This is a genomic window from Enterococcus mundtii, from assembly GCF_002813755.1.
GTDB classification, from domain to species: Bacteria; Bacillota; Bacilli; order Lactobacillales; family Enterococcaceae; genus Enterococcus_B; species Enterococcus_B mundtii.
This window is the reverse complement of record NZ_CP018061.1, coordinates 57672-232500: the sequence shown is the minus strand read 5'-3', so window position 1 is coordinate 232500 and position 174829 is coordinate 57672. Positions and strand designations below refer to the sequence as shown.

The window sequence follows — 174829 nt, the reverse complement described above, 5'->3', positions numbered from 1 at the left end:
AACTCGCCGGTTCATTCTACAAAAGGCACGCCATCACCCATTAACGGGCTTTGACTTGTTGTAGGCACACGGTTTCAGGTTCTATTTCACTCCCCTTCCGGGGTGCTTTTCACCTTTCCCTCACGGTACTGGTTCACTATCGGTCACTAGGGAGTATTTAGCCTTGGGAGATGGTCCTCCCGGATTCCGACGGAATTCCTCGTGTTCCGCCGTACTCAGGATCCTCCTAGGTGCCTTCCAAATTTCATCTACGGGGCTTTCACCCTCTCTGACTGACTTTTCCAAGTCATTCGACTATCTGAAAGAACTACCATATTGGAGTCCTACAACCCCAATGAGCAAGCTCATTGGTTTGGGCTTTTCCCGTTTCGCTCGCCGCTACTCAGGGAATCGAATTTTCTTTCTCTTCCTGCAGGTACTTAGATGTTTCAGTTCTCTGCGTCTACCTCGTATACGCTATGTATTCACGTATACGTAACATCCTATAAAAGATGCTGGGTTCCCCCATTCGGAAATCTCTGGATCATAGCTTACGTACAGCTCCCCAAAGCATATCGGTGTTAGTCCCGTCCTTCATCGGCTCCTAGTGCCAAGGCATCCACCGTGCGCCCTTATTCACTTAACCTTGTCAACCTTACGGTTGGGTTTTGATCTTTCTTCTAGCGATAGAAGTCCAATCAAGAAAAATAAGCAATTGAACTTATTAAAAAACTCATTCAACGCGGTGTTCTCGGTTTGTATTACTTACATTTTTACTTCAATATCCAGTTTTCAATGAACAAGTATATAACAACATACGTTGTTAATGGAGCCTAGCGGGATCGAACCGCTGACCTCCTGCGTGCAAAGCAGGCGCTCTCCCAGCTGAGCTAAGGCCCCGGGTTAAATTTTGAGTAGACCTCTCAAAACTGAACAAAGTATCGACAAACGTGTGTAGTCTCCGTAATATTCCTTAGAAAGGAGGTGATCCAGCCGCACCTTCCGATACGGCTACCTTGTTACGACTTCACCCCAATCATCTATCCCACCTTAGGCGGCTGGCTCCAAAAAGGTTACCTCACCGACTTCGGGTGTTACAAACTCTCGTGGTGTGACGGGCGGTGTGTACAAGGCCCGGGAACGTATTCACCGCGGCGTGCTGATCCGCGATTACTAGCGATTCCGGCTTCATGTAGGCGAGTTGCAGCCTACAATCCGAACTGAGAGAAGCTTTAAGAGATTAGCTTAGCCTCGCGACTTCGCGACTCGTTGTACTTCCCATTGTAGCACGTGTGTAGCCCAGGTCATAAGGGGCATGATGATTTGACGTCATCCCCACCTTCCTCCGGTTTGTCACCGGCAGTCTTGCTAGAGTGCCCAACTAAATGATGGCAACTAACAATAAGGGTTGCGCTCGTTGCGGGACTTAACCCAACATCTCACGACACGAGCTGACGACAACCATGCACCACCTGTCACTTTGCCCCCGAAGGGGAAGCTCTATCTCTAGAGTGGTCAAAGGATGTCAAGACCTGGTAAGGTTCTTCGCGTTGCTTCGAATTAAACCACATGCTCCACCGCTTGTGCGGGCCCCCGTCAATTCCTTTGAGTTTCAACCTTGCGGTCGTACTCCCCAGGCGGAGTGCTTAATGCGTTAGCTGCAGCACTGAAGGGCGGAAACCCTCCAACACTTAGCACTCATCGTTTACGGCGTGGACTACCAGGGTATCTAATCCTGTTTGCTCCCCACGCTTTCGAGCCTCAGCGTCAGTTACAGACCAGAGAGCCGCCTTCGCCACTGGTGTTCCTCCATATATCTACGCATTTCACCGCTACACATGGAATTCCACTCTCCTCTTCTGCACTCAAGTCTCCCAGTTTCCAATGACCCTCCCCGGTTGAGCCGGGGGCTTTCACATCAGACTTAAGAAACCGCCTGCGCTCGCTTTACGCCCAATAAATCCGGACAACGCTTGCCACCTACGTATTACCGCGGCTGCTGGCACGTAGTTAGCCGTGGCTTTCTGGTTAGATACCGTCAAGGGGTGAACAGTTACTCTCACCCTTGTTCTTCTCTAACAACAGAGTTTTACGATCCGAAAACCTTCTTCACTCACGCGGCGTTGCTCGGTCAGACTTTCGTCCATTGCCGAAGATTCCCTACTGCTGCCTCCCGTAGGAGTTTGGGCCGTGTCTCAGTCCCAATGTGGCCGATCACCCTCTCAGGTCGGCTATGCATCGTGGCCTTGGTGAGCCGTTACCTCACCAACTAGCTAATGCACCGCGGGTCCATCCATCAGCGGCACCGTAAAGCGCCTTTCAAAACGAAACCATGCGGTTTCGATTGTTATACGGTATTAGCACCTGTTTCCAAGTGTTATCCCCTTCTGATGGGCAGGTTACCCACGTGTTACTCACCCGTTCGCCACTCCTCTTTTCCCGGTGGAGCAAGCTCCGGTGGGAAAAGAAGCGTTCGACTTGCATGTATTAGGCACGCCGCCAGCGTTCGTCCTGAGCCAGGATCAAACTCTCATAATAAAAGTTAGAACAATCTTTCGATTGTTAAGCTCAATTGTTTGCTAGCATATTGCTTGCTTGTTAAAAATGTTTGTTGTCTTGAATTGAATCAAGACGCCCTACACATTTGGTTTGTCTTACTTTGTTCAGTTTTCAAAGGTCTACGTGATAATTGAAACACAACTGCCTCAACTTATCGTTTGTGATTGCCGTAGCAACTTTTATATCTTAGCAAACTCTCGGATGATTGTCAACTATTTTTTAAAAGTTTTTTCAACTCGTTTTTCACGAGGTCGTTTTAGCAACTCACTTATAATAACTTGTTGTTTGTTATTTGTCAACAACTTTTTTTATCTCTTCTTTTGTAGAGACAACATTCCTTGATGAATTTCTCAAACAACACTAGTTATATTAACATGTGTTTTTCTATTCGTCAAGCATTATTTAAAGTTTTATTTACACTATTAAAATCAGTAATAAACAAAAAACAACAAAAAAAAATATACCATTTATTCTATTTAGTTGTCAATCACTATTTCTGATAAATCTATCTGGTATACTTTCAATTCTGATCCTCTTTATAGTAGAAATACGAAAAAGTCGAAATGTTTTATTTTGGAATATACGATTTGCCTCTTACACTTTTTGCTAGTTATCACTAGTTTCTTTACGAAAAATATGCAACGCGCCTTTGGTAATAAGCCAAAAAACCAGAGAACAGGTAAGTGAGATTTTGATTCTTTGGCTTGTTACTAAGGAAAAACCGATGATCCCAATTGCCTTTTTCAGTATGTAACACAATTGGATACAGTCTATTCATGTAAAATCAATTGCTCCATCAATCGTTGATCGTAGCCAACAAACAGCGCATCATCGATGATGATCAAAGGACGTCTTAAAAGATGACGTTGCGTTTTGCACAAAAATAGAAGTTGATCTTCCTGTTTTTTTGGAAGTCCAGCTTTAATTTTTTTGAATTCAAATGACCATGTAGTAAATAATTGTTCAATATCTGCATTTTCAAAACTACATAACTCTTTGACTTCTTTATTACTTAAAGCTCTACTTTCTAGATCAACAAATTGATAAGATAAGTTCTTTTTCTCTAACCATTGTATGGCTTTAACCGTTATGGTGCAATTCGTTGAACTATAGATTTTGATATTCACAACGTCTCCTCCTATTCTTACGAATACAAGACACTATGTTTCATATAAATCAAGTTTCTTGCGACACCTCGTATTTCTCTAGGAATAAATGCTCGTATTTCATCTTCATTGAATCCAATCAATACTCTTTTTTCATCAAGTAGAATCGGACGTCTAAGTAAAGATGGGTATTCTTTGAACAAGCGGATCATTTCTTTTAAGGATAAATCATTAAAATCGATCCCTAATTTCTCATAAACTTTTGAACGAGTAGAAATAATATCTTCGACTCCACCTTCTGTTGCGGCCAATATTTGTCGTATCTCATTTTCTGACAGAGGTTCTGCAAAGATATTCTTTTCTTCAAAATTAAGATGATTCGTTTGTAACCATGCTTTGGCCTTTCTGCAAGATGTACAGCTAGGCGAAGTGTATAGTTTTATCATTTTCTCACTCCTTTTTAATTGTAATCCCATTCTAAACGTAATATCAAAATAATGCCAGTCATACGCTATCCCCAAAATAAATAAAATTTGTTTTTGTTCATAAAATCGTTATTTAAACAATCAATTAAAGGTTATATTCTTTTTATAAACAACGGTTATTTAAAATTTACATAAATAATTATAGTTATTTATTTTTTTGAATAAAAAAGCAAAGCAAGTGTATTTTTACTCGCTTTGCTTTTCGTCATTTATTTGATTTTTTTACCTTTACAACCTGTTTCTTTAATAAAACGTGAAGGTTTTAATTTTCTTTTCCCTTTAAACTCAGGTACACATAAATAAAGACGATTCCTTGCTCTAGTCATTGCGACATAAAAAAGACGTCTCTCTTCCTCAATCGTCGTTAATGGTTCAATTTTCAACTCACTTTTCAGTCTTTTGTCTTTTGCTACCGCACCATTGTAAGGAATCATCCCTTCATTACAACCGATTAAAAAGACGTTACGATAACTTAAACCTTTGCTTTTATGAATACTCTGGATACATAAGGCATCTAGTTTCCCCTTACGATAAGCAATCAACCTTGTTTTCAGTTCTGCTGCAATTCCTTGGATCTCAAGATACAATTTTTTCAATTGCGGGATCGTTGGATATTGTCTGACAGTCTCCAGCAACCATTCTTTGTCACCTTGCTCGATTTCTTTATTCGGTCTTGGCAACCGACAATAGGCCTCAATCAGTGAAACACATGACCGCTTCGTTGGTTGATCAAATGTTTCTAGCGCGCTTACAAATGTCTTTAGTTCTTTTTCTCTAGCTTCTAAATTAGACCGCCGTTTTAAAATATAAGCGACAATATCTTGGTCACTGTTTTTATTAGAGAAAAATTGGTCACATTCATTTGTTTTCAGATAACAATTAATCATCAACTGTCGTAACAACTGCTGGTGTGCTTGCACTTTTATCGGTGTTGCCGCATCATACCAACCGATAAACTTTTGATAAAATTGATAAAAAAGCTTAATTCCATAGATTCCCGCATATTGGGTATCTGCTTCTAGTACAAATGGAATATCTGTTTGGATCAAACGTTGCACCAATGCTTGTGTTTGTGATAATGAGCGATATAAAATAATAGATTCTTTGTATTTTCCTTTGTCTTCTATAAAAGCATATACTTGCTGAATCAACCAGTCACTTTCCTCTTGTACCGTTTTAAATGATAATGCCTGTAATACGCCTGGTTCCTTTTGTGCTGGTACCATCGCTTTAGGTATGCGATCCTCTTTATTGTACGTGATCAATCGATTAGCTCCTTGAACGATCGACGCTCGCGAACGATAATTGGTCAATAGAAAGAGTGTTTTTGTTGGATATTCTTTTTCAAACTGTTTGATATAATCAGGTTCTGATCCTCTAAAGCCATAGATACTTTGATCATCATCTCCAACGATGATCAACTTGATTGGCGAGTCTTTCGTAATCAACTGAACGATTGCCCATTGCAAAGGATTCGTGTCTTGAAACTCGTCGATAAACAAGTAATCGTATTTTTGACCTACATATCTTCTGACATTTACATGAGAGAGGGCATTTTTCAAATTTTGTAGAACATCATTGAATTCAAAAAGTCGTTGCTTTTGTTTTTCTTCATATAGTTCAGTCATTAATTGATCCATACGCTCAGAGATAGGTTGACGTGGGTCTTTTTCAATGGAATCAAATCTCTTTTTGATCAATTGGATGATCTCCTGTTGGGAGAGATTCATGTTTTGCCAATAATCCAATCGGTTAGCAATCGTTTTCTCACCATACTGATCGAAAGAATATAGTTGATATTTTTTTATTAGTTTCTGCAGTAAAAGATTTACTTTATATGGTGTGTCTTTAGAAAACTCACCTTGAATCCCTTCGGCAGAAAGATCCGGAAACTGCCGTTTGATATCACTGTACAGACGATAAAAAATACTATGAAAAGTTCCGATCGTTACATTCGTTTTTCTTTGACTAAAATTATCCACCCGTTTTTTCAATTCATTGGCAGCATTTCGAGTAAAGGTAATCATTAAGATCCTTTGCTCTTCTACTTGTTCTTCATTCATCAGATATACAGCTTTCGCACATATCGTTTGTGTTTTTCCACTTCCTGCACCTGCAATGATTCGTAAGTGTTTGCTCATATCATAAGTGATTGCTGCTTTTTGTTCATTATTGAATCGATTATAAGAACGCTTCTCAATATGTTCAAAAAATGATTCATTTGGCTGTTCTTCCTCATGTTGTTCTTCTACCAACCCTGGTGCTTCCCCATATGCAGCTTCATAACTAGCAATTATTTCTTCTTGCATTCGAAAAATTTGTTGGAGCTTTTTATATTTTCTTTCCCAATGGCTGATTTCTCTTTGCAATCGAAGAATTTCTTTCTCATTTTCTTGATTGATCATCTTCCCCATCTTTCTTTTATTTATTTTCTACTCCATTTATTTTCTTTATACTACCAGACCTTTACAAAAAATAAAATGGGGCTTCACCCTTTTACGATCGTGGTCTTAGGAAGAAACAAAAGAAACTCTACTATCAACTGATGTATTTGATGAGTTCCTAAAACTACATGAGAACCCCAAAAAAGCAAAACCCACTTTTCCTTTACCTTTCAAAGGAAAAATAGCCAGTCAAATCCAAAAATGATTTTCCATCATTCAAGATTTGACTGGCTATTTATCAAAATACTATTTTTCATTCATGAACAGTTACTATTAGTAGCTGTACTCTTTCACTGCACTTGACTTACGAACGACTAATTGCCAGTGTAAATTGTGTGCAGTTTCATTGTCTTCATCTGCGCAATTGAGAACACGAACCATCAAACTATTCTCATAGATTTTTTCAATTTCTGCTTCAATTGGAGAACAAAATAAATCTGATACAAATGCGTACGTTTTACCGACTTCAAATAGATTTTCATTTTCCATGCTATTTCCTCCATTATGTTGTGCATACGGCACAACTTCTTTTGATAAAATTTCGAATCTGTTACCTTTATTGACAAACCCACCTTCTTAAAGGCTTGCATTTTAACATAGAAACTACCTTGTTGTTGATATCAGAAGGCAACAACAAAAGGGGAAGGGGAGTTGCTGCCTTCTATTAAGAAGTTGGTAAAACAAAAATATAAGAACGTGTCACTTACATTTATCTTCGCAACCTCTACTAATTTTTAACATAAATTTTTAAACATAACACAGAAATATCATAAAAAGTTCTTTTGGCATCAAAACTGTTAAATAATCTCACTCTTTTTTGGTATAATCGTACGTTTAGTTGAAAATTTAAAGATGATTTGATAGTTTTACAGGAAATTTTTTAATTATTTAGAGATAAACATGTCTTTTATTTTTTACATAAGAAAAAGCTTTTCATTCTTATATAACAAATATGTTACAAAATTCACTTAGTTAACGATTTTGATGTCAAAACGTCCTTTTATGAATCGAAAAACTTTTTTTATGTCTTTTCGCTTATTATAGTATTCGGAGGTACGTATAGAGATGAAAAATAAAGTGGTAAATCGAATATTGGCAATATTATTCAACGGAAAACAAGATGAAGAAGATATGACTTACATCCAAGTGAAGTTTGCTCTGGAAGTTTTGCTGAACAATCTTGGAAAACTTGCTGTCGTTTTTGTATTTTCTTTATTGACAGGCACGTGGGCAGAAACAGGAATGACTTTCCTTTCATATATCTGTATTCGCAGATATGCTTACGGTCTCCATTCCGATTCTGAATTTGTTTGCTTACTTTGGACTTTGCTTTATTTGTGGGGGGTTCCCTTAGTAATGAAACATTATCAATTGACTTTCTCTTTCCCTATGATGGTCCTTTTGTTAATTGTTTGTTTTTTCCTTTTGCTTCGCTATGGATCAAGAGGCACAGCCCTTAACCCAATTGCACCAGAGAAACGCCCACCCCTACTAAAAAAAGCAATTTTCATGTATCTTTTATTTGCAGTACTCACATTATTTTTCTCTGCTTCTTACTTTTCTACCTATTTACTACTTGGGATTATTTTAGAAATAGCTACGTTGCTTCCAGTTACAAATTACATGATGAATATTGGAGGAATTTTTTATGAAAAAAACAATCGTTAAACAATTAACTAACCTTTCTGATTTCTTTGTATCTGGCTGCTGCTTCGGTATGAGCTCAGAATTTAAAATACCTGAAAAATTAAAAAAATAATAATATAAATATGCTATAATTTGGGAAAACGCAATGGGAGCTGTGCTTTATGTTTTTGTGGTCCATAGCCTTGCAATATCTGATTTACACAAGTTCTATCTTAATCATCAATTCCCAAATTAAAAATAAATACCTATTTTCTACGTTTAGTCTCTTGGCAGCAGCCCTGTTGGGAATACTTTACCCGATTTTAGGTATTTTTTCTGCACTTGTCGCAATTGCCATGTTGAGTCTACTTTTCTTTTTCTTTTCATCCTCGCGCCAACATATGATCTACGCATTACCTTTGGGATTATTAGCTTCCATTTTAGGCGATCATTTGACGAGCGTTGCGGATTTTTTAGTATTGGAATCTGCTGTCATTGAACCTGGAGATGCATTACAATATTTCCATATAACTGTATCAGCGATTTTATCTTTATTATTTGCGTATGGATTCAAAAAGTTTTTAGATAATTGGTCCGCTAGTGTTGACCGTCGAATGATTGGTACAATCGGTTCATTGGTTTTACTTACCTACTATATCATTATTTTTTATACACGATTTTCTGGTGAAACGCCAAAAGTACTAGCATTAAATACGAGCTTTTTTATCCTTTATCTGTGTGTCGGCCTAATTATCTTGATTTACTATTGGAAAATATCAAATAAAAAGATGGCAGATCAATTATTGGAACAACGCATCCAATTACAGCAAGATTACATTAGAGATCTAGAAAAAAATTATCAAGAGCTTAGAGAGTTTAAACACGATTATCAAAATCTGTTGTTTTCTTTGAATAGTTATATTTCTGAAGGCGATCTTGAGGGCTTACAAAAATATTATAACCAAACGATTTTACCTACACGTGAAATGATGAATCTCTTCCCAGCAAATCTTAGCTTACTAGACAAAATGAAGGTACCTGAAATAAGAAGTCTATTCTCTTTAAAATTAATGATGGCACAAGAAAAAGGTATCTCTGTCCAATTGACCGTTCCAGATGAAATCGTCATTGGTAAAAAATATACGATCAATTTGGTAAGAATGCTTGGTATTATTCTTGATAATGCAATCGAAGGTGCAACAGTAACCAAAAAGAAAAAAATCGAAGTACTGATCATCAAGAAAAAACAGTCGTTGATGATACGTGTCATCAACACTACTACGAATACGTTTCCATTGAGTAAGTTAAAACAAAAAGGCTTCTCGACGAAAACAAATCCCAAAAATGAAGGATTAGGTTTATTTATTCTTGATGAGTTAACAAAAACGAATCCTTATCTTTTTCTTGAAACATCGATTGAGAATCAGCGATTTTCACAAACAATCCATATACAATTAAAGGAGTAATTTTATGATTCCCATTTACATTTGTGAAGACGATCCGAAACAACTGGAAGTCATCTCTACAGTAATCAAGAATCGGATCATGATTGAAAATTTGGATAGTTATGTCCATATTGCAACTTCTGATCCTATTGAACTCCTCAATGCAGCAAGGATACGTACGTCTTCTTTTGGTATTTATTTTTTGGATATCGAACTGAAAGACAGTGAATTAGATGGCATTGCCATTGGAAAACGAGTACGTGACTTGGACTCGCTTGGAAAAATCATTTATGTTACTTCACACACCGATCTTTCCATGACGATTTTGAAAAGCAACATTGAGCCGACTGATTATATCATCAAAGAAGATATTTTTGATCTTAAAGAAAATGTTGAACGTATCTTAAGTAAAATATTCGAAGATTTCCAAACTGCGCCATTACAAAAGGATATTTTTAGAATTGAATTCAATGATGAAATCAAATTTTTACCTATTCGAGATATCCAATACTTTTCTACTGCTCAAGGTACTCCTCATAAACTGGAGGTCCATTTGACACATGCCCAAATGCAGTTTTACGAGAAGATAAAAGATATCGAAAAGAAAAGTCAACACTTTATCCGCTGTCACAAATCTTATGTCATCAATACCCAAAATGTCCAAACAATCAATAAGAAAACACGAGAAGTGACTCTATCCAACGGGGAAGTGATCCCTGTTTCGATTCGTGGGCTAAAGAAGTTGATTTCTTGAAAGACAATAAAATAAATAATTTCTTTTTAATAAAGAAACGAAGAATGAATGAAAAAGTCGTAAAATCCTCTTTTCCATTCATTCTTCGTTTTTTAGTATCGTTTAATGCGCGATCATTTCTTGCGCGATTTCTTTTCCAGTCATTTCTTCCGGATAGAAAGTTGGCCAATTGTCCATTTCTTCTAGTAAAGCTTCTTGGCTTTCATTTCCTAGATAGATATGGAAATGGTCTGATTTGGTAGGCGCAATCGAGTGGTCACTGAATTGTACATACTTGAACGCACCAGAATCAGGATCTTCTGCTTCAAACAAGAAACGGACACCGCGATTACCTGCTGAATAGTTCAAGATTTCTTTACCAGCATAACGGTATTTCGATTCTTTAACTTCGCCATCCTTGAAAGTAAAGATCATCGTATCATCTTTGATCTCAATTTTTTCGACATCTGTTTTGTAGCCTATTTCATAGTATTCACGATACTCTTCAGCTGTCATATCTGGATTTGTTTTGGCTTTATATTCAAATACTTGATCAAACGTTCCATCTGCCATATACGTATCGACAGTTTGCCAGATACCATTCCAATCTGATAACGGGCGATCTTGGACCTCTGAATCTTCAAAATAACCATTATAAACTGTTTTTTCTTTTTCAGGTTTCAATGTATCTTCTAATGGATTTTCAGTATCCGTAGTTTTTTGGAGCGCTTTTAAGTTTGCTTCCATGATTGAAATGTACGTTTCACCGTTATCCATTTGCTCTTTTGTCAATCCTTCTAAAGGATTCAATACTGCTAACGATATGCCTGCTTCAGTAGCTAAAGTACGAGCGATACTGTCTTTGGCATTCTCTTCAAAATAGATATATTCAATCCCATGGTCTTCAACAAATTCTTTTAACTCGGCAATTCTTGCAGCAGAAGGTTCTTCACTTGAAGAAAGACCGGCAATTGGTACTTGATTAAGACCATATTCTAGAGCTAAATAATTGAACGCAGCGTGTTGGGTCACAAATGATTTTTGTTTTGCTTGACCTAATGTTTCTTTAAAAGTGTTGTGTAGCGTTTCTAATTCTTCTAAATAAGAGGCAGCATTTTCAGTGAATGCTTCTTCTTTTTCAGGATATGCCTCAATCAATTGGTCACGAATCGTTTCTACTTGCTTCATCGCTAGATTAGGAGCTAACCAAACATGTGGATCTAATTCATGTGAATGACCGTTGTCTCCGTGATCGTGATCATGGTCGTGGTCATCCGCATGATCATCGTGATCATGGTCTTCATGATCGTGGTCTTCATCGTCATGATCGTGGTGATGGCAATGACCATCCCCAGGCAATAACAACATTCCTTCTGTTGCTTTGATTGGAAGTACATCGCCTTCTTTTAAAGTATGTTCAATTGCTAGAACCCAAGTTTCCATATTTTCATCATTATAAACAAAAACATCAGCATTTTGGATTTTTGCCATATCTCTTGCAGAAGGTTCGTAGTCATGTGAATCTGTTCCAGCTGGAATCAATAATTCAACATTTCCCTCCTCACCAACTACTTGCTTCGTAAATTCGTACATTGGATAAAATGTCGTCATTACATTCAAGTTTTCATCATTTTGTGCATTTGTATTTGTTGCAGTATCTCCTGTGCCACAACTTGCAAGGATCCCTGTCAACAGTAATCCTCCTACCACCTTGATCCAACGTTTCATTTTATTCGCTCCTTCTCATCTTCTTTCTCTATTTGATTACGATTAATAAATGCAAATCGTAATAGTTACGTTTTAGCAACAGGAATTAATTTAGCATAGAATCAAACCAACCGTCAAGCATTATTACTAAATTTATTTTATTATCGAAATTCGATTGATTTTTCAACTGTATCATTTTCTTTTTATACCCGTTTCAGATTATAATAACTTGGAGTAGGACAAGGTTGTGTAAGAAGCGTTTTGACCTGAGCAGTAAGATGGAAAATCAGAAATAGCTTTCCATATTTTTTGATTTTTCATCTTACTGTTGAAGGTCAGCTTTTCGAACACCGTTTATTAGGTTGTGAGAAAGATGTTCAGCTCCAAGTAGTAAGACAGAATTTGAGAAAATAGCTTCTCATATTTTTCACCGTTTGGCTGACTATTAAAAAGGCTTCATTCGATCTCAATAGTTGCTTCGTGAGAATAGCCCAACCCAAAAATCAACTACTTATTTCAAGAGAAAGGAGAACTATCGTGGAAAAAAAACCGAAAGAATCTTCCCGACTGATTCGTTTTTTAGGAGGGAAAACTTCGTATTACGTTCTAGGATTACTTGTGATGATCGCGTTGGTCATTTACTTTTTCCAAAAGATTGCTTTTATATTCAAACCACTGGTTGTCATTTTTATCACGACTTTACCACCAGTCCTTTTTGCTTTGGTCTTATATTATTTATTAGAACCTTTGATCAAACGTCTCAGCAAGAAACTCTCACGTAATCTGTCAGTCATTTTAGTTTTTGTTATTATTTTATTGCTGATTGGCTTAGGAGGTGTCTGGCTATTTCCGTTTTTAGAACAGCAAGCAACCACATTGATTCAACAACTACCTGACCTATTCCAAGATTTCCAACAAACGTTGAAGGACTTTTTAGCACAGACACCATTTTCTGACTCGTTCAATCAATTCTTTGCATCGATTGATGATTTCACCGATAACTTTACTTCATTCATCGGTAACTATTGGCAGAGCGGTGCTGAAAGTCTAGGAAATCTATTCTCAGCGGTCACAACGACCTTTATCACTTTATTTACTGGTCCGATCATTGCCTTTTTCCTTTTAAAAGATCCGCACAATTTTTATCAATCGGTCTTAGGTATCGTTCCACCAAAATTTCGCACAGATTTTCGGACTTTGACTAAAATTGCGAACCAACAATTAGGTGCTTTCTTAAAAGGACAAATCATCGCTTCTTTCATTCTAGGCGCCGTTTACTGGGTAACTTTCTTATTGATTGGCTTAGAATTTGCAAGTATTCTGGCTATCGCTGCTGGTTTATTATGTATTATTCCTTATATCGGTCCATTCATCGCTTTCTTTCCGGGACTATTCATTGCTTTTCAAGATTCGACTTTCATGGCTGTAAAATTTGTGATCGTCTGGTTCGTTGTCCAGTTGCTTCACGGAGATCTTGTGGTCCCTCGTGTGATGGGTGATCGGTTACAGATCCACCCCATCACGATTTTGATTGTCTTATTAGTCATGGGAGATCTTCTAGGAATCATGGGCGTCATTTTTGGTATTCCGATCTATACATTGATCAAACTACTCGTTGTTTTTCTCTTTAGAAAATTCAAACAGCGTTACAATAAGTTTTATGGGGATCAAGGAGTTTATCAAAAAGCTGATTTTTCAGAGAAGGATTACTTTAAGTAACAAAAAAGGATAGGCGTGAGACATGAGTCCACTCCTATCTTAAAAAAACTATACGGTATTCATCGAGCAACATTTCAGAGATAAGCAAATCCCATAAATAAGCAGCAAAAGCTATTCATGCTTTTGCTGCTTATTTTTCAAACTATTCGTTTGTCACAGTCTCTACTTTCCTTGCACTAATAGTGCGACTGCTTGATAAGGCTGTAACTTCATTTCTTTTTCAACTGTCGTTGGGTAGTTACTGATCAATACTTCCGCACCTACAAATTCTTCCGGTAATTCCACCGACGTTTCTTTCGCGTAAAAATTGGTCAGAACTAATAATTTTTGATGATCGGTTTGTCTAAGATAACCATAGACTTGTGGATGCTCAGGTGCATAGGCTTTGTAGTCACCATTAGCAATCACTGGATATGTTTTTCTTAGTTGGATCAGTCTTTGGTAATAGGCAAAAATCGACTGTTCTTGCTTTTGCTCGTTTGCTACATTAATTGTTTGGTGCTTCGATGCTAAAGGTAACCAAGGTGTCCCTGACGTGAAGCCAGCTTGTGGTTCATCTGTCCACTGCATCGGTGTGCGTGAGTTATCTCGTGACTTTGCTTTAATTCGTCGAAAGGCTTCTTCTGGCGTGAATCCTTGTTCTTGTAACAGGTTATATGCGTTTAAGCTTTCAATGTCCCGGTAGTCAGAAATCGAATCGAAGTCAGGATCGATCATCCCGATTTCTTCTCCCATATAGATATACGGAGTACCTCGATTTAAATGGATCATCGTGGCCAACATCTCTGCCCCTTGTTTACGGTACTGTTCGACATCGACAAAACGATTTAAGGCACGTGGTTGGTCATGGTTATTCAAAAATAGTGCATTCCAGCCATTTCCTGCGCTCATTTCTTCTCCCCAAGTATGGAACAAACGCTTTAACTCTTCAAAATCAAATGGCGGAGTTGTCCATTTATTGCCATTTTCATAATCGACTTTCAAATGGTGGAAATTAAATACCATTGACAATTCATTTCGTTCAGGTGACGTATATAAAAGACAGTTTTCGATAGTCGTTGAACTCATTTCTCCTACCGTTATGATTTCAGGGTCTTGGCCAAACGTTTCTTTATTTAAGCGTTGTAAATACGTATGAGTAATTGGTTTATCTGTGTACTCGGCTTTCCCTTCATTTTCCGCGTTGTTTTTTAGTTCCTCGTCTTTTCCGATCACGTTGATTACATCAAAACGGAACCCTTTGACACCTTTATCCATCCAAAAACGAACAACTTTGAATAATTCTTGTTGGACTGCTTCATTACGCCAATTCAAATCAGCTTGCGTTTTATCATACAAGTGTAAATAGTACTTCCCTGTTTCGCCGAATGGCGCCCAAGCGTTCCCACCGAATTTTGATACCCAATCTGTTGGTTCATCTCTTAAAATAAAGAAATCTTGATAATACTTATCTCCAGCTAATGCTTTTTGGAACCATTCATGTTCAATAGAGACATGGTTCAATACCATATCTAGCATGATGTCGATCTGATATTTTTTTGCTTCAGCGACTAGCTCTTCAAAATCAGCCATCGTACCGAATAATGGATCGATTGCTTGATAATCAGAGATATCATACCCATTGTCTTTTTGCGGGCTTGGGTAAAAGGGGTTCAACCAAATCATGTCAATGCCCAATTCATTTAAATAAGGTAATTTTTCTTTGACTCCTGGTAAATCACCAATCCCATCACCATTCGTGTCACGATATGACTTGGGATAAATCTGATAAATCACTTTTTCTGTAAACGCCATAAGCCTGTACCTCCAGCTGTTTTTTAACTTATATATACAAGTTGATAATCCAATTATATATGAAACGTAAGCGTTTGTAAATCAATGACGCTAGGAAATGTGTGCCATCATTTTCCCAGCAAATATTTTACGTTAAATCGATCATTCACGCCGCGCTCAATTCATTTAACTATTTATTTTTTTACAAATTCCTTTTTCAAGAAAATAAATTCTTTTAGTTATGTTATATTTAAGTATAGGGTCGTGATATAAATCAGCTTGTAGCATCTAAAATCGATTGAACAGTCTTCAAGTAACATGCTTTTTTCATACATACCCTAAACGATAAAAAGCCAAAAAGCGGAGGATCTCTACTATGACTTTTTTAAAACGTTCCAAATTATTTGCAACACTTGTTTTACTTAGCTTGACAGGAATCACTATTTTTATTTTTTCTAAGATCACTTTTATTTTCAGGCCACTCGAAGCGATCATGGCAAGTATCTTCTTGCCAATCTTGATTTCAGTTTTCGTATTTTATATTTTTCTTCCAATATACAATCAACTCCTCAAATATATAAAATCAAGAACGCTTGCGGTCACACTGATGATGCTACTGATTTTGTTAACTGTGTATTTGACCGTACAAGTGATTTTACCGATCATTATTTTGGAAATCAGTAAATTTATCGGTCAGGTTCCTCAAATTCTTTATGTTTTGGCAGAGAATCTAGATGGTTCCTTATTAGAAGAACGCTTGCTCCCATTTATTGATACACTGGAATTGAACCAATTGACACGTTTTGTTTTACAATTTGTTTCAGGTGCCACTTCAAGTTTAGTCAATGTATTCGAAATCGTTTCGCGCTCTGCGATCATTCTCTTTACGATTCCACTCTTACTGATTTATATGTTCAAAGATGGCGACAGGATTCCAGCTATATTGACACGCTACACGCCTAAGAAATTCCATCAGTTAGTCAGAGATTGGTGCCATGATTTCCATTTAGCAGCTTCGACCTATATTAGTGGCAAGCTTTTAGTCTGCACGTATGTAGGTGTGGGGAGTTATCTTGTTTTTAAAGTATTAGGCTTGCCAAATGCGTTATTACTTGCCTTGATTTGTGGATTGATGGATATCATTCCTTATTTTGGTCCGTTTATTGGTGCTGCACCGGCTTTACTGTACGCATTAAGTCAAGACGTTAAAACAGCCTTACTCTTAGTAGCTTTCATCACCTTGATTCAATTTGGTGAATCTTACTTGGTGTCTCCGCTAGTGATGAATAAGATGATTCATATCCATCCAATTGCGACTGTTTTTCTTTTACTTGTCGCTGGGAACTTGTTTGGCTTATTAGGAATGATCCTCGTATTGCCGACGTATACGATCATTCGGGAGATGATCCGTAGCTTTATTCGCTTTAAGAACACTACTGATACAGCTAATTCAACTCATCCAACTGAATAATCCTAGGGATAAACGGGGAAATTTACCGTTTATCCTTTTTTTGCTTTGCCCCGAGGCTCTCTTTATCTATTCTCCTCTATTTTTCAACAAAAAAACCGTTTATTGCGATCTTCTTTTTCAAGAATAAGCAATAAACGGATCAGAACTATCGTTTGATCTATTCTGTTGGTTCATCGATGAAACGTTGGACCTTCATCTTCAACTGATATTTTTTTCGTAATTCAGCAATCTCCACCATCATCTCTGATTTGTGGTGACGATCGATTGCTTCTTGATTTGTCCAGCGATCCACCAATAAGATCGATTCAGCATCTTCTAAAGGAATAAAATACTCATAACGTTCATTTCCTTCTTGCGCACGAATGCGTTCGACGATTCCTCGCTCTGTCATTTCTTGGGCAAATGCTTTTGCATTGCCTTCTTTACCGCTATATAGGATATTCACAGTAATACTCATCTTAGTCCCCCCACTCGTTATTCATTTGATTTCAATGCATCGATCATATCAATATGCTTCAATTTGAAATGAGTGACGATCATCACGATCACCGTGAATAGAATCGTCAAAGCAGCGGATAGTGTATAAGCAACCCAGGTAATAACTAACGGGAAAATCACTGATTCCATTGAAGCTTGGCGTAAGATAAAGTCGGTCAGCACATAACCGATCCCAAATCCTCCAAAAATCCCTAATAAAGTAAAGATGATATTTTCTCGAACGATGTACATCGTGACTTCTTTATCAAAAAAGCCTAATACTTTGATCGTAGAAAGTTCACGTACTCGTTCAGAGATATTGATATTCGTTAAATTGTATAAAACGATAAACGCCAATAAACCAGATAGAACGACGAAAATGATGACCACTGCATCTAAATTTGAAAGAGATTCTTCTTGGTTCTTGATCTGTGTCGAAATAAAAGAGGTATTAGTAACCGCCCCCGTTTTCAATAATTCTTCTGAGAGTGTATCCTCTTCTTCTTTCGACATCTTTTCTGTTTTGAGTAGATACGCATTGGTTGTCATTGGCTGTCCAGAAATCTCTTCATAGTACGTTGGACTCATATAGACAAAATTACCCAAATAATTTTGCAAAATGACTGCCACCGTTCCATGTAATTTTTGTTGATCGTCATCATACATTTCCACCGTATCACCGACAGATAAATCGAATAATTCGGCCGCTTTACGTGTAATCGCAAGCCCATGATCTGGTAGTTCTACCGATTGATCGTCCGTTGTTTTCAGATGGATGAACGTTTCTAATGCTTGTTCATTTTCTGGTACCATCAATGTCAAACTTTGTGATGCTTGGCCTTTTTTACGTAGTTCAATCGTTTGCGAATCAACCGCTAAACGATCAGTGATCTTCGCTTGATCATCCATTGCATCATTAATTTCTTTTTGACTCGTTTCATCAGTTTGATTGGTCGTTACGATCGCTTGATAATCAATGATTGGTCCAAACTGTTTGGCAGAAACCGAGCTAAGCGAATCCTTTAGCCCAACTCCTGCGACCATCAATCCTGCACAACCGGCAATTCCGATGATTGCCATGAACATCCGTGATTTATAACGGAAAAGATTACGATAACTGATTTTTTGGTTGAAGCTTAAACGTGACCAAAGAGGAGTAATGTATTCTAAAAGAATTCTTTTCCCTGGTTTCGGTGCTTTAGGCTGTAACAAAGCAGCTGGTCGTTCGCGTAGATCTTTGAATAGAACTAACATCGCTGCACCAAAAGCAGCAATGAAGAACGCAATAGCTGCTTGGATGATTGGTGGCCAATCATAGAAAATCACCGCACTGCCAATATCATAACGTTCGTTTGAAAGCTCAAAAATGATCCGTGGCAAAAGATTGGTTCCTAATATCGTTCCTAAAATGATTCCGATACCTGAAGCGAGACAAGCATAAATGGCATATTTTTTGGCAATCTCCAATTTACTGTATCCTAAGGCTTTCAATGTACCGATTTCTCGTCTATTTTCTTCTACCATCCGTGTCATCGTGGTAAAAGTGATCAATGCTGCAATAAAGAAGAAAAAGACTGGAAAGACATTTGCGATGGCTGCGATGCGTTCAGCTAGATCGCCAAATTCCTGAAAGCCGACATTTTCCGATCGTTCTTGGAAAAGATAAGTTGGCTTGGCTAATTCATTGATTTTTTCTTCATTCTCCGCAATAGACGCTTCGGCCTCTGTTAGCTCCGCTTCTTTTGTTGTCAATTGTGCTTCTTGTTCTGATAATTGACTTTCTTGTTCCGCTAAAGCACTCAATGCCGGTGTTCGCTGCGGTTCAGGTAACTGCTCCAAGACTTGACGTTGTTGATCAATCTGCGTTCTCGCTGCTTCTAATTGACTTTTCGCATCAGCCACTTGTGATTTTCCGGCTGCGATTTCTTGTTTTGCAGGGGCTAAAGCATCCTTGCCCTCTTGCTTCAGCTGTTCTAAACGTTGCTGCGGTCGCTCTTCAAACAACCCTTCCAGCTTTTCGATGTTTTTTTCCATCTCTTCTTGGTATTCTTCACTGTACGTATTTAAATCGTCGACATTTGCAAAGTCGAGATATAATACGGATTGGATATCTGTTTTAAAATTATCTTGTGGGACATAGGCAAAGTAATCAATACTCCCGTTCCCTACATTTGCAAAACCTCGTTCTAAATTATTGATGAATAACGGCGAGCGGACAAAACCTGTAATCTTGTACGCCGTCTCTTTCAAGTCATCTGATTCAATCGTGTAGGTGTCACCGATGCTGTATCCTTGATTTTTTGCCTTCTCATCTAGTACAAGTTCATCATCCGATTGTGGCAAGCGACCATCGATCACCGTCAACTGATTTTGTTTCATATCTGGAGCGTAAGAGAATACTTGGACAACTTCATTTTTATTGGCATTCGCGTAATATAGTTGTTTGCCCGTTTCAACGGTTACATCTGAGAGTTTTTCTGCTTCTGCAACATCTTCTTTCGTCAATCCTGCTGTCGAAACGATCTGTAGATCAGAGAGTTTACCTGCCCTGACATATTCATCCATCGTTTTTTGCATCACAGGACCAGCTGTCTTGACGCCTACATATAAGAGCGTGCCGAGTAAAATGATCAATATAATCGCGATAAAGCGGCCTTTTGATTGGCGTATTTCACGAAATCCTGCTTTGAGGTAAGTTCTATTTTTCATGGCAAACCTCCTTACCAAACAAGTTCATCGATAGATGAAGGCTGTTCATTCAATTCGACTGCACGGACTTTTGCATCGTTGATATGGATTACTCGGTCAGCGATTGGTGCTAAAGCCGAGTTATGTGTAATGATCAAAACGGTATTGCCATGTTCACGACTAGCATTTTGCAACAATTTCAATACTTGTTTTCCTGTTTCAAAATCCAATGCGCCAGTTGGTTCATCACAAAGTAATAATTTTGGGTTTTTCGCAAGCGCTCGTGCAATCGACACACGTTGTTGTTCGCCCCCTGATAATTGTGATGGGAAATTATTCAACCGGTGCGCAAGCCCAACTTGTGTCAAAACTTCTACAGGATCTAACGCATTTGGCGAAACTTCTGTTGCCAATTCAACATTTTCTTTTGCAGTTAAGTTAGGAACAAGATTATAAAATTGAAAAACAAAGCCAACATCTGTCCGGCGATAAGCCGTTAATTGTTTGTCATTGAATTGAGCAATATCTGTTTCATCAATAATGATCTGTCCCTCATCCGGTGTATCCATCCCACCTAAAATATTCAATACCGTTGATTTCCCTGCTCCACTAGGCCCAAGAATAATCACTAATTCTCCTTTTTCAATGGAGAATGAAATATCGTCATTCGCTGTAATCGTTGTTTCGCCCATCTGGTAACGCTTAAATTCATTTTTTACTTCTACATATTTCATAAAACTTCCACCTTCATTCTCCCGTTTATTTATCTATTTGGTAAATCTCTTATATTTTAACACTGAAATGAAAGGTTGTGAAAAAAACCTTTTCAAAAGAGGTCGTGAAAGGCACGTTCAGCACAGTGGCATAAGAAAGAAAAATAGAAAATGGTTCTTTCATTTTTTATTTTTTGTCTTATGTCCGAAGTGCTGTTCCTTGAACACCGTTTACAAGAGGTCGTGAAAGGCGCGTTCAGCACAGAGGTATAAGAAAGAAAAATAGAAAATGGTTCTTTCATTTTTTATTTTTTGTCTTATGTCCGAAGTGTTGCGCCTTGAACACCGTTTACAAGAGGTCGTGAGAGAAGCGATTAGTACTGAGTAATAAGAGTGGAAAAGCTAAAATGGCTTTTTCATTTTTTGATTTTTTTGGCTTATTTTATTATTGAAGTTTTACTTCTGGAATACCTTTTATTCGGTTCTAGGGTGTGCAAGATGACGAATATCACAGAATCATCATTTACTTCTTTACGTATTCATGGGAAAATGACACTAAGAAAGAGATAGGAGTATAGCAATGGCAAAGAAAAAAGTGACGATCAAAGACGTTGCGAAACATTCAGGCGTATCCATCGCAACTGTCTCACTGATCTTGAATGGCAATGAAGCAAAATTCCATCCAGATACGGTCAAAAAAGTAGTAAAAGCAAGAGACGAATTAGGTTACCAACCCGATTACATTGCACGTCAAATGATCACAAAGAAAACAAAAACCATCGGTGTTCTTGTCCCTGATATCACCAATCCTTTTTTCAATACGTTGATGCAAGGGATCGAAGACTATCTTTACCAACAAAATTTTGTCACGATTCTATGCAATGCAGATTTTGATCATCAAAAAGAAACGGATTATTTACTTGAGTTGACGCAACGTGGTGTCGACGGGTTTATTATTGCCTCTTCGGCTGTCTCAACGAAAGCCCTTCAAGTTTCTTTGAAGAAACAAGGGAAACCATTTATCGTATTAGATCAGAAAAAAGCAGAAGGTTCTAGTGATGCGGTCTTAACAGATGATTATCAAGGTGGGTACTTAGCCGGTGAGCATCTACTAGGCTTAGGTCATCAGGAAGTTGCTTTAGTCTATCCACAACAGACACCTCAAAATGTCCAAAATCGGATAGATGGTTTCTTAGCAGCGTGTAAACATGTGGATCATTCTGAGAAACAGATTCATTGGTTCCCTACTCACTTTTCAAAAAAAGGGGGCTATGAAATCGTTCCTGATTTACTTTCCTCTGCTACTACAGCGATTTTCGCATTGAATGACGAACTAGCTTTTGGTGTATATCGCGGATTAGCGGAGCATGATAAACTCATTCCCGAAGATTATAGCATCATTGGCTATGATAATATTGATATGTGTGAATACATGAAGCCTAAATTAACGACCATTGCTCAACCCATTTTAGAGTTAGGTAAAGCGACTGCTCGTTTACTCTTAGAACGCATCCAACACCCTGATAAATCATGGGAAGAACTTTTATTGCCCGTAGAGTTGATCCAACGTTCCTCAACTCAATCGATCGATCTCTCCGCCCCTCAATAACACGAATATTTGTTGCGAATCAATGATGACTGAACCTGTTATCATTGGTTTTTTAAATAATGCGTTATTTTATATTTTTATTTCTTCCATAAAAAGCCAGCAACCAAGGCTTTTTTTACGTTCGTTATTTAACGAAATGTTTTGAAGAATTGATAAATCTTTGGTAAACTTATAGTAAGTGTACTCATTTCCCCCAAAATTTGTGCCCCCACAAATGAAATAGGGTACATCAAACAATGAATGTTCAAACGAAATGAATAGCTACTTAATACTTTTGTCCAATGTTTATTTGTTTTTTATTCGTGAATCATGATTGAATATATTCACGAAATCAAGCAACTGACAGAACAGATGCAACTTTATTAGTGCAACTGTGGAAAAAGAAAAGGAGTATTTCGTTATGAAGAAAAAAACAGCAATACGCCTACTTGCAGCATCTTGGCTGATTGCTCCAACTTTGTTATCTACACAGCCTGCATTTGCTACAATCAGGCGAACACAGACATCCGAAAGCACGATCGTTGCGGAGTCACCTTCAGCTACGACCGATTCAAGTACTAATGATTCCACGCTATCAAGTTCTTCAACAGATTCTTCCGATAATCCAGAGGAATCAACGGAAGAATCGACCGAAACAGCCACTCGGACGCTATCGATTGCTCGGAATTTACGTGAAAAAATCAAATTGAAGATCGTTGATGAAGAGAAAGAAAAATCTGAGATCAAAACAAGAGAGTACACAGAAGAAGATTTTCTAGAGATTTCTAAGTCTGGCAAAGTCAAAGACTTAAAAGAAGGAACCAAAGTTACATATATGATCACACCTGAAACGAATGAACAATTAGTTTCTGTCAAAATCGAAGGTGCGCAAGAAATCGACTATACCAAACAAATTTTTACAGTCGGCGTGACTGATTTAACGATCTCCGCAAAATTTGAGTCGTCAACTTCCCCTTCTGAACCAATCTCTCCAGAAGAAGAAACGGCGGATTCTTCTGAGCCAACGCCAGTTACTCCAGATATTCCGGATAGTGGTAATAATGGCAATACTGGCAATTCGGGAAATAATGGCAACAACAACGGAAATTCAACTACAGGAAATACGACAAATCCTTCACGACCACCAAGTTCTTCAAATAATAATGGGAATACAAGTGGTTCTACAGGATCAACAAACAATAATGGCTCATCTTCAAACCAGACAACAAACACTAATCGGCCTCAGACGCCCGATCGAATTGAAAACCCAGCTTCAGAATCATCTGATTTTGTTGTAAAAACACCAATCGAAGCAATTTTACCGGCCAACACAACAAGCACCCAACAAGCACTTGTAAAAGAAGCATATCGCCAGCTAGGAAAACCATATGTTTGGGGTGCCAAAGGTCCTACGACTTTCGATTGTTCTGGTTTGACTTATTACATTTATAAAAAAGTAACTGGCCATTCGATTGGAGGTTGGACAGGGGAACAACAATATGCGGGTACACAAATCCCTGTCGAGAATGCTCAACCAGGCGATCTAGTTTTTTGGGGACCTGCTTCGGGTACTACCCATCATGTAGGTATTTATATTGGTAATGGGAATTACATCCATGCCCCTCAACCGGGTGACCATGTGCGGATCACTTCCATCAAGGATTACAGACCCGACTTTGCCTTACGTGTCAATATAGCTGGTTTACCACGAGCGACAAATTCGTTAGCTAGTTCACCGATTTTAGATGGGATCAACGATTCATTCCATTTCGCACAAAATCAAACAACAGATCAGTTTGTTGAAAAAATCGCTGAAGATGCTCGAGAAATTGGGCAAGAAGAAAATATTTATGCTTCTGTTATGATGGCACAAGCTATTCTAGAAAGTGGTTCTGGCAACAGCTTGCTTTCTCGTTCACCGAACTATAATCTTTTTGGGATCAAGGGCGCTTATAAAGGGAGTAGTATTTCCTTCAACACATTGGAACAAACGGCAGCTGGGCAAAACTATCAAATCCGTGCAGCATTTCGTAAATACCCCTCTTACAAAGAAAGCTTAAAAGACTACGCAGATTTGATCAAAAACGGCTTATCTCATAATGCTGATTTTTATAAACCAACGTGGAAATCTGAGACTAAAGATTACCGAGAAGCAACGAAGTATTTAGAAGGGCGCTATGCGACAGATCGACAATATTCTAGGAAATTGAATGCCATCATTGAAGCCTATGACTTGACGCAATACGACGAACCAAAAGAACAAGAAAAACAGGATTCTGAAACAAATGAGCGAATGGATTCCTTTGTCGTTCCTACTCGTTGGCGAAATTCTTCGTCTACTTCATCTAGAATGACCATTTCGTTATTCAATCAAAGAAACCCTTCACTTCTATATCTATCAGAATTAAGATTTGCTTCTTTCTGGGACCTATGGCATCATTTTTCAGTGAGAGAGATCCCACAGAAACTTTCTGTAACGGTCAGAGAAACCGATCAGCCACTTGCTAGTCGCTTGAACCTTGATCGTGTCTTTCGGATGAAACAATTCTTGAGATAGCAAAAATGGACACTCTATCAAAGAACCAAAACTCAGAAGTTGATGGAATACTTCTGAGTTCTGGTTCTTTTTATGTATCTTACTCCACCTAAATGGGCGCTGGAAAGTTACATTATTGGTTAGAAAAAATATTTGGCAATCTCTGATAACCTTTCTTTCTTTTGAGGATCAATTTGATCAGCCATTTGAAGATTACTGCGTTAAGATCAATCGATGCTTCGGATATCTTGACATAATATCGTTCCTTTGATTGTATACATCGCTGTATCAAAAATTGTTTGAAATGCACCTGAGCGTTGATATTTTTCCTGTAAATATTTTGTTGCACTACTGATTGGCATGACTAAAACGGCATTGAAAATCTTGTTATAGTTGTCATTGCTAATGATGACACACGGTCGTTTTTTTTTGCTAGTCCGTTCTCTTTTGTTGGAACCAAATCTATAAAAATAATATCCCCTTGTTTTACCATTCGATTTTCTCCTCGCCTACATCCTCTCCAAAATCAACGATTTCTGTATCATCACTCGCATGTTCTTCCATCACAACCAACTCATTGTTCCAAAAGTCTTCATAAGCCATAATTGTTTTTTCACTAGTCCCTTTAAGTTCATCTTCAGGCGTGAATTCAAAAATAACTTTCTGATTCTCTTTCAAGCCTAATGTTTGACGCACACTCTTAGGGACAGTGATTTGATTTTTAGATGTCATTTTAGCTGAGACTTGCACTTTTTTATCCATAAGTATTCCTCTCCTTTATTTGATATACAAAAAAAGTATGGCATCCCCCACTTTTTTTGTACACATCTGTTCAGATTTTTCATTTATTTCTTTGATACTTCCTGTAACAGTAATAACAAATAAAAGCGAAGATTGGCAGCAGACTAAAAAAATAAAGTGCTTGGTTCAATGATAACTGTTGCGCCAGGACACCGCCAAGTAATGGAGAAATGAAGGAAGAAAGCCCCATATAAACACTTATAGATAGAAGTTGCCCTGAAGAAAAGATATTTATAGGGGTAATCTCACTGATAATCATTCGACTACCGATAGTAAAAGCTGGAACAGTAAAAAACTGCAAGAAACTGGCAGCAAGCAATACTAACGGCGTTCGTGAAGTTGCATAAATCAAAAATTGCAGGACCAAAAAGAAACCAGAAATAAAAATCAATCGCTCATTTTTCCATTTTGTCACCGAATGATTCAATAAAAGATACGCCGGGATTTCACAGAAAGCTTGAATCGCCCACTTTAATCCCACGAACGTATTTCCACTATCCATTAAGAGTAACTTGTCAATCACGATCGTATTATTGGCGACGATCGTTAAATATAAAAGAAAAAATAGGAACGTATAACATAAAAACTCCCCATTCTTGCACAGCTGATACATATCCGAAAGATTAAATCCCTCATTTTTTTGTTCTTTAGGTTCCTTTGTATCGTGAGGTGTTTGAGGCACTGTTTTTGCGATGTACAAATAACTGATTAGAAAAAAGAGAAAAGGAACGAGCAGCCACTGATAATTATTATTAAAAATGAATACCGGAATACATACACTCATCACACTCCAACCTAAAGAACCTATTGCTTTGATCGACGCAAGGTTGTTTCGCATCTCTGACTCTGATAACACCCAATTATCTAGGACGGTTGCTCCTGTATTGGATAGCCCTCCTGCAATAGCCAGTACGATCAGATGCATTAGCAAGATATCTTTTCCTAACATATAAAAAGTGATTGCAAAGCATACGAATAGTACAGAAACTACCATGGCAACTTTTTTTATCTGCTTGCTTCGGTCAGAATAATAGCCAATAAAGATTTGGAAGATCATCGTGGTCACACTGTAAGAAGCCAAAAACCAGCCTCTCTGGACCGCATCATAGCCTTGTTCGGTCAAAAACGGCACGATCTGTGTCATCAAAGTAGCCATCAACGCATACTGAAAAAAATAGACGAGTTGAAATTTATTCTTTACTGCCATATCTACTTTCAAAATGATCGGCTGAAGAATCTCCTCCAGCCGACCCCTTTCATTTTTATAAGTGATACCTAGTGAAGCTCCGGCCAATAAGGAGCATTGACTTCAAGCATTTCATCAAGGATCTCCTTCGCTACTTTTGCACTAGGTATCGTTTTGTTCATGATGAAGGCTTGCCATAATTTTTGATATGATTTTTGTCCCCAAGCATCGACTGCTAACTTCTCAGATGCAATTTGCTGTTCCATTAAACCTTTTTGGAAAGTAGGGATCTCACCAATCGATAGTACTTCATAACCGTCTTTCCCTACGATACAAGGCAATTCGACCATCGCATCGTGATTGAAATTAGAGATGGCACCATTATTCTCAACGATCAGAATCATGCGCTCTTTTGTATTGAATGTCAACGCGCAAGCTAGATCTGTAATAAATGAGGCATGCTCATTAGAGACAAAAAGCGTGTCTTTAGCTGTTTGGTTATTAATAATCCGCTGGCATTCTTCAAAAACGATTTTCTCCCGTCCATCAATGATTTCATTCGCTCTTGTATACTGTTTATCGGCATGAGCAACCGTTTCATCAGCCATCAAATAATATTTTAGATACGTATTGGATAAAAAGGTCGGCTCAATTTCATGTAACTCTTTGGCTGCTAACATGGTTTCCAACCAGCTTGTTTCTTTGTGTTGGCCTTGTTGTGTTTGTTCTGTATAGCCATATTTTTTTACATGGGTGCTTATTTTCGGCAGCAAGTCATTACCGTCATGGTCTTTGATACTTGTCCACCAACCAAAGTGATTCAAGCCAAAATAAGACGTTTCAAAATCTTTTCGATCCCGTAGCCCAATCACTCGAGCCATGATATCTTCTAAACAAACGGGCATGTCACAAATATTGATGATTTTTGAATTGGGACGAAACCTTCTTGTTGCTTCTGCGACCACTGCTGCTGGATTAGAATAATTCAATAACCAAGCATCCGGTGAATACTTTTCCATATAGTCGACTAGTTCTAAGACTGGCCCGATCGAGCGCAACCCATAAGCAAGTCCCCCTGGTCCGCATGTTTCTTGACCTACAACATTATGCTTAAATGGAATTTTTTCATCTTGTTCCCTCATGGCATATTTTCCAACTCTTAGTTGTGCCATGACGATATCAACATCTGTAAAAGCCTCTTTAGGATCTGTTGAATAATCAAATTCGATTTCTGGCGCTCGTTCTGCGAGGATGATCGCGCATGCTTTTGCTATAACTGCTTGCCTTTGTTCATCATTATCATAAAATTTAATTTTTCTGACTGGAAATCGTTCTCGGTCTTCTATTAACATCATCACTAATGAAGGTGTATATGTGCTCCCTCCACCGGCGATCAAGATTGAACTTTTTTTCTTATTCATAATTATCCTCCTCTTATTTTACGATCAATTCTTCAAATGATTCTCTCACTCTTGGAACAGTTAACCCAACAATGATTTGGATACCACCATTTCCAGGATTGACAAGTCCTGAAGCCCCAGCTTCCTGAAAATCAATAGGACTGGCTACTTTACTTGTATCTTTCACGGTAAGTCGTAACCGTGTGGCACAATTCGTCACATCCAGTACATTCTCTTTTCCACCTACTAACACTAGATAGGCTTGTGCTTGTCTAGCATGTTTAGGTAGGTTTTTCTCTTGTTCATCTTGTTGTGTCTTCTTTTTGTTTTCGTAATCAGCTTTTGAATAAAGTTGTATCTCTGATACATCCTCTTCACGTCCTGGAGTTTTTAAATTGAATTTTTTGATCATGAAGGTAAATACTAAGAACCAGATCGCAGTAAATGTAAGTCCGATCATGATTTGGGTGAGGTAGGTCGAACCATGAAAATTCCAAAGAGGCAACCAATTTAATCCTAACCAATTGATCAATCCACCACCAAAATCACCAACGACGCCGAAAGCGTAAGAAACCGTAGCAATGGACGCATCTAATAGCGCATGGACACCCCATAAAGCTGGAGCAACAAATAAGAACGTAAACTCAATAGGTTCAGTGATTCCCGTCAAAATCGCAGTTAATGCAGCTGGGGCGATCAATGCAATAACTTTCTTCTTTTTCTCTGGATGAGCGGCTTGAATAATGGCTAAGCTTAAGCCGGCTGTTCCAAATACTTTTGACATACCCGATAAAGAAAAACCCCCAAAAGGATAAAGTTCTTTAAGCGAAAGTGCACTTGTTTGGAATTCGCCGATATTTGATGCCCAATAAGCAGCCATCCCCCCTTCAACTACCGCACTATCATAAGCAAATGGGGCGTACACAAAATGATGTAAGCCAGTTGGAATAAGGATTTTCTGTAAAAATTGATAGATGAATACACCAAAATTTCCTGAATTGATAAAAAATCCTTGCATGCTTCTCATTCCTTCTTGGATGATAGGCCATACGACACACATCAAAAGTGCTAGAGGAATCATAACAAAAAAAGCGATCATCGTAACGAAAACAGAACCACTAAAAATCGTCAACATCTCTGGTAATTCTTTTTCATAAAAGCGATTATGCAAATAAACCACAATACCTGAGATCAACAATGCTCCGATCATGCCCGTATCTAAAGTAATGATTCCAGCAATCGATGTTAACCCAGAACCAACGGCTGTTCCTTGAGATAGATCCACGGCGAAAGTATTTGGCCATAACGTTAAAATTGCATTGACGAAATAATTGAAAGCAATATAGGTCACTAATGCTTCCATCGTTGCTCGAGCTGCATATTTTTTAGCTAAACTGATTGGTAATCCGACCACAAATAAAAGCGGTAATTGAAAAAATGGTGTCCAGCCACCGGCTGCTACAACATTCCAGAACTTATACCAGAGTGTATCAGGCGCAGCAATATCTCCCATGATCGTTTGATTGGAAAGAAGTAAAGAAAAACCAATAACGATACCAAAAAAAGAAAATAGCATGACAGGTGCTAACATTGCTCCACCAAATCTTTGAATTTTTTTCATCATAGTTTTTTAGTCCTTCATATTTTTTAGTAAGCGCTTTACCGATTCTTAGTTTACTATTAAAATGGATTCCTGAAACACTTTAAGATGATTTAAAAATTCCTCACAGGAAAAAGGTTTTTGTCACAAAATTTGTGAATCGTCACATCCTATCTTCGAGAATAAAACCAGAGGTCCAGTAGTAGTTAATCAAATAAACGGTACATGAAGGCGTATCTTAATAGTGAGGTGAGAACAAGAAGGACACACGCAATTGGAAAATCCTCCAAGTAAACCAAAGGGTGAGTGAAGGCAGTCTACCAACCAAAAATTGACTGATAAAGAATTGGTTATTGAGTTAGGTAACAAAGATTTAGCAGTTGTATCACCTTGCAAGGTCTATGAAAATAGCAATAAAACTAACAAGATTGAGAAACGTTTCCGTCGATTACAGCGTGAACTCTCTCAAAAATATCAAATGAAAAAGGGGGAAACTGATTTGTCAAAACCTGTAATATCTATAAATTAGAATCGAACATTCAATCGATCCATCAAAAAAATAACCACTATTCGTCAGATCCATATTCACAGATGACCAAACAAGCGTAGTAGAAACATGGTTCTGAAAACTTTAATGATGAGTTCTAACGATTTATAGATTTTTGGCAATGATGAAAACAGATGTTACAAGACCGAATTACGACGTTTCAGTCAAGGTTGACTGAAAATGATTTTCTTATCTGGTCCTATATCACAAATCACAAAAAAAATTCTTTAACAATGTCTATTAACGAACTGGCGAAACAATGCAACGTTTCTCGCACAACAATCATGCGGTTTTGCCAAAAATTAGGGTTTGATGGTTTCTCAGAATTCAAATATCATCTAAAAAATGAACTTACACAGGAAAATGTGCGTCTATCCGAGTTTGAGGAGGAAATCTTGGAAAATCATATCCAAACAATTGAGAACCTCAAGAAAAAAGATTTCACTGATCTATGTACAATGATGGCTAATGCGAATCGGATTTTCATCTATGGATCAGGTGATATACAAACGCTAGTTTCAAGTTATATGAAATTGCTTTTCGTACACAACGGATTGATACTCTATGACTTCGGTGCCGTTTCGATCAACAAACAGTTTTACCAAATCATTCAGCCAGAAGACTTAGTTCTGTTGATCACGCTAAATGGTGAGTCTCCTGAAGTCGTCAAATTAGCGAAGCAACTGAAGCAACGAAATATCCAGACAATTGGTATCACAAAACTTAGGAACTCAACTGTCTCAAAACTTTGTGATGAAACGATTTTCTTCTTGAATCCAGAACTACAAGATCAAGAAGATATCCTTACACCTTTTGAAACAACTTCAACACTTTTTTTCGTGATCGAATATTTTTTGTTGAAATATGATGCTTGGCAAAAACAAACAAATAAAAGTTCCTAAAAAACGCATCTCTTTCGTGCCAATTTGGCTTTTAAAGAGATGCGCTTTTTATGTATTGGGTTCTGTCTCTCTCACTGCCTTTTGATCGAACCGTCCTTTACTCGATCAAGGTAACGGTAATCGCCGAGGTAGTGCCGTAATATCGCATGATCCAGATAAATACTTTTTAGAATAGCGTTGACTTCCCTCTCTAAGTAATCCTTATCAAATTCAAACTTTGAATAAAGATGATCAAAGATCAAACGTTTATTTTTTTCTTTTCTAGGGATTTATTGCAGTTGCCCATCTTTGAAAAATCTAGCCAGTTCACTCATAACCGATATCCTTCCATCGTATCCAGTAATCTTTTCTCTATTTGATCATGCTTCAAGCAAATTTTATCGAAGGCAACAGAAAAAGCGAGAAGGAGTTTTTTCTACAAACCATCTTCTCGCTCTTTATCAAGCTCAACTTATTCTTTTTTGTTCAAAACGATGCCTGTGTACAGCCAAGTAGTTACAACATAGTAGATAAAGTAGAGAACAAAGAATATTGTAAATGGTATCCATAAGTTGTGATATGGATCATCCATCAAAACAGTAAACATTTGAAGTCCAAATAATACATGGATGGCTCCTAGAATCCCTGGTGCTAAGAAGAGAATACCGATTTCTCGACGAATCGATTGTTTTAACAATGCTTGACGAGCACCGATCTTACCGAGCATCTCGTAACGAACGACATCACTCTTGCTACCTGAGAGGATCTTGAACATCAAGCAACTTGCTAACATTGTCAAGAAGGCGATCCCTAAAAAGAAGCCCATGAATTCAAAGCCTGAGAACATACCATTGATCATTTGGTACGCATCATATTTTTGCGTGAAACTAAACATTCCATCTTTTAATGATTCATTATTTTTATTGTTTTCTGCTACCAGATCACCAATTTGTTCAATACTCTCATGGAAATCTTTTGCTTGGATCAGTTGCATACTGGTTTGTGGAAGATTTAATTGAGCAAATTCTTCTGCTGGCAGTAATTTGATTTCTTTTTCTCGTTGTTCTGGCAATTCGTAATAGCGCAACTCATCTTGATAGTTTAAGTTTGTCGCTAATTCTTCTGCGGTTACTTTTTTCGTTTTGACGTTTCTTTCCCCAGTGTTAGGTGTTTGATTTTCCATAATCAAAAATGGATCTTGTTCAAACTCACTATAGTTATAGTACACTGTTTTTTCGTCTTCTTTTTGTTGATAGACCGCGTTGATCGTTGGTGAAAGTTTCGCCACTTTAGATTGATCGATCAATTCTGATTGATTCAATACTAGATCATAATTCGATACTTCATTCGTCAACTGAGTGATCTGGTTTTTAAAGCCTAGACCGACTGTTAATGCACCTAAAGCTAATGCGAGTAACATCGCAACCATTGAAAGCATTTGTGTGTATTCACGAATACGGAAGCTTAACTGTGATAACGTAAAGTTGTTCAGTTTTTTCATCGAAAGATTTTCTGTTTTCTTCAATAGTTTAAGGAAGAAAATGATGACCGAATGGAAAATAAAATACGTTCCTAAAACGATTGTAACTAACGCGACGGCGATTCCCATCAACTGATAGGTTCCGATATTTGCCATCATATAATAACCGACACCGATAAAAATGATTCCTAAAACTACTTCAAGGAAAAACAAGAATTTATGTTGTTTCATCTGCGCAGGTGTTTGATCCGCACGTAGTAAAGTCAAAATTGGTTTTTTGACAATCGAGAATGCATTGACAAACGCTGCTAATAAGAATAGTACGATGAAAAACAGCAAAGTAATCAATAATCCATTCATATTGAACGGTGTAAAATGAGTAATTTTAATATTTAACTGGGCAACTAATAGTCGATGGACGACGCTTGTTAAACCAATACCTAGCGCTGAACCAACCAAAGTAGCGACTGTTCCTACTATCAAGGTCTCAGAGAAAATCATTTGGGCAATTTTCCGGCCTTTTGCTCCTAGCATCATAAACATCGCATAATCTTTTTGTCGCATCGTCATCAAAAATGAGTTGGCATAAAGAATGTAAACAAATGTGATGATCCCCAATAATACCGACCCAAAGCGAAAGATAAAGACTGTCATCGCTAAAGTGGAATTATTGTTCAAAAAATCGGTGTTGCTGGCCATTGACTCGAACATATAAAAGATGGCTGAAGCCATGACTAAACCGGAAAATAGAACAATATAGTCTCTTAACCGACTCTTGATCCCAGTAAGTGATAATTTCCAAAGCATGTTCAGTTTCCCCCTTACTGTTCTAGATTACCTAGAATCGTTAATATTTGACGATAAAAGTCTGAACGACTTTGTTCTCCGCGTTTAACTTCCTGATGGATCACGCCATCTTTAATAAATAAGATTCGTTGACAGTAACTTGCTGAAAAAGCATCATGTGTCACCAACAGAATCGAAACCTTATCATTTGTATTCAATTCTTCCATCGTATCTAATAGGTCTTTCGCACTTTTTGAATCCAACGCACCAGTTGGTTCATCCCCTAATAGAATCGTTGGTTGCGTAACTAGTGCCCGGGCTGCTGCTACCCGTTGTTTTTGTCCACCTGAGATTTTTGCGGGGTAGCTGTCTAATATGTGACTGATTGATAAGCGTTCAGCCACCGCATTGACTTTTTTCTTGATTTCTTTTGGTTTCACGCCTTGTAAAGAAAGCGGAACTGCAATATTTTCTTGTGCAGTCAAGTTCTCTAAAAGATTGAAATCTTGGAAGATAAAGCCGATTTCTTTTGCTCGAAAATCGGCTAACTGATTTCCTTTCAACTTCGTGACATCTGCTTGGTTGATATGGATCGTGCCACTTGTTGGTTTATCTAATGTTGATAAGATATTCAATAAGGTTGATTTACCTGATCCAGAAGCCCCCATGATACCAATGAATTCGCCTTTTTCCACACTAAAACTGATACCGTTCAATGCTTGTGTCTGTTTCTCATTACTTTTTCCGTAAACTTTTGTTACGTTCTTGATTTCTACGATTTTATCCATTATTGACCGTTCCTTTACTTAATTTTTCTTGTGCTGCTGATGGAATGTCTTTTGCCTGTACTTCCTCATAAGACGTCACGCCTTTATTTTTATTCCAAGTCACTTTCAAAAATGCATCTTTTCTTAATGGTCGTTCTTGAAAACCATTGAAGTCCATTGTTTTTTCTTTACCTTCTTTATTAAACCCAGGTAGTTCATAACGATAACTGATGATTTCTTGTCCACCGTCAGCGTGATCCACCTGTTTCTCACCATCCGTTGTGATTTGAACATAGTAGCTTTCACCACCCATGATCAAATGATCTGCTAAACGGTAGCCACCAAAAGCGATGATGATAAATGCTCCCAACCCAATCAATAATTTTTTCATTGTGACTCCTTCTTTCCTGTTCTGATAAATTAAGTATAGTCAAGTATCCGTGAAAATTCCTTTCTTTTTACTATCAAAACTCTTTCATTATTGTCATATGTCCCATAAAAAAAAAGAATCTGGAGGTGTAAGCCACTCCAAATTCCTTTTTATTGATTCAAACCGATATTCGTTGGAGAAAGCATTCCACTGACGAATGCTTTCCTCATTCAGCTATTTTTCTTTGTTATTACCTGTATTGATCACTGGTTGTGTGCCTTTATCAGTAATGATCGATACAAGTAGATTGTTGATCAACTGGATCTTTCGATCATCGGTAAAGGTGATATCCTGACCTGCTTCGATTTGTTCCAGAGCCATTTGTGTCATCGTCACTGCGCCTTCAACAATGGTTTGACGGGCAGATAAAATGGCTTTGGCTTGTTGCCGTTGTAACATCGCGCTGGCAATTTCTGTTGCATAAGCCAAGTGATTCAATCTCGTCTCTAAAACTTCGACCCCCGCCACCGATAAACGTTCTTGTAATTCCTTTGCCAATTCATCTGAAATCGCAGTGGTATTTCCACGTAAAGTAAGATCATCCTCGTTGAATGTATCATATGGATATTGACTGGCGATATGACGAATGGCGGTTTCACTTTGGATTTCAACAAATTGATGATAGTTTGCTACATCAAAAAGCGCCTTAGCTGTATCTACTACTTTAAAAACGACGACAGCGGAAATCTCGATTGGATTTCCATCTAAGTCATTGACCTTCAACAGCGAACTATTGAAGTTTCGAACTTTTAACGACAAGTTGATTTTTTGTGCAAAAGGAATCGTTAAGAAAAAACCGCTCTCACGAATCGTTCCGATGTATTGCCCAAAAAAGACGATTGCCTTTGCTTGGTTGGGGCTGACTACTGTCAGTCCGCTGATTGCTAAGAAAACGAGCAACCACAAGAAAATCCCAACAATTGAAAATCCAACTAAAAATCGAGCAACCCCTATGAAAAATAATAAGATTCCTACGACAAACATTAGAAGAATAATAAATAGCCCTATATAGCCATTGATAGTGAAAGCCTTTTTTTCTTTCATTTACTCACTCCTAATTTTCTTGGTTCTATTCTGTTTTTTTACGAATCCTTGCCATGGCTCCTTCTAGTTCCAATTCTTTGTCTTCCGTGATATACCAACCGTTTTCGTGTACGCCACCTGATGCTTCTGGCAAATATTCTAATCGTGTACGGACCCACTGTTTTGTTTCAGTAAAATAGTCTTCTACTAAGATCTCTAGGTCCATACCGGCGGATAATTCAAGATTCTCACGAACCGACTTGAAGACAAATCGCTCACTTGTTTGATCGTATTTTAAAATACCCGTATCGATGATTGGCAGTGAATAATAATCTAATTCTTTTTTCACTTTCAGTAGATGTTTGAACATTTCGTTGTACACTTGTTCAAGTTGTCGACCTTCGGAATTATTTGGATATTGGATCGTTACCCTTTCTTTGTCTGTATCATAATACTTGGTACTCAGTTCTGTTAAAAAATGATGCAATTTCCCTAATTCACTTTTCAATTCTTCCCGCTTGATTTCCTCTGTTTTCATTCAATATTCACCCTATTTTCCCCATATATGTACGTTTTTCCCTTTCCTTATTCTACTATATTATTGAATGATAGGCGATGATATTTCATGTAAAATAAATAAAAAAGCGTATAATTCCTTATTCCATAAAGAATTATACGCTTCTTCAACTATTTATTCGTTATTTAGAAAAAGACAGTCTTGACTGTTCAACGATTAATCATACTCGCCGTAATCTTCATCATCCATCGGAGGCTCGTCATAATCTTCATTCGTCAAGTTCACTTGACTATTATGAGCAGTTACTTTGAGATCTTTGTTTCCTTGATTGTACGTCTTGGTTGTCAAAGATTCATAATTTTTGTTGATATAAGAATCCCCTTCTAATGTCACAGCTAATCCTTGCTCTTGGTTGTTATAAAAATCAATACTACTATTATGAAGTGTGACTTCGCCTTTGATTGATTTTTCGTTATCGTTAAAAATGATACTGCCATCACTTGTAGCTAATTTGACTTTATCTATCGAAAACTCCTGTAAATCTAGTGAGCCCATTTGATTTTCAACAGTAAGAAGTTCCCCACTTACTTCATTGATCGACGTCCAAGTATTTGCTAAATTCAAGTTGATTTTCTTACTACTGAATTCATCTAAAAACAATTCATTGTTTTTCCCTTCAATCACTAATTCTTTTAAGAAAATGGTTTTAGGGATCGTGATCTTCAACATCGAACGTGTGTCTGTCATATTGATCATCACTGCCGGTGTTTGACCATCAGCTGAAATATCCAATGTGTGATCTTCCAGATTGATTTTTGGTTTTTGCGTTTTGTCATGAGACGTTTCAACCTCAAAGTTCACGCCTCGTTGGATCATGATATTTTGGTGATCTGCTCGTACAACGATTTTTTCAATTTTTTCAGACGAAAAATCTTTTGTTTCACGAGTCATTTCTATTATTCTTGGACCACCTTCCCAAGTCAGACTCGTTTGGGCACCAGAGGCATAACTTAATCCTGCCGTCAAGCCACCGATGATCATCAGTCCTAAACCTATCCCCAAGATATATTTTAATTTCATTTTTTACACCCCACTATTCGTCGTATGGATCGCTCGTTTCGTAATAAACCGGCGTCCTACCCACTTGACAAAGTTCATCATCATTTGGAATAACCATTTAGTTCCTTTTAACAGTAATGGTGCAAAGAAGACAGCACCTCCTGTGGCAAGTAACCCTAGTCCTACAAAGAACAGCCCACTAGCAATCGATTGTTGCAAGACAGCAACACCTGAAATGATCGAAAATAAACCTGCTCCTAAAATACTGATACATACGACATAGATTCCAATGATCACGCCAATTAAGCCAAGCAGAATACCAAAAATCGCTAGAATAAACGCTAATGCTAAAGGAATCAATAAAGGTGATGCACACAACCCAATGACGATCATCCAAATCAAACGGATTTTCCGTTTAGGACTTTGGCTGTATTCTGATTCATCGTCGTCTTGTTCCGAGTAATAATTGATTTTCAGTTTCAGGGCAAATTGCTTTGGCGAGCCATATTCATCCACGACTTCTTCTACTGTTTTGCCAGAATCCAAGAAGTATTCTTCATAATACTGAATAATATCAAAGCGATCATCTTCAGGTATTTCTTGAAGTTCGTCCAACACATCATCTAAATATTCATTCATTCGTATTCTCCTCCAGTAATCGGTTTAAGGAATCTCGAAACACGATCCATTTATCAATGATTTCTTCTAAATGTTGACGTCCTTTCGGAGTTAAGCGGTAATATCGGCGATTTCTACCTTCGAATGGTTCGTCGTATGTTTCTAAGTATTCTTCTTTTTTTAATCTGCGTAAAACAGGATACATCGTTGATTCACTGACAGATAAACTTTCTTGGACGATCTTCGTTAATGCGTAACCGTACATGTCTTCTCTGCTTAAAGCTGCTAAAACCGTACCATCGAGTAAAACTGTTGGGACTTGGATATGCATTACTTCACCTTCTTTATAGTTTGCAATATTTTATATTTACCAATATTATATCACGTATAATATTGTTTGCAAGTAAAATTCACAATCATACCCACTAATTACTTCAATATTCGCGAAAACAACGCTAAGTATCATAAAAATTCTGCTTACAAAAAAGGAACAAAGACCGTAATGATTTCTGGTCTTTGTTCCTTTTGAATACTTTCTTATTATCCTCTTACCTACAACAAAGTAAACACGATAAAACTTAATACAAAACCTAGAAAAACGGCAAGAGAGAAACGGATCACTTCTTTTTTATTCCTACTCAACCACGTTTCATTCATCTTTTGTTCCACTCCATTCTAAAATAGTCAGTTGCTAATTTGGATAAACAGAGGTGACATGATTGTATTGCTGTGCATGTTTATTGGCAGCAGAAACAGCTGTACTAGCAAATAGATGCCACTCACTATTATACCCGCATGTATGGCATTTCCAATAATAACCGATACCACGATCGGTTTGTTTTTCATCCTCTGCACTTGAACTTGCCACAAGTGTACTTAAGACCGAATCCTGTTGCAATAATACTGTGGGAGTACCATGAGAATGAGTTGTTTCCTCTGCAATGGCTATGGGATTGGCTCCGCTCAGTCCAACACTTAACGTCAAAAGTCCGAGCAATAAAACTACTTGTTTTTTCATTTTCTATCATTCCTCCAATAACGGTTATTAGAAAAATATACGAATACTCTCTTATGTACGACATGACTTCGTACACTTTTCCATCTTTATATTACTTGAAAAATACACCTTAGAACGATTAAATCAGAAGTGGCGTTTTTTTCTTTGTTTTTGTTGGTTTATTGCTCCTATAGATCATTAACTGTTCATTTCCCTGGATCTTATTCCACCGGATAAGTTAGCGACGTGTTTTCTTTGTCTAATTGAATGATGACAGTCGTACCTACTTTTGAGATACTGTTATAACTGATTTTTCCATGATGCAACTCAACGATTTTTTTGACTAGTGATAAGCCCAGCCCGTTCCCAGAAAATTGACGGCTGGATTCCCCTTGATAAAATTTCTCAAAGAGTCGTGCTTGTGTTTCTTGATCCATTCCCACGCCAGAATCTGTCACTTCAACGATTACTTGAGTGGCATTTTGTGTTAGGCGAATCTTGATTTTCCCTTGTGGTTGATTGTACTTGATGGCATTGTCCATGAGATTCAGCCAGACTTGATATAGAAATTCTTCATTACCGACAAAGTTGACACTTTCCAGATCGATCTCCAGTTGAAGGTGTTCTTGCTCCCATTTAGGTTGTAAAAAAACAATCACTTCACGAATCTGTTCATCTAAACGAAAAGGGCGCTTTTCTAATTTGATTCGCTGATTTTCTAATTTATTCAATTTCAGTGTGTTCTCTGTCAATTGCGAAAGCTGAGTGATGCTCTCAATGATCCGTTGCAAGAAAACCTGCTTTTCTTCTTCTGAAATGTTAGGCGCCTGCAATAACTGGACGTATCCTTGGATCGTGGCAAGAGGCGTCTTAAATTCATGAGAAACATTGGAAACAAAGTCATTTCGTAACGTTTCGATACTACTCAATTCTTGGACCATCACGTTGAAATCTTTATATAGTTGCTGCACCTCTTCGACTTTTTGTTGCTCATCCATCCGAATCGAAAAATCGCCAGTTGCTACTTTGCTCATATTGGTTCGTAAATCACTGATCGGCAGCAAGATCCGCCGACCGACAAAGATCGAGATCCCTGTGCCCACCATCATACTAAATCCTGCAAAAACGACTAAAGGAAACCATGTCGCTTGTTGCTCTGAAGCAGGGACTGTTTTGTGTGACAGCAAGAAAATAAAACCTAAGAAACACAACAAAGTAACTAAAATGGAAATAAACACAATGCAAGCAAAATAAATCCATAATTGTGAAAAGATTTTTTTACGCATCAAATCACCGCCTTATAGCCTAAGCCACGAACTGTTATGATCTGAAAATCATCATTTTCAATAAAACGCGTGCGTAATCGTTTGATATGCACATCAATCGTCCGTTCTTCCGTATTGGTATCCAACCCCCATATATCATCCATTAATTGTTGTCGTGTAAAAATCTTATTTGGATAAGAAAGTAGTTTGTACAATAATTGAAATTCTTTTTGTGGAAGTAAGATGGCTTGATCCTGCTTGATCACTTCATATGTTTCTTGGTTCAAGCTAGTTTGTCCAATGTTCAATTGATGGCTATGATTGATTTTCGCTCGCCGTAACAAGGCCTCTACCCGCAACACCATTTCATTGACATCTACTGGTTTCGTCATATAGTCATCCGTTCCCAGTTGAAACCCCTTCTTTTTATCTTCAAAATCTGCTTTCGCTGTGATGATCAACACAGGTGTTTCTACGCGACTGCTTCGTAAAGTTTCCAACAGTTCATACCCATCCATCACAGGCATCATAATATCTGTGATGATCACATCCACTTGAGTACTCTCTAATTGCTTCAAAGCTTCGGTCCCATTTGCGACTGCGAAAACCAAAAAACCAGCGCGTTCTAAAACGGATTGATAAAGTTGTTGCAAACGCTCATCATCTTCTACTAGTAATATTCGATTCATCATTTCTCCTCATGTAATTATTTGAAAAATTTCAGTTTTTTTTCTGATTGTTCATATTCAGTTAACATTCATTCATTATACTACGTTCGTTGTTCTGTTATACTTATTAGTATAACGAATATTTCAAACGGAAAGAAGGGTGACAATGTTACAATTAAAAGAGATAAAGAAATATTATAAAGTTGGTGAAACAACGACAAAAGCATTAGACGGCGTATCCGTCGCTTTTAGAAAAAAAGAATTTGTAGCCATTTTAGGCCCAAGTGGATCTGGTAAAACAACCATGTTGAACGTGATCGGCGGCTTGGATAATTATGACTCTGGCGATATGGTCATCAACGGGAAGTCCACAAAAGATTTTAAAGACAGCGATTGGGATGCTTATCGTAATAATTCCATCGGTTTTGTTTTCCAAAGTTATAACTTGATCGGGCATTTAGGAATCATTGAAAATGTTGAACTTGGCATGACATTAAGTGGTGTCTCTAAAGATGAAAAACGGAAAAAAGCGGAGGAATCATTGCGTCGTGTTGGATTGACCGACCACATGCACAAAAAACCCAATCAATTATCTGGTGGACAAATGCAACGTGTCGCAATTGCACGTGCTTTAGCCAATGACCCTGACATCCTTTTATGTGATGAGCCAACCGGTGCTTTAGACACAGAAACAAGTGTCCAAATCATGAAGTTGATTGAAGAACTATCCAATGAGAAACTAGTGATCATGGTCACACATAACCCTGAGTTGGCACATGAATATGCCGATCGGATCATTGAGTTCTCAGATGGAAAAATCGTTTCTGATTCTAATCCACATATCGAACGTCCAAAAGATGATCAATTTAATCTACGTCGGACAAAGATGAGCTTTTGGACCGCATTAAAATTATCTTTCAATAATATTCGCACAAAAAAAGGCCGGACATTTTTGACTTCCTTTGCTTCAAGTATCGGGATTATTGGGATTGCGATCGTATTAGCCCTATCTACAGGATTCCAAAAACAAATTGATCAAACACAGTCAGAAACGATGGCTCGTTTTCCAATTACGATTTCCAAAGTCACCACTAGTCCTCCTTCTGAATCGGATGGCTTGAGTTCCAACACAGCCGAATATCCAGATACAAAAACTGTTACCGCAAAAATCAGCGATGAAGACCGTGCACAACATACGAATAATATTGACCAAGAATATGTTGATTATGTAACGAGTATCGATCCTGATTTAAGTAATAATATTGGTTTTACCCGCACGACTGGTATCAATTTATTAAGAGATGTTGACGGCAAAGTACAGCCTGTTAGCTTTTCGAATCAAAACCCAGATACTGAATCACTGTCCTTCTCAAGTGCGATGTCTTCCATGACTGGCGTAGGTGTTTCTAGTTTCCCAACACAACTAGACGACCAAAAAGACAATTTCTTAGAATCAAATTACTCATTACTTTCTGGTAGTTATCCGACCTCTGCAAATGATGTCGTATTGATCGTGGATGGTAATAACAATACCAACATCAATGCGTTGAAAAATTTAGGCTTTGATGTGAAAGACGGCGAAACGCTTGATTTTGACAAGATCGTCGGAACAACTTTCAAATTAGTGAACAATGATACGTACTATACAAAATTACCGACAGGAAACTTCATTCCTAATACGGATTACCAAGCGATGTACGAAGATGCCTCCAGAGAGGTTAAGATTTCTGGTATTCTACGGGTCAAATCTTCTTCTACGATGAATCTGTTATCTCCGGGTATTGCTTACAGCGACCAATTGACAACAGAAATCGTCAATGAAAACAAAAATTCTGAAATCGTTCAAGCGCAAAAAGACAGCGATATGAACGTATTGACGACCGAAAAAGTAGATGACTCAGCAAAACAAACGCTGATCAGCTATTTAGGTGGAGACAGCTTACCTTCAAGCATCATGATCTATCCAAATAATTTTGGCGATAAAGAAGAGATTCTAAACTATTTAGATGAATTCAACAAAGGAAAATCAGATGAAGATAAAATCATCTATTCTGATTTAGCTGGAACAATGACCGAATTGACTGGTGGATTGATGGATGCCATCACGTATGTCCTGATTGCTTTTGCTGGTATTTCACTTGTAACAAGTATGATCATGATCAGCATCATCACTTATACTTCTGTGATCGAACGGACGAAGGAAATCGGTGTCTTGAAAGCATTAGGTGCGCGTAAGAAAGATATCACGCGGGTATTCGATGCAGAGACTTGTATCTTAGGGATTTCTTCTGGTTTATTAGGGGTCTTGATTGCTTGGCTAGCGACTTTCCCAATCAATAGTCTCTTGTACAATATGACTGATTTAGAAAATGTTGCTCAACTAAATCCTGTACACGCCTTGATTTTGATTGTTGTATCAACGATCTTAACGATGTTAGGCGGACACATCCCAGCTCGTATGGCAGCGAAGAAAGATGCAGCGATTGCTTTAAGAGCAGAATAGTAAAATATAATAGAAAAAAACACAGTTGGTTTTGATATCACTTGTCAAAACCAATTGTGTTTTTGCTTTATTCTTTTGTTCGTACTATGTAGCTCGCGGTTTCTAAAAATGGCCTATATATCTACATATCAAATGAAATAAGTTGATTCTTCCTAAGATAAATTGATTCTCAACCACCCGATCTCTAAATAGGGAAAGAAAAATTTTTAAGAAATCTTTGTGCAATATCAAAAAAAGCTTCTTCCTCTAATGTATCAATGTATTTAACATTTCTTTTAGCTTTTTCGGTATAGTCAAGAGAGAATACTTGAAGCGTATTTACTTTGCTTCTCTTTACTTCATCTAGCTTGAACTTATCGCTTTGAATAGGCACAAGAAATGGTCTATTTTTATCACTTGTAGTAATTGGGCATACGATAATTAAATTCGTTGCTAAATTGTACGCATCCTTACTCATAATTAAAGCCGGTCGTCTCTTCTTAACTTCATAACCTTTTGACGGTTCAAAGTAAAAAAGAACGATATCTCGTTGACGTGGCTTATAGCTCATCTAGTTCTCCTCCATGTGGCATATAATCAACCCCTAATTCTGGTAAATAAAATTCGCCTTCTTTAGCAGATTCAAAAAAAATCTTCAACTTTTGGAATTAAAGCAACCGTGCCATTTTCTTTTTTTATAATATTAAATTCTTCACCTTCTTTTATGCCTAACTTTGCAGGAAGTGTAATCACAAGGGAATTCCCTTGTTTTCTTGTTTTTGTTGAAATCATAAGTCATTCCTCCTTTCTTTTACGAACTTTCTATCCTCTACTCTCTAAATACGTAAAAATCTAATTTTTCTTCATTCCTACTTACATAAAAAAATAGTGGATAAAGTATGTTGTCGAATACTTCATCCACTATTTTTATCATATTATTAAACTATTTACTTCTTCACTTCTGCGATTAATTTTGCCAATGCTTGTTTTTGATAAGCTGTCGCTAAGTCTTTTGATACTTGTTGTTGTTCTTCTTGAGACATCGCTGGATTTTGGGCAATGGCTTTCATCAAGCCTTCTTTGACAAATTTTTGTGCATCGGCTTCCATCGTGCTTTTTTGTTCTTCGACACGTTTTGCCAACTCAGAAGCTTGGTCAGTACTTAATTCGATCCAATCATTCGGAAGTTTGAACGTATTGACCCGGCGTTCATATTCATGGTTATTATCCGCTAAGTTAAACCAGAATTTGTATTGGTCATTTTTATAAACCCAATAAGTTGTTTCACTGACTTTTTCTGCTTTGCCATCCGTTTGTTGAACCTTATTTGTTTCATTTTTTGTGCCAGTAGCTTTTGGTTCTTTTTGCTTGTCATCTGTTCGATATAAGTAGACTTTTTCTGTCCCATCTCCTAGTGACTGATAAAGCAACATATTTACATCTGACTGATCCGCACTGGAAACGAGCGGAGTCGTTTTTGTTTCTGTCACTTCTTCCATCCCAAAATGATTCGTGATATTTTCTACGATCAGTCCTAACGAGAGAACAAACAGTAAGCCAAAGACGAGTGAAAGAAGTGTTTGCCACATTTTTTTGGCAAACACATTCGTCAAAGCAAAAGCAATGACACTGGCAATCAATACGAAAATAATCATGCGTTATCCCCCACTTCCACCACTACTGGTTCTTTTCTTTTTAAGAAGAAAGCAATCGCAAAGCCGATCAAGCCGAATATGATTGCGACAAAGAAGGCTGCATGGTAACCAGATAAAGTCGCGTTGATTGCTTGATCTTTATAGGCTAAAGGTGTACTTTTCAACACAGCATCCGTTGGTAGATTGTCTTTCGTAACATTTGTCAACACACTGATCAAAATCGCAGTTCCGATTGAACTTGCAATTTGGCGGAAGGTATTGTTCACTGCTGTTCCGTGGCTGATCAAGTTGTTAGGTAAAGCATTCATTCCTGATGTTGTCACCGGCATCATGACCATCGAGATCCCAAACATTCGGATCGCATAAAGAATGACGATATACAAAACAGGTGTCGTTTCAGTCAAGAAGGCAAAAGGTGCTGTAGCTGCTGTTAGGATGAACATCCCAACAATCGCAAGACGTTTTGCCCCGTGTTTATCAAAAATCGCACCAGTGATCGGCATCATGGCACCCATGATCAATGCACCAGGAAGCAACATCAAGCCAGAGTGGAATGCCGATTCTCCACGAATATTTTGAATATACAATGGCACAACCATTTCCGCACCGACCATCGCCATATTCGTTACGCCAGCTAAAATCGCTGCAATCGTAAAGGTTGGTGATTTAAAAACGCGCAACTCTAAGAATGGATGTTCTAAATGTAATTGACGCCAAGCAAATGCGGCGATGAAAATCACACCAACGATCAAGAAGCTGATTACTTTCGTACTTCCCCAACCGGCGTCTCCTACGCTTGAAAATCCGTATAGCAAACTACCAAATCCAATTGTTGAAAGAATGGCAGAGAAAATATCGATACTTGGATTGGATAAAGGAATCACACTCTTCATCAAAAAGAACGCAAGTACTAAAACAAGAACGACGATGGGAATAACCATTCCAAATAAATCGCGCCAATGATAGTTATCAATGATATAACCAGATAGTGTTGGGCCTAATGCTGGGGCTAATCCGATAACGATCCCAGACATTCCCATAGCAGAACCTCTTTTTTCTGGTGGGAAGATCGATAGCATGATATTTTGCAATAATGGCATAGATACCCCTACACCACACGCTTGGATCAAACGTCCAATCAGTAGCGTACTAAAGTTAGGAGCAGTAAAACAGGTAATCGTTCCAATCAAAAAAATCGTCATAGCTGACAGATATAATTTTCTAGAACTAAATTTATTGATCAACCAAGCAGTAATCGGAATCATGATCCCGTTCACTAGTAAAAAGCCTGTTGTCAACCATTGCACATCAGAAGCTGAAATATCAAAAGCTTTCATCAATGCTGGAAAAGCAGTTGTCAATAAGGTCTGATTCAAGACCGTACAAAATGTCCCAATCAATAACACGACAACTAATAGTGTACGATTATATGGTTTTCCGTAAATATCTACGGGTTGATTCTTACTCATATTTCTCCTTCTTTCTGAATGTTTTCTGAAACCACTAAGATACTTTATTCCTATTTTTAACTTTTGTCAACCTACTTGACATGATAGTCAACAAAAGTATAATTAAGGGAACGACCAACAAAGGAGTGTGACGAATGGTGGGAGCTTCACTTAAACAATTATTGGAAAATGACCATTTATTAGTAGGCATTAGTGAATTGAGTGAGATCGTCGGAGTTTCACCACGACAATTGAGATACTGGGAACAAAAAGGCTTTATCCAATCCGTTACTGCTGACGCGAATTGTTCAAGAAAATACCGATTACCGACAGTGGTCAAAGTTGAGATCATCAAGAAATTTTTAGATGAAGGGTACACGTTGACCAAAGCCGCTGAAAAAGCTCAGGAACGTTTAAACAAAATGCACCATGTCCGAAAAGTTTTCTCAAAGTCCATCAAAGACATCCAATTGATTGATGAACGTTATACACTCCTTTTAATTGGCGACTTCAATGATCTGGAACAGCTATGTATTATTCATGACGAAGAAACGGATGAACTATCTTATAAGATCCTTCCAGCAGATGAAACGATCGATCCTAAAAAAGTACTGGAAAAATAAGAAAAGATCGCAGTTTTTTTTTACTCCATTAGAACTTGTAGCCGACTTGCTACAGTTAAATAAAAAAGCCACCACGAGGTCTAGACAGAAGTGTTCAGCCTCGAGAAATAAGGCGCCATCCACGAAAATTGTTTTTCAAATTTTTGTGGTTGTCGCCTTTTTAAGTTGTTTGTCATAAACTTTCCATTTATTTTCTTATTTCTTGTTCCAATACTTGTGTCAACCAATTGATATATTCGGTTTCTCGATTGATTGCGTGAGACAAGATCAGATAATGGCCATAATTTTCATGTTGGTCTTTTTCTGTCGGGAAAATCACTTGTTGTCGGGCGAATAAATGCTGTCTTTTTTCTTCATGAAGCTCCTTTTGCTGTTCAAGAATCTCAATCCATGTTGGATCATTGATATCTTTCACAAAATAAAGTTTCAAGACAAATTCGTCTCGATTGACTGGAAGTTCATTTGGCGAGGTATGGATCCATTCGTTTAACAAAACACGCCCTTCTTCAGTCAGCTGATAAATTTTCTTTTCTAGCTTGACTCCAGTGATTCCTACTTCATGTTTGATGATTCCTAGTTCTTCCATTTTGGCCAGTTCAGGATAGATCTGACTATGCTTTGCCTGCCAGAATTCACCGATTTCATTTTTGAATGCTTGATTCAATTCATACCCCGTTTGATTTTTTTTGCTCAGTAATCCCAGTAATATATAGCGTAATGTATTTTTTCTAGCCATCAAAATTTCCTCCTTGACATTCTCTCAAAATCATTCTATCATAATCACGTAATCAAAAACATGTAAATTATTACATGTTTTAATTTAAAGGGAGATGTTTTACATGAAACAATTCAAAAACTTAGAAGATTTTATTGGAACTCACTTTATCTATACGTATGATAATGGTTGGGAATATGAATGGTATGCAAAAAATGACCACACCGTTGACTATCGTATTCATGGCGGAATGGTCAAAGGGCGTTGGGTCAAAGATCAAGAAGCAGATATTGTAAAATTAACAGATGGTGTTTTTAAAATCACTTGGACTGAACCAACTGGTACAGACGTTGCTTTAGACTTTATGCCAAATGAGAAAAAACTCCATGGCACGATTTTCTTCCCTAAATGGGTCGAAGAACATCCAGAGATCACTGTCACTTTCCAAAACGAACATATTGCGGAAATGGAAGCTGCTCGTGAAAAATATGAAACATATCCAAAACTAGTCGTTCCAGAATTTGCGACAATTACTTATATGGGTGATGCGGGTGTTGATAATGAAGATGTAATTAGCGAAGAACCTTATGAAGGAATGCCAAAAGACATTCGTGAAGGTCGTTACTTCGATGAAAACTACCGTCGTATCAATAAATAATCACTCTACCTCACTCGTATAAAATCAAAAGCCACTCCTTCAATTGATGAAGACCAGTGGCTTTTTGATCATTATAAACGGAGGCTTTTGTTTCTACCCTTTATTTTATTGTAAATAAATGTGGTCATTTAACTTTTCCAATTGATTTCTTTATGATTTACATAAATAATTTCATGTTATTTTCAATTTTTTTCTAATTCCTTGCCTCTCTTTTCATTAACCTTTATGATAAGTTTAGTTATTATATGAAAAGGAGCCAAACAGTTGAAAAAATATAGACCATATTTTTTGATTTTTATTTTCGCAATTATTTTCGTATTGCCAAATATATTATCACACAAATTGATCATCGGGGCTGATGCGCCATTTCATTACAATCGTTTTTATGATGCAGCCCAACAAATTATTCACGGAGACTTACACTACTTCCCATCGATGTATGGCTTTCAACAAAGCGGTCGGATCGTCAATGCAATCTACGGTCCCTTATTCTCATACTTTCAAGGGTTGATCGTACTCGTTGCTAGAAGTTGGTATCATTACCAGATTTTATCGAATTTTATCCTCTTCCTTATCGCAGGTTGGTCCATGTTGACTTTGTTGCGTTATGTAAAAGTACGTGAATGGGTAAGTGTACCGGTTTCAGTCCTGTTCATGACGACCTATTCGATCCAATATTGGGCTGTTAATCAAGGTTTTACGAGCTGGGGAACAGTATTTTATCCTTTATGTATGATCCCGCTCGTTGATTTCATCGTGCATAAAAAATTCCCTGTACTTAAAGTAACTGCAGCGATTGCATTGATGACGCAGATCCATCTGCTATCTTCTGTGATGCTAGTATTGATGTATATTCCTTTTTATGGGTATTATTTCTTCACACAAACCAACAAGGGAAAAGCTCTTTTACAATTAGGGAAATCAATTTTGCTTTACTTTATCCTAACGGCAAACATCTGGGTAGGTATGGCGATGGTTTACAGTGGGAATGAGATTCTTCCACCTTTCGTCAATCGACGCATGACAGAGAAATCAATCAATCTTGAGGGAAGTTACTGGTTGAATTATCCGAAAATCCTACCTGTCGTTTTATTTGCTGGATTTTTATGTTTCTTATTGTTCCGAAAAAGAGAAGAACTGTTTCCAAAACTTTTGTTACGCACAAGTGTTGTGTTCTTCTTACTTTCAACCAGCCTGATCCCTTGGAATACATTAGTTGAAAACGAAGTGCCATTTATTAGCTTGATTCAGTTTCCATTTCGTTTCTTTGTCCCATTTACCTTGCTTTTCTTACTTTACTTTGCAATCGTCGCCAATCGTTGGGAAAACAAAACCTGGTTACGGATAGCTGCGACCTTACTGATCCTGATCAGTTCTGTTCAGACCATCCAAAACTTATACCGTCACCTCAATAAATGGGAAGATGAAACCTTCGTCAGTCGTCATACGTATTTGTTCGATACACCTGATGAAGCAAGAAAAACTTTCTACAGTCGTGATATGTCCAAAAGTTTATTTGTTTTCCAGAAAACTACGCCAGATTATTTGCCGATCTATAAACAAACAAAGGCAAATAAATACGATCGATACAATGAAGAAATCCTGGAAAATGAAACAACATTCATCAAATCACATCCTGATGGTCGGTTGAGTATCAAATGGAAAAATACCGGTGAACCGACTGTTCATGTGCCAGTTATCGTGTATGATCGAACCGTCTTGATGCAAAATGGACAGAAATTGACGGATTTTGAATTGACCGATATCGGTACACCGATCGTCAAACAGCATAATGGCATCAACGAGATCATTCTCTATTACGACCTTCCCGTCTATTTCTACTTCGTTGTTGCTGCGACTATTGCCGGTTGGCTATCCTTTTTAGGCATCTATCTTTCACAAAAGTTTAATTTTAGAAAAGAAAAAAATGTGAAAATCAGCTAGGCTATCATTTTTTTAGATTATACGTAACATCTATCATATATGTATAAGAATAAACGAGGCTATGACAGATTGACTGTCATAGCCTCGCTTATTCTTAAAAATTTGAGAGTAGATAATTTATCCTTTCTCAGCAGACATTCTCTTGGTTAATCGTTATATGAAACGTAAGTAAGTGGGTTTGAAAAATCCTATGACTTGTCAGCTCTTATTCGTTCGCTTTATCTTGATCAATCCAATCTTTCTCCTCATCAAACTTATTTGAGTGAATCCAACTACGGCAAAAAGCACCTATCTTATAGATCCATTTCTACAGACACTCCAAAATGATCACTAACGACCGGGCCATTCGTCCCATCAAAGACGCGCGTATACGTACTGACTTTACTATCAGTCGGAACGAAAATATAGTCGATTCGCAGTGCTTCTGTATTGTTTTCCCAGCCATCGATTTTTTTCTCGATCGTGGCTTCTTCAGATTTTTGTTCGGCTAAAACATATGAATCTTTGATGTTCAATTGGTTATCTTCATTAACTAAGCGATACCCTTCCTCACCTACTGGATTATTAAAATCACCCATCAACAAGCAAGGTATTTGATAAGTTAGGAGTTCTTTCTGTAAGAATTGCCACTCGTAGGCAAAGCCCGTTTCTATATCTGACCACCAAGAGAAATGACAGCTTGCGACAACGATTGGTTGATTGTCAATAACTGTTTTGGCAACAAGGACCATGCGGGTACGGTAGTTTTCTTTTTCTTTTGTTTCAGACACTATGTATGCCCGACTATCCAAAGGAGCCTTTGATAAAATAGCGTTTCCTTCTTCATACTTGTCATAACCAATATGACTCATTTCCCAACTCCAAAAATAGGATTCTCCTGCTTCTGCCAGTCGTCGGATCAAGCAATAAGCGAAATTATCTTTGTGGATTGGGGTCTGATTCGTTACTGGACAAAAACCGACTAGCTCTTGTTCATTTACGATCTTTGTTTCAATCAGTTGATTGACCTCTTGCAAAGCAATGACATCATAGCGCTCAGTTAAAATCTTGTCTACAAGGTCTTGTAGTTTAGTTACTGGTTCTTCTTCCAACCAACTATGTGTATTCAACGTCATTATTTTCATTTTTTTGGAACCTCTTTTCTATTTTTACATAAAAATCAGAGACTGTTACGTCAGCGCTGATTATTGAAGAAATCTCTCCTCAATCGTCTCGCTTTTTCGTCACAATCTCTGATCACTTCTTTTATTTATTATAGCTTGATTTTTCCGATTTCTGTACCCATTTCAACAGAACCAAGTGTAGTGATCGCAATTTCTTTCACTTTATCATCCGTGAAAACAACCATGATCGTTGTATCTTTTCCTTGTTCTTTGACTTTTGCAAGATCCATGCGTGCAATCGGCATGCCTGGTGTGACTTCTTGTCCTTCTTTCACAGATACTTCAAATGCGGGTTGCGCCATTTGGACAGTATCGATTCCCATGTGGATCAGTACTTCTGCGCCTTCAGCTGTTTCCATCCCGATGGCGTGTTTCGTTGGGAATACGCTAACGATTTTACCCGCTACTGGAGCAGTGATCGTATCTGTTTCAGGAATGACTGCAAAACCGTCACCCATCATTTTTTGTGAGAATACTGGATCATTGACCGCTGCTAAAGCAATCACTTCTCCTTTGGCTACTGCGTACAATTCTTTTTCGATCCCTAATGCTGCTGTCGCTGTTTCTTTTTCCATCACGACTTCTTTGATTTGTGGTTCAGGAATATCTGCGCCTGATTGCAACAAATCTTCAATATCTGATTTTAACACATCTGCTTTTGGCCCATAAACTGCTTGGACACCATTGTCTTTGACGATCAAGCCCATTGCGCCAGCACGTTTCCACGCGTCTTCTGAACCAACTCTACCTCGATCTGCCACTGTTACACGTAAACGCGTCATACAAGCATCCACGTCTTTGATATTTTCTTTTCCACCTAATAAATGGATGATTTGGATAATTTGTTGATCCGCCGCTCCTGTTGTCGTGCCAGTGGTTGTTTCTTCACTGTCACTATCATAGTTCCCGTTACGTCCTGGTGTCGCAAAATTGAATTTCTTGATCAAGAAGTTTGCTAAGAAATAAGTGACTACGCCAAAGAGAATGACACAGATGACGAAGTTGATCAAATCGCCGCCAAGTCCTGCTTTGATCCCTAATGGTGTTCGCGTCAATAATTCGATATTCCCGAAGGAGTGGACACGCAACGGTAAGATATCCGCCATCGCAAAAGCTGCTCCTTGGATCACTGCATAGATTGCATACAGTGGAACTGCCGCAAACATAAACATAAATTCTAGTGGTTCTGTTACCCCTGTTAAAAAGACAGCTAAAGCAGCTGAGAAATACATGGATTTGTATTTTGCTTTTTTGTCTGGATCGACATTGCGATACATCGCAAGCGCCATCCCCATCAAAATACCAGAAGAACCAATCATTTGACCGACTTTGAAACGTGCCGGTGTCCAATTGTTCAAGACGAATTCATACTGTGCCATGTCTCCTGCACCTCGCAGGTTCACTAAGTCAGTTGCCCAAGCTAACCATAGTGGATCTTGACCAAATACTTGTGTACCGGCTTGTGCGCCAGATAAAATCTCATATGTTCCACCTAATTGCGTATAGTTGATTGGAATCGTCAACATGTGGTGTAAACCAAAAGGTAGTAATAACCGTTCTAATGTTCCATATAAAAATGGTGCTAAAATTGGTGCGCTATCTTGCGATTGTGCAATCCATAAACCAAAGTTGTTGATTCCTGCTTGAATAGCTGGCCAAACTGCTGCCAAAATAAGAGCTACGATCGTTGACCAAAGAATCACTACAAAAGGAACAAATCGTTTCCCATTAAAGAAAGAAAGTGCATCTGGTAATTTACGGTAGTTATAGTATTTGTTATAAGCCATCGCACCGACGAACCCAGCGATGATCCCTACGAATACCCCCATGTTCAATGCAGGAGCTTCTAAGACACTCGTAAAGAATCCTTTCACCATGATTCGTGTACCGAACAACGTATGTGTGAAGGCGTCTTCGTTTGCTAACATCTCTGTTGTGACCCCGAAGATTGCTCCTGTGATCCGATTGATCAAAACAAACGAGATTCCGGCAGCGAATGCACCACCTGCTCGTTCTTTTGCCCAACTACCACCTATCGCTAATGCAAATAATAAATGCAAGTTCCCAATAATTGCCCAACCAATACTTTCAAGAACGCCACCCGTAGTGACAAGTGCTGCCATGTTCGGGTTGATCAATGGGATCGATTTCCCGATACTGATCATTAAACCAGCAGCTGGCATAACTGCTACAACGACCATTAAAGCCTTTCCAAATTTCTGCCAAAAATCAAAACTAAACATTTTCTTCAATTTCTATCTCTCCTTTACGCAATCGGTTTCGTTAATCCGTATTATAGAGGTAATTCCTTTTTTTGTAAATGCTTTATTTTTATTTTATTTATTTTTTTATCCAAAAGTATGACAAAGCTAATATAATAAGAACTATAAAGAAATATTAGGGCAATGATGCTTTCTATCCCCTTGCGAAGTGTTCGCCAATAAAAAAGATTGAGTATTTATCAGTTTACTATTGACTGACGCAACCGGTTGCGTTTATTATAAACCTAAGAAATGAAACATTTAGGAGGAGAATCATGAAACAAATCAAACGCTTATTCCAGATCGACCCTTGGAAAATCAGCACGACAACATTAGATAAAGAAAACTTACGTTTACAAGAGTCATTGACAAGTATTGGGAACGGCTACATGGGAATGCGTGGAAACTTCGAAGAAACGTACTCTGGCGATCATCACCAAGGCACTTATTTAGCCGGTATCTGGTACCCTGACAAAACTCGTGTAGGTTGGTGGAAAAACGGCTATCCTGAATACTTTGGAAAAGTCATCAATGCAGTCAACTTTATTGCAATGGATATTTACATCAACGACCAATTGATTGACTTAGCTTCACTAGATCCAGAAGATTTCTCTTGGGAATTAGATATGAAAAACGGGGTCTTGTCTCGTCAGTTTACGATTACGACAGCTACAAATAAAGTCCGTTTCTCATTTGAACGTTTCTTGAGTATTGTTAAAAGCGAAGCGGCTTATATTCGTGTAAAGGTTGAATTGATCGCCGGCTCTGCCACTGTAAAATTTGTTTCGAAACTGGATGGAAATGTCCAAAATGAAGATAGTAACTACGATGAGCATTTCTGGAATCAGACCGACCGTGGCACAAAAGACTCGATCGGTTATTTGACAACGAAGACCATTCCTAATGCATTTGACATTGAGCAATTCACCGTCACTGCAGGCATGCGTCATTTTATCAACGGCAAAGAAACAACACCTATATTTGAAGAACAAATATTAGCGTTACAAGGTGTATTCTCGTATGATCTAACACCAAATGATCCTGTGGTCGTGGATAAAGAAGTCTTGATTTTGACAAGTCGTGATATCCCTGAAGCACAACAAGTGGCAACACTTATGGATGAATTTGATCAGTTAACTACTCATTATGATGAAGCCAAAAAAGAACAAACGACTGCTTGGGCAAAACGTTGGGAATTGGCTGACGTAGTGATCGAAGGCGACGATGAAGCGCAACAAGGCATCCGTTTCAATCTTTTCCAATTGTTCTCTACTTATTACGGAGAAGACGAACGGTTGAACATTGGACCAAAAGGCTTCACTGGCGAAAAATACGGTGGTGCGACATACTGGGACACAGAAGCTTACGCCGTGCCATTATATCTAGCATTAGCTGACCCAGAAGTCACAAAAAATTTATTGAAATACCGTCACAATCAGTTACCACAAGCCATCCACAATGCCCAACAACAAGGATTGAAAGGCGCGCTTTATCCAATGGTGACCTTTACAGGTGTCGAGTGCCACAATGAGTGGGAAATCACCTTTGAAGAGATCCATCGTAACGGTGCGATTGCTTACGCGATCTACAATTATACAAATTATACCGGCGATACCTCTTATCTGAAAAATGAAGGACTTGAAGTATTGGCTGAGATTGCTCGTTTCTGGGCGGATCGTGTCCATTACTCCAAACGTCAAAACAAATATATGATCCACGGCGTGACTGGTCCGAATGAATACGAAAACAATATCAATAACAATTGGTACACGAACACGATTGCTGCTTGGGTCCTTCGTTATACTCGTGAAAATTATTTAGCGTTCAAAGAAGAAACAACAATTGAAATCAGCGAAGAAGAATTAGCAAAATGGGCAGATATTGTCGAAAACATGTACTACCCGATCGATGAGGAACAAGGAATTTTTGTCCAACATGATACATTCCTAGACAAAGATTTGATGCCAGTTTCGGATTTACCACTTAGCGAATTGCCATTGAACCAAAAATGGTCTTGGGATAAGATCTTGCGTTCTTGCTTCATTAAACAAGCGGATGTGTTACAAGGCATCTATTTCTTCAATGAAGAATTTACCAAAGAAGAAAAACAGCGGAACTTTGATTTCTATGAGCCGATGACCGTTCACGAATCTTCTCTTTCTCCAAGTATCCACGCGATTTTAGCTGCTGAACTTGGCTTGGAAGAAAAAGCGGTCGAAATGTACCAACGTACTGCTCGCTTAGATTTGGATAACTATAACAATGATACGGAAGATGGTTTGCACATCACGTCAATGACAGGTAGTTGGCTAGCGATCGTTCAAGGTTTTGCACAAATGAAAACCGCCCATGGCGAATTATCTTTTGCACCATTTTTACCAAACACATGGAATGCCTATTCTTTCCATATCAATTACCGCGGTCGCTTGATTTTCATCGCTGTTTCTGATGAACAAGTCACCTTTACATTACTGAATGGTGAGGCACTGGAATTGACTGTGTATGGACAAGCACAAGAGCTAACAGATCAATTGACGATTCCATTAAGAAAGGACGATGCACATGTTTAAAGGTGTCCTATTTGATTTAGACGGTGTCATCACCGACACAGCAGAATTCCATTATCGCGCCTGGAAAAAACTTGGTGAAGAAATCGGGATTTCAATCGACCGAAATTTCAACGAACAATTAAAAGGAGTCAGCCGAGAAGATTCATTAACATTGCTTCTTGCTTATGGCAAGAAAGAAAATGACTTTTCAAACGAAGAATTCGCTGCTTTAGCTAAACGTAAAAATGAGTATTATCTAGAAATGATCCAAGAAATCACGCCAACAGACGTATTTCCGGGTATTGTTCCTTTATTAACAGAATTAAAGAAAGCTGGCATCAAGATCGCCTTGGCTTCTGCTAGTAAAAACGGACCATTATTACTAGATAAAATGCAACTAACAGATTACTTTGATGCGATTGCTGATCCTAGCAAAGTAGCAAGTGGCAAACCCGCCCCTGATATCTTTTTATTAGCAGCCAAAGAAATCGGATTCGAGGCGACTGATTGTTTAGGTATTGAAGATGCAAAAGCAGGCATCCAAGCGATCATCGCAAGTGGTGCTTATCCTGTAGGAGTTGGACGCAAGGAAGATCTTGGGGAGGACATTCCGATCGTCGCTGATACGTCTTCGTTAACACTCGACTATCTACAACACGTTTGGCGCAAAGATGTCTGAACCAAGCATCTCTGTCCTCCCCATCAAACAAACAAATCTAAAAAAAATCACATTGAAGAACGACGAGCTAGAAGTCGTTCTTCTCAATTATGGCGCTCGCTTGCATCAAATATTCACAGCAGATAGATTTGGACAAATGGAAAATATCTTACTCTCTTACGACAATCTTCAAGATGTTTTATCTGATTATAGTTTTTTCGGTGCAACGGTTGGTCCAGTGGCAGGTAGGATCAGAAATGGTGAATGGGGCCCTCACCAACTAGAAAAAAATAATGGCAACCATCATATCCACGGCGGAACAAACGGCTGGTCCTTTCAGTTTTGGGAGGTAGAAGTATTCAAATCACCTCAAGCAGTGGGTGTCGTCTTTTATTTAAAAGATACATTTTCAGGTTATCCTGGACCAATCACCGCGACTGTGACCTATCAATTAGAAGGAAATAGACTAGTGATGATCACTAAAGCTAACAGTGTAGTAGAAACGATTTGCAACCCGACAAACCATGCCTATTTCAATCTATCTGGAAATGGAAAACGTGATATTGATTCCCATCAACTCCAGATTCAATTAGATAGCTTGTTACTTTTGGATCATGACAAATTACCTACAGGGGAAACACTAGACAAAGCGGACTTACCCATCAATTTTCAAGAACCAAATACACTGACAGAGATTTTATCCAAGTATCCTTCAGGTCTTGATGACGTTTTTTTATTAAATACGCCTAAACTCACCAAAAATAGCTTAACTTTATCAGAAGAAGCTTCCGGTCGCCAAATGAATATAGCAACTACGAACAAAAGTATGGTATTATTTTCTACAACTGGGTTCGATGCAGATTTACAGATCAACGGTCAAAACATGCATTCTCATTTTGGCTTAGCGATCGAACCACAAGAAATACCAGATATCGTTCATTTCCCGGAGTTTGGCTCGATTACGCTACGCCCTGGACAAGAACGTGTCAGCCAAACAACTTATGAATTTAGTACATTCACTTAACCAGTTTTATTTAACTTGGTTTCAACAAGACGATGGACGATGAAAAAGAAAGGTGATTTAACTTATGGCAATTACAGTGAAAGATGTTGCAAAAAAAGCAGGCGTAGCGACATCTACTGTTTCTCGCGTGATCAACGACCATCCAAGTATTTCCGAAACAACGAAAAAGAAAGTACGAAAAATCATGGATGAACTAGGATATGTCCCCAATATCACAGCGAGAAATCTTGGTAAACGTGTATCAAGCGCTGTAGGTGTCATTCTTCCACCACTCGATTCCAAAGAGCGTCTTGGCAACCCGTTTTATTTAGAAATCATGGAAGCAATCAACGAAGAAGCACGACATCACGGTGTGACAACAGCTATTGCTACCGCAAAAAGTTTCGACGTCTTATTAGAGAACGTTCAGCGGATGCATTTACAAAAACAAGTTGATGGTTTTATCCTAGTCTACTCCGATAGTGACGATCCAGTCATCGATTATCTTTATGAACAACAGATTCCGTTCACACTGATCGGACAACCATACCATCATGAGAACGAAATCATCTACATTGATAACGACAATCAACTGTTAGGAAAGCAAGCCACCGAATTTTTGATCGATAATGGCCATAAAAATATTCTTTTCGTGACCAATACAACACATGAAAGTTTATACTTTGAACGCTATTTCGGTTATCAAAAAGCGATGATGTTAGCAGGACTGAACGCCCATCCAAGTGTGACCTTGGAACAGGCTGAAGATTACTTGGATTTTGACACGATCTTAAAAAAAGCTGAAGCGACAGCGCTAGTTGTTATCGATGATATTTTTGCTTTACGCACGATGCAACTCGCCCAAATGTATGGCTATATCATCCCGGAAACCCTTTCGATGATCAGCTTCAATAACTCGATTTTTTCTACATTGATGCATCCTTACTTAACAAGTATCGACATCGATATCTCTGAGTTAGGTCGAGTCGCGATGCAAAAATTACAAGAACTGATCCATGAAGAAGTTAGCAATGGTGTACGTTTAGTGATCCCCCATCGTTTGATCAAACGCGAAACGGTCGTTCCATTGAAAGAAGAATAGGGCATCCATTCCTAGGCAAATCAAACAAAAATAGCAAAGCATCTTGTCTTCGGACAAAAGATACTTTGCTATTTATTTTACTAGTAATCAACTGATCCACTAACGATAAGTCCACATTTGTATTTAACTAGAAATAAGCAAAAAAAGAAATCTCTTCTATTCTTTCTAAAAATCTCTTAAAATGTGGTTAAAGAGGCATGCATTAACATGCCCCATGTAGTCCGTTCAAAGCAGATAGCATCGATAGAGCATTAGAGCACGTCTACTTCGCCAAAAGTTGAGACGGCTCTATTTTTTGCTCTTGATTTTTTAAGAAAAACAACGAGCCCAGGATATGAGTTATCTTGCATCCCCTAGAACCGAATAAACGGTGTTCCAGAAGTAACTCCTTCAGAAATAAGCGTGAAACCCCAAAAATTTGAAGAACAATTTTCGGGGTTTCACGCTTATTTCTCGGAGCTGAACACTTCTGTCACAACCTCGTTGTTTTATATTCTCTAAGAGGGAGTCCCCCCACTATTCTTTTAAGTCTGCTTCAACTTCAGTCAACCAAGTTGCTTTCTTCACGCGATTGATGATCAGCGGAATAACGAACATCACGATTGCGATGACCGCAACAAGCAATGCATCCGCTAATGTTGAAGTTCCTAACGTTGAAACAACAACGGCGATAATTGCCAACATCAGCATACAGCTAACCAGCCACGCAAAGCCATTTCCTTTTTTACCGATTCGATAAGGACGAGGCAATTCTGGATGGCTATTTCTCATTTTCACTAAAGATATGGCGATCAAGAGATATACGATGCAATAAATCACTGTTGTTGCATTCGTCAATGTAAGAAAGACCGCACTTACATCATCCATGACGCCATAAAGTAACGCAAAGAGGGAAATAACTACTGATTGCGTCAATACCACATTTCTTGAAACACCATATTCATTTTCTTTATGGAAGCCAAATTTTGGTGGCAAGAATCCTTCACGTGCTACTTGGATGATCGTTTTAGAAGGTCCAGTTACCCAAGCAGACAATTGTAATAACACACCAATAAAGACCATAAAGCTGAAGATATTACCGATGATCGTTGGCAATCCTAAAATATCACAATAGATCAATACTGGTTGTGTGATGTTTGCCAATTCCATTCTTCCTTCTGGTACGACATTTGCAACAAACAAGGCATTGATGACATTCAATAAAACTAGTCCGATCAATGCAATAAAGACCCCTTTAGTATAGTTCTTCGTTGCATCTTTCAAACGAGGCATATACACTGAGCTCATTTCGATTCCCACAAAAATAAATGTGATCCCTGCCAAATATTTCAATGAATCACTGTGTTGTAGATCAGGCAATGCTTTCGACCATGAAAAATCCCCCAAATAGCCGTTTGAAACAAGTCCCACTTTGAAAAACGCTAATATCCCCAAAACAAACATGATCACCACAGGAATATAAACACCCAACCAAACACCAATATTCCCACCAACTTTCGCCATGTCAAACTTCAAGTTGAGCAAGGTGATGATCCAGTAAATGACCAAGATACACCCTAAAACGAAGTAGTGATTGTTGCCAAGAGCGGCGTTCCCAAACGTATTCCCTAACAATGGACCTAAGGTAGAAGCGACCATGACCATTCCTGGGAACATTTGCACCCAAAGCAACCATGCAACGACAAATCCCCATTTACTACCTAGAGCTGTTTTGACCCAAAGTTGCGGGCCTCCTTCTTGCGGCAGCATCGTTGATAATTCACCAGAAATCATTGAAATGGGTCCAGCAAAAAACAAGACGGCAAAAATCGTGTAAAAAATCAATGTCCAACCAACAGCTGACAATGTTGGGATACTACGAACAGTGGCACATAGCGCCATGGTCAAACCAATGAATGTCCCTAGCCCCATTTTACTTACTTGAGCTTTACTCAATTTTGACACTCTCCTTATTAAGAAATAAATAGGCGTGTCTTTGAAACTTTTCATTAACAGCAAATAAAAGCAAACGTATGGTCAACTTGTGCTTTGAGTATTTTTTGCTTGGATCATCAAGCTTCAAAGGCACTCCAACATGAAAGATTTGATAAGAGAAAGGAGGCTCATTCTTTATTCGTTTCGAACGAGAAATGAGCGCTCATTCTACTTGCTTTCTCTTCACTCATCATAATATTTACGTTTATTTTGTTTCGTTTGCCACTAACTGATCTGCATAGATTTTTTCTAATTTACTTTGAAGCGCTGCTTTGATTTTTTCTGCATATTCTTCAAAATGTTCTGCTTTATTCATATACGGCGTCATGACACTGGCACGTAAGACTGTGACTTTTCCAGCACGTTCCCATTCTTCCTCTGTAAATCCTAATTGTTTTACAAATTGAAGTGGGCTATTGCCATAATCTGGAATTGCAAAGTCTGTATGAGATGTCAAGAATTCATTGCCATAGATGCTTCCTTTGACATAAGAAGAATAGTCATACACATCATGGTTCAACTGATTCATCGCTACCAGATCGTCATTCCCTTTTTCTTTGAATACATAATCAACCATATTGAAATCTGGATAAGTCAATGGATGAACTTCGATTTCTTTATCGCCCACTTTGAAGGTTAAATTGTTCAAGAAGTGGAAGAAACGATGTGCGCCTTCAATCGATGCTCCCATCAATTTACCATAACCAGTCACATTAAGCGGTAGTACGTGATGCGCTGCCCAAACACTTGCGGCAGTTGCTCCGGCTTTTGATCCTTCCAAAATATAGGCACCAAGCAATGCTGGGATATCTGCTCCTTTTTCAAATACATAGGTTGCAAAGTAAGAGATCACATCACGCATACGAATGTCTTGGATCACGATACCTCCAGCAGAGTAAGGAACATAGCCCATTTTATGTGGATCAATCGTCACTGATTCTGCTTCTTCAATTGCTTGATATGCACGGTGTACTTCTTCTAAAAGATAATCTTTATTTTCTGTGAAGACATGATGTTTTGCGTGTACTTCTTTTAATTGATCAAATGGGATGAATTCATTGTTCTCATCAAGGAAGATCGCACGTCCGTAACCACCATAAGCTGCATCTACGTGTAGGTAGAAATAAATGCCTTCTTTTTCTAGCTTGCGACGTAATTCAACGATTTTATCGATTTCATCGATTGCCCCTTCTTCAGTAGAACCAACGACACCAACGACACCTAAAACCGGTGTTTGTTCAGCAGCCAATTCACGAATGATTGTTTCAAGTTCCTTGATGTCCATGCGGTAGTTGTGATCCACAGGCACTGGAATCACTTGATCTAGTCCGACACCAATGATGTCTGCTGCTTTCAACCATGAATAGTGTTTTGTTTGTGGGACTAACCATTTACCTAATTGTTGAAGATGTTTTCCACTGCGTGCAGAATGTGCTTTGATCTCATCGATTTTTTCTGGCACTTGATCTAACAGATCAATGATTTCCCGAGTTGAAAGATTCATCAATTCCCAATCTGTTTGACCTGAAACCAATTCAGGTGCCACTTCTTTCATTGCAAGTGGCAATGATTTGATGTTGCGCGCATACCAAAGACCTTCTAAATTTGCTAATGAGCCATCTGCAACGATATGGCCCCAGCCATTTTTGTACCCCATCAATGTAGCAAATTCCATTCCGACTTCTTCTTCCATTTGACTTGTTGCTGGAGAAGATTCATATGCGACGTTATTTCCATTCCATAGCATCGCAAAATTATAGGCTAATAATGATGGCATCAATGTTTCAGAGTTCATATGACCCCAATAACGACCTGCATTATGCCATGGGACAGAGTGTGTACGCATCCGCGTAGAGATTTCAGCTAACACGTCTTTTGTTTTATTGATCGTGTGCGCGAAGCTTTCACTGCTTTTTTCTTCCGGCGTAATGATCGGCATATCTTGTGGCATATAATTTTGACGCCATCCTAAGTGCTCGTCCACTAATTCATTTAACAAAGCTTTATAGATTTGGCCATTCTCTGCTTTGTCTCCAATGAATAGTGCATTCAAATTTAAATCATTTACCTTTGATTCCATTTAGAAACCCTCCTAAAATAATTTTTTAAATTTTGTCGAGGCTTAGATTACACCTGTTTTTTATTTCTGTAAATATCACTTTTCCTATTTTTCTCATTTCATTTTAATGCTTTTAATTGTTTGAATTGTTGGTACAATTGATAAAAATTAAAAAAAGGAGGGAATTTACAAATGTAAATTCTCTCCTCATGATTGTATTAACGACAACCGGCGTAACTATTAGGATAAGTTTCAAAAATTGGAATTTTGTAATGGAATAGACCTTTTACAAGGTAAAAAATTACTAAATTCTAATCAACTACTTTGGCCAAAAAGTAGCGTTTTTTCCCTTTTCTGATCACTACGAATTTACCATCAAATTCTGTAGCTGGATCAATGACAAAATTTAAATCGGTTACGCGATCACCGTTAATACTTATAGCTCCGTTCGACACATCTTCACGCGCTTGACGTTTTGATGGCTCGATTTTTGTGGAAACAAGTAGTTCCACGATATTTTCAGGGGTACTTGAAATCTCTACATTCGGCATGTTTCCAAAGCCTTGTTCGATTTCTGACGCATTTAGTTCTTTGATATTTCCAGAGAACAATGCAGCTGTGATTTTTTGCGCTTCTTGTAAGTCTTCTTCGCTGTGGACAAAACGTGTCACTTCTTCTGCCAAACGGCGTTGTGCTTCACGTTTTTCAGGTTCTGTCTCCACTTTTTTCGCTAATTCATTGATTTCTTCTTGTGATAAGAAAGTAAAGAATTTCAAGTATTTCACAACATCCCGATCATCTTGATTCAACCAGAATTGGTAGAATTCGTAAGGGGATGTTTTTTCAGGGTCTAGCCAGATTGCACCACCGGCAGTTTTTCCGAACTTTGTTCCATCTGCTTTTAGCATTAATGGGATCGTCAACCCAAAGGCTTCCGCTTCTGGTCCTTCCAATTTACGGATCAGATCTAAACCAGCAGTGATGTTTCCCCATTGGTCAGCTCCACCGATCTGTAATTGCACATCGTATGTTCTGTGTAAGTGCAAGAAGTCGATCGATTGCAAGATTTGGTAAGTAAATTCGGTAAATGAAATTCCGACTTCCAAACGACTTGCCACGATATCTTTCGCTAACATCGTATTGATGTTGAAGTTTTTTCCGTAGTCTCTTAAAAATTCTAATAAAGAAATATTTGATAACCAGTCATAGTTGTTCACAAATGTAATATTGGCATCTTTCCCAAAAAGTTTGCGCATTTGGTTCGATAATGCATCCACATTATGTTGGACTTGTTCCATCGTTTGTAAAACACGTTCGCTTGTCCGTCCACTTGGATCACCGATCGTTCCAGTTCCTCCACCAATCAGGATGTATGGATGATGCCCTGCTAATTGGAATCTTTTCATCATCATGAACGGGATCAAATGCCCAATATGCATCGAATCTCCTGTTGGATCGACACCACAGTAAAGCGAGATACTCTTTTCTTCAACAAGCTCGCGAAGTCTTTCTTCGTTGGTTTGTTGGTTAATGGCATCACGCCAAGTTAATTCATCAATAATATTCATAACATTTCCCTCCATATCTTTTTTTATGAAAGCAGGTCCCTGCCAGCATGTCATTTATTACCGGGCAGACAACAAAAAAATCCCTTGACAATCAAGTCAAGGGACGAAAATTCGCGGTACCACCCAAATTATATGTTTGTTTTCCAAACATATCTCTCTAACATTTAACGCTGTCGCGTGGCTTCATGCCATAGACTCCTAAAATGTAATTCGCGCTAAAGCATGTACTAGTTCACAGCAACCACTAGCTTTCTGAAACATTGGCTTTATCCACTACTTCGTTTTATTCATCGTCTAATTCCTTATTCATCTATCTCCTATCTTAGAACGCACTGTTTTTTTTGTCAACAAAAAAATTTTTCTTGATCATTCGAACGACAAAAAATAACATCGTTTTTTAATCTTGAACTAAGCGGAAATCGATTGAATTGAAGAAGCCTTTATTGATTCCATTGCTCAATCTGTTGAAAAATGTTCTTCTTATTGCACGCACCATTTTTTCTTTAATTACATAATTGTCGTTACGTTAATAACTCAAACAGCCTCTCATGCCCGCATCACAAATTCAATTGGCGTAGAAGTCCCTCCGATCATCAAGTCAGCCAATGTACAAGACACTCCAGGCATCTATCAAGCAACGATCGGCACGACCATCATGTCTTCAGTAGAAAAAGAGATCACAGTCACTATCGTCGATAAACTTGAAGACTGTCCGACTTATGGTATTTATCAATTAACTGCTGAGGATGCAACGGTTCCGGTGGGGCAAGTAGATGAAGCAGCTACCCTTCAAGCAACAAATGCGCAAGCGCTGACTTCTGGCGGCTCTCCAGTAGATGTTGTGATCAAGAAATCAAATGTAGTGAATGATACCCCTGGTACGTATCAAATCGTTTTAGGGATCAAAGAAGAACCAAAGATCCGTAAGACAGTCCAAGTCACAGTTACTAATGACGCAGGGAACGAGCAAGAAAATCTTTACTTTGTCGACGCATCGGATGCTACTGTCTCGATCGACCAATTGGACGAACAAACGTTGATCATCATGACTGATGCCAAGGCAACTGATATTTTAGGACATTCCTTGCCTGTAGAAATCAAACACTCCACAATCAAGTTTGAGCCAGGAAATTACACTGTTACATTCGGTCTCAAAGGAGACTCAAGTTTATTTACTAAAACTGTCAATCTTACCGTCACTTCGGATAACTACGTTCCTTCCAGATTCTTTTTGCAAGCATTCGATGCAACTGTCCAGTTAGGTCAAACGGATGACCTCTCACTGATCCAAGCAACCGGCGCAAATGCCGTGACTCTCCTTGGACAAAAGGCAAATGTTTACGTGAAGCATTCCTCGATTGAAGCAAACAAAACTGGCGAATTTGCCGTGACATTTGGCGTAACAGAAGATCCAAGAGTCGAAAAAACGGTAACAGTCTCAGTGGTTGATGAAATCAATCGTCCAGAATTGGGCGGTGGCATTGGGAATATCTAACAAACAACCACTTGTCTCACCTTAAACAGGATAAAGGACGGACCAAAAAATAATGGTTTTAAAAAAGGCGTCATCCACATAAGGTTAAAACCACTGTGGATGGCGCCTGATTTATCGAGGTTAGATCCTTCTATCCAACTTTTTTTATATTTCGTCGATTATTTCTAATAACGTAGTAAACAAGATGGCACTAGATGCCGCACCAGGATCAATATGTCCGATTGAACGTTCACCTAAATAAGAAGCACGTCCTTTTTTCGCGACTAATCCTGCTGTGTGTTCTTTTGCCTGCTCAATTACTTCTTTCGTAAGATTCCCTGCGGTTAGTGCTTCAGCTACAGGGAACCAAACATCTAACATGGTTTTATCTTCTTGTTCCGCTTTTCCTCTTGCTTGGATGCCGTTCGCTCCTTCACGGATGAACTCACCTAATTGTTCTTGTGAATCGATCTGCTCTACTCCTTTTGTTGCTTTCATCAAATTCATAAACGCAGAACCGTAAAGAGGACCCGAGGCGCCTCCTACTTTGGATATCATTGCCATAGAAAACATCTTGAAGGTATCACTGATAGTGTCAGGTGCCTCCTGTTGAAAAGCTGCTTCATAGGCTGTCACACCTCTTCCCATATTATTCCCATGATCCCCATCGCCAATGGGGGTATCTAAATCACTTAGGTACGCTTTTTTCTCTTTGATCTCTTCAGCAAAGCGGTTAAGCCAAGCTTGGATCTCTTTTACCGTCAACTTCATTTTTTCATCATCCTTTACCATGCAATCGTTTCTACGTGACTTGTTAAAGCTTCTTTCCAAGTGGTTTCTGTTAAGTCAACCATTGTTAATGATAGTCCCTGCATATCCAATGAAGTCATCAAATCACCGACTTTATGGAAAGTAACATCCACCTGTTCTTCATTCAACAACGTTAACACATCATTCATGAATACAAATTGTTCCATCAATGGTGTACCACCCATCCCATTCACTAAGACACCGACTTCTTTTGGTTTTTCAGTATATTCACTCAAAATTTTCGTGACTAACTCTTTCGCTAACAATTTAGAGGGTTGCAGTTTTTCTCGACGATAACCTGGTTCGCCATGAATCCCTACACCGTATTCGATTTCGTCTTCATTTAGGTCAAAGCCAGGCTTCCCTACTTCTGGGACAGTCGCAGCCCGTAATGCGACACCAATTGTTTTGGTCGCAGCAACCACTCGCTCTCCTAATTCCTTCAGTTGAGTCAAGCTCGCGCCATTTTTGGCAGCATCTCCTAAAATCTTATGGACAAGAATAGTCCCCGCTACGCCACGCTTCCCTGCCGTATACGTGCTGTTTTCTACCGCGATGTCATCATCGACCACTACTTCTTCGACGTCAATTTCATCCATAGCAGCTAACTCTTTTGCCATTTCAAAATTCAATATATCTCCAGTATAGTTTTTGATGATCAATAACACACCTTGTCCTTGGTCCGCTTCTTTGATCGCTAGTTGGATTTGATCAGGTGTCGGTGAGGTAAAAACATCCCCCAAAACTGCTGCACTTAACATACCATCTCCAACAAAACCTGCGTGAGCTGGTTCATGTCCACTACCACCTCCAGAAACTAACCCGACTTGTTCGTTCAACTGATTTTTCGCAATTACACGAGAATCTTCTACACGATGTACTAGCTCTGGATAACTCTTTACGATCCCTTCTAGCATTTCTTCTACGATATCCCCAGGTTCGTTCATGATTTTTTTCAATTTACATCCACCCTTTCTTCCCTGCTTGTCGTGCTTCTTCTATGATTTGTTCGATATTGTCGGTTGTCCCTGCTGTAATAGCAGCTGCAAAGGCTCCTTCTACTAAGGGGGCATCCACCAAGTAGTAGTTTTTTTGTTGGGCTTCCTCCAATAAATCTTTTGCCAATTCTGAATTCATCACTGCGCTACCAAGATCAGCAAAGACAAAATAAGCAGCTGAATCGGCTGATTGATTGACGGCATCAACGATCTTCATCGGATCAGAACCGAGTTCTCCCTCTTCGATTCCGCCAAGTGATAATACTTCTACGTCATCGGTTTGTTGCATTTGTTCAATCATCTCTTTGATGCCGTCTGTGACCTTCTTACTATGAGAAAGCAATAAGATACTTTTCTTCAACGAATTCCCCTCCTTCAGTTTAGCACCCTTTTTGTAAGGGTTTTCTTTATACTGTATTAAGTATATATCAACTCCTATGGGTAATGGAAATAATGCGATATAATGAACGATAGTTTTTTTATTTATGTGAAGATAAAGATAGGACTAAAAAGAGATATTTGCTATACTTTCCTTAAAGAAAGGAGTGATCAAAATGATCATTACAACAACAAATAGCGTAGAACATCAAGTCATTGAGTCTTATGAGGGAATTGTTTTTGGTGAAGTCATTACGGGAATCAACGTCTTAAAAGATTTAGGTGCAGGGATTCGTAACGTTTTTGGCGGACGCTCAAAAAGTTATGAAGGGGAATTATTGACAGCAAGAGAAGAAGCATTAGCTGAAATGGCGCAACGCGCAGAAGCACTTGGCGCAAATGCGATCATCGGGATGAAGATGGATTATGAAGTCTTAGGTTCAGATAATGGGATGTTGATGGTCACTTGTAGCGGGACGGCTGTTCGATTGGTTTAATAAAATCAAAACAAATAAACGAGTGAAGACCCGCCAAATTTCTAGAGCCTCCACTCGTTTATTACTCACACACGCTTCACAATGACTGGACTTGTCCAATCACCTCATTCGCCTCAACCAGCGGTCTTTTTTCAATGGTTAGACTTTCAACTTTCTCACTATTTGTAAATACAACGATCATATCTGTTTGTTTGCCTGCTTTTTCTAGCATCGCTAAGTCAACAACTGCCAATAATTGACCTCGTTCCACTCGTTGTGCTTGTTTGACATAAAGAGTGAAGGGTTCTCCTTGTAAATCAACCGTGTTGATTCCCATATGCACCAACACTTCAAGCCCATTATCTGTTTCGATCCCCAGTGCATGTTTCGTTGGAAATATACTAGTGATCGTTCCATTGATTGGTGCAAATATTTCTTTTGCTTCCGGCAGGACTGCATAGCCATCACCCATCATTTTTTCTGCAAAAACAGGATCGCCGACTTCAGTGATCGGAATGATTTTACCGAGCGCCGGTGCATAGAGTTCAAATGTTTCCTTACTTGTCTTTGAAGCAGAAACCGGCACATCTTGGTGAGAAATTGATTGAGCGGTCTCTTGCGCTACCTTACTACCTTGTTGGAGTTTCGTCATTTCGTCTGCTACAAATTGGACCTGTGTGCCTACAATGACTTGAATATTTGTTTGATCAATTACTTTTACCCCTGGGACACCAGTTTGTTTAATCGCTTCTTGATTTACTTTTGCTGTGTCTTTTACCTGCAGACGCAAGCGTGTCGTACAATTGTCGATTGCTTTTACATTTTCTTTTCCACCTAGTGCATCATAGATCACCGCAGCTAGTTGGCTAAATTCATTAGTTCCCGTAGCAATATCAGGTGTCTCTTCGCCAATTTCTGTTTCTCTTCCTGGTGTCATCAAATTGAACTTGTTGATGGCAAAGCGGAAGCCAAAATAATAGATAGCTGCAAAAAATACTCCTTGAACGAGCAACATCAATGGTTGATTGGCGACTGGATTCTGCAACGACAAAAAGTAATCCACAAAACCAGCGCTAAAAGCAAAACCAGCTGTCCAATGGAAAAAGGCACTGATTGCTAATGAAATTCCTGTAAAAATGGCATGGATAACATACAACGGCCACGCCACAAACATAAATGAAAATTCTAATGGTTCAGTCACACCTGTAAAGAACGCAGCAAAACCGGCTGCTAGCATCAAAGAAGCGACTTGTTTTTTCTTTTCTGGACGTGCACTTTGATAAATAGCAAAGGCCCCAGCAGGTAAACCGAACATCATGACTGGGAAAAACCCAGCTTGATACATACCGGTTTGCCCAATTATTGCTTTTCCACTATCTAACGCTTGTTGTCCAGCTAAAAAGTTTCCAATATCATTGATACCTGCCACATCGAACCAAAAAACAGAATTCAGTGCATGATGTAAGCCTGTTGGAATCAATAAACGATTGAAGAAACCGTATAGTCCTGCACCGACAAACCCTAATTGAGAAATCCCCTTCCCAAAGGAAACCAGTACATCATAAACAGTTGGCCAAATAAATAATAATATCGCAGAAATAACCAACATGCTCAAGGCAGACATGATCGGAACTAAGCGTTTCCCACTAAAAAATGATAAGGCCATAGGTAATTTCACTTGGCTAAACCGATTATACATCGCAGCAGCGACTAATCCTGCCACGATTCCAACAAATACATTGTTATCCATTGTATTGAAAGCCGGATTGACTTCAGTGAGATCTCCCAGATGCAATAATCCTTGTACTGAATCCGCAGATAAAACGGTTTGAGGGATCAAGTAAGCGACCAATCCTGCCAAAGCAGCTGATCCATCTTTGTCTTTTGACATTCCCAATGCCAAACCCACCGCAAACAATAAGGCAAGATGGTTAAGAATCGCTAGCCCCGCATTCATTAAGAAGGTCGTTCCCGCATTACTGATGCCTACTCCTACGAACCAATTCGCAAGACCAACCAGTAAAGAAGCCGCTGGTAAGACTGCTACTGGCAACATCAATGAGCGACCCATTCGTTGCATATATGCTTTCATTCTTTCCACTCCTATTTTCTCTCCGCTCGTGAAAGAGCGTTTATCGTTATTTTTGTAAATTTTCTAGAAAATATCTAAAAACAATAAAACGAGTATACCATTTATCCAAAAAAATAGGAAGCATTGATTGAATACATTCAAAAAACCAGTAAAAACAACGAAAACGAACGAAAAAATCTATTATCCGACTATTTATTTTTCAAAATAAATATAGACCAATAATCAATCCGTTGTTTTCAAACAACAAAAAAGAGTTTGAGATGTCACTCTCAAACTCTTTTTTGATACACAGCACCGACAAAAACAACCAGCAAGCACAAGCTACCGATCACTGACAAATAAATTGACCGACGATCGGTCGTTTTTGGTAATGTCTTCGTGGGTTGTTCTGCCACTACTTTTGTTTCTGTTTCAGTAACTGTCCCCGCTTCTACCGACCGTTTTCCGGCGGAATGTAAGGTCGACTTGATTCTTTCGATACTGGCAGACAAATCTGCTTTTCTTGCTTCGAAATCGGCCATTGCCGCTTGAGCTTCTGCTGCTTTTTCATGGATTTCCGTACGAGCTGCTTGAATATCCGCTTGTGTCTGATCCACTGACGAAACAGTAGACGTTGCTAAATCTTGCAATTCCGTTTGTACTTCGGTTGCCCGTTGGGTCGCAGTTGCTATTTTTTGTTTTGCTAATTCGGCTTTTTCTCGCTCTTCAGCTATTTTCTCAGCTAACTCATCGCGATCACTCGCTGCTTGATTTGCTAAGTCGTTCACTGTTTGATCGATTTCCCTTTGTTTTTCGATAAGTTGTTGTTTCGCTTGTTCCAACGTATCTTCCACTTCTTTACGTTGTTGCTCCAACTTCTCCCAGCGAGTCGAATCTGATGGATCAGTTTCGTTAAGAGGTGTATGTGACGACTCTAGTGGCTCCTGACTCTCCTGGATCTGTGACTCACTGGTTTCTGATGCTGGTTGACTTGAATCTGCCCGGACTGTCTGACAAAGAAAGAAACTGCTGGCGATCAGTGCAGCAAAAAGTACTTTTTTCATTTTGTGCATCTCTGCCATCCCCTTTCATTTTCACTAGTTGTTCATTATAGAAAAAAACTGAGGAATCGCCTATAAACAATTGACGTATTCTGTCTAGTTGTATCGATGAAAGGTTGGAGTTTTGTCATTCGTCAGCTCCTATCCTTCAAAAAAATAGCCTAAAAAAGCGCCAAGTTCTAAAAATAGAAAAACGATCATCCAAGCTTACTACTTCCCTTACAAAGCTCGTCGGTCACACCCTCAAGTCCTACCCTTGAGGATAGCATAATTCATCTGGTCTGACGGCTTGGTACAGAGAAAAAGCGCCATCTAAATTTTTCACAGTGAATCCCGCTTGTTTCAAGATTCTTTCTGCTAAGTAGCTACGTAATCCACTATGACAACTGACGATATATTCTTGTTCTTTATCCAATTCGTCCAATCGTTGACGCAATTCAGATAAAGGGATATGGCTAGCTTTTGGGAAATAACCTTTTTGCAATTCTTCCTTATTCCGAACATCAAGCAATTGTTTCCCATGTGCTAATTCTTCTGGCAATTCATGCCACTGTATCATCTCACTCAATCCTTCGATGACATTCATCGCAATATAACCTAGCATATTTACTGGATCTTTCGCTGAACCAAAAGGCGGTGCATAAGTCAGTTCTAACTCTGGCAGGTCGAAGACTGTCAAATGCCCTTTAATGGCTGTCGCAAGAATATCGATTCGTTTATCTACTCCTTTTTGACCGATTCCTTGAGCTCCATAGATTTCCCCAGTTTCCGGATGGAAGATCAATTTCAACAACAAGTCCGTTGCACCAGGGTAATAGCCAGCATGATCTTTACCTGAAGCATGGAGGACTTGAAAAGATAAACCTGCTTTTTTTGCTTGTCGTTCTGTGATACCTGTGGAGGCAGCTGTCTGACCAAATGCTCGAACAATAGCCGTTCCAAGGCTGCCTTGATTCAGGCGTGGCCGCCCAGCCATGTTATCAGCAGCTTGTCGTCCTTGTCGATTCGCAGGTGAAGCTAAAGAAATCAATGCAGGTTCCTTCGTGATTTGATGTTTCACGACAATCGCATCTCCTACTGCAAAGATTGCCGGATCACTCGTTTGATAATGCTCATCCACAACGATACCGCCACGTAATCCCAACGTTAAACCTGCCATCTCAGCTAAACGACTATCTGGTTGGACCCCCACCGAAAGAATCGTCAAATCTGACTCTAACATTTCGCCATTTTCTAGACGAAGCATGTTTCCTTGTTCTTCAAAACTAGTAACGGCACAATCGGTTAAAACTTGAACATCATTATTTTCTAATTCTTTTTGTATAAAAGAAGCCATCTCTTCATCCAACGTCGGTACGACTTGCGGAGTCCGTTCGACAATCGTTACATCCAGTCCACGTTTTTTTAGATTTTCTGCTACTTCGATCCCAATAAAACCGGCGCCAATAACTACCGCTTTACGAGGTTGTTCCTCTAATTTTCCCATGATAGCGTCAACATCTGGAACATTTCTCACAGTAAATACATTTTTTGCCTCAGACAAGCCTGTGATCTCAGGTATAAAGGGTTTAGCTCCTGGAGAAAGCAAAAGGGCATCATACGTTTCTTTGCGGGATTCCCCTCCATGAGAAACTTCCACTTCTTTTGTTTCTGGAAAAATCGCTGTGACTTCATGCTCCACTCGAACGTCCAAACGAAAGCGTGCAGCTAAACTTTCAGGTGTTTGGATCAAGAGCTTTTCTCTTTCATCGATCTCACCAGAAAGATAGTAAGGGAGGCCACAATTAGCAAAAGAAACATTGGGCCCTTTTTCAAAAACAATGATTTCTGCATCTTCTTGCAGTCGTCTTAAACGAGTGGCCGCAGACATCCCTCCAGCAACACCGCCAATTATCACAAATTTCATTTTTTATCTTCCTCCAATCTTTTCCCCAAACCATTGATTCATCCCGCCACGGATATTGATCGCCTGATAACCAAGATTTTTTAATTCTTTCGTTGCTTGCTTACTACGCATTCCTGACTGACAAATAACGTATACTGGTGCTTGTTTATCCCCATTATACGTACTAATACGGTGTAAAGGAATATTTTCCGCTTGCTTAATATGCCCGCCTCGGTATTCAGCTGGTGTTCTAACATCGATCAATTGGATGTTTTCTTTTAATTTATCTTGCAAATCCTTTACTGTTATTGATTGACTAAGTTGAAATAATCCCATGTTCATTCTCTCCTCTTTTTTTAGAAAAATATACCTACTGGGGTATATTCAACACGATAAATGTGATTATGTCAACCATTAAAACTTTTAATTTCAAAAAGTTGCAGTTTTCATTTGCAAATAATACCTATATAGGGTATTATTTGCAAAAAAAGAGTGGGAGGTTCTATGATGACTATTGACAACAAAACAATTCTAAATCGCTTGAGACGTACAGAAGGACAAATTCGTGGTATCCAAAAAATGATTGACGAGGAAAAAGAGTGCATGGATATCATTACGCAATTAAGCGCTGTTCGTTCGAGTATTGATCGTGTCATGGGGATGATCGTTGCCGAAAATTTAAAAAACTGCTTGGAGCATCCAGAAAACAGTGTGGAGGAACAAGCAAAAAAAATGGAACAAGCCATCAATATGATCATCAAAAAATAAACACAGACCTTAAAAAATCAATACCACAAGTGTCTGGAACAATAACCCTCTTGCACCACCTAAAACCAAATCAACGGCTGGAACAAAAGTAACCTCTTCAAAAAATAAGGCGTCATCCACAAAAAATTAAAAAACAATTTTCGTGGATGACGCCTTATTTCTTATAGCTCAATGTTTCGGTAATTTATCACCACTAAGTTACGTATATTTCTCTTCTACAATTGCTTGGATCGTATCGAGTACAGCCTCTGTATTATTTGATCCTATAATCGTCGTAGCTGCTTCTTTGATCTTGGGCTGTCCATTTTCCATAGCAAAACTGTGCTTGATCTGTTGGATCATTTCAAAGTCATTCCCGCTATCGCCAAATGTAGCAATCTCATCATCACTGATCCCCCATTTTTTGCCTAACAATCGTAACCCGTTTAATTTGTGAACACCAGGGATGATCAAATCGATATCTCCATGACCACTAGAGACCGGTATCAATCCCTCTCCTAAAGAATTTTTTAAGGCTGTTAGTTTTTCTACCGCTTCTTGCTCATCGAAGGATAAAGCAAACTTGAAAATTGTTTCTTCTCCCTTAGCTAACGTATACAGGTCATCTACCTTCTCAAGCTTAGGGTAGTAAAAACTTGCACGTTCAAACAACTCCTTAGAAACCGTATTAGAGACATAGGCACTCTGTTTCCCACATAAGATCAAGTTCATTGGCGCTAACTCTTCCAATACATCTAATGTCTGAACGATTTTTTCAGGACGTAATTCTGCATTGTACACATGGTCTTCACCAATTAAAATATTTGCCCCATTTTCTGCTACGAATGCTATACTTTTATAAAGATCAGGGAAGAATGAACGCAACTGGAAATATTGATTTCCACTTGCTACAACAAACTTTATTCCTTTTTCCTGTAGTAAGTCAAAAAGTTTCTTAAAGCGTTCCTCATTGTATTTCTTTTGATCATTCAAAAATGTACCATCCATATCTACAGCGATCATTTTGATTGTCATTCCATTACCACCTTTCAAAAGAAAGTATACCTACTGGAACGCGTCCCAAGTCAAGAGAAAAGGAGGAAAATCCCATCGTTACGATTCGAGAGATCGCAAAAATGTCAGGAGTATCCAAATCTACCGTTTCCAGAGTGATAAATAACGATCGTTACGTGTCCGATGCTTTACGAAAAAAAGTCCAATCCGTTATTGAAGAGACAAACTATGTGGTGAACGGAAATGCTGTAAAATTGAGTAAAGGAGAAACCTATACTTTAGGTGTTACCTTGCCTAACAACAGTTCTTGTTATAATCAATTGGTGGACAGTATCTTGTATCAGGCAAAAAGTAAAGGGTATCAAGTATTATTACTCCCTACTTACTATGAAAAGGAGACGGAGAGTCACTATTACACACTATTAGAGCAAAAAATGATCGACGGTCTTATTCTAACGTCACGAACAAAAAATGATGAGCTACTTGAACCTCTTCGCTTCAAAGGAAAAATCGTTTCAACTGAAAAGATGGACAATGACGACCTTGCCATGATTTATCCAGATCGAAAAAAAGCGTATGATCAATTGTTCCTTACCCTGCATGCTCGTGGTATTTCCAGGGTCATCTTTACCACTAAACGCAGTGCCTCACAAAGCCAGACCACAAAAAACAAATTAACTGCTTATGAAACGTATTTTGGAAAGGCGATTGAAGGAAAAAACTATTTCACTGGTATCGAAACCTATGCAGATGGCTATGCGTTCGCAATAGAGATTACAACTCACGCCTCTATTCCAGAGGTAATCTATGTCAATGGCGATGATACAGCAGCCGGTGTAATTTCAGGAATGAAACAGGCAGGATTCATTCATAAAAAAGATTTCACTGTCATAGGTGAAGGAAATCTACCATATAGTGAGATATTAGCCTTTTCGACTATTGATTTCTCCCCTAAAAAAATCGGCGCCTCCGCAGTAGATTTTCTCTTATCCCAGAGTGACAGGATCGTGCAAGCAGAAGATCCAGTAATTATTTGGCGATAATGTGAAGTAGCTCCTTCAGAAATAAGCGTGAGACCTCAAAAATTCCAAGAGGAATTTTCTGGGTTTCACGCTTATTTCTCAGAGCTGAACACTTAGGTCACAGCTTTTCTGTATATTAAAATCTAATCCATACTAGAATACATGATAATTATCACAAGAATAGGACAAAAGAGATGTTCTACTAGACAAACAGTCGCTGATCATGTGTATTAAAAACTATGTCGAACCTTTTCCCTTGATAGAGAAATAGCTGTAAGATTGACTGGCTATTTTTCACTCAGATAGATCAATCCGCGCGGAATAGGATCTTTCTTCGTTAACCCTATCCGTTCTCTATAAAAAGAAAAGCTATCTCTCTTGATCATTTCAATGATTTTCTCTTCATTCATTTCTAATTTCAACGATTCGATACATTCCGCCATTTCGTAAAGTATCTGTAGCTGTGCATCGATCCCTAACAACTCTTGTAATTGCTCAAACACAGGTCCGTCCTTTTGAGAGACGACCTCTAAAAAACGATGATGAAGTTCTTTGTAAAAAGAAGCTAAAAGTGGATAGTTGATGGAAAAACAGTTTTCCATAAATTCTCTATAATGTTTTAAGTATTCTTCACTAGATTGAATATTCGATAAATTCATAAATTACCTCTCCTTCTGATGATTGATAGTAAAACCTAAAATATGTACATATGACTGATTGAATCGACCTTATTTTTTGTGAACTACCTGTTTCTCGAATAGATTATAATAAAATCATATAGTCTTCTCTGTGTAATTTCAACTTCACATATTGCCTAACTCCTTGAAATATTTACTCTTGAATCATTGCTACGTCTATGCTTCGGCATATTACCAGCTATTTTTTTTGCATTCAGTTGATTTTTTTTATCTTAAACCAAAAAAAAATCAATCTCAGCCAGTTTTGACTTCGATTGATTTTCGATAAATTCTTCACTTAAATTGCAACGGTACTCTTCTCATTCGCTGTTACAACAATAAGATACACCAAACTACCTAGCGCTTCAGTAGTTTACGATACTCCAAAGCATATAAAACAAAGGACTGAGCCAAACTGTAGGTAATGATTGCAAATATCACCATGACCCATCCTTCAGGAATCGCCGGGAAAAGTAACAGCAGGATCATCCCTACATAAATCACAGCTGTCGCCCATTTACCATACCACTTTGCTCCATCTAATTTGACCTGTTTACGCAAAGCAACGATCCCAGCAATCAGCATAAATGCTTCTTTCACAATAAATAAAGCTAAAACGAGCCAGATATACGGACGTTCCCATGCCATGGAGATGATCAAGACCAATTGGGTCAACTTATCACCGATTGGATCAAGAACTTTTCCAAGTTCTGTGATCTGATTGAATCTTCGGGCGATGTATCCATCTAAAAAGTCTGTGACTCCTGAAAAGAGGATGATCGATCCAGCCAGATAGAAAGCTTGCTTACTCATAAAATACAAATAAAAAGGCAATAAAAGAATTCTTATAATCGATAGTAGATTCGGAATCGTGCGAATTTCTTTTCGCCAATCAGATGCTCCATTCATTACTTAACAACTCCCAAAATGTCATTTCATCTATTTTACCGTACTTTCCACGTGGAACCAATCAATTGTCGGTTTTTTAGCGCAATCTTTTTCCAACACTTCATACATCATTGAGAATCTGTTATTGTTCTTTTTCATGATTTTCATTTCGTGCAGCCTGACGCTGACGGGTTTCTTTTAATAATTTTTTGTGGGCTTTTTTTGAACCTCGTTCGATATCTCGTTCCCATTTTCTCGTTTTAAAATCTGTAAATAGCTGATCGATCTCATAGCCTACAGGATAAAGTTCTTCTGCTCTCATTTTTAAAAGGACACGCTGTCGAAGGACCGTTTCTTTTTGGTTATCGACAAAAATCACGATCGTCTCTTCGCCAGTGTCTTCAAAGACTAATGCTTCTTTTTTGTATTGGGTGGCATATACCCGATCCCCTTTTGAAAATAAAACCTTTTCTTCGTTCTTGACTTCTTGCGTCTTCACTTGTTGTTTGAATAAGCGTTTTTCCCTTGAATAGTCTTTCGTAGAAAGATACTGCTGAGCTTGTTGGATCAAGTCCTCTGACATTTGCATTTTTTTAGCGATCCACAATGCTTGGCTTTCCCCTGTTTTTCCTACCTGTAATTGATACTTTGGTTGTAAGGCTTCTCGGTCAAAAGCCATTGCTGCCGGCACAAAATCTTCATGTCGTTCCGCAAACTCTTTGATTTCGCCGTAATGGGTCGTTGCAACCATCAGCGCACCTTTCTCATACATTGCAGACATGATGGCAATTGCTAAAGCTGCCCCTTCCGTTGGCTCTGTTCCACTACCGATCTCATCAAGTAAAACTAGGGTATTTCTACCCACTTTATTCAAAATCTGTGCGATATTTTGCATATGCCCAGAAAAAGTACTCAATGCATTCGCTAAATCTTGTTGATCGCCGACATCGACAAAAACTTCGTCTAATACGGCAAGCTCTGTCCCATCTTTTGCTGGTACTTGCAGACCAAACATTGCCATCAACGTCAGCAATCCGACTGTTTTCAAAACAACTGTTTTCCCACCAGCATTTGCACCTGTGATCACTAATCCACGATATTCTGCACCCAAATCAAAATCTAAGGGAACAGCTTTTTCTGATAACAGTGGATGTCTCGCTTGTTTCAGATGGATGCGTTCTGATTTATTGATGATAGGTGTGATGCCATTGATCTCTCTACTGTATTTCCCACGTGCGAAAATAATATCGAAAACGGTGACCGTTTCGATGATTTGATCGATTGCCTGTTCATTTTCAGCTAATGCCCCAGTCAAACTTGCTAGAATCTGATATTCTTCAGCAATTTCCTCTGCTTTCAATAATTGATGTTGTGCGCTTGCTTTAGCGACTGCTGTTGGTTCGATGAATACCGTCGTACCTTTATTCGACTGTTCAATGATCGTTCCGGCTACTTTATTTTTATAACTCGCTTTGATCGGGATCGTTGCGTGTTCCCCTTTTTGAACGATCATCGCTTCTTGGATCATTTCTTTATTCCCAGAATGTCGCAAGAATTTTAGCAAACGATCTTGGATTTCTTTTTCTACCGTTTGGATTTGTTTTCGTACTTTACGTAGATTTTTTGATGCTTCATCTGCGACTTGTTGGTTCTTGATTTGTTCATAAACTAAGTCCTCTACTGATTGAAGATCCGGTAGATTTTTACTGTACGCATACAGTAATGGCGTTTGATATTGGTTTTTTTCAAAGAAGCGAGTGATCATTCGACTGCTTCTTAAAAAATCAGCGTATTCAATCAATTCAGCAGGGGTTAAGATCAAGCCTTTTTTCACTTGGTCAGTTAATGCCACAATTCGTGTCAGCCCCATAAACGGCACGTGCTGGCTACTTTCTAAAATCGTACGGGCTTCTTTCGTTTCTGTTTGTCTTGTTTCTACGGTCTGAAGATTTGTCGGGATTGACATTTCTGCCAGACGTTCTTTCGTGTGATCTCCGATTGCTCGGGCAATCACTTCTTTTCTGATTTGTTCAAATTGTAATTGTTTGATTGTATGATTCATATTCTCTCCTTTTCTTGAAGAGATACCTGTCCCCAAAATAAATAAAGACCTAAAATAGAATAAAAGGGCAGGACACAGCTAAAATAAGACATGTCCTCCCCTTGATTTGATTACAAGAAATGTTTCAGACAGGTACCATCTATAAGCACACCAAATAAGCCTACTGCTTTATTGGTTATTCAACTTACTCGATTAGATACCTACTACACTCATCAAAATACCTCGTTCATCTAGGTTTTATTTATTTTTCTTTTTTACTATAGCAAGCGGTTGCCAGAATGTCAAACAGATACTGAACTAGTCTGAATGGTATTATTTTAATAATATTTCAAAATTGTCACGTTTTTCGATTTTCAAACACTGTATCAATCGGCGATAATTGGATATATCAAGAAACATAAAAGGATGGATATGATGAAAAAATTAATTGGAGCAATCGCTCTCTTATTGTTATTGTTTGGTGGCTACAAAGGTTATCAATATTATGATCAGACCTACAATAGCCAAGTTGCCTACGCAAAAGTACCAGAAGCAGTGCCACCATTGACTGATACAGTGGATGATAGCGGTGAAAAAGTTCGGGGGTTGAAGTCGTATGACTATGACTTTACATTTGTGACTAAAGATGGCAAAACGATCAAGTTAGGTTACACGATCTCCTCAGAACATCCAACACCCCTTGAGCCAAATAGTTATGTCAAAGCAGAGGTAAGTCAAAAACGAGTGACCTCTGGTCCAACGACGATCGATGAAAACCAAGTTCCAGAAGATGTTTTAACTAAGTTGAAATAAGTAGCTTCTACTTCTAGTAAATGAAAAAAGCCAAACGCAATCTAAGAGTAGGACATTAAACCTCACCACCCAAAATCGAATAAACGGCGAGAATATAAGGAACCGCTTCGGAAAATAAGGCGCCATCCACAAAAATTTGAAAAACAATTTTCGTGGATGGCGCCTTATTTCTCGAGATTATAAGCTTCTGTCCCGACCTTTTCGCAGTTGGCTTTTTATGTATAAATAACTATTTCAGCGTCGTTTGCGAACGGCGATCGGCGTATCCCCAAAATATTCTCGATATTTTTTGTAAAAATGTGTCTTATTGGAAAAACCTACACTGGCCGCAATCTCCTCAATCGAGAAACGGGTAGATAAAATTAGATCCTGTGCTTCATGTAAGCGTTGATTCGTAATCAATTGTTTGAAGGATTTGCCTGTCTGTTGCTTGATCAAATTAGACAGATAATTGGGATTATACCCTAACTCATCTGCCAATGTTTTTAGGTTCAATGTTCGATAGTCACTTTCGATCCGTTGCAGAATTTTAATCATCAAGTTGCTTTGTCCATCTTTTTTGTATATTTTTGCTAATTGCGAGTGATAGACTCTAGAAAGCTGTAAAAATAACACTTGTGAAAAAGCGTTCATGATTTCATTTCCCAGATGTTTTTTTGAAAAATATTCGAGGATCATCTGATCCAACGTGACTTGGATCTCTGGTTCTTTAGCTAAGTGTAACAAAAGATGTGTTTCATTATAGCCGGGTTCTAAAATGGCATTCATCAAAAAATTATACGTCAACCCCCCACTACGATTATCGATTTTTTTCAGAAGATTGATATTGATATCATTTGTTTTGAATAAGAAATTCAGTAAAATATCTTTTTCACCCAAAGGCATCAGCTCATGGCGACTGTTTGTATCTAAAAGTAATAATTGTCCTTCTTTCAAAGTGATTGGCAGACCGTTGACGATCTGTTCTGAAGTACCGCAATACATATAATTGAATTCTAAAAAATGGTGGGAATGTAGTGGATAATGAGCGAAGCGTCGATGTTGGCGAATCAAAATATTATTTTCTTGAAAAAGATGGTGATCGTCTAATTTGAATTGCTGGTCTTGTTCGTCTAAGTTTTCTCCTTCAAATTCCTTGATCCATTGCCCCGTCTTTCGCTGTTCTAACTCTTCTGCTGTGAATGGCATAAAAATTTTTTGCACATACGGATTCATGCTCCTCCCCCTCTATATGTAAATTTGACACCAATATAGTAACATACTGACATTGTTGTGAAAAGGGTTACAAGATATGATGAGTGCAACAAATACATCTTCATCTGGAGGAACAAGCTATGAGAAAGACTTGGTTGATGAAACTGTCGCTGTTATCCATTTCCTTAGTTTTAACGTCAAATACTGCTATCGCATCCGCTTTACCGATGATGTTAGGCTACTTCAATGATCAATCGGCTTCATCCGTCGAACTACTGATGACCATTCCTCAACTAACTGTTGTGATTTTTATTGCTTTGAGTAGTTTGATTGCCAAAGCCATCGGACAGAAACAAACTGTCTTACTTGGGTTGTTGCTTGCTGGAGTTGCTGGCGTGTTACCTGTCTTCACTGCCAACTTCTATTTATTGATGATCTCCCGCGCAGCATTAGGTGCTGGCTTTGGTCTCTTCAACTCGTTGGCAGTCAGTATGATCAGCGAATTTTTTGAAGGCGAAGAAGCTGCCACATTGATTGGCTTCCAATCCGCCTTTCAAGGTTTAGGAGCTGCAGTCATGACCTTCACTGCCGGACGTCTCCTCACTTTTGGCTGGCAAAAGGCGTTCTTAGTTTACTTGATCACCATTCCGATCATCTTCTTATTTATGGCTTTCGTCCCTGAACCACCCCAGAAAAAAGAAAACTTCGCTTCTAAAAAAGCAACATCAGAAAAAGGAACACTCCGTCCGACCACTCTCATGTATGGCATTTTGATCTTCTTTCTCTGTATTTTCTACATGATCGTTGTCGTTAAGCTTTCGACCTTCATCGTGACTGAAAATCTAGGAACAGAATCAGATGCCGGAACGGTTCTTTCTTTTATGCAGATTGCTAACATGGTTGCTGGTTTCTTATTCGGGTTGATTTACAAAGGATTGAAACGATGGACGTTGCCTATTTCTTTTTTCATCATGGCAGCAAGCTTATTCCTCATCTTGACAGCCAATCATTTATTTATGATAGGTGTTGGGGCTGCACTGAACGGTATCGCCTTTGCTCTGTTCGTTCCTTACATCTTCAATGATGCTACTCGTTCAGTTCCGCAAGCAGCAAAAGCAAGTACCACTTCCTTTATTCTCGTTCTAGCAAATATCGGTAACTTTGTTTCACCCTATGGACATCGACTTTTAGAAAGATTCGGTATCGGTTCTGATGCTTTACAAAATATTTTTATCAATGGCTGCATTTTGATGACCGTTTTAGGTATTCTTTTTCTTCTCCTTACTTTTAAAAAGAAGCCACACTCAAATGAAGTCTAGTTTTCATTGATTCAAGCAAAAACAAATTGGAGGAATTTTGATGAATTATCTTGCTATCGACATTGGCGCTTCAAGTGGTCGTTTGATCCATGCCAATCTTAATGAATTAGGCCGTTTTGACTTACAGGAAGTCCATCGCTTCAAAAATGGATTTGAAAAAATCGATGGTGTCGCAAAGTGGCCGCTCACACATCTAGTCACTGAAATCTTAAAAGGTTTGGAAAAAGCCAAGCAACAAGGTATCGCAGAATGTTATGTCGGCATCGATACTTGGGGTGTCGATTATGGCTTACTTGATGTTGATGGTCATTTGATCGACGCCCCGACGAGCTATCGTGATGAGCGAACGAAAGATGCCATCCCACGATTTGAACAAAAAATGCCTCTGGATGAACTTTATCAAAAAACAGGTATCCAACTGCAACCCTTCAACACGGTGTTTCAATTACTTGTTGAAGAAAAAGAAACTTTAACAAATGCCCATCGCTTGTTATTGATGCCTGATCTACTCGGTTACCTCTTCACTGGAGAAGCAGTCACCGAAAAGACTAATGCGTCTACTATGCAGCTTCTGAACTTAGAAACTCGGAAATGGGACTCAGATATTTTAGCTGTTCTAGGCATCGACGCTTCGCTTTTCCCACGAATCACCGAGCCTGGACAGATTCTAGGTGAATTGCAAACAGCCCAATTCCCGACCTATGATCTGCCAAAAGCGACCTTTATCACGATTGCTTCTCACGACACTGCTTCAGCAGTTGTCGGCACACCCGCGACTGGTAAAGAGTGGGCATACATCAGTTCAGGCACTTGGTCGTTGATGGGTGTAGAGATTCCTGAAGGCATTTCAACAAAAGAAGCATTTGACGCTAACTTTACAAATGAATGGGGTGTGCAAGGAACCATTCGCTTCTTAAAAAATATCATGGGTATGTGGTTGATCCAAGAAGTTGCTCGTTTGCAAGATGGTGCCTATAGTTTTGCTGAATTGGCAGAACTGGCAGCACAGGAAGCGCCTTTCCAACAATTGATCAATGTCAACGACCCACGTTTCTTGAATCCCCAAAATATGATTCAAGAATTACAAGATTATTGTAAAGAAACAAACCAATCTATCCCTCAAACCCCTGGTCAGCTGGTGCGCTGTATCTATGACAATTTAGCTCTATGCTACGCTGTCGAACTAGAGAACTTAGCACGGATCACCGGAAAAGAATTTCATCATTTACACATCGTCGGTGGGGGTTCAAACAATACCTTCCTTAATCAGCTGACAGCCGATATTTGCAATATCGAAGTCGAAGCAGGACCGGATGAAGCGACCGCTATTGGGAATCTAATGGTCCAAATGATTGCGACGAATGGCTACGGTACGTTGCAACTGGCGCGTGAAGCGATCAGAGATTCTGTTTCATTAACCACTTTTCACCCTCGACATACCGAGGAAATGACACAAGCACTTGCTAGATATAAAGAATTTTTAATATAAAAGGAGAGATTCAATATGATGAATGTCAAAGAACGTTATGAAGAAGCCAAAGCAAAATATGCGAGTATCGGTGTCGATACCGAGGAGGTCTTGCAGAAACTCGCAGAAGTGAAGATTTCAATGCATTGTTGGCAAGGCGATGATGTCAAAGGATTTTTGACACCAGATGGAGAACTGACTGGCGGCATCATGGCTACAGGAAACTATCCTGGAGCCGCACATACGCCGGACCAATTACGCCAAGATTTAGAAAAAGCTTTCTCATTGATTCCTGGTAATCATAAATTGAATTTACATGCCATGTATCTAGATACAGACGAACCGGTCGATTTAAATGAGATCGAGCCAAAACATTTCGAGAAATGGGTCGCATGGGCAAAAGAACAAGGGATCGGTCTTGATTTCAACCCAACCTTCTTCTCTCACCCAATGATGAAAGATGGCTTGACACTTGCTCATCCAGACAAAGAAGTACGGGATTACTGGATCGAACATGGGAAACGCGCTCGTAAAATCGCCGAGTATATGGGAAAAGAAATCGGACAAACATGTATCGATAATTTTTGGATGCCTGATGGAATGAAAGACAATCCAATCGACCGCCTATCTCCACGCCAACGGTTGATGGAATCTTTAGATGAGATTTTCTCAGAAGATCTCAACGAAGAATATACACAAGATGCCGTAGAATCCAAACTATTCGGACTTGGTGCCGAAGCTTACACAGTAGGTTCACACGAATTTTATATGGGCTATGGATTGACACGTAACAAATTGATTTGCCTAGACGCAGGACACTTCCATCCAACTGAAGTCATCTCCAACAAACTTTCGTCTTTAGCCTTATTCTCAAAAGGGATCATGCTTCACGTCTCTCGTCCTGTGCGTTGGGATTCAGACCATGTTGTGATCATGGATGATGAATTACAAGAAATCGGCAAAGAATTAGTCCGCAATGACTTACTCGGAAAAACAGCGATCGGTCTCGACTTCTTCGATGCCACCATCAACCGGATCGCCGCTTGGGCAATCGGCACAAGAAATACGCAAAAGGCATTGTTAAAAGCCATGCTTGAACCAATCGAAGAATTAAAAGAAGCCGAACTAAACTTCGACTTCACCAAACGCTTAGCCTTCACTGAAGAATTAAAAGACTTCCCATACGCCGACGTTTGGAATTACTTCTGTGAAATCAACAACGTCCCAGTAGGCATGGACTGGTACCAAGAAGTCCTACAATATGAAAAAGACGTACAAAGTAAGAGGTTGTGAAAGAAGCGTTCAGCACTAAGGCATAAGACAGGAAAATCGAAAATGGCTGTTTCATTTTTGATTTTTCTGGCTTATGACCGAAGTGTTGCTTCTTGAACACCGTTTATCACAGGTCGTGAAAGAAGCGCTCTGACCTGAGCAGTAAGATAGAAAATCGAAAATGGCTGGTTCATTTTTGATTTTTCTGGCTTATGACCGAAGTGTTGCTTCATGAACACTATCTATCAAGTTGTAAAAAAGCCCCTCACCTATCAACAGAAGCTTTCGAGAATCCGTCTAACTGATTTTGAGGTTCTTTCTGTTGATTTACAAAATAACCACATACTACATGTTCTTTCTATTCATCAGAAAAAGAAAAGAGGTCTCACTCGTGAAAAAATTAGCGATGCTCACTGCTCCATTTGTACAAGAGATGATTCAAGCAACAACCAATATGTACCGCCTAGGATGGGATGAACGTAATGGTGGGAATATCACCTATTTATTAGAAGAAGCGCAAGTCTTACCTTTTATCGACCCTACGAAAGTTTTACGAACACTGCCGTTGCCATTTGATGCCCAAGAATTAGCCGGAAGGTATTTCTTAGTGACAGGGTCTGGAAAATATTTTAAAAATGTACAGGCAGAGCCAGAAGAAAATCTTGGACTGATCCGTGTGACTGGAGATGGTCATGCGATCGACATTTTATGGGGATTAAGCCCTGATGCTGTTCCGACTTCTGAGTTACCAAGTCATTTCATGAGCCATATCGCTCGATTAAGTGTCGATCCAGATAACCGCATCGTCATGCATTGTCACGCAACACACTTGTTAGCCATGACTTTTAGTCATCCACTTTCTGAACGCGAATTGACTCGTACATTATGGCAAATGTGTACAGAGTGCTTAGTTGTCTTTCCAGAAGGCATTTCGGTCATTCCATGGTTAGTTCCTGGTTCGAATGAAATCGGCGAAGCAACTGCTGCAAAAATGAAAGAAACCCGTTTAGTCGTTTGGCCACAACATGGGATCTATGGTTCTGGAAAAAACATGGATGAAACATTTGGTTTGATTGAAACAGCTGAAAAAGCTGCCCAAGTCTATACGATCGTCATGGCACAAGGTGGCATCAAGCAGACGCTAGAAGATGATAATTTGAAATTACTGGCTGATGCGTTTGGGGTTGTCCCACGTGCTGGCTATTTGAACGATTAACAATCGTGAGGTGCGAAATGAAATCCAATGTCGAAAAAATGATTGCTGGTGAGGTCTATCGTCAAGATGAAGAATTATTGCAGCTTCGTTTGGTCACGAGAGATCTCCTTTATGAATTCAATCATATCCATCCTCGAAAATTATCTGAACGTCAGCAATTGATCAAAAAAATGTTCAAGCAAACTGGGGACAAACTCTTTGTTGAACAACCCTTTCATTGCGACTATGGAATCAACATCACCGTTGGAGAAAACTTTTTAGCCAATAATAATTGCACGTTACTTGATGTTGCTCCGATCACGATTGGTAAGGATGTCTTACTTGCTCCAAATGTGGGGATCTACACAGCCGGCCATGCCTTAGATCCTGTTTTACGACAAGAGTACCAAGCAGAATTTGGGGCACCTGTTAGGATCGGCGACAACGTCTGGATCGGTGCAAATACATCCATACTGCCCGGGGTGACAATCGGTGATCATGTAGTGATTGGGGCAGGAAGTGTCGTCACGAAGGATATTCCAGCTAATTCTTTAGCAGTAGGAAATCCTTGCCGTGTGGTGCGGACATTCAATAAAAAAGATCGCACCTATTATTTCAAAAAACTGCGTTATCCACCAGAATATATAATTTCTGAAACCGACCTACCTAAAGGAGAGTAAACCAAATGGCAAATCGAATGATTTTAAATGAAACATCCTATCATGGAAAAGGGGCTATTGCAGCTATCCCAACGGAATTTCATGCCAGAAATTTCAAAAAAGCAGTGGTGATCACTGATAAAGAGCTGCATAAAATCGGTGTCGTAGCAAAAGTCACCACCTTATTAGATGAGGCAGAGATTGCTTATGAAATCTACGACGGTATCGTACCTAATCCAACGATCGAGAATGTCAAAGAGGGCGTGACTTTCGTTCAAGAAGCAAAAGCGGATGTGATCCTGGCAATTGGCGGAGGTTCGCCGATCGACACAGCCAAAGCCATTGGAATCATCGTAACGAATCCAGAGTTTTCTGATGTCCGTAGTCTAGAAGGTGTGGCAGATACAAAACATCCAAGCTTGCCGATCTTAGCTGTTCCGACGACTTCTGGTACGGCGGCTGAAGTCACGATCAACTATGTGATCACCGACAAAGAGCGTTCTCGTAAATTTGTATGTGTTGATCCCCATGATATTCCAATCGTCGCCTTTGTTGACAGTGATTTGATGATGGGCATGCCGAAAGCCTTGTGTGCGGCAACTGGGATGGATGCGATGACACATGCTATCGAGGGATTGATCACGAAAGGTGCATGGGAAATGAGTGATATGTTCCATCTCAAAGCCATTGAGATCATCGGTCGTAGTTTAGCCGATTCCGTGAATGGTGATCCAAAAGGCCGAGAGGATATGGCTTTAGGACAATATCTTGCAGGGATGGGTTTTTCAAATGTTGGTTTAGGTCTTGTCCATGGAATGGCGCATCCATTATCCGCATGGTATGACATCCCCCACGGCGTCGCTTGCGCTGCCTTATTACCAACCGTCATGAAATACAATAAAGAGTTTACAGGCAATAAATATCGAGAAATCGCGAAGGCGCTGAACATCAAAGACGCAGAATCTCGTTCCATCGAGGACATTCGTGATGCCGCTTGCGAAGCGATTGATGCTTTGTCGAAAAAAGTTGGCATCCCTGCGACGATCTCCGAACTAGGTGTCAAAGAAGCGGATATTGCAAAAATTGCTGAAGATGCGTTCCAAGATGTCTGTACCCCAGGAAATCCAAGAGAAACGAACGTGTCAGAGATCATCGACATCTATCAAAGCTTGATGTAACTTTGTTGTATCTCTTGTTATTACACTTTGACTTATAAAATAAAAAACGGTTCTCCTGGTTTGTGAACAACGACCAAGAGAACCATTTATTTTATTTTTATATACAAAATCTACTTTATTAAACCATCAACGTGTACATACCTACTGCGACGATTGCCCCAACCATTGGTCCTGCAATCGGTACCCATGAATAACCCCAGTCAGAACCACCTTTATTAGCGATTGGTAAAATCGCATGAGCGATACGTGGACCTAAGTCACGAGCTGGATTGATCGCATATCCTGTTGAACCACCTAGTGATAACCCGATAGCTAAAATCAATCCTCCAACAGCAAAGACATTTGTTCCGCCAGCAAATTCTGTTTGACCAAATGCCAATAGTCCTAAGACTAAAACGAACGTACCGATCAACTCTGTAATAAAGTTAGCAGGATAGTTGCGGATGGCTGGTCCAGTCGCAAAGGTTCCTAAGATTGCCCCTTGATCCTTTGTTGCTGACCAATGTGGCAAATAAGATAACCAAACAAGTACCGCACCGACGATCGCACCTAGTAATTGCGCGATGATGAATGGGAAAACTAAATTCCAACCGATCGCACCTGTCATTGCCATCCCAAGTGTTACCGCAGGATTTAAATGAGCGGGTCCCATGAATCCCGAAATAAATACTGCCATCGTAACAGCCATTGCCCAACCAAATGCAATGACGATCCAACCGGAGGCTTGCGCTTTACTTTTGTTTAAATTCACTGCTGCACATACGCCGTCCCCTAAAAGGATCAAAATCATCGTTCCAATAAATTCTCCCATGATTTGGGTCATGTCTGCATTCATTTTATTTTTCTCCTTTCAGGTCACGTAAGTCTGACTCAGCGATCAGTTGCTCTAAATGTTGCGTTTCACGTTCTTTTTCTTCATCTGTCCATTCAAAGTATGCAGCAATCGCATCAATGATCGGTTGTTTGATGGCATCTAACTGATCTCTTTCAAAAAGTAGATGGTTGGTACGGCGAATCAAATAGTCACCTGGAACTAAGACCATTTCGTTTTCTAAACCGTAACGCAAACGTGCAGATTCTGCCAAAGTCAATCCTGGATAAGGACTCATTTCTTTCGCTAATTCAAAGATGTGTTTCGCATTTGTTCCGTAGAAATCTGCGATATATGCAGCATCTTTTTCATCAAGACCTGCTTCCACACCGATTTTTGTATATTCTTCGACCATTTCTTCTTGTTTCGTCGGATCAAAATCGCCACCTGAGATCGAATAAGTCTTGGAATCAATCTCTTTTACAGTTACACCATACTCTTCTTGTAACAGTTGACGGATCAATTTCATCGCGCCTTCTGCCATTTTGCGATAATCGGTGATTTTACCACCAGATAAAGTAACTAGTCCATCTGGTTCACGTTCTAATGAACTACCGCGAGAAACAGTTGATGGTGCTTTTTCATCACGACTACTTTCTAAATGATTCAACACATCTTCGACTTCTACTCGTGATACCTTGCTTTCTTTATAATCCGTCACCGTATCAACAACTTTACGGAAACTTTTATCTGAGATCGAACCGTTGTCACCACCGTTGTAGTCAGAACCGGCATTGCCGATCAATAACGGACGTAATCCTGCCCAACTTGATTCGATATCAGCCAAAGTGATATTTGCTTCTGGATAACGATGATTGATCACATCTAGTAAGTAATCCACATCTTCCTGTGTTACTTGTGGGTCTGTAAAATCGCCTTGGTAATCGGTATCTGTTGTCCCAAAATACGTTTTGTTTTCACGAGGAATCGCAAAGACCATCCGACCATCTTGTTTTCCTGTATCGAAATAAGTAGGCTGTGGCACAGGCAGTTTCTTCGCGTCTACTACTAAATGGACGCCTTTTGTCGGACGCATTTTTGGTGAGATCGCACGCTTGAAGTTCAGGTTACGGATCTTGTCCACCCATGGTCCACTTGTGTTGATCACTACTTTTGCTCGGATCTCAATGACTTCATCACTTAACAAATCACGCGCTTTGACTCCGATGATCTGGTCACCTTCATAGATAAAACCGGTAGCTTTCATTTTGCTGACCAGATATGCTCCGTCTTCTGCCGCTTTTTTGATATTATCGATCACTAAACGGGAATCATTATTCCGGAAATCCAAGTAAACACCGGCACCTGTTAAGCCATCTTTTTTAAGAAACGGCTCACGTTCAAGAACTTCTTCAGGTGTCAACGTATAGTTTTCATACTTCGTTCCAGTTACTTTTGCTAATTTATCATAAAGATCCATCGCTACTTTTACAGAAAACATATTGAAGGTCGTTGCGCCTTCTCCTTCATAAATCGGCAATAACATCGGATCTGGTTTAGGGATATGCGGTGCCACTTGTTGTACCACTGCACGTTCGCCTACTGTATCTGCTACCACTTCAACGTCAAACGTTTTTAGATAACGAATCCCCCCATGAACTAACTTGGTTGAGCGTGAAGACGTTCCTTCCGCAAAATCCTGCATTTCGATCAAACCGGTTTTAATACCTGAAGCAGCTGCTTGGATTGCTACACCTGCACCAGTGATTCCGCCCCCAATAATCAAAAGATCTAATTCTTCTTGTTTCATGTGGTCAATGTTATCTTGTCTTGTTTTTTTTGAAAACATCTTGTGTTCCCTCCCTTTACTCAAATGCTTGAGTTGCTTTCACTGCTTTTTTCCAACCAGTGTAAAGTTTTTCTCTACGCTCTTCTGGCATTTCCGCCTCGAAGATTTTACCAGCTTCGTAAAACTCACGAATTTCATCCGTATCTTTCCAATAACCAACTGCTAATCCTGCAAGAAAGGCAGCACCTAATGCAGTGGTCTCCAAGTTACCGGCACGTTGGATCGGTACATTCAAGATATCGGTTTGGAACTGCATCAAGTATTCATTATTGGCTGCACCTCCATCAACTTTTAACACAGGAATCTGAATGCCTGTATCATCTTGCATCGTATCGATGATATCTCTAACTTGGTAGGCAATGGATTGTAGTGTCGCCTTGATGATATCCTCTTTTGTTGTTCCTCGAGTAAGACCAAACATAGAGCCACGTGCTGCTTGATCCCAGTAAGGAGCGCCAAGTCCAACAAAAGCAGGTACGACGTAAACTTCGTCATCACTAGTCGAACGCTTCGCTGCATCTTCTGAATCACTCGCTTTTTGTAGCATTTGCAGACCATCACGTAACCATTGGATCGAGGAACCGGCTACGAAGATACTACCTTCTAGCGCATAGTAAACCTTTCCATTTATTCCGTAACCAATCGTCGTCAACAGATTGTTTTTAGATAATTGTGGTTTTTCACCTGTGTTCATCACAATAAATGAACCTGTACCATACGTATTTTTGACCATCCCTGGCTCAAAAGCCATTTGACCGAATAAGGCTGCTTGTTGGTCTCCTGCCATACCAGAAATCGGTGCTTCACTACCATAGAAATGGTACCCTTGTGTATAACCGTAAACCTCCGAATTTGAGGTTACTTTCGGTAACATCACTCGTGGAATATTCAGTAGATCTAAAATTTCTTGATCCCAATCCAATTCATGGATATTGAACAACATTGTACGACTCGCATTCGAGTAATCGGTTACATGTGCTTGTCCATCTGTCAACTTCCAAACAAGCCATGAATCGATCGTTCCAAACATCAACTCGCCTTTTTCTGCTCGCTCTTGTGCACCTTCTACATGGTCTAAGATCCAGCGAATCTTAGTAGCAGAGAAATACGCATCAATGACTAAACCAGTTTTTTCATGGAAAAACTCTTGGTGTCCGTCTTCTTTTAATTTGTTAGCAATACTAGCGGATTGACGCGATTGCCACACTACAGCATGATAAATCGGGCGTCCTGTATCTTTTTCCCAAATCACTGTTGTTTCACGTTGGTTCGTGATACCGATACCGGCGATTTGTGTTGGCTTGATACCAGATTCAATAAACGCACCTGCGATAACTGATTGTACGGAGTTCCAGATTTCATTCGCATCATGTTCTACCCAGCTTTCCCGGGGAAAATATTGTGTGAATTCCTTTTGGGAACTACCGATGTGTCTTCCTTTTTTATCAAAGATAATCGCTCGTGAGCTTGTTGTCCCTTGGTCAATCGCCATGATATACGTTGATTCTGTCATTATGATCTCCTCCATTTTTGCAAACGCTTTCTTTAACTACTTTTATGGTACACCTATTTAAGGAGTAGAAACTGCCAAAAAAATAGCAATTCACTTTTTTTTTGACAGTTTTTTAATTTTTGGCTTTTTTTTCTTGCTCGATTTTTTGCTTTAACCTTAAAATATCATAACTTGAAGCAAACTCCGATAGATAATAGTACTCTTGACCTTTTTTATCCTGATTGAAGGTGATCACAAAATCATAACTTTTTTCTTGTTGGACTTCTTCGATCACGATCCCGCTGATCCCCTTTAACTCTCGAATCAAGAACTGTTGGAAAGCAACTCGATAGATCGGTAAGGAGTGTAGATCAATGCCAATAACCACAGATTTTTCAATATAGAAATCGATCATCATCAAAATATTCGCGTATTGACTCATCAGATTATCCAAAACTTGATTGGTCAATTTTTTCATAGGAAGCTGTTCGACTGTCGTTTTTTTCAATCGTTCAAGTAATTGAGTCAACGAATCACCCAACATGCGTTGTTGTTGGATGAGTAAGTGTGGCGGATCATAGATGGTTAAATAGCCAGAAAAAAAGTATAACTCATTATTGATTTGTGCCAAGTGATACCCAATTGTTTTCTCTTCCTTGATTTTTAGACGCCTTGGTCGATAATGCCACAGCATGGTTTCTCGAATATACGTATCCAACACCGCTGTAGGTAACTTTTTGCTACGAGTCAACTCGTATTGATAAAATGTCTCTTCCTCCAGTACCGAGAAAGTAACGAGAAAACTATAAAACATCATCGACTCATACGCCGTCACATCAGCTGCTGTTCGACTAAGATATAAGGAAATCATCGGATGGATGGTCTGGTACAGTTGATCCTCTTGGTATATTTCTTTTTTCTCTTTTGTACCAGAAAACTTCATCTTATCTGACAGTAACCTTTTCCGTGTAATACCGATCCATGTCGCAATTTTTGACGATGATTGTGGGGAAAAGGTTGTATTCAACACGTGCGCCAATCCTACTATCAACGGACGCTTATCTGGAGTATCTTGTAAATACTGTGGTCTTTGTGACTCTGGGAAAAATTGAAATAAGGAATAATAAAAATAACGGATCTGGAGCTCTTCTCCTTGGATTTGTCCATTCTTTATCTGTAGAGAGAACTCTTTCAATAGCTGATTCAATTCTTTGGTTTTTCTAAAGACAGAGGATTCACTGATTGTAAAAGCTGTTGCCAAACGAACACTTGAAGCTTGTTGGTGTTCAAGAAGATATGTCAAGATCTGATATTTCACGCTTTGTTGTACCAAAAAAAGCATGATTTTTTCTAAACTCGTATGCTCATCTAATTCAAGGACGACTTGGAATTCATTTTTTCGGACAGAAATCTTTGTTTTCATCATACGACCGATCAATTCAAGGTCTTCGATATATTGGTCGAAGGCAGATTTTGATAATTTCACAGAGGATCGCAACTCATTGATTGAAGCGGAACCACCTTCTAATACAAGCATTCGTAAAATCTCAATTTGGGTTTGCTCTTTTTTTTCTAAAAATTCTTCAATCTTCATCGAAAGAATCAACCACCTTTACAAGAGCTGTTGGCGCTCGATACTCTGGTTGAAAGAAGAATTCGCGCGCTTCCAGATCTGCGAGTGTCCATCCTTCCTCAACTGCTACAGTCAGTCGGTCTAAAAGATAGAAAATCACTGCTTGGCTATGACATTGCGCCCCCAGCAATTTTCCTTCTTCCGTCAATAGCACTTTTATTTTGATTGATTCTTGATTTGTCGCAGAAGCTCTGGTCGTTAATAATTGTGTGTTGATTTTTCCAGGATAAAAGATACTTTCGCTTTCTGTTAAACCGACACTGCCAAAATAATGCCCGAACCAATGATTACCGATTGGTCGATACGTACCTAAATCTTTCTTTTGTTGCCCACTGATATTTTTACTCGCGATCTTCGCCGTTCGAATCGCATTGTTAACTAAAGATACGTACATTTTTTCTTGCGTTGGTCGATAAGTTACTTGGATGGCATCACCGATCGCATAAATATTTTCCTGTGACGTTTGCAGGTAGTCATTTACCCAGATCGTCCCATCATCATTCAATTGCAAAGACGCTTCCCATAACTGATTATCTGGACGGGTGTAATTTGCCAACAAGACTAGATCATACGTCTCACTTCTTTTTTCCGTGAAGATCTCTGTTTGTTCTGTTTCAATGATTTCTTGCACTTGTTCGTTTAAGAAAAAACGAATACCTCGATTGTCCAGCTCACGATACAACGGCTTGATCATCTCTGGATCAAAATAGCGGAATAAAACCGTCGATTGGCTTTCATACAGATGGAGTTCTTTTCCTAAGTTCGCTAATCCTTCGATGAGTTCCAAGCCAACTTGCCCTGCACCGATCACTGCGATTTTTTTTGCATTTCCAATACGTTGTTGAAATTGTTGCGAAGTTTTAGGATCTTTGATTGTCCAAATCGTGTCGTTTTCTTGTGTACTAAAACGGAAGCGTTGTTGTGAGCCTGTCGCAATCACAAGAAAATCGAAAGACAATATTTCCCCATCATTTAATTGGATTTGGTTTTTATCGCTGTTTAGCGCAGTCACTTCTGTTTCTACCCGTACTGCTATCTGATGTTCTTGAGTCAATTGCTCTTTCGTCATCCAATAATGATGCGCTTCTTCATGAAATTCCCCTTTTAAGATCAAATTGACACTATTCGGAATAAAGCCTATCCGCGCTTGCTTCTCAATAATGATTATCTCACTTTCTGGACAGTCGTTGCGCAAAGAAATAGCTGTCTGAATGCCCGCAAATGAGCCACCGACGATTACGATCCTCATATGTTATTCTCCTCTTTTTCATCTGTTATCCTTAGAGTATCATTTCTTAGAAAACGTTTCAATCAGTAAAGGGCATCGTAGTGGACGCGCGCTGGAAATAAGCAGACAATCCCGTTCACTAAGCCACGCTATTGAGCTAGACGAACGAAAAAAATCAGTTGAAACATCGAAGATAAAAACACAAGGAGCACTCGAAATTTGTTGGTTTTCGAATGTCCCTTGTGTTTTTGTGCGTATAAACTGCCTGACTTATGCCACGCTTTCTGATCTTAGCTTTAGATTTTATAGCCAATGCCCCAAACCGTTTTAATATAGGAAGACTGCTTGTGCGTGTCATGCATTTTTTCTCTTAAATTTCGAATGTGGACCATGATAGTATTATTGGAGGAAGTATAATATTTTTCGCCCCAAATTTCTTGAAACATTTCTTCAGAGCTAATGACTTGTCCCTGTCGTTCCATCAATAATTTTAAGATGGAAAATTCGATTGGTGTCAGAAAAAGCTCTTCTTCCTGTAAAAAACATTTTCGTTTATCAACATCTAATACCAAATCTTTAACGATCAATTTGTGTTTATCAAATCCATTGTACTGAGTGGATCGCCGAATCTGGGCCTTCACTCGGGCAATTACTTCTAATGGGCGAAAGGGCTTCGTAATATAATCGTCTGCGCCAATCGTCAATCCTGTGATCTTATCGATTTCCTCGGTTTTTGCGGTCAATATGATGATCGGATAGTTATGATTTTTTCGGATTTCTTTACAAAGTTCGAACCCCGAGATGTCCGGTAGCATCACGTCAAGAATTGCCAGTGAAAATGTATTTTGTTCAATTTGTGTTTGAGCAGATTTCCCATCAGAGCAAGTCGTTACTAAAAAATTCTCGTTCTGCAAATAAAAGAGAATTAGGTCTGAAATTTCTTTTTCATCTTCAACTAAAAGTATTTTTTCCAATCGTATCGACCGTCCTTTTCAACTTAGTTGCTTTCTGAACCCTTCATTTTTGCATTACCCAAAGGCAAAGTAACAAACATCTGGATCTCATTATTTTTGCTGGCAGCTTGAATGGTTCCTTGATGAGCCAGAATGATTTCTTTGGCGATCGCTAGACCTAGTCCCGCACCGCCGGTTTTTGTTGAACGGGCTTGATCAAGGCGATAAAACTTTTCAAATAATGCTTCTAGCTGCTCTTGTTCGATGGGCTCACTTTGATTGGCAAGAATAAAGGTTGCTTGGTGCTCAGAAACCGATAGTTCCATTGTGATCATTGTATGTTCAGGTGCGTAGGCGATCGCGTTTTTCAACAGATTATTCAATACTCTGGCTAACTGTTCACTATCAGCTTCAATTTTCAAGCTTTCCGGTCCGATATACCGAACCTCTTGTCCTTTTTCTTTCAGCAACGGGTAAAATTCTTCCTGGATTTGTTTTAATAAGAACACAAAATCAAGTTCTCGTTTAAACAATTGGATATCTTGAAGATTGAATCGAGTAATATCGAAAAATTCATTCATCAGTGTTTCCAACCGTTCAGACTTTTCAAGAGCGATAGTCAGAGACTGAGTCATTTGTTCGTTCGTTAAGTTCTTTGTATCCAATAATAAGTTGAGGTAGCCGATCACGGAGGCTAAAGGTGTCTTCAAGTCGTGAGCCAAATAAGTGATCAAGTCCTTTGTTCGTTGAGTTTCTTCCTTTAGGAGGGTTTCATTTCGGTTCATCGTATTTTTTATTTTTAACAATTCATTATCGATTGGCATACTTCTAGTCGAAGCTTCCGTAGACCCAGAGAAAAAAGGCTGAATGCCTTCAGCGATTTGTGTAATCTTTTTTCTTGAGTAGTAGCGATAGATAAAATAGTTGATTAAGGAAACGATAAAAATAAGAAAGAGAGAGAATGCTAATAGGAGTTGCTTGATCATCGTCCAATCAACAAAATTGCCAATAATCGTCCCCCCTTCCCCGTCACTCGTTCCAACAACTTCTTGCATGACAAATTTTGAAAAAAAATCGTCGATGACCATGTGAATGATTCTTGTCTCCTTTATTAGCCAAACGATTCCTAATAATAAGCAGATGCCTAAAAAAGAAAAAACGAAGCGAGGATGTTTAATATGCATGAAAAGTTCCTTTCAAATAAATAGTCTTCATTCATTCTAGATTATAACAAAGCGAGGATACAACGAATAGAGAATATCTCTTAAGAAATCTTCAGAATATATTAAGAGAATCATTCAAAACGTTTGTAGGTGAAGTGCTTAAATAAAGGTAGTCATCCAATTAACCGATGAGGAAGGTGAGAGGTTTGAGAAAACATAAAAAAAATTTTAAAAAAGCCATCATGGTCACTGGTGCTCTACTGGTTATCGGGAGTATAGCTGGGGCAAGTACTTTAAGGCGTGATCGCCGAGAAGCCCCATCTATCACGCGTGTATCTTTACAAGATCTGCAACCTAGAAATGACTTTCACTTGGTGGGGGTCATTGAACCGGCGAGAACCATTGAAGTGAAGGTAGATAGCGGGCGAGGCTCAGTCGTCGAAAAAAAAGTTGCGGCGGGAGATCAAGTGAAAGCCGGACAAGCACTGTTTGTTTATTCTAATCCTGAAGGATCTTTAGCTATTAAGGAAGCAGAGCAAACCACTGCAAACCGTAGGAGTGCAGTAGAACAAGCCCAGCGACAAACAAACCAGAAATGGGAACAATACAACAAGGTAACTACTCAATTGGAAGAGACCAAACAAAAAATCACTACCGCAAAGGATGAAGATAAAGAAGCACTAGAAGACCGCAAAAATGAATTAGAAATGCAACAAAGTCAACTATTGATGGAAGCTCAAAATTCAGAGAATAGTATAGGCGATGCAACCTTAGAACTAGAACGAGCAGAATTGGAGTTGAACTCCGTCAAAGAACAACATGGTTCAGATGTCGTGGAGGCTGGTATTGACGGAATCGTCAAAGATATTGATGAACGACAAATGAATATGAGTGCGAGTGAAGCAGCCCCAGAGTCCCCTTTTATGACTATCGTTGACACAAGCCGTCTGTTTTTAAAAGGAACCGTAGATGAATTCCGTCGCAGTCAGCTGGAACCGGGACAAAAAGTTCAACTAAAGGATCGCAATGGCGGTAGTCAGCAATGGACTGGACAGATCACACGAGTTGGTGATATGAAAGAACCTTCAGTAGTTGTGGAAGAACAAGGTGCAAACCCAAATTTATCCCAATTCAGCTTTGAAGTCGCTTTGGATAAAAGTGAAACCCCACCAAGCATTGGTACTCATTGTTTCGTGGAACTGATCGAAGACAACCAAACGGAAATCAAACTGCCAAAATCATTCGTTTTCTATGAAGAAGACAAGCCTTTCATTTATGTTGTTGAAAATCATAAAATCAGCAAAAAACAAGTAGAGTTGTCCGAAGATGAAATGGATGAAGCAATGTATTTGCTAGAAAGTGAGCTAGACTTGGACAGCGAGCTTGTCTTTCCCACAAATGATGTCAAAGTAGGAATGGATGTGAGAACAAATGATCCAACTAATTGATGTCTGTAAAACGTTCCAACAAGGGCTTGGTGAAATCCATGTCTTGAATCAAATCAATCTAACAATTGACAATGGGGAGTTTGTTTCTATTATGGGACGATCAGGTTCCGGCAAATCAACCTTGATGAATATTATCGGCTGCTTAGATACACCGACAAAAGGAATCTATCTAATTGATGGCAAGATAACCAGTCAAATGGACGAAGACGATCTTTCTGAAATTCGCAATCAAAAAATTGGTTTTGTTTTTCAAAATTTTGAACTATTGCCAAAATTGTCCGTTTTACAAAATGTTGCTTTACCACTTTTGTATGCCGGTGTCATGCAAGAGGAACGAACATGTCGAGCTATTCATGCCTTAGAAAGTGTCGGTTTGGCTGACCGAATCGATTTTAGGATCAATCAATTATCTGGTGGTCAAAAACAGCGGGTAGCCATTGCTCGAGCACTGGTTGGAGAGGCAAATGTGATTTTAGCTGATGAACCGACCGGCTCCTTAGACACTGCCAATAGTCATGAAATCATGTCCCTATTCGCAAATCTAAATGATATGGGAAAGACAGTTGTGTTGATTACACATGAACAAGAGGTTGCTGACTATGCCAAACGTCAAATTCTTTTAAAAGATGGTGTGATTGTTGAGGAGGTCAAAGAATGAAAGAAAATATTCGGTTAGCGATTCAATCGATTTACCAGCATCGTTTACGCTCCCTGTTGACGATGTTAGGAATCATTGTTGGGATTGCTTCAATCATTTCTATTGTGAGTATTATCAATGGAAATACTGAAAATATGAAAAAGCAGATGATTGGCGGTTCTACTAATTCAATGCGTATCGAATATGACGCCAGAAGTGCCTTTCTTGCCGGAGAAAATGGTAGAAATGATCGGCTGCCTGACTATTCTCCTCAGATATCAGATGGTGAACTCCAAAAATTACTGACTATCGATCATGCCAAGAATGTCAGCTTATTCTATGAAGCTAATTTGCCGGTCTTTCAAAGAGAGCGACAGACCGATGCCGTAGTATTAGGAATGGATGGAAGTTTCTTTGAAATCACGCCTCATAAGGTTCTTAAAGGTAGAGCAATGACTGAAACCGAATTACAATCACAAAAACAAGTCGCTCTGATCACAGCTGACTTGGCAGAGATTTTTTTTCAGTATCGCAACCCTTTAAATCAACTGATTGAGATTAATGGAACACCTTTTCGAATCATCGGTATCGTAGAGTCTGAAACGGATCAACTTTCAGGGAAATATGCTTTCATTCCTAGAAATAGCCAACGTCTAGTTGAAGGGAAACTTGATCAAAAGCCAACGGTATTGTTTCAGGCTACGAATGCAGAAGTGTTAGAATCAGCTGTCGTTCAGGCTAGCCATGAACTGACAAAAAGCATCCCACCATCAGATTTTGTTTTTTCCATTCGAAATTATGATGAAGTAAAGAAGATGACTGATGATATCAATCGTTCAAATATGATTTTATTGGGCGGAATTGCCAGTATTTCCTTGTTAGTCGGTGGGATCGGAGTCATGAATACGATGCTGGTCAGCGTGACAGAGCGAACTAGAGAGATTGGCTTAAAGAAGGCATTAGGCGCCAAGCGAAAAGTGATTTTGCGACAATTCCTGACAGAAGCAATCGTCTTATCAGTAATTGGTGGATTGATTGGTATAATTTTAGGCACGATCATCAGTCTGGTCGCCCTGAATCTGCTCAATTACCCACTGACGATATCTCTGCTTTCTATTTTGATCAGTGTTACTTTTTCGATGCTGATTGGTACTATTTTTGGTTATTTACCCGCCTATAAAGCGTCAAAATTAAAACCAATCGAAGCATTACGATATGAATAAACAGGAAGGTGTTTTTATGAAAAAAAGAATGTTATCCATTCTCTTCTTAGCGATAGTATTGACTGGCTGTGGTGCTACCACCAACCAGTCACAGGTGAACAATGACAACGTCCCCACCAATGCACAAATCACTCCCCCACAAAAACAAACCGAAACGAGTCAAAGTGGCGATGATGAGCAAAACTACAACGAGCAAACAGATTTTGATCGTGCCAATGATTTACTTGATCAAGCAGATGAGTCTGGGATTCTTGTGTCTATGAATGGTGATCAATTTGAACTAGAGATCACAAAATTTTATCAAAAAAATGAAGATGAAGAATCCTATGACATGGCCGTTTCCTCTGACGAAAAATTAAGCTTTACTATTACCAGTGAGACTGAGATTACAGTTGTTATTTATGATGCACAAACTCAAAACTCTCGAATCGTTGAAGGCTCAAGAGCAGACTTACAGCTTGAAAGATCCGTCAATCTTTATGGTCAACAAGTTGGCGATACCTTTATTGCCACCAAAGTCATCGTCATGCAAGTCCATTAGATAGCTAGAAAAGCTGGTTGATTAGAAAAAAAAACTAAATGTACCACCCTTATACTTTAAAATCACACACCAATCTATCTAGATTGATACTTCGATCCTATCCAATTGTTTGGAGAATGATATGATCCTAGTTTTCTAAGTTTTTCAACAAAAAAAGTGCGGGTAGAAAACAAGACTGTTTTCTACCCGCACTAAGTATTAAAGAACTACTTTTTAGAAACACTACAAGCTTCTATGCTCTCTTTTTGAATGCATCAGCATATCATTTACTGTTTTGCTTGATCAATGGAGATATTATGCAGATTTTCAACTAAGGTTCGATGTTCACGAGGTCCGGTTGACTCTGGTGCTTGATCGAGCTGTTCAATCAAATTTAATTCTTCTTCTGTTAATCGGAAATCAAAAATGGCGATATTTTGCTTCATACGATCCACATGGACAGACTTAGGGATCGTGATGATCCCTAGTTGTGTTTGCCAACGTAGGATGATTTGTGGGACAGTTTTATGATATTTTTCAGCTAATTCTTTTAAAACTGGTTCATCAAAGATCCCATCTTTTCCTTGGTTAAAGGGACTCCATGCTTCAGTCACGACATCAAAATGCGTGGCTGTTTCTCTTTGTTGTTTTTGTTGACGGTATGGATGTTGTTCGATTTGGTTGATCACTGGCTTGATCCGATGATTCAAAATCAAATCAGTCAAACGACCTGTTGAAAAATTGGAGACTCCGATCGCCTTTACTTTGCCTGCATCATAGAGTTCTTCCATGGCACGCCATGCACCATAATAATCATTGTAAGGTTGATGGATCAAGAAAATATCAATATAGTCTACCCCTAATTTTTGTAAAGAACGTTCATACGCTTTGTATGCGCCCTCGTAAGAAGCATCAGTGACCCATAACTTGGTTGTAATAGTGATCTCTTCTCTTGGAATCCCACTTTTTTTGATTGCCCGACCAACGGCTTCTTCATTGTAATAAACAGCCGCAGTATCAATCAGGCGATAGCCAGCATTCAGCGCTTCTAAAACGACTTGCTCACATTCTTCTTGATCCCAGATTTGAAAGACACCAAATCCAAGTACAGGAATTGTCAATCCGTTGTTCAAGGTCCGTGTTTCCATCATTGATTTTCTCTCCAAACTCCACGTTATTTCGTCAATTCAGCAACGACTTTTTCTCCTAATAAATGTGCAGACTGTGGGTTTTGTCCTGTTAATAAACGCCCATCTGCATGAACCACTTCAGTAAAAGCTTTCCCTGCCTGATAATCGGCCCCTTTTTCCTTCAATGAATCTTCGGTCAGGAATGGTACGTTATTCGTTGTTCCGTTTAATTCCTCTTCTTCATTACTAAAGCCAGTCACTTTACGTCCAGCTAAAATGGACTGTCCGTTTTCATCAACGACAGGTAATAAGCCTACGACACCATGACAAACAGCTGATACGATCCCATTATTTTTGTAGATCGCAGAACCAATCTCTGCTAATTTTTCTGAGCCAGGGAAATCCCACATCGTTCCATGACCACCAGCATAATAAATCGCCGTATACTCTGTTGGGTCCACTTCATCCGGACGTAACGTTTGACCTAACGCACGATTACGAAAGTCTTCATCTTGGTAATAGGTCCAATCCACTTGGTCCATATCTAATATACTTTTTGGTTCCAATGGTACGTATCCGCCATTCGGGCTAACAAAATCAGCTTCGATCTTGTTTTTGACTAATACATCATAAAAATGAGTCAATTCACTTAACCATAAACCTGTTGGACGCTCGATATTGTCGTATTTTTCTACATTTGTCAAAACAATCAAAACTTTCATTTTTTCAGCTTCTTTCTTAGATATTGATGGTTGATCCATAGCGTTGATCAAGAAAATTATACAACGGACTTGGTAAATACAAGTCTTTGTATGCTTCAGAAAAAGGTTTCGTCACAAATTCAGCATCTCGACCTTCTAATAATTTGACCGCCCATTCTGGATCTACCAACATTTGTTGACCTACTGCTACGAGTTCCGCATGAGCTAACACAGACTCGACATCTTTGCGGTTACGGACATTACCGACACCTACTAACGGGATTTTCCCTTGAATCGTTTCGTGGACATATTCAAGAATTGATTTTTCGTTGTAGGTCTCAGAACGAGCCACACGATCATAGGTATTCAATGAAACATGCAGATAGTCTAATTTCGTTTCACGTAATTGTTCCATCAACCAAATCGTTTCTTCAAAACGGATACCTGGTGTTTCAAATTCTTCTGGTGAAAAACGATAGCCAACAATAAATGGTTTGGTTGCGTGTGTTTCAACTGCTTGGAAGACAGATTTCAATAATTCTTCAATAAAATGATAACGTTTCTCTAAAGAACCACCCCATTGATCTTCTCTACGGTTCGAATGAGGAGAAAAGAATTGTTGGATCAAGTAAGTATTCGCACCATGTAATTCTACTCCGTCAAATCCTGCTTCAATGGCTCTGCGTGTTGCTTCGCCAAATGCTTGGATCGTTTCACTAACTTCTTCATCACTTAATGCCCGAGGTGTTTCGGCATCTGGACGTTCTGCTGGAATCGCACTAGCAGATACTGTTTGTTCTCCTGATAATGTCGCACGGCTTGTCATACGACCGCCATGGAAGATCTGCACGATTGCCTTGGCGCCTTCGCCTTGAATGGCTTGTGCTAACTCGCTTAGACGAGGAAGCATTTCATCATGGGCGATACTCAATTCACCTGGCCAACCTTTACCGATGTCTTGCACATTTGCCGCACCAGTGATCACTGCTCCTAATCCTTTTGAGCGTTGTACATAGTATTCGATCTCGTCTTTTGTGATTACCCCATTAAAAAAGCTAAGTTCTGTAGTCATTGGTGATAGCATCAACCGATTTTTCAGCTCACTACCTGATGGAAATGTGATTGATTCATTGAATTTTGCCATTCTTCTTCCTCCAATATGACGAATGTCACTTATTTTTTCTCGTATTTATTTAACCATACGATTAGTTGTACATGCAACTGTTATGTTTAAAAAATTTTATTTTTTTTGTAATTTATTGGTCGCTTCATTCAGCTCTTGAGAAAGCCGCTCGCTCTCGGCAGCACCTAAAACAACTTTATATGCATGGTGCAACTCATCCCAACTACTGTCGATCTCTTTGACAAATTCACGACCTTCATCAGTTAAAAATACCAAAGATAACCGTCCTTCTGTAACCGTTTTGACATAGCCTTTATATTCTAATTTTTCTACGAAACGTGCAATCGTTGAAGGCGCTGAATACAACATCTGCGCGATATCTTTTTGAGGAATACCGTTTTTTTCTTTCAAAATCAGTAAGATAAATCCATAAGTAGGTGCAAGTCCCGTTTTCTTGAAGGCTTCATCAGCTAATTTATTCAATACTCGATCGAGCTTCTTCACACTAAAAAAAAGACATTCTTCTAACGAACGTTCAATTGATTTCCCCATTTTTACACCTCCTGTTAGCGTACATATCATAGTATGATTTAGTTGATTTGTCAAAGAGGAGGATAGCATTCATATGTACTTCAAATGATCACCTATAAAAATACAATGATATGTAGAAGCATCTATTCAGTTTTAGAATGTGTAAAATAACTAAGGGCAAATTTCCACTGTAGTGTCTAAACAGTCATATATCATGAAATGAGCAATTCAGTTTACGCACTTTAAAACAACCCACGCTCATAATGAGACCAGACGGAAAGAATTGTTACTATTTCCCTCTCAATGTCCACACTATAAACTAGTCTATGCTGAATGTTGATTCTTCTTGAGTAATACGGAATTCCTACTAGTTTTTCATACGGTGGCGGTGACTGAAAAGGATTCTTTCGAATGACCTTGAGTAATTCATCAAACTTTTTATGTAACCCTGCACTTTTAAGTTTAGTAAAATCTTTTTTTGCATTTTTTTTAATTTCTATAAGGTATCCCAATCAATCTCACCTAACTCTTCCGTTTCTTCCTCTTCGTAGTGCTTAATCTGATTAAGTACCCCTGTATTTTGTAAATACAGCGTTTCCTGAATTGCATTCCAATCTGCCTTACTAATAATTACTACACTTTCATCTTCACTTTTAGTATTGATAATTTCAACCGGTTGATTGTCCGCCACAACATGCTTAATCAAGCTATACAAATTATTTCGAGCCTTCGTTGGTGTAATTACTTCCATCTCTATTCACATCCTTCTTTATTATTATTAAGTATAACGTACATAAAAGCGTACGTCAACAAGCGTGAATTTATTGAATTTTGTCTTATACTTCTTGTTAATGTAGGCTTTATCCTTTGATTTAATTGACTGATCAAAAAGAAAGAAACATAGCTTTTTATACAATATTTTCCAGCCTATCTTAAAGAATGCAACAATAGGCTGGAAGATATTAGGAATCTTGCACACTTAAACCGAATGAACGATGTTCCAGAAATAACTACTAGTGAAATAAGCGTACATCTCAAAAATTCCAAGAACAATTTCTGGTATTTCACGCTTATTTCTCGGAGCTAAGCACTTCTATCACTCATTATCTAATTTTCACCACAAACGCTTCATAAGGACGTAATTCAACTTCTCCCATAGGTACTTCTCGATCATAGTTGGCAATGATCAGTTCCGTCGCTTCTTGCGGAATAATCAATTCATGCGTTTGCTCGGATAAGTTACAGACAATCAACCAGCGTTCTTCATTTAGTGTACGATAATAAGCAAAGACCTCAGCTGGCGTTTCTATCAACAATTCATAATCTCCCCAAACGATGATCTCATTGTGTTTGCGTAACTCGATCAAGCGTTTGTACGTATGGAAAATCGAAGAGGGATCTGCGACTGCTTGTTTCGCATTGATGGTTTTGTAGTTTGGATTGACGGATAGCCAAGGCGTTCCTGTCGTAAATCCACCATGTGCTGTTTCATCCCACTGCATTGGGGTACGCGCATTGTCACGCCCTTTGGCATTGATAGACTGCAAGATCTCTTCTTTACGATAGCCAGATGCGAAACGCTCATGATACATATTGATTGTTTCGATGTCTTGGGCTTCTGAAATGTCCTGGATTGGAGCATTCGTCATGCCTAGCTCTTCTCCTTGATAAATGTAAGGAGTACCTTTCATCATGTGTAGTAAAATAGCAAACATCTTTGCACTTTCCACGCGGTATTCTTGATCATTTCCCCAACGTGAAACGATTCTCGGTAAATCGTGGTTATTCCAAAATAAGCTATTCCAACCTTCATCACCTAATGCTGTCTGCCATTTGGACAAGACTTGTTTCAGTTCAGAGACATCTAAAGCTTTTAGATCCCATTTATCCTTGCCTGCTTGCTGATCCAAAGTCATATGTTCAAATTGGAAGATCATGGATAGCTCATTTCGTTTGGGGTCTGAGTAAAGCTTCGCGATTTCTGTCGTTGCCCCCCAAGTTTCTCCTACCGTCATCAAATCTTTATCACCGAAAGTTGCTTGATTCATTTCTTGTAAATATTCATGGAGTCGGGGACCATTATTGGTAATTTCTTGATCCGGTAATTTGCCGATCGTATCGATGACATCCATACGAAACCCACCAATTCCTTTGTCGATCCAAAAATTCATCATGTCATAAACTTCTTGTCTGACCAGCTCGTTCTCCCAATTCAAATCAGGTTGTTTCTTGCTGTATAGATGCAAATAATATTGACCTGTCGTTTCATCAAATTCCCAAGCCGGTCCACTAAAGATCGAACGTAGTGAATTAGTCACGTCACCATTTACTGGATCACGCCAAATATAATAATCTCGATATGGATTGTCTTTGCTTTTTCGTGATTCGATAAACCATGGATGTTCATCAGAAGTGTGGTTGACGACTAAATCCAAAATGATTTTGATGCCTGATTTCTTCGCTTCCTCAATCAGTTCGTCCATTTCAGCCATCGTCCCAAACTCAGCCATGATTGCTTCATAATCGCTGATGTCATAGCCATTATCATCATTTGGGGATTCATAGACAGGAGAAAGCCAAATCGTATCGATCCCTAGATAGGTTAAATAATCTAATCTTGAAATAATCCCTCTTAAATCACCGATTCCATCCCCATTGGTATCTTGAAAACTACGTGGATACACTTGATATACAACTGATTGATGCCACCATTTTTTCTCCATATGATCCTCCATTTGTTTTGTCCTATTCTTAAAGAATTGTAACGCTTACAAAAACAAGAGTAAACAGGCAGAAGAATGTTACCGATAACATTAAAATCTGGGGTTTAGAAATAAAAAAGAGCGTGGAGAAAGTTTCAATCAATGGATTAGCGCCTTAAAACAGAAACTATTGATTGGAATAAGTACAGATTGCTATCACCATGTCTGTTTAGGGTGTACCCTAGATAGACACTAGTATATCATTTGTAATTTTTATGTTTAATTGGCACAGTTTTTTCTAATTATTTGTCATATTCATAGTCAATAATAGCCATAAAAGCCACGAATTTTGGAGATAGATTGAGATATTTAAAATATCTATCATGGAAAAATTAGTTAGTTTTGTCTCTTATCGCTGAAAATTTATTCTATTTATCTAGAAAAATGACACATAAGACCGGTGCAGGATTTGAAATGGAATCAATTATTATAACCACAAAACCCAACGAATCGGCTTCACCTGTCCATGATCGTATGCCGCTTATCATTTAGAAGCAACTCCATGAAACTAATAAACAATTAGCCCAGGAACAATCCAAAGAAAAGCAAAGTCAATTAGGGAAATATGGAATTTTATTTAGAGCATTGTAGATCAAATTCAGGTTTACAGAGTGAATATTTTTCTGATATAGATAAAAAGGATATTTATATCTTATAGTAAATAGATGAGAACATAGGCGTTCAAAGAAAGGAACTTTGAAATTTTTAATGGACAGTTATATCGGCCATTCGTCGAAGAGGTTGAAAAGAATCATTTACTCAATAAAGAATACCCAGAAAAATAGGGAAGAATCGTGTGACCATTCCTAATGGAATGTGACAACAAGAACGTTGATATATCAGCCTCAATAGGGTAGTTGAGACAGTTCCCTGTTACTTGTTAGCCCCCTGTTAGAATATGGGGCTATATGTCATCAAAAAAAGGAATTCGTTTCTGTTTGGCTTCGCCACCGAAACGGATTCCTTTTTGTATGTCTTAGTTTAATTTCTGAATTTAGTTTTTTACCAATTTTTGTTATTCAGCGGTTTTATTTTTTCTTATTACTTTCATCACATCGCTAGGGACTGAATCATCTGTTATAAACGTTATTTTGTATACATAGCTTCCTTTATAACGAACTTTAACATAATTATGATTTTCTGGAGCTTGCCCACCTTTAAATGTTAATTTTTCAATTTTCATAGTAGTTGAATTTATTACTTCAATATTCTCATAATCATCTGGTATTTGACGCTTTCCATCATCCGCATATTCTTTTCCACCATTGTATGTCACTTTTTCAGGTACAATTGCGTATCCAACTTGCATTTTTACTAGAGGATTAAATTTATTTAGCGAATCAAATCGTGATGTTACATATAAAAAGGAAGAAATAACACCAACTACCAAAAGAATCAAAATCGATAGTTTCTTAAGTGTTCTATTTTGTAATTTCATTTATAGCTCCTTCTTTTTTATACACCGAGTCCAATAGTATGATGACAACTCTCTGCTACTTTGTTATCATGTGTTACTATGATAATAGTTTTCCCACTTGCATTTAACTGGTTCAAGATTGCTAAAATTTCATCTCTATTTTTTGTATCCAGTGATCCAGTTGGTTCATCTGCGAGAATAACTTTACTTGGTTTTAAGAGGCAACGAGCAATAGCAACTCGCTGTTGTTCTCCACCTGAAATTTCAAATACTTTTAATTTTTGATAATTTTCTAATCCAACCATTCTTAGTGCATTATCTATTGACTCTTCTTTTTCTTTTTTTGTTTGTTTCACATACCTTAACGCCATCATTAAATTTTCTTTTATAGTAAAATTGTCGACTAATGCGAAATTTTGGAACAAATATGAAATGTTTTCTCTAATCATTTTATTGGCTTGCTTCGAATTTATTTTTGGTGCTGCTTTCTGAAAAATATGGTATTCACCTTGTTCCACTGGCTCAATCAAGCCAATAGTATTAAGCAAAGTTGTTTTTCCACACCCACTAGGACCGGTTATTGCAACCATATCGCCATCATTGATTTCTAAATTAAAATCTTTAAAAACGACTTTATCACCGAAACTTTTATTGAAGTTTTTGATATTAATAATACTCATCATACGTCCCCCTTCAAACCTGCACTAAGTGTTCCTTTTTCATATCGAGTAACCATTAAGAAAATAATAAAAATATCTATTGATACTAGTAACAAGTAAGCAAGAATTGACAGTAGTTGCCTATTCAAAATGACTATTTCTATCAGTCCAAAAATATAGATGGAAAAGAAATAGAAAATTTCATTGCGATACCTATCATAGAAAGTATAGCCTAAAAGTCTTGATACAATCATTTCTTTTCTCTTGGAAGCCAAAATAATCAATATAATGTAATAAGAAGCTAATACACTAACTGAAATCGTTAGACATAGGATAGTAATCCAAATCCCTACACTAGATTGTGAAATAAGCAATTCTTGTGCAAAGCCTGTGGAAAGAATATTTTCAAATTGTATAGAATTATTCTCAAGGCTGTTATTTATTATCGCCTCACTTATTGCAAGTTTATTTTCTTTAGTATTCTCAATTCTAAGTGGATTACTTAAAGGACTATTTTTCAAGAACATACTACTTGTGTTTATTGTATTGTTATTTATGCAAAAAATAATCGGATTTTTTATAAACGTCTTATTATTCCCTATCATTTCTATATTTTCAGAGAATATTTCGTTTTCATTGTTTGGATAAAAGATAAACCTAATTGGGATATCTTCAATATTTTCAAACGAGTTATCCGATAGAAGAGATGCGAGTTGAATTCTTATAAAAAATTCTGTTTTTTCAAAATCTTTTTTCAAATATTCAGGAACTAGGTAAGTCATTTCTGTTTCAGAAAATATTTTTGATGAAGGTGTTGGTAACTTGAATTGAATTCTTTTCAGATAGTTCTCATTAGCACTCATAATTAGGTAATCGTCCGAATCATCAAATTCTATATTTTTAAATTTGCTTGTATTTATTTTAGCTCCGTTAAATACGGTAGCATTTATATTACTTACTGAAACATATTGAATATCAGCTGAAGTATCTAACTCTTTATACAGATTAATTAATTTAGAATCTAATTTTCCTTTCCCTTGGAGAGACTCTTGGAATTCATCATCAACGTAGTTAAACTTTGATAGTGTAAGATAATGTTTCTGCTGTTCATACAAATCTTTTGCTTTTAAGTCCTTATGTAGAGTATTTAATTCTGTTACTAACAAAGGAATAACGGCAACAACGGCAACGAAAACGAAAAACTTCAATAGATAACTGAAATAAAGTGAAAATTTTAAATTAAAGAAATTTTTTAAAATATCCGAGAGATTATAGCGTCTAATAATGATTAACATTACTAAAGAAAATACCCAAGCTAATACAAAAACAACTAATTCAACTAACGTTAATTCCAAGAAATAAGATAGATTGCTATCTGGAATAATAAAGAATTGAATAGGCAGTGTACATATATAGAAAAGCGCAGGGATTAATAATATAATTTTATTAAGCTTTATCCAAATATCTATATCTTTAAAGCCAAGCAATTTCATCACACCGATTTCTTTTAACTTAGCAATTGGATAAAATGCACTCATCAGACAGAATATTGCCATGATAATGATTGATAACACTAACACTAACAAGTATATCGTTCCTTGGCCATATGCTTGCTCATAAGTAGCTTTTAACAGTTCATCTTTAGGTATTTTAAAAACTGTAGAAATCTGATTTAAAATATCAGCTGAATCTTTTGATTCTGATATAAGTGTATAGCTGCCATTTACACTCATTTTATTTTTAGTATAAAAATCCTGCAATGTTCCAAAAATCAACTTCTTATCAGAAAACATATTCGAAATACGGCCACTTTGATTGTTATCTTCAGTATTATAATTTGCAAGAAACTCATTATTAGAAGCAGGAATTTTTCCACTTGCTAGCTTGATACCCAATTGATCAAAATAATTAGTAGAATATATACCTGACTTATAAATATATGTTTTTCCATTTTCTGTTAAAATATCAGAACGAATAAATGTAGCGTTGTATTTTTTTGATAAAGAAGCAAACTCTGATAACTGATCATCAATTGATATATCCGAATCTTTTATGAAAAAATGAGTGGAATTACTAGTTAACTCAATATTATCATAATATTTATCTTCTTCTGATTTTTTATTTAGTGCAAATGCAACACTTATTAGAATGGTTATTATAGATAGGAATAAGATCATTGTTTTTTTCAAAGTAGTTCCCCCAAATTTTAAAGAAAAACGGAACGTAAAATACATACGCTCCGTTCCTATTATAGTTGAGAGAATATGTGTACTCTCTCAAAGCCATTCTACCAATAATTATAATAGAAATTACATCCTGAATATGCGCCAAGACGAGCCTTAGCCCACACTCCAGCCCCTTGAGCTTGATAAGATTCGTCTGAACCTTTTTTTACAGTAGCGCTGTGGCGTTTAGTACCATGGAAATAATCAGAATATGAACCTGTGATACCGACACCATAATTCCATGTACCACCATCAGGGTATTCCGTTGCTGCTGAGGCAGCGATACCACCAGTAGCCAAGACAATTAAAGATAATGTACAAACAACTATTATTTCATAAATATCCTCCTTCTGATTTTAAAATTAAACGATGGCGTTTTTTATGCCTTAGGTGGCTAAGTTCATTATAAAATTCGCCATAATTAAATAGTTGAAAAAATAATAAATATAATCAAAAGTATAATTCCAATAAGTGGTTCAATCCAAATTTTATCTGAATGTATAAATACATTCTTTTTATTTTTGAATATTCCCCCACCATACTCTTTTGGAAGGATTAGTTCCAAGAGAAAACCAAATAATAGTGGTATTAAAAATACATACTTAGGTCCTTTTATTAGTAAGTAGACAGACGAGAAACTAAGTAAGGACTGTATTATTTTTACTACTCTAATAGAACGAATCGTTTTTAATTTCAATATACTGTCACCTTTCGTTTATCCAAGGATCATAACTTTATCTTTCCTATAAAAATTATGCTCTAGTTAACACGCCAGTGTATTGATAATATGCACCAATTTGCGTACCATTTTTATACTTACCTGTCCAATTCACATAACCTTGGTATTTTTTCCGTCTTTATATTTAACCTGCCAAATTTTTGTCAAGGTTGGAAGCCAACGACTTGATCCATGTGGTTTATTTTGCATATAAACATACTCAGAAAAATTGAGGGTACCAACGCTCCTATGTATCACTAATCCTGACATATCCACCTGCATATTATTGCTAGATTCATCTATAACTTCTTCACTGCCAGAAATAGTTTCTTCACTGGCAAAAGCAACTTCATCTGGGATAATCATTGAACACGCCATTAACATAAACGTAGTTAAAATTAAGCCTTTTAGTATCACTTTTTTTCATTATTTCATCTCCTTAAATTAATTGAACATCATACTCCCTACTTCAATATATCATGCTATTTTTAAATGTTGCCAATTTTTCATAAATTATTGTTTTAACATCATAACTGTTCAATAACCTTTGATCGTTGGTTATAACATTATGCAAAAATTATCAAAACCATAAAAAATTCTCAACACGTTTTTAGACATTGAGTCCTTTTCATTATGTACTTTCTAAATTTAACGATCTTGTCTCTTCATATATCTGACGAACTAGATAAATCTCGCATCTTTGTATCTATTAAATATCGTCACTTTATTTACTACCTCTTCTTGCATTTATTTAGCAACCAAGCTAGGACAAATTTTTTCTAACTAATTTTGGTCAGGTATATAGTCAAGAAAATTTCCAATCGTCGTTAGAACTACCTCATCGCTAGATAATTCCACTAATCGTATAAACTTGAACTGTGGGATTGCTGCTACGTAATTAACAAAGTTTTTATCCGTGTATTCAAAAGACCACATATATTTTAAACGATTATTATCGTAAAGATCGATTAATTTCATGTCGTCATATTCTAGTCCTTATTTTTCAGCGGTTCGATTTGTGGAATGTTCTCAAGAATAAGTAATTTTTAATAATATTTACATTAAGCGTACTTAAATTTTTATTTGAAGTTCAGTAACAAAATCCCCATCATAAAAAAAATCCAAGAACTCGTAAACGAATGTTCTTGGATTTTTTTCAATCGTAACAGATGATTAACTGATAGTTAATCACCACCAGCAAAAATTTCTTCTTTATTATAAATCGGCGTATGATTTTTCAAATCTTCAAGGGTTCCTACCTGTCTACCTTTAGAATAAAAACCATCTAATAAACCTAAGGATTGGAATATCGTCTGCTTATATGCAATTTCGGCATTCCATTCCGTAGTATCTAGAATCTGTAAAGCTTTATGGATCGCTTCAATGCCCGATGCTCCTAGCGCACTGATCAACACTCCATGACTGTTGAGTAGCAACATATTTGGTAAGGCTACTTGTTCTTTTTTCATGTAATCAGAAACTAATTCTGCTAATTCTGGCGAGCAATTAGGTTCAAAGTCTAACACAGGAATATAGCCGATTTTTTGGGTCGCTTCCGTTAAATTAGGCATATCCAAGCCGGCGGTTGCCCAAAACATCGAGTGTGGCGAATGGGCATGTAAAACCGCTTTTATCGCTGGATTCGTATCATAAACCGCTTCGTGTAAGTTGATTTCTCGTGTAAGTTGACCTACCCCATCAATCACTTTTCTTGTATGAGGCTCAACGACTAAGATTTGTGCTGGTGAGACTTCCCCTAAATAAGCTTCTGACATCATAGTCGGTGTCATAATAATGTATTCTTTCCCTACTTCATCAGTTGTTTTAAAAGAGAAATTACCGCCTGCCACATTCGTATTCTTCCTTGTAAAGATCAATTTTACGATTCGTGCTAAATCTTCCCGCTCTCTTTCAAAAATCATCCGTCCATCTGACATATTCAAGACCACCTTTTTTATTTTTAAAGCGTTTTGTTACGTATGATTGTTTGTACAGCTGCTCTTATTTTAGATGCTTCTTCATCCTGTTTCTTTTTCCATTCATCGTATTCTTTGAAAAGTACTGGATTGCCATATTTATATACACAGACTGCTAGACCAATAGCTACGACATTAAATAGGTACTGTTGTGTCACCAAAGCTAAGAGATAGCAGCCAATTGCTAGTAAAAGAAGCAGTTGCCATTTTATTTTTTCGCTCTTTCCCATTTTTGCCGCCCCTTTACTTTTTGAAAATTTTAGCCATTCGTCGCACGTACTTGCGTAGATTGTGTACCTTGTTCTTCGTATCTTTGACTTGGCACCTTTACCTTGCTCATATATTTATACAACCAAACAAACATTGCGATAAACAGAACTGACCCGATGATACCCAAGATATTTCCTTTAAACGCTTCTGCAAACAAGATTCGAAATTCCGGTCCTTCGATCGAAGACCAGGTAATTTGTTGGCCTTTTTGTATTCCTTCAACTGCACCGGTTCGATCTGCTAAGCCCGTTAAGATTGGAGTTAAATAAGTGGCTGCATACAGATAAATTGGCATCGAAATGACCCCCATGATCAGCATACGAACCAAATTTCCGCCTGTGAGTAATAAACCACCTACTGCGATCGAATAGTTGATAATTCCCGCTAAAGGTAAAACAGCATTTCCCGGTAAAACGATTGCATAACCAATAAAGACTGGTACTAATAAGATCGCGGCGACCCAAATCTCAGTGCGACCAGCTAAGATAGGCCAATCTAACCCAATATAAATTTCCCGGTCTTTAAACCGTTTTTTCATCATTTCCGACATTGCATCGGCAAGTGGTGAAAGAGACTGCATAAACATTTTTGAGATCATTGGGAATAAAGCCATTGCTGTAGCGATTTGAATAGCTAAATTTAATGAACCCGAAACCCCATAAGCTGCGGCCAACCCTAAACCCAAGCCGATGAGAAATCCCATCACCGAGTTTTCAGAGAAGATACCGATTTTCTTTTTTAATGCTTTTGTATCGGCGCGCCGGTTAAAGAAAGAAATTTTATCCATGATCACATTGATTGGTAATAAGAGTACTGCTGAAATATTCATTAAGTGTGTTACGGTTACTAAAGGGATACCTGTCAAATCCTCAATATGGCGTTGGAACATATCCCCCATCTTAAGTTCCAATATGACCTGGATGATGGCAGTAACAAACCCAGCCAGTAAACTACCACTGACAAAGTAGACAAGATAGGCCGTTAGTGCTTTGCCCCACACATTCCACATATCGACATTGAGCGTCTTTGTCCAGTTAAAAATCAACATAATAAAATTCACACCGAGAACAACTGCGAAGAAAATAAATGCATAGGACCATGACCAGGTGATACTCGCCGCTCCAGTCCATCCTAGATCTAGCGCCGGCAAATTCAATCCCGTATTTTTTGCCAATGCTTCAGATGCTGGACTAACTGCGTTTGACATAAAACCAATGACCATCGACATCCCTGTAAAAGCAATGCCTAACGTAATCGCGGACATAAATGCTTTTTTGAATTTCATACCCGCAATCAAACCTAGGAGCAAAATGATTAGTGGTACAAAAATGGCGGAACCCAAATCTAGAATATAATTGATAACATCTTGAAATAGTTGCATTTTTTTCACTTCTTTCTTTTGATAAGATTTTTTTGTGCTAGGCAATCAATTCCTTGATCTCATCATAAATAGCATCCATACCCATGCCCGTCAGAAACGGAATTCCGGCAAAAACATGTACTCCTAACTCTTCTGCTTTTTCCAATACTTCATCATCTGGCTGTGCAACGTAAACATAAATCCCTGTCAATGGCAATTCATTTTGGATAGACTTATAATCCACTGCTTCAACGGGGAAATCGATCCCATCGTCTTCAAGCATCCCAGCGATTTTACTTGCGATCGTTTGACTTGTTGCAACACCACTCCCACATGCTACGATTAATCTTTTTTTCATCTTAAAATCCTCCCCAAAATTCATTTTATATTCTGCGTTACCAATTGATAAATTACTTGTGCCTCTCGCGCTTCAATGAATGCCTTTACAAATTTTCCATCCATAAACAATGCCATTAATGATTGTAATAAGCCGACTTGTTCTTTTGGTTCTTTGATTCCTAAAAAAAAGAGATTCCTTACCAGCATTTCTTGACTATCTCCCATTTGCTTTATCTTCACCTCAGTACTTAGACGTACAATAGCAATAAAAGGCTTTTCGACATACGCTGGTTCTGAATGAGGTAAGCCAATGTTTAAATACTGCGTAATCAGCCCAGTTGGAAAAACTTGTTCTCTTGCTATTAATCCCTTTAAATAATTCTCATTAACAAAAGCTTCTTTCTGTAGTCGTTTCGCTACTTCTCCAAATAGATCTTCCAAATTGTCTCCTTCCAAATCGAGAAAAATCAGCCTTTCATCAAACATACTCGTGTAGTCCACCTATTCTTCCTCCTCGTTCAACTTACATGATAAAAAATGTTAATGTTTGTTAAGATGTGTTTCACAATGTAAATATACAATAGTATTTATTCGTTGTCAACGCTTTCTTTTTTGTCAGTTTTTTCTAAATGTCGGCTCTTTTCTGCAAATAAAATTAACAAACTTTAACACATCCAAACATTTATCCTTGCTTTTTCTGAGTGTAAATGCTATTAATTAATGTATAAAGAAAGTTGAAAAAATTAACTTGAAAGATCGTTAATCCAACCCGAGGTGAAACTATGTTAAAGAAAGAACGGCAAGAAAAAATTTTAGCGTTAGTGAATCAGCATGACTACTTATCCATTGCAGAAATAGCTAAAACATTAGACGTTTCCGGTATGACTATTCGTAGAGATATTACAGAGTTAGCGGATCAATCTTTATTGGTAAAAATTTATGGTGGCGCGCAAAAACTAGAAAAAATCGAGCATGAGCTTTCTACCCAAGAAAAAATCGATACAAATGTTCTTCAAAAAAAATTCATCGGAAAAGTCATGAACAGTATCATTTCAGATAACGACACTATTTATATTGGTGCCGGAACAACGACGCTCCATGCTTTACCTGAACTAAAAAAAGCAAACTTATTCGTGATCACAAATAGTTTGCTCGCCTTTAATTACTTAATTTACAATACAAATTATCGTGTACTGTTGACAGGTGGGGAATTTTCCCGCACAACGGAAGAATTTTATGGAGAAACCGCAGAAAAAAGTTTTGAAAATTTAAATATCGATTTCGCTTTTGCTGCTACAAATGGGATCTTCGAAAACAATATCACCACTGCGAATCTTGTTGAAGGTTCGATCCAACAAGTTGCTTTCGAACATTCCCGCAAAAAATGCATCGTTGCAGATAGCTCTAAATTTAATCGTTCCGACGTTTACACCTTTTACTCCCTATCTGATGTCGACTATTTAATTACTGATAATAAACTTTCTGAGACTACTTATGAGCATTATCGTTCCTTTACGGAAATCCTTAAGGAGGAAAAATAATGATTTTAACGATTACAATGAACCCTTCGATGGACTACACCTATCTTGTGCCCTCACTACAATTGGATCAAGTGAATCGGGTGGATAACCCGCATATATCAATCGGGGGAAAAGGCATCAACGCTGGCAGAGTCATCGCACAGTTAGGAGAAGAAGTTTTATTAACCGGTATTTTGGGAGGAAATGTTGGCAAATCGATTCTTGATTCTTTACTAGCTGAAGAACATTATTTATTAGATTTTCTCACTATCAATGGAAATTCTCGCAATGCGATTACGATCATGCACGACGGAAACACCCATACAGAGCTGGTAGAAAAAGGACTTTACTTATCTGATGAAGATGAGAAACTTTTTTATCATCATCTCTCCATGTTATTTGAGCAGCATCCGATTACCGTCGTCTGTATTTCTGGCTCAGTAAACTCTGCGAATGGTCACTTTCACGCTCAATTGCTTCAATTTATCCGTAAAGCATTAGGTGAACAGATACCGATTCTAATGGATATATCTGGCGAACAACTAAAAAATTGTTTGGCCCAAACGAATGCTCGTCCGAATTTTGTTAAACCAAATCAGCATGAATTAGAAGAGCTGATTGGACGAAAATTATGTTCATCTCAAGAAATTTTTACTGTGCTAGAGAGCACTCTTTTCGAGGGGATCGACACCGTTATGGTTTCCCAAGGTGGCGATGGGGCAATCGTTAAGTACCAATCCACTTTTTTTAAGATTGAGATTCCTAAAATTGCTATTGTAAATACAACAGGTTGTGGCGATTCAACAGTTGGTGGAATGGCCGTAGCATTGAATAAACAGTATCCAATTGAACAAGCATTGTCCTATTCGATGGCTTGTGGCATGTCTAATGCGCTTTCGAAAACAAACGGTACGATCGACGCCGCACAAGTCGCCGAATTCATCAAAAAGATCCACCTTTTCAAGATCAAAGAATAAATCGCTACATATTCTCTGTTCCCTTGACTATTCAAAAAATTCTTTGATACAAATAAAAAAAGCCCTGGATAAGTACAACTGATTTCTCCAGTTTTTCGGCTCTATAATTTATGGAACAGAATAATCAATTCTGATTCATAAATTATAGAGCCGAAAAAAGCCAGACAATTGTCTGACTATAACAAACCTACTTATTTTTTTCGTTTAGCAATTGGAAGTCTTGATCAATGAATTGATAACAATTTTCACAATGATATTTTTTCGTTTAAATATTGAGCTGAATCAGTTCACCACAAGCATAATCGAACGATACAGCCGTTCTTCGTTCTAATACTTATAATGGACGTCCCCAAAAAGTATAGCTTAATTGTTGTTCTTTCATTTAATTCTTTCCTCCTTAAAAATATATTTATTCGTAGCTGGTATGATGACTCATTTAGCCAATGATACCTCTTAACGTGTGAATCTGACCTTAGAATACTCGTATGAACACGTTTTTTATATAATAGTTCTCTCTTTTGCTAAATAAATATCACTATCAATTTTATAACATAAAACAAAATACTGAAGGAGTGTACAAGAGACGTACATAACTAAAATCCCTCTATATTTTCTCACGAGTTTAAAGAAGCCTTCTTTCAAAATAAAAATTGTCTACCGAAACTCTTGCGGTAGACAAAATCAGTAAATTATTCTTCAACTCGCTTATATCCGTATCCCTCATACAGTTGGATAACAGATTCCACGGAATAAGTCGAATCCTTAGTATCTGTGATAGATACTAGGTCAGCAACGTTAACTTTATTTTCTTCATCAAGAAATAAGTCTGAGTAGCCAATTATAGCAGTAAATTCAGAATTCAACTTGTTCTCAGTACCACCGTAATACCTCTTTACGCTGACAATCTTTATCAGATTTCCATTGTTTGTTGCAGAATGAAAACTAAACTGTGAGTCAGTGCTATTTCTAGCAAATTGTCGATAAGATAGGCCCTCCTCTTTTATCTCAAATCGAGATCCGTAAGATTTTTCCGGGCTCCAATCTTTATATGATCTATTCACTTCTTCATCGATCATACGTTAATATCGTCTAAATTAACAATATCAGTAGCTTTTTCGGCAACTTCATCTAATCCTTTAACTTCAAAACTAGGATCAAAAGTATCATCTAAAAGATAACTTCTATCTGCCAAACGATTCTCTAAATCTTCTGATATATCAATTTTTGCTAGATCCCCTTCTTAAATTTCCCATCATCAACTAAAGTAAATTGAATATAACGTAAATCGTCCGGAAGAGTATTATCAATTGTTGCAGTGCCAAGTCCACTAACACCGTTAAAGTTAACAACTAAATATTTTTCAACCTCTCCTGTTATTAACTTCTTTGGTTCATCAAGACCTTTAATAACTATTTCTTTATCCCCACCGACTAAATTTTTAACTTTTGAAGAATCAACTTCAAGTGTTAATTTAGCACTATCTCCATTGGATAACTCTGAATTTTTATCTAAATTTATACCTAACATTTCTTCAAGTTGTTTATCATCATAATAGGCGTTGTTACTTTCAAAGGTTAACTCCTTATCATTCTCAACCAAATAATTACGAAGACGTTCATGATCAACAAAATAACTAGCAGTTCCTCTAGTATCTAACCCCTTAAAATTGACATCAACAAAGTCTATCATCTCGATATTCCCTTGCCCACAACCCGACAATAGAACCACACTAATAACACTACCTAAAAACAAAAAATTTTTTCATCACTAACTCCTCACAATTTTCGTAAAAATAACAATATTTGAAAATATTACTTATTTTATGAGATTTTACTATAATTATATCATAAGGATTTAACACTATAGGAAAGATATTAAAGCTGTTGCTGTTGCTTTTTAGGATCAATACTTGGAGGATCTAGAATATAGAAACAAAAATAAACGGTAAGGGTAAACAATAAACATTATAAACTTTTTAACTTTCAGTTTTGAGTAAACTCAATTATACTCACACAATATCTTCCTGCGATTTACACAAATTTACACCTTATTCATTCACTAATTCTTGATTGAATAACTAGATTTCAGACCATCTAAACTCTTTTCCAAATAGAAAAAGGCATTCTTATTGCTGAAAATATCGATCGAATTGATTATCTGGAATGTTTTCTTGATCCAGATATTACTTCTCTTTTAAGTGGAGGATACAAAGCAACGGGCAAAAAAATATATGAGAATTCTTTAATAGACTTGTAGAGACATAAAAAAATTTTGGTATATTTTTGATCTCTCAATAGAGTACAACAAATTTAAAGGTGACTTATTTCAACCTCTTGATATATTATTCTCGTACATTATGATTTTTTACCGAAGAATTTCTAACTGATCCTCTGGAGACGTTTGGCTCTATAAACATTGACATAGTTAAAGCTTTCTCTTTAATGTTATTAAAATTCCTACTTATTTTTTCTTTATCTTTTTCTACATTTTTTCTAATATCGTTAACGTTTAATCGTATCACCGATATTTCTTCCTTAGTCAAATGATTGACTCGAACTTTCTTTCCTTCTAATTTTATAAACTTTTTAAATCTACTAAAAAGACTCTTTTTTTTATTGTTATCATTGAGTGATACTTCAATCTTATAAGAAGCTACTCTTTTAAATTCTGGAATGCTATTAGTGAAATGTTTATTTAATATTTTACCATTTTCTATCTTCCTCATAACTTTAATGTCTTCTGGATAGTTTTTTCTATCATCTTTTAAATAACAATACATTTTATATTGATCTCTTAAATAGTTGCTGATATCAGTTCCATACCCCATTTTTTCTAACCGGAAACAAGCAACTTCTGTAAGAATACCGTTTAAAGAATCCGTTCTACCTTGTTTATCAGTCGCAAAGATCAGCTGCCCTGGAGAACTTTTTTCTGAGAGTACTCTTTTTAGTGAAGCTACTACCTCTTTCATTAAACAGTTCCCTTGTATATATTGGCTTGATGTAACATTGCGTCCATAATGCTCGCTCTTTGCTATTTTACTAAGAAAGTGTAACGGTTGATATTTTATATCAGAAGGTTTAAATCCTCTATCTGTAAACCCACTTGCAATAGCTTTAGCCATTGAATTAATTCCATCAGGAGTATTATCTATTTTATAGAAATAATTGCTTACAATATAATTTCTTCCATAATTATCGAGAATTTCATTTGCTTTTTCAAGACGTTCAGGAGGAGAAACACCCGCTTTGTCAAATATTTCCACTTGAATTTTTTCATCGTTTTTTTTTATGATGCATGACACTTCATGCGCTCCAGTTCCAGTTCTAAAACCAGTTGGCACTACTAAGAAACTATCATCATTATGATTGATAAGTTGTTCAGTATAATGAGATAAAAGAGTAGCATTTTGGGAAGCATAATAGCTTCGATCTAAAGAAGACTTTATTAAATCAATATTACGATGTTGAAGTTCTTCTGGGTAAGATTCAATAACCTGTTTTACGAGTGGAAATATTTCTTTTTGAACATCTAATTTATCTAACGTATTTCCTTTAAAATTAAAATTTTGAAGGAATAATTCACATATATCTTTACCATACCTTTTACTCTTCATGTACTCAGTTCTTTTTTTATCGATTTCTGCGATTAATTTTTTTTCTTCTTTCTTACTAATCATTATGTTTCCCCCTGGCGAATCTTCTTAAGCATGGAAGATTTTATACTAACACTTCACTAACTTATCTAAAATTAATACAACGATTTTAACCATAGATACACAGCAAATTATTTAATTTATAAAATGAGATAATACATTATTGATTTTGTTTCTAAATTGACCATATCTTCTACTTAAGTTTCATTATCAATATGTTTAAACTTTCTCTCTGTTTTCATTCAACTAAATTATTTGGTAGTTAACTTAGTCCTTTAATATAATAATCAGCTAATCTGTGATTTTTTTGTTTAATACCTTGGGTGCCAATTACTATATTCTCGTTCTTTCAATAAAGTATAGTATATCTAACACAGAAAAATGTAATCCTTCTTTTTCATAGACACATGAAAAAACTTTCATTGATGTAGATGATGAATTATTAGGGTGTATTTTAAATAGTTCGAGAAAGTAGGTGAAAAATTGAAAGTTGCATACATTCGTGTCTCTTCCCTTGATCAAAATGAACAACGCCAAATTGAAGAAATAAAACAATTTGGAGCAGAAAAAATTTTTATTGAGAAACAATCAGGAGCCACAATTTCAGAAAGACCAGCTTTTCAAAAAGCTTTAGATTTTGTACGTGAACAAGATACTTTTATTGAGAGGCTATTGATCGATTAGGAAGAGATTATAATGAAATTATTGCTTCAGTTAATTACCTAAAAAATAATAACATCCGACTGATCATTACTAGTCTACCTATCATGGCTGAATCAATTGGTAATCCTCTCCTAGATAAGTTCATTAAGGATTTAATCATTCAGATTCTTGCCATGATTGCCGAGCAGGAACGTACAGAATCTAAATGACGTCAGGCACAAGGAATTAAGATTGCTAAAGCGAATGGTGTTTATAAAGGACGCCCTAAGCTATACAGCGCAGACACAAAAGATCCTCAACGTCGCCTTGTTTATAAAAGCATCGTTGAGGATCTGAATAAGGGTGTTGCTATTTCAACAATTTCAAAAAACTACAATATTACTAGACAAACAGTTTATAGAATTAAACATGAAATCAACAATAAGAATGACTATATAAAAACAAATAATCATTAACCAATGAAAAAATTCTTACCAAAATAAGAGTCTACGCATTTAAGTTACTCCAATCAGGCCATCGATCTATTATACTACATTGAAAATCATGGAGTGATTCGGTTCCTTACTGCGATCGTACCCACATAATTCTTTGAAGTAGGTGAGATAGTCACTTTCAACGATTCTAAGTATTTCTTTCACATCTAGAAAATTATCAAAGTTGAGCAAATCTGCTAATAGCCTCATCTTGGCATCGATTCCTAAGATCTCCGGAAATATTTCCCAAAAATTTTCCTGACAGATCTGACTCACTAAGGTCTCCAATTGTTGGATCTGGGTGTTTAAATAGACCTTTAGGTCTTCACTTGCTCGCTTTTCAGCCTCTTCAAAGATACTTTTAAAGCCCTCCAGATACGCTTTTTTTGTAAAAAATGTCGTCATTTTTTTCATTCCTTCTTTTAAAATGTTTCCTGATCGATCAGTGGATTCAACTGATGCTTGACTCTTGCCCAATCTTGCGCCGTAGGAATACTTCCCATAAGAACATAATCTGTGTCAAGAGCGAAATCCAAAAGGTACGGTCGATAGTTCGTTACAATCAAATCAACGTGTGCATCATTTAAACGTTCCGGCGTCAATTCCTGAATTGGCATAAACAACAGCTTATGATATTCCCCTAATAGTACACGTGCCTGCATTCGGATTGATTGAACCACTAAGTAGTCGCCTTCTAATAAAAATAAAACTTTTTTGACCGGTTGGTAATAGTGGAACAATAAGTTCATATATGCCGTAAAACTCACCACGATATCTTCAAAATATTGGGCAGAAAAACTGAGTACTGGGGCGTGTTTTAAGAGAAACTGTTTATTGGCCTCATAAATCTGTTTGTCGCTTTTCTTCACCATCCAATGGATTTCTTCTAGCTCTTTGTTCAACACCGGACTCACTGCTTCATTCATCAAGTGCGAAATGAAAAAAGAGGTCATAAACTGTCCTAAAGTATCCGTATCCCACTGTTCAAAAAAAGGGTCAGAAAGGTAATCTGACACAATAAACTGAAGGTCCTTCCAATGGCTGAATCGTTGGTTAAAAGTTTGTTCTTGGTCCACACGATGGATCGTCCGTTTGGAAATAATCGATAAATGGATCCAAGCGAATTCTTCTTTTGGTAGATAGATCTCGTATTCCTGTTTGATCCTTTCTTGTAAAGAATAAAGCAACTGAAAATCTTTTTCTTGATAAATGTTTACCTTTAGCCATTCAGGTAAGGATACAAAATGGTTCTGATGGACTCGGACCATTGCGATATAAAGCTGGTAATAAAAGGCTGAAATCGTGATTCCTGTGCCCAATTCATACTTCCCCAATTTGCCAGACAGTTCGTTCAAGACCAACGTATGTAAGCTTTCTGGCGGACGGATTGTATACGGAGTTTGTTCACTGCTATAATAAAAATCAAAAAAGAACTTTCGGATATTGACTTCTTCCCCTAAAAAATTGACTGGATTAAAAGCCAATGTTAACTCATACTCAGCTAATACCGGTCGGATTCTTAAAAAAAACCTTCGTAAAGTACTCTCTGCGTAACTGTATTGGTGAGCTAAGTCAGCTATTGTAAAATCTTTTCCACAAAAAACATTTCCCACGATTTCAAATAGCACTTCGTTTTCCAACAGTTGTTCTTTTTTCTCTTGGTAGTCACTACGATTTCGTTCTTCAAAATGATACCCACTGTAATTCGAACGTAATTCGATGCTTGTACCAAAATATTTTTTGAATGTTTGAATATCTTTTATTAAGGTACGTTGTGAAATAGCTAGTTGTTCACTCAGCTCTCCAATCGTAAAACGCCGTTCTTGTTCCATCACACTTAACACCTGCATCCATCGCTTGACCTCTGCGCTGGTAATAAAAGCCATCTGAAACTCACGCAACTTTTTTCCTCCTCACTTTTTCAAATATTTATCTTTCCTGACCGTTAAATCATCTTGACTCAGAAAATACAGAGAGCACTTCAGCGATTTTCTCCTTGCTAGGTACGTAGGGAAGTTCAATCGTTGCACGAGCGTTTCTAGCTTGTGGTTGATTCACGATTTGTACATAGCGTACTAGTCCGAGCGGATTCATTTGGGCAGCTTCAACCGCCTGTAAGCCAGATTTTTTTAAAATCGTTTCAACTTCCTGTTTGATCCATCGTGTCAAAGCACGTGGGCCTACTAGCTGATAGGAAACATAAATCGTCTGGCTATATTTTTTCTTCTCGGCTAAAAAACGTTTCATGAGTACGTCTAAAGGAGACGGTTTCTCACGGCTTGCATACGGCACTTGTGCTGGTGCTTCAAGTGTAGGCAACTGGAAAAAGGCCTCCATTAAAAAGAGGAGTGTTTCGAAAAAAACATAAGTCAGACCTTCGGTCTCACGCATTGGTAACTCATACTCACTCACAGGTGAAAATGTGTGGATAAATACTTGTTGTGTCATAGGGTTCAGAAACTGGCGTTCATCTAATGAGAGGAGGAACAACGCGGCTTTTTCTGATCCTGGAAGAGCCACACTGACCTGTTGATCCAAAGCCTGGGTCAGAGTCGTCTGAACTTGTTTATATGCCACTTTTTCATGTAAGCAATGTCCCTGGTCAACCCGTTGCTTGGCTAGTCTCAGCCATTGATTAAACAAAGTTTGGTCTAGGTGCCAAGGCCCGTCTTGAATCGCCACTTTCTCCTGATGCAGGTCCTGAATATGTTCTGAAAGAAACCTGGGATACAATGGTAAGGTGAAATAAAAATCATAAAGGAATTGGCGAATACCCGCTTCTTCGCCCCACAATTGATTGTTTTTAGATTCAATTTGTATCCCATAATAGGTCTTTAATAACGTTTGAAGCTGCCGTTTCATCCGTTGAAACCGCGTACTCGAAACATCAAGATACGCCATCCACTGTTGATTGTCTAAACACGTTCCCGCAGCCAACTGATCCACCAAGAGAAAAAGTTTCTCTTTATCTAGTAACGCTTGTTTCTTCTCATAATACACTTTAGGGTTAAGAAAAGAAAAGTGGTAGCCCTTCTCATCGCCGATCAAATGGATTCTCTCACCAAAGTAGTCCTTGATCGCCTTCATGTCCTCAATAATCGTCCGTCGCCCAAATCCAGTCTGCTCAACTAAGGTGTGGGCGATAACGTGTTCCTCTTCTTCTAACGTTGCCAACAAGACCAGCCATCGTTTAGTCTTATCCGCCATGACTAAATGATCAAATAAAATGTGCATATCTTTTCTCTCCTTTCTATGAAGAAAAAGAAAAGAGCCGTAGCTCTTCTCTTTCTTGTGACTAATTGTCGGGAACTACACTTAGTTCCCAGGTGAGTGTTGTTTCGTATGTGCTTGCTCTTGGATTCGCGGTTGGAGGGACTTCAAGTGCCACGCTTTCGCTTGCACTTTCACCGTCACCAAACCGATAGATCCAGGTACCTGCTCCTTGGCCATCGAGCGCAGTCAAAAGTTTAGTCTTTTCTCCTGGAATTAAGGTGACACCGCCTTGATTATACAACATCGGCTCTTCACTTCCGTGCATAGACTCCAATTGTTGGTTAGTTAAAAACAAACGTGCCCCTCTTAGTTCATTTTCCTGTAGATCCGTAAATTGACTGTTTTGCGTAACTGCTAATTGCCAGCCGTGACGTTCCTCTTCTGGCCGTCGATCACTGATCTGGATATAATTTGGTCGCTCTTCAGCCTCATTAACGGTTCCATCAGGATTTAACAAGCGTTGCGGTTGCGCATAATACCGCTTCGTTCTCGTAGAGATCGCTTGTTGACCAAATGTGAATTGAGAAGCAAAATCAATGCTTAATAAACCTTGTTCTTCTTCGAGCTCAGGTTTATTTTCTGGATCGACTTCAATTTCGGGATTCATCGGATCCTTAGGATTAGGTGGTCTTCTCGATTTTTCAACAATCGTACTTGCATTAGCAGATTTTCCATTTAGGTAGGCATAAGCCGTCACTTCGTTTCCTTCAGTGAATAGTGAATCTTTAGGTAACTCATATAAATAGTCTCCATTTTCATCAGTAGTCACATGATATTTATCGGTTTCCGAAAAATTTGGTGATGGAATTTCACCATCTGGTATTGCTGGATCACCAGAGAACCGTATTACACTGTGCGGAGAAGCCTTGCCGGTAATAGTATAAGAATTTACTTCCAATGCGTCTTCTGTTAGAGGGTCAATAGTTATCTCCACATCTGGTATTTTTTCAAAGAGTATTCTCTGAACGTTACGTGTAGTGAAAGCTTCATTGAAGCTAGTCATCGTCTCTTGAAAGATAGAAGAAACATTCGTGATTGTTGGATTTATCGTATTGTAACGAAGAATTAAATTAAAAATAGGGGTCCAAAAATAATCGGGTTCTTCTGTAAAATTATCTCTATCCCATTGCTTAACAGATTGGACATCGATATCTAGAAGACCTGTAGTTCCAGCGATACTAATCAGTCCATTAGAGGTAGATCCAGAAATAGGTGTCGTACGTTCTAAGTTCACTTTTTTGGCATCAGAGAATTCGAATGTTGAACCTGCTGAGGCAAAATTAAGTAAACTTTGACTGATTGACGTGCTATCACTTTTTATATCTAGAGACCCATCCTTGGCAATTTGGAAGTTTGCATTTCCAGCTACATGGACAATGTTTGATGTTGCACTGCCTCTTCCTGTGGCATTGATATTAAATTCCGCATTCTCGCCTACTAGTAAAGAACTCCCAGCAGCCATATAAACTAAATTTCTATCTATCGCATTTGAGTTATTGGTATGACCTGTTGACTCGATGTTTATTTTAGCACTATCTTCCAATTTTAACGTAGAGTTACTGCTACGCAAGGTTATCGCTGAATAACTTCTCTTATTGTCAATGTTAATAGTTGACCCTTCTTTCATGATCAGATCTCCATTGGCGATATCTATACTAGAACCTCTGCCATTCGCATTATCCCCAGTCCCCGTTCCATTAGATTCCATGTTGATTGTAGCATTTTGTTCTAATGTCAAATTAGCATTTAACCCGCCTAATCCTATAATAATATTCCCGCTATTGACAGTTGACAAATTAAGTTCTCCATCTTCCTTAATAGTTAAACTTCTAGTTTCTAAATTTACAGAATTTACCGTATTCACTCTCCAATCCGTACGGAATTTAGAGCTATAAGTTGCAGTAATATGATTGTTAACTGTTCCAGAAATATTAACATTCGTATAATAAGGAGCAATTAATTCGTTACCATACCCATTGATATTATTTAGAGTGATATTAGAAAGTGCATGTTGTGCTGAAGTGAGGTTTACTGTTTGAAAAAACCCCCACCAATTCCCTGAGTAGATATCCAAATCATTAAATGTAATATCCCATGGGGAATTGGCATTATGTGTTGCTGACCTTAAGCCCAATGAAACAGCCCCAAAATCGATTTGATGTCCATTGCCATTAATAGCTAATTTTCTAGAGATACTACTCCTCGTCAAATAAACGAACGTGGCTCCTCCAGTCACATTAGAATTGTTTCCAGTTACCATACCTGTTAAGCCAGTTAATGGCGTTGTAGGAACTTCAAAATCATCAGTAATTTCTATTGTAGATATAGATGGATTTGAAAAGGCTTCGATAAAATCAACCCATGAGCCTACGTTAATTAGATCATCACTATTCACTTCAACATCATTTGCTTCCTGATTTACCTCTTGGTTTGGTTCATTCAGTGTGGCGGCATCAGGTAGTTCTTCTTCTGAAGAAGAGGACTCTATTGTTTCCTCCTTTTTATCTTCACTCGATGAATCAGTTACTTTGTTTCCTTTATGTTCTTGGGATGATTCTTCACCAACTATCTCAAGCGTCATCGTTGCTTCTCCTAAAGTAATTGTATACATGCCTGTCTGCTCAAAAACCAAAGGAATACTAAATACTTTTTGTGGAACAGCCATTTTTATTTCTATTTGATTTTTTTCTAGGTCTTGTTTTACAGTGATTCCATGCGCTAACTCGTCATCTAGAACTGCTGTTTCTTCCGGTAAAGTTATTGCTGCTTCAGTAACTTTTTGATCTGCAATCATTACTAAAGTAAACACTTCTCCAATAGAGCAGGTTGCTTGAGTCTCTTGAAATGAGAAGATCGGTTTATCTTTAAGTTGTTCATGCTCATTAAAGGTCGTCGAAGAATCAATTGTAGTCGTATTTTCGATTGCCTGAACAGAGGTAGATAAACCAATTGTCAGTGGAAGTGTAACTAGCTGAGAACAAAGAAAAATGACACAAAATAAAGCGAGTTTATTTTTCCTTTTCATTGTCTTTCACCCTTTCACTCTTATTCTCTTTTCTTTTTTTTATTAACCACCAACCAGTAATAAGTAAAAGTACCGCAAACAAAACAAGTGTGGCTACTAGCCACCAATTGATACTTGAATCAATCATCACGTCTTCTCTATTTAACTTGCGGGCTTCATCGGCTTCAATCGTAAATTCACGCGTCCATGACCATTCATTCTCTCCCGATGTAGCTGTTAATTCTAGGACATAGTTCCCACTTCGAAAACGGTCACCTTCTAAAGAAATCGGGAAGTTGAAATTAGAATTTGGGGCCATCTGCATCATTTCTTTCTCAGCCTTATAGAGCACCTCGTTCTCCCCTGCTCGTTTCACGGTAGCTTCCACCGCCAATTGATTGACAAAAGTGGGCGTAAAGTTTTGTAGCGTGGCACTGATCACATTGCGATAGTTCAATTGATCCGCAAACACATCTAATAGTTCCAACTCCGGTTGTACCGAGTCTCGGGTATTACTGACGACCACACCTACCACATGGGCAAATTCATTCTTGATAGCTACGCCTTCTCCTTCTGGAACATCACTATCTTCCTCTTCTTTTACTTCGGCGATTCGTAAACCGCCAGCTAAATACCCTTCAAAGGGGTCTTTAGGCATCTGTAAAGGAATGTCTATGACCTTTGTTTCATTTTCCGCTACAGTAATGACCTCCGAAGGAGTCATCAACTCATCCAAAGAGTAGGGTAAGGTTGGATCCACTTCTTCGGCATCTTTGCCATACTCGACATTCCCCAAAGTATTCGTATAAGCTGTATGTGGTGTCACCTGAACGTTGATTGGTTCTGAACTGGAATTGCCGACTTCTACTCGCAAAGTCTCTTTTTGCCCGGGTGAGAGCAATAACTCATAGTATCCTTTGCTTTCATCCACTTGGCTCTCTGGAAAAAGAGGGGTAACGTACGTATTTAAACCAGCTTCTTCGGCCTGGACCGTCGGATGTGGCAAGAAAAAGAAGAGCACCACTATAAGCAACCATAGACTTTTTTGCATCGTTTGTTTGTGTATCATTTGTCATAATCCTTTCTAAAAAAGCAGCGTCACAGAAATCTGTAACGCTGCCAGTGACTAATAGAACATAGAAATAAGAATGGTTACTTCTTAAACCTCTTCAGGTGCCTCATTATCTGGTGTTAGTTCTAATTCCCATGTCAATGTAGAGGTATACGTTACTGCATCTTTGGCAGTCGAGCCAGGAACAAACAATTGGATCGCCTTATTTTCGACGACATCTACTCCATCTTCAACTTGTTTTGCGAGCGTATCATGATCTCCCCAAACAACGGAAGAAGTTCCACCACCCTTTCGGTTAGCAGCCGTCATGATCGGCACGGCATCTTCATTTGGAATCAACTCTAAACCACTTGCGTGAATCGTTGGTTCCTGATCTGCATCATTCACACTGTAACGAAGAGAAGGATCGAATAACGTGATTTGGGCGCCTTTTAACACACGATTTAGAGTATCAGTTTCTGCTTGAAATTCACTTAAACTCACGCTCAGTTCCCATCCTTCATTGGTACCGCGGGTGTCTTGAACTTGTGCCATACTAATATAAGGAATCATATTTTCTTCGCCTGTTGTTCCGACTTTCTGTTGCATTTCCGCAATCATGTTGTAATGTTCATCAGTAGTTGAGATAACTTTAGTCCCAAAGTTCATTGTTGGAACTGTTGCAATCGTTAGTGGTCCTGTACCAGGAATTGGTGGGATCGTCACTTCTGGCCCTTCAGGATCAGGTTCTACTATTGTGTCTTCAATATTTGGAGTGAAGGTGACCTGACCGGACGTCGTTGTTTTACGTACTTCTTTTGAATCTTGTCCTGTATCTTCAGCAAAGACTTGTACGCCTCCTGCGAAAATCGTGGTTGATAATGCGGCTACCGTTGCTAAACGAATAAATTTCATGCTTAAATTCCTGCTTTCTTTTAATTAATTTTTTTGTGTTGCTTTTCTTTTTTTCTTCCCTACGACTAATAAAACACCTGCCACTAACAAACTGCCAATCCATAGTCCGAGTGAACTACCGATCATATTGGTTTTCGGCAAAGTTCCTCCCGGCTTTTGTGGACTGGTGCTGGGAGGTGGATCTGGTGGTCCGATCGGTTCATAAGTTCCTGTAAATCCAATGGATCCTTCTGACTCGACGGATTGGACCTGTGTACCATAAACCTGCGTCGGAAATTGTATCGCTATTATTAGGGATATTAGACCAATCATAAGACCAATAGTTTTTCGCATCTTCCCTCCTCCTTTAAAATCTATCTCAAAAACTATCGTTTTTGGGTGTACAGCAAAAATAGACATCCGGACTTGTCAGATGTCTAAAGTAATGTTGTTAAATTGGGGTTTCGTTAACTTAGCACATATAAGTATTTCGTTATTCCAAAAAATGATGGTTTTTAATAAGTTTTAGTGAACAAAAAAGGCTTATCTTTCAACCTTCTTTATATTTATTATCTTATAATATTTTATACAATATTAAAAATCACAATTTTCACCTCGTTATGCATATCTAGAAAATAACCAAAAAAAACAAATGAAATCATTGATTCATCAGAATGAATGGGAGAAAATAATTAGTGCTCAAAAAAAAATAAAAGGTAAGGATCAAAAATATTTAAGTTTTTTGATCCTTATCTTTTATTTTTCTTGCTCAACTTCGATGTCATTTTCTAATTTAAGTGTTTAAAAGCGAAATAGAAAGTCCAACAGGGTATACCCCGTTGGACTTTTTCGAACATCAAGAAACATACAATTTTTAATCTTTAGATACATTGAACATTTTATTTCCATATAAAGTAACCACAGCTAGTTTTTAATTGTCTGCATCATAAGTACAAAACAAACTTGATTGCCCGCATCTAAATATCCCCCCCACGTTACATTCCAAATATATTTCTTGATTAACCAATCACTTTGTCAGTCATCTCAGATGTAAATGTTAATGTAGTAGAATAAGTACCAGCTTTAAATGTATTTAGCGAACCAAGAATACCTAGTTCTAACCTAGCCAGTTCTTCTGTTTGTCCTGCTGTATAGTCATAAGTTCTTAGAGTATTATTAACTGGTAGTGCATTTCCATCTAAAGTAACATAAGCATTTATAGTTGTTGTAGGATCAATGAATCTTTTAAGTTCAATTTCTCCTGCATCAATTAAACCATCAGTTAACGAAATTGAAACTAATTTCATTGGACTCAAATTGTGAGAAACAGAGTTGATTGTTAATGGCACAGATCCAAAATTATCTAAAACAACCTTAGAAGGTATTGAAATAACATACTCACTTCCAACCTCGTATTCCACTTCAGTTTGGTCATCTGCTTGTACGATGCCACTAAATAGACTTAAAGACGCTAGCACTGTAAATCCTGTAATAATTTTTTTAATCATAAATATTCTCCTTTTTTTCTGATTTGATTTTCGTTCTATTATAGTTTTTTACCTCTATTACAATTCTATAACCCCACTTTCCTTATCTGAATCCCTATAATTAATGCAATCAGATTACAAATAACAACCAAACAAAATGTATAAAGTATTTTTTTAGTTTCATTCATGTACTTACTCCTAATAAAAATCTATGGTGAAATTTAAAATCCCTTCGTAGGTTCCTGCTAATTCTTTTTCTTCAGCTTGCTGAATGTATAAAGTATTTTCTTCCTTTTTTATACCTGCTACTTCTAATACATTAGTTGATTCAGGATATTCTTTTTCTTTAGTAATCTCCTTCTCAAGTATCCGTGTACTATCGTGTATATTTCTTAATGACACTTTTTCATCTGTTGAAATGATCAAAGTCTTTGCTTCCACATAATTTTCCGCAACTACCTTTAATTGATTAGTTTCGTTTAGATTTATAGTTGCTGGTATGCTCACGGTATAGGCTGGAGTATATTGTGCATACAATATGAGTGAGCTGGAGATAGGAGTTTTGAAATCATATGGATTTTCTCCATCTTTGTCTGTCGACCAATAGTCAAATATATATCCCTTCTTTTCTGGTATATCAGGAACAATCCAATTTTTACCGATAATACTTCTTTGACTATCAACTTCTGACCCTCCTATCGTATCAAATGTCAAGGTATGCAACTCTTCGATTCGATAGGTGTTGCTTACTCCATTTTTATTATGAAAAGCAACTAATTGATCACTATCTATTATTTCATCATTTGTGTCTGCCCATACGTATCCTCTACTAAGATCGGGCATATACATAAGGGTATTTAATGTTACTCTAGAACCAATCGTAATTTTGGTAGATAAGGTACCTTCAAAGAATTTATAAACTGAAACATTAGACGGTATAATCCAATTATCAATATTTAATTCTTTTAAATTCGTCATATTTCTAAATACATACTCTGCTTCTCGCAAATTGTTTGTCACAAAATGAGATAGATCTAATCTTTCAATGCTAGCTAATCCAGAAAAGCACGCAGAAATTTTTTCTACATTTGAAACATCAAATCCTTTTAAGTTCAATTTTTTTAAACTTGTCATTCCTGAAAACATATACTCCATATTCAGTACGTTTTTCGTTTGAAAGTTTGACACATCTAATTCAGTAATATTAGATACATTTTGAAACATAAAACTCATATCAGTTGCTTTTTCAGTATTAAAGTTCGAAACATTTAGTTTTTCACCTGTGTAACCTACAAACATTGACCTAAAATTAGTGGTATTTTCAGTATTAAATTTGCTTACATCGATTGAACTTATAGATCTACAACCTTGAAATATTCCTGATAAATCTATTGCTTTACTTACATCAAAATTAGCTACATCCAATTCTTTAACATTTCTACATAAAGCAAACATTGAAGCAAAATTTGTTGAACTGCTAGTATCAAAAATTGATACATCTATTGTTTCTAAGCTTTTACAGTTATAAAACATATAAGCAAAACTTGTTGAACTACTAGTATCGAAACTTGATACATCTATCATTTCTAAGCTTTCACAGTTATAAAACATATAAGCAAAACTTGTTGAACTACTAGTATCAAAACTTGATACATCTATTGTTTCTAAGCTTTCACAGTTATAAAACATATAAGCAAAAGACTTTGCATTCCCTGTTTTTAATTTTTCCAATCCTTCGACTGCTATTAAATTGCTACAGTTATAAAACATCGTACTAAATCCGTCACTATTGTTGGGCGGATCTATTTCGTCAGTAATAATGACTTTAGTTATTTGACTTCGCCAAGAGTACCATGCAGAAAAAGATCCTGACCATGTTCCTCCCCCACAGACAAGTACCCCATCTTCGTACAGAGTCCAAGTAAATCCAGTTCCATTTTGACCTGAAGCAATTACCTCTGCTTCTTTATTTTGTGTCTTTGTAACTTCTATTGAACTTTCTTTTACTTCTTCTTGATCTACTGATTCAGAAACTGTCGGCTCATCAGACTCTTTTACTTCCTCCGAAGATTCCTCTAACCCTGATTCAGCGTCTATCTCCATAGATGATTCAATATCCTCTAATTGATCATCTTGTATTTCATCAAGTACTTCACTATCAATTGTATCTTCAAATAAAACTTCATTTTCAACCGCATAACTTATATTGGCTGGAATACTTAATACCGCCAGAATCACTACTATTAAAGTTTTCCTTTTCATCGTTCGCCTCCGTTTCAAATAAACCAACGCCTCAGAACAATTAATAATTTAACAAAATTAGATTCCCTTGAGGTTTACAAAAACGAACCGAGTGTACATTTATTTCATATTGTTAAATTTTTAAACAAAAAAAGAACTTATAAAGAATCATCCTTATAAGTTCTAGCATTCTATACAAATTAAAGAGGGGAAAATTTTAATTAAAAACTAACAGGGTATACTCTGTTGACCTCTATAAATGGGACTTTCTGACCTAATTATTTGGGTTACTGAAAGAGCTGTGGAATGGAGAATCAAAAAGAGAGTGGGACATTAGTTCTCTCCCACCAACTAAAACCGAATAAACGGCGAGAACAGAAGTAACCTCTTCGGAAATAAGGCTGAACACTTCTGTCCCGACCTCCTAAAAGGTAAATACACGAAATTACTTAATAGACTTTTTTCCTGAATATCTATTTATAACAGAATTGATATCGAAAAAAACTATGTGTTTATAATCCGCTTAATCATTAGTAAGAAACTAACATTACAAAAAAATAAGAACCAAAAACTACAGGTTTTCGGTCCCTATTTTTGGTAAAATTTCAAAGGGTATCATGTACGGTCTTTTTAAATTAATATTTCTTTTTTTAGATACCTGCCAGTTTTTGACTCATGGCAATCTACAATATCGGTAGGAATTCCACTGAAGAGAATGTTTCCGCCTTCGTTTCCTCCACCAGGCCCTAGGTCAATTATCCAGTCACACGCAGCTATCAACTCTAGTCTATGTTCGACAAGAATAACTGTATTATTTTGATTCACTAATTTTCTTAATAAGCTGAGCAGTTTTTGTATATCTTTATGATGTAAACCCGTGCTGGGTTCATCTAATACGTAAATGTTTCCTTTTTTATGAAGTTCACTAGCAAGTTTTACTCTTTGAACTTCTCCTCCAGATAATGTACTAGTAGGTTGACCTAACGTTAAATAGCCAAGTCCTACATTAAGTAAGCTATTGAGCAAATCGTTTATCTTTTCTGATTGAAAGAAAGATATTGCTTCTATAATTGTCAAATCCATCACTTCAACAATACTTTTACCATTAAATTTGTAATTCAACGCTTTGCTATTATAACGATTGCCCTTGCATTCTTCACACACTACAGTGACCGAATCAGCAAATGCCATATCGTAAGAAATCGTTCCTTTTCCCTTACATATTTGACAAGCCCCTTTAGAGTTGAAGCTGAACCAACTTGCTGAAACGTGATTTTTTTTGCAAATAGATTTCTTATTTCGTCCATCACACCAGTATATGTTGCCGGAGTGGAACGAATAGAGGTTCCAATGGGTTTTTGATCAATCACTATTGCCTCAGGATAGCGTTTAACAAATTCTTGTCGTATCAAAGAAGACTTGCCCGAACCGGCGACACCTGTTATTGCAGTCATTATTTCTTTAGGAATAGTGACATCTATATTTTTCAAGTTATTTTGACTTGCATTTAAAATTTCATATCCTGTACTCCATGGTAACGGATTTTCATTCAGTTCTATTGTTTGTCGAAGAGCACTTCCTACGGAGGTATTCGATTTTTTTAAACTCAGCAGATCCCCTTCGAACACAACTTGCCCTCCGTTTATACCTGCCTCTGGTCCTAATTGAACAATATGATCAGCAAGAGCTAGCATCTGTTGACTATGTTCGACTACAAGGACATTATTTTTTTTATCTCTAAGATCAACAAGTAAATTCCCAATCTTTTCTGCGTCAAATGGGTGTAGTCCTGCTGTTGGCTCATCAAATATATACGTTATATTATTCAAGCTACTTCCAAAATTACGAACAATTTTTATTCGTTGTAATTCCCCCCCAGACAATGTATTAGTCCTTCTTGATAATGAAAGATAGCCTATCCCAACGTCAATCATTTGAGTCAACGTAGGAATAAGTTGTTGAACGATTGAAGTTCCTATAGGATTCTCAATTTTTTTCATTAAAGGCAATAATTCTGAAACCGTCACATTCATAAAATCAATTATATTATACCCATTAATTTTAGATACCAGCGCATTAGGATTTAATCCCGTCCCATTACAAACTGAGCATGTCTTTTCATAAACATGTTCAGCAATTTCTATCTGCAAGTTTTTCTTCAATTTTGAAATATCCCTATTTACATAAAGCCTTTGAAAGCGAGGGACTACACCCTCATAATCAACTTTGTCGATTCGTCCAGAATTATTAGATCGTATTTCAATTTTGATAGGATCATTTGATCCATAGTATAATATATCCAACTCTTCTTTTGAAAAAAATTTCACCAATTTGTCAGGATCTAATAGAGGATTATTTTGATATAAGTGGCTTTGCCATCCTGAAGAAAACTGACTGAATCGTATTGCCCCTTCATGCAAACTTTTTGTTTTGTCAAACAAACTTTCAACGTTTATATCCAATTCTTTACCTATACCAGAACATTTAGGACATGCCCCTGCAGGATGATTGGTGGAGTATGCCATAGACCCTCCTGCGCTTGGATTTCCTACACGCGAAAATAGTAGTCTTAATAATGGAGAAGCATCTACAGCTGTTCCTACGGTCGATCGACCATTATGTCCTAAAGATTTTTGATCTACAACTATTGAGGGAGTTAGATTATATATCCCTTCAACATTCGGTCTTTCATAATTTTTCATTTTATTACGAACATACAAAGGATAGGCAGCCTGCCATTGGCGACTACTTTCTTTTGCTATCGTATCAAAAACTAAAGAACTTTTTCCAGAGCCTGAGACACCTGCAAAAACTACTAATTTATTTTTTGGTATAGTGATATCTACATGTTTCAAATTATTCTCAGAAGCATTTATTATCCTAATATCATCATTATCGTTGTTCTTCATAATCTTTCCTCCAATCGTTTTATTCCCTGTGACTGATCAATTTTCAACTATAAGCACTATAGATATTTATCTAGGATTTCTTTAGGAATTTTTTTGCTGCCATCATAGAATATATCATCCTCAGCATTTATCTTCCTTAACAATTTTGCGGGAGATCCAACAACAATGCTATCTGGTTCTACATCACGTGTTACAACACTTCCTGCTCCTACAATCGAGTTGTCCCCGATTGTTACACCAGGAAGAATAGTCGCTGCAGCACCGATCCAAACATTATTGCCAATATGAACTGGCTTGTTAAACTGGAGCTTGTGTTTTCTTAACTTCGGGGAAACAGGATGGACTGCAGTTGCTATAGAAACATTAGGACCAATCATACAATCATCACCAATAAAAATATCACCATCGTCTACAAAATTCGCATTAAAATTAATAACTACGTCTGTACCAACATGTACATTCCTCAATCCACAGTTTGCAAAAATTGGAGGAATAATGTATAACCCTTCATTATATGTTCCAAGCACTTCTCTCAATATCTTTTCTCTCTTTTTATGTCCTTCAGGTGTTTCTGAAGTATGATTAAACTCACTTATTTTTTTCACAAGTTCTCCCTGATATTCAATTAATTCACTATCTACACTGTCATATATTTCTCCGCTATTTAGTAAATCATGATATTTTTCCTTATTATTCATTTTACCAATTTCTCCTTTTTCTAAATATTAAATCAACTAGTTCATATTCATTCAAAAAAATAAATTTTAGTATTTCACAAAAATGAATACTTTTTTATCCGACTAAGGCATTATACATCCACAATGCAATTAAAATAAGATAAAATCAGATGTTTATATGGTAAAATAGTACCAATTATTTCTTTTCAACAATAATTTAATTTAGGAGTAGGTTTTAAATGGAAGTGAAAATGCTAGAATTACAAAACGATTTAAGAGAAAGAATTTCCCATAGAAATCAATATATCCCTGTGACAACATGTGTAGATCATTTTGATGACTATTTTAATAGAACATGGGAATGTCATTGGCATGAAGAAGTGGAGTTTTCAGTTGTTTTAAAAGGAAGTGTTGAATATATTATTTTCTCTAGTGAAAAAAACACAACAACCGTCACTTTACATCATGGGGAAGGAATCTATGTTCCTTCTGGTAAATTACATAGTGTTAGAGCATTGCAAGAAGGAACTATACTCGCAGGTCTAGTATTTCCCATTAGTTTTTTTGAATTAACAATCTTCGATAATTTTTACTTTAATAATATAAGCAAAGTGTTCGATTCCCATTTTCCATTCATATATTTAAATACTGAAGAATCGATTGATATATCAATAACTGAAAGCATCATAGAAATTTGTGGATTAACTGGTACTGAAACAGGTTTTGAATTATATTGTATTGAATTAGTTTCTAGAATATGGCGTCTTTTGACATCAAAAATGAATCATCTCACAGAAAAAACTATGTTTTGCGAAGAATCGATTCAAACACAATATATGAAGGCAATGTTAACATTTATCCACTCAAATTACGGAAAATGTATCACGGTCGAAGAAATTGCCAAACATTCAGGAATTAGTAGAACTGAATGTTTTCGCTGCTTCAAAAAGTTTCTAAAAAAAACACCTATGGAGTATACGACCAGCTATCGTTTATCAATGGCAACAATGCTATTAACAAGTACGAGCCGAACAATAAAAGATATTTCAAGCTCGTGTGGTTTTTCCACACCAGAATATTTTGGGAAAGTATTCAAAAAATATTTGGGAACAACGCCTGGCCAATACCGCAAGTAAAGGAACCATGATAATAATTATGTTATTATTAAAAAATCATAGTCTTAATACTATCGCGCTTTTTTAATCAAAAACAAGAACCTTTGAAAAGATACATTAAAGAGATTGCACCCTGACTAAAATTAAATGGCCCTAAACTTATAAGTTTCTGAACCCATAAAATATCTCAACAAAAAACTATAAATTACATGTTCAACTAAATGTTTGTTTAGTATGCATTATCGATTCTGAAAAAGAATTCGTTTCTTAGATAATGATTATCCTGCTAATTTTTCTTCATATCGATTAAGATTGTCAGCGAGCGGATAATCATAAAACATTGAAAATCATGGAATGTTTCGGCTCCATGCTAAGATTAAACCCACATAATTCTTTGAAATAGGTACGATAATCTGTTTCAACCATTCGAACAATATACTCATTCGAAAAATCATCAAAGACAATCAATTCTGAGAAGATGCCTAGCTTCGCATCGATCCCTAAGATTTCGGGTAAGACTTTCCAGAAATTTTCTTGAGAAACTTGTGATACTAACTTCTCCAATTGGTTCATTTGGCTCTGTATATAGTCCTTCAGGACTTGGCTTTCTCGTTTCTCTACTTCTTCCAAAGTACTTTGAAACCCTTGAAGATAGGCTTCTTGGGTAGTAAATACCGCCATAGTTCTTTTTCCTTCTTTCTTTTAAAAAACGATCCGATCGATCAATGGATTCAACTGGTGTTTGACCCGTGTCCAGTCTTGCACCGTAGTAATACTATTCATTAAAATATACTCAGTTTCCAGCGCGTAATCCAAAAGGTACGGCCGATAGTTTGTGACAATTAAATCAATCTGTGCATCATTCAAGCGTTCTTGCGTCAATTCCTTTAGCGGAAGAAAGAGTAAATTGTAATGGTCACTCAAAAGTTCTTGGGCTTGCAGGCGAATCGATTGTACCACCAAATAATTCCCCTCCAGTAAAAACAAAACCTGTTTGACTGGTTGATAATAATGAAATAACATATCCATGTATAACGTAAAACTGACGGCCACATCTTCAAAGGTCACTGCTGAAAAGCGAAGTGTCTGCGCATGCTTTTGTAAGAAGTAGGAATTGATCTCATGGAACTGTCCATAGGTTTTCTTGACCATGACACGGACTTCTTCTAACTCTTTACTCAATACCGGGCTCAACGCTTCATTGATCAGATGTGAGACAAAAAACGAGTCCAATTTTGACAAAAAAACATCAAAATCAGACTCGTTTTTTATTTTCGAGAAAGGACGACTGGACTGTTCCACACTCTTTTAAAAGCGAATGAACACTCAAGTTCTACCTAAATCAATCAAACATTCAAGATCCACATGAATCCTATAAAGACAAAGAATAGCGCGTACATGATCGGTGAGACTTCTTTGCCACGTTTTGCTGCTAGCATGGTGATTGGATAAAAGATGAATCCTAGTGCAATCCCATCTGAGATACTATAAGTCAACGGCATACCGATCAAGATCAAGAAAGCAGGAATCGCAATCTCCATTTTTCCCCATTCGATCTGACGTAATGATTGGGCCATCAACACACCAACTAAAATCAGCGCAGGTGCAGTCACTTGAGAAGTCACGACTGATAATAATGGTGAGAAAAATAATCCGAACAAGAATAAAATCCCTGTTGTGATTGCAGTTAGTCCAGATCGTCCACCAACGGCGATCCCTGCGGATGACTCAACAAAAGCCCCAACTGGCGATGTACCTAACAATGAACCAGCTAACATCGCAGTAGAATCCGAAGCTAATGCTTTCCCAACACGTGGCATTTTGTTATCTTGCATGAAACCAGCTTGGTTTGCTAGGCCAACCAATGTTCCAGCTGTATCAAAGAATGTCACTAACAAGAACGTCAAAACGACTACCCACATTTGTAAGCTATTGATATCACCGACGTGTTTCAATGCAACTAAAAAAGTCGGTTTCAAGCTAGGTGCTGCCGCAACAAGCTGTGAAGGCATAGGGATCAGTCCAGTGACTAGTCCTAGAAGCGTGGTTGCTACCATCCCGATAAAAATCCCTCCTGGTACGCGACGAACTAACAATACCGCGGTAATGACTAAACCAAAAATCGTCAACCAAGTGGAACCGACACTCAATGAACCTAATCCAACAAGAGTTGATTCATTTGCTACGATCAAGCCACCTTCACTCAAGCCTAGAAAGGCAATAAACAAACCTATCCCGCCAGAAATCGCAAACTTCAAGTCTGTTGGAATGGCATCAATGATCATCTCACGTAATTTAAAAATGGTGATCAAAATAAAAATCAACGAAGCGACGAACACTCCTGCCAATGCTGTTTCCCATGGAATTCCCATACCTAAACAGACTGAGTAAGCAAAAAAGGCATTGATTCCTAGCGCAGGCGCTGTTCCAATTGGGTAGCGTGCAACGACCCCCATCAAAATACAGCCAATGGCACTGGCTAATGCTGTCGCAGTAAACACTGCCCCTTCATCCATCCCCGAAGCACCAAGTACTGTTGGATTGACAAATAAGATATATGCCATAGAGATAAATGTCGTAAACCCAGCCAGTATCTCACGTTTCACCGTCGTATTCAGTGCGTCAATCTCGAAGTAGGAAAGTATCTTTTCCTTCATCGTTCATCCCCCTAAAACCGAACATTTATAAAAAAGTTCTTACTATATTAGATTTATTAATAAAACAACGTGTTTAATATTATCCCAAATATAGAAATAAGTAAACAAAAAATTCGGATTTAATCAAAAATCCGAACATTACTATTTACCTATTCCGCTTTCATTTAGAGAAGAGTATGTCGATTACTAATAAATAAAACTAAGTACACAATAGTTGAAGAAGCTTCTATCTATGGGTTTCTTTACCGATTCGCTTTTGTTCTTCCGCACGAAATTGCTGATTGTCGATTTGGCTGATCGGTAAATTACTCCCTTTTCCACGATAATCTAATGAATTTAAACCACCGAAGCCTGTATCGACCATTTTATTCCATCCTTTGGCAGGATTTTTCCCAGATTTCAAATTCTTCATTCTCAATTTATCACTCTTTTTCATCCGTTGCTTTTTGAAATAATCTTCAAGTGTTTCAGTGATCGAGATTTTCATCTTCTGTCTCCCTTTCATCTACTTTTTCTGTCGATTCTAATTTTGCCATCACAAAAAAATTTCCTTCAGGATCGGAAAAGTTAAACGTCAACAAGCCATTGTTCTCCAAAATTTCACCAGCTGTTTCGATTTGTTCGTAAAGTTCGTCAAACTTATCTGTAAAGAAAATCATAGACGGTGGTGGTCCTAACACTTCTGGTGAAAATCGTTCAACGAATGTCCGAGGAAAAATAGCCAACTCCAATTCTTGCGACATACGCAAGACAATGCTTTGATATTCCTCTGGCAATTCCAACGTTTCTACTATTTCTGCCTTCAATTGCTCAACGAAAAACCGACTGACTAACGCGACATCTTCGACGTATAGCATGACACGAGATTTATGGATCATTTGACAACGCCTCCTCTAAATAAAAGCTTGTTTTCATTATAGCACGAAAGCGGAAACACACTTAGTGGAAGTCACTGCTATTAAGCACAAGATGATTGAGCGAAGGTTGCTTATTTTCGTGTTAAGCGATCAAAAGACAAATCACCCGCAATCTTCAAGTTTGCTTTGTTTGAAGATTACGAGTGACTCCATCGTTTTGGTTATTTCCTACGTGTCCGGTCACAAAGTGATTTCTGGTTGTTCTTTCGTCACTGTTTGTCTAGTACTCGTTACACCAAATGTTCGTTCAATGTCTTCTTGTAAAGCAGTCATTGCTTTTCCGGCAACTTCTGCTTGTTGTGCGTTGACTGCCTCGATCACCAATACAGCGTTCGTCGTTTTTTCTGTTAACATGGTCCGTTGCGCTTCACGCCAGTTAAAGCAGCGACAAACTGCGCCTTCTTTATCATAATAAATGATTTCTTCTGTTAATGCGGGGGCATCTGCTTCTGCGCCTAATGGCAAGAAATTTTCTCCACCTTGGGCTTTACCCAAATGAAGATCCCCAACGATCGTGTCAAGATCTTCTCCGCCACAGGGTACGCCAAAGCGCAAAGAGATACTATTATAGATATCCACTAACGGACTGATCGGGAAAAATTCGCGACCTTGACTGGCTCTTTTTAGTAGTGCCTCGATCGATGAACGTGCGCCTTTTTTGGTCTTGAACTGGGTAAACGCTTGACGCCATTGTGCAATCACTTCATTTTGACTAAAAGGTTCTTCTGTTAAATAATTTCTTGCTTCTTTAGCAGCACGATTCAATTTGTCATAATAATCTGCTTTGTTTTCTTCAACGACTTCGTTATTGATCCCTTCTACCGTTAAGATCTCGATTTTTGCTTCTGGGAACACTTCCCAAAATGATGGATCTGCTACAAATTTTTTCATTCGTTACACCTCGTTAATTTTTTTGACTAAAATATGATCGATCTGTGCATCGTCTCCCATATAAAACACATGTTGTCCTTGGCGTATGAAACCATGCTTACGGTAAAAAGCTTGGGCTGGATCATTATGTTCCCACACACCTAACCACACAGCTGTTTTTCCCTGTGCTTTCGCTTGAGCCAACGCCCAGTTCATCAAGTGAGTGCCGATCCCTTTTTTCTTATAGGGTGGTCGAATATAGATCCGTTCGATTTCTAGATGATCCTCAGGCATTTCCTCGGATTGTGCTTTTCCTATGTTCAGTTTTAGATAACCCGCAATTTCGCCATGATCTAGCGCCCAGAAAAAAGCTGATTCTGGCTGGATCAGTTCTTTTGTCAATCGCTGCAAATCATACGCTTGCGAAAGATATGCATCCATATCTGCCTGCGTGTTATATTCGCCAAAAGTATCTGTGTATGTTTCAATGCTGATTGCTTGAAGGCGTTCTACTTCACTTCCCACAATCGGTCTGATTTCTACCTTTCCCACTCCAACATTCCTTTCAATACAGGCGTTTATTGCCCTTTTTTACAAAATTCCAGTCTTCGCTGATATTTTTCCTTACGTGTGTCAATAATCTTTCCAACTGTTGGATTTCTTCTTCAGACAAGCCAGCTAAAGCGACTTTCGTAGAATGATGGTGTTCTCGGATGATCATCGGATAAAGTTCTTCTCCTTGGGCTGTTGGATAACACCTTTTATTTTTCTTGTTCTGTTCGTCCGTTACACGTCGAATCAAGCCATTACTTTCCAGCTTTTTCAGCGCACGGGCAGTTGTCGTTCGATCGACTTTAAGCATTTCGGCTATTTTTTCTTGAATGATGCCTGGATTTTCACAAATCCGAACGAGATACAGGTATTGCCCCCTCGTCAAAGCGACTTCCTTGAACTCAATATTACTGATCGAATCTAACGCTCGTGCTATCGCGCCGATTTCTCTTATGATCTCAGCCATCTCTTCTCTCCTTTAGTTGTACTTTTATTGTACTGATTTTTGTTGCAAATGCAACAAAAATATATTGATCAGTCAAAATAAGGCAAATGACCTGTCGCTAAGATCGCAAGCTGTTCTTCTGTCGTCCGTTTTTGGGAAAGAGTAGGTAAATCGTCCAATGCAAAAAAGGCGCTGTTTGAAGTTTCATTATTTGTGATAAAAGAACCTCCGATGATCGAACATCCAAAAATGACTTTATAGTATTGAAAGGCTTGTGGAATATCTTTTCGGGTATTGGTATCAAAAATCGCCAGTAGTTGATCCACCGTCACTGTTAGCCCAGTTTCTTCTTTCACCTCTTTTTCGATATTTTCCTTTGGTGAATAGCCGATTTCCGCAAAACCACCCGGTAATGCCCATTCTTTTGTATGGCTGTCTTCCACTAACAGTACTTTATCCTCTTGTTTGATAAAGGCACGTACATCGACTTTGGGTGTTGGATACCCTTCATTTTGTTCTAAAATAAATTCAAGGCGTTCTTCGATTTCCTTGTCGCCATTACTTAATAATGATAAAGCGATCGCTTTCAATTCTTGGTAACGTTCTTCGTCAAATGGATCTTTGCCATAGAAGAGACCGGCTTCTGCGATCGCTAATAAACGTTTGTATTTTTCGTTTTTTGTTGTCATTACAATTCATTCCTTTCAATAAATCCACGCTGTTATCTCTTACTCCAAAACTACAAGAAACCGCTTATGTAAGTCAAGGATTGTGTTATAATTTGTTTTAAAAGGAGGGATGTTGGATGTACTCGCTCATGCATCAAATCATCACTGAAAAAGATTTACAACGACAAGTCACGTTGATTGAACTACTTTTAAACCATCCCAAAATCACTGTCAATGAGCTTGCTGAAGAAACAAATACAACGGAACGTACGATTTTTTCCGATTTACAAGTGATCCGTTCACAGTTACCTGATGGCTGGTTGATCGATAGTGATCAGTCAGGGATTCGTTTACTCAACCAACAAAATCTACTTGCCAATGATCTGTGGGAATTGTTTCTAAAGCAATCCGTTAGTGTACAATTGATCAAAGAACTATTGTTTACAAAGGAATGTTCCACAACCAATTTCTTAGCAGCCAATGGACTTTCTTACGAAACGCTGAAACGCCATACAAGAAAAGTCAATCGCCAACTCCTTCGTTATGGGTTACAGATCAAGCTGACAAAATATACAAGTACGATGAGTGGTTCTGAGAATGCGATCCGCTTGTTTTATCATCGTCTTTTGATGCCATTTACTCATAATAATTATTTTTTTGAAGATTATTCCATCCATGAATCCCATTACTTTCGTTTTTTGAAACGCTTGAAGCAAACCCCTTTTTCTGTTGAAACAGAAGAGATTTTTGGCATTTGCTGGTTTTTCATCAACACGATACGTGTTAAGGCAAACTGCCGTATCGAGGACTCTTTCTTTGAACCTGAAGATACTCTTTACTCCACGTATGCGACTGAATTGACCACGCTTTATGAATTAGAAGGCGTTTATTTACAAAAAGATGAATTGATTTTTGCTTTCTTTTGCTTTTTAGAAAGTTGGAATTACAACAATCAATACCAAGAACCCGTAGCAGATATCTTGCAAAGTTATCCTTTTTCGGGCAAGATCAAACAATTCGTTCAGGATTTAGCTGATACCTTGCACTTAGAAAAACTAAACGAGACAAAACTTGCGGATAACTTGATCTTGTTATTGTTGAAATATCATGAATCACCTATCTTGATCGAGCAGTTGAATTTGCAGTATCACTATTTCTTGGAAGAATATGAGCAACAATATCCACAGTTGTACCCATTCAAACAAGAATTACTTGAGCAACTGAAACAAGAGTTACCTGTCCAAGAAGACGAATACTTTCTACGCCTCTTATCATTTTTGATCCAGCAAGCGATCTTATCCGTTCGTCCAAATAAATTGAACCTGTATTTCTTCTTTCAAGGCGAACCCTCTTGGAAAGCCTTTTTGCAACAAGAATTAAATGATTACTTTGGGAAACGAGTTCAGTTGATTCCAGTAGAATTATCTCAACTTTCTGACATCACGTTCCATAAAAGCGACTTGTTCGTCTCAAACACCCCCCTCGACCAAGTCCCGATACCAATCATCTACATCTCTACCATACCAACAAAAAATGAGCTCGACCAATTGACCGAACTCACATTTAGAAGTTATTTGTAAGGTTGTGAAAGAAGCGTTCAGCACTGAGTAATAAAACAGGAAAATCGAAAATGGCTTTTTCATTTTTGATTTTTTTGGCTTATTATTGAAGTGTTGCTTCTTGAACACCATTTATCAGGTTGTGAAAGAAGCGTTCAGCACTGAGTAATAAGACAGAAAAAGCGACAGCCTTCCTCTACTGTAACCTAGGGGAAGACTGCCGCTTTGCCTTTATCTCTTGAACGATCGACGATTCTCAGTTACCGGCAAAAGCTTCTCTTTCTTTTCTTTTGATCCATGTTTTACTGATTCGTTTCTCAACTTCTACGATTGTAAATAATAGAAGTACATTTGCAAGGATTGGTAAATGTTGAGCAAAGCTCAAACTTGTTGTTTCAATGACTTGTTGCGCAAAGGGTAGATAAATGACTCCAGTTTGGAGGACAAATAAAATACCTAATGAAATAAATAAGAATTTATTTTGGAAGAAGCCTTTATTCAATGAAGCATCGACTTGCTCACGACAATTGATCATATAGACGGCTTGGGCAGCAACAATGTTTTGTAAAAGAACAGTTTGTTGTAATGCTTGACCTTCAAACTGCATTGCCAACCAATAAGCTGGGATAATGATCAAGAGGGACACATAGAAAATCCGGAAAACATTGTACTTAGTCAAAATCCCTTGGTTGGGATCTCTTGGTGGCCGACTCATCGTGTCTTTACTTGCTTGTTCAAAACCTAACGCATAGGATAACGTGATTGTTGTCACCATATTGACCCATAAGATTTGGATCGGTGTCAAAGGCAATGGCTGATTCGCAAGTAATGCCCAGATGATCACCAAACCTTGTGCTAAAGATGTAGGTAAGAAGAAGCTGATCGTTTTTTGTAAATTATCTAAAATCCGACGTCCTTCTTTGACTGCTTTAGCGATCGTATGGAAGTTGTCATCGCCTAAAACCATATCTGCGGCTTGTTTACTGACTTCACTTCCTTTGATCCCCATAGCGATTCCTACATCTGCTCGTTTCAATGCTGGCGCATCATTGACACCATCACCAGTCATCCCAACGATTTCACCATTTTTCTGCAAAGCTTCTACGATCCTTAATTTATGCTCCGGAGTCGTTCGAGCAAAGACATCGACTTTGCTCACTCTCTTCGCTAAATCTTGATCAGAGAGTCGATCGATATCGATTCCTTCAAGGACATTACTCGTATGCTTCAACCCGATTTGATCAGCAATTGCTTGGGCTGTGTCTTTATGGTCACCAGTAATCATTTTCACCGAGATCCCTGCTTGCTGACACTCTCTTACCGCTTGGATCGCACTCTCTTTTGGTGGATCAATGATTCCTGCAATCCCAACAAATGTCAGTTGTTGCAACTGTGCATGGTCTAACTCTTGCTCAATAGGCAATTGCTTGTAGGCGAACCCTAATACACGTTGGCCTTTTTTTGCTAGTTGTGATGCTTGGTTGATCCATTGTTGCTGTTCTGATTGTGACAAAGAAGATTTCGATAATAAAACTTCTGGCGCTCCTTTGACAAACACTACTGCATGGTCCTGTTCTTCATGCAATGTTGCCATATATTTATAACTTGAGCTAAATGGCAGTTTAGCAAGCGCCGTTTTTAGGGGAAGATTCTGTTCAGCTGTGTATCGTAATAAAGCCAGCTCAGTTGGATTGCCACTCAACGTTTCAACTACTTGATCATCTTTCGTTTGCACTTCTTGACAATTTTTCATGATTTCAAGTAAGCGTGTCTCATCTTCTGTCATTGTTTCCACAACAGTCATTTCATTTTTAGTCAACGTACCCGTTTTATCTGAACAGATCACCGTCATTGAACCAAGTGTTTCAACGGAAGGTAGTCCTTTGATAATCGCTTGTTCTTGTGCCATTTCATTGACCCCCAGTGAGAGGATCATCGTCAATACCGCTGGCAAGCCTTCGGGGATCATAGAAACGATCAACGCAATGATCGTTGAGAATAAAAAGTTCCATTCTAAGCCATACCTAAATGAGGTAAAGAAAATCAAGAATAAACTTAGAAAAACGATTCCTCTGAAGATTTGCTTGTTCAACTGATGGATCTTGCGAACCAAAGGGGTCGTTTGTTGTTGAACTGATTGTAATGCCTGATTGATTTTACCAATCTCTGTCGTATTCCCTGTTTCAACGACGACACCAAGCGCCGATCCAGCTTGGACAAGTGTACCTGAAAAAGCCATATTGAGTTGATCTCCTGCGCCTAATTCATCGACTAACGGCTCACTCATTTTCTCTACCGCATCGGATTCACCGGTCAACGCAGCTTCTTCGATCATCAAACCATATGTTTCGACTAAACGAATATCGGCAGGCACGACATCTCCAGCTGTTAAACTAACTATATCCCCTTGCACGATCTCAGTGGCAGGGATACTTTTCTTGACGCCTTCAGAAAGAACCACTGCGTCTTGACTCATTAAACTTTTTAGCCCATTGAGTGACTCTTCTGCTTTTCTTTCTTGCCAATAACCAACAAAACTATTGATGATCACTACAAGTAAAATAATACTACCTTCAATATAATCACCCGTTAAAAACTTCAAGACAGAAGCCACCATCAGGATGATCATCAACAAATCCGTAAAATGCTTCAAAAACTTCCGAAGCGGACTGACTTTCTTTTTCACTTCTATTTCATTTCGTCCTTGTATTTCTAAACGACTGGTACGTTCTTGATTTGAAAGACCATCTTTGGTCGTCTTTAATTTATTCATTGTTTGTTCAGCAGTTTCTTTGTACCATGTCATCGGCAATCCCTCCTGTATTTCATTTGATAATACTTATTATACGTAAGAAGGAGGGTTTCTTATGTCGATTATTTCAGGCAAACATGAAATAATTAGTGTGATTTAATATGAGCCAGGTTTCTAGGTTTGCTTTTCAAACGAAATTTTTCCCCTTTACTCCGATTGCTTCATTGATTTTTGTTCACTCAATTTGTTTTTTATTTCTTGTTCCCAAGAAGGTTTTCTAATTTTTTCGATACATAATGGGGCAACAAAAAGAATGCCGCTGATCAATACGACAGCCACAAAGTTGATCCACGTACCAGCTTTTAATGTAAGTCCGACAGAAAAAACGATTGCTGCAAATAAGACTAACACAACAAGCCAAGCACCGAGATTCCCATTTCCCTCTTTTTTACCAATTCGAAATGGACGAGGGATAGCCGGATTTGTTTTTCTAAAACGTAAGAATGCGACACCCATGATGAGATAGACGATACAATAAATCACTGTCGTTGCATTTACTAACATCAAAAATGCTTGATTGACTCCTGGAATCAATAAATAGAATAGGGCAAACACAGAAATGATAATAGATTGTGTCAAGATCACCGCTTTTGACACATCAAATTCATTGGTTTTCCAAAAATTGAAACGAGGAGGATACGCGCCTTTTCTTGCACTTTCTGTAACAGTTTTGGCTGGACCAGAAGCCCAAGCAGACAATTGTACAGCGACACCGACAAATACAAGTAAGCTGAATAGGTTCACAATCATATGTGGCAAGCCAAGAATTTGGCAATCGATCGAAATGGATTGGGCAATATTATTCAACTCCATTTGACCCTTTGGTACCACATTGGCAACGACTAACGCATTCAGCGTGTTTACTACAAATAAAAAGACTAACGCAGCGAAAATACCGCGTATATAAGTTTTAACTGGATGTGCCAATCGAGTGATATAAACAGAAGACATTTCGATTCCAGTAAAAATGAACATGATCGGTGCAAAATAAACGAATGATTTTGCAGTACTTGGATCGGGAACTAAAAGATCCCAAGAAAATTTTCCTAATGTTCCATTTGGCATGATACCGACCTTGATCCATGCTGCGACACCCAATAGGAGCATTAATGCCAACGGGATATACAACCCCAACCAGACACCGATTTTCCCGCCAATTTTTGCCATGTCGAATTTTAAGTTCAATAGTGTGATGATCCAATAAACGACTAAAATCACGAGTAATGTGAATTTACTATTCAAGCCCAATGGGACGTTATTGACCATGTTGCCAAACAATGGGGCAAGTGCTGAGGCAACCATGACCATTCCTGGAAACATTTGAACCCATAAAAGCCAAGAGACGACAAATCCCCATTTTCTACCGAGGGATTGAGAGACCCATAGTTCTGGCCCTCCCTTTTGAGGAAACATCCCTGCAAACTCTCCTGAAATCAGAGAGATCGGAAACGCATAAAAGAGTACAGCGACTAACATATAAAACAACATCGTCCAACCAGTGGCAGCGACATCAGGAATATTACGGACGCTTGCGACTAAAGCGCAAGTCATCCCAATAAACGTTAACGTTGACAGTTGTTTGGTAGATTTTGAGTCTGTCATGATCGATCCTTCTTTCTATCACTAAAACTACGCAAGAACTTCTCTTAGTTTTTCTTCCATTGCGTGTTTGATGGCTTCGGTGTAATAAGCAAAGATGTTGTCATCGGTTAAATACGGGGTCATGATCGCAGCTCGCAACAAAGTAACTTGTTGTTCTTTTTGCCATTCTTCTTGTGGAACACCCATGCTTTCAACAAATGCTACTGGAGAATCGCCATAATCCGCTTGCGTGAAGGTCGTATGAGAAGTGATAAAGCGTTCTGCGTACACATCACCTTCCATATAAGAGGAGACATCAAACATTTCTTCATTCAAACGGTTGATTTCTTTTAAATCTGTACAACCTTGGACTTTGAATGCCCAATCGACCATATTGAAATCTGGATGATTCAATGGATAGACTTCGATTGTTTTCCCATTGACAGTAAAGCTTAATTGATCAAGAAATTCTCGGAAACGTTGAGCGGCTTCGATCGATGCACCAATCAATTGACCATAGCCAGTGACATTCAAAGGCAGAACTCGGTGTGCCGTCCAAACTGCCGCAGCCGTTGCCCCAGCTTTTGAACCTTCTAAAATATAGGCACCTAACATATCCGGTGCTTTAACGGATTTTTCAAACACATAAGGTGCAAAATAAGAGATGATATTCCGCATACTTTTGTGTTTGATCGTGATTCCTCCTGCTGCATAAGGTACATAGCCCATCTTATGGGGATCAACAGTCACTGATTCTGCTTCACTGATTGCCTTGAATCCTTCATAAACACTTCGTTCGATTTTCACTTCATGATGGAAAACATGATGTTCTTCATAAAATTCTGCTAATGATGCGTAAGGCACAAATTCATACGCTTCATTCATGAACAAACAACGAGCATAGCCACCATAAGCTGCATCCACATGAAGGTAGAAATAAATGCCTTCATCTTTCAATTTTTCTCTAAGTTCAACGATTTGATCGACATGATCGACTTGTCCTTCTTCAGTTGTACCTACAACAGCAACTACACCTAGGATGGGGATATGTTGGATAGCTAGTTCACGAATCGTTTTTTCCAATACTTGGACATCCATTCGGTAGCAGTCATCAACGGGGATCGCGATCATTTGATCCAACCCGACACCACAAATATCTAATGCTTTCATCCATGAATAGTGTTTGGTTTGAGGAACAAGCCATTTGCCCAATTCTTGGATGTGTTTCCCACTTCGTGAAGATGCAGCTTTGACATTGTCTAATTCTTCATCAGTAAATGTTTCGATCATTTCTAAGATTTCTTCTACAGATAGATTAAGTAATTCCCAGTCCGATAGGTCTTTCACTTTTTCAGGATAAGTTTCTTTGACCGCTAAAGGAATCGATTTGATACAACGGGCATACCATAGACCTTCTAAATTCGCAATTGAACCATCCGCTGTCAGATGTCCCCAACCATTCGGCATACTAAACAGCTTCGCAAAGTCTTCTCCGATTTCTGCTTCCATTTGTGATGTGGCCATTGAGGATTCCAATGCCACGTTATTAGGATTCCAAAGCATCGCAAAGTGATAAGCCAACAAAGCTGGCATCAATGTTTCTGCATTCATTTGTCCCCAATAACGTCCGGCTGAATGCCAAGGAATTGAACCGGCACGCATTCGTTCACTGACTTCATCTAAGACCTCCATCATATGTTGTCGAGTCGTAAGATAAGACGTTGTTGATTTGTCTGCTTCACTGATTGCGGGAAGGTCAGCTGGTAAATAATTTTCACGCCAACCTAAATGTTCATCCAACATCTTATTCAATAACATTCTATACACTTGGCCATTTTCTGCTTTGTCGCCAATAAAGACGGCTTTGATGTCCATATCTTTCATGATTCATTTCTCCTCTCTTGTTACCTGATCACAGGAAATACTCAGCCGGCTGTTGTTGCTTGATCAGTTTACGTGTTTGACTATACGCTCAAATTTAAAAAAAATTTTTTTAATAACATATCTTTATATTTCTTACTTTGAAGACAAAAAAAATAAAGTCTGATTATTCTGTATTTTTAGCTCAAAAAAACGAACGTTGTGACTAAACTTCCTACTAAGAATGGTTCAATTTATTGATTATAACGTTTAAGTCACGAACAAAAAAAAGAAATCAAATGTACTTATTCGTTGAAAAATAGTCATATTTTTTTTTTCTATTTGGTTCTTTTTATCAATCAGTTCCCAATTTTTTTAATTAAAACAGATACAATAACAAAAATAAGTAAATTTAGCATTTTGTTTGCTAAGAAAGATTGGGTGATAGATGCGTATCTACAAAAAACATGGCATAATAGCTACGTGCTTGTGCATGACTATACAAATAGGGAGGATTCCCCATGATTGAACATTATCTTGAGAAAAATCTCTTACGCCAACTCTTTCTTTGTGGACAGTTTTATGTAAATAAGGAAGTCGATCTTCCAACGACAGCTACTTTGTTACATGTTTGTCAAACCACTCTGTTGAATGATATCAAATCATTAAGTAGAGAATTGAGCGACCAAATCATTTATCAATCAAAAGAAAAAGAAACCTATTCTTTATACTTCGCACCAACAACTTCTCGCTTCCAATTGATGCAACGACTCTCTCGGCCGTCTTTATTTTTAAAAACTTGCCTTCTTTACTTAGAGGATGAACCAGATTATATCCAATTGACCGAACTCGAATTTGTTTCAGTCAGCAAAGCTTACGCATTGAAGAAACAAGTGTTAGACTACTTTCAAGCATGCGATATCGCCATTGAACATCATTCCCCTCACTTTACTGACATCGAAAGACGCTTGGTTTTGCTAAATGTGAGCTATCGGACAGGCACATTGCCTGACCTCTCTCTTCCTTGTTCCTTTGATGTCCAAGCGCAAGAGTTTATTCAAGCAGTCACTAAAAAAAGTGGGCGAATCTATGATCGGGATACCCAAGAGATTTTGCAAACAGGCTTTCTGATCAGTCTGTTCTATCAAAAAGATGCCCCGCTATCAATCGATCAATCATTCATCGATGAAATCAAAAAGAGACCGATTTATCATTTCGTTCTTGCTGCTTGGGAAGAAAGTCCGTTTAAGCAATTTTTTCAACCAAATGAATTTTATTTTATTCTGATACTCTTCAATCTATGTGATTATGGATTTGATTCTTATGAAGCAATCGAAGAGGATTTTGCCCAATTGCATCAGGTCTTTATTGAAAATAATCCAGAGACAAAACAATTGATCCAAAGATTTGAACAACATTTTGACCATCCTTTTCTTGGAAACAAAGCTTTTGAGCGTGCGTTGATACGTATTTTGCGTTCTGCTTGGAAAAACTATCAATTGTTCTTACCTGAAAAATTTCATTTATTGACCGATGAACAACGAGAGTTATTTGAAGAAGTAAAACGGATCGTTAGTGATTGGAGCCATGCACTTCCTTATCAATTAAAGATCAATCCAAATTGTCTGCGGTCATTCGTTATTGAATTGACTGGTATTTTACGCTTAGATAAACAAAAATTAACTGTGCGGATCGTGACCAACTCAGATATCAAATACTTGATTTATCGCGAAGCTTTAGAGGCCGTTACGACATGTGACATTTCCGTTGAGCCAATGATTTATAAACAATTAAGTAAAGAAGCTCTCGATTTTGTGGCAGCCTCTTCTAACCGGCTGTTGTGTGAACGTACACTCTACACCCCTGTTGCCTTGTCCATGGAACATGTTATTCCAATCTCAGTCGAAACAGTGGAACAAGCGATTATATTGCTTGTAAAAAATAGTTCATGAGGGAGGCATACTTTCGTAATAGTAACTCTTGCACACATTTATTCTGTCGTATAAAGTGTGTGAAAAACTAGACAGTTCCATAAAAAAAGCTAGAAAACCAAAAATTCATCCTACAAGATTTTGGTTTTTCTAGCTTTTTTTATAATTGTTACTTTCTGAAAAACTATTTATCCAATTTTAAGAGACGTGATCACTAATATCATTTGCCCATTCTGCCTATGATGATTATGCAAACTTAGACATCCGCTGGACCGATTTCTTTATTCAAGAAGTAAGAGATGATCGTACGAATCACGACTAATGCGGCCAACTGAAAAATATCTTGTAATGTCGGTTTGATGATCGACTCGATGATCCCAGCAGAGATCAATATCTCTAAACTCAATAAGATATACCCACCCAGCATTTTTTTGATGCCGTTATTTTGGTGAATCCGTTCATTTTGTTTGAATGACGGGTTCAAGGAATCTTTCAAAAAATCTTTGATCGAAAGAAAACCACCCCATAATAAGACCGCAATGGCAAAAATATCTAAAATCAAGACCAACCATTCAAGATATGGATAAAGAAGTGTCATCCAACTGATTTCCATCAAACTTTCCTTCTTTCATGCGATACATGACTCGCGATTTCTAAATTTAAAAAATAAGAGATGATCGTGCGAATGATAATGATCAATGCTAATTTTAAAATGTCTGTCCAAGTTGGTTTAATGACAGATTCAATAAGATCTGCCACGATCAGTACTTCTAAACTCAACAAAATATAACTAGCTAGTAACTTTCGAATATCCGCATTCCGCCGATTACGCGTCGCATAATCTTTGATCAATGGACGTTCCATTATCAAATTTTTAAAAACTAAAAAAATACCAACCAACAAGACTAAAATCGAGAAAATATTCAAAATCGCAGTCACCCATTCCAACAAATGGACCAATGTTTCACTAAACATCTTTACACCCCACTTTTTCTTCTACTCCTATCCTACTAAGAGTACGGAGTTTCGTCCAGTTTGAGCAAATATTACCAATCAAAATAAGATGTTTCTTTTTAACTATTCGGTAACATATGCATATTTTTTTCGATTCGTATATGATATGTACGTTCATAAAAATGATATAACATAGATACTTATTCATGGATTTCAAGGAAATTTTTAGTGAGTTCTATTGATTGATCGATCATCCTTGTAAAATGTCGAATATTTTCTTTAGATAAAAATAATTCATTTCCCCATCCATTGATCAACTGCTCTAACCTCTGGCGAAAACTCTCCGAATACACAATCGTATCTACCATCTACTCACCTCAACCATACTTACTAAATGTATCTTTCATTTCAGATTCGGAGACTATCAAACCTTTTGAGAAATCATCAAATGCTTTTTCTATTTCTTTACGGTCTTGTTCTCTCATCACTTCCTTTGTATCAATTATCAATGTTGTACCTTCTTTCGTATAGCTCAAAATATCCCCCTCATATAACCCAAGTTCCTTTGGTAAAATGCTACCGACAATGTTCCCAATTTTTCTCACCTTTAAACTCTTCATCTTTTCCACACCTTTCTGATTCACATGAATTAAAACGCGTTATAACTCATTCCCAAAATTTTTTTACTTCTCTTTGTTAAGAATTTATTACAAAATACACTAAAAAACAGACACTTCCTCTGAACTGTCAAAAATTCTGGTTGCTCACTTACCCTATCATTTGGCTTATTTTTCTAAACGTTCTATGCTTTGAAGTAGAAATAGTTCACAAACCAAAAGGAGGTTTTTTTATGAGCAAGAAATGGTTGAAAGTAGGCATTGGCTTAGGACTAGTTGCTATAGGTGCTGTTTATCTTGGCAAAAAAACAGGCTTACTAGAAGATGATAGTCACCTTTATGATGAATTTGAATCAATCTAGAAAAATCGCTTTGAAAATGAATTGGTAAATATTGGAGGAACGCATGATGCAAAAAAAGAAAGCAATTATGATTGGTGCAGGAATCGCGAATATGGCAGCAGCTGTTTATTTGATCCAAGAAGGCAAATGGCGTGGAGATCAAATCACTTTCTACTCCTTAGATGACCATGGATCAAATGATGGCGCTCCTGTTGACACAGTTACTGATGAATATTGGAACAAAAATCACCCCTTAGAAAATCAAAAAGGCTACGTTGCACGTGGTGGACGTATGCTGAATTACCGTACGTATGTCGATTTGATGGATCTACTCAGTCGTATCCCTTCTGCCACAGAACCGGGCATGACAGCCGAAGAAGATACACGAGATTTCGATGCCAAACATCCGACATTTGATAAAGCTCGTTTGTTGGAAGGTGGCAAGGGAATCGTTGATGGCGGTAAATTGGGCTTCAACAATAAAGATCGCGTATTATTAACGAAACTAATCGCCATGCCTGATTCAGAAGAAGAAAAATTAGATAATGTGACGATCGCTGAGTATTTCAAAGATGATCCTCATTTCTTTGAAACAAACTTCTGGTTTATGTGGGAAACGACTTTTGCTTTTCGAACACGTAGTTCTGCACAAGAATTACGTCGCTATATGCACCAAATGATTTATGAGTTTACTCAAATCGAGCATTTAGTTGGGGTCAATCGGACACGCTATAATCAATACGAAAGCATCATGTTGCCACTGATCAATTATTTGAAAGAACAAGGTTGTAAAATCATTTTGAATCGTCGTGTCGTTGACTGGGAATTCAAAGAAACAGCGATGCAAGATGAAATCACTGTGACTGGCTTGAAAATGATCAATACAAAAACACAAGAAGAAGAACATGTCATCGTTGATGGAGATACTGGCGTATTATTTACGAATGGTTCGATCACTGATTCAGCAACACTTGGCGACTACGAAACACCCGCAGAGGAAAATATGGATTACGGTGCTGCTTCTAGTTTGTGGAAAAAAGCCAGTGAAAAATTCTACAATTTAGGTAATCCAGATAAATTTTTCGCAGATCGTGACGCAAGTGAATGGGTCAGCTTTACGTTGACAACAAAAAATCATGTGTTGCTAAACGAGATCACACGTATCACGACACAAGAACCAGGTAATGCGTTGAATTCATTTATTTCAACGACACCGATTACCCCACTTGGTCAAAAAGATGTCAATATGTCGATCGTTGTGCATCATCAACCGCATTTCACTTCACAAAAACCGAATGAAACAGTGATTTGGGGCTACTTCTTATATCCAAGACGACGTGGTGAATTTGTCGACAAAGAGTATATTAAAATGAACGGAAAAGAAATGTTGGAAGAATTGCTTGGTCAGCTTTCAAAAGTTGATCCTGGTCCAGTAAACATTCGCGAAAAAGAAACCGAAATCTACGATAGCGTCATCAATAATATTCCGGTTTACATGCCATATGCTTCTGCCTTATTTAACAATCGTGCGAAAAGTGATCGACCAAAAGTCATTCCTAAACATTCAACAAACCTTGCCTTTACTGGTGAGTTCGTGGAACAGCCTTATCAAATGATCTTTACCGAACAAAGTGCTGTTCGTTCAGGAGAAATTGCGGCATTCCATTTTGCAGGTATTCCAATGTCACGTTTGGTGAAAACACCACGTTATGACAAAGATATCCCTACGTTGATGCGTGCAGCGAAAAAAATGTTTGATTGAGGTTCACTAAAGGAGTCCACTTTTCTGTGCGACTTCAGTCCTAAAACAAAAGTCCTCCACCTATGGAAATAGGCGGAAGACTTTTGTTTTTTCGCTATTTTTGATTTTGTCCGACAGTTCTTTTTTTGTTTTCTCTTTTTGCAAGGAGCCATGCGAAGCCGCCCACAACAATCTCACTTCCCCCGATCAATAAAACACTCAGGGTAAAGTTAGTGAGATATGTTCGCATCAAGCCTTGAAGTGACTCCATTTGCTCATCCGTCTGCAAAATCTGCGCATAGTATAAAGTTGTGGCAAATGCTAGACTGATCAGTCCAGCGCCCATCAGACTACACGCAAATTTTTTGATACGTGAACGGATAGAGCCTGGATTGAAATAAATGAATCCTGCTAAGATCAATAGGCTCACACTCACAATGCCCCAAGCATAGTGAAGTACCTGGTGGCTCAGGTCATTGATTCCTCGAATAAAAAGATGCAGATAACTTGGTTGGACACTTCGTTCAAAGATCCCGCCGATCATATGTAAAGCGAGTTCTTCTCCCGCAATCCCTTCTTCAATATTGATCTCATGTTCTGTTTTATATGTATGGATCGTCTCTTTGATATGTTCTTCCAACTCCGTTGCTTGGATCAAGCTTGGTTGCTTGTCACGATAAGTTTCTTTGACAAAATGCTCGATATTCTTTTTGACTAATTCCTCAGATATACTGTCGGCAAGCACCTCTGGAGTGACTCTTGCTTCTTGGTGATAGCTCTGGACACGACCATTGATCTCTTTCGTTACCTTTTGTATGTAGTTTGCTTGTTTGATTTGTTCATTCATAAATCCTTCATTTGCTAAAGTCGTATAAAAAAGTCCGCCAATCGATAAAAAAAAGAGCCAGACTGTACACACAACTCCTATAATTATTTTGATTAATCGACTATTTCTCATTTCTCTCCTTTCCTAGGTCAGCACAAAAAATTGTTCTTTTACGTTTTATTTCGTTGAAAATCAACTACTATAATTATAACTTTCAGTCAATAAAACTACAACTTCCTTTTTTCGTCAAAAGTTATTTTACTGTTTTAAACTAAAACTAAAAGCGCGTTTCATTGTGAAAAAAAGTAACATTCCCTTAGAATGAGTTTATAAATAACTATCGTTAGTTTTATTAACGAAAACAGGAGAGGAGCACTACGATGAAAGCAGTCACTTGGCAAGGAAAGCAAAAAATGGAAATTAGAAATGTTGATGATCCAAAAATTTTAGCACCAACCGATGCAATCATCCGTATCACTGCAACAGCGATTTGTGGATCTGATCTCCATCTTTATCACCATGGGGAATCCGTTATGGAAAAAGGCTATGTCGTTGGACATGAACCTATGGGGATTGTTGAAGAAGTTGGTTCTGAAGTGAAGAAGTTGAAAAAAGGACAACGTGTCGTTATTCCTTTTAATATTAGTTGTGGTCATTGCCATTTTTGTGCAAACCATATGGAAAGTCAGTGTGATAATTCCAATCAGGAAGAATTATACGGCGGATTATTCGGTTTTGGTAAATTGAACGGAAATCACTGGGGTGGTCAAGCAGAATATCTTCGGGTACCTTTCGCCGACTCTACGTCATTTATCGTTCCAGATAATGATTTACCTGATGAAAAAGTTTTATTTTTATCTGATATTTTACCAACCGCTTATTGGAGCGTTGCAAATGCAGGGGTTAAAAAAGATGATACAGTCGTCGTCTTAGGTTCAGGTCCTGTTGGTTTATTTGCACAAAAATTTGCTGTAATGGCAGGAGCAAAACGTGTCATTGCGGTCGATCCAGTCAAACACCGATTAGACAAAGCAGTCCGCTATAATCAAATCGAAACCTATCTATTAGACGACGTGAACCAAGCCGGAGATGATTTATATGAGTTAGCTCGTGGCGGTGCAGATGTCATCATTGATTGTGTCGGAATGGATGGTTTAGAGCCAACAAAAGAAAAAGCTAAAAATTTAGTTAGCTTACAAAGTGGAACGATCTCACCTATCCAAATGGCTGCTAAAGCGGTCAAAAAATTTGGGACAGTGCAAATCACTGGTGTTTATATGACACCTGCTTCTTCCTATCCACTTCAAGAATTCTTTATGCGCAATATTGACGTCAAACATGGGCAAGCACCAGTTGTCCATTTGATGCCAAAAATTTATGACATGATTGCAGAAGGAATGTTTGATCCAACTCAAATCATCACTCATTCGATGCCGTTAGAAGAAGCGGCTCGAGCATACGAGATTTTTGATAAAAAAGAAGATAAAAATATCAAAGTTGTTTTGAAACCGTAGAAATAAAAACTAGTTAGGTGATTTTATATGCCAAGAATCAAACGAAATACCCATGATGTCGAGATTGGCAAAGAAGAAGATATTGAGATCCGCGGACGGCGTTTTCGCTTGTATTTCCAAAATCGTTACACATTGATTTCTTTAGCGGTTGATTTACTCACAGGGATTTTTTATGTCTTAGGGAGTATTGCTTTGCTCACGAAAATCCCTGATTATTACAGTAATTACTTGTATTTAGCAGGCGCCATCTTCTTGACCACTCGCCCCATCTTACGTATCGTGCGAAATGTCTTTATTTACGATGAAAAGAAACAACGAAGAGAACAAGCGAAAAAAGAGAAGCATGAGATTTGATTCAACATCTCATGCTTCTCTTTATGTTGTTGTAGTGATTTGATACAACCGCGCAGTTGTTCCACTTTCTTCCTTGACCATAGTTAAAAATGACCAATCATATCGTTCATAAAAAGAGGTGTGGTCTGTCATCAAATAAATTTTTTTGAACCCTAATCGATGCATCTCTTCTCTGGTTTGTTCTAATATCCATTTTGCTAATCCCTGATTCCGATGCTCCGGTTCAACATATAAAGCACAAAGATTAGGTGCTAAATCTGGGCGGTCATGGAAGTCATTTTCGATGACACCTGCTCCTCCCACGATTGCACCTTTTGCATCGAGAATGACATACCATTGAGGAATACTTTCCTTCTCGATGATTCCAGTACGTATACTTTCCGCATAAACCTCAGCAGGAATGCCCCACTTTGAGGAAAACCAACTTGCGGTTTCTTCCAGTAATTCTGGGTGTTCATTTAATTTGATCCATTGATACATATTCAATTTTGCAACCTCCAGTCATTCTATACGCAGTGTCAAATTAGACCACGAAGTACTTTTATCTGTTGCTTGGATTTTTGCTTCTTTTTCTAACCTAAGCTAGAATAGAAATCAAAGGAGTGAGCGAGATGATTGCACACAAAAGAGACGAGCTCCATGTTGTTTAGTGGTATAAAATAATGACATGGAGGAAACAATTATGACAAACATTTACGACGATCAACAATTTTTTGACCAATACAAAGAAATGCCTCGTAGCCAAAAAGGCTTACAAGGTGCTGGAGAATGGCCCACGCTTGCAACTATCTTCCCCAATCTCCATGGACAAACAGTCCTTGATCTTGGATGTGGCTATGGTTGGCACTGTCGTTACGCTGCTTCGCAAGGGGCAAAAAAAATCATTGGTGTTGACTTGTCTGAGAAGATGCTAGAAGAAGCTAGCGCTCGAACAAATGATGACACGATCAGTTACATGCAAGACGATATTTCAACGATCCGGTTTGCGAAAGACTCATTTGATTTCGTGTTCAGTTCTTTAGCGATCCATTATGTAGAAAATTGGGAACAACTCGTCCAGCATGTCCATCACTTCCTAAAACCGAATGGGCAATTTCTTTTTTCAGTTGAACATCCTGTTTTTACAGCAGATGGTCGGCAAGATTGGATTTATACAGATGATGGTCAGATCATGTACTTTCCAGTTGATCATTATTTTGACGAAGGGGAGCGTGACACAAACTTCCTAGGATCTTCTGTAAAAAAATATCATCGAACGATTACAACTTATCTTGAGACATTATTGTCTAATGGCTTTCAAATCAACCATGTGCTTGAACCAATACCACCGTCACATATGTTAGATATGCCTGGTATGAAAGACGAATTAAGACGACCGATGATGTTGATTATTTCTGTGACAAAAATGTAGAGGCGAATCATCGATCCAAACATTCTTAGTCCATCTGCACAAATTTTATTAAGCGTCTGGAAATAGGTTGCCCCTATTTCCAGACCTTTTTCATCGACTAGAAAATGATTGATGCCCCTTCAAGCTTTCAATCACTTTCTATCACTTTCTATCACTGAGTTTTTGATTTCTTCTTGTTTCTTTTTAGCGAATTTAGCTAGTACCAATTCATAAGAAATCAAAATCATTTTCTCGATTTCCTCGTCTGACAATTCATCTTTGCCTAACATGATCGAATTCCAATGTTTCTTATTGGCATAGTAACCAGGTATAATGATCTCAGGGTACATCGTTCGTAATTCCTCGTTTTTTTCTGGAAAATGTTTTAACGTGATCAATGCTTTTTCATTTGCTTCTGGACTCATCATCCCAAACTGTTTACCATCCAAATCAAAATAAAGCGTTTCCCAATCTTCACGAAAATATACCTTAGCTCCTGGAAGTGTGTTCCCATATGCTTGGAATCGTTCGATCCTTTTTTGAATATCTGTTGTATTCATACGCTATCCTCCTATTCAAATAAAATGCTTACAAAAACTATACGTTGCTTTCTGAAAAATAGCAATGATAACAGTAGTAACACAAAAAAACGGAAAGCAATCACTTGCTCTCCGTTTTTTATTTCTTACGCGTTCAATGCGTCTTTTTTCATTTCTTGGATCGTTGCTACTTTAACGAATGGTAGATAGATCAGAATTGAAATCAGTAAGTTGACAGCAGATAACACTGCGCCTGAAAGACTGTTTGTTGCTAAAAATCCGCCGATCACTGGTGGTGTTACCCATGGTGGCATTACTGTAGCTGCTGGTACAAGTCCTGTTGATGTCGCAAAGTACGCAACAGTTACTAAAACCATCGGTGTTAAAATAAATGGGATAAACATCACTGGATTCAAGACGATTGGTAGACCAAACATTGTTGGTTCGTTGATGTTGAAAACACCTGGTGCAATCGATAAGTTCGTTACGACCATATAAGGTTTGTTTCTACGTCCTACTAAATAGATCGCAATCAGTAAGCCTAGTGTTGCACCTGTACCACCTAAATTGACAAAGCTGTCAAAGAAAGGTTTGTTGACGATAAATGGTGCACTTTGACCGTTAGCAATCGCTTCGACGTTTGCTTGGATCGCTGGCGCATTGATGGTTTGCATCAATGGATCGACCATGTTTGCTCCATGTAATCCGAAGAACCAAAGGAACGGTGTAATAAATGCAAGCAATAATGCAGATGGATAAGAGTTAGCAAGACCCATAAATGGTTCTTGAACCACCGTGTAGAATGCTCCGACAATATCAGCAACACCGAATGCTGCAAAAATTGCAGCGATTAGTGCGAAAAATGAGATCGTGATCATCGCTGGTAATAATGACGCAAATGCTTTTGCTACTGCCGGTGGCACTCCGTCTGGCATTTTGATGATCAATTTTTCATTTCCACTTAAACGAACAAAAATCTCTGTTGAAATAATTCCGACAATAATTGCAATAAATAATCCGTTTGAACTCATACCTAAAGCGCCGCCTAGTGCGAAGAATGAACCTAATGAAATCACTCCGGCAGATACGCCATCTTTACGGTAACCGTTTGCTAAATGATAAGCTAATAAGAACGCAATCAAAACAGAAAGAATCGCAAACGTTCCGTTCCAAGCAGCCGCACCGAATCCTTTCCATGCTTCACCACCAAAAATCGAATTCATCAATTCTTGGAATCCAGGGATCGGCAAGTTATTGATCATTACAGCTAAAGCGCCTAAGATCATTAATGGCATACTGACCATAAAAGCGTCACGAATGGCCACTAAATGGCGTTGCGCACCGATTTTTGATGCGACTGGTATAAAGTGTTTCTCCATAAATGCTACAAAGCTATCCATATCTTTTCCTCTTTTCTCCTTTAAAAAACTTTTATTTAAGCATCTATACGACGGTATAGATCAATAATTTCTTTTGCTAAATCTGTAAACGCGATCGATGTCATCAAATGATCTTGACTATGAACGGTCAACAAAGTAACTTCCATGTGTTCCCCTTGTGCTTCTTGTGTTAATAACCCTGTTTGCGAATGATGTGCTTGAACCAATGATTCTTCTGCATCTTTGATTTTTGCATCTGCTAATTCAAAGTCACCTTTTTTCGCAGCCGCGATCGCTTCCATTGCATCGCTTTTTGCGTTGCCGCCGAACATGATCAAGCCCATGATCGCTTCTAAATTTTTTTGATCTTCCATTTTCTTCCCTCTTTTTCTTGTTTTTATTTATTAATCAATGATTCTGCTTGTTCCAATACTTTTGCCCCGTTCATCATGCCATAGTCTTGCATGTTGATAACATCTAACGGAATCCCTTTTGGTGCTAGTTTTTCAGCAAATTGACTTTGCATGAAACGTACTTGTGGTCCTAATAATAAAACGTCTACATTTTTTGATTCTAGTTGGCTATCAGCTTCTGATGCTGAAACTGCAAAGATATCCGCTTCTACGCCTTTTTCTTCTGCTGCTTTTTGCATTTTTGTCACTAATAAACTTGTACTCATTCCTGCAGAGCAGACAAGCATGATTGTTCTTTTTTCCATTGTGAACACTTCCTTTTCTTCTTCTTACACTTTTATATAATGCAAGTATCGTGCCAACTTTGAAATCGCTTTATCAAGTTGGTATAAAAGGGTTTTCATGTTAATTTTTATCAAGCACACTCTATTTTTTATATTGCACACTATTTTTAGTGTGCAAAAAGAGAGGATGGAGTATTAAAAACCACCAAGTAAGTATAGCTACTCCTTACTTGGTGGTTTTCAGTGATTGTTTGATAGAATAAATCAACAAGCAGTTACTTCGTTGACTTATTTTTTGATTCAATTGCATCGATTCTTTTCATAAATTTCAATTCTTGTAACACTTCGATAGAAGTAACACGTTTCTTAGCCAACACTTCTAATTTTTGTCGTTTGTAAACCCATGCGCTTTTATTGATTCCTGTCACCTCTTCAACCTCCAAACTTTTTCTTGCTGAACTAATCCAACGTTTCCCTCTTCTTATTCCTTAAACTTTCGCTGATGTTTTCATTTAGCTGAGTCATCGAACTGCACCATACTTCGATATTCCTTGTTCGAAAATCTTCAAATTCATATAACCTCTGTTTTAACTCGTTCTTCAAACAATGGATTCTTTCTTTTTCAATAGATAGCGCTTCTTTTGCTTGGGTGATTTGAATCGCATCCGTTAACTTTTCAGTCTGTTTGGATGGGGAAGCCCCTTCTAACACCTTTATCTTAGACATTTTTTCTTTTAATATAGAAGAAACAGTGGCATTTGCTTGGATCAAATTGATTAATTCAGTTGTTTTCTTTGCGTTCTCACGTATTAGCTCTTGAATCCTATGATTCTTTGCTTCCTGTTCAGCCTTGAGCTTTTCCAAAAAAGAATCAACTTCCGCTTTATTATATCCTCCGACTAAGTTCGTGGTGAAAGTAGGGGAAGTCGAAAGGTTGTCCGAACTATTCACTCCCATCACTAACCGTTTGTTTGACTGCATTTATCCAGTTTTGCCATTTCCCCTCAGACAAATTATTGATGGCACGTTGATATTCTGAAATGATTTGCAAGCGGACATTGTTTGCTTCACTTTCTAACTGGATGATTTCTTTCGTCCTTTTTTCTTTTTCACTTTCTAGCTTCGTCATCTGTTCTTCATAATAAGTGTTCGCTTCACTGACTTTTCCATTTGCTTCAGCTAATAAATGATAGGCTTCGGCTTTGATATTATTCCCTTCGACCTTTGCTTCTTTGAGAATATTTTCTTGTTCAATCCTTGCTTCCTCTACGATACGTCTGGCTTCTAATTCAGCATTTTCTTCAATCTTCAAGGCGGCATCTTGCGCAATAATCAAGGCATTTTCAAAGCTTCTTTTTTTCGCATGTACATCTCTGCCCTCTTTACTTGCTTCATCCAACTTAGCATTTAATTCATTGATTTCAGCTAAATAATCACTTTTTTCTTTTTCAAATACTTTTACTAAATTCTCTTTTTGATTTTCTGCAAGCGTCAATTTTTTCTCTAATTCTGTGGTTGTCTCTTTCATCACGTCATAATCATTTGCTGCGTGTGTCAAAAAATCATCCACATCTTGTTTTTTGTACCCCGCTAGAGAAACCGTGGGGAAAGTGATTTTCCTTAATTGCTCTGCATTAAAGTTCATAGGTTACTCCTTTTCATAGTTGTATGATTTCAAACGGATCGATTAAAAATCGTTGTTCCATACTGGCATCTGTTGATAGCTCAAAATGCAAATGTGGTCCAGTTGAATTCCCCGTCGAACCAACAAAACCAATCACTTCCCCTTTTTGAACGACTTGCCCTGGTTCAACAACATTGACACTTTGATGCGCATATAATGTAAATAATCCGTTCTCATGACGTATCGAAATGACATTTCCCCACGAAGCGTGATATTCGGATTTTATAACTGTTCCTGCTTCACTGGCAAAGATCGGCGCTCCGGCATTGGCTGCTAAATCGATCCCTCGATGGAACTCCGCTCCTCTCATACCGTAGTGACTCGTAATCGTAAAGTGTTCCAACGGGTTGATAAATCCATTTTCTCCAATCATTAGTTGATCGATTTCAATATCAAACTTTTCCAAGTCATAGACATCGATCAATGCATCTAATTTTTGATAATAGGACGTATCAGTGGCATATCTGCCCGTTAGAAACCTTGTAGCCTCTTGATATGAAGAAGTATTCGAACGCCAGACACCAGAATAGAAATCAGCATCTTGAGTTAATCCTTCTCTTAATAATTTGGCGTAATCTAAAAAGCTTTCTTCGTAGGATTCATAAGATTTGAAACGTGCGCTAAGTGTGTATAAGTTTCCTGTTCCATCATCCTCTTGTGTTAAAAATTCCACCGAATTTTCCTCGGTGTAAGCTTTTATTCCAAAGAGATTATAATGAGGAGATGCACTTAATTGACTACTTCCACTACCCGATTCTAAAATGGCTTGAGCAATCATCACAGATGCATATAGATCGTTGCTTAAAGCAACTTTTCTAGCCTCCGGCGCAATTTCTTGAATAAAAGCTTCCGTGGTCGTATTGGCAGAAAACCCTCTAAAAAAGGGACTACTCTGTTCGGTTCGGGCAATCGGTCCTTTGGTTATCGTTATGCTTTCTACGGTTTCAGTTGGCACCGTCTCAGCAGGGGCCGCTCCCAAAGATGTTTCAGGTGGAGACGTCCATACTTCTCCCTCTGATTCCGTTTGAACTGGGATTGACTCAACACCATTCGTGCCTGAATCCTCATTACCCTTTATTTCTGATCCTATCGGTGGAGGCGTTGTTGGCATCTCAGGTGTGATTGCTGGAGGTCGTGATATTGGTGGTTTAGGCGTTTCTGGCACAGATGGTTGAGGGAAAGTTGGTTCTGGTTCCGGATTGTCCGGCAAATCAGGAATAGGTGAAGGAGTAGTCACTTCATTATCTTCTTCTGTAGATACTTCCTCCTCCTCTTTCGCTTCAAGTCGCTCACTATCTGAGTTTGTGGTACTTTCTGATAAGACCATCTCATCGATTGGCGAAATGGGTGTATCTTCCATTTCTATCGTATTCGTAATGATTTGATCAGCTGATACAATACTATGACTAAAACTACTTGCCACCGTACCAATGACTATAAACGCCCCAGCGATCTTTCGTTTATACACATTACTTTTTTTGATACTTGTACTTCTTATAGTTATTTTCTTACCATTTTTATATAATATTTTTTCTTTTTCCATAAAAAGTTACTCCTTTGACTATCCCATTGATTTTCAGCGATCCTATTTTATCTCCTACATACAAGTAGCTAACAGCTTAATATCCTTACACTAAACTTAAATGGATCTAGAGTGTCAGAGAGTTTCATATATGACACTACTCTTCTACGATTTATTAGGTACGTTCTAAGAATTTTTTGTACAAATTTTCACAGAAATCAAAATAATAAACCAATTCTTAAAATTTTCTTAACTTGAAAATAGGTTGACTCATTCATAAGCAAATAACTTTATCACTACATCAAAAAAAATTACACTTAAGATAATAAAATATTATTTTTAAATAACAAAACAAAAATAATTAATGTTATCTAAAAGTAAATATATATTAGATTAACCTTATTATTATAATGTTTATATTTAAAATAGTTAGATATAATTTTATTTATCAATACAAAACATAACTTATTTTAAAAATAAAATAACTTATATATTTTTATTTTCCAAGATAAAAGAAAGGGTGAATCCGATGATCAACCATGTAAAAACTCCTCTTGCTTTGGGGGAATTATTGAATGATATTAGAAAAGAAAAAAAAATTTCAACAAAAACGATTTTTGCTACAGGAATCACAAGACCTACTTATTATCGCTTTGTTCGCGGAGAAGGTGAAATCAGTCTAAACAATTTTTTAAAAATCATTGACATTCTTGGGATCGAATTAACTGAATTTGAAGAAGTAATCCCTTTGATCAAACAAGGTTCTAAAATTTTAGAAAACCAGTTGGCTGAAGCCCTTGCTAAATTTGACTATCTTGAAATCGCAAAAATAAAAACTCAAGCGTTGGACCAATTTGTTAAAACAGATGGTTTAGGTTATCAATATGTATATTGGCGCGCTGGTCTAATCCACAGCAAGTTCATTGGCGATTATCAAGAATACGAAACATTGATCCAACAAGTAAAAACTTATTTAAATAGTATTGATCTATGGACAAACATCGAGCTAAAACTTTTTTCTTCAATTACGGAAACGCTTAATTTTGAAGAATATGATTATTTTTTTAAACGATTTTTATACCGCAGAACGAATCATGAAGAAGTCTTAGACCCATTAGTCTTGGATCTATTGTATTTTGGGTATTACGAAACAGCCCTAGATTCTTGCCGTAAAAGCAATGTCACCGTTGCAACGACATTTATTTTGAAACGAACACCTCACCGTTTTAATTATCGCTTTCGGATTTGGCGATTATTTTTATATGCTGCAAAACTAACGCTTCATGGTGAATTGGAAAGAGGGCAAAAAAAATATAGTCGATTACAAAAAATCATCGCCTATGTCTTCCGAGACGAACAAAAAGGGGTTTTCGAAATCAAGACACTCAATACCTTATGGGAAAAAGTAGAGATCATTGCACAAATGTCCGAGTAATGACAATCACCTATTCCATCAGGTTACGCTTTTTATAGCCATTGGTCTGATTTTTATTATCTACTTAGAAGCTACATTTGCTAAAAGTTTTTTAGTAAATCCAATATTTCATTTACTTTATTCTTTTATGGATGTTCATCTAGTACAATCAACCAGCAAACGTAAATTAATCTTATTACCATCATAAACTCACCTTATCCTAATGATAAAAGTGTCATTTATGAAACTTTTGCTTTGGAGATCACTTTCATCCTCTACTCTTGACCTATGTATGTAAGCAGGCATACATGTTCAATCACTCAGCAAATCTAACGTACACATACATTTGAACATGCATTGCTTGATAGTTGAGGAGGGAGAAAATGAAGAAGAAATCCATAATAAAAACATTATCAAAATTAGTATTTGCTACAACACTTTTATCAATCGGTCTATCTTCTATTGACCATTCGTTGCGATTACCTCATGTACCAATCGCCTTAGCTGAAACAGTTGATAACGCAATTGCCAATGAAACATCTAGGCGAAGCTTAACGATCTGGAAGTACGCGATCACTGACTTTAGTGAGTTGGAACCTCGAGGAGACGGAACCCTCACCAATCCAGATAGAGAGTTGATTCCTGGAATCAACTTCAAAGTGGAACGGGTGAAAAAATTATCGAGTGGTAGCTCTTTAACTGATCCAAAACAACAACAATTGGGCACAGATTACGAAATCGACACCACTTTCAACGCCCAGACAATTACAACTGACACAAGTGGAAAAGCAACGCTTGACTTAGGCATTGGTCGAGCCAATGATGGCATCTATTTAATTACTGAATTACCAGATGAACGTACAGGCGAAAATTTAGCTGCAACCGATGGAAAAAAAATCGAAACAGCTGTTTATCCTTTTTTTGTGCATATTCCCCAAACCAGTCGTACCGATTTATCTTCATTGATCTATGATGTACAAGTTGAACCAAAGAATATTTTAGAAGATTTATTGCATCCTGACAAAACAATCAATGGTGAAAAAGGCGATTCTGTTCAAGCCGGACAATCCTTTCGCTGGGAATTGACTACTAACATCCCAGCAGGTCTCTGGCAAGTCGCCAGTCAAACAGGAACGATCGATATTTTAGATGCCGCTGGACAGACGGTGGATACTGTCGAGATGATCGCTGGTCAGCCCATTGTATATCGAGATACTAGTGGGTTATTACAGCCAAATTTTTCAATGGTAGACGAACTGAATAGTGACTTAACTTATGTTCCAGATAGCGCAAAAATGCAAGTTAGACAAGCTGGTGGTGAATGGACAGACTTGGCGCTTACCGATTATACGGTCTCGTTTGATGCTGAGACAAATAGACTGACAACCACTTTGACAGAAGCTGGTCTGATCAAAGCCGGATCAGTCGCAAATGGCTATACTGATATCCGTACGGTGCTTACCACGCATGTTCCAGAATATTGGAACAATATTGTTGAAAATACCTTTACTGTCAACCATCAACTTCCGGGCCAACGACCAAAAAGTACAACACCACCAGAAACAACGAATCCAAAATATTATACTGGTGGCTTTGATATCGAAAAAATTTCAGAAAATAGCGGGACTGGTCTAGCAGGTGCCGAATTCAAAATTGCCACCTCTGAGAGTAATGCGAACAATAAAACTTTTATTGCTAGTAATGGAAATAGCTATGCAGAGGATGCCAATTTACCATCAGGGATAACTTTCTTAACTTCTACTTCTGATGCAAATGGTCACGCGACTTTTGATGGGTTAGCCTTAGACTGGACGGATGCCAATGGTAATAATTACGTGGAAAATAACGAGGTTACACGCGACTACTGGGTTGTCGAGACTACTGCTCCTCAGGGCTACGAATTATTGAAGGCTCCCCAAAGAGTAACTGTCGATTTGACGACCGCAGATGATGCAATGATTGAGCTGACAGTCACTAATAAACCGCAAACAAGCTTGCCATTTACTGGCGGTATAGGCAGAAATCTGATCATCACAATTGCACTTGTAGCCATCGTTATTGGCACAACAGTGGTCATTATCCACAAAAAGCGAAAACAGACGTAAGTCCAGAATGAAAGGAGACTGCAATGAATACTAGTTTTTCTAGACTCAAAGTAAAACCTCCTATTCTAATAGTGATTGTTTTAGCGATTATCCTTGGTATAATCGCTAAAGTCGTTATTGTAGGTGGTCCCCTTCGAGCCAAAGAAGAAGCACATTTAGTTGAAGTAATCAATCAGGATCAAACCTTTATGACAAAAGAAACACAAATTTATGATGA

General features: G+C 38.0%; 157 protein-coding genes, 1 tRNA gene, 2 rRNA genes, 4 pseudogenes and 1 other annotated feature (2 of these 165 only partly in view). Of the genes and pseudogenes, 47 read left to right on the top strand and 117 right to left on the bottom strand.

Annotated features, from left to right (window positions below; all coding sequences use genetic code 11):
* The 7 genes from EM4838_RS01105 to EM4838_RS01075 form a co-directional block, all read right to left on the bottom strand.
* Positions 1–625: ribosomal RNA gene (locus tag EM4838_RS01105) — 23S ribosomal RNA — on the bottom strand (it extends 2290 nt beyond the left edge of the window).
* Between the two features lie 181 nt (positions 626–806).
* Positions 807–879: transfer RNA gene (locus EM4838_RS01100), tRNA-Ala, on the bottom strand.
* A 77-nt stretch (positions 880–956) separates the two neighbouring features.
* Positions 957–2517, bottom strand: a 16S ribosomal RNA gene (locus EM4838_RS01095).
* The 16S and 23S rRNA genes sit together here with 1 tRNA gene alongside, the layout of an rRNA operon.
* Positions 2518–3308: 791 nt before the next feature.
* A complete protein-coding gene (locus tag EM4838_RS01090) occupies positions 3309–3665 on the bottom strand; it encodes an ArsC/Spx/MgsR family protein (protein ID WP_019724105.1) in 357 nt (118 codons plus the stop codon).
* A 17-nt stretch (positions 3666–3682) separates the two neighbouring features.
* Positions 3683–4090: a transcriptional regulator Spx gene (gene spx, locus EM4838_RS01085; RefSeq protein ID WP_010736342.1), complete on the bottom strand. Its 408-nt coding sequence runs from the start codon at positions 4088–4090 to the stop codon at positions 3683–3685.
* Between the two features lie 248 nt (positions 4091–4338).
* Positions 4339–6543, bottom strand: a complete 2205-nt coding sequence (locus EM4838_RS01080; RefSeq protein ID WP_071866603.1) for an ATP-dependent helicase — start codon at positions 6541–6543, stop codon at positions 4339–4341.
* A 303-nt stretch (positions 6544–6846) separates the two neighbouring features.
* Positions 6847–7062: a hypothetical protein gene (locus EM4838_RS01075; protein ID WP_010736344.1), complete on the bottom strand. Its 216-nt coding sequence runs from the start codon at positions 7060–7062 to the stop codon at positions 6847–6849.
* A gap of 576 nt (positions 7063–7638) precedes the next feature.
* Between EM4838_RS01075 and EM4838_RS01070 the strand changes: the two genes are divergently transcribed.
* The 3 genes from EM4838_RS01070 (at position 7639) to EM4838_RS01060 (ending at position 10398) form a co-directional block, all read left to right on the top strand.
* On the top strand, positions 7639–8241 hold the full coding sequence (locus EM4838_RS01070; RefSeq protein WP_010736345.1) for an accessory gene regulator B family protein: 603 nt from the start codon (positions 7639–7641) through the stop codon (positions 8239–8241).
* Between the two features lie 140 nt (positions 8242–8381).
* The gene (locus EM4838_RS01065) at positions 8382–9665 is read left to right on the top strand and encodes a sensor histidine kinase (protein ID WP_019723361.1); all 1284 of its coding nucleotides are present in this window, start codon (positions 8382–8384) and stop codon (positions 9663–9665) included.
* A gap of 4 nt (positions 9666–9669) precedes the next feature.
* Positions 9670–10398: a LytR/AlgR family response regulator transcription factor gene (locus EM4838_RS01060; protein WP_010736348.1), complete on the top strand. Its 729-nt coding sequence runs from the start codon at positions 9670–9672 to the stop codon at positions 10396–10398.
* A gap of 102 nt (positions 10399–10500) precedes the next feature.
* Here the strand turns inward: EM4838_RS01060 and EM4838_RS01055 are convergent, their stop codons facing one another.
* The gene (locus EM4838_RS01055; RefSeq protein WP_071866602.1) at positions 10501–12105 is read right to left on the bottom strand and encodes a zinc ABC transporter substrate-binding protein AdcA; all 1605 of its coding nucleotides are present in this window, start codon (positions 12103–12105) and stop codon (positions 10501–10503) included.
* A gap of 516 nt (positions 12106–12621) precedes the next feature.
* Between EM4838_RS01055 and EM4838_RS01050 the strand changes: the two genes are divergently transcribed.
* Positions 12622–13803, top strand: a complete 1182-nt coding sequence (locus EM4838_RS01050; RefSeq protein WP_010736350.1) for an AI-2E family transporter — start codon at positions 12622–12624, stop codon at positions 13801–13803.
* 162 nt (positions 13804–13965) lie between these two features.
* On the opposite strand, the gene treC is transcribed toward EM4838_RS01050, so the two are convergent.
* Positions 13966–15597: an alpha,alpha-phosphotrehalase gene (gene treC / locus EM4838_RS01045; RefSeq protein ID WP_023519084.1), complete on the bottom strand. Its 1632-nt coding sequence runs from the start codon at positions 15595–15597 to the stop codon at positions 13966–13968.
* Positions 15598–15952: 355 nt separating this feature from the next.
* Between treC and EM4838_RS01040 the strand changes: the two genes are divergently transcribed.
* Complete coding sequence (locus EM4838_RS01040) at positions 15953–17047, top strand: AI-2E family transporter (protein ID WP_019723357.1); 1095 nt, start codon at positions 15953–15955, stop codon at positions 17045–17047.
* Positions 17048–17204: 157 nt separating this feature from the next.
* Here the strand turns inward: EM4838_RS01040 and EM4838_RS01035 are convergent, their stop codons facing one another.
* Genes EM4838_RS01035 through EM4838_RS01025 form a run of 3 tightly spaced genes read right to left on the bottom strand, consistent with a single transcriptional unit; the run spans position 17205 to position 20946 of the window.
* Positions 17205–17504: an antibiotic biosynthesis monooxygenase family protein gene (locus EM4838_RS01035; RefSeq protein WP_010736353.1), complete on the bottom strand. Its 300-nt coding sequence runs from the start codon at positions 17502–17504 to the stop codon at positions 17205–17207.
* A 17-nt stretch (positions 17505–17521) separates the two neighbouring features.
* A complete protein-coding gene (locus tag EM4838_RS01030; RefSeq protein WP_010736354.1) occupies positions 17522–20233 on the bottom strand; it encodes an ABC transporter permease in 2712 nt (903 codons plus the stop codon).
* Positions 20234–20244: 11 nt separating this feature from the next.
* Positions 20245–20946: an ABC transporter ATP-binding protein gene (locus EM4838_RS01025; RefSeq protein ID WP_010736355.1), complete on the bottom strand. Its 702-nt coding sequence runs from the start codon at positions 20944–20946 to the stop codon at positions 20245–20247.
* Positions 20947–21505: 559 nt separating this feature from the next.
* Here EM4838_RS01025 and rbsR point away from each other — a divergent pair.
* Both rbsR and EM4838_RS01015 read left to right on the top strand, forming a co-directional pair.
* Positions 21506–22534: a ribose utilization transcriptional repressor RbsR gene (gene rbsR, locus EM4838_RS01020; RefSeq protein WP_023519081.1), complete on the top strand. Its 1029-nt coding sequence runs from the start codon at positions 21506–21508 to the stop codon at positions 22532–22534.
* 400 nt (positions 22535–22934) lie between these two features.
* Entirely contained in the window at positions 22935–25070 is a 2136-nt protein-coding gene (locus tag EM4838_RS01015) for a glucosaminidase domain-containing protein (protein ID WP_023519080.1), read from the top strand.
* Positions 25071–25276: 206 nt separating this feature from the next.
* On the opposite strand, the gene EM4838_RS16755 is transcribed toward EM4838_RS01015, so the two are convergent.
* The 6 genes from EM4838_RS16755 to EM4838_RS00990 form a co-directional block, all read right to left on the bottom strand.
* Entirely contained in the window at positions 25277–25456 is a 180-nt protein-coding gene (locus EM4838_RS16755) for a type II toxin-antitoxin system PemK/MazF family toxin (RefSeq protein ID WP_230469334.1), read from the bottom strand.
* The gene (locus EM4838_RS17025) at positions 25414–25542 is read right to left on the bottom strand and encodes a hypothetical protein (RefSeq protein WP_010736358.1); all 129 of its coding nucleotides are present in this window, start codon (positions 25540–25542) and stop codon (positions 25414–25416) included. Before EM4838_RS17025 ends, EM4838_RS16755 begins: the two co-directional genes overlap by 43 nt.
* Positions 25536–25811, bottom strand: coding sequence for an AbrB/MazE/SpoVT family DNA-binding domain-containing protein (locus EM4838_RS01005; protein WP_023519079.1), 276 nt, complete (start codon positions 25809–25811; stop codon positions 25536–25538). The genes EM4838_RS17025 and EM4838_RS01005 overlap by 7 nt, the downstream gene beginning before the upstream one ends.
* 79 nt (positions 25812–25890) lie before the next feature.
* Positions 25891–27057 carry an MFS transporter gene (locus EM4838_RS01000; RefSeq protein WP_023519078.1) on the bottom strand — a complete coding sequence of 389 codons (1167 nt, stop codon included), beginning with the start codon at positions 27055–27057 and terminating at the stop codon, positions 25891–25893.
* Between the two features lie 68 nt (positions 27058–27125).
* Entirely contained in the window at positions 27126–28457 is a 1332-nt protein-coding gene (locus EM4838_RS00995) for a 6-phospho-alpha-glucosidase (RefSeq protein WP_023519077.1), read from the bottom strand.
* Positions 28458–28470: 13 nt separating this feature from the next.
* A complete protein-coding gene (locus tag EM4838_RS00990) occupies positions 28471–30060 on the bottom strand; it encodes an alpha-glucoside-specific PTS transporter subunit IIBC (RefSeq protein WP_023519076.1) in 1590 nt (529 codons plus the stop codon).
* Positions 30061–30717: 657 nt separating this feature from the next.
* On the opposite strand from EM4838_RS00990, the pseudogene EM4838_RS16750 reads away from it, so the two are divergent.
* A pseudogene (locus EM4838_RS16750) lies at positions 30718–30930 on the top strand (MurR/RpiR family transcriptional regulator); the annotation flags it as partial.
* Between the two features lie 48 nt (positions 30931–30978).
* Positions 30979–31485, top strand: a complete 507-nt coding sequence (locus EM4838_RS00985; protein WP_023519074.1) for a MurR/RpiR family transcriptional regulator — start codon at positions 30979–30981, stop codon at positions 31483–31485.
* A 71-nt stretch (positions 31486–31556) separates the two neighbouring features.
* On the opposite strand, the gene EM4838_RS00980 is transcribed toward EM4838_RS00985, so the two are convergent.
* The 12 genes from EM4838_RS00980 to EM4838_RS00925 form a co-directional block, all read right to left on the bottom strand.
* Positions 31557–31727 (bottom strand): DUF2087 domain-containing protein, encoded by a 171-nt coding sequence (locus EM4838_RS00980; protein WP_228760894.1) that lies wholly within the window; start codon positions 31725–31727, stop codon positions 31557–31559.
* Between the two features lie 209 nt (positions 31728–31936).
* Positions 31937–33751, bottom strand: coding sequence for an FtsX-like permease family protein (locus EM4838_RS00975; protein WP_071866601.1), 1815 nt, complete (start codon positions 33749–33751; stop codon positions 31937–31939).
* Positions 33752–33765: 14 nt separating this feature from the next.
* Entirely contained in the window at positions 33766–34518 is a 753-nt protein-coding gene (locus tag EM4838_RS00970) for an ABC transporter ATP-binding protein (protein WP_023519072.1), read from the bottom strand.
* The gene (locus EM4838_RS00965) at positions 34511–34888 is read right to left on the bottom strand and encodes a YxeA family protein (RefSeq protein ID WP_019722992.1); all 378 of its coding nucleotides are present in this window, start codon (positions 34886–34888) and stop codon (positions 34511–34513) included. The genes EM4838_RS00970 and EM4838_RS00965 overlap by 8 nt, the downstream gene beginning before the upstream one ends.
* Positions 34889–35101: 213 nt before the next feature.
* A complete protein-coding gene (locus tag EM4838_RS00960; protein WP_023519071.1) occupies positions 35102–35971 on the bottom strand; it encodes an SPFH domain-containing protein in 870 nt (289 codons plus the stop codon).
* Between the two features lie 25 nt (positions 35972–35996).
* Complete coding sequence (locus EM4838_RS00955; protein WP_010736368.1) at positions 35997–36488, bottom strand: DUF5348 domain-containing protein; 492 nt, start codon at positions 36486–36488, stop codon at positions 35997–35999.
* A gap of 195 nt (positions 36489–36683) precedes the next feature.
* On the bottom strand, positions 36684–37547 hold the full coding sequence (locus tag EM4838_RS00950; RefSeq protein WP_023519070.1) for a DUF4097 family beta strand repeat-containing protein: 864 nt from the start codon (positions 37545–37547) through the stop codon (positions 36684–36686).
* 3 nt (positions 37548–37550) lie between these two features.
* A complete protein-coding gene (locus EM4838_RS00945; RefSeq protein ID WP_010736370.1) occupies positions 37551–38165 on the bottom strand; it encodes a DUF1700 domain-containing protein in 615 nt (204 codons plus the stop codon).
* Positions 38158–38475, bottom strand: coding sequence for a PadR family transcriptional regulator (locus EM4838_RS00940; RefSeq protein WP_010736371.1), 318 nt, complete (start codon positions 38473–38475; stop codon positions 38158–38160). The genes EM4838_RS00945 and EM4838_RS00940 overlap by 8 nt, the downstream gene beginning before the upstream one ends.
* Before the next feature lie 360 nt (positions 38476–38835).
* A complete protein-coding gene (locus EM4838_RS00935; RefSeq protein WP_023519069.1) occupies positions 38836–39162 on the bottom strand; it encodes a hypothetical protein in 327 nt (108 codons plus the stop codon).
* 200 nt (positions 39163–39362) lie between these two features.
* On the bottom strand, positions 39363–40427 hold the full coding sequence (locus EM4838_RS00930) for a HAMP domain-containing sensor histidine kinase (protein ID WP_010736373.1): 1065 nt from the start codon (positions 40425–40427) through the stop codon (positions 39363–39365).
* Positions 40427–41095, bottom strand: a complete 669-nt coding sequence (locus EM4838_RS00925; protein WP_010736374.1) for a response regulator transcription factor — start codon at positions 41093–41095, stop codon at positions 40427–40429. Before EM4838_RS00925 ends, EM4838_RS00930 begins: the two co-directional genes overlap by 1 nt.
* A gap of 145 nt (positions 41096–41240) precedes the next feature.
* Between EM4838_RS00925 and EM4838_RS00920 the strand changes: the two genes are divergently transcribed.
* Positions 41241–43577, top strand: a complete 2337-nt coding sequence (locus tag EM4838_RS00920) for an ABC transporter ATP-binding protein/permease (RefSeq protein WP_023519067.1) — start codon at positions 41241–41243, stop codon at positions 43575–43577.
* A 184-nt stretch (positions 43578–43761) separates the two neighbouring features.
* Here EM4838_RS00920 and EM4838_RS00915 read toward each other — a convergent pair whose 3' ends face one another.
* From EM4838_RS00915 to EM4838_RS00900, 4 genes and pseudogenes are all read right to left on the bottom strand, one after another.
* Positions 43762–44127, bottom strand: a complete 366-nt coding sequence (locus EM4838_RS00915) for a type II toxin-antitoxin system PemK/MazF family toxin (protein WP_010736376.1) — start codon at positions 44125–44127, stop codon at positions 43762–43764.
* Positions 44117–44348: pseudogene (gene mazE, locus EM4838_RS00910) on the bottom strand (type II toxin-antitoxin system PemI/MazE family antitoxin). The gene EM4838_RS00915 and the pseudogene mazE overlap by 11 nt, the downstream one beginning before the upstream one ends.
* A gap of 155 nt (positions 44349–44503) precedes the next feature.
* The gene (locus EM4838_RS00905; RefSeq protein WP_023519066.1) at positions 44504–45211 is read right to left on the bottom strand and encodes a DUF4811 domain-containing protein; all 708 of its coding nucleotides are present in this window, start codon (positions 45209–45211) and stop codon (positions 44504–44506) included.
* Entirely contained in the window at positions 45208–46680 is a 1473-nt protein-coding gene (locus tag EM4838_RS00900) for an MDR family MFS transporter (RefSeq protein WP_019723916.1), read from the bottom strand. The genes EM4838_RS00905 and EM4838_RS00900 overlap by 4 nt, the downstream gene beginning before the upstream one ends.
* Positions 46681–46814: 134 nt before the next feature.
* Here EM4838_RS00900 and EM4838_RS00895 point away from each other — a divergent pair, with 134 nt between their 5' ends.
* Positions 46815–47282, top strand: coding sequence for a MerR family transcriptional regulator (locus tag EM4838_RS00895; RefSeq protein WP_010736380.1), 468 nt, complete (start codon positions 46815–46817; stop codon positions 47280–47282).
* Positions 47283–47469: 187 nt separating this feature from the next.
* Here EM4838_RS00895 and EM4838_RS00890 read toward each other — a convergent pair whose 3' ends face one another.
* The gene (locus EM4838_RS00890; protein WP_010736381.1) at positions 47470–48018 is read right to left on the bottom strand and encodes a PadR family transcriptional regulator; all 549 of its coding nucleotides are present in this window, start codon (positions 48016–48018) and stop codon (positions 47470–47472) included.
* A gap of 103 nt (positions 48019–48121) precedes the next feature.
* Between EM4838_RS00890 and EM4838_RS00885 the strand changes: the two genes are divergently transcribed.
* Together EM4838_RS00885 and EM4838_RS00880 are read left to right on the top strand one after the other, a co-directional pair.
* Complete coding sequence (locus tag EM4838_RS00885) at positions 48122–48655, top strand: phenolic acid decarboxylase (protein WP_023519065.1); 534 nt, start codon at positions 48122–48124, stop codon at positions 48653–48655.
* Between the two features lie 264 nt (positions 48656–48919).
* Positions 48920–50599 (top strand): hypothetical protein, encoded by a 1680-nt coding sequence (locus EM4838_RS00880; RefSeq protein WP_023519064.1) that lies wholly within the window; start codon positions 48920–48922, stop codon positions 50597–50599.
* Between the two features lie 293 nt (positions 50600–50892).
* Here the strand turns inward: EM4838_RS00880 and EM4838_RS00875 are convergent, their stop codons facing one another.
* Complete coding sequence (locus EM4838_RS00875) at positions 50893–51723, bottom strand: endonuclease/exonuclease/phosphatase family protein (RefSeq protein ID WP_071866600.1); 831 nt, start codon at positions 51721–51723, stop codon at positions 50893–50895.
* Between the two features lie 128 nt (positions 51724–51851).
* Complete coding sequence (locus EM4838_RS00870) at positions 51852–54014, bottom strand: PTS transporter subunit IIBC (protein ID WP_071866599.1); 2163 nt, start codon at positions 54012–54014, stop codon at positions 51852–51854.
* Positions 54015–54298: 284 nt separating this feature from the next.
* Between EM4838_RS00870 and EM4838_RS00865 the strand changes: the two genes are divergently transcribed.
* From EM4838_RS00865 to EM4838_RS00850, 4 genes are all read left to right on the top strand, one after another.
* Positions 54299–56593, top strand: a complete 2295-nt coding sequence (locus tag EM4838_RS00865; RefSeq protein ID WP_071866598.1) for a glycoside hydrolase family 65 protein — start codon at positions 54299–54301, stop codon at positions 56591–56593.
* Positions 56586–57251 (top strand): beta-phosphoglucomutase, encoded by a 666-nt coding sequence (gene pgmB / locus EM4838_RS00860; RefSeq protein WP_010736387.1) that lies wholly within the window; start codon positions 56586–56588, stop codon positions 57249–57251. The genes EM4838_RS00865 and pgmB overlap by 8 nt, the downstream gene beginning before the upstream one ends.
* Positions 57244–58254 (top strand): aldose epimerase family protein, encoded by a 1011-nt coding sequence (locus EM4838_RS00855; RefSeq protein WP_010736388.1) that lies wholly within the window; start codon positions 57244–57246, stop codon positions 58252–58254. The genes pgmB and EM4838_RS00855 overlap by 8 nt, the downstream gene beginning before the upstream one ends.
* Positions 58255–58318: 64 nt before the next feature.
* The gene (locus EM4838_RS00850) at positions 58319–59335 is read left to right on the top strand and encodes a LacI family DNA-binding transcriptional regulator (protein ID WP_023519060.1); all 1017 of its coding nucleotides are present in this window, start codon (positions 58319–58321) and stop codon (positions 59333–59335) included.
* 516 nt (positions 59336–59851) lie between these two features.
* On the opposite strand, the gene tyrP is transcribed toward EM4838_RS00850, so the two are convergent.
* The 3 genes from tyrP to tyrS all read right to left on the bottom strand — a co-directional run bounded on the left by tyrP (position 59852) and on the right by tyrS (position 64936).
* The gene (gene tyrP / locus EM4838_RS00845; protein WP_062805731.1) at positions 59852–61270 is read right to left on the bottom strand and encodes a tyrosine-tyramine antiporter; all 1419 of its coding nucleotides are present in this window, start codon (positions 61268–61270) and stop codon (positions 59852–59854) included.
* A gap of 244 nt (positions 61271–61514) precedes the next feature.
* Positions 61515–63389, bottom strand: a complete 1875-nt coding sequence (tdc, locus tag EM4838_RS00840) for a tyrosine decarboxylase (protein WP_010736392.1) — start codon at positions 63387–63389, stop codon at positions 61515–61517.
* A gap of 290 nt (positions 63390–63679) precedes the next feature.
* A complete protein-coding gene (gene tyrS / locus EM4838_RS00835) occupies positions 63680–64936 on the bottom strand; it encodes a tyrosine--tRNA ligase (RefSeq protein WP_010736393.1) in 1257 nt (418 codons plus the stop codon).
* A gap of 96 nt (positions 64937–65032) precedes the next feature.
* Positions 65033–65236: a binding site (T-box leader), on the bottom strand.
* Positions 65237–65591: 355 nt separating this feature from the next.
* Here tyrS and EM4838_RS00830 point away from each other — a divergent pair.
* Complete coding sequence (locus tag EM4838_RS00830; protein ID WP_071866597.1) at positions 65592–66431, top strand: hypothetical protein; 840 nt, start codon at positions 65592–65594, stop codon at positions 66429–66431.
* Between the two features lie 144 nt (positions 66432–66575).
* Here EM4838_RS00830 and dhaL read toward each other — a convergent pair whose 3' ends face one another.
* The 3 genes from dhaL to dhaM are packed head-to-tail and all read right to left on the bottom strand — an operon-like array spanning position 66576 to position 68579.
* Entirely contained in the window at positions 66576–67181 is a 606-nt protein-coding gene (dhaL, locus tag EM4838_RS00825; RefSeq protein ID WP_010736395.1) for a dihydroxyacetone kinase subunit DhaL, read from the bottom strand.
* A 14-nt stretch (positions 67182–67195) separates the two neighbouring features.
* The gene (gene dhaK, locus EM4838_RS00820; protein WP_010736396.1) at positions 67196–68179 is read right to left on the bottom strand and encodes a dihydroxyacetone kinase subunit DhaK; all 984 of its coding nucleotides are present in this window, start codon (positions 68177–68179) and stop codon (positions 67196–67198) included.
* Position 68180: 1 nt separating this feature from the next.
* Positions 68181–68579, bottom strand: coding sequence for a dihydroxyacetone kinase phosphoryl donor subunit DhaM (gene dhaM / locus EM4838_RS00815; protein ID WP_010736397.1), 399 nt, complete (start codon positions 68577–68579; stop codon positions 68181–68183).
* A gap of 193 nt (positions 68580–68772) precedes the next feature.
* Between dhaM and EM4838_RS00810 the strand changes: the two genes are divergently transcribed.
* Complete coding sequence (locus EM4838_RS00810) at positions 68773–69093, top strand: heavy metal-binding domain-containing protein (RefSeq protein ID WP_010736398.1); 321 nt, start codon at positions 68773–68775, stop codon at positions 69091–69093.
* A gap of 76 nt (positions 69094–69169) precedes the next feature.
* Here EM4838_RS00810 and nagE read toward each other — a convergent pair whose 3' ends face one another.
* From nagE to EM4838_RS00790, 4 genes are all read right to left on the bottom strand, one after another.
* Complete coding sequence (gene nagE / locus EM4838_RS00805; RefSeq protein WP_023519057.1) at positions 69170–71164, bottom strand: N-acetylglucosamine-specific PTS transporter subunit IIBC; 1995 nt, start codon at positions 71162–71164, stop codon at positions 69170–69172.
* Between the two features lie 269 nt (positions 71165–71433).
* Positions 71434–72216: a hypothetical protein gene (locus tag EM4838_RS00800; RefSeq protein ID WP_071866596.1), complete on the bottom strand. Its 783-nt coding sequence runs from the start codon at positions 72214–72216 to the stop codon at positions 71434–71436.
* Positions 72217–72454: 238 nt separating this feature from the next.
* A complete protein-coding gene (locus EM4838_RS00795; RefSeq protein ID WP_071866595.1) occupies positions 72455–74110 on the bottom strand; it encodes an FAD-dependent oxidoreductase in 1656 nt (551 codons plus the stop codon).
* Positions 74111–74113: 3 nt separating this feature from the next.
* Positions 74114–74431: a rhodanese-like domain-containing protein gene (locus tag EM4838_RS00790; RefSeq protein WP_176285325.1), complete on the bottom strand. Its 318-nt coding sequence runs from the start codon at positions 74429–74431 to the stop codon at positions 74114–74116.
* 165 nt (positions 74432–74596) lie between these two features.
* Here EM4838_RS00790 and EM4838_RS00785 point away from each other — a divergent pair, with 165 nt between their 5' ends.
* Positions 74597–74857, top strand: a complete 261-nt coding sequence (locus EM4838_RS00785; RefSeq protein WP_010736403.1) for a metal-sensitive transcriptional regulator — start codon at positions 74597–74599, stop codon at positions 74855–74857.
* Between the two features lie 198 nt (positions 74858–75055).
* On the opposite strand, the gene EM4838_RS00780 is transcribed toward EM4838_RS00785, so the two are convergent.
* Positions 75056–75871 carry a Cof-type HAD-IIB family hydrolase gene (locus EM4838_RS00780; RefSeq protein ID WP_071866594.1) on the bottom strand — a complete coding sequence of 272 codons (816 nt, stop codon included), beginning with the start codon at positions 75869–75871 and terminating at the stop codon, positions 75056–75058.
* Positions 75872–75945: 74 nt separating this feature from the next.
* On the opposite strand from EM4838_RS00780, the gene EM4838_RS00775 reads away from it, so the two are divergent.
* The gene (locus tag EM4838_RS00775; protein ID WP_071866608.1) at positions 75946–76893 is read left to right on the top strand and encodes a LacI family DNA-binding transcriptional regulator; all 948 of its coding nucleotides are present in this window, start codon (positions 75946–75948) and stop codon (positions 76891–76893) included.
* Between the two features lie 266 nt (positions 76894–77159).
* Here the strand turns inward: EM4838_RS00775 and EM4838_RS00770 are convergent, their stop codons facing one another.
* The 3 genes from EM4838_RS00770 to EM4838_RS00760 form a co-directional block, all read right to left on the bottom strand.
* Positions 77160–77531: a DUF7006 family protein gene (locus EM4838_RS00770; RefSeq protein ID WP_019723867.1), complete on the bottom strand. Its 372-nt coding sequence runs from the start codon at positions 77529–77531 to the stop codon at positions 77160–77162.
* 375 nt (positions 77532–77906) lie between these two features.
* Positions 77907–78458, bottom strand: a complete 552-nt coding sequence (locus EM4838_RS00765) for a CDP-alcohol phosphatidyltransferase family protein (RefSeq protein WP_019723866.1) — start codon at positions 78456–78458, stop codon at positions 77907–77909.
* A 121-nt stretch (positions 78459–78579) separates the two neighbouring features.
* Positions 78580–80499 carry an endonuclease MutS2 gene (locus tag EM4838_RS00760; protein ID WP_071866593.1) on the bottom strand — a complete coding sequence of 640 codons (1920 nt, stop codon included), beginning with the start codon at positions 80497–80499 and terminating at the stop codon, positions 78580–78582.
* 414 nt (positions 80500–80913) lie between these two features.
* On the opposite strand from EM4838_RS00760, the gene EM4838_RS00755 reads away from it, so the two are divergent.
* Positions 80914–81291, top strand: coding sequence for a DUF1093 domain-containing protein (locus EM4838_RS00755; protein WP_071866592.1), 378 nt, complete (start codon positions 80914–80916; stop codon positions 81289–81291).
* Positions 81292–81525: 234 nt separating this feature from the next.
* Here the strand turns inward: EM4838_RS00755 and EM4838_RS00750 are convergent, their stop codons facing one another.
* Positions 81526–82506: an AraC family transcriptional regulator gene (locus tag EM4838_RS00750; RefSeq protein WP_071866591.1), complete on the bottom strand. Its 981-nt coding sequence runs from the start codon at positions 82504–82506 to the stop codon at positions 81526–81528.
* A 119-nt stretch (positions 82507–82625) separates the two neighbouring features.
* Here EM4838_RS00750 and EM4838_RS00745 point away from each other — a divergent pair, with 119 nt between their 5' ends.
* The 6 genes from EM4838_RS00745 to fucO all read left to right on the top strand — a co-directional run bounded on the left by EM4838_RS00745 (position 82626) and on the right by fucO (position 89576).
* Complete coding sequence (locus EM4838_RS00745) at positions 82626–83804, top strand: MFS transporter (protein ID WP_081367416.1); 1179 nt, start codon at positions 82626–82628, stop codon at positions 83802–83804.
* 40 nt (positions 83805–83844) lie between these two features.
* A complete protein-coding gene (rhaB, locus tag EM4838_RS00740) occupies positions 83845–85293 on the top strand; it encodes a rhamnulokinase (protein WP_071866590.1) in 1449 nt (482 codons plus the stop codon).
* Between the two features lie 15 nt (positions 85294–85308).
* Positions 85309–86565, top strand: coding sequence for an L-rhamnose isomerase (gene rhaA, locus EM4838_RS00735; protein ID WP_066026605.1), 1257 nt, complete (start codon positions 85309–85311; stop codon positions 86563–86565).
* A 370-nt stretch (positions 86566–86935) separates the two neighbouring features.
* A complete protein-coding gene (gene rhaD, locus EM4838_RS00730) occupies positions 86936–87760 on the top strand; it encodes a rhamnulose-1-phosphate aldolase (protein ID WP_071866589.1) in 825 nt (274 codons plus the stop codon).
* Between the two features lie 17 nt (positions 87761–87777).
* Positions 87778–88419: a sugar O-acetyltransferase gene (locus tag EM4838_RS00725; RefSeq protein ID WP_010736416.1), complete on the top strand. Its 642-nt coding sequence runs from the start codon at positions 87778–87780 to the stop codon at positions 88417–88419.
* A 5-nt stretch (positions 88420–88424) separates the two neighbouring features.
* Complete coding sequence (gene fucO, locus EM4838_RS00720) at positions 88425–89576, top strand: lactaldehyde reductase (RefSeq protein WP_071866588.1); 1152 nt, start codon at positions 88425–88427, stop codon at positions 89574–89576.
* A 118-nt stretch (positions 89577–89694) separates the two neighbouring features.
* Here the strand turns inward: fucO and EM4838_RS00715 are convergent, their stop codons facing one another.
* The 7 genes from EM4838_RS00715 to EM4838_RS00685 all read right to left on the bottom strand — a co-directional run bounded on the left by EM4838_RS00715 (position 89695) and on the right by EM4838_RS00685 (position 98726).
* Positions 89695–90411, bottom strand: a complete 717-nt coding sequence (locus tag EM4838_RS00715) for an MIP/aquaporin family protein (protein WP_010736418.1) — start codon at positions 90409–90411, stop codon at positions 89695–89697.
* A gap of 1 nt (position 90412) precedes the next feature.
* Complete coding sequence (glpO, locus tag EM4838_RS00710; protein WP_071866587.1) at positions 90413–92236, bottom strand: type 1 glycerol-3-phosphate oxidase; 1824 nt, start codon at positions 92234–92236, stop codon at positions 90413–90415.
* A gap of 16 nt (positions 92237–92252) precedes the next feature.
* On the bottom strand, positions 92253–93749 hold the full coding sequence (glpK, locus tag EM4838_RS00705; protein ID WP_071866586.1) for a glycerol kinase GlpK: 1497 nt from the start codon (positions 93747–93749) through the stop codon (positions 92253–92255).
* Positions 93750–93861: 112 nt separating this feature from the next.
* Positions 93862–95322, bottom strand: coding sequence for a helix-turn-helix domain-containing protein (locus EM4838_RS00700; protein WP_071866585.1), 1461 nt, complete (start codon positions 95320–95322; stop codon positions 93862–93864).
* Positions 95312–96610, bottom strand: a complete 1299-nt coding sequence (locus tag EM4838_RS00695; protein ID WP_071866584.1) for an FAD-dependent oxidoreductase — start codon at positions 96608–96610, stop codon at positions 95312–95314. The genes EM4838_RS00700 and EM4838_RS00695 overlap by 11 nt, the downstream gene beginning before the upstream one ends.
* A 275-nt stretch (positions 96611–96885) precedes the next feature.
* Positions 96886–97563, bottom strand: a complete 678-nt coding sequence (locus tag EM4838_RS00690) for a response regulator transcription factor (RefSeq protein WP_071866583.1) — start codon at positions 97561–97563, stop codon at positions 96886–96888.
* A gap of 23 nt (positions 97564–97586) precedes the next feature.
* Positions 97587–98726: a sensor histidine kinase gene (locus EM4838_RS00685; protein WP_071866582.1), complete on the bottom strand. Its 1140-nt coding sequence runs from the start codon at positions 98724–98726 to the stop codon at positions 97587–97589.
* A gap of 176 nt (positions 98727–98902) precedes the next feature.
* Between EM4838_RS00685 and EM4838_RS00680 the strand changes: the two genes are divergently transcribed.
* Genes EM4838_RS00680 through EM4838_RS00665 form a run of 4 tightly spaced genes read left to right on the top strand, consistent with a single transcriptional unit; the run spans position 98903 to position 102554 of the window.
* Positions 98903–100153 (top strand): efflux RND transporter periplasmic adaptor subunit, encoded by a 1251-nt coding sequence (locus EM4838_RS00680; protein ID WP_233433756.1) that lies wholly within the window; start codon positions 98903–98905, stop codon positions 100151–100153.
* A complete protein-coding gene (locus EM4838_RS00675) occupies positions 100137–100811 on the top strand; it encodes an ABC transporter ATP-binding protein (RefSeq protein WP_071866580.1) in 675 nt (224 codons plus the stop codon). Before EM4838_RS00680 ends, EM4838_RS00675 begins: the two co-directional genes overlap by 17 nt.
* Positions 100808–102013 carry an ABC transporter permease gene (locus EM4838_RS00670; protein ID WP_071866579.1) on the top strand — a complete coding sequence of 402 codons (1206 nt, stop codon included), beginning with the start codon at positions 100808–100810 and terminating at the stop codon, positions 102011–102013. The genes EM4838_RS00675 and EM4838_RS00670 overlap by 4 nt, the downstream gene beginning before the upstream one ends.
* A 16-nt stretch (positions 102014–102029) precedes the next feature.
* A complete protein-coding gene (locus tag EM4838_RS00665) occupies positions 102030–102554 on the top strand; it encodes a hypothetical protein (RefSeq protein ID WP_081367415.1) in 525 nt (174 codons plus the stop codon).
* Positions 102555–102820: 266 nt separating this feature from the next.
* On the opposite strand, the gene EM4838_RS00660 is transcribed toward EM4838_RS00665, so the two are convergent.
* The 7 genes from EM4838_RS00660 to EM4838_RS00630 all read right to left on the bottom strand — a co-directional run bounded on the left by EM4838_RS00660 (position 102821) and on the right by EM4838_RS00630 (position 108741).
* Entirely contained in the window at positions 102821–103681 is an 861-nt protein-coding gene (locus EM4838_RS00660; RefSeq protein ID WP_071866606.1) for an aldo/keto reductase, read from the bottom strand.
* A 26-nt stretch (positions 103682–103707) separates the two neighbouring features.
* The gene (locus EM4838_RS00655) at positions 103708–104385 is read right to left on the bottom strand and encodes a type 1 glutamine amidotransferase domain-containing protein (RefSeq protein ID WP_019722542.1); all 678 of its coding nucleotides are present in this window, start codon (positions 104383–104385) and stop codon (positions 103708–103710) included.
* A 16-nt stretch (positions 104386–104401) separates the two neighbouring features.
* A complete protein-coding gene (locus tag EM4838_RS00650; RefSeq protein ID WP_071866577.1) occupies positions 104402–105508 on the bottom strand; it encodes an NADH-dependent flavin oxidoreductase in 1107 nt (368 codons plus the stop codon).
* Positions 105509–105604: 96 nt separating this feature from the next.
* Positions 105605–106039 carry a MarR family winged helix-turn-helix transcriptional regulator gene (locus EM4838_RS00645; protein WP_010736432.1) on the bottom strand — a complete coding sequence of 145 codons (435 nt, stop codon included), beginning with the start codon at positions 106037–106039 and terminating at the stop codon, positions 105605–105607.
* A gap of 221 nt (positions 106040–106260) precedes the next feature.
* The gene (locus tag EM4838_RS00640; RefSeq protein ID WP_071866576.1) at positions 106261–106530 is read right to left on the bottom strand and encodes a Txe/YoeB family addiction module toxin; all 270 of its coding nucleotides are present in this window, start codon (positions 106528–106530) and stop codon (positions 106261–106263) included.
* Positions 106515–106769, bottom strand: coding sequence for a type II toxin-antitoxin system Phd/YefM family antitoxin (locus tag EM4838_RS00635; RefSeq protein ID WP_071866575.1), 255 nt, complete (start codon positions 106767–106769; stop codon positions 106515–106517). The genes EM4838_RS00640 and EM4838_RS00635 overlap by 16 nt, the downstream gene beginning before the upstream one ends.
* A gap of 352 nt (positions 106770–107121) precedes the next feature.
* On the bottom strand, positions 107122–108741 hold the full coding sequence (locus tag EM4838_RS00630) for a glycoside hydrolase family 13 protein (protein ID WP_071866574.1): 1620 nt from the start codon (positions 108739–108741) through the stop codon (positions 107122–107124).
* 426 nt (positions 108742–109167) lie between these two features.
* Here EM4838_RS00630 and EM4838_RS17090 point away from each other — a divergent pair.
* Positions 109168–109269, top strand: a pseudogene (locus tag EM4838_RS17090) (SOS response-associated peptidase); the annotation flags it as partial.
* 526 nt (positions 109270–109795) lie between these two features.
* Here EM4838_RS17090 and EM4838_RS00620 read toward each other — a convergent pair.
* From EM4838_RS00620 to EM4838_RS00565, 10 genes are all read right to left on the bottom strand, one after another.
* Entirely contained in the window at positions 109796–110218 is a 423-nt protein-coding gene (locus tag EM4838_RS00620; protein WP_065096980.1) for a hypothetical protein, read from the bottom strand.
* A 17-nt stretch (positions 110219–110235) separates the two neighbouring features.
* Positions 110236–110871, bottom strand: coding sequence for an ABC transporter ATP-binding protein (locus EM4838_RS00615; protein WP_202976743.1), 636 nt, complete (start codon positions 110869–110871; stop codon positions 110236–110238).
* A 5-nt stretch (positions 110872–110876) separates the two neighbouring features.
* Entirely contained in the window at positions 110877–113045 is a 2169-nt protein-coding gene (locus EM4838_RS00610) for a hypothetical protein (protein ID WP_130029226.1), read from the bottom strand.
* Between the two features lie 98 nt (positions 113046–113143).
* On the bottom strand, positions 113144–113410 hold the full coding sequence (locus tag EM4838_RS00605) for a lactococcin 972 family bacteriocin (RefSeq protein WP_086335383.1): 267 nt from the start codon (positions 113408–113410) through the stop codon (positions 113144–113146).
* Positions 113411–113910: 500 nt separating this feature from the next.
* Positions 113911–114165 carry a hypothetical protein gene (locus tag EM4838_RS00595; RefSeq protein WP_130029228.1) on the bottom strand — a complete coding sequence of 85 codons (255 nt, stop codon included), beginning with the start codon at positions 114163–114165 and terminating at the stop codon, positions 113911–113913.
* An 818-nt stretch (positions 114166–114983) separates the two neighbouring features.
* Positions 114984–115736 carry a class II aldolase/adducin family protein gene (locus EM4838_RS00585; RefSeq protein WP_071866570.1) on the bottom strand — a complete coding sequence of 251 codons (753 nt, stop codon included), beginning with the start codon at positions 115734–115736 and terminating at the stop codon, positions 114984–114986.
* Positions 115737–115759: 23 nt separating this feature from the next.
* Positions 115760–116005, bottom strand: coding sequence for a hypothetical protein (locus EM4838_RS00580; RefSeq protein ID WP_071866569.1), 246 nt, complete (start codon positions 116003–116005; stop codon positions 115760–115762).
* Between the two features lie 29 nt (positions 116006–116034).
* Positions 116035–117426, bottom strand: coding sequence for a PTS galactitol transporter subunit IIC (locus EM4838_RS00575; RefSeq protein ID WP_071866605.1), 1392 nt, complete (start codon positions 117424–117426; stop codon positions 116035–116037).
* A 37-nt stretch (positions 117427–117463) separates the two neighbouring features.
* Positions 117464–117763: a PTS sugar transporter subunit IIB gene (locus EM4838_RS00570; protein WP_071866568.1), complete on the bottom strand. Its 300-nt coding sequence runs from the start codon at positions 117761–117763 to the stop codon at positions 117464–117466.
* A 20-nt stretch (positions 117764–117783) separates the two neighbouring features.
* Complete coding sequence (locus tag EM4838_RS00565) at positions 117784–118245, bottom strand: PTS sugar transporter subunit IIA (RefSeq protein WP_071866567.1); 462 nt, start codon at positions 118243–118245, stop codon at positions 117784–117786.
* A 281-nt stretch (positions 118246–118526) separates the two neighbouring features.
* Here EM4838_RS00565 and EM4838_RS00560 point away from each other — a divergent pair, with 281 nt between their 5' ends.
* Both EM4838_RS00560 and EM4838_RS00555 read left to right on the top strand, forming a co-directional pair.
* Entirely contained in the window at positions 118527–119285 is a 759-nt protein-coding gene (locus tag EM4838_RS00560) for a DeoR/GlpR family DNA-binding transcription regulator (RefSeq protein ID WP_071866566.1), read from the top strand.
* The gene (locus EM4838_RS00555) at positions 119285–120241 is read left to right on the top strand and encodes a 1-phosphofructokinase family hexose kinase (RefSeq protein WP_071866565.1); all 957 of its coding nucleotides are present in this window, start codon (positions 119285–119287) and stop codon (positions 120239–120241) included. Before EM4838_RS00560 ends, EM4838_RS00555 begins: the two co-directional genes overlap by 1 nt.
* Before the next feature lie 689 nt (positions 120242–120930).
* Here the strand turns inward: EM4838_RS00555 and EM4838_RS00545 are convergent.
* The 3 genes from EM4838_RS00545 to EM4838_RS00535 form a co-directional block, all read right to left on the bottom strand.
* Positions 120931–121317 carry a hypothetical protein gene (locus tag EM4838_RS00545; protein ID WP_071866564.1) on the bottom strand — a complete coding sequence of 129 codons (387 nt, stop codon included), beginning with the start codon at positions 121315–121317 and terminating at the stop codon, positions 120931–120933.
* Between the two features lie 151 nt (positions 121318–121468).
* Entirely contained in the window at positions 121469–121930 is a 462-nt protein-coding gene (locus tag EM4838_RS00540) for a hypothetical protein (RefSeq protein WP_130029356.1), read from the bottom strand.
* A gap of 652 nt (positions 121931–122582) precedes the next feature.
* Positions 122583–123920: a hypothetical protein gene (locus tag EM4838_RS00535; protein WP_071866562.1), complete on the bottom strand. Its 1338-nt coding sequence runs from the start codon at positions 123918–123920 to the stop codon at positions 122583–122585.
* A 459-nt stretch (positions 123921–124379) separates the two neighbouring features.
* On the opposite strand from EM4838_RS00535, the pseudogene EM4838_RS00530 reads away from it, so the two are divergent.
* A pseudogene (locus EM4838_RS00530) lies at positions 124380–125014 on the top strand (recombinase family protein).
* A gap of 69 nt (positions 125015–125083) precedes the next feature.
* Here the strand turns inward: EM4838_RS00530 and EM4838_RS00525 are convergent.
* The 12 genes from EM4838_RS00525 to EM4838_RS00475 all read right to left on the bottom strand — a co-directional run bounded on the left by EM4838_RS00525 (position 125084) and on the right by EM4838_RS00475 (position 140589).
* Entirely contained in the window at positions 125084–125437 is a 354-nt protein-coding gene (locus EM4838_RS00525) for a DUF7006 family protein (protein ID WP_071866604.1), read from the bottom strand.
* A 17-nt stretch (positions 125438–125454) separates the two neighbouring features.
* Complete coding sequence (locus tag EM4838_RS00520; protein ID WP_100917227.1) at positions 125455–126933, bottom strand: helix-turn-helix domain-containing protein; 1479 nt, start codon at positions 126931–126933, stop codon at positions 125455–125457.
* 49 nt (positions 126934–126982) lie between these two features.
* Complete coding sequence (locus EM4838_RS00515) at positions 126983–128266, bottom strand: helix-turn-helix domain-containing protein (RefSeq protein WP_100917226.1); 1284 nt, start codon at positions 128264–128266, stop codon at positions 126983–126985.
* A 61-nt stretch (positions 128267–128327) separates the two neighbouring features.
* Positions 128328–131114, bottom strand: a complete 2787-nt coding sequence (locus EM4838_RS00510; protein WP_233433755.1) for a WxL domain-containing protein — start codon at positions 131112–131114, stop codon at positions 128328–128330.
* Positions 131115–131313: 199 nt separating this feature from the next.
* Positions 131314–132378, bottom strand: coding sequence for a WxLIP family cell surface protein (locus EM4838_RS00505; RefSeq protein ID WP_100917224.1), 1065 nt, complete (start codon positions 132376–132378; stop codon positions 131314–131316).
* 90 nt (positions 132379–132468) lie between these two features.
* Complete coding sequence (locus tag EM4838_RS00500) at positions 132469–133275, bottom strand: WxL domain-containing protein (RefSeq protein WP_100917223.1); 807 nt, start codon at positions 133273–133275, stop codon at positions 132469–132471.
* Between the two features lie 24 nt (positions 133276–133299).
* Entirely contained in the window at positions 133300–133608 is a 309-nt protein-coding gene (locus EM4838_RS00495; protein ID WP_233433754.1) for an LPXTG cell wall anchor domain-containing protein, read from the bottom strand.
* Positions 133609–134273: 665 nt separating this feature from the next.
* On the bottom strand, positions 134274–134762 hold the full coding sequence (locus EM4838_RS00490) for a hypothetical protein (protein WP_100917222.1): 489 nt from the start codon (positions 134760–134762) through the stop codon (positions 134274–134276).
* A 177-nt stretch (positions 134763–134939) separates the two neighbouring features.
* Positions 134940–137003, bottom strand: a complete 2064-nt coding sequence (locus tag EM4838_RS00485) for a BspA family leucine-rich repeat surface protein (protein WP_100917221.1) — start codon at positions 137001–137003, stop codon at positions 134940–134942.
* Positions 137004–137612: 609 nt separating this feature from the next.
* The gene (locus EM4838_RS16745; RefSeq protein WP_233433753.1) at positions 137613–138173 is read right to left on the bottom strand and encodes an ATP-binding cassette domain-containing protein; all 561 of its coding nucleotides are present in this window, start codon (positions 138171–138173) and stop codon (positions 137613–137615) included.
* A complete protein-coding gene (locus EM4838_RS00480) occupies positions 138146–139891 on the bottom strand; it encodes an excinuclease ABC subunit UvrA (protein WP_233433752.1) in 1746 nt (581 codons plus the stop codon). Before EM4838_RS00480 ends, EM4838_RS16745 begins: the two co-directional genes overlap by 28 nt.
* A 56-nt stretch (positions 139892–139947) precedes the next feature.
* A complete protein-coding gene (locus EM4838_RS00475; protein WP_071866221.1) occupies positions 139948–140589 on the bottom strand; it encodes a sugar O-acetyltransferase in 642 nt (213 codons plus the stop codon).
* Between the two features lie 218 nt (positions 140590–140807).
* On the opposite strand from EM4838_RS00475, the gene EM4838_RS00470 reads away from it, so the two are divergent.
* Positions 140808–141704, top strand: coding sequence for a helix-turn-helix domain-containing protein (locus EM4838_RS00470; RefSeq protein WP_071866220.1), 897 nt, complete (start codon positions 140808–140810; stop codon positions 141702–141704).
* A 309-nt stretch (positions 141705–142013) separates the two neighbouring features.
* Here EM4838_RS00470 and EM4838_RS00465 read toward each other — a convergent pair whose 3' ends face one another.
* The 9 genes from EM4838_RS00465 to EM4838_RS00425 all read right to left on the bottom strand — a co-directional run bounded on the left by EM4838_RS00465 (position 142014) and on the right by EM4838_RS00425 (position 147813).
* Positions 142014–142364 carry a DUF7006 family protein gene (locus tag EM4838_RS00465; RefSeq protein WP_071866219.1) on the bottom strand — a complete coding sequence of 117 codons (351 nt, stop codon included), beginning with the start codon at positions 142362–142364 and terminating at the stop codon, positions 142014–142016.
* A 21-nt stretch (positions 142365–142385) separates the two neighbouring features.
* A complete protein-coding gene (locus tag EM4838_RS00460; RefSeq protein WP_179948048.1) occupies positions 142386–142925 on the bottom strand; it encodes a hypothetical protein in 540 nt (179 codons plus the stop codon).
* Between the two features lie 104 nt (positions 142926–143029).
* Entirely contained in the window at positions 143030–144340 is a 1311-nt protein-coding gene (locus EM4838_RS00455; protein ID WP_071866218.1) for an NCS2 family permease, read from the bottom strand.
* A gap of 226 nt (positions 144341–144566) precedes the next feature.
* Positions 144567–144827 carry a hypothetical protein gene (locus EM4838_RS00450; RefSeq protein ID WP_019724093.1) on the bottom strand — a complete coding sequence of 87 codons (261 nt, stop codon included), beginning with the start codon at positions 144825–144827 and terminating at the stop codon, positions 144567–144569.
* Complete coding sequence (locus tag EM4838_RS00445) at positions 144808–145218, bottom strand: VOC family protein (RefSeq protein ID WP_071866217.1); 411 nt, start codon at positions 145216–145218, stop codon at positions 144808–144810. The genes EM4838_RS00450 and EM4838_RS00445 overlap by 20 nt, the downstream gene beginning before the upstream one ends.
* A gap of 219 nt (positions 145219–145437) precedes the next feature.
* On the bottom strand, positions 145438–146148 hold the full coding sequence (locus tag EM4838_RS00440) for a B3/B4 domain-containing protein (RefSeq protein WP_071866216.1): 711 nt from the start codon (positions 146146–146148) through the stop codon (positions 145438–145440).
* Between the two features lie 3 nt (positions 146149–146151).
* Positions 146152–146679, bottom strand: a complete 528-nt coding sequence (locus EM4838_RS00435) for a GNAT family N-acetyltransferase (RefSeq protein WP_071866215.1) — start codon at positions 146677–146679, stop codon at positions 146152–146154.
* A 13-nt stretch (positions 146680–146692) separates the two neighbouring features.
* Entirely contained in the window at positions 146693–147145 is a 453-nt protein-coding gene (locus EM4838_RS00430; protein ID WP_071866214.1) for a MarR family winged helix-turn-helix transcriptional regulator, read from the bottom strand.
* Positions 147146–147213: 68 nt separating this feature from the next.
* The gene (locus EM4838_RS00425; protein WP_071866213.1) at positions 147214–147813 is read right to left on the bottom strand and encodes an NUDIX hydrolase N-terminal domain-containing protein; all 600 of its coding nucleotides are present in this window, start codon (positions 147811–147813) and stop codon (positions 147214–147216) included.
* Between the two features lie 116 nt (positions 147814–147929).
* Here EM4838_RS00425 and EM4838_RS00420 point away from each other — a divergent pair, with 116 nt between their 5' ends.
* Positions 147930–149372: a helix-turn-helix domain-containing protein gene (locus EM4838_RS00420; RefSeq protein ID WP_071866212.1), complete on the top strand. Its 1443-nt coding sequence runs from the start codon at positions 147930–147932 to the stop codon at positions 149370–149372.
* Positions 149373–149607: 235 nt separating this feature from the next.
* Here the strand turns inward: EM4838_RS00420 and EM4838_RS00415 are convergent, their stop codons facing one another.
* From EM4838_RS00415 to tdc (EM4838_RS00405), 3 genes are all read right to left on the bottom strand, one after another.
* Positions 149608–152157: an HAD-IC family P-type ATPase gene (locus EM4838_RS00415; protein WP_071866211.1), complete on the bottom strand. Its 2550-nt coding sequence runs from the start codon at positions 152155–152157 to the stop codon at positions 149608–149610.
* 153 nt (positions 152158–152310) lie between these two features.
* Positions 152311–153765 carry an amino acid permease gene (locus EM4838_RS00410; RefSeq protein ID WP_071866210.1) on the bottom strand — a complete coding sequence of 485 codons (1455 nt, stop codon included), beginning with the start codon at positions 153763–153765 and terminating at the stop codon, positions 152311–152313.
* 27 nt (positions 153766–153792) lie between these two features.
* Complete coding sequence (gene tdc, locus EM4838_RS00405; protein ID WP_071866209.1) at positions 153793–155628, bottom strand: tyrosine decarboxylase; 1836 nt, start codon at positions 155626–155628, stop codon at positions 153793–153795.
* A 497-nt stretch (positions 155629–156125) separates the two neighbouring features.
* Here tdc (EM4838_RS00405) and EM4838_RS00400 point away from each other — a divergent pair, with 497 nt between their 5' ends.
* Positions 156126–157556: a DNA-binding protein gene (locus EM4838_RS00400; protein WP_066026547.1), complete on the top strand. Its 1431-nt coding sequence runs from the start codon at positions 156126–156128 to the stop codon at positions 157554–157556.
* A gap of 235 nt (positions 157557–157791) precedes the next feature.
* Here EM4838_RS00400 and EM4838_RS00395 read toward each other — a convergent pair whose 3' ends face one another.
* The 4 genes from EM4838_RS00395 to EM4838_RS00380 form a co-directional block, all read right to left on the bottom strand.
* Entirely contained in the window at positions 157792–158148 is a 357-nt protein-coding gene (locus EM4838_RS00395) for a DUF1622 domain-containing protein (protein ID WP_066026548.1), read from the bottom strand.
* The gene (locus EM4838_RS00390) at positions 158148–158510 is read right to left on the bottom strand and encodes a DUF1622 domain-containing protein (RefSeq protein ID WP_071866208.1); all 363 of its coding nucleotides are present in this window, start codon (positions 158508–158510) and stop codon (positions 158148–158150) included. The genes EM4838_RS00395 and EM4838_RS00390 overlap by 1 nt, the downstream gene beginning before the upstream one ends.
* 179 nt (positions 158511–158689) lie before the next feature.
* Positions 158690–158857 carry a hypothetical protein gene (locus EM4838_RS16670; protein WP_179948047.1) on the bottom strand — a complete coding sequence of 56 codons (168 nt, stop codon included), beginning with the start codon at positions 158855–158857 and terminating at the stop codon, positions 158690–158692.
* Between the two features lie 9 nt (positions 158858–158866).
* Positions 158867–159109: an AbrB/MazE/SpoVT family DNA-binding domain-containing protein gene (locus tag EM4838_RS00380; protein WP_071866207.1), complete on the bottom strand. Its 243-nt coding sequence runs from the start codon at positions 159107–159109 to the stop codon at positions 158867–158869.
* A gap of 230 nt (positions 159110–159339) precedes the next feature.
* On the opposite strand from EM4838_RS00380, the gene EM4838_RS00375 reads away from it, so the two are divergent.
* Positions 159340–159468 carry a hypothetical protein gene (locus EM4838_RS00375; protein ID WP_019724379.1) on the top strand — a complete coding sequence of 43 codons (129 nt, stop codon included), beginning with the start codon at positions 159340–159342 and terminating at the stop codon, positions 159466–159468.
* 46 nt (positions 159469–159514) lie between these two features.
* Complete coding sequence (locus tag EM4838_RS00370) at positions 159515–161209, top strand: oleate hydratase (RefSeq protein ID WP_071866206.1); 1695 nt, start codon at positions 159515–159517, stop codon at positions 161207–161209.
* Between the two features lie 94 nt (positions 161210–161303).
* Here EM4838_RS00370 and EM4838_RS00365 read toward each other — a convergent pair whose 3' ends face one another.
* Entirely contained in the window at positions 161304–162146 is an 843-nt protein-coding gene (locus EM4838_RS00365) for a hypothetical protein (protein WP_071866205.1), read from the bottom strand.
* A 248-nt stretch (positions 162147–162394) separates the two neighbouring features.
* Between EM4838_RS00365 and EM4838_RS00360 the strand changes: the two genes are divergently transcribed.
* Together EM4838_RS00360 and EM4838_RS00355 are read left to right on the top strand one after the other, a co-directional pair.
* Positions 162395–163528, top strand: coding sequence for an alcohol dehydrogenase catalytic domain-containing protein (locus EM4838_RS00360; protein WP_019723244.1), 1134 nt, complete (start codon positions 162395–162397; stop codon positions 163526–163528).
* A gap of 27 nt (positions 163529–163555) precedes the next feature.
* Entirely contained in the window at positions 163556–163882 is a 327-nt protein-coding gene (locus EM4838_RS00355) for a YrhK family protein (RefSeq protein WP_010736481.1), read from the top strand.
* Positions 163883–163903: 21 nt separating this feature from the next.
* On the opposite strand, the gene EM4838_RS00350 is transcribed toward EM4838_RS00355, so the two are convergent.
* Positions 163904–164362 carry a GNAT family N-acetyltransferase gene (locus tag EM4838_RS00350; RefSeq protein ID WP_179948055.1) on the bottom strand — a complete coding sequence of 153 codons (459 nt, stop codon included), beginning with the start codon at positions 164360–164362 and terminating at the stop codon, positions 163904–163906.
* A 202-nt stretch (positions 164363–164564) separates the two neighbouring features.
* Between EM4838_RS00350 and EM4838_RS00345 the strand changes: the two genes are divergently transcribed.
* Complete coding sequence (locus EM4838_RS00345) at positions 164565–165293, top strand: class I SAM-dependent methyltransferase (protein WP_071866203.1); 729 nt, start codon at positions 164565–164567, stop codon at positions 165291–165293.
* A gap of 131 nt (positions 165294–165424) precedes the next feature.
* Here the strand turns inward: EM4838_RS00345 and EM4838_RS00340 are convergent, their stop codons facing one another.
* The 8 genes from EM4838_RS00340 to EM4838_RS00310 all read right to left on the bottom strand — a co-directional run bounded on the left by EM4838_RS00340 (position 165425) and on the right by EM4838_RS00310 (position 171114).
* Positions 165425–165832 carry an MmcQ/YjbR family DNA-binding protein gene (locus tag EM4838_RS00340; protein ID WP_071866202.1) on the bottom strand — a complete coding sequence of 136 codons (408 nt, stop codon included), beginning with the start codon at positions 165830–165832 and terminating at the stop codon, positions 165425–165427.
* A gap of 125 nt (positions 165833–165957) precedes the next feature.
* On the bottom strand, positions 165958–167211 hold the full coding sequence (locus EM4838_RS00335) for a PTS sugar transporter subunit IIC (RefSeq protein ID WP_019723248.1): 1254 nt from the start codon (positions 167209–167211) through the stop codon (positions 165958–165960).
* A 35-nt stretch (positions 167212–167246) separates the two neighbouring features.
* On the bottom strand, positions 167247–167564 hold the full coding sequence (locus tag EM4838_RS00330; protein ID WP_010736486.1) for a PTS lactose/cellobiose transporter subunit IIA: 318 nt from the start codon (positions 167562–167564) through the stop codon (positions 167247–167249).
* Positions 167565–167587: 23 nt separating this feature from the next.
* Positions 167588–167908: a PTS sugar transporter subunit IIB gene (locus tag EM4838_RS00325; RefSeq protein WP_010736487.1), complete on the bottom strand. Its 321-nt coding sequence runs from the start codon at positions 167906–167908 to the stop codon at positions 167588–167590.
* A 254-nt stretch (positions 167909–168162) separates the two neighbouring features.
* Positions 168163–168315, bottom strand: a complete 153-nt coding sequence (locus tag EM4838_RS16415) for a hypothetical protein (protein ID WP_157811363.1) — start codon at positions 168313–168315, stop codon at positions 168163–168165.
* Positions 168316–168346: 31 nt separating this feature from the next.
* Positions 168347–168751, bottom strand: coding sequence for a hypothetical protein (locus tag EM4838_RS00320; protein WP_108173439.1), 405 nt, complete (start codon positions 168749–168751; stop codon positions 168347–168349).
* A gap of 79 nt (positions 168752–168830) precedes the next feature.
* Entirely contained in the window at positions 168831–169532 is a 702-nt protein-coding gene (locus tag EM4838_RS00315) for a DivIVA domain-containing protein (RefSeq protein WP_071866200.1), read from the bottom strand.
* Between the two features lie 13 nt (positions 169533–169545).
* Complete coding sequence (locus EM4838_RS00310; RefSeq protein WP_081367404.1) at positions 169546–171114, bottom strand: peptidoglycan DD-metalloendopeptidase family protein; 1569 nt, start codon at positions 171112–171114, stop codon at positions 169546–169548.
* Positions 171115–171622: 508 nt separating this feature from the next.
* On the opposite strand from EM4838_RS00310, the gene EM4838_RS00305 reads away from it, so the two are divergent.
* The 3 genes from EM4838_RS00305 to EM4838_RS00295 form a co-directional block, all read left to right on the top strand.
* Positions 171623–172528, top strand: coding sequence for a helix-turn-helix domain-containing protein (locus tag EM4838_RS00305; protein WP_071866199.1), 906 nt, complete (start codon positions 171623–171625; stop codon positions 172526–172528).
* Positions 172529–172890: 362 nt separating this feature from the next.
* Positions 172891–174612 (top strand): SpaH/EbpB family LPXTG-anchored major pilin, encoded by a 1722-nt coding sequence (locus tag EM4838_RS00300; protein ID WP_071866198.1) that lies wholly within the window; start codon positions 172891–172893, stop codon positions 174610–174612.
* A gap of 23 nt (positions 174613–174635) precedes the next feature.
* On the top strand, positions 174636–174829 hold the start of the coding sequence (locus tag EM4838_RS00295; RefSeq protein ID WP_071866197.1) for a SpaA isopeptide-forming pilin-related protein. 4702 nt of this gene lie beyond the right edge of the window; 194 of the gene's 4896 nt are visible here — the first part of the coding sequence; the start codon lies at positions 174636–174638; its stop codon lies beyond the right edge, outside the window.

Coding starts and splice junctions, on each gene's coding strand:
- EM4838_RS16745 (WP_233433753.1), bottom strand. CDS start 138,173: ATGGCATTTGCTGATTCGGTCACTGTAGTGTGTGAAGAATGCAAGGGC.
- EM4838_RS00655 (WP_019722542.1), bottom strand. CDS start 104,385: ATGAAAGTTTTGATTGTTTTGACAAATGTAGAAAAATACGACAATATC.
- EM4838_RS00300 (WP_071866198.1), top strand. CDS start 172,891: ATGAAGAAGAAATCCATAATAAAAACATTATCAAAATTAGTATTTGCT.
- EM4838_RS00390 (WP_071866208.1), bottom strand. CDS start 158,510: ATGTTTAGTGAAACATTGGTCCATTTGTTGGAATGGGTGACTGCGATT.
- EM4838_RS00485 (WP_100917221.1), bottom strand. CDS start 137,003: ATGAAAAGGAAAACTTTAATAGTAGTGATTCTGGCGGTATTAAGTATT.
- fucO (WP_071866588.1), top strand. CDS start 88,425: ATGGCAAATCGAATGATTTTAAATGAAACATCCTATCATGGAAAAGGG.
- tdc (WP_071866209.1), bottom strand. CDS start 155,628: ATGAAAGATATGGACATCAAAGCCGTCTTTATTGGCGACAAAGCAGAA.
- EM4838_RS01005 (WP_023519079.1), bottom strand. CDS start 25,811: ATGGATAAAAAAGTGCAAGTCTCAGCTAAAATGACATCTAAAAATCAA.
- EM4838_RS00830 (WP_071866597.1), top strand. CDS start 65,592: ATGTCTTCAGTAGAAAAAGAGATCACAGTCACTATCGTCGATAAACTT.
- EM4838_RS00630 (WP_071866574.1), bottom strand. CDS start 108,741: ATGGAGAAAAAATGGTGGCATCAATCAGTTGTATATCAAGTGTATCCA.
- EM4838_RS00975 (WP_071866601.1), bottom strand. CDS start 33,751: ATGCTTTGGAAATTATCACTTACTGGGATCAAGAGTCGGTTAAGAGAC.
- EM4838_RS00540 (WP_130029356.1), bottom strand. CDS start 121,930: ATGATAGACTTTGTTGATGTCAATTTTAAGGGGTTAGATACTAGAGGA.
- EM4838_RS00700 (WP_071866585.1), bottom strand. CDS start 95,322: ATGAAGATTGAAGAATTTTTAGAAAAAAAAGAGCAAACCCAAATTGAG.
- EM4838_RS00855 (WP_010736388.1), top strand. CDS start 57,244: ATGTCTGAACCAAGCATCTCTGTCCTCCCCATCAAACAAACAAATCTA.
- EM4838_RS00480 (WP_233433752.1), bottom strand. CDS start 139,891: ATGAAGAACAACGATAATGATGATATTAGGATAATAAATGCTTCTGAG.
- EM4838_RS01025 (WP_010736355.1), bottom strand. CDS start 20,946: ATGAAATATGTAGAAGTAAAAAATGAATTTAAGCGTTACCAGATGGGC.
- rbsR (WP_023519081.1), top strand. CDS start 21,506: ATGGCAAAGAAAAAAGTGACGATCAAAGACGTTGCGAAACATTCAGGC.
- EM4838_RS00455 (WP_071866218.1), bottom strand. CDS start 144,340: ATGAAGGAAAAGATACTTTCCTACTTCGAGATTGACGCACTGAATACG.
- EM4838_RS00515 (WP_100917226.1), bottom strand. CDS start 128,266: ATGCACATTTTATTTGATCATTTAGTCATGGCGGATAAGACTAAACGA.
- EM4838_RS00760 (WP_071866593.1), bottom strand. CDS start 80,499: ATGAATCATACAATCAAACAATTACAATTTGAACAAATCAGAAAAGAA.
- EM4838_RS01080 (WP_071866603.1), bottom strand. CDS start 6,543: ATGGGGAAGATGATCAATCAAGAAAATGAGAAAGAAATTCTTCGATTG.
- EM4838_RS00785 (WP_010736403.1), top strand. CDS start 74,597: ATGACTATTGACAACAAAACAATTCTAAATCGCTTGAGACGTACAGAA.
- EM4838_RS00570 (WP_071866568.1), bottom strand. CDS start 117,763: ATGAAAAAAAGATTAATCGTAGCATGTGGGAGTGGTGTTGCAACAAGT.
- EM4838_RS00440 (WP_071866216.1), bottom strand. CDS start 146,148: ATGAAAAAATTTGTAGCAGATCCATCATTTTGGGAAGTGTTCCCAGAA.
- EM4838_RS00790 (WP_176285325.1), bottom strand. CDS start 74,431: ATGAACATGGGATTATTTCAACTTAGTCAATCAATAACAGTAAAGGAT.
- EM4838_RS00490 (WP_100917222.1), bottom strand. CDS start 134,762: ATGATTAAAAAAATTATTACAGGATTTACAGTGCTAGCGTCTTTAAGT.
- EM4838_RS01000 (WP_023519078.1), bottom strand. CDS start 27,057: ATGGCAGTAAAGAATAAATTTCAACTCGTCTATTTTTTTCAGTATGCG.
- EM4838_RS00560 (WP_071866566.1), top strand. CDS start 118,527: ATGTTAAAGAAAGAACGGCAAGAAAAAATTTTAGCGTTAGTGAATCAG.
- EM4838_RS00310 (WP_081367404.1), bottom strand. CDS start 171,114: ATGGAAAAAGAAAAAATATTATATAAAAATGGTAAGAAAATAACTATA.
- EM4838_RS00430 (WP_071866214.1), bottom strand. CDS start 147,145: ATGGCTGAGATCATAAGAGAAATCGGCGCGATAGCACGAGCGTTAGAT.
- EM4838_RS00585 (WP_071866570.1), bottom strand. CDS start 115,736: ATGTCAGATGGACGGATGATTTTTGAAAGAGAGCGGGAAGATTTAGCA.
- EM4838_RS00410 (WP_071866210.1), bottom strand. CDS start 153,765: ATGACAGACTCAAAATCTACCAAACAACTGTCAACGTTAACGTTTATT.
- EM4838_RS00960 (WP_023519071.1), bottom strand. CDS start 35,971: ATGAAAGAAAAAAAGGCTTTCACTATCAATGGCTATATAGGGCTATTT.
- EM4838_RS00800 (WP_071866596.1), bottom strand. CDS start 72,216: ATGCACAAAATGAAAAAAGTACTTTTTGCTGCACTGATCGCCAGCAGT.
- EM4838_RS00500 (WP_100917223.1), bottom strand. CDS start 133,275: ATGAAATTTATTCGTTTAGCAACGGTAGCCGCATTATCAACCACGATT.
- EM4838_RS01070 (WP_010736345.1), top strand. CDS start 7,639: ATGAAAAATAAAGTGGTAAATCGAATATTGGCAATATTATTCAACGGA.
- EM4838_RS00930 (WP_010736373.1), bottom strand. CDS start 40,427: ATGCGTAAAAAAATCTTTTCACAATTATGGATTTATTTTGCTTGCATT.
- EM4838_RS00770 (WP_019723867.1), bottom strand. CDS start 77,531: ATGAATTTATCGAATATTCAATCTAGTGAAGAATACTTAAAACATTAT.
- EM4838_RS00375 (WP_019724379.1), top strand. CDS start 159,340: ATGAGCAAGAAATGGTTGAAAGTAGGCATTGGCTTAGGACTAGTTGCT.
- EM4838_RS00380 (WP_071866207.1), bottom strand. CDS start 159,109: ATGAAGAGTTTAAAGGTGAGAAAAATTGGGAACATTGTCGGTAGCATT.
- EM4838_RS00575 (WP_071866605.1), bottom strand. CDS start 117,426: ATGCAACTATTTCAAGATGTTATCAATTATATTCTAGATTTGGGTTCC.
- EM4838_RS00970 (WP_023519072.1), bottom strand. CDS start 34,518: ATGGATAAAATCGTAGAAATCAAGAACGTAACAAAAGTTTACGGAAAA.
- EM4838_RS00345 (WP_071866203.1), top strand. CDS start 164,565: ATGACAAACATTTACGACGATCAACAATTTTTTGACCAATACAAAGAA.
- EM4838_RS01015 (WP_023519080.1), top strand. CDS start 22,935: ATGAAGAAAAAAACAGCAATACGCCTACTTGCAGCATCTTGGCTGATT.
- EM4838_RS00965 (WP_019722992.1), bottom strand. CDS start 34,888: ATGAAAAAATTATTGATTGGGTTGGGAGCATTTATCATCATCGCTTTT.
- EM4838_RS01030 (WP_010736354.1), bottom strand. CDS start 20,233: ATGAAAAATAGAACTTACCTCAAAGCAGGATTTCGTGAAATACGCCAA.
- EM4838_RS01040 (WP_019723357.1), top strand. CDS start 15,953: ATGACTTTTTTAAAACGTTCCAAATTATTTGCAACACTTGTTTTACTT.
- EM4838_RS00945 (WP_010736370.1), bottom strand. CDS start 38,165: ATGAATGAATATTTAGATGATGTGTTGGACGAACTTCAAGAAATACCT.
- EM4838_RS00555 (WP_071866565.1), top strand. CDS start 119,285: ATGATTTTAACGATTACAATGAACCCTTCGATGGACTACACCTATCTT.
- EM4838_RS00545 (WP_071866564.1), bottom strand. CDS start 121,317: ATGATCGATGAAGAAGTGAATAGATCATATAAAGATTGGAGCCCGGAA.
- EM4838_RS00580 (WP_071866569.1), bottom strand. CDS start 116,005: ATGGGAAAGAGCGAAAAAATAAAATGGCAACTGCTTCTTTTACTAGCA.
- EM4838_RS00425 (WP_071866213.1), bottom strand. CDS start 147,813: ATGACAACAAAAAACGAAAAATACAAACGTTTATTAGCGATCGCAGAA.
- EM4838_RS00325 (WP_010736487.1), bottom strand. CDS start 167,908: ATGGAAAAAAGAACAATCATGCTTGTCTGCTCTGCAGGAATGAGTACA.
- nagE (WP_023519057.1), bottom strand. CDS start 71,164: ATGAAAGCATATATGCAACGAATGGGTCGCTCATTGATGTTGCCAGTA.
- EM4838_RS00505 (WP_100917224.1), bottom strand. CDS start 132,378: ATGATACACAAACAAACGATGCAAAAAAGTCTATGGTTGCTTATAGTG.
- dhaL (WP_010736395.1), bottom strand. CDS start 67,181: ATGAAGTTGACGGTAAAAGAGATCCAAGCTTGGCTTAACCGCTTTGCT.
- EM4838_RS00675 (WP_071866580.1), top strand. CDS start 100,137: ATGATCCAACTAATTGATGTCTGTAAAACGTTCCAACAAGGGCTTGGT.
- EM4838_RS00650 (WP_071866577.1), bottom strand. CDS start 105,508: ATGGCAAAATTCAATGAATCAATCACATTTCCATCAGGTAGTGAGCTG.
- EM4838_RS00660 (WP_071866606.1), bottom strand. CDS start 103,681: ATGGAAACACGGACCTTGAACAACGGATTGACAATTCCTGTACTTGGA.
- EM4838_RS00695 (WP_071866584.1), bottom strand. CDS start 96,610: ATGAGGATCGTAATCGTCGGTGGCTCATTTGCGGGCATTCAGACAGCT.
- EM4838_RS00645 (WP_010736432.1), bottom strand. CDS start 106,039: ATGGGGAAATCAATTGAACGTTCGTTAGAAGAATGTCTTTTTTTTAGT.
- EM4838_RS00445 (WP_071866217.1), bottom strand. CDS start 145,218: ATGATCCATAAATCTCGTGTCATGCTATACGTCGAAGATGTCGCGTTA.
- EM4838_RS00335 (WP_019723248.1), bottom strand. CDS start 167,211: ATGGATAGCTTTGTAGCATTTATGGAGAAACACTTTATACCAGTCGCA.
- EM4838_RS00865 (WP_071866598.1), top strand. CDS start 54,299: ATGAAACAAATCAAACGCTTATTCCAGATCGACCCTTGGAAAATCAGC.
- EM4838_RS00920 (WP_023519067.1), top strand. CDS start 41,241: ATGTTACAATTAAAAGAGATAAAGAAATATTATAAAGTTGGTGAAACA.
- EM4838_RS01060 (WP_010736348.1), top strand. CDS start 9,670: ATGATTCCCATTTACATTTGTGAAGACGATCCGAAACAACTGGAAGTC.
- EM4838_RS00475 (WP_071866221.1), bottom strand. CDS start 140,589: ATGAATAATAAGGAAAAATATCATGATTTACTAAATAGCGGAGAAATA.
- glpO (WP_071866587.1), bottom strand. CDS start 92,236: ATGTTTTCAAAAAAAACAAGACAAGATAACATTGACCACATGAAACAA.
- EM4838_RS00415 (WP_071866211.1), bottom strand. CDS start 152,157: ATGACATGGTACAAAGAAACTGCTGAACAAACAATGAATAAATTAAAG.
- EM4838_RS00795 (WP_071866595.1), bottom strand. CDS start 74,110: ATGAAATTTGTGATAATTGGCGGTGTTGCTGGAGGGATGTCTGCGGCC.
- EM4838_RS00685 (WP_071866582.1), bottom strand. CDS start 98,726: ATGCATATTAAACATCCTCGCTTCGTTTTTTCTTTTTTAGGCATCTGC.
- EM4838_RS00315 (WP_071866200.1), bottom strand. CDS start 169,532: ATGAACTTTAATGCAGAGCAATTAAGGAAAATCACTTTCCCCACGGTT.
- glpK (WP_071866586.1), bottom strand. CDS start 93,749: ATGACAGAATCAACGTATATCATGGCGATTGACCAAGGGACAACAAGC.
- EM4838_RS00885 (WP_023519065.1), top strand. CDS start 48,122: ATGAAACAATTCAAAAACTTAGAAGATTTTATTGGAACTCACTTTATC.
- EM4838_RS00950 (WP_023519070.1), bottom strand. CDS start 37,547: ATGAAATTAAAATATATCTTGGGGATAGGTTTAGGACTGATGATCATC.
- EM4838_RS01075 (WP_010736344.1), bottom strand. CDS start 7,062: ATGGAAAATGAAAATCTATTTGAAGTCGGTAAAACGTACGCATTTGTA.
- pgmB (WP_010736387.1), top strand. CDS start 56,586: ATGTTTAAAGGTGTCCTATTTGATTTAGACGGTGTCATCACCGACACA.
- EM4838_RS00400 (WP_066026547.1), top strand. CDS start 156,126: ATGATTGAACATTATCTTGAGAAAAATCTCTTACGCCAACTCTTTCTT.
- spx (WP_010736342.1), bottom strand. CDS start 4,090: ATGATAAAACTATACACTTCGCCTAGCTGTACATCTTGCAGAAAGGCC.
- EM4838_RS00635 (WP_071866575.1), bottom strand. CDS start 106,769: ATGGAAGTAATTACACCAACGAAGGCTCGAAATAATTTGTATAGCTTG.
- rhaA (WP_066026605.1), top strand. CDS start 85,309: ATGATGAATGTCAAAGAACGTTATGAAGAAGCCAAAGCAAAATATGCG.
- EM4838_RS00370 (WP_071866206.1), top strand. CDS start 159,515: ATGCAAAAAAAGAAAGCAATTATGATTGGTGCAGGAATCGCGAATATG.
- EM4838_RS00925 (WP_010736374.1), bottom strand. CDS start 41,095: ATGAATCGAATATTACTAGTAGAAGATGATGAGCGTTTGCAACAACTT.
- EM4838_RS16670 (WP_179948047.1), bottom strand. CDS start 158,857: ATGGTAGATACGATTGTGTATTCGGAGAGTTTTCGCCAGAGGTTAGAG.
- EM4838_RS00750 (WP_071866591.1), bottom strand. CDS start 82,506: ATGAATCCGTATGTGCAAAAAATTTTTATGCCATTCACAGCAGAAGAG.
- EM4838_RS00850 (WP_023519060.1), top strand. CDS start 58,319: ATGGCAATTACAGTGAAAGATGTTGCAAAAAAAGCAGGCGTAGCGACA.
- EM4838_RS00305 (WP_071866199.1), top strand. CDS start 171,623: ATGATCAACCATGTAAAAACTCCTCTTGCTTTGGGGGAATTATTGAAT.
- EM4838_RS00875 (WP_071866600.1), bottom strand. CDS start 51,723: ATGAAAATAATGACGTTGAATACACATAGTTGGTTGGAAGAAGAACCA.
- EM4838_RS00395 (WP_066026548.1), bottom strand. CDS start 158,148: ATGGAAATCAGTTGGATGACACTTCTTTATCCATATCTTGAATGGTTG.
- EM4838_RS17025 (WP_010736358.1), bottom strand. CDS start 25,542: ATGGTAAAACAAGGGGATATTATTTTTATAGATTTGGTTCCAACAAAA.
- EM4838_RS00495 (WP_233433754.1), bottom strand. CDS start 133,608: ATGCGAAAAACTATTGGTCTTATGATTGGTCTAATATCCCTAATAATA.
- EM4838_RS01065 (WP_019723361.1), top strand. CDS start 8,382: ATGTTTTTGTGGTCCATAGCCTTGCAATATCTGATTTACACAAGTTCT.
- EM4838_RS00620 (WP_065096980.1), bottom strand. CDS start 110,218: ATGAAATTACAAAATAGAACACTTAAGAAACTATCGATTTTGATTCTT.
- EM4838_RS01055 (WP_071866602.1), bottom strand. CDS start 12,105: ATGAAACGTTGGATCAAGGTGGTAGGAGGATTACTGTTGACAGGGATC.
- EM4838_RS00470 (WP_071866220.1), top strand. CDS start 140,808: ATGGAAGTGAAAATGCTAGAATTACAAAACGATTTAAGAGAAAGAATT.
- treC (WP_023519084.1), bottom strand. CDS start 15,597: ATGGCGTTTACAGAAAAAGTGATTTATCAGATTTATCCCAAGTCATAT.
- rhaB (WP_071866590.1), top strand. CDS start 83,845: ATGAATTATCTTGCTATCGACATTGGCGCTTCAAGTGGTCGTTTGATC.
- EM4838_RS00935 (WP_023519069.1), bottom strand. CDS start 39,162: ATGAAAAAACAAGTAGTTTTATTGCTCGGACTTTTGACGTTAAGTGTT.
- EM4838_RS00895 (WP_010736380.1), top strand. CDS start 46,815: ATGGTGGGAGCTTCACTTAAACAATTATTGGAAAATGACCATTTATTA.
- EM4838_RS00715 (WP_010736418.1), bottom strand. CDS start 90,411: ATGAATGCAGACATGACCCAAATCATGGGAGAATTTATTGGAACGATG.
- EM4838_RS00780 (WP_071866594.1), bottom strand. CDS start 75,871: ATGACAATCAAAATGATCGCTGTAGATATGGATGGTACATTTTTGAAT.
- EM4838_RS00450 (WP_019724093.1), bottom strand. CDS start 144,827: ATGAAAATCTCGATCACTGAAACACTTGAAGATTATTTCAAAAAGCAA.
- EM4838_RS00955 (WP_010736368.1), bottom strand. CDS start 36,488: ATGAAAACAGAGGAAATCAAGCGGGAAGAATTGAAAAGTGAATTAGGG.
- EM4838_RS00665 (WP_081367415.1), top strand. CDS start 102,030: ATGAAAAAAAGAATGTTATCCATTCTCTTCTTAGCGATAGTATTGACT.
- EM4838_RS00330 (WP_010736486.1), bottom strand. CDS start 167,564: ATGGAAGATCAAAAAAATTTAGAAGCGATCATGGGCTTGATCATGTTC.
- EM4838_RS00900 (WP_019723916.1), bottom strand. CDS start 46,680: ATGAGTAAGAATCAACCCGTAGATATTTACGGAAAACCATATAATCGT.
- EM4838_RS00465 (WP_071866219.1), bottom strand. CDS start 142,364: ATGGCGGTATTTACTACCCAAGAAGCCTATCTTCAAGGGTTTCAAAGT.
- EM4838_RS00340 (WP_071866202.1), bottom strand. CDS start 165,832: ATGAATACAACAGATATTCAAAAAAGGATCGAACGATTCCAAGCATAT.
- EM4838_RS00905 (WP_023519066.1), bottom strand. CDS start 45,211: ATGATTATTTTCGTATTGATTGCCAGTGTCATTGCTTTTGCTTTGACG.
- EM4838_RS00350 (WP_179948055.1), bottom strand. CDS start 164,362: ATGTATCAATGGATCAAATTAAATGAACACCCAGAATTACTGGAAGAA.
- EM4838_RS00670 (WP_071866579.1), top strand. CDS start 100,808: ATGAAAGAAAATATTCGGTTAGCGATTCAATCGATTTACCAGCATCGT.
- EM4838_RS00940 (WP_010736371.1), bottom strand. CDS start 38,475: ATGCATATCCAAGTCCCAACAGTTTTACTCGATGGTACGGTTTTAGCA.
- EM4838_RS00420 (WP_071866212.1), top strand. CDS start 147,930: ATGTACTCGCTCATGCATCAAATCATCACTGAAAAAGATTTACAACGA.
- EM4838_RS00360 (WP_019723244.1), top strand. CDS start 162,395: ATGAAAGCAGTCACTTGGCAAGGAAAGCAAAAAATGGAAATTAGAAAT.
- EM4838_RS00525 (WP_071866604.1), bottom strand. CDS start 125,437: ATGACGACATTTTTTACAAAAAAAGCGTATCTGGAGGGCTTTAAAAGT.
- EM4838_RS00890 (WP_010736381.1), bottom strand. CDS start 48,018: ATGGCTAGAAAAAATACATTACGCTATATATTACTGGGATTACTGAGC.
- EM4838_RS00765 (WP_019723866.1), bottom strand. CDS start 78,458: ATGAATGGAGCATCTGATTGGCGAAAAGAAATTCGCACGATTCCGAAT.
- EM4838_RS00725 (WP_010736416.1), top strand. CDS start 87,778: ATGAAATCCAATGTCGAAAAAATGATTGCTGGTGAGGTCTATCGTCAA.
- EM4838_RS00915 (WP_010736376.1), bottom strand. CDS start 44,127: ATGAGCTATAAGCCACGTCAACGAGATATCGTTCTTTTTTACTTTGAA.
- EM4838_RS00365 (WP_071866205.1), bottom strand. CDS start 162,146: ATGAGAAATAGTCGATTAATCAAAATAATTATAGGAGTTGTGTGTACA.
- EM4838_RS00810 (WP_010736398.1), top strand. CDS start 68,773: ATGATCATTACAACAACAAATAGCGTAGAACATCAAGTCATTGAGTCT.
- EM4838_RS00745 (WP_081367416.1), top strand. CDS start 82,626: ATGAGAAAGACTTGGTTGATGAAACTGTCGCTGTTATCCATTTCCTTA.
- EM4838_RS00595 (WP_130029228.1), bottom strand. CDS start 114,165: ATGATTATCCCAGATGAAGTTGCTTTTGCCAGTGAAGAAACTATTTCT.
- EM4838_RS00535 (WP_071866562.1), bottom strand. CDS start 123,920: ATGATTAGTAAGAAAGAAGAAAAAAAATTAATCGCAGAAATCGATAAA.
- tdc (WP_010736392.1), bottom strand. CDS start 63,389: ATGGAATCAAAGGTAAATGATTTAAATTTGAATGCACTATTCATTGGA.
- EM4838_RS00995 (WP_023519077.1), bottom strand. CDS start 28,457: ATGAATAAGAAAAAAAGTTCAATCTTGATCGCCGGTGGAGGGAGCACA.
- EM4838_RS00755 (WP_071866592.1), top strand. CDS start 80,914: ATGAAAAAATTAATTGGAGCAATCGCTCTCTTATTGTTATTGTTTGGT.
- EM4838_RS01035 (WP_010736353.1), bottom strand. CDS start 17,504: ATGAGTATTACTGTGAATATCCTATATAGCGGTAAAGAAGGCAATGCA.
- EM4838_RS00990 (WP_023519076.1), bottom strand. CDS start 30,060: ATGATGAAAAAAATTCAAAGATTTGGTGGAGCAATGTTAGCACCTGTC.
- EM4838_RS00355 (WP_010736481.1), top strand. CDS start 163,556: ATGCCAAGAATCAAACGAAATACCCATGATGTCGAGATTGGCAAAGAA.
- tyrS (WP_010736393.1), bottom strand. CDS start 64,936: ATGAATATTATTGATGAATTAACTTGGCGTGATGCCATTAACCAACAA.